Raw genomic sequence first — 230,686 nt, forward strand, 5'->3', positions numbered from 1 at the left:
CCTCAAGACCGTCGGCGACGCCGTCAGCTTCATCGCCGGAGCACAGGCCTAGTCAAGGCTTTCGCCGTTTATCGGCTTGGCGGGCTGCCGGTCCGGACGACCGGACCGGCAGCCCGCCGCATTTTTCCGGCATCCCGTTCCCAGCGGAGCGGTGCCGACCACCACCATGCGGGGCCCTCCGGAAAGCCGGAGCCGGAAGCCCCACCGACGAAAGAGTGATCCCATGACACGCAAAGTAGTCATCACCGGTCTGGGCGCCACCACGCCCATCGGCGGCGATGTACCCACGATGTGGAACAACGCGCTAAAGGGGGTCTCCGGTGCCCGCACCCTGGAGGACGACTGGGTAGCCAAGTACGAACTTCCCGTCCACTTCGCCGCCCGCTGCAGCACGCCCGCCCTTGAGGTCCTCAGCAGGGTCGAGGCCAAGCGGATGGACCCCTCCACGCAGTTCGGCGTCATCGCAGCCCGTGAGGCGTGGGCGGATTCCGGCATCACCGACTTCGACAAGGACCGGCTGGCTGTTGCCTTCGCCACCGGCATCGGCGGAGTGTGGACGCTGCTGGACGCCTGGGACACGCTGAAGGAAAAAGGCCCCCGCCGCGTTCTCCCCATGACCGTTCCCATGCTGATGCCGAACGGTGTTGCTGCGGCTGTCAGCCTGGACCTCGGCGCACGCGCCGGCGCCCACACCCCGGTTTCCGCCTGCGCCTCCGGCACCGAAGCCATGCACCTGGGCCTGGACCTGATCCGCTCGGGCAAGGCAGATGTGGTGATGTGCGGCGGCGCTGAAGCAGCCATCCACCCGATGCCCCTGGCGGCGTTCGCTTCCATGCAGGCGCTGTCGCGACGCAACGACGACCCGCAGGCTGCCTCCCGCCCGTACGACCTGGGCCGCGACGGCTTTGTGATGGGCGAAGGCGCCGGCGCCCTGGTCCTCGAAGCCGAGGAACACGCACTGGCCCGCGGAGCCCGGATCTATGGCGAACTCGCCGGCACCTCCGTAACGGCTGACGCGTACCACATCACCGCCCCCGACCCCGAAGGCCTCGGCGCAACCCGCGCACTCAAAGCCGCTATGTTCGACGGCCGCATCCAGGCCGAGGACGTGGTCCATGTGAACGCGCACGCCACATCGACTCCGGTGGGTGACAAGCCTGAGTACACCGCCCTCCGCGCCGCCCTGGGCAACCACATCGACAACGTTGCGGTTTCCGCCACGAAGTCGCAGATGGGCCACCTCCTGGGCGCCTCCGGTGCCGTTGAGGCTGTGCTCACCGTGCTGGCCGTCTACGACCGGAAGGCACCCGTCACGATCAACCTTGAGAACCAGGATCCGGAGATCCCGCTCGACGTGGTCACCTCCGCCCGCGATCTGCCCGCCGGCAACATCGTAGCCCTGAGCAACTCGTTCGGCTTCGGCGGACACAACGCCGTGGTGGCTGTTCGCAGCGTTTAGTTCCTGCCCTGGGCTTGCCGCCCGTACGCAAACAGGAGGCCCCGCCGGCTGGCGGGGCCTCCTGTTTTGCTATGGAGACTGCTTCTGGATTTTATGTGCGTGCTGCCGGCCGGTGTTGGAAGTACGACGGCGGCCGTTGGGTTGGGCCCGTCAGCCCACCTGGTGCAGCCAGCGGACGGGAGCACCCTCGGCAGCATGACGGAAGGGTTCCAGCTCCTCATCCCAGGCCTCGCCAAGAGCCAGGGACAGCTCGTGGTACACGGCGGCGGGATCGCCCGCTCCCGACTCGTAGGCGTAGCGGATTCTGTCTTCGGAGACCATGATGTTGCCGTGGACGTCGGTGACGGCGTGGAAGATGCCCAGTTCGGGTGTGTGCGACCAGCGGCCGCCGTCAACACCCTGGCTCGGTTCCTCGGTGACCTCATACCGGAGGTGCGCCCAGCCCCGGAGTGATGAGGCGAGCTGCGCACCTGTACCGGGAGCGCCGGTCCAGGAAAGCTCCGCCCGGAACATTCCGGGCGCAGCAGGCTGAGGGGTCCACTCAAGATCCGTCCGCTTATCCACGACGGATCCGATGGCCCACTCAACGTGAGGGCACAAAGCGGTAGGGGCTGAGTGAACAAACAGCACACCGCGGGTCATTGCAACAGACATTCCATCCTCCATAGCTCTAGGTACGTCTTCCCCAACGACCTCTGCTGAATGGAACTGCTGTGCCCTGCTCTGCGGGACTGCTCCCTGCCATATATTCAGTTGTTCAGATTAAGCAGTGTCCGGACTTGCTGGTCCGCTCGAAGCAAAGGAGCTTCAAGCAGGACTTGAAAGTTGCCGGACGTGACTCTTATTGTGCCGTACAGCGGGTAATTACGCCAGTGCGATTCGCGATCCGGTGCGGGCCCGGAATTATCCGGGATCAGGCCCTCGGATGTGCCTGCTGGTAGCTTTTTCGCAGCCGGTCCACCGAGACATGCGTGTAGATCTGGGTGGTTGCGAGGCTGCTGTGGCCAAGGATTTCCTGGACGGCACGCAGGTCTGCGCCGCCGTCCAACAGGTGTGTGGCTGCGGAGTGCCGAAGGGCGTGCGGGCCTGACGCCGACGTGTCGCCCAGTGCCTCGAAGAGCTTGTTGACAAGCTCCCGGACCTGCCGCTGGTCCACCCGGCCGCCCCTGGAGCCCAGGAAGAGCGCCGGACCGCTGTTGTCCCTGGCCAGCAGCGGCCTGCCCCGCCGCAGCCAGTCGTCCAGGGCCAACGCCGCCGGAACGCCGTAGGGAACGGTGCGTTCCTTGTTGCCTTTGCCGATAACACGCAGAGTGCGGCGGTCCGGGTCCAGGACATCGATGTCCAGTCCCGCGAGCTCGCCTACGCGGACGCCTGTGGCATAGAGCAGTTCCACGATGGCCCTGTCCCTGATAGGCAGCGGCTCACCGCCGGCGGCGGCTTCCTCCAGGCCGGTCAGCAGCCGCACCAGTTGTTGTGACTGCAGGACTCCGGGCAGGCTCTTGTCCCGTTTGGGAGCTTTGAGCCGCAACGAGGGGTCGGAGCCGATGCGCTCTTCCCTGAGGGCCCATGCTGTGAAGGCGCGGGCGGTAGCGGCCCGGCGGGCAAGCGTGGAGCGTGCGACACCGGCCTGGCTCTGTGCTCCCAGCCACCGCCGGAGCGTTCCGAGCTCCAGCTCCTCCAGCCGGGTGACACCCTCCGAAGCGGAGTGAGCCAGAAGGCTGCGCAGGTCCCCCAAGTACGCACGCAGGGTGTGGGCGGACATGGCCCGCTCGCCCGACAGGTACTGGGAGAAGGCATCCGACGCCTGGCTCAGCTCCCGCGGCAATTCCTGGTTTTCCACTCTCCTACTGTCGCAGGTGATGCCGCTGTTCAAGCCACTGACACGGCACACCAGAGCCGGTAGGTCATTCCGGCCTTGTCAAGGGCTCCTCAGGCTGTTCCCTTGCCGCGCTTCCAGCCCCCTCTTTCGGACACCGCCAGCCCGAGCAGCCCGAGCCGGCCCAGTCCGGCGCGGACGGATTCCTGGCTCAAGCCTGCGACCGAGCAGAGTTTCTCGACCGAAGTCATGGAGCGCAGCGGCAGTGCATCCAGTAGGATCAGGTCTTCGAGCGTCAGCCCGTCCTGGACTTCCGCTTCAGCCCGGCGGGGCTGCGGAAGCCCCGCTCCACTGGGCGCTGCCAGCTCAGCGATTTCAGCGGCGTCAGTGACGCAGACAGCACCGCCCTCCCGGAGCAGCCGGTGGCATCCGGCCGAGTTGGCACTGTGCACGGAACCGGGAACAGCCCCGACTGCCCGGCCGAGCGTTTCGGCATGATGGGCAGTGTTCAGCGCGCCGGACCGCCACCTAGCCTCCACCACAACAGTCACTGCGGACATGGCGGCAATGAGCCGGTTCCGCTGGAGGAATCGGTAGCGGGTGGGTGCCGACCCCGGCGGAACCTCGGCGATGACCGCGCCCTGGTTGCACACGGCACGGAGCAGGTCCTCGTTGCCCGACGGGTAGAAGCGGTCAACACCGCCGGCCATCACGGCAATGGTTGGCATGGCGCTCGACCCGCCGGCCAGCGCAGCGCGGTGGGCATGCGCATCGATGCCGTAAGCACCTCCGGACACCACCGTGAGGCCGCGCTGCGCCAGGGAATATGCGATGTCCCCCGTCACCGACGCACCGTAACTGGTGCTGTCGCGGGAACCAACCAGGGCCATGCACTTGTCCGCGCCGGGAAGAGGTTGCTCCTGTCCCCGCCACCAGAGGCAGATCGGTTCCTGGATTCCAAGGTCTGACAGCTGCACGGGCCACAACTCGTCCGACGGGATGATCAGCCTGCCACCGAGCCGTGCCATGGTGGCCAAGTCCCGCTCCGGCGCGAGGTCCGGTATTCGCGGCTGCCAGCGTTTCAAGGCTGCCGCCATTCCGGCCCAGCTGGTGGCGGAACCGTTGTCCGCGAGCAACGCGGTGATCTCGCGCTCCAGCTCAGGCCCGGCAGCAACCTGACCGATGGCTATCCGAAGGGCATCCACTGCGCCGCAGACCTGCACCAGCGCCAGACCTACGGCGTCCTGGGGCTCCATGAGCCGGGCAAGCGCGGCACGGGAGAGTCTCTCTGAGTCCACTGCAGCCTGCTTCATGCGGCCACCGCCGCTGCCTGCCGCAGGCCCAGGGCCTGCCCAATATCGTTCACGTCGGGTCTTTCCCGGTGCCCCAAATCTGCCAGGGTCCAGGCCAGGCGCAGTACGCGGTCGTAACCACGGGCAGTGAGGACACCACGCTCCAGTGAATGATCCAGGATGCGGGTGGCCGCCGGCGGAAGCCGCAGCTCTCCGCGGAGCACACGCCCCGGCACCTGGGAGTTCGTTTCCAGGCCAAAGGGCGTCAACCGTTCAAGCTGCCGCCCGCGTGCATTCCGTACGCGGACGGCAACGGAAGCCGTGTCCTCTTCCGCACCTGCCTGGCCAAACTCGGCCAGCGACACCCGCTCCACCTGAAGCTGGATGTCCACCCGGTCCAGGAGCGGCCCGGACATCCTCGCCAGGTACCGTCTGCGCATCATGGGCGTGCATGTACAGTCCAGCCCTTTGCCGGACGCCTTGCCACAGGGGCAGGGGTTAGCCGCCAGGACCAGCTGGAACCGGGCAGGATAGGCAGCGGTCCCCGCAGAACGGTGGATCACCAGCTCACCACTCTCCAGCGGCTGGCGCAGTGCATCCAGCACGCGGCGCTCATACTCCGGCGCCTCATCAAGGAACAGGACGCCCCGGTGGGCTCGGGAAGCGGCGCCCGGCCTCGGGAGCCCCGAGCCCCCGCCAATGATGGCTGCGGCCGTCGCTGAGTGGTGCGGGCTTTCGAAGGGTGGCCGCCGCAGCAGCTGGACCGAGGACGACGGCAGGCTGCACAGCGAGTGAATGGCGGTAACTTCCATAGCCTCGTGGTCCCCCAGGTCCGGCAAGAGCCCGGGAAGGCGCTCTGCCAGCATTGTCTTGCCGGCCCCGGGAGGTCCCGTCAGGAGCAGATGGTGGGCTCCGGCGGCTGCTACTTCGAGCGCCCGCCGGGCATCACCTTGACCGGAGACGTCCGCCATATCCGGGTACACCGCTGCTTCCTCCGGGGCATCGTAGGGATTTTCCGGGTCCTCCGGTTCAAAGTCCAGCGCGAGCTCCTGCGGGTCCGCCCCGGAATCGAGCGCCAGCCGGGCGAGGGTGCGGTAGCCCCTGACGTTGGCGCCGGGCACCAGGGCGGCCTCCGCCAGGTTCGCATGTGCCACCACGATGTCCGGATACCCGGCCTGGACAGAGGCCATAACGGCCGGAAGAATGCCACGGACCGGGCGCAATCTGCCATCCAGTCCCAGCTCGGCGATGAAGACCGTATTGCCGGTGGGCTTGATGTCGTTCGCGGCGCGGAGCACGGCCATTGTGACCGCCAGGTCGAACCCCGACCCGCGTTTGGGAAGGGAGGCGGGAATGAGGTTCGCGGTGATTTTCCGGCGGCTTAGCGGAATCCGGGAGTTCTTGGCGGCCGACCGGATGCGTTCCTTGGCCTCATTTAAGGAAGCGTCCGGCAGTCCGAGGAGCACAAATGCCGGCAGGGTTTGGCCGATGTCAGCCTCGACCTCCACGATGTACCCGTTCAGGCCCACCAGGGCGATGGAGTAGGTCCTTCCGAGGGCCATTCAGCCCACCCCCTTGAGGTGCTCCACCAGGGGTTCGCCGACGCCGTCGTCCACTACTGCGATCACGTCCACCCGCCGCAGCGGCATCCGCAGCTCCCGGTCGCGGCACCAGGCGGAGCCGAGCCGGTGCAGGCGGGCGAGTTTCTCCGGGCCCACTGCTTCGAAGGGGTGGCCGTAATCGAGGGAACGGCGGGTCTTTACTTCGGCAATAACCAGGGCGTCGCCGTCGAGGGCCACAATGTCGATTTCGCCCTCGGTGCAGCGCCAGTTGCGCTCCACCACCAGCATGCCCAGGGACTCAAGATAGCCAACGGCGAGGTTCTCTCCGTGCCGGCCCAACAGGTCTTTTGATTTCATTTCTACCTCCGCAACAAGCCTGCTGCGGCATTGTTGCGAAGGTAAGGGAGCTCATCCCGTATGTGTACTAAGGCCCATGTGCAGGGAAAGTCAGGAGTTCAGGACGAGGCGGACAGCGTTCAGGAGCTACTGGCCCAGGTCAACGTCCTTGGGCATGGCCAGTTCCTCATTGCGCGGAAGTTCTTCCACATTGACGTCCTTGAACGTCAGGACGCGGACACTCTTGACGAACCGGGCCGACCGGTACACGTCCCAGACCCAGGCGTCCTGCAGGGTCAGGTCAAAGTAGACCTCGCCGTCCGCGCTGCGGGCCTGCAGGTCTACGTGGTTGGCCAGGTAAAAGCGCCGTTCGGTCTCGACAACATAGCTGAACAGTCCGACGACGTCGCGGTATTCACGGTAGAGCTGCAGCTCCATGTCGGTCTCATAGTTTTCAAGGTCCTCAGCACTCATGATTCCATCTTGCACCATCTCCGGTGCCACTGGCGCCGCGCCCCGGCCGGAGTCAGGCTTCGATACCCGGTTCGTCCCCGTTGGAAAGACCATCCTCACCGGGGCCACCGTCCAGCAGTTCCCCGCCCAGCAAACGCCAACTGACACGGTGGTAGGGCGTGGGCCCTGCCGCGCGGAGGACGTCCCGGTGCAGCACCGTGGCGTAGCCCTTGTTGATATCCCACCCGAAGTCCGGGTACTCGGCGTGCAGCTCCCGCATCATCCTGTCCCGCTCCACCTTGGCGATCACACTGGCGGCTGCAACGCTCAGGCACTGCATGTCAGCCTTGATCTTGGTGTGCACCGGTGCATCGCATCCCGCGGCAAGCACCGGCTCATCAAACAGCGACAGTTGGTCCGCCGGCGAAAGCCAGTTGTGGCTGCCGTCCAAAAGCACCAGATCAGGGGTGACTCCCGCGGCGAGAATATCCTGCCATGCCCGGGTTCCGGCCAGGCGCAGGGCAGCGATGATGCCGACGTCATCGATTTCCTGCGCCGACGCGTGGCCCACCGCGGACGCAACACTCCACCCGCGGACCAGCGGGTCCAGCCTTTCCCGTTCGGCGGGGCTGAGGAGCTTGCTGTCCCTGACGCCGGCAAGCGGCCTCTGGCGCTCCAGGTCCACGACGGCGATGCCGACGCTCACAGGACCGGCAAGGGCACCGCGTCCCACCTCGTCCACCCCTGCCACGAGCCGCGCACCCTGGGCCTTGAACGTACGTTCGTGCCTCAAGGTAGGCGCCTTGGCAGGGCGTGCGGCCACCTTCGTGGAACCGGCCCGTCCCTTTGCACTGCCGGCCTTTCCGGCGTTCGCCTTTGCAGCCGGCTTTGCGGGGCTGGCCTTTGCGCTGCTGGCTTGAACTGCGGAGGACATGATCAAGGTGCCGCCGGTATGTTCCGGAATACGTCCGGATAATTGTTAAGGGTCGTGACCCGGTTCAACGGCCAGGCGATGACGGCGGCCTTGCCTTCGAGGTCGGCGATGTCGATGAACCCGCCGTCGGAATCCATGTGCGCCCTTGAGTCAGCGGAGTGGTTTCGGTTATCGCCCATCACCCACACCTTGCCTTCGGGGACCGTCACATCGAAGTTGCGAATCTGCGGGACCTCAGCCGAATTGACGTAGCTTTCATCGAGGGCGGTCCCATTAATGGTCAGTTTACCGCCGGGATCACAGCAGACCACATGGTCCCCCGGCAGCCCGATAACCCTCTTGACCAGGTGCTGCTCGGAGTTGTCCGGCAGCAGGCCCACAAAGGTGAGGCCGTCCTGGACCCAGGTGAATGGTCCTTCGGCCCTTTCCTCCGCAGCCGGCAGCCAGCCCTTGGTGTCGCGGAAGACCACCACATCGCCGCGGCTCAGCGAGAAGGGTTCAGGCACCAGGAGGTTCACAAAGATCCGGTCATCGATGTCCAGGGTGTTGACCATGGACTCGGAAGGGATGAAGAACGCCCGGAACAGGAAGGTCTTGATGAGGAAGGAGAGCACGACGGCGATCACCACCACCGTGGCAATTTCCTTCAGCCAGGAAAACACCTGGCTTCCACCGGCCTTCGCGTTGGCCTTGGCGGCGGCGCGGCTGCCTGCCATGTCGGGAGCAGGTGTTTCCGGCCCCGCGGCGGCTGCCCCGGGTGCGGCCTCGGCCCGGGAATCCGAAGCTCCGTCGGGACGCGGTTCGGGTGTCCGCGCGTGGTTCTCGGGCATCTACTGTCCGTTCTCTGTTAAGGGTCCTGCCGCTGGCGGCCGAGGTACTTCAGCAAATCTATCAAGCGGCCAGATGATCTGGACCGGCCTGCCGGCCACGCGGTCTACCGGCACCATTCCCCCGCCGGGAGCGCCCAGCAGGCTCCGGGAATCGGCGGACAGCGACCTGTGGTCACCCAGCAGCCACAGCCGCCCGTCGGGCACCTGTGCACTGAACTTCTGGGTGCTGGGAGCATCTCCGGGGAAGATGTACGGCTCATTCAGTGGCTGGCCGTTCACGGTGATTTTCCCATCGGCGCCGCAACAGACCACGGTGTCCCCGGGTAAGCCGATGACCCGTTTGACGTAGGTGGTGTCACTGCCGGTGAGGCCAAGCCACTGGGTGACGGCGGACGCGGCGTCCACCAGCGGACCCTTGCCGCTGTTGAGCGGCGCGAAGGTGCCCCTGCCGTCGAAGACCACGATGTCACCCCGCCTGATGGGTTCGGCCCGGAAATCCGTCCGGGACACCAGGATGCGGTCCCCGCCCTCAAGAACGGGTTCCATGGACTCGGACGGGATGAAGTAGACATCAAGCCACAGCGAACGGACCAGCCCGCTGACTGCAATGGCAAGGACAAGGGCAAGGAACACAAAACGCCAGCCCGTCTTTCCGGGCTGGCGTTTTGTCTGGTCCATGAGTCCGTATCCTGGGCGCTGGTGCATGGCTCCGGCGCTGGCCGGATACGGCTGCGGCCCTGCCTTGTAGGTCTGTAAAGGACTTACTTGGCGGTGCTGAAGTCGCGCTTTTCCTTGATCTTCGCAGCCTTACCGCGCAGTGCACGCATGTAGTAAAGCTTGGCGCGGCGCACGTCACCCTTGGTGACGAGCTCGATCTTTTCGATGATCGGGGAGTGTACCGGGAAGGTACGCTCCACACCGACGCCGAAGGAAACCTTGCGGACCGTGAAGGTCTCGCGGACGCCCTCACCCTGGCGGCCCAGGACGAAGCCCTGGAAAACCTGGACACGGGTGTTCTTGCCTTCGATGATGTTCACGTGAACCTTGAGGGTGTCACCTGCGCGGAACGCGGGAACATCGGTGCGCAGCGAAGCTGCATCTACGGAATCGAGAATATGCATGATTGCACTCCTGGTGAACGCCACGGGTCATTCACTTTGGGTCACGGCAGCCAAGCCCGGACGCCTTGCAGCGCTACCGGAAATTACTGCCGAAAGGTAAGTGGTCCGTCCGCTTTCACTGATTGAAGAGGACGGTTGTCTTGCTGTTGGTTGCGCTCCCCCTGTGGCAGGTGCGGACCCAGCAGACACAAGGACCAATTTTGCCACAGTCCGCCGCGTACAGCCAATTTTCGCGGCCTTCCAGCCGGAACCGGCGGCGGGGTCAGTCAGGCTGTTCCCCCGGCGCGTCCGGATGGCGCAGCAGGCGGCCGTCAACGACGTCGTATCCCAGGTCCTGCAGGGCGGTGCGGTCGGCGCGGGGCAGCTTCCCGGCGTCGAACGTTTCGAGCAGGTCAGGGCGGCGCTCCGCCGTCCGGCGGAACTGTTCGCTGCGGCGCCACTGCGCAATCTTTCCGTGGTTGCCGCTGAGGAGCACGGCCGGCACAACCCGATCCCGCCAAACGGAAGGCTTGGTGTACACCGGGTACTCCAGCAGCCCGTCGGAATGGGACTCCTCCACCAACGACTCGGGGTTACCCACGACCCCCGGCAGGAGCCTGCCGATGGCCTCGACCATGGCCAGGACGGCCACTTCCCCGCCGTTCAGGACGTAGTCGCCCAGGCTGACGGGGCGGACGGTGAAGTGCTCGCGGGACCACTCGATGACCCGTTCATCGATGCCCTCGTAGCGCCCGCAGGCAAACGTAAGATGGTCCTCCTCGGCCAGTTCGTAGGCGAGGGCCTGCGTGAACCGCTCCCCCGCCGGCGACGGGACGATCAGGACCGGCTTGCCTGCATCTTCCGGACGGTCAGCGGCTATCGAGGAGAGAGCCTGCGCCCACGGTTCAGGTTTCATCACCATTCCGGCGCCGCCGCCGTAGGGTGTGTCATCCACTGTGCGGTGCTTGTCAGTGGTGAAGGCGCGGAGGTCGTGGACGCGGAGATCCAGCAGCCCGTCCTGGCGGGCCTTGCCGATCAGCGACAGTTCCAGCGGCGCCAGGTACTCGGGAAAGATGCTGACGACGTCGATCCGCATTTACGCTTTGCCTTCCGTTTCCGGCGCTGCATCCTGGTCCGCGTTGACCTCGAACAGGCCGTCCGGCGGCGTGAGGAGGATGAACCCTTCCTCGATGTTGACCTCGGGCACGATCTGCTCAACGAAGGGAATAAGGATTTCTTCCCCATCCGGGGTGGTGACCATCAGCAGGTCCTGCACGGGCATCGTGTTGAGCGCGGTGACCTTTCCCACTACGCGGGAGCCGACGCGGGCTTCCAGTCCGACGAGCTCGTGCTCATACCAGCCTTCGTCGTCTTCCTCGTCCAGTTCTTCGGTTTCGATGAAGAGCTTGGCGCCACGGAGGGTTTCGGCTTCATTGCGGGTCTCAATCCCGTCAAACCCCAGCAGGAGGATGTCCTTGTTCCAGCGGGCGCTGCTCACGGTGAGCGGGCCGGCGGACGCTGGTTCAACCACAAATTCGGTGCCCGGCACAAACCGGTCCCCAGGGGCGTCGGTCAGGACCTGGACCGTAACTTCCCCGCGGATGCCGTGCGGTTTGCCGATTCGTGCCACCTGGAGCTGCATGTGTTCCTCTGTCTTGGATGTGGTTGTCGGGATTCCGGGAAAAGCACTCCGGCCCCTCCACCGTTGGTGGAGGGGCCGGAGCAAAAACTGATGTTGCTGAGCGCTCAGCGGCGGCGGTCGGTGTCGACGACGTCGACCCTTACCGGTTCGCCGCCGGCCAGGGCTGCCACAACGGTGCGCAGTGCGCGTGCCGTGCGGCCCTGGCGGCCAATCACCCGTCCGAGGTCGTCCTGGTGGACCCGCACCTCGAGGGTGTCCCCGCGGCGGTTGCTCTTCGAGCTGACCTTGACATCATCCGGGGAATCGACGATTCCCCGGACCAGGTGTTCCAGCGCTTCTGCCAGCAATTTACTCAGCCTCGGTGGTCTCTGCTTCGGCCGGTGCCTCGGCTGCGTCAGACTTGGATGCCTTCTTGGTGATGGCTTCCGGGATGATTACGGAACCCTTTTCCGGAGCAACGAAGGCTTCCTTCGGAGCTTTGGTCTTCAGGGTGCCTTCCTGGCCCGGGAGGCCCTTGAACTTCTGCCAGTCACCGGTGATCTTCAGGATGGCGGCAACCTGCTCGGACGGCTGGGCACCGACGGACAGCCAGTACTGGGCACGCTCGGAGTCGACCTCGATGTATGAGGGCTCTTCGGTGGGGTGGTACTTGCCGATCTCCTCGATGGCGCGGCCGTCACGCTTGGTGCGTGAGTCTGCGACGACGATGCGGTAGTACGGTGCGCGCATTTTGCCAAAGCGCTTAAGGCGAATCTTTACGGCCACTTTTGTGGTCACTCCTGTTTCAGAAAGGGGGTGAACCCGGCGTTCTGCACCCGTGGGGCGGGCCGTACTTGCGGGTTCGAAGGACAGGATCCGGACGCGGAGAGAGGGGCCACGCAGATCGAGTACCTGTTTATTGTGCCAGATGAGCGCCCGGATTTCGACTTGACACCCCGCCCGCCGTCACCGGCAGGGAAGCCGGCGCAGGCGTCAGGAAGACCAGACGTACAGGCCGGTGCGTTCCGCGTCGTCGACTCCGCCGGCCAGTTCCGCCAGCTGCTGCACATAAGTGCGCGCCTGCGCTGCTTCGAACGGCATGTCATCCTGCGCGGCCCACTGCTCGGCGACGTCGTCAAGGACGTTGCCTTCACCCTCGGTTTCATAGGAGAGCAGGTCCGCCAGCGCACGGACCATCGCAGCTGGAACAGCAAGGAGTGAATCGCTTGCCACATCCACCATGGTCAGCTCATAGTCAGCCCCGCCGGCGTGCACGGCAGTGCCTGCCAGGTCACCGAGCTGCTCTACTTCGAAATCGCTGATTCCCTGGATCCTGACGGCTTCGCCGGCAGGCGCATTTCCGCCCTGGTCCAGGACGCCGGCGCGCTTCAGCGCGCCGTCGTGGGTGGCCACAAAGATTTCGGTGAAGCCCATGGGAATTGCCCTCATTCCGTCGACGGTGCGGCCATCAGGAAAGCGGTGCCCGCCGCCCCGGCCGTTCGGCTTCAGCCTAGTACACGGGCCGGCGCTGGTCCGGGTGCGCCAGTGTCAGCGCACCGCCACCCGGATCCTGTTGCGCCACGGGTCCTCGAACTGCAGTTCGGCGCCAGTATGCTGCACCGGCAGCCCGGCGACCTTCAGCCGGTCCGCGAGCGCCCCGACGTCGTCTCCTGACGGCACTTCGATGAGCACCTCGCCGAGGCCGAGCGTGTCCTTGCGGGGGCCGGCGCCGCGGCTGTTCCAGACATTCATGGCCATGTGGTGGTGGTAGCCGCCGGCAGAGACAAACAATGCCTGCCCATGCCAGCCGGCGGTCTTTTCAAACCCGAGGATTCCTACATAGAAGTCCCTGGCCGACTGGACGTCGCCCACCTGGAGGTGGACATGGCCCACCCCCGCCACGCTTCCGCGCTGGCGCTCGAGGGAATCTTCGGTGAGGTGCTGCTCCAGGTAGCGCTGGGGCGGCAGCGCCAGGCTGTCCATGACCACGTCCGCACCATTCCAGGACCAGTTGCTCCGCGGCCGGTCCCAGTAGAGCTCAATGCCGTTGCCTTCAGGGTCGTTGAAGTAGAAGGCCTCGCTGACGAGGTGGTCGGCGCTGCCCGTGAAAAAGCGGGGCTCGAACCGGGCGGCGGTGGCGATGGTGGCTGCGAGGTCTGCCTGGTTCTCAAAAAGCAGCGCCGTATGGAAAAGGCCGGCCTCTCCCCTGCCCGGGAGGTTCAGCCCGGGAGCGGGCGCAAGGTGGACCAGGGGCTTCTGCAGGCGGCCGAGGTAGATTCCGCCGTCCTGTTCGGCGACAACCTCAAGCCCCAGGGCCCGCTGGTAGTAATCGGTCATGACCTTCATGTCGCCGACCTTGAGCATCACGGTGCCCATGGTGAGGTCGGCGGGAAGAAGGTCCTGGCTGGCGGCATCTGCAGTCATGTGGAAACTCCCGGTGCTGGGGCCCTTCGGGGTGGGGGCCTATGACTATTAAAATTACTTGAAGCTTCAATTTATTCCAAGTGCCACAAAAATTCCTCCCGGTGGGGGCATCAAGGAAGGACGCGGCCTCCCAGCACCACGTGCGCCAGCCCGCTGACAGTCTCCGGAACCCTTCGTGGATCCTCCCGGCACAGCACGACGTCGGCGCGGGCTCCCTCCTGCAGGCCCTCAGCGCCCAGCCACTCGCGGGCGCCCCAGCAGGCGGCGTCGAGCGCAGCGGGCATCGGAAGCCCTGCAGAGTGGAGGGCAAGGATCTCATCGGCGATCCTGCCGTGCCGTATGACGCTGCCGGCATCGGTGCCGGCATAGATCTGCACGCCTGCCTCGTAGGCCTCCAGCACCCGCTCGGCCCGGCGCTCCCACAGTGCGCGCATGTGTGCGGCGTACCGGGGAAACTTCGGCTCCGCCTGTGCGGCGATGTCCGGAAACGTGGCGATGTTGATGAGGGTGGGAACGATGGGGACGCCCTGCTCCACAAACCGCGGAAGGTGCCGCGGCAGGAGCCCGGTGGCGTGTTCGATGCAGTCGATGCCCGCGTCCAGCATCTGGTCCAGGGTGTCTTCGGCGAAGCAATGCGCGGTGATCCGGGCCCCTTCCTCGTGCACCGCCTGGACAGCGTCCTTAACGACGGCGGCGGGAAACGACGGCGCCAGGTCACCGGCGCCGCGGTCGATCCAGTCCCCCACAAGCTTGACCCAGCCGTCGCCGTCACGGGCCTGCTTCCGGACGGCTTCGACCAGGCCCTCCGGTTCCACTTCCTCAGCGAAACCCCGCAAATATCGGCCGGTCCTGGCCACATGCCTGCCGGCCCGGATCAGCACCGGGGCGTCGCGGCTGTCCTGCAGGAAGCGGGTGTCGGCAGGGGAACCGGCGTCCCGGGCCAGCAGTGTGCCGGCGTTCAGGTCGGCGCGGGCCTGTTCCTCCGCCGTCGCAGGATCCACAGCGCCGCCCGGTCCCAGCCCGATATGGCAGTGGGCATCAACGAACCCCGGAAGCACCCAGCCGTCCAGGATCCGTTCCGGAACGTGCTGCGGGCGGGTGAAGGTCAACAGCCCGTCAACGGACCACAATCCCCGCCGCACGGTGTTCGGCCCGGTCAGCACCGGTCCGCTGAATTCGATAATTTCCGGCATTGGGCTCCTCTTCCTCGCCAGTCAGGCTAGCACCGGCAATGTGACAAGCCCCTCCCGGACGGCTGTGGTAGCTTCATTCCTGACCACACGGGTGCCCCTGCAGGGGCTGAGATCGGGCTGACGCAGCCTGCGACCGTTGAACCTGTCCGGGTAATGCCGGCGAAGGAAGTGAGTATTCCTTGAGTACACCAAAAACACAGCTGGCCCCTGCCCACATTCCGTCCGGCACGGGAGGCGGCCAGGACCAGCCTCCTGTCACCCAGTCGCTGAAGTCCCATTCCCTGGCCTTCATCGAGGATGCGCAGTCAGGCATCCGGGTTCCCGTCACCGAGATAGCCCTGGAGCCTTCGCCCGACGGCGGGGCCAACGGCCCGTTCCGTACCTACCGGACGGCCGGCCCGGGAAGCGATCCCGTCCGTGGCCTCAATCCCTTCCGGGCAGAGTGGATAGCAGTACGCGGGGATACGGAAACCTACGGCGGGAGGGGACGGAACCTGCTCGACGACGGCCGCTCGGCTGTCCGCCGCGGCGCCGCCAGCGCGGAGTGGAAGGGCGCACCGCCGGTGCCCCGCCGCGCCGTTGAAGGCAGGACGGTGACGCAGATGCACTATGCACGGCAGGGCATCATCACTCCGGAAATGCGTTTCGTGGCCCTGCGGGAGAACTGCGATGTGGAACTGGTCCGCAGCGAACTGGCCGCCGGCAGGGCGATCATTCCGAACAACATCAACCATCCTGAGTCAGAACCCATGATCATCGGCAAGGCCTTCCTGGTGAAGATCAACGCCAACATCGGCAACTCGGCCGTCACCAGTTCCATCGCGGAAGAAGTGGACAAGCTGCAGTGGGCAACCCAATGGGGCGCTGACACCGTCATGGACCTGTCCACCGGCGATGACATCCACACCACCAGGGAATGGATCATCCGCAACTCGCCGGTTCCGATCGGCACCGTCCCCATCTACCAGGCCCTTGAGAAGGTCAACGGCGAAGCTAATGCCCTGACCTGGGAGATTTTCCGCGATACCGTCATCGAGCAGTGCGAACAGGGCGTGGACTATATGACCATCCACGCCGGCGTCCTGCTCCGGTACGTTCCCCTGACCGCCAACCGGGTGACCGGCATCGTGTCGCGCGGCGGTTCGATTATGGCCGGCTGGTGCCTGGCACATCACCGGGAAAACTTCCTCTACACGCACTTCGACGAGCTCTGCGAAATCTTCGCCAGGTACGACGTCGCGTTTTCGCTGGGGGACGGCCTGCGGCCGGGTGCGACGGCGGACGCCAACGATGCCGCGCAGTTTGCCGAGTTGGACACACTGGCCGAGCTGACGCAGCGCGCCTGGGAATATGACGTTCAGGTGATGGTGGAGGGCCCCGGCCACATTCCGTTCCACCTGGTCCGTGAAAACGTCGAACGCCAGCAGGAGCTGTGCAAGGGAGCGCCCTTCTACACTCTGGGGCCGCTGGTTACCGACGTGGCTCCGGGGTATGACCACATCACCTCGGCTATAGGCGCCACGGAGATCGCCCGCTACGGCACCGCGATGCTGTGCTACGTCACCCCCAAGGAACATCTTGGCCTGCCCAACAAGGACGACGTCAAAACAGGGGTGATCACGTACAAGATCGCGGCGCACGCAGCAGACCTCGCCAAAGGCCACCCGGGTGCGCACGAACGCGATGACGCGCTGTCCAAAGCACGCTTCGAATTCCGCTGGCGGGACCAGTTCGCGTTGTCCCTTGATCCAGTGACGGCCGAGGCCTTCCACGACGAGACCCTCCCTGCCGAACCTGCCAAGACCGCGCACTTCTGCTCCATGTGCGGTCCCAAGTTCTGCTCCATGAGGATCAGCCAGGATATCCGGGACGAATACGGTTCAGCGGAGTCGCAGGCTGCCCTGGCTGAGATGGCCTCGGGCATGAGGGGCAAGAGCCAGGAGTTCCTGGCTGCCGGCGGCAAGGTCTACCTGCCCGAACCACTCGTCGCCGCCGGACCTCAGGGCCTTTAAGAAGCCCGTGCTGACTGGACCCGGCTGACGTCGCTGATGAATGAGCGGATGATGCGGTCGCCTTCGAGGGAGTCGTGGGGCCGGTGCCCTCCCGCCGCCGTCAGGTGCAGGGCGCCGGTTTCCCGCAGGTACCCGGCGATTTCCTCGTAGAGCGGCTCCCATCCCCCGGTCAGGACAAGGGTGGGAACGCCGGGCACGATGTGCAGCGGGGCGTCCCAGGAGGGGGCCTGAAGCCGGAGCCGCCTGGCGGAACGCTTCTCCTCCGCCGTGGCCGGCTGCTGCAGGTCCGTAGCGTAGACCCTGCGGACGAATTCGCGCTGGAAATCCTGGTCGTTCATTTGGTGCCGGACGTCGAACAGGGGCTGCATGAGACCGATGTGCGCCGCCGTGGCCGGCAGCTCGGCGGTCAGAGACAGGCAGGCCGGCTCCACCAGCGTCAAGGAAAAAACCAGGTCCGGCCGTTCGACGGCAGCCATCATGGCTGCAATTGCTCCCTGCGAATGCGCCACGATATGACCTCCGGCAGCACCCCTGCCGTCGTCGGCAAGGGACCGCAACACAATGGCGGTGTCCCGTTCGAAGGAGGACTCGACCGGTTCTGCCACCGGATCGTAGCCATGGCGGCGCAGGAACAGAGCGTCATAGGACAGCGCCATGCCGTGCTGGCGAGGCCAGGCCGCGGAGCCGAAGCTGCCGGCGCCGTGCACGAACACTACCCTCTGCTTGAACATGACCCAACCCTATTCCACGGCACCGACATCTTAAGCGAGTAGCGCCAAGTGTCGTTTTGACGGGCCAAAACGACACTTGGCGCTACTCACTTGGGCTGTTACTTGCCGAGGAACTTGTCGAAACCCTTGGGCAGGTTCAGCTGCGAGGGATCGAAGTCGCCTGCCTGCTGGCCGAAGGCGGCCCCGGTGGGCAGCGCCTTGGCGGCATTTGCACGGCGGGCCTCGGCATCCTTGCGCTCCTGGGCGGCCTTTGCGGGGTTACCGGACTTGGCCTTTTTCTTGGGGGCGTTCTTGGCGTTCTTCCGCGCGCCGCCGCCCGCACCGGGCATGCCCGGCATACCAGGCATTCCCGGCATCCCGCCCTGGGCCATCTTCTTCATCATCTTCTGGGCCTGCGCGAAACGCTCCAGGAGGCCGTTGACCTCGGAGACGTGCACGCCGGAACCCCGGGCGATGCGGGCCCGGCGTGAGCCGTTGATGATTTTGGGAGCCACGCGCTCGTGCGGCGTCATGGACCGGACGATCGCTTCGACTCGGTCAATCTCGCGCTCGTCGAACTGCTCGAGCTGTTGGCGGATGTTCTGCGCGCCCGGCATCATCATGAGCATCTTCTTCATGGAACCCATGTTGCGGATCTGCTGCATCTGGGCCAGGAAGTCGTCGAGGGTGAAGTCCTCCTGGTCGGCGAACTTCTTCGCCATCCGGGCGGCTTCGTCCTTGTCCCAGGACTTCTCGGCCTGCTCGATGAGCGTGAGGACGTCACCCATGTCCAGGATGCGGGACGCCATCCGGTCAGGGTGGAAGAGTTCGAAGTCGTCCAGGCCTTCACCGGTGGAGGCAAACATCACCGGCTTACCGGTGACCGACGCCACCGAGAGGGCTGCACCGCCGCGGGCGTCGCCGTCGAGCTTGGACAGCACGATGCCGGTGAAGTTCACGCCCTCATCGAACGCATGCGCCGTGTTCACGGCGTCCTGGCCGACCATGGCGTCGAGGACGAACAGCACTTCGTTCGGAACGATGGCGCGGCGGATCTGCCGTGCCTGCTCCATCATGGCCGCATCGACGCCGAGGCGGCCGGCGGTGTCCACGATGACGACGTCGTGAAGTTTCTGGCGGGCTTCCTCTACACCGGCGCGGGCCACCTCTACCGGATCCCCGGCCGGGTGCTCAAGTTCGGATGATGTGGCTCCGGGGTGCGGCGCGAAGACGGGCACCTTGGCCCGCTCACCAACCACCTGGAGCTGAGTGACGGCGTTGGGGCGCTGCAGGTCACAGGCCACCAGCATGGGGCTGTGGCCCTGGGCCTTCAGCCACTTGGACAGCTTGCCCGCGAGCGTGGTCTTGCCGGCGCCCTGGAGGCCGGCCAGCATGATGATGGTGGGACCGTTCTTGGCCAGGCGGATACGGCGGGTCTCGCCGCCGAGGATCTCCACCAGTTCCTCGTTGACGATCTTGACGATCTGCTGGCTGGGGTTCAGGGCACCGGAAACTTCGGCGCCCAGGGCGCGTTCACGCACCCGGGCTGTGAATTCACGGACAACGGGAACGGCAACGTCCGCGTCCAGGAGGGCGCGGCGGATCTCGCGCACTGTGGCGTCAACGTCCGCCTCAGTGAGGCGGCCCTTGCCGCGGAGATTCTTGAAGGTTGCTGTCAACCGGTCAGAGAGTGAATTGAACACGCGCCGTGCACTTCTTTCAGTGGATGATCGGGACTCGACTATCTAGGGTACCAAGTCGGGCCCGCAAGGTGGCATGCTGGCAAAATGACGAGCCAAACAACGGTAAAAACCCTGCTCATCCTCGGCGCTTCCGGAGACCTCACCGGCCGGCTGCTCCTGCCGGGCCTCGCACGCCTTGTGGCCACGGGCCGCGCGGCAGGGCTGCGGCTGGTGGGGGCAGGCTCAGATCCCTGGACACCGGAGCAATGGCGGGACAGGGTCCGTACGTCCTTTGCGGCGTCCGCCGGGTCCGCTGATCCCGACGGTTTGCGGTCATTGGAGGACCTGGAAAAGGAAACGGTCTACCACCAGCTGGACGTCACCGCCGACGGTGGGCTGGCATCGCTGCTCGCCACCCTTGAGGGTCCCACTGCGGTCTACTTCGCCCTGCCGCCCCGGATCAGCCAGCTTGCCTGCGAGGCCCTCCGGCCCGGGCAGGTTCCGCCCGGCACGCGGCTGGTGATGGAAAAGCCCTTTGGTTCCAGCGAGGAGTCAGCCCACTCACTAAACCAGACCCTGGTGCGGCTGGTACCGGAGGACCATATCCACCGGGTTGACCACTTCCTGGGCAAGGCCACAGTGCTGAACATCCTGGGGCTGCGTTTTGCCAACAACTTCCTGGAGCCCGTCTGGAACCGGCAGCACGTGGAGAAGGTGGAGATCATCTTCGACGAGGACCTCGCGCTGGAGGGCCGGGCCCGTTATTACGACGGCGCGGGCGCCCTCCGGGACATGATCCAGAGCCACCTGCTCCAGATCATGGCCCTGATGGCGATGGAGCCGCCGTCGACCATCAGCGAACGGGACCTGCGCGACGCCGTCTCCACGGTCCTGCGCGCCAGCAGCGTGGGCGCCCCCTTCACGGAGTCCACCCGGAGGGCGCGCTACACGTCCGGGACGGTGGCAGGAAAGGAAGTGCCTGACTATGCCGGGGAGGACGGCGTCGATGCGTCGCGGGGCACCGAAACCCTGGCACAGATCCAGGTGGGAATAGAAAACTGGCGCTGGAAGGGCGTTCCGTTCATCCTGCGCTCCGGCAAAGCCATGGGTGCCAGGCGCAAGGAGGCCGTGGTGACGTTCCGGCCCGTCCCCCACCTTCCCCAGGGCTTCACGGGCGTGGACTCGCCGAACCAGCTGAGGATCGGCTTCGGGCCGGACACGCTCGAATTCGACGTCGACGTCAACGGCCCGGGCGAAATCCTCAGCCTCAGCCGGATCACCTTGGAAGCGGAGCTGAGCGCCTCCGAACTCCTGCCCTACGGTGAAGTGCTGGAGGGCGTGCTGGCCGGCGATCCGCTGCTCTCCGTCCGGGGCGATACGGCAGAGGACTGCTGGCGGATCGTCGAGCCGGTCCTGAGGGCATGGCAACAGGGCACGGTCCCGCTGGAGGAGTACGACGCCGGATCGTTCGGGCCGGCGGCATGGTCCGGTACCGTGCGGGCTGAGTAACGCGGGAAACTGAGCTGCGGCCCGCCAGTGGCCGGCCGCAGTAATACAGGAAAACAAAAGAGCGGGCAGGGAACCTCTCGGTTTCCTGCCCGCTCTTCTGCGAGTGTTGTGCCGGGCAATGTCCGCCTAGATGGCGGCTACTCCGCGTTCCCCGGTGCGGACCCGCACTGCCTCATGGACATCCATGGTCCAGACTTTGCCGTCCCCGGCCCGGCCGGTGTTCGAGCTGGCGATGATGACATCCAGGATGTCGTCGGCCTGCTCGTCCGTTGCCAGGACTTCCACCCGGATCTTCGGCAAGAGGTCCACGTTGTACTCTGCCCCGCGGTACACCTCGGTGTAGCCGCGCTGCCGGCCGTAGCCGCTGGCCGCGCTGACCGTCAGGCCCTGTACGCCGTAGGCCTCCAGCCCTTCCCGGATGGCCTCAAGTTTTTCCGGCCTGACGATTGCGGTAATCAGTTTCATGCCCCCACGCTTTCCTTGCCTGTTGCTGATGCGGTCTTCTGGGCGTCCGTAGCTTCGGATGCCTGGGCGGCCTCCGGCTGGGTTTTGCCCGTGATCATCTCGTGCAGCGGCTGGAAGCTTCCGCCGTGGCCGCCAACACCGAACTCGTAGGCGGTTTCGGCGTGCAGGCTGAGGTCCACACCCACCGTCTCCTGTTCCTGCGAGACCCGGAAGCCCATGGTCTTGTGGATGGCCAGGGCGATGATCGCGGTCAGGATTGCGGAGTAGGCAATGGCAATGCCGGCTGCAGCGAGCTGCGCCCACATCTGGGTCATGCCGCCGCCGTAGAAGAGGCCGCCGCCTACGCCGTCGGTGGGCAGTGCGATGAAGCCGAGGGCCACCGTGCCGATGATGCCGGAGACCAGGTGGACGCCGACGACGTCGAGCGAGTCATCGAAGCCCCAACGGAACTTCAGTCCCACTGCCAGGGAGGACGCCACACCGGCTACCACGCCGAGGCCGAGGGCACCGACGGGACTGACGTTGGCGCAGGCGGGGGTGATGGCCACCAGGCCGGCAACCACACCGGATGCAGCACCGAGAGAGGTGGGGTGGCCGTCGCGGATCCGTTCGGTGACAAGCCAGCCGAGCATTGCGGCGGCGGGTGCCGCCAGGGTGTTGACCCAGATCAGGCCGCCCTGTTCTGCGGTGGCTGCGGCGCCGCCGTTGAAGCCGAACCAGCCGAACCACAGCATGGCTGCACCGAGCATCACGAAGGGGACGTTGTGCGGGCGGTGGTTGGGGTCCTTGCCGAAGCCCTTGCGGTTGCCGATGATAAGGACGAGTACCAGTGCAGCCACGCCTGCGTTGATGTGGACCACGGTGCCGCCGGCGAAGTCGATGGCCGGGCCCAGCGCCTGGCCTACAGCGCCTTCGGGACCGAAGAGGCCGCCGCCCCAGACCATGTAGGCCAGGGGGCAGTAGACCAGGGTGACCCAGACGGGGACGAAGACGCTCCAGGCGCCGAATTTTGCCCGGTCCGCGATGGCACCGCTGATCAATGCGACGGTGATGATGGCAAAGGTGGCAGCGTAGCCAACCTTGATCAGTCCGTCAGGAGTGTCAATGCCTTCGAGGCCGAAGGTGGCGAACGGGTTGCCGACGATCTGCAGGAACCCGTCACCGGAGCTCATGGAGGCGCCCCAGAGAACCCAGACAACGCCCACCATGCCAATGGAGATGAAGCTCATCATCATCATGTTCAGGGCGGCCTTGGCGCGGGTCATGCCGCCGTAGAAAAATGCCAGACCCGGCGTCATCAGCAGCACGAGGGCTGCCGACACCATGATCCATACGTGACCTGGGGTAAGTTCCATGGTGCACGTCCTCTCTGGTCGAATAATGCGGAATCCTCCGCCTGCCAACGCCTTATTTGCGTCCTGTAACGAGTTTGTCCGCGCCGTGTTTCGCCCACGGAGGATTTAGATTGCCGGCCTGTTACAACAACCTCTAGGAAGTAAATGGTGCATATCGTGCTTGTTACGGTTGTGTTTCACCATTTCCGCCGACACCCGGCATTCCAGACTGCAAGGATTTGTGCACCATGACGGCAGCACCCCGCGGAAGCGGCGTCACATCAAGGATCATGGCCCGCTTCCGGCCGCAACGGGACCGGCTTCCCCGCGATATAAAGGTGATGCTCGCCGCGGCGTTCCTTATTGCGCTGGGATTCGGGCTTGTTGCGCCCGTATTGCCGCAGTTTGCCACGACATTCGGCGTGGGCAACACGGAGGCATCCGTGATTGTTGCCATCTTCGCGTTCATGCGGCTCGTGTTCGCGCCGGCGGGCGGAAGTTTGATCGGGAGGCTGGGCGAAAGGCCTGTCTATGTGGCGGGGCTGCTGATTGTGGCCCTTTCCACCGCGGCGTGCGCGTTCGCCCAGGACTACTGGCAACTGTTGCTCTTCCGGGGGCTCGGCGGCGCAGGTTCGGTCATGTTCACCGTGGCCTCCATGGCGCTGGTGATTCGGTTGGCGCCGCCGGAAAGCCGCGGCAGGGTGTCCGGCGCGTATGCGTCGGCGTTCCTTATTGGCAATGTCTGCGGGCCGATCGTGGGCGGGCTGCTGGCGGGATTCGGCCTCCGGATACCTTTCCTGGCATACGCCGCGGCCCTGGTAGTGGCCGCACTGGTGGTGCAGACGCAACTGAGCCACGAGCGCCGCGGGTCGGCTGAGGCGCAGCAGCGCGACCCGGCGATGAAGCTCGGGGAAGCCCTGGCGACAGGAGCGTACCGCGCTGCCCTGATGTCCAGCTTCGCCAACGGTTGGGCCACCTTCGGCGTACGCATGGCCACCGTCCCCCTGTTTGCCGCCGCTGTCTTCGGAGCCGGACCCGAGGCAGCAGGGCTGGCTTTGGCGGTCTTCGCCGCAGGCAACGCGGGGGCACTGACTTTCTCGGGCCGCCTGGCCGACAGCATGGGGCGCAAGCCCATGATGATCTCGGGCCTGCTCGTGGCTGCCGTGTCCACGGCCGGGATCGGCTTCGCCGGCGATCTGGCCTGGTTCCTGGCAGCCTCGGCGCTGGCCGGCGTCGGCTCCGGACTGTTCGGGCCCGCCCAGCAGGCCGCCGTCGCCGATGTGATCGGCAACGGGCGGTCCGGCGGCAAGGTCCTGGCGGTCTACCAGATGACGTCCGACGTCGGCGCTATCGTTGGGCCCGTCCTGGCCGGTGTGCTGGCGGACCGGCTGGGCTACGGCTGGGCGTTCGGCGTCACCGGCGGCATCATGCTCGTTGCCGCCTGCAGCTGGCTCGGCACCCGTGAAACCCTACGGACCGCCAAGGGCCAGGGCGCGGCGGACGGGCGCTAGTTCAACAGGGCGTCCACAAATGCTTCGGCCTCGAACGGGGCAAGGTCGTCAGCGCCTTCCCCCAGTCCAATCAGCTTGACCGGAACGCCAAGGCTCTTCTGGATGGCGACGACGATCCCGCCCTTGGCGGTACCGTCCAGCTTCGTCAGGACGATACCGGTGATGTTGACGACCTCCGAGAACACGCGCGCCTGGTTCAAGCCGTTCTGGCCGGTGGTTGCATCCAGTACCAGGAGGACCTCGTCCACTTCGGCCAGCTTTTCCACCACGCGCTTGACCTTGCCCAGCTCGTCCATGAGCCCGACCTTGTTCTGGAGCCGGCCGGCGGTGTCGATCATCACCACGTCGACTTCCTGGTCGATGCCCGCCTTCACTGCCTCATAGGCCACCGAAGCCGGATCGGCGCCCTGGATGTCCGACTTCACGGTGGGAACTCCCACACGCTGGCCCCAGGTTGCCAGCTGCTCAGCGGCGGCAGCCCGGAATGTGTCCGCGGCGCCGAGGATGACGTCCTTGTCCTCCGCCACCAGCACGCGCGCGAGTTTGCCTACAGTGGTGGTTTTGCCGACGCCGTTTACGCCTACCACCATCATGACCGCGGGCCTGTCAGCGTGGCGCTGGACACTCAGGGTTCGGTCCATGGTGGGGTCGACAAGCTTGATGAGTTCCTCACGGAGCAGCATCTTGACCTGCTCGGGGGTCCTGGTGCCCAGCACCTTGACGCGCTCCCGGAGTGCGTCCACGAGCTGCATGGTGGGTTCGGTGCCAAGGTCCGCCAGAAGGAGGGTTTCCTCAACTTCGTCCCAGACGTTTTCATCGATCCTGTCGCTGGAAAGCAGTGCCAGGAGTCCCTTGCCCATGACGTTGTTGGAGCGGACCAGCCGTTCGCGGAGGCGGATAAGCCGGCCGGCCACGGGCATCGGCGTCTCCACCGAAATGACTTCCAGCCCGGCAGCATCGTCCGGGACCGTGGCGGTGTCCAGCCCCTCGAGATCCACGCCGTCCGGTGCCTTGCGGTCCGTCGCCGCGGCCGGACTGTCGTCAACGGCCGTGCTTCCGCTCCGCGGCAGGACGGGGTCGTTGGCATCGCGGGTGCCGGGGTACTGGGTGATGTTCTTCCGCGTCTTAAGCAGGACCGGAATCAGCCCGCCAATAACCGCCAAGGCAGCAACAATGGACAAAATTATGGGGAGGATGTCATTCACTCCCCTAGCTTCTCATAACGCAGCGGGCGTTATGGGCGGGGCAGGGGTACCTGTACCGGCCCTCCAACCCTGCCTACACCTCGGCGCCCAGGCGCTGGCTGATCACGGTGGAGACGCCGTCGCCCCTCATGGTCACGCCGTAGAGTGCATCCGCCACTTCCATGGTCCGCTTCTGGTGGGTGATGACGATGAGCTGGCTGGACTCCCGAAGTTCCTCGAAGATGGTGATGAGCCGGCCCAGGTTCGTGTCATCCAGGGCGGCCTCCACTTCGTCCATCACGTAGAACGGCGACGGCCGCGCCTTGAAAATCGCCACCAGCAGGGCGACGGCAGTCAGCGAGCGCTCACCGCCTGACAGGAGCGAAAGGCGCTTGATTTTTTTGCCTGCAGGGCGGGCCTCCACTTCTATACCGGTGGTCAGCATGTCCGCCGGATCGGTGAGCACCAGCCGTCCCTCGCCGCCAGGAAACAGCCGGGCGAAGACTTTAACGAACTGCGCCTGGGTATCCTCGAAGGCTTCCGTGAAAACACGCTGGACGCGGTCATCCACTTCCTTGATGATGTCCAGCAGGTCCTTCCGGCTGGCCTTCAGGTCCTCCAGTTGGGTGCTGAGGAACTGGTGGCGCTCCTCAAGGGCGGCGAATTCCTCCAGCGCCAAGGGGTTGACCCTGCCCAGGCTGGAGAGATCGCGTTCTGCTTTCCGGAGCCGTTTTTCCTGCTCCTCGCGGACATAGGGCTTGCCCTCGATGATCTCCGCTCCGCCGGCGTCCACCGGTGCGCGCAATGCGGCCCACTTGTCGCCGCTTTCTTCGGCAGGCACCGGGACCGGGACCTCCGGCCCGTAGTCCGATACCAGGGCATCGGGGGTGATCCCGAGCTCATCTATGGAGCGGCTTTCCAAGGCTTCAATACGGGCCCGTTGTTGTGTGCGGGCCAGCTCATCGCGGTGGACGTTGTCCGTGAGCTCAGCAAGTTCCCGGGCGAATGACTCGTTTGCGGTCCGGATGCGCAGCAGCTCTTTGTCCCGCTGTTCCCGGTTCTCTTCAGCAAGGTCGCGTTCGTGCCTTGCCAGGTCTACGGACACATCCATGTACCGCAGGACGAGTTCAACAGCGGCGGCGACGGCGGCAGCCCGTTTGGCCTGTGCCCGGCGGCGGCGGGCGCGTTCGGCTGCTTCCTCACGGGCGCGGCGCTCGGTGGCAGCGGCGCGTTCCAGCGACTCGACCCGGTTCCGGGTGGCGGCCAGCTGCTCTTCGGCGCTGCGCAGTGACAGCCGGGCCTCCACCTCGGCTGCCCGGGCTGTTGAGGCTGCCAGGGCGAGGGCATCCCGGTGTTCGGTGGAAGGCTCCTGTTCCAGCGGCGCCTCCTGGGCTGCGGCAAGCCTCGCCGTCACGGCGGCGAGCGCTTCCTGTTCGGCAACGACGTTTGCTTCGGCCCGGGCCAGCGCCGCGGCGAGCCGGTCGCTTTCGCCCACTGCGCTGCGGAGTAGGGAGTTGAGGTGGCCAAGGCGTTCCGCAACGGCCGCCAGCCTTGCATCTGATTCATGCAGCCGGTCGAGTGCCGAGTCGGCACGTTCCTGCGCCTCAGCCCGCCGCGCCTCCGCCCCGGCCAGGGCGAACCTGTTCCGCTCCAGCTCCGCAGTGACGGACGAAAGCCGGCCTTCGGCGTCGTCCACGGCGGCCTGGACCTCAAGGAGGGACGGTGCCTTCGCCGAGCCGCCCGTGGCGGAAACCGCGGTGAAAACGTCCCCTGCCAGGGTCACGGCGGTGATACTTGGGCGTGCAGACACCAGCGCGGCGGCCGCCGGGACGTCAGCGACGACGGCGGCGGCGGCCAGCAGGTGCGTCACCGCCGGGGCCGCGCGTCCGGCGTCCTGCACCAGTTCCACTGCCCAGCGCGCTCCTTCCGGAAGGGGTGGGGCTTCGCCGGCTCCGGCCCCTTGGGCCGCACCCGCCAGTTCGAGCAGGAACGCCGCCCTCCCGGCGTCGTCGTCCTTGAGCAGTTCAACCACACCGGCTGCTGCCTCGTGGTCCCGCACGAGGACCGCTTCGGACGCTTCCCCCAACGCAGCGGCTATCGCCGCTTCATAACCCGGCTCCACTGTCAGTTCCCCCGCGAGGGTTCCCAGTACCCCTGCCAGGCCGGCGTCGAGGACGTGGCCTGCTCCGTCCTTCCTGTTGAGCCCAAGCTGCAGGGCGTCCCGGCGCGCCACGAGTGCGTCACGCTTCCGGATCCCCTCACTGACGGCAGCTTGGAGGCCGGAGATGTCCTGGACCACTGCGTCGAGGGTTGAACTGGCGGATTCGTAGTCGGCGTCCAGGGATTCCTCGCCTTCTTCTACTCCTGCCACCTGGTTTTCGAGTGCGGTGAACTCGGACTGGGCCCGGGCGCGCCGTTCCGCCCCGGAAGCCTGGGATTCCCGGAGCCTGCCCAGTTCGGCCTGCGCGGACTCGACGCGTGACCTCGCAGCCCCTACCTGTCCGGCCAGCCGTGCCAGTCCTTCGCGCCGGTCAGCGGCTGCCCTCAGCACCGCCGTGAGCCGCTTGTCCTCGGCCAGGGCGGCCGCCTCTCCCTCTGCCTTCGCTGCGCTGGAGGCTTCAAGGACGCTGCGCTTATCCAGGATGTGGCGTTCAAGCTCGGCAAGTTCCCCGCGGACCCGCGCGGCCTGCCGCTCCAGTTGTTCGGGGTCGCGGCCGGTTGCCGGGGTCTCGGTGGAACCAAGCAGGCGGCTGCGTTCCTCCGCCAGGGTGCCGAGGGAACGCTGCCGTTCACGGGCGGCTGTCAGACGGTACCAGGTGTCCCTTGCCGCGTTCAGTTTCGGGGTTGCTTCGGCGGCCAGCTGCTCCAGGGCAGCCTGCTGCCGGCGCCCGGTTTCCAGTTCCTGCTCGACCGCGGTCCGCCGGAATTTCAGCGCGGCTTCGTCCGCGACGTCCTGCTCCAGCGCTTCCTGCAGCCGGACGAGGTCGTCGGCGAGAAGCCGTGCGCGTGCGTCGCGGACGTCGAACTGGACGCGCTGGGCACGGCGGGCCACCTCGGCCTGTTTGCCCAGCGGGGTCAGCTGGCGCCTGATCTCCCCGGTGAGGTCGGTGAGGCGTTGCAGGTTGGCCTGCATGGCTTCAAGCTTGCGGACTGTCCGCTCCTTGCGGCGCCGGTGCTTGAGGATGCCGGCGGCTTCCTCGATGAAGCCCCGGCGGTCCTCGGGGGTGGCGTGGAGTACACGGTCCAGCTGCCCCTGGCCCACTATGACGTGCATCTCCCGGCCCAGGCCTGAGTCGGACAGCAGTTCCTGGATGTCGAGCAGCCTGCAGCCGGCACCATTGATGGCGTACTCGGAACCGCCGGCACGGAAGAGTGTCCTCGAGATGGTGACTTCGCTGTACTCGATGGGCAGGGCACCGTCAGCGTTGTCGATGGTCAGCGAGACGTGTGCGCGCCCGAGCGGCGGCCTGCCGGACGTACCGGCGAAAATAACGTCTTCCATCTTGCCGCCGCGCAGGGTCTTGGCGCCCTGCTCCCCCATGACCCAGGCGAGGGCGTCCACCACATTCGACTTTCCGGAACCATTGGGGCCCACCACGGCGGTGACGCCGGGTTCGAAATTAAAGGTGGTGGCGGACGCAAACGACTTGAACCCCCGGACGGTCAGGCTTTTGAGGTGCAAGGCTTTTGGATCTCCTGGATGGCTGGGACGGATGCTTCCCTGCACCAAATCTACTGCTTACCGGCGAAATGCCGCGGATTAACTGGCCTGCGCCGCTTCGGCCTACCAGCGCCCGTTGCGGGGACGGGGCTGGCACACAGGACAAGTGTGCGAGGAGCGGCTCATGAACTGTTCCCGGCGGATGGACGCGTGGATACCCGCAGCGGCGCACCGCCTGCACGGCTGGCCTGCCCGCCCATAGGCGTTGAGGGAACGGTCGAAGTACCCGGAGGCGCCGTTGACATTGACATACAGGGAATCAAAGCTGGTTCCGCCTGCGGCCAGCGCATCGAGCATAACCTCACGGGCGCTGTCCAATACCCTTTCCGCTTCGGCACGGCGCAGGGTGTCAGTGGCCCGGGCATAATGGAGACGGGCACGCCACAACGCCTCATCGGCGTAGATATTTCCGATGCCCGACACCAGGCCCTGATCCAGGAGGGCCCGCTTCAGTCCCGTTTTGCGTTTGCGGAGGCGGCGGTAGAAGAGGTCAAAAGAGAACGCTGGATCCAAGGGGTCCCGTGCAATGTGCGACGCCTCCTCTGCGATCAGCGGAAGGGGTGTCTCAGCGAGGCCGCCTGGGCCGCCGTCGTCCGTTGGAACCAAGGCGGTGACGAACAGGCCGCCAAAAATCCGCTGGTCCACAAACCGCAACTGCTCCGGCATGCCTTCGCGCGAACTCAGCCGGATCCGCACTTTGAGGTGTTTCTCGTCCGGGACATTGCGGTCCTGCATCAGCAACTGGCCGCTCATGCCCAGATGCGCCATCAGTGCCACCTGCGGAAGGCCGGCAGATCCCCCTGGGGCGTGCCTTTCAGGGCTGGCGGACGAATCAAGCAGCGGCAGCCAGAGGAATTTGCCCCGCCGCACGATGTCAGCAACGGTTACGCCTTGGAGGTTTCCGACGAAGTCTTCGGCTCCCAGTGCGTGACGGCGGATCGAGCGCTGGTCGAGGACTTCCACACGTTCGATGGTCCTGCCGCGGACCCAGCTCACCAGGCCGCGGCGGACCACCTCAACCTCGGGAAGTTCAGGCACGTCGACTACTTGGCGGCTACGGAACCGGCCGTTTTGCCAGCCGGCGCGGAACCGGCATTGCCGGTGAGGGCCCGCCAGGCGTCGGCAGCAGCTTCCTGCTCCGCTTCCTTCTTCGAGTGTCCGGTGCCTTTGCCATAGGCCTTGCCGCCTATGTGCAGTACAGCGGCAAAAACCCGCGCGTGGTCGGGGCCGGAGCCCACCACGGCGTAATGGATGGTACCGAGCTGGCGGCTGGCGGCGAGTTCCTGGATGCTGGTTTTCCAGTCGGTCCCGGCACCCAGGGCGGCAGCATCCTTGAGCAGGGGCCCGATCAGGCGCATCACAAGCTGCCGGGCCGTCTCGATGTCATTGGACACATAGGTGGCACCGATCAGCGCCTCCATAGTGTCCGCCAGGATGGAGGCCTTGTTTTTACCCTCGGTGAGCTTCTCGCCCTGCCCAAGGTAGATGTAATCACCAATGCCAAGGCTGCGTCCGATGCCGGCAAGGGCACGGGTGCTGACCACAGCGGAGCGCCGCTTCGCAAGGTCGCCCTCGGGAAGGTCCGGGTTGTCCCGGTACAAAGCGTCCGTCACGGAGAACCCGAGGATGGAGTCGCCCAGGAATTCGAGCCGCTCGTTCGTGGGGATGCCGCCGTTTTCGTAGGCGTAGGAACGGTGTGTGAGCGCAAGACGAAGCGTCCCGGCGTCAATAGAGACACCGAGACGCTTCAAAAGCTCTTCAGTTGAAGACATCATGTCAGCCGGAGGGGCCGATTAGACGTCCGCGACCTTGCGGCCCTTGTACTCAAGGAACAGCGCGGTGCCGGCCGAGTCGGTGACGACCTTTGCCTGGTGCGGCAGGCTGTAAGTAACCTGGCCGTTCTCCACGGTTTTCACCAGGTGGGGGGCGGTCGCCTTCCACTGCGAGCGGCGGGCGCGGGTATTCGAGCGAGACATTTTCCGCTTGGGAACAGCCACGGCTAACTCATTTCTCTCTAGACAAACACGTACAAATCAATTTTGCCGGTCAGGCTTAGCCATATCAGCTAGGGCAGCCCAGCGAGGATCCAAGACCTCGTGGTGGTGCCCCGGCTCGTCTTCCAGGCGAACTCCGCATTCGGAGCAAAGGCCCTGGCAGTCTTCCCGGCACACCGGCTGGAACGGCAGGTTGGTGACAACCGCGTCCCGCAACACCGGTTCAAGATCGATTACATCGTGCTCGACTCGACGTTGCTCTTCATCATCTTCTTCGTCCGAAAGCACTATGCCCTCATAGAAGAAAAGTTCTTGCACATTGACCTCAAGGTCATACGCAAGGGGATCCAGGCATCGCCCGCATTCACCGGTTACCCCGGCAAGTGCGGTTCCTGATACCAAGATTCCTTCGTGTACGGCCTCAAACCTCAGATCCAGCTCGATATCCGAGCCTTCCTGAACACCAATGAGCGCCACACCAAGATCACTTGGTGCGGGTACATGTTCCGTCAGTGTCCGCATGCTTCCCGGACTGCGTCCGAGGTCCTTGACGTCGAACGCCAGGGGCGAACCAGCACCTCGTTTAATGAGAACTCCTGTTGAACATATGACCGACGTACCATCTTAGCCTGAAGAGCCACAGGGACTCAAACCAGGCAGCCGGCGGCGCCGAAGTACCGGACCAGCCTACCCTTTTAGCTGCTGTTCCGCCGCCGACTCGCCCGGAAGCATCCTCCGGTGCACCGACCTCGGAACGTATTCGGAAACACTGCCGCCCAGGCTTGCAACTTCCTTGATCAGGGTGGAGGACAGATGGATGTAGTGGGCCTCAGCCGGCAGGAAAACTGTTTCCACGCCACTGAGCTGGCGGTTCATGGTGGCCATGGGAAGCTCGTAGTCGAAATCCGACGAGGACCGGAGGCCCTTGACGATGGCTGAGACGCCCCGCTGGCGGCAATACTCTGCGAGGAGCCCCTCCCCCACCGGTTCCACCACAATTCCCTTGAGTGAGGCCAGGGTTTCCCGGGCCATGTCCAGGCGCTCTTCCAACGCAAACCGGTACTTCTTGCCCGGGTTGGTGGAGACCGCAACAATGACTTCATCAAAGAGGCCCGCAGCCCGTGCAATAACCTCAAGATGACCATTGTGGATGGGGTCAAAGGAACCGGGGCAGACAGCTCGTCTCATGCTCCGAACCTACCCCATGAAAAGGCCGGGATACCATGACTGGATGCATTCACGACGGCAAGTTTCCGCCCCCACGGCACCTGCGCCCTGGCAGCGGACCGCGCTCGGAGCCAACCTCCTGGGTCCTGACGGCGGACTGGGAGTCACGATCTTCGAAGAGATGACCACCCTGGCGGTCAAGACCGGCGCCATTAATCTGGGCCAGGGCTTTCCGGACGAGGACGGCCCGCTGGAGATACGGGAAGCCGCCCGCGCGGCCATCGCCTCCGGGGCGAACCAGTATGCACCGGGCAAAGGCGTCCTGGAACTGCGGGAAGCAGTGGCTGCGCACCAGGAGAGGTTTTACGGCCTCTCCCCCGACCCGCAGACCGAGGTGATCGTCACTACGGGCGCCACCGAGGGCATCGCCGCCTCCCTGCTGGCGTTTGCCGGACCCGGTGACGAGGTCCTGACCTTTGAACCGTTTTACGACTCCTACGGCGCAGTCATCGGCCTGTCCGGCGCCACGCATGTGACGGCTCCCCTGCTGGCCCCGGACTTCATGCCGGACCTGGCCGCGCTGGAGGCTGCCTTTAACGAGCGGACAAGGGTGGTGCTGCTGAACAACCCGCATAACCCCACCGGCGCCGTCTTTCCGCGCCCGGTGCTGCAGCGCGTCGTCGACCTGGCCCGGAAGCATGATTGCCTGATCGTTACTGATGAGGTGTACGAACACCTCACTTTCGGTGACCGCCACGTGCCGGTGGCGTCCCTGCCGGGAGCGGGCGACCGGACCATCACCATTTCCTCGGCCGGGAAAACCTTCTCCCTGACCGGCTGGAAGGTCGGCTGGCTTACAGGTCCGGAAGACCTTGTGTCCGCCGTGCGCACGGTCAAGCAGTTCCTTACCTACAGTTCGGGCACACCGTTCCAGTCAGCCATTGCCACCGGGCTCGGCCTGCCGGACGCTTTTTACAACGATGTTGCCGCCACCCTGAAGTACAAGCGCGACATTCTCAGCGAAGGCCTCCGGGCAGCCGGCTTCGACGTTTTCACCCCGCAGGGAACGTACTTCGTTAACGTGGACACGGCCCCGCTGGGCATCCAGGACTCTGTGGACCTGGCACGCAAGCTCCCCGGCCTGGTTGGCGTGGCAGCCATCCCGGTCCCTGTTTTCTGCCATCCCGAAGGAGCTGAGAGGACCCGTAGCCTCCTACGGTTTGCGTTCTGCAAAAAGACCGAAGTTTTGGAGGAAGCCGCCGCCCGGCTGGCCACCCTCAGCGGCCGGCTCTGATGCCGGCAGGCAGCGATGGTCGGGCGGAACGGTTCCTGCGCACCACCGGACAGCACGCAATCATAGAACCGGCTGCCTTCACCGACGGCAGCTACGTACTCAGCATCGGCGGTGCGGAGCAGTCCCATGTGAACCTGGCCCGGCCGGAGGAGATTTTCTACGAGTACCTGCGCCGGATCGGCCACCTGGTGGACCTCGCCGCCCCTGCAGGAATGCCCGTGACGGCACTGCATCTGGGGGCCGGGGCGCTGACGCTGGCGCGCTATATCCAGGCGACGCGGCCGGGGTCAGTCCAGTACGCGGTGGAGCTGGAACGTGAACTGCTGGATTTTGTCCTCCGCCACCTGCCCCTCCCGGAGGGGACTGACCTGCACACCATTATCGGGGACGCCCGCGACGCCCTCGCTGAACTCGAACCCGGACTCCGCTTCGACGTCGTCATCCTGGACATCTTTTCCGGCCCGGAAGCGCCGGCGCATCTTGCCTGTACCGAGTTCTACAGCGAGATTCGGGAACGGCTCACCCCGGGCGGGTTGCTGATCGTCAATGTGGGCGACGAGCCGGGGCTCACCCTGGTCCGCAGCCAGGCGGCAGCCATGCGACTGGCGATGGGAGACGTGGCTGCGTTTGCTGAAGCAGGAATGTTCCAGGGCCGCTACCCGGGCAACATCGTCCTGGCCGGCACCCAGACGCCCTGGCCTGACGGGTGGTCCGCGGAATTAGTGGCCCGCGGCCCGTATCCCGCTAAAGTCCTGGCCGGCGTGGACCTGGATGCACTCGCGCCCTAGTCCTGATCAACGACGTCCTGATCAACGACGTCCTGATCAACGACGTCCTGGTCCACCACGTCCTGATCCACGGCGTCCGGGTCGATGGCGTCCGGCACAAATGGCTCTGCGAACCACAGCCGGGTCTCGCCGTATTTCTTCTCCGCGAACCGTGCCAGGCCTCCGGGCCAGCCCGGCTCAGGCGAGCGGGACGACCGTTCCACCACCACCACAGCAGCCGGCGAAAGGTGGGCAGCGAGCTTTTCGAGCACCGCGGACAACGCGATCTCCTCCAGCGGATAGGGCGGGTCAAGGAACACCAGGTCCCAGGTTGCCGTATCGGCTGCGCGCTCCAGGAAGGGCTCGACTTTCGAGCGGTGGACCGTCACGGCCTTGCGGCCCAGGACCCCGTTGATGAGGTCGGCATTGCGCTGGCAGACGGCACTCGCCTTGGCATCGAACTCCACCAGGTCCACTGCCTGCGCGCCCCTGCTGCCACTCTCCACACCCAGGGAGCCTGATCCGGCGTACAGGTCAAGAACCCGCGCCCCGCCGATGACTTCAAAGGCTTCCAGCCGTGAGAACAGCGCTTCCTTGACGCGGTCCGTGGTGGGCCTGGTCAAGGAACCCGGAACAGACTGCAGGGGTGTACCGCCGGCGGCACCGGCAATGATGCGGCTCATTGGGCGGCCGCGCTTCGGCCGCCGCGCATTTCGGAACCAACCGTGCTAACCGCGTTCAAGGAACGCCTCCTTCTCGGGGTTGAGGTACTTGTCGATTGCCTCTGCCAAATCGCGGTGCGAGCCCAGCGAAGGGTCCGCCGCCACGATCTGCTGGGCATCGTCCCTGGCGCGGCTGATGATAGCTTCATGTTCGAGCACGCGCAGCAGTTTCAAGGTGGAGCGCCCGCCGGACTGGGAGGCGCCCAGGATGTCACCCTCGCGGCGCAGCTTCAGATCCTCCTGGGAAAGTTCGAAGCCGTCGGTGGTGGCGGCGACTGCGTCCAGCCTCCGCCTGCTGGGGTGTTCAGGTTCCAGGGCGGTGACCAACAGGCAGGTCCCGGGCAGGCCACCCCTGCCCACCCGGCCGCGCAGCTGGTGCAGCTGCGACATACCAAACCTGTCGGCGTCGAGGATGACCATGAGGGTGGCGTTGGGAACGTCAACGCCCACCTCAATCACGGTGGTGGAAACCAGCAGCTTGACCCTGTTTGCCATAAAGCCGGCCATGGCGGCGGACTTCACTTCCGGCGGCTGGCGCCCGTGCAGCGGTGCCAACGGAACCCCGGAAAGGGCGGGCTCGTCAAGGAGCTGTTCGACGACGGCGGTCACTGAAGCGAGTTCCCGTCCGTTTTCCCCGTCAGCGCCTTCGGCGAGGTCGGCTTCCCCGGGACTGAAGTCGCCGTCGTCGTCGGTCCCGATCTTCGGGCAGACGACGTACACCTGGTGTCCGGCGTCAATTTCCTCGCGGGAACGGGCCCAGATGCGGCCCGCCCAGGCGGGGTTTTCCGCAAGCCCCACCAGATGGGTGCTGATGGGTGCCCGGCCCTGGGGAAGCTCGTCCAGAACCGAGGTCTCCAGGTCCCCGAACACCGTCATGGCAACGGTGCGCGGGATGGGCGTGGCGGTCATGACCAGCAGGTGGGGCGGCTTCCTGGCTTTGGCCCGGAGCGCATCCCGTTGCTCCACGCCGAAGCGGTGCTGCTCATCCACCACGATCAGGCCAAGATCGTAAAAGGTGACGTTGCCGCTGAGCAGGGCATGGGTGCCGATGATGATTCCGGCGGTTCCGGAGGCGGCGTCGAGCATAGCCTGCTTTCGCGCTCCGGCCGGCATGGAACCTGTCAGCAGCGTGACCTGGACGGAGGCGTCGTCGAGCCCTCCCAGCAGGCCGTCCCTGGAGAGCGGTCCCAGCGCGCGGCGGATCGACTCGAAGTGCTGCGCCGCCAAAACCTCGGTAGGCGCCAGCAGTGCCGCCTGTCCTCCGGCGTCCACCACCTGCAACATGGCCCGCAGCGCCACGATGGTCTTGCCGGACCCTACTTCACCCTGCAGCAGCCGGTTCATCGGAGAGTCGCGGGCCAGTTCCGCCGCGAAGGTCTTCCCGACGGCGGCCTGCCCGGCTGTGAGGGTGAAAGGGAGGTTGGCGTCGAAGGCGGCAAGCAGGCCGCCAGTGACAGGCCGGCGTGCAGTGGCTTCCTCCGCGGCCAGCTGAGCGCGGCGCCGGGCCAGCGCGGACTGCAGCACGAGCGCCTCGTGGTACCGGAGCCGGTCCCGTGCCCGCCGCCAGTCATCAGGAGATTCCGGAGCATGGATGAGCCGGTACGCCTGGGCCAGCGGCACGAATTCCTCGCGGGCGGCGACTGTGCCCGGGACAGGATCAGGCAGGGCCTCAAGGTCCACGGTTTCAAGCAGTGTTGAAACCGCCTTTTGGATCTTCCAACTGGGAAGTTTGGACGTCGCCGGGTAAACCGGAACCGGCATGGCCGCCAGTTTTTCCGGGTCCAGGCCGGCGTCGCTGAAAGGGTCTTCATCGAGGAGCTGGAAGTCGGGGTTGGTGAGGCCCAGGGATCCCTTAAAACTGGTGACCTTTCCGGAGAACAGGGCCCGGCGTCCCGGCAGGAGTTCGGCTTTCGCTTTATACCCGTTGAAGAAGCTGATTTTAAGCGTGCCCGGTACTTTGCCCCGGTAGTCCGTGCCGCCTACGAGCCGGAGCCCTTGCTGCCCGTCGTCGTCGGAAATCACGACGTCGGTGATGGTCCCGCGGCGTGCCTGCATGGACCGGGTGCTGCTGGACAGCACCCGGGCAATGAGGGTGACTTCCTCATCCCGCGGGATTTCGCTGATGGGCGTCAGCTCTCCGCGGGACATATAGCGACGTGGAAAGTAGTTCAGCAGCCCGTCCACCGTGGTGATGCCGAGGTGCTTTTCAATGACCGCCGCGGAACGTTTGCCGATGCGCCGTTCCAGCGCAAGGTCCAGTTCAGCGCTCATGCCCACTGGAGTTCACTGCATCCGTGTGTGGTTCCTGCGGCAGGGCCAGTTCGCTGATGCTGATCTGGACGGGCTCCCCGAGCGACCGGATGATGGCAACTGCGGGTTCAGGTGCAGGAACGTGAACATGTACCCGCCAGCGGTAGTTCCCGTCGTCGTCGGGACTGTTGCCTACCTGGCTCATGATGACTGACTCGCCGATCTCGTCAAGCTGCTGCCGAAGCGTTGCAGCGTTCAGCGGCGAGAGCTTGATGGTGCACATGACTTCGACGCCGTCGTCATCCGGCAAGGCTGTGTGGATATGTGGATCGGACACGTCATAGCCATGCAGCCCGTCAAGGAGCTCGCTTTGAAGCTCCTCGCCCAGGACAGCGGAGCGGAGGCAGTCCAGGATCAGGAGCATTCCCACTCCGCCGGCGTCCACCACGTGCGCGGACGTCAGGGCATCCAACTGGTCCTCAGTGCGGATGACCGCCGCCAGGGCGGCTTCGACGGCTGCATCAAGGGCCAGTCCCAGGGCGTGGTTGCTGTCATCGCCGTTTTGCCCCGCATCCACGGCGGCTGCGGCCCGTGCAGCAGCCTCCATGACGGAAAGCATTGTTCCGGGGACGGGATCGCTGAGCGCTGACCATGCCCGGATCTGGGCTCGGTTCAGGGCGGCTGCCAGCAGTGTGGAGGTCAGCCGGGTGTGACCTGCCAGGGGCTCGGCCGCCGCGCAAAGGAACACTGAGAACAACGTGCCTGAGTTGCCCCTTGCCTCCTCCATGGCTGCCTGGCCGGCGCGGGCCAGTACAGCACCAACGTCCAGTTGCACGGGCTGGTCCCCGGCTGCCGCAGCAGACTGGGCGGCGGCGCGAACGGTGATGTACAGGTTGGTGCCCGTGTCGCCGTCGGCCACCGGGAAGATATTGATGGCGTTGAGGCGGTCGCTATGGTTTCCAAGGACGGTCTCAGCCTTGCCCAACCACCTCTTCATCGCTTGCGCGTTGGCGGCAACCTTAGTGTGCAAAGTGATCCCATCCCCCGGTATCCGCGGACCGGCCCGCTATTTTGACGCTCGGGCTTTCGTTGCTTCGCAATGCTTGTATCGAGCCTATCGCAGTGAATCCGGCTGGAAGCTGAACGTGCGGTGGGAATGTGGCGAGCAGTCCGTGGTCCTCTCCGCCGCCCAGCACCCACGCCATCGGATCCGTTCCCAACAGCTCCGATGCGGGTCGCAGCACATCCGCCAGCGCCCGGAGCTGCGGCGCGTCCAAGTCCATGGTTACCCCGCTTGCCGTTGCCAGCCGCAACCCGTCCCGCAGCAGGCCGTCCGAAACATCCAGCATCGCAGTGGCGCCGGCGGCCCGGGCAGCGGGGCCGGCAGCCAAAGGCGGCCGGGGCCTGCACTGCAGGTCCAGGAAGACGCGCTGGTCAGGGCGGAGGGCATCGATGTTTACTGTGGACTCGAGAATGGCCAGGCCTGCGGCCGCATGCCCGGCCGTTCCTGCAAACGCCAGGACATCCTGCGGTTGCGCTCCCGACCGGAGAACTGCCTGGTTGCCATCGAGGGTACCCAGGACTGCCACCGTTACGGAGATTTCCCGGCCCTTGCCCAGGTCGCCTCCGGCTACCGAACACCTGGCGGCGCCCAGGTCCCTGATTCCCGCTGTCAGTCCGTCCGCCAGGTCTTCCACCCAGTCAACGGGTGTCTCCGGAGTAAGGGTGAGGCTGACCACCATGGAAGTGGCTGCGGCTCCCATCGCATTGATGTCGCTGAGATTCTGCGCCGCTGCTTTCCAGCCGACATCAAAACCGGTGGTCCGGTAGCCGTTGGACCACTCCAGCCGGAAATCCTGGTCCTGCACCTGGGTGTCAATGCTGATGACGGTCTTCCCGTCAGGGGCCGACACTACAGCAGCGTCATCCCCGGGACCGAGCAGGGTGGCCTGGGTATGGTCCCCTCCCATGGAAAGGCGCGGAAATATCCTCGCCAGCAGCTCAGCTTCGGATAGGGCGGCGACGGCGGGCGGCTGGTCTTGGACGGTCAAACGCTTTTCAGGCACGCCACTACGCTACAGCGGGCCCCCGACATTGGCGGCCTGCGGCCGCCGGCACCGTGTCCGGAACAGCGGGGACGCAACGATAGTCTTGGAGAATGCACCGCCTTGAGCTTTCCCTGCCCGCCCGCGCTGCCAGGATGGCGCTGACCGGGACTGTTGCTTCCCTCGCCTTGGCCGCTTGCTCTCCCGCCGTGGACGTCCCCGCGGCCAGGGATGCCGCAAACCCCGCCTGCGCTCCCATGATGTTGGCCTTGCCGGAAGCCATCGGCGACTCGGCGCTGCGCAAGACGAACAGCCAGGCCACAGCGGTTTGGGGCGACCCCTCCTTGGTGGTTCTTCGCTGCGGAGTCAACGTGCCCGGCCCCACTACCGACCGCTGCGTGACAGTCAACGGGATCGACTGGGTGATCAAGGAAGGCGACCCCGTCTGGACGCTGACCACTTACGGCCGGGAGCCCGCCACCGAAATTCTGATGGACCCGGACAAGATCAGCTCTGCCACTGTCCTGGCCGATCTTGCCGTTGCCGCGGCCGAGATTCCGCGCACCCGGAACTGCGTGGGCCAGGAAGAGCTGCAGGACCTGCCCCAAAGCCAGTAGTCCCGGCAGGGTTCCCTGGCCGAAGCGAAGCGAGGCGAGGGTGCCGGTGTTGGGCCCACGCCGGCAGGGTTCCCTGGCCGAAGCGAAGCGAGGCGAGGGTGCCGGTGGGGATCAGCCCGGTGGGGGTCAGCGGAGTCCGGTCTTCCGGTTCAGTGCGAGGTAGATGAGTTCGTCGATCAACTCGGCGTAGTCCAGCCCCGATGCGGCCCACATCTGCGGGTACATGCTTTTGGGGGTGAAGCCCGGCATGGTGTTGATCTCGTTGATGATCAGCTGGCCGTCCGGTGTGTAGAAGAAATCCACCCGGCTCAGGCCCTCCGCCCCCACCGCGTCAAAGGCGGCTGCGGCGAGCTCCCGCACCCTTGTGATCGCTTCCTCCGGGAGCTCTGCCGGGCAGCTGAGCGAGGCGGCACCGTCCTCGACGTACTTTGCGTTGAAGTCGTAGAACTCGTGGCTGCCGCCGGCCACGGAGATCTCGCCCGGCATGGAGGTCCTGGGAGCGTCGGTGCCCCTGCCTTCCAGCACCGCGCACTCGATTTCCCGGCCAGTGATGCCGGCCTCAATCACCAGTTTGAGGTCATGCCGCCGCGCTTCCTCGATGGCGGCGTCCAGTTCCTCGAGCGAATCGACCTTGGAGATTCCCATGGACGATCCAGCCCGCGCAGGCTTAACAAATACAGGGAAGCCGAGCCGGTCCACCTTTTTCCGCACGGATTCCGCATCCTTGCGCCATTGCCTGTCGGTCACGGCGATGTAGGGGCCAACCTGAAGGCCCGCTGCTTCAAAAACCACCTTCATGAAGTGCTTGTCCATGCCCACTGCAGAGGCCAGGACGCCGGCTCCGACGTACCGCGTGTCGGAGAGTTCCAGCAACCCCTGGATGGTGCCGTCCTCGCCGAACGGGCCGTGAAGCAGTGGGAACACCACGTCCACGGCACCGAGTTCCTGCGGTACCTCGTTCGGGGAGGCCACAATCAGCTGGTGCTCGCCGCCGATCTGGGCCAGCGTCACGGTTTGCTGCGACGGAACCACCTCCGGCAGCGACGATGCTGCGAGGGACCATTGCGCGGTATCGGCGGCGGCCAGCACCCATTGCCCTGACTTGGCGATCCCAATCGGGATGACGTCGTACTTGTCCTTGTTGATCGCACCGAGAACACCGGCGGCAGTCACGCAGCTGACGGCGTGCTCGCTGGAACGGCCACCGAAAAGTACGGCTACCCGGGGTTTTGCCCCGCCGGCCGGCTCTGCTGCGGTCAGTTTGTCATGGGACATGTCAGTAATCGCCTTCAGGTTTCAGTTCCCGGGCCAGCAGGACGGGCCCCAGTTGGTCAACGGACAGCTTGCCTGCCAGCACCGCCACGACGGCTGCCGTGATGGGCATCTCGACGCCCAGCTTTGCTGCCAATTCGTGGACGGCCTGGCCGGATTTGATGCCTTCGGCGGTCTGGGTCATTTTCTGGCCCACTTCCTCCAGCGTCAGGCCCTGGCCCAGCAGCCGCCCGGCAGTGTGGTTGCGCGACAGGGGCGAGGAGCAGGTTGCCACCAGATCCCCCAGCCCGGCCAGGCCGGCCATCGTTTTCGCTTCCCCGCCCAAGGCAAGGGCCAGGCGGGACGTTTCGGCGAGACCGCGGGTAATGACGGAAGCTTTGGTGTTGTCCCCCATCTGCCTGCCCTCGCAGATGCCCACCGCCAGCGCGATGACATTCTTGACGATGCCGCCGATCTCCACCCCAACGATGTCGGAGGTGGTGTAAGGGCGGAAGTAGGGTGCAGTGCAGCTGCGGGCGATCCAGCCTGCAGGAGCCGGGTCGGTGCAGGCGACTACCGAGGCCGTGGGTTCTTCACGGGCAATTTCCATGGCAAGGTTTGGCCCGGAGACGATGGCAATGCGCTCGTTGGGCAAGCCGAGTTCCTGGCTGATGACCTCGCTCATCCGGGCGTCGGTACCCAGTTCAAGGCCCTTCATCAGGGAAACCACCATGGCGCCGGGGGCAATCATGTCTTTCCACCCGCGCAACTGCGGCCGCAGGGACTGGGCCGGAACGGCCAGGACCACCAGGTCCGCCCCTTCAAGGACATCGCGGACGTCCGTGGAGGCGGTGATGCTTTCCGGGAGGGCAATGTCCTTCAGGTACTGGGAGTTGCGATGGAACGTGTTGATTTCGTCCACCACTTCGCTCCGCCGGCCCCAGAGGCGGATGGCGCGCGGCTCGCCTGCGGCGGTGGCAGCATCCGCCAGGATCTTGGCGAATGTTGTCCCCCATGAGCCCGCGCCGAGTACTGCAACGGACCGGGCCGAACCGGGGTGATTCCCCTCAGAGCTCACCGTTGTTCCGTTCCCCGGTCTGCTGCTGCCCGCGCTCCACGAAGCGGCCGTGCTTCGCCTGCTGCTGCCTGGCCGGGTCCCACCGCTCCGCTGGAGGCTGCTCGCCCCTGATCTCTGCCAGGAGCTGGGTGATGGCATCCATGATGGCGTCGGTGGCCGCGGTCAACGTTGCCTTGTCCAGCGGACGGCCGCTGAAGGCGCTGAGGTCGACGGGATCGCCCACCACCACCCTCGACTTCTTGCGGGGGAACAGGTGGAAGCGCTTGCCGTAGCGGGGGAACACTTCGTGCGCACCCCAATGGGCGATCGGAACCACGGGAATGCCGCCTTCGAGAGCCAGCCGTGCCGCGCCGGTGTGGCCCCTCATGGGCCACAGGTCAGGGTCCCGGGTCAATGTGCCCTCGGGATAAATGATGATGGCGCCGCCCTCGGCAACAATCTCCTGCGCCACCTGCAGCGAACGGTTGGCACCCGCCGTCGAACGTTCCACCGGGACCTGCTTGGTTGCCCGCAGGACCCAGCCCAGGACGGGAACCTTGAAGAGTCCGGACTTCGCCAGGAAGTGCGGCGCCCGCTTGCTGTTGTAGAGCAGGTGGCCGATGATCAGCGGATCGATCTCGGTGCAGTGGTTGGGCGCCGCGATAAAACCGCTGGCAGGCAGCTTCTCAATGCCTTCCCACTTCTTGTCCATCATGAGGTTGAACAAGGGACGTACTATGCCGGCGACCACCGCAAGGGTGGCGCGGCTCTTGGCCGATTCCTTCACTTGGGCCGCTACTTCGTTGTGGTGATGTCGAAGTCGGCACCAAGTCCGGCGAGCTTTTCGGTGAAACGCTCGTAGCCACGGTTAATGATGTCGATCCCGGTCACCCGCGAGGTTCCGGTGGCGGCCAGGGCCGCGATCAGGTGGCTGAAGCCTCCGCGGAGGTCCGGCACGTCGATGTCGGTTCCCTTGAGCTGGGTGGGCCCGGAAATCACCGCGGAGTGGAGGAAATTGCGCTGGCCGAACCTGCAGGGAACGCTGCCCAGGCATTCACGGTGCACCTGGATGCTGGCGCCCATGCGGATGAGGGCATCAGTAAAACCAAACCGGTTTTCGTAGACGGTTTCGTGGACAATCGAGACGCCTTCGGCCTGCGTCAGCGCCACCACCAGCGGCTGCTGCCAGTCAGTCATAAAGCCGGGGTGCACGTCTGTTTCCAGGACCAGCGGGTTGAGCTTCCCGCCGCGGTGGTAGAAGCGGATGCCTTCTTCGCCGATGTCCATGCCGCCGCCCACCTTGCGGTAGGTGTTGAGGAAGGTCATCATGTCGCGCTGGGAGGCGCCTTCCACGTAGATGTCGCCTTTGGTGACCAGGGCAGCGGAGGCCCACGACGCCGACTCGTTGCGGTCCGACAGCGCGCGGTGGTTGTAGCCGCCGAGGTCGCGTACACCTTCAATGCGGATGGTGCGGTCGGTCTGGACACTGATGATCGCGCCCATTTTCTGCAGCACTGCAATGAGGTCGATGATCTCCGGCTCGGTAGCGGCGCCGGAAAGTTCGGTGATGCCCTCGGCCCGGGTGGCGCTGAGCAGCACCTGTTCGGTAGCCCCGACGGACGGGTACGGCAGGGAAATCTTGGCGCCGTGCAGGCCCCTCGGAGCGGAGATGTGGATGCCGCCCGGCCGCTTTTCCACCACGGCGCCGAACTGGCGGAGCACATCGAGGTGGTAGTCAATGGGACGGTCGCCGATCTTGCAGCCGCCAAGGTCCGGGATGAACGCTTCACCGATGGCATGGATCAGCGGGCCGCACAGGAGGATGGGAATCCGGGAGTCGCCGGCATGCGCGTCGATGGCTGTGCTGGGTGCGGTCTTGGCCGCCTTGGGGTCCAGGGTGAGGTCCCCGTTCACCGGATCCTTGACCACAGTGACTCCGTGCAGCTGGAGGAGGGAGGTGACTACCTCCACGTCCTTAATTTCCGGCACATTCCGCAACACCGACGGTTCGTTGCCCAGCAACGCCGCCACCATCGCCTTGGGAACGAGGTTTTTCGCTCCGCGGACGGTGACGCGGCCCGTAAGCGGGACTCCGCCGCGGATTGTCAGAATACTACTCATATACCGGTTTCCTAACGATGACTAGCCCCAAAATCCTTGCAAAGGCTCCAACCAAGCATAGGAGGTCGCGTTACCGAACCGAAATACGCGGACGACGGCGGCAGGGTGTGCCGTGCCGCCGTCGCCCCTGTCAGAGCTGCCTGAGCCGGCTCAGGAAAGGCGGGCCGGCAGGGTTTTCGGCTTGAAGGCGGGGCGGGTGGCTTCGTAGGCAGTGATGTCCGCCTCGTGCTGGAGGGTCAGCCCGATGTCATCCAGCCCTTCGAGCAGGCGCCACCGGGTGTAATCGTCGATGTCGAAGGGTGCCACAATGTTGCCGCAGACCACCGTCTTGGACACGAGGTCCACGGTGACCTCGGTCCCGGGAGCGTTCTCCAGTTCCTTCCAGATCAGTTCGATGTCATCCTGGGCGACTTCGGCGGCGAGCAATCCCTGCTTGCCCGAGTTGCCCCGGAAGATATCGGCGAACCGGGAGGAGAGCACGGTCTTGAAACCGTAGTCTTTCAGCGCCCAGACAGCGTGCTCACGGGAGGAACCGGTACCGAAATCCGGGCCCGCCACCAGTACGGAACCGGCGCTGAATGGCGCCTGGTTCAGGATGAAGGCCGGGTCCTTGCGCCACGCTGAGAACAGGGCGTCCTCGAATCCTGTGCGGGTGATGCGCTTGAGGTAGACCGCAGGGATGATCTGGTCCGTATCCACGTTGCTCTGGCGCAGCGGGACGCCGATTCCGGTGTGGGTAGTGAACTTTTCCATGGCGTGTCCTAGGCTGCGTCGGTGCGGATGGGGGTTTCGACAGGCTCAACCACCGGGTCTGGATCAAGGTCCGACGGCGAGCTGAGCGTGCCGCGGATGGCCGTGGCTGCTGCCACCACCGGCGACACCAGGTGGGTACGGCCGCCCTTGCCCTGCCGCCCTTCGAAGTTGCGGTTGGAGGTGGAGGCACAGCGCTCCCCCACGGCCAGCTGGTCCGGGTTCATGCCCAGGCACATGGAGCAGCCCGCGAAACGCCATTCCGCACCGAAGTCCTTGAAGACCTTGTCCAGGCCCTCGGCCTCGGCCTCCAGGCGGACACGTGCCGAACCGGGCACCACCAGCATCCGGATGTTCGGATCCTTCCGGCGGCCGCGGATGATGTCCGCGGCGGCGCGCAGGTCCTCCATACGGGAGTTGGTGCAGGATCCGAGGAAGACCGTGTCAACCCGGATGTCCTTCATGGGCGTGCCCGCCTCGAGGCCCATGTACTGCAGGGCGCGCTCGGCGGCGGCCTTGGCGTTTTCGTCGCCGAAGTCCTCAGGGGACGGCACTGATTCGGACAGCGAGACGCCCTGGCCGGGGTTGGTGCCCCAGGTGACGAACGGCTCCAGGGTGTCGGCGTCCAGGTCCACCTGTACATCGAAGGTGGCGTCGTCGTCGGTACGCAGGGTGTTCCAGTACTCGACGGCGGCATCCCATTCGGCGCCCTGCGGGGCGTGCGGACGGCCCTGCATGTAGTCGTACGTTGTGTCGTCCGGCGCCACCATTCCGGCGCGGGCACCGGCTTCGATGGACATGTTGCAGATGGTCATCCGGGCGTCCATGGACAACGCGCGGATTGCGGAGCCGCGGTACTCCAGGACGTAACCCTGGCCGCCGCCGGTGCCAATCTTGGCGATGACGGCAAGGATGATGTCCTTGGCGGTGACGCCGGGCCGCAGCGCGCCTTCAACGTTGATGGCCATCGTTTTGAACGGCTTCAGGGACAGCGTCTGGGTGGCCATGACGTGCTCCACCTCGGAGGTGCCAATGCCCATGGCCAGCGCGCCGAAAGCACCGTGGGTGGAGGTGTGCGAGTCGCCGCAGACAACAGTCATGCCCGGCTGGGTAAGGCCCAGCTGCGGGCCCACCACGTGCACGATGCCCTGCTCGGCGTCGCCGAGGGAATGCAGCCGGACACCGAACTCGGCGCAGTTGTTGCGCAGGGTCTGGATCTGGGTGCGGCTGGTCAGATCGGCGATAGGCTTGTCGATGTCCAGCGTGGGAGTGTTGTGGTCCTCCGTGGCGATGGTCAGGTCAGGTCGGCGCAGCCTCCTGCCGGCCAGCCGCAGGCCCTCAAAAGCCTGGGGCGACGTGACCTCGTGGACAAGGTGGAGGTCGATGAAGAGAAGGTCCGGCTGGGCGTTGGCTCCGTCGCCGTCGCCTTTGCGCACCACGTGTGCGTCCCAGACTTTCTCGGCCAATGTCTTTGCCATGGCCATCTCCCTTCACTGCTGTTTGGCTGATGAGTTCCACTGAACCAGTACGCCTTCGCACTGCGCCAGCCGAAAGATTTGCATCTCAGATAATGAGACGGCAATATCATTACATGGACAATTCTAGTGGAGTCGGTGTCATTGATAAAGCGGCCCATGTACTTGATGCACTCGAGGCCGGCCCCACCACATTGGCACAGCTGGTAGCCGCTACCGGACTGGCCCGGCCCACCGTCCACCGCCTTGCCCTGGCCCTTGTCCATCACCGGCTGGTGAGCCGGGACATCCAGGGCCGCTTTGTCCTGGGAAGCCGGCTGGTTGAGCTGGCGTCGGCTGCAGGCGAGGACCGTTTGATCGCTTCCGCCGGCCCTGTGCTGATGCAGCTGCGCGACGCCACGGGCGAAAGTGCACAGATCTTCCGCAGGCAGGGCGACTGGCGCGTTTGCGTCGCCTCCGCCGAGCGCCCCATCGGGTTGCGCGACACCATCCCGGTGGGCACGCAGCTGTCCATGAAGGCAGGATCGGCTGCCCAGGTCCTGCTTGCGTGGGAGGACCACGACCGCCTTCTTGAGGGGCTGCAGTCGGCCCGCTTCACGCCCACTGTCCTGGCAGGCGTACGACGGCGGGGCTGGGGCCAGAGCCTCGGCGAACGCGAGCCGGGGGTCGCCTCAGTTTCCGCACCCGTGCGGGGACCTTCCGGCCGGGTCATAGCCGCTGTTTCAATTTCCGGGCCGATCGAGCGCCTCACCCGGCAGCCCGGCAGGCTCCACGCAGAAGTGGTCTGCAACGCGGGCCGGGTCCTCACCGAGGCCCTGCGCAAGAACAACGATTGACGCAAGAACAGCGGTTGACACCCTGCGCCGGCTGCTGCCGCTAGGATTTTCGCCATGGGCAGCTATGCAGTGTTTCTCCGGGGCATCAACGTGGGCGGCATCAATATCAAAATGGCCGAGCTCCGGGAAGCGCTGAAGGCCGCGGGCTTTTCCGATGCCCGTACCCTGCTTGCCAGCGGAAACGTGGTGCTGGCCAGCAGCCTGGATGCGTCAGCGGTGAAGCGGGAGTGCGAGAAGCGCCTCCGCGAAGCATTTGGCTATGACGCATGGGTGGTGGTGCTTGAGGCCGCCCGCGTGTCCGAACTGGTGGCAGCCTGCCCCTACCCGGACGATGACAACAGCACCCACACCTACATCACGCTCTCATCGGACCGAGCGATGCTGGATGAACTCGATGCTGCCGGAGCGGTGTTGGAAGGGGCGGAGCAGAAGAGGCTGGGTCCCGAGGCACTGGCCTGGCTGGCACCCGCCGGCGGCACACTGGACAGTCCTTTCAGCAAGATCTCCGCCAAACCCAGGTTCAAGGCCTCGACCACAACCCGGAACCTGCGGACCCTGATCAAGGTCCGGGACGCCGCTGCGGAACTCGCGGCCGCCGGCAGTTAGCCGCCTCCCAGTTCCCGAAGGGGCGGTGCCTATCCCGCCTCAGCCGTCTTCAGCGCGGCATTGAAAGCGGCAAGCCTGGTGACTTCCACCTCCACGGGATCCACCACAAGTTCCTGGGCCACTGCGGCCACCGCAGCATTAAGCCGTCTCCCCGCCCTCGCCGCCCGTGCATTTGCCGCGGCAGCGGCAATAAAGCGGCCGGTAATGGCCAAAAAGATCCCCAGCACCACCCCGGCTGCGACCATCAGCGTAGGCAGCGGCCAGCCCTCAACCCTTGGCACCTCCGGAACGGGCATCTGGAAATAGCCAAGGGCGGCCATGACGCCGAGCCAGCCCAAGCCTCCAAGTACCGTGAGCAGGGCAAGCCATTGCACCACATTGAACACTCCCCACCACCAGGACCTGCGGTTGGCAGCAAGATCCGTTCCGGCGATGGCCTGGTCAAGCGCGTCCGGAAGGCGTTCCCTCCCCTCGCGGGCCGCACCCCGGATGGCGGCCCGCCATGGACCGGGAGCACCCGCACTGGCGGTATCGGCGAACTCCCGGACCGCGGCGTCCGTCCGGGCCCGCTCCGGCGCCCCCGCCGGCGGCAGCGAGGTCCGGTTCAGCTCAGACGGAGCAGCACTTCGCAGATTGAGTCGGCGCAGCGGATCAGGCCGGAACCTGGAGAGCCACCTGGTCACCGGCCACCCCGTGCGCTTCACGGACTCGAGCCGGTAGGACTGGGCTACCGCCCGAACCACCGTGGGTACGTTGGCTGCCACCGCGAGCTCTTCAGCCAGGCGTGCCTTTGCCGCCGAGCGGACACCTGCGGCTTCTCCCCCGCCGGAAACCGCGCCCAGTTCCGCGGAAGCCCTGGTGATGTCTGCAGCGAGCCGCTGCGACTGGGCTTTCCGCTTTACCGCTACGCTCCGGATGGCCCCACGGACCTTGTCCACCCCTGCCCCTGTCAAGGCGGAGGCGGCGAGCACCTGGACCTTGGCAAGTCCGTCCCGGGCAAGGATGGACCGCAAGGATTCCAGGACGGGCTGCACGTCCTGCTCCGGCAGCCGGTCCACCTGGTTGAGGACCACCAGCGTCACGGCGCCATGCGAGGCCAGGCGCGACAGGAAGTCATTGTGCACGGCTGCGTCCGCGTACTTCTGGGGATCGAGAACCCAGACCAGGACGTCCACCAGGCCCACCATCCGCTGGACCACTTCGCGGTTTGCTGCCCTGGTGGAATCGAAGTCCGGCAGGTCCAGCAGGATCAGGCCGGTTTCCTCATCAGCGAACCCTTCCACAGCTGCGGCGTGGTGCCGGTTGCGGACGTCCAGCCAGTCGAGCAGGGGTTCGCTGCCCTCGGCTCCCCAGACCCCCGCCAAAGGCTCCGACGTCGTTGGGCGGCGGGCTGCCGCCGTCGCAATTTCAGCTCCGCTGACCGCGTTGAAAAGGGAGGACTTGCCACTTCCGGTGGCGCCGAAGAACCCCACCACGGTGTGGTCGGCCGAAAGCGACCGGCGTGAAGTGGCACGCTCAAGGACGCTGAACACTTCCTGGAGGGACTCGTCGGGAAGGACACCTTCACCAAGCTCGCGGGCATCGTTGAGGGCCGAAAGCCGGCGGTCAAGCCGCGAGGCATCGCGGGTGTCGCTGTGGCGGCTCATGCGTTGTCCGCCAGCCGGACCAGTGCGTCCGCTTGGGCGGCAAGGGCCTGCGGGGCGCCTACATCGCGCTCCGGCAGCCGGGACAGGAACTTCTGCCGCTCGTCCTGCAACAGGCGCTGGCAGCGGGCGTGAAGGTCCTCGCGCGCTTTTTCGGCCATGCGCCGGACCGCGTCCTCGCCGAAGACCGCTTCAAGCAACCGCTGGCCCACCACAGCGGTTCCGCCCGCCACGCCAACCTCCAGTCCTGTCAGTCCGGCGGTCATCGAGAACACAACTATCATCAGGGCTGCACCCAGTCCGTTGATCCCAAAGGACAGCCAGCGGGCCTGGGTCCGCTTTCCCTGGCCTTCGGTGCGGATCAGTTCCATCAGCGCTTCCTGCCAGGCCCTGATTTCGGTGGCGGTCCGGTCCCCGAAGCCCGGCGTAGTCCCGGAGAGGTCATCCGTCCCGAGCAGTTGGCGCCCCGCGGAGTCGGTCCGCCAGCGGTGGTCGGCATCTTCGGCGGCATTTGCAGCCTCGTCGATGATGACGGCCTGCAGGCCTGTCTCGATGGCTGCTTCGACCCGCACGGCGGGGGCCGGCTCGCCGCGGAAGAACGCGCCCAGCCGATCACGGAACCGGCCGACGTTTTGCTCCAGCACACGAAAAAACTCGCCGGTGCCCACGAAGTCCTGCCAGCGGGCAAGCACTTCTCCGCGCAGCAGGGCGCCGTCCTTGGTGGCGTCGAGGATACGGCCGGCAGCATCGCTGTAGGCCGCCACCGCAGCGGCTTCGAGGTTGTCCGCCGCAACCTGCTGTTCCCGGGCAGCCTGTGCCACGGCAGCAACACGGCTGGCCAGCGCCCTGACGGTCCCGTTAAGCGTACGCCGGGCGATTTCTGAACGGCCGGCGGCATCTGCGGCCAGCTCTGCGAGCCAGGTCCGCAACGGGAGGACTGTGGCGGCCGGCAGCATGCCCAGCGGATCCAAGGGGGTCTCCGGGATGATAAACAGCTGTGCCGCGCCCAGGCCCTCCCGGTCCAACAGGCTACGCAGGTCCTCGCTGACTTCTGTTTCCGCCTCCGGCGGTACGCGGTCCAGCACCACCGCCACCATGATGTCCCGGGAGGCTGCGTCGAGGAGCAGTTTCCAGGGGACGGCGTCGGCGTAGCGGTTGGCGGTTGTGACAAAGATCCATAGATCGGCAGCGGCGAGGAGCTGCGCTGCCAGCTTGCGGTTGTCATCCGAAATCGAGTCGACGTCGGGGGCGTCCAGGACCGCGATTCCTGCAGGGACTGCGGGTTCGGCCACGAGAACGAGGGAGGACATGGCACCCGCGTCCGGGATGGCGCCTGCGCGGCTGGCCGGCACCGGGCTGCTGGTGACGTATCCCCGGATCCTGCTCAGGCTGGGCAGGACGCGCTGGCCCTCAAACCAGGCCGCCTCCGACGGGTGGTGCAGAAGGATGGGCTGGCGGGTGGTGGGGCGGATAGCGCCCGACCGCGTGACGGGGTGGCCAACCAATGCGTTGACCAGCGTGGACTTGCCCGCGCCCGTGGAACCGCCAACGACGGCCAGGAGCGGAGCGTCAAGGCTGCGGTACCGGGGAAGGATGTAGTCATCGAGCTGGGCCACCGCACCGGCGGCATCGCGCCGGGCCTGCTCCGCATCCGGCAAGGCCAGCGGCAGTGCCGCGCCGGCAAGATCACCGCGCACCTCTTCCAGCAGGGTCACTGCCGCCAAAGCCGGCAGGGCCGTCTGCGGATCGTGCGGAGAGTCTTGCTCGTTCCGTGAGGTCACAGCAACATCATGCCAGTTCAGGGTGGCCTTGGTCCCGTTCCTGCCCACCGGCACAGTTGCAAAAGTATGTGCAGCCCCTGGTTCCTCAACGCTCCATCACCTCCCGCAGCATCCCCTCCAACGCCCCATCACCTCCCGCAGCATCCCCTCCAACGCCCCATCACCTCCCGCAGCATCCCCTCCAACGCCCCATCACCTCCCGCAGCATCCCCTCCAACGCCCCATCACCTCCCGGAGCATCCCCTCCAACGCCCCATCACCTCCCGCCCGCAGCCCTTTGGGGCAGCGCTCTATCAGTTCGTGGTGGGGTTCGACGGCGGTGCTGCCGCAGGCAGCGTGCCGGGAGTACCTCCGGCTGATTCGCAAGAGTAGTGGGGCGTCCCAAATTGATGCAGGACGTGATGGAGCGTCCCCCCAATATGTAGCGGGACGTGATGGAGGGTAGCCCGGGTATGGGGGCGACGTGTTTGAGGGCAAAGCAAAATGGCCCCGGGCATTTGCCCGGGACCATTTCATTGGTGACCCCAGCGGGATTCGAACCCGCGTTACCGCCGTGAGAGGGCAGCGTACTAGGCCGCTATACGATGGGGCCGCGTACTTCCAGGAAGCTTGCGCTTCCAACCGGGTTTTAGCCGGTCTGCTCAGTGAGTATTTCATACACTCAGCGAGTGTTTCAAATCGGCGGACCGGCTTGAAACCCCTGATTTTTAACACCTTTTCAGTGCCTGAACCAGAGCTGGGATACCAGGACTCGAACCTAGAATGACGGTACCAGAAACCGTAGTGTTGCCAATTACACCATATCCCAATGATACTTTTGGGCCGGAGTTTCAGGCCTCAACCTGTGCTCCGTGCGCCTCAGCACGAGAAATTACTCTACCCGAGAGTTTCGGCTGGCACAAATCGGCCAGCAAGCCGCATATTGAGTTATCGGGCGCAACGTAGGTTGCCTGGTCAGGTTCCGGGCAATCCATGGGAGGGCGCTTAGCCGGCAGCAAGTTCCTGGGCACGTAGCAGAGCTTGCCGGGCATTCTCCACGTCCCCTAACCGATCGTAGATTCCGGCCAGGAGGAGCCAGGGCGTGTCCAACGATGGTTCCAATGACGCCGCGAACTGCAGGTCCGCTATCCCTTCGCCTGCGTTGCCGAGTCCAAAGTTAGCCACCCCACGCTGGACGTAAACCCCGGCCGAATAGGGCGCCAGTTCCGTAAGCCCGTCCAGCCGCGATTTGGCTTCCGGCAGCCTCCCGCCGTAAAGGCAGCCGATGGCCGCAGCTATCCCGGCTTCCAGGGACTGGGGCGTCGAATCCAATGCCTGGTCGCCCCATTTCGTCGCGGCACGGGCAGCCTCCGTGTTCCCATCGGTAGCCGGGCCAGCGAAGGCTTGCGCTGCCAGCAGTCTGACGTCCGTGTCCCAGGGGCGGAGGCGGAGGGCCGTTTGGAAAGAGGCCTCTGCGCCGGCAATGTCGCCCAGGCGGGCAGCCCGGGCGCCGTTAGCCATGGGCCACTCGGCTGCGGCTGCCGGCACAACCACGGCGAGTGCTGCTGCTGCCAGCACCAACGCCGCTGCACACGGCCTCGCCGCCCGGGCAGCCGGTGGCAACCACGGCAGTGCCCTTCGATGCAGTTCCACTCCCACGAGTCCGCCACAGATAAACGCAACCAGACCGGTGGTCCCGGGGGAAGTGAAATGCGTCAAGAGCGCGAGGGCATAGGCAGCCACCGCGGCCAGCGCGGCAATCAACTGCTGGCGCTGGCGAAACTCCTGGCAATGCCGGATCTTCGCCAGCGCCGTTTTCACGAACAGGCAGGCAAAAAAGGCAGCGATAAGGAGCAGTGGAACTCCCCCTGCGGAGAGCAGCTGAAGAGGCAGGTTGTGGGGCGAATCCGTAGGAAAGGCGTCGCCTGTTCGTTCAGCCCATAATCTATCCAGGTAGCCCGGCAAAACGTCGACAAAGCCGCTGGGGCCTGCCCCAAACCATAAACGTTCCTGGACGAACAACCAGGTCCGCTCCCACAGCATCCACCTCCCATCAACGGTTCCTGCTGAGAAAAGCCGCGAGCCGGCCGCCGGGACCAGGAGGGCTGAGCCTGCGAATATCGCAAGCGCCACGAGAGGGAGTGCAACCAGGGACCAGGGGGCCGTGCCCCCACGGCTCTTCAGCCACAGAACTGAGGCGACAACAACAACGATTGCAGCTCCCATCAAGGCTGCCCGCGAAGCAGAAAGGAACACCACTGCCAGGGCAGCAAGGAAGCCGGCGCGCTGAATCCACCGCTGAACCGGACCAGGTCCCTTCGGGAAGGCCGAGAGGACCCCCGCAATCACCAGTCCGATGAGACCTTGATCAGTGGCATTGCCGAGGGTGGCTCCTGGGCGGGCGTCCGCCACACCACCCAACGGGCGGAGACCGGCGGCTTCCAGCCCACTGATGACCACCAGGACCATTGCCACGATTGCGAGCGACAACCTGAGACGGCCCCACGCCCGGCCTGCAATTTCTCCACCTAAAAGCCTTGCTCCTGCCGCAAACAGCGCAATGTAGACGCCTATAGTGAGGATGCCTTCATATCTGGGCCACCTGCCTGCGATGCTTACCGCGGGCGCCGCAGACGACAGCATCGCCGCGGCGATCCAGACAGCCCCGGCTGCAACGGTCCAAGTCACCCATCTGGGAAGGCGCGCGGCAGCGGGCGAAAGAACGGCACAAACCAGGGCCGCCAGCAGGATCAGCAGTTTGACCCACACGAACCGGAACAGCCCTCCGGGCTGGAATGCCAATACCGAAGCGGCAACCAGGGCCATGGACACGGCCGGGAACCCTGATATCCACCGGGTGTACCGTCCGGTAGCCCCACGTGAATTTGTCCTCAACCGAGCCCCATCCTGAAATTCGATAAATCACACCGTACTTGCAACAGCACTATCAATTGCGGCGTTCCCAATCTTGAGCCAAAACTGCGGGTTTCCTTCGTTTCAAAAGCTACCGGATAGTTAGACTAAGGCGTTATTTGACAACTGAATGCTGGCACGGCGCATGCGCTGCTGAAGGCACTTTTATTTGGGGGGATAGAAATGCTCGAACAGAGCATACGTTTCCGCGCGCGGTTTTTGACTGCGTTTGCGGTGCTTTCGGCTTTACTTTTCTTCGGGTTAACGCCGGCTAATGCCGCTGACCTGAACAATGCGACTATTAGCGGCACGGTCACCGTGCCTGCCGGCGTTGAGCGGAGCAATCTGAGCATCAGTGCACAGTCCGCTGAAGGCCACCACCGCTGGGGCCAGTTCAACGATGACGGAACCTTCGTCGTCACCGATCTCCCTGCCGGCAGTTACAAGCTGCAGGTCGGGGGCTACGCCACCGGGGCCCTGGAACAGTGGTACGGAGGCACATCACTCGAGACCGCCACTGAAGTAATTGTTACAGCCGGCCAAAGTGTTACCGGCATTAATATTGCGCTGGTCAAAGGGGCATCGATTGCTGGAAAAATCAGCTTCCCGCCCGGAGTGGACATAACGTACCTCAACGTCTATGCCCAAGAATATGAACATTCCAATTACCGGTACGGCCAGATCAATCCTGACGGAACATATAAGATCGTCGGGCTGCCCGCCGGTACGTTCAAGCTCCACTTCTCCGGTTCAAATTCCGGGGCGATGGACGTCTGGTACGGCAACGCCGGGTCCTTCCAGACCGCTACGCCGGTCACGCTCACTGCGGGCCAGGACCTTCCTGGCATCGACGCCACGCTCGTCAAGGGTGCCTCCGTCAGCGGCCGGGTGACAGCCCCGGCCGGCGTTGACCTTTCGAACATCAATGTGTCCATCCGCGGTGCTGAAAGCATGTCCTTCACCGGCTATGGCTACGCCAACGAGACCGGCGACTACTCGATCAAAGGACTGCCGGCGGGAAGCTACAAAGTGCAGTTTTCCTCGTTTGACTCCGGCCTCCTGGACACCTGGTACGAAAATGCTGAGTCCTTTGAGAGCGCGACGGTACTAACAGTGTCCGCCGGCCAGGACCTGGCAGCAATCAATGGTGGCCTTGTTAACGGCGCCTCAATCAGCGGCAAGCTCACAGCTCCCGCCGGAGTTGACCTAACCTCGGTGTACGTCAGTGCCTACTCGGCCAACAGGGCAAGCTCACGTTCTGGGCAGGTCGATGCCGATGGCAACTACACAGTCCAGGGCCTTCCCGCGGGAACCTATAAAATCGAGTTCCGCTCGGACACCAGTGGCGCCCTGACCCAGTGGTACACGAACGGTACGTCCTTCGAAACCGCCACTGCGGTGCAGGTCAGTGCGGGCCAGGCCCTCGGCGGAATAAACGCCACTTTGGTCAAGTCCGCATCAATCAGCGGAGTGGTCACCGCTCCCGCAGGAGTGGACAAGAGCAGGGTGTCAGTTCTTGTCAGCCCCGTGAACAATTCCAGCCTGACCGTCCATTCCGCCGGCATCGCGCCCGACGGCACCTACAAGGTCTCTGGCTTCCCGGCCGGAAGCTACACCGTCATGTTTAGCGCCTTTGGGTCAGGCGCCCTGAACCAGTGGTATCCCATGTCCCAGGCTGGTCCGGCAGCTGTCAGCTTTTCGACTGGCCAGGACCTCACCGGAGCGGATGTCACGCTGGTGAAGGGATCTTCAGTCGGTGGCAAAATCACCGCGCCCGCCGGCACCGATATGGCAGCTTTGACGGTCCTCCTCAGGCGTACTGACGATCCACGGGCGTATGGGATGTCAACGTCCGTAAACGTTGATGGAACCTACAGGTTTCTAGGTCTCGCTGCCGGAACATACAGCGTTGAATTTTTCGGCAATGGAACCGGACTCCTCAGCCAGCAGGGGACGGACGGCAAAGCCATCGTCCTCGCGGCCGGGCAGGATGTGAACGACGTCAACACCACCATGGCGACAGGGGCTGCCATCAGGGGCAAGCTCACCGTTTCCACCGGCGTAGACGTCACCTCACTCAGGGTTAATGCCTATCTGGAGGATGGCACGACCTACGCCTCGCAGGGCTCCGTCGCCCCGGATGGGACCTACAAAGTAAGTGGCCTTCCCGCCGGCAAATACAAGGTCCAGTTCGCCGGAAGCGGTTCCGGTGCTCTTGATGAATGGTTCGACAATGCAGCGGATGCTGCTGCGGCCACAACCATCGTCCTCACAACGGCACAGCAGCGCACCGGAGTCGACGCCACCCTGGCCGAGGGCGGAACCATCAGCGGAAAGGTAGTCGCCGGAGCCGGTGTCAACCTCTCCACCGGCTGGACCTACGCGACGATTTTTGGCGCCGAAACCGGCAATTCAGCCGTGTCCACGCCAAGTATTGCGCCGGACGGCAGCTTTAGCTTGCGGGGCCTTACCGCCGGAAACTACAAGATCCTTTTTTCGTCCTACAACACCGGAGCGGTGAACCGCTGGTTCGGCGGAAGTGACACCTTTACCGCAGCCGCAACGATTGCCGTGGGCGCCGGCCAAAAAGTGACCATAGCCGACACGACGCTGGTCAAGGGTGCCACCATCACCGGGAAAATTACAGGACCCGCTGGAACCGACTTTTCCTCCGCCCGGGTCTTCGCCCACCTCTCGGGGTCAGAACCCAACGGACAGTTCAACAGCCCCGTCAACTCCAACGGCGAGTACAGCATTACAGGACTCCCCGCCGGAGCCTTCAAGGTAAAGTTCGACGGCGGCGTGAGCGGCGCGGCCCAGACATGGTACGGCGGCTCCAGCGAATCGAGCGCAACATCCCTGACGCTGGCCACGAGCCAGACCCGGTCCGCGGTGGACATCACAGCCGTTGTCGGCGCAACGCTCACCGGCAAAGTCAGCGGCGGCTCATCCAACCATAGCTATCCCGTCGACATTCTCGATTCGGCCGGCAACACCATCATGAACCGGTATACGAGCAGCGACGGAACCTACAGCGTCCGGGGCCTGGCCGCAGGATCCTACAAGGTGGCCTTCAACCGTTCCAGCGGCTACACCACCACTGAGGAAGCCCAGTTCTACAACAACAAACCTGAGTCTGCAGGCGTCGCCCAGGCCCAGTCCATTGTTGTTGGCTCCGGGCAGTCTGTCCCCAACATCAATGCCACCCTGGTTCAGGGCGGCTCTATTACCGGCACTGCAACTGACCTGGCCGGCAAGCCAGTCGCAGGCACAGGAGTGCTGGCCTACACCTCCAACGGGTCACTGATAGCCAGGACCGGCGTCACAGATGCCGCGGGCAAGTACTCAATCCAGGGCCTCAGCACGGGTCTCTACCTGTTGAAACTGCGGGGAAGCACTCCGCTGCTCGCCGACCTCTACTCCGGCAACACCACCAGCGAAGCAGCAGCCACTCCGGTCGCCGTCACCGCAGGCCAGCCCACTGCACTCGACCTCGAATACGCAACGGCGCAGGTGACAACGACGGTGCCCACTATCACCGGCACCCCCAAGGTCGGCTCGGTCCTGACGGCGGTTCCCGGCGCGTGGGGACCGTCACCGGTGACCCTGGCCTACCAGTGGAAAGTCAACGGCACACCCGTCACAGGCGCCACAGCCGGGACCTACAAGCCGGTTGCGGCCGACGCCGGCAAAACCGTGACGGTGTCGGTGACCGGCACAAAAACCGGCTACGCCAATGCGGTGAGCACATCTGTTCCATCGGGCACGGTGATGGCCCTCAACCCGGTCCTTACGGCGCCGGCGCCCACCATCATCGGCACCGCAAAGGTGGGCTCGCTGCTGACGGCGGTTCCCGGCACCTGGGGACCATCACCGGTAACCGTGGCCTACCAGTGGAAGGCCAGCGGCATCGCCATCACCGGCGCCACCACGGCCACCTACAAACCGGTTGCGGCCGACGTCGGCAAGACACTCACCGTCACAGCCACCGGCACCAAGGCGGGCTACACCACTGCGGCAAAAACCTCAGTGGCAACAGCGGCCGTCGCCCGCGGAACACTCACCGCACCGGTGCCCACCATCACCGGCACCGCCAAGGTCGGCTCCCTGCTGACCGCGGTTCCCGGCACCTGGGGACCCGCACCGGTAGCCCTGGCCTACCAGTGGAAGGCCAGCGGCATCGCCATCACCGGCGCCACCACGGCCACTTACAGGCCAGTCGCCGCCACCCTCGGCAAGACACTCACCGTCACCGTGACCGGGAGCAAAACCGGCTACACCACCGCGGCAAAAACCTCAGTGGCAACAGCGGCCGTGACCCGCGGAACACTCACCGCACCGGTGCCCACCATCACCGGCACCGCCAAGGTCGGCTCCCTGCTGACCGCGGTTCCCGGCACCTGGGGACCCGCACCGGTAGCCCTGGCCTACCAGTGGAAGGCCAGCGGCATCGCCATCACCGGCGCCACCACGGCCACTTACAGGCCAGTCGCCGCCACCCTCGGCAAGACACTCACCGTCACCGTGACCGGGAGCAAAACCGGGTACAACACCGCGGCAAAAACCTCAGTGGCAACAGCGGCCGTGACCCGCGGAACACTCACCGCACCGGTGCCCACCATCACCGGCACCGCCAAGGTCGGCTCCCTGCTGACCGCGGTTCCCGGCATCTGGGGACCCGCACCAGTAACCTTGGCCTACCAGTGGAAGGCCAACGGCATCGCCATCACCGGCGCCACAGCCCGCACCTACACACTGGCGGCGGCCACCACCGGTAAAACCATCACCGTCACCGTGACCGGAACCAAAGCCGGGTACACCACCGCGGCGAAAACCTCGGTGGCAACGCGGACGGTCATGGCCCTGAACCCTGCCTTGGTCTCCCCGGCCCCAAAGATCACCGGGACTGCCGCGGTCGGATCGGTCCTGACCGCGGTCCCCGGCACGTGGGGACCCGCACCGGTAACCCTGACCTACCAATGGAAGGCCAACGGCGTCAGCATCAGCGGCGCCACGGCCGTCATCTACACACCTGTGGCAGGCAACCTCGGCAAGACACTCACCGTCACCGTAACCGGGACCAAGCCCGGATACACCACCACGGCGAAAACCTCGTTGGCAACAACCGCAGTCAAGTAGGGCGGCAACCGCCAGGAACGGCCCCCACGGAAAAGAGTCCGTCAGCAAACGCTGGCGGACTCTTTTCTTTGTCAATCCAATGGGCGGCGTCAGGCCAGCAGCTGGTCCAGCGAGCCGACTTCGTGACCCTCAAACCCCGGCGCGGGCTCCCCTGCCCGGTTGAGCCAGACGCCCAGGAGGCCGGCCGCCGTCGAGCCCTCGGCATCAAGGAGGCGGTTGTCTCCTACGTACAGGGTGACAGCTGGGTCGGTTCCCAGGAGCCGGACGCCCTCGAGATAGATGGCTGGATCAGGTTTCGCCACGCCCAGGGTGTCCGTTCCCACCAGGCGCCTGACGCGCTCGAGTCCTGCGCCGTCCAGTTTGGCCCGCTGGTAATCATGCACGTTGTTGCTGACGGCGCCGTAGGGGATGCCAGCTTTGTCCAGGAGATCGAGCAGCGGCATCACGTCAGGAAAAGGCTTCACGTAGGCCGGCTGCTTCTCCATGTACGCGCTAAGCCACTGGTGCGATTGCTCGCCCTCGCCAAGCTCAACCCCGAAGTGGCCCAATGCTGCCCGGCCGCGCAGCAGGCGCTGTTCGTTGAACGTCAGTTCCCCGGCGAGGTACCGGTCATAGTAGTGCGTGGTCTCATGGGTGAAGATCCGTCCGAACCGTTCCCACCCGGCCTGGTCAAGGCCGGGCAGGAGGTGTTCGCTGACCTCGCGCAGGGCAGTGGTCATCGAGTATTCGAGGTCCACCAGGGTGTCATCGATATCGAAGAGCACTCCCCGGACTGTGCCGAAGGGAGTGGCCAGTACTGCGCCGCCTGCCCTGCTGGGAGCTTCCATCAGCCGCGAAAGGTGCGGAGCCGGGCCAAGGACGAGTCCTTGCCCAGGATCACCATGGACTCGAACAGCGGCGGTGAGATGCGTCGGCCGGAGATGGCGGTGCGCACCGGACCGAAAGCCAGGCGCGGCTTGATGCCCATGTCCTCCACCAGCGCCTGTTTCAGCGCGGCCTGGATGTTTTCCGGCTTCCAGTCCTGGACGGGTTCCAGGGCGGCGAGGGCGGCGTCCAGAACTTCAGTGAGGTTCGCGGGCAGGCCCTTGCGGGCATCATCTGCCACGTCGATCGCGTCGTCGGCCTTGAACAGGAAGCCGAGCATCTCCGGCGCTTCGCCCAGCAGGGTGATGCGTTCCTGGATGAGAGGCGCAGCTTCGGTGAGGATTTCTTCCTGCCGTGCGGTGAGCTGCCCGTCCACGAAGCCTTCTGCCAGCAGGTACGGTACAAGCCGCCCACGGAAGTCTTCCGGGTTGAGCATGCGGATGTGGGTGCCGTTGATGGCCTCCGCCTTTTTGATGTCGAACCGGGCCGGGTTGGCCAGGACGTCCTTGACGTCGAAGTATTCAATCAGCTGGTCCACCGTGAAGATGTCCTCATCGGCGGAAAGGCTCCAGCCCAGCAGCGAAAGGTAGTTCAGCAGGCCTTCGGGAATGAAGCCCCGGTCGCGGAGCAGGAAAAGGTTCGACTGCGGATCACGCTTGGACAGCTTCTTGTTGCCCTCCCCCATCACATACGGGAGGTGGCCGAAGAGCGGCAGGTAGCTGGCGACGCCGATTTCGATAAGGTAGCGGATCAGCACTACCTGCCGCGGGGTGGAGGAAAGGAGGTCCTCACCGCGCAGCACGTGGGTGATCCCCATCAGGGCGTCGTCTACGGGATTTACGAGCGTGTACAGCGGCGAGCCGTCGGCGCGGACGATGACGTAGTCAGGGATACTGCCGGCCTTGAACGTGATGTCGCCCCGGACCAGGTCGGTGAAGACAACGTCCTCGTCAGGCATCCGGACTCGCAGGACGGGCTTGCGCCCCTCGGCCTTGAATGCCGCGAGCTGATCTTCGGTGAGTTCGCGGTCGAAGTTGTCGTAGCCGAGCTTGGGGTCGCGGCCGGCGGCACGGTGGCGCGCCTCGACCTCTTCCGGGGACGAATAGCATTCGTAGGCGTAACCGGCCTCCAGGAGCTTGGCTACGACGTCCTTGTACAGGTCCAACCGCTGTGACTGCCGGTACGGCTCGTGTGGACCGCCTACCTCCACACCCTCTTCCCAGGTGATTCCCAGCCACTTCAGGGCCTCCAGCAGCTGCTGGTAGCTCTCTTCCGAGTCCCGTGCCGCGTCCGTATCCTCGATCCGGAACACGAAGGTGCCCTTGGTGTGCTTGGCGTGGGCCCAGTTGAACAGGGCCGTCCGGATCAGGCCAACGTGCGGTGTCCCAGTAGGCGACGGGCAGAACCGGACGCGCACCGGGGTGTCGGCAGTGACGGACGGGATGGAGGCAGCAGAAGACGCAGAAGCAGTAGTCATAGTGGCTCCAACTTTACCGCTTGCCGCGGGCTGCCCCCGTCCGGTTCAGGCCCGGAGGATCAACGGCGGACCACGGGGTTGGACAGGCGCCCAATGCCTTCGATCTCGACTTCGTAGCGGTCGCCGGCCTTCACAAGTCCCACGCCCGCCGGGGTGCCGGTCATGATGACATCACCGGGCAGCAGTGTGAAGGCCTGCGAGACGATGGAAACCAGTTCGCGGACGCCGCGGATCATCTGGCTGGTACTGCCGTCCTGGCGCAGTTCGCCGTTCAGCCGGCCCTGGATGGCCAAATCCTCGGTGTCCAGTTCGGTTTCAATCCACGGGCCCAGCGGCGCTGAGGTGTCGAAGCCTTTGGCACGGGTCCATTGGAGGTCGCTCTTCTGGACATCCCGTGCAGTGAGGTCGTTGCCGCAGGTGTAGCCGAAGATGACGTCGTCCACGCGTTCCTCGGGCACATCCTTGCAGATCCGGCCGATCACCACGCACAGCTCAGCCTCGAAGGAGACTTCCTCGGAGAACTCCGGCAGCACCACGGGATCATTGGGACCAACGACGGCGGTGTTGGGCTTCAGGAAGAGGAGCGGCTGGGCAGGAACCTCGTTGCCGAGTTCGTGCGCGTGCTCCACGAAGTTGCGTCCCACGCCTATCACCTTGCTGCGGGGAATGATGGGGGCCAGCAGCCGGACGTCTTCCAGCTTGTGCCGGACGGAGGTACGCTCCACCCCATTGAAGAAGGGGTCTCCATGGATGACAGTGATTTCCTCACTGCCCGTGTCACCTTCAACAACGCCGTAGAGGGGATCAGAATCGACGACAAACCTGGCAATACGCATGGCTCCTACCCTACCGTCTCGCCACGGCCGCACCCGTCCGGCCTACCGCCCGCCGGCATCGCCCCGGAGGTAGTGGAGCTGAGCGGCAACAGACGTTTCCGCGGCACGCCGCACAGAAGGGTCGACGTCGGCATAGACAACGTCAGTGACGTCGCCGGCTGTGGCATCCCGGCCCAACAGGTCCAGCGCCGCGCGGATCTGCGCCAGCCGTTCGAGGCGGTGGGTGCGGTAGTCCCGGACGACATCCGCTAGGGAGGGCAGCACAGGTCCGTGGGCGGGCAGGACGGTGGCTGGTCCCAGCGCTTCCAGCCTGTCCAGGGAGGCCAGGTAGTCTCCGACGGTCCCGTCCGGATAGTCGAGCATGGTGGTGCCGCGGCCAAGGATGGTGTCCCCTGTCAGCACGGAACCCTGTGGTCCGTCGCCCGAAAGGTGGAAGCACACGGAATCCGACGTGTGGCCGGGTGTCGCGAGCACGGTGATGCCCACTCCGGCCGCATGGATCACCTCACCGGCCCGCAGGGGTTCTCCCCCGCCGTGGCAGTGGCCCGGATCGGCGGCCCGGACCGGCGCGCCGGTGAGTTGATGCAGCCGCTCGGAGCCCGCGGTATGGTCCGCGTGGCGGTGCGTAATGAGGATGAGGTCAATGAAGCCGGCACCGGCGAGTGCCTGGAGGTGGGCCTCGTCCAGCGGACCCGAATCAACCACTACGGCGCCCGTTTGACCGGGCTCCCGCAGCACGTAGGAATTGGTGCCGGCCAGGCTCATAGGCCCGGGATTGGGGGCCAGGACGAACTGCGTCAGGGCGGAGCTGCGCTGCAGGATGGGGCCGGAAGTTGAAGTCACCATCCCATCTTTGCATCGGCACGTGCTCCACCGCCGTTCCGCGGGAAGGGACGCCGCCGGAATAGAACAGGGCGGGCTCCGGGTTGAGCACGAATGAAGAGCAAACGATCTCGCAGGAAGCCGGAACCACATACATGAACACCACAACCACGCTTGCAGACCTCCTCGCCGAAGCTGATGCCGCGGGCCACGACCATGCCGCAACGGAGAAGAACAGCGGACTCCGGCACATCCACAACCACGCGACGGGCAGCATTGTCTGGTTTCCCACGTGGAAGAAGTTCCGCGAGACCGCCGACTGGAGCGAGGCGGTGGACGGCCTTACCGAGGATCTCAAGGCGGGTACAGCGCGCGTGGAGGAATCGGCATCCGGGCTCCTGGCGGAAGAACTGGACGTGCTCCTGAAACGTGCCGCTGCCTCCGGCGACGCCACCCTGTTTGTCCAGGAGAACCTCACGCCCCACCTGATAAGGACCTGGGCTGTGGGGGACGCGGTCGCGAAGGCAACCGGGCAGGAGCTGCCTACCGGCAGCACCACGCCGTCCGTCTTTGCCGGCTATCCCTACGATGTCTATGCCCAGGACGGCGGCGTCTTTGCCACGACGTTGTGGAACGACATCGTCGACGCCCGAACCAACCGCGCACTGGCCGAAGAAGCGGCCCGGAAGGCCCTGAAGCCTGTCTCCCGGAAAGCCCGGAAGAATGCTGCCAGGAAAGCCGCCCGCCGCTAGCCCTCTCCCGGGAGAAGGAACAGACCCCAGCAAAACGGCGCCTGACAGGTGGAAACCTGCCAGGCGCCGTCGTTATTTGAGTGCCGCCTGAGACCGGAGCTAGGCGAGCCGGGTCAGCCAGCCGTGTGTGTCGGGAACGGCTCCGGTCTGGATGCCGAGCAGCTTTTCGCGGATGGCCATGGTGGTCTCCCCCGCCTTGGCATCGTTTGAGCCGATGAACTCGGTGGCGTCCTTAAGGACCCCGATCGGGGTGATGACAGCGGCCGTGCCGCAGGCGAAGACCTCCGCAACCTCGCCGGAGGCAACGCCGTCGCGCCACTCGTCCAGGGTGATCTTCCGCTCGCTGACTTCGCGGCCCATGTCCTTGGCCACCTGGATGACGGACATGCGGGTGATGCCTTCGAGGATGGTACCGGTGAGCGCAGGCGTCACCAGCGAGCCGTCCTTCATCACGAAAAAGACGTTCATGCCGCCCAGTTCTTCAACCGCATTGTCGTTGAACTGGTCCAGGAAGAGGACCTGCTTGCAGCCGTTGGCTTCGGCCTCCTGCTGCGCAATCAGCGAAGCCGCATAGTTGCCGCCGCATTTTGCATCGCCGGTTCCGCCGCGGCCCGCACGGGCGTATTCGCGTGAGATCCAGATGGATACGGGCTCAAGTTCACCGCCGAAGTAGTTGCCTGCCGGTGAGGCGATCACCCGGAAGGAAACCTCCCGGGCGGCACGGACGCCCAGGAAGGCCTCGGTGGCGATCATGAACGGCCGCAGGTACAGGGACTCGCCGTCCCCGTCCGGCACCCATTCCTTGTCGGCGGAAACGAGCTCGCGGATGGCGCCGAGGAAGTACTCTGCCGGCAGCTCGGGAAGCGCGAGCCTGCGGGCGGACTTGTTCAGGCGGGCAGCGTTGGCCTCGGGGCGGAAGGACCAGACGGACCCGTCGGCGTGACGGTAGGCCTTGAGTCCTTCAAAGATCTCCTGGCCGTAGTGCAGCACTGCAGCTGACGGATCCAGGGAAATGGGCCCGTAGGCTTCCACCCTGGCGTTGTGCCAGCCGCCGTTGCCGTTCGCGTCCACGCTGTAGTCCACGATGGCGGTGTGGTCGGTGAAGTGGTTGCCGAATCCCGGGTTGGCCAGGATTGCTGCACGCTCTTCAGCAGACTTCGGGTTGGCCGAGGGCTGCTGGCTGAAGTCGACGCCATGGGCGGTCTGAGTCATGGTTCCTCCACGATCGGCCGCCTTGCATTCAGCAGTGAACGGCAAGGCGGCATTTGGTGATTCGAGACAAGCTTACGCCCGATGCAGGAGGCCCTGGCACGGGGTTAAAGACCGGCGGCGATGGCGTCGCCCACGGCACTGGTGGTGCGTGCACCGCCGTCGCGCTTCTCGACGTCGGCAACTACCGCCGCTTCGATCCTGCGGGCCGCGCGGGTGTAGCCGAGGTGGTCCAGCAGGAGGGCTGCGGACAGGATGGCGGCGGTGGGGTCGGCCTTGCCCTGGCCGGCAATGTCGGGGGCAGAGCCGTGGACGGGTTCGAACATGGACGGCGCAGTGCGGTCCATATTGATGTTGCCGGATGCTGCCAGCCCGATGCCGCCGGTGATGGCCGCGGCAAGATCGGTGAGGATGTCGCCGAAGAGGTTGTCGGTGACGATCACGTCGAAGCGGGACGGATCGGTGACCATAAAGATGGTTGCGGCGTCCACGTGCAGGTAGTCGTGGGTGACTTCCGGGAACTCCTGTGCCACGGCCTCCACCGTGCGCTTCCAGAGGTGCCCGGCGTAGACCAGGACGTTGTGCTTGTGGACCAGGGTGACGTGCTTGCGCTCCCTCGCGCTGGCACGGCGGAAGGCATCCCGGACAACGCGCTCAACACCGTGGGCGGTGTTCAGCGAGACTTCGGTGGCCACCTCGTGGGGAGTTCCGGCGCGGAGGGTGCCGCCGTTGCCGACGTAGGGACCTTCGGTGCCTTCGCGGACCACAATGAAGTCAATGACGCCGGGGTTGGCCAGCGGGCTGCCCACGGTTCCGTAGAGCCGGGACGGCCGCAGGTTGACGTAGTGGTCCAGGCTGAAGCGGAGCTTGAGCAGCATCTCGCGCTCAATGATGCCGGAGGGGATGCGGGTATCGCCGGGGGCTGCACCGACAGCGCCGAACAGGATGGCATCCCGGGTACGAAGATCGGCCAAAACGTGGTCCGGCAGGGTTTCGCCCGTGGCCAGCCAGTGCTCCGCGCCGAGCTTGTAGTGCGTCTGCTTGAGCTCGACGCCCTCGGAAGCCACAGCCTTTTCCAAGACTTTGAGTGCTTCCGCAATGACCTCAGGGCCAATGCCGTCGCCGGGAATAACTGCAAGATCGATGGAGGATGCGCTCATGTTTTCAGGGTAGCCAAGACATCCATATGCTGGTCAAGCCGTCTCATCATTCGAACACCGCGGGTCCGCCCGCTTCTTCCGGCGGAGGAACGCCAAACGCTCTCGGACCTGGCCGGCAGGTTCGAGAGCGTCGGTGTCTTCAGGATGCGGCAGAGCGTCAGGCCTCAGCGGGCTCCTCGTACTTGGGGAACACCGGCGACGGAGCCGGCAGCTCAGTACCCGCAGCAATCGGCGTTCCGATGGCGGAAAACTGGCGGGCCTCCCCTTCCGGCTGGCCGAGGGTGGCCAGGAGCGCCGCTGTTGCGGTGGGCATGACCGGCTGGGCAAGGATGGCCACGATCCGCAGGACTTCCAGCGTCACGTACAGCACGGTGTTCATACGTTCGACGTCGGTCTTCCGCAGCACCCACGGCGCCTGCTCGGCGAAGTAGGCGTTGGTGTCACCCAGGACGCCCCAGACCGCTTCGAGGGCGCGGCTGAACTCCTGCTTCTCAAACGCTGCCCGTGCAACGTCGAGGAGGGAGGCGGCCTGCGCCAGGATGGCCTTATCCTCCGCTGTGAACGCCCCCGGAACGGGCACCTTGCCCTCACAGTTCTTGGCCACCATGGACAGGGAGCGCTGGGCAAGGTTGCCGAAGTTGTTCGCGAGGTCGGCGTTCATTCGGCCAACAATTGCGTCGTGGTTGTAGCTGCCGTCCGCGCCGAAAGGCACTTCCCGGAGGAAGAAGAAACGCACCTGGTCAAGGCCGTACTGCTCCACGAAGTCGGCCGGGGCCACCACATTTCCCAGCGACTTGGACATCTTGACCCCGTTGTTGTGCAGGAACCCGTGAATCATGACCCGCTTGGGCAGTTCCAGGCCGGCGCTCATCAGGAAGGCGGGCCAGTAGATGGCGTGGAACCGGGAGATGTCCTTGCCGATGACATGGACATCGGCCGGCCAGAACGTCCGGAACTTTTCCGAGTCGACGTCGGGGTAGCCCACGCCGGTGAGGTAGTTGGTCAGGGCGTCCACCCAGACGTACATCACGTGCTTGTCGTTGCCGGGGACCGGGACGCCCCAGTCGAAAGTGGTGCGGCTGATGGAGAGGTCCTCGAGACCGCGCTTGACGAAGCTGATGACTTCGTTGAACCGGTACTGCGGGGCACCGAACTCGGGCTGGGCCTCGTAAAGGGCAAGGAGCTTGTCCTGGTAGGCGGAAAGCCGGAAGAAGTAGCTCTCCTCCGCCGTCCAGGTCACCTCGGTGTCGGTCTCCTTGGAGTAGCGCACGCCGTCGTCCTTGACCACGGTGTCGTCCTCGACGTAGAACGCCTCGTCCCGGACGGAGTACCAGCCCTCGTATTTGGAGAGGTAAATATCCCCGTTCGCTTCCATCTTTTTCCAGATGGCCTGCGAGGCGGCGTAGTGGTCCTCATCCGTGGTGCGGATGAAACGGTCGTACGAGATGCCCAGGGCCGAATGTGCCGCCTTGAAGACCTCGACGTTCCGGTCCACCAACTGCTTGGGCGTGATGCCTTCCTTTTCGGCGGTCTGGGCGATCTTCATCCCGTGCTCGTCCGTGCCGGTCAGGAACATCACGTCATACCCGTCAAGCCGCTTGAAGCGCGCCATGGCGTCTGTGGCTATGTACTCGTAGGCGTGGCCGATGTGGGGCACCCCGTTGGGATAGGTGATGGCCGTGGTGATGTAGAACGGCGTTTTCTGTGAAGCAGTCACGGGCGGACGTTACCTTCGGTGCGGAGGGACAGGCTAGATCAGTTCGGTCAGGGAGTCGCTGAGCCGGACCAGTTCATGGTCGTGCGAGGCCACCAGGACGGCGATGCCGTCCGACGTGGTGTCCTTCAGGATGCTGATGATGCGGTTTGCCGAGGCACGGTCGAGGCTCGCCGTGGGTTCGTCCACCACGAGGACCCTGGTGCCCAGGATCAGGGCACGGGCAATGGCCACGCGCTGGCGTTCGCCGCCGGACAGCTGGGCCGGACGGTGCCGCATGCGGCGGCCCAGGCCCACGAGGTCCAGCAGGTCCTTGGCCATGTCCCGGCGCTGGTCCACTTCCCCGTCCGGAACAGCCGGCAGGAGCACGTTCTCCAGCGCGCTCATTCCATCGATGAGGGCGCCGCCCTGGTCCACGTATCCGATCAGGGCCCGACGGCGGTCGGCGATTTCGTCGTCGCCCATGCTTTCAAGGGAATCACCTTCCCAGAAGACACGGCCCGACGTCGGCAGGGTCAGCCCCGCTCCGACCGTCAGGATGCTCGTCTTGCCGGATCCGCTTCGGCCGGCGACGCAGTGCATCTCACCCGCGTGCAGCGTGAGGTCGAAGCCTTCCACCACGGTGACTGCCTCTGCGCCGCCTTTGCCGCCGCCGTAGCGGATGGTGATGTCGCTCAGTTCCAGCGGGGTCCCGTGGTCAGCGGCTTTGACGATGGTGTTGGCGCGCGTCTGCAGGGGGACGTCGCCGGAGCCGCTCCTGCGGCTCCGCTGGACATTGGTCTGGTTTGTCATTGGACCACTTTCGTTGCAATCGGTATCCAGCAAAGTACAGCCACGAGGCCGGCAACGCCTGCCCACAGCGCGGCATAGGGGGCCAGCAGCAGGCCAATGCCCAGGGCGCCCAGCACGCCCAGCGGCAATGCCACGCTTCCCACCAGCGCGTTCTCGAACAGCCGGACCTGGCGGAGCATGTCCGGGTTCCAGCCCATGGCTTCGAGGATGCCCAGGTACTGCCGCTTGGCGTTAAGCTCAAAGCGTCCGGTGACCAGGGTCAGCACCAGTCCCACGATCACACCGGCGAGAGCCAGGAGAATACTCGGCAGCGCCACGCTGGCAGCGGCAAGTCCGCTCAGCGCACTGGCGCCGGCCGCGCGGGGAATGTCGATCAGCAGCGCGATGAGTCCGCCCACGGCAGCGCCGAAGACGCCGACTGCAACGGCCAGGGCCAGCGTGTTGAACTTGTTGGTGCCCAGCTGGCGGTTCGCGAAGGTCAGCGGTGAATCCACCGGAATAAGGCGCTCGTCATGCTGCGGTTCCTGGTCGATGACGTCCCGGTGGCGCAGCTGCTGTGCTGCGAAGAACGCAGCACCGGCGTACAGGACCAGGACGGAAACGCAGACCAGGGCAGTTGTGAGGCTCCAGCTGACGAGGCTCAGAACGGTGCCGGCCACGGCAAGCAGTACAGCACCCACGGCGAACTCCTCCAGCACCCAGCTGCGGATGCGGCGTTGGGTCCACCCCATGGCGCGCAGTGTTCCTGCTTCGCTCCGCCGCTTGCGGATGTAACTCACGGTCGAGGCACCAGTGAGGAGCGCAGCCCCGCAAAGCGTCAGGAAGAGCAGCGTGATGTTGGTTCCGGAAAGGGAACCGGTTACCGCCTCGGCTGCATTCTGCCTGACCCATGACTGCTGGACCGTACCAAGGTCGGATTCCTTGCCGGCGTCGTCCTTGGAGTAACCGGGAACAAAAATATTGGCGTCCTCGCGGGCAGACCCGGCCACAATGGTGGCCTCCAGACCCATATTGCGGATCTCGGCGGCCAGCTTTTCCACCTCCGGCTGGGCTTCCTTCCAGCTGCCGGGCGCATCGGCGCGGACACGGACGGCGTCGATGACTGAAGCGTTTTTCTTGTAGCCGCGGGCAGCAGCGAGGCCGTAGTAGTCGGTGATGGCACCGGCGGACTGGCTGGCAAGCCCCGTCGCACTCAGGGATGGCTCGAGGCCGGTGGCCGGAACGTCCTTGCCGCCGGCGTCCTTGACCAGGGTGAAGGGGGTGGGGTCGTAGCCGCCCAACGGAAGCTTGTTGACGTCGCCGGCGGCCTCTGCCACTGCGGAAGGATCAAATGTTCCGTAGACCATGGCAAGCGGGGCTCCATCCTTCTGGTCCCCCGTCTCCAGGTTTTCGCGGTAGGAGCGTTCGTCCACGGGCTCGCGCTGGGTCTGGTCAACGGGGGTGCCGTTGGCGCTCTTTTCGGGCAGGCGGTTGACTGTGACCCACTCGCCTGGAACGGCGGTCTTGCCGACGGCGCCGTTTGCGGCCGTCTCGCCGTCGGTGTATTTCGGGGCGGCAGCGAAATCCGTGCTCCACTCCGCGGGGGTATACAGCCCCTGGTTGAAGTTGCCGGTGGCGCCGAGGACCGAGGAGTGGTCCGTGGAGCCGGGCCAGGAGAGAACGAAGGGGTCCTTCGAGACAAACGGGAGGTAGTCCTGGCCCAATGACCGGGAGACGGTTCCGACGTCCTTGACCACCTTGCCGGCGTCGTCAATCTCCTCGATCTTAACGTTGTACTTCAGGTCCAGGGACGTGCCCGAGCGCACGATAAGGGGAATGGCCTGGGAATCGTCGGTCAACTGGCCGTTGCGCTTGGCCTGCTGGTACTGGGTCATCAGGGGTGCCCAGTACTTGAGCTTCACGCCCAGGAAGTCCGGGCCTTCTTCCAGCTCGTCCAGGCCGATGCCGTTGGTGAACAGGCCTTCGAAGTAGCGCCCGACGGCTCCGGCATTACGGGCGTCGGCCGGCGGCGCCTTTTCCAGCGGGGCCAGGAAGTCACCGGCAGAACCCAGGAGGGTGCGCTCGGCCGCGGGATCGACGGCGACCACGGATTCCGTGACCTCCGGCGCGAGGGGCAGCGAGACGGACAGGTTGAACAGGTTATGTTCGGAACCGCCGGCCGGGGCAGCGAACTTGATGCCCGTTTCATCCTCGGGAGCGGCGATGCGGATGCTGCTCCCCCCGGCGGCCTGCTCCTCGACGAGTTTGGCCTTGCCCAAGGTTCCTTCGGCGGTGGACTTAAAGAGCGTTTGCTCTGAAACCCCGTCGGAGCTGACGGCGCTGGCGGTCAGGCGGTATTTTTTGGCCTCATCGCTGAGAACCGACTCGGCGGCGGGCCACTCTGCCGGCGCGGTGGCTCCGGCAGCCTGGTCCGCCGTCGCGGTGCCAGCAAGCCCGGCGTTGTAGCCGAGGTAGTCCATGGCATCCAGCCGCGGCGCCTCGAGGTTCTGCGTCACCCGGGACACAAGGCTGATGGGCGCTGCCACCGAGGTTCCCGACAACTGCCGGATGGCCTCCAGCTGTTCAAAGCTGATGCCGCCGGTGCCGTTGGCAATTTCCGGCTGCAGCAGCGCACCCGAGGGCGCCTTTGCCTGGACCAGGACATCGTAGAGCCCCCGTGAATTTTCATTCACTGTCCGGCTGAGCGCGGCCTGCGACTGGCTTTGGACGAGGACCGACAAGCACATGGCTGCGATCAAGATGGCCGCGGTCAACAGCAGCACTCTGCTTCTGATGAACCTCTGGACGGCGTTCATTGAACTCCCTGAAACCTGGATTGCGTGCGCACATTCGGGACCGCGCTGGGCGGGCGTGGACGATTACGGACGGATGTGCAAAAGGTATTGGCCGGTCTGCCGGCAAGGTCCTGAACCAGGACCCAGCCATTGTAAGCAGACCGGCCAATCATACGTGGCCCCGCCGGGACGCGCCGAGCGGAGGGTGGCAGTACGGCGTTTCGGCGAACCGGAGGTTAGTCCTCCAGGTCCACTTCCCGGACCATCTCGGCGCCGATGCCGGCCTTGATAGCGTCCAGGACCTGCTGCGGCACGGAGCTGTCGATGGTCAGCAGCGCGAGCACCTGGCCGCCCTGGTCGTGGCGTGCCACCTGCATGCCGGCGATGTTGATGTTGTTCATGCCCAGGATATGGCCGATGGTTCCGATCACGCCGGGACGGTCGGTGTAGGCAACCACCACAAGGTGCTCACTGATGGGGATCTCGACCTCGAACCCGTTGATGCCCACCAGCTTCTCGATCTGCTTGGGCCCGGTCAGGGTGCCGGCCACGGAAATCTGGCTGCCGTCGCTGAGGGCACCGCGGAGGGTCAGGAGGTTGCGGTAGGACTCCGTCTCAGGGGTGGTGATCAGGCGGACGTTGATGCCGCGCTGTTCGGCGATGACCGGGGCGTTGACGTAGGAGACCTGCTCGGTCACCACATCGGCGAAGACCCCCTTCAGTGCCGCCAGCTCCAGGACCTTGACGTCCAGGGACGAAATTTCGCCGGCAACCTCAACGTCGAGCTGGGTTAGCGAATCGTGGGTCAGGGCGGTGAAGATGCGGCCCAGCTTCTCGATCAGCGGGATTCCGGGACGGACGTCCGGGGCAATGACACCGCCGGCGACGTTGACGGCATCCGGCACCAGCTCGCCGGCCAGGGCCAGGCGGACGGACTTGGCCACCGAAACGCCGGCCTTTTCCTGCGCTTCATCGGTGGAGGCGCCGAGGTGCGGGGTGACCACCACGTTGTCCAGCTTGAAGAACGGCAGGTCGGTGCTGGGCTCCTTGGTGAAGACGTCCACGCCGGCACCGCCGATCTCGCCGTCCTGCAGGGCCGCGAACAGGGCTTCCTCGTCCACGAGGCCGCCGCGGGCCACGTTGACCACGTAGGCGGTTTTCTTCATCTTCCTGAACGCATCCGCACCGAGCATGCCCACGGTTTCAGGGGTTTTGGGCATGTGGATGGTGATGAAGTCGGACTGGGCCAGGAGTTCGTCCAGGGTCACCAGCTGCACACCGAGCTGGGCGGCGCGGGCGGAGGTGATGTAGGGATCGTAAGCAAGGATCTTGGTGTCGAAGCCCTTCAGGCGGGCCGCTACGAGGGCACCGATCCGGCCCAGGCCGATGATGCCAATCTTCTTTTCGAACAGCTCGGTGCCCGTGTACTTGGAGCGCTTCCACTCCCCGTCCTTGAGGGCTGCACTGGCCTGCGGGATGTGGCGGGCCAGGCTGAGGATGTGGCCCACGGTGAGCTCGGCGGCGGAGACGATATTGGACGTGGGGGCGTTGACCACCATGACGCCGGCCTGCGTGGCGGCTTTGATGTCCACGTTGTCCAGCCCCACGCCTGCGCGGGCAATGACCTTGAGGTTCTTGGCCGCCGCGATCGCTTCAGCGTCCACCTGGGTGGCTGAGCGGACCAGAATGGCGTCAACATCGCTGATGGCAGAGAGCAGCTGGGAGCGGTCAGCGCCGTCGGTCTGGCGGATCTCGAAGTCCGGGCCGAGGGCCTCGACAGTTGCGGGGGAAAGTTCTTCGGCGAGCAGTACTACGGGTTTTAACACGGCTGATCCTCTGCGTTGCAGTCCTGGGGATGGGAACAAGTCTAGGCCGACGGAAAGGCCGGGCTCACATTGTTAAGTGTGAACCCGGCCTCACTGCTGCCTATAGTGGCGCCTGAGCGGCGGCCTTAGCGGGCGGCGGAACCTTCAACGTAGTCCACGTCCTGCTGCTGCCAGGAGAACAGGGAGCGCAGCTCGCGGCCAACAGCCTCGATGGGGTGCTGCTCGGCCTTGGCACGCAGTTCCTTGAACTCGGCGCCGCCGTTGTCCTGGTCTTCGATGAAGCGCTTGGCGAAGGCACCGGACTGGATGTCGGCGAGGACGGCCTTCATGTTTTCCTTCACCTCGGGGGTGATGACGCGCGGACCGGAGACGTAGTCACCGTATTCTGCGGTATCGGAAACGCTCCAGCGCTGCTTGGCGATGCCGCCTTCCCACATGAGGTCCACGATGAGCTTGAGCTCGTGAAGGACCTCGAAGTAGGCAATCTGCGGCTGGTAGCCAGCTTCGGTCAGGGTTTCGAAGCCGTACTGGACCAGCTGGGACACGCCGCCGCAGAGGACTGACTGCTCACCGAACAGGTCGGTTTCGGTCTCTTCGGTGAAGGTGGTCTGGATGACGCCGGCGCGGGTGCCGCCAATTGCCTTGGCGTAGGACTTGGCCAGGTCCCAGGCGGAGCCGGAAGCATCCTGTTCGACGGCGATGATGTCCGGGATGCCGCGGCCGGCTTCGAACTCGCGGCGCACGGTGTGGCCGGGAGCCTTCGGGGCGATCAGGACGACGTCAACGCCCTCCGGAGCCTGGATGTAGCCGAAACGGATGTTGAAGCCGTGGGCGAAAGCCAGTGCCTTGCCGGGCTTGAGCTTGTCCTTGATGGAGTCGTTATAGATCGCACGCTGGTGCTGGTCCGGCGCGAGGATCATGATGACGTCGGCCCATTCGGCGGCGTCGGCAACGTTCTTGACGGTGAAGCCTGCGTCCTCGGCCTTGGCTGCGGACGTTGAGCCGTCCTTCAGCGCGATAACAACCTCGACGCCGGAATCGCGCAGGTTCAGCGCGTGGGCGTGGCCCTGTGAACCGTAGCCAACAATGGCAACCTTGCGGCCCTGGATGATCGACAGGTCGGCGTCGTCGTCGTAAAACATTTCAGTCACTTGCGTAACTCCTCTTGAGTGGATTTGTAGATAGGTGTTTGGTGGTGCGGTTACGGGCGTTGCGTACTGCCGGGGCGGACCCTTGGCGGAGTCCTACGCGGAACGCAGCGCCCTGTCACTCATGGAGCGGGATCCCCGTCCAACGGCCAGGGTGCCGGACTGCACAATTTCGCGGATGCCGAATGGCTCAAGCACTGAGAGCAGTGCGGTGAGCTTTTCGGGGTGGCCCGTTGCTTCAATGACGACGGAATCGGTGGAGACGTCAACCACTGAGGCGCGGAACAGGTCTGCAGCCTGGGTCACCTGCAGACGTGTTGCGGCATCCGCACGTACTTTGACCAGGATGTGGTCACGCTGCACGGAAGATTCGGAGGTCAGCTCAACGATCTTGATGACGTTGATCAGTTTGTTGAGCTGCTTGGTGACCTGTTCGATAAGGTCGCCATCGGCGTCGACCACCACGGTCATCCGGGAGATGCCCGGGACTTCGGTGGGGCCGACGGCCAGGGAGTTGATGTTGAACGCGCGGCGGGCGAAGAGGCTTGCGACGCGGGTCAGGACGCCGGGTTTGTCTTCGACCAGGACGGAAAGTGTGTGGCGGCTCATGGTCAGTCCTCTTCTTCCCATTCCGGGGTCATGTTGCGGGCAACCTGGATCTGGTCGTTGCTCACGCCGGCGGGCACCATCGGCCACACCATGGAGTTTGGGCTCACCACGAAGTCGATGACCACGGGGCGGTCGTTGATCTCCAGGGCCTTCTGGATGGTGGCGTCGATGTCCTCGTCCCGTTCGCAGCGGAACGACGCGCAGCCGTAGGCCTCCCCCAGCTTGACGAAGTCCGGGATGCGGACGGTGTCGTGGCCGGTGTTCAGGTCGGTGTTGGAGTAGCGGCCCTCGTAGAAGAGGGTCTGCCACTGCCGCACCATTCCCAGCGAGGAGTTGTTGATCACGGCCACCTTGATGGGGATGTTGTTAATGGCGCAGGTGGCCAGTTCCTGGTTGGTCATCTGGAAGCAGCCGTCGCCGTCGATGGCCCAGACCACCCGGTCCGGCTCGCCCACCTTGGCACCCATGGCAGCCGGGACCGCGTAGCCCATGGTGCCGGCACCACCCGAGTTCAGCCAGGCGTGCGGGCGCTCGTACTTGATGAACTGTGCCGCCCACATCTGGTGCTGACCGACGCCCGCAACGTAGATGCCTTCCGGCCCGGTCAGCGCACCGATGCGCTCGATGACTTTCTGCGGAGCAGACAGTCCATCGTCCGGCTCGGTCCAACCCAGCGGGTACGTTTCCTTGAGGTTGTTCAGGAAAGCCCACCACGTGGTGAGGTCCGGAGTTCCCGACGCCTCGAACTGGGTACGTACGGCTTCGGTGAGCTCCGGAATGATTTCCTTCACGGAGCCCACGATGGGAACATCGGCGGTGCGGTTCTTGGAGATCTCGGCAGGATCGATGTCAGCGTGAATGACCTTCGCCAGGGGCGCGAACGTCTTCAGGACGCCGGTAACGCGGTCATCGAAGCGGGCGCCCAGGGTGATCAGGAGGTCGGACTGCTGCAGGGCAGTCACGGCTGAAACAGTTCCGTGCATGCCCGGCATCCCCATGTGCTGCGGGTGGGAGTCCGGGAAGACGCCCTTCGCCATCAGCGTGGTGACCACGGGAGCGCCGGTTGCTTCCGCCAGTGCCAGCAGCTCGGCAGAAGCATGCGCCTTGACTACACCGCCGCCCACGTACAGCACGGGCTTGCGTGCTGCGGCGATCAGCTTTGCGGCTTCGCGCACCTGCTTGTTGTGCCCCCGGGTGACCGGACGGTAGCCAGGCAGGTCAACCCGGGGCGGCCAGGAGAAAGTCATCTGGCCCACCTGGGCGTCCTTGGCCACGTCCACCAGGACAGGACCCGGGCGGCCGGTGGACGCGAGGTGGAAGGCCTCCGCCATCACGTGCGGGATGTCATTGGGGTCGGTCACCAGGAAGGAGTGCTTGGTGATGGGCATGGTGATGCCCACGATGTCAGCTTCCTGGAAGGCGTCGGTGCCGATGACACCGCTGGATACCTGGCCGGTGATGGCCACCAGCGGCACGGAGTCCATGTGGGCATCCATGATGGCGGTAACGAGGTTGGTGGCGCCCGGGCCCGAGGTGGCGATACAAACACCCACCCGCCCGGTGACCATGGCGTAGCCTTGCGCGGCGTGGCCGGCTCCCTGTTCGTGACGGACCAGGACGTGGTTCATTCTGGAGGCCATCAAGGGGTCATAGGTGGGCAGGATTGCGCCACCGGGCAAACCGAAAATATCGTCGACGCCGAGTTCTTCGAGCGAGCGGACAATAGCTTGCGAGCCGGTCATCACCGTTGGGGGTACAACGTTGTTCGGCCCAAGGACAGGAGAGACAGCGGCAAGGTCGGCGACGACGACGGCGTGGCCTGCCGTGCGGTCGGCGCGTTCCGGAGCCTTAGGGGCTCCAGCGGACTTAGTAGCCATCAGCGAGGGGCTGATCGGCGATCCTTTGCTCATCGGACTCTTCCTTGTGGATCATCTGTGGTTCGTGGAAACTGCGGGAAATAAAAAAACCCCTCAGCCTGGCGGCTCTTCGAGGGGTTGCGCGTGACGGTTCGTTACCAGGGGCTAATGTGCCACGCGCTGGATAAGGACGACGACGGTGCCGTTGGTAACGAAGGTCATGCGTTCAGTGTTCCCTCTGGGCGAGACACGTGTCAACGAGGCGTCCCGCGATCTCACCATGTGGACTCCATTGTCCACCTTTTGATCCGCCCAGTGGAGGATCAACCTCTGCCTGCCCTACTGTAGCCAACCGCAAAGGCGGCAGGGCTTAATAAGGCCAAGGCCGAGGGCCCCCAAGGGATTCGGCGCCCCGCGCCGAATCCCTTGGGCAGGCCTTAGCCGCAGTATGCGCCCGTGCTGGCGCTGTGCACCAGCTTGGCGTACTTTGCCAGGACGCCCTTGGTGTACCTGGCCGGGAGCGGTTCCCAACCCACCTTGCGGGCTTCGAGCTCTGCCTCGTCCACCAGGAGGTCGAAGCTGCGGGCCGCGATGTCCACGCGGATCCGGTCCCCGTCCTGGACGAAGGCGATGGGGCCGCCGTCCACCGCTTCGGGGGCTACGTGGCCGATGCACAGGCCAGTGGTGCCGCCGGAGAAGCGGCCGTCGGTGAGCAGCAGGACATCCTTGCCCAGGCCCGCGCCCTTGATGGCGCCGGTGATGGCAAGCATTTCGCGCATGCCCGGGCCACCCTTGGGGCCCTCGTAACGGATCACCACAACATCGCCGGCCCGGATTTGGCCGTTGTCCAGCGCGTCCAGGGCGCCCTGTTCACGCTCGAAGACGCGGGCTGTCCCTTCAAAGACGTCGGCGTCGAAGCCGGCGCTCTTCACCACTGCGCCCTCGGGAGCCATGGTGCCGTGCAGGATGGTGATGCCGCCGGTCTTGTGGATGGGGTTGTCCAGCGCGCGCAGGATTTTGCCGTCGACGTCCGGCGGGTTGATGGCCTCCAGGTTCTCCGCAACGGTCTTGCCGGTGACGGTGAGGCAGTCGCCGTGCAGCAGGCCGGCGTCGAGCAGTGCCTTCATGATCACGGGCACCCCGCCGATCTTATCGACGTCGGTCATGACGTAGCGGCCGAAGGGCTTGAGGTCGCCGAGGTGGGGGATTTTGTCGCCGATGCGGTTGAAGTCATCGAGGGTCAGCTCAACTTCCGCCTCGCGGGCGATGGCCAGCAGGTGCAGCACGGCGTTGGTGGAGCCGCCGAAGGCCATGGTCACGGCGATGGCGTTTTCGAAGGCCTTCTTGGTCATGATGTCGCGCGCGGTGATGCCCTCGCGGAGCAGGTTGACCACCGCTTCGCCGGACTTGCGGGCGAATTCATCACGACGGCGGTCTGCCGAGGGCGGGGCGGCGGAACCGGGCAGGGACATGCCCAAAGCCTCACCAATGCAGGCCATGGTGTTGGCCGTGTACATGCCACCACAGGCGCCTTCGCCCGGGCAGATGGCCTTTTCGATGCGCGTCAGGTCTTCCAGGCTCATCTTGCCGGCGGCGCAGGCGCCAACAGCCTCGAAGGCGTCGATGAGGGTGACTTCCTTTTCGGAGCCGTCCTCAAGCTTTACCCAGCCGGGCATGATGGAGCCGGCGTAGAGAAAGACGCTGGACAGGTCCAGGCGGGCTGCTGCCATCAGCATGCCCGGGAGCGACTTGTCGCAGCCGGCCAGCAGGACGGAACCGTCGATGCGCTCTGCCTGCATCACGGTTTCAACCGAGTCGGCAATGACTTCGCGGGACACCAGCGAGAAGTGCATGCCCTCGTGTCCCATGGAAATGCCGTCCGAGACGGAGATGGTGCCGAACTGCATGGGGAAACCACCTCCCGCGTGCACGCCTTCCTTGGCGCCCTGGGCCAGCCGGTTCAGCGAGAGGTTGCAGGGGGTGATCTCGTTCCATGAACTCGCGACGCCGACCTGGGGCTTGGCGAAGTCGTCATCGCCCATGCCCACTGCGCGGAACATGCCGCGGGCGGGGGCGGCGTGAATGCCGTCAGTTACTACCCGGCTTCGGGGCTTGATATCAGGCTTGTTGTTGGTCGCGATCAGGGTGTCCTCACTCATAGGGGAAATTCTAGGGCTCCACGGCCCGGCCCAGCGACACGGCGCAACCAATGAGCCGGAAAATCGCGGATATTCCGATCAGATAGTGGACTGTCATCTCGCATAGTGAGATCGGCGGAAGAAATTCGCCCTGCGGCCCAGTGTTGGCCAGGCGGCGCAGGTGCCGCTTTTTTGCCAGGAACCGGGCCCGGGTTTTGACCGCGGAATCCGCTCCTGGGCTGACGTCCGGTATTGAGCGTCCCGGCAGGTCAAAGAGCTAGACAGCACTGTTGAGCCGACGTAGCGTCGGGGAAAGTGCACCTTGCCATCCGACTGAAGGACTCGCCATGGATTTTGTCTTCTGGATCATTCTGCTCGTTGTGGTTGCCGGTCTTGTGTGGTGGTGGCTTAATCGAAGAAATTCCTCCAGCTCTTCCGGGAGCGCTTCCCAAGCGGATAGCGCCCGACCTGACGGCGGTACCCGGACAGACGGCGGTACCCGGACAGACGGCGGTACCCGGACAGACGGCGCCCTCGCCGGAGGCGGGGCAGCAGCATCTGCCGAAGCTGCCGGCACAACCGGCATTGCCAGCGCCGCCGGATTCGGCGCCCCGGCCGAGCCCGTGGCGCCCAGCACGGCAGCTGAACCGGTTGAAGCAACGGCGACGCCTGGACCCAGCCCGAGCGCATCGCAGGGCCACAGCAGGACAGGCGCGACTGCCGTCGGCACCGGGACCGGGACTGACAAGGCGGAAGGAACGGCACAGGACGAACGCCGGGTCCATGATGAGGCTGAATGGGAAACCCAGTGGTCGGAGGCGTCAGGGCCGTCCCACGTCCACCAGGAAACCGGCCACCGGGAAGGTGCCGCAGCGGCAGCGCCCACCCCCTCCCCCGAGCAAGCGAAGCCAACGGGACAAACACCCGTTCACCACCCGGAGTACACGGAACCCCATGCCCCCACCTTGCCGGGTGCCGAGACAGCGGCGGTAGAAGACGCGGACGACGCCGCCACAGGGGCACCCTTACCCGTCCCGTCCGCAAGCACGCCCGGCCCCAAGGAAAACGAAGGACATGCCGCTGCTGCCGGCGCCCGCCTTCCCAGCGACGCTGCAGCAACAGAAACCCGGGACCGGGCGCAGTCCTCGGCGCTGGTGGAAACCGGCACGGACCACAACCAGGACCCGGCGGGCGGTGCTGCCCCTGCAGTGCAGGTGCCCACGGCACAGGTGCCGGCAGGGCAGGAGCCGGCAGGGCATCTCGCGGCGGAGGAACCCTATGGCGAGGGCTCGGCGTCTGCTGCGGCGGACGGCAGCGGGCCCGCGGACTACACCGTTAAGGGTGACGCCGGCGCCATGGTCTATTACGAGGAGGGGCACCCCGAATATGAGCAGGCCAGGGCTGGAGTGTGGTTCGAATCTGCCGCCCACGCCGAGGCTGCAGGTTTCAGGGCTCCCCGGCGGAGGCGGAGCTAGCAGGACCGGCGCGGGGGTAGCGGCCCGCCGGAGAAGAGGCAGGCACTCCTGTGGCCCATTTCACACGTGGGCGCGGGCGGATCGGGGACGCAGTGCGGACACCCGACGGCGGATTTTGGCTGCTCACTAACAACAAAAACCCCTACTTTCTGCTGGTTCTGCCCCCATCGGGCCAGGCAGGGAATGCTGCTGGGCCCCGATTTCACATGCGCCGGAAGTTCGTGTAGAGTTTCATGTCGTTGCGGAGATCAACGGGGAAAGAAAAAGCCCCAAACGATCGAAACAAAAGATGCACCTCTAGCTCAATTGGCAGAGCAATTGACTCTTAATCAATGGGTTCCGGGTTCAAGTCCCGGGGGGTGCACCACTGGGAAAACAGCCTCTGGCTTGCGGAAACGCGAGCCGGGGGCTGTTTTGTTTTATCCGCTACCTGGTGCGACCGAAGCGCTGCCAACAGGGGGTTAGCTGCGCAACAACTCCATTGGATATTTCCAACCCACATTGACTGCCATCGATTGGCCCTCGGATAAAAGAAAGGGCGTGGCCCCCGCTCCGCAGGAAGCTGGGATCACGCCCGGTTGCCGGCCGCAGACGCGGTGCCGGCTGCGAGGCTTATGGGGTCATGGATGGGTTTTCCAGGAGCGCTCCGGTGGCCTGCGATCCGAACTGACTTGCCAGTTCCCGGACAACGGCTTTAAGTTCCTGGCGAAGGACGTCCGGATCAATGGTGGCTGCTGCAAGCACGGTGCGCTCCATCTCGACGGCAGCGGCAACGGCTTCCTTGCCCCGCTCCGTGAGTGATACGACGTGGCTCCTGCGGTCCGACGTGCTGCGCACCCGGGCGATGTGTCCGTGGGACTCCAGCCTGCTGAGGGTTTTACCCATGGTCTGGGCTTGGACACGCACGTACTGGGCAAGCTGCGCCTGCGTCATGGGTCCTTGCGCGTTGAGAACCTCGATGGCGATAACACCGGCATGGGTGAGGCCTATGGCCCCAAGCTTTTCGTTCCAGGAGTGTTCGACGAGGCGCGCAGCAGTGGACAAGAGGCGCCCTGTGGGCCAGTGATCCATATCAGGCATAGCAGTAAGTATAGCCAAGTGTCGATTAGCACTGGTCCGCGCTGCTTACTAGGCTGGTGTGTCCTGCCTGCAACTAGGAGAAAAACATTGGCTGACAGACTTGTAACCGGCGACGAAGCGCCCCCGTTCACGCTTAAGGACGCAGCCGGCCACGACGCCGGCCTCGCCCCGCGCGCGGGCCGCCACACCATCATCTACTTCTACCCTGCAGCTGCAACACCCGGATGCACCAAGGAAGCCTGCGATTTCCGGGACAACCTGGCCTCCCTGCAGTCCGCGGGATATGACGTCCTGGGTATCTCCCCCGACCCGGTGGAGAAACTCGCAAAATTTGCCGCCAAGGAAGGCCTTAGCTTCCCGCTGCTCTCGGATGAGGACCATGTCGTAGCGGAGGCTTACGGGGCCTGGGGGGAAAAGAAAAACTACGGCAAGACCTACCAGGGCCTGATCCGCTCCACCATCGTGGTTGGTCCGGACGGCAAGGTGGCGCTTGCCCAGTACAACGTCCGGGCCACGGGACACGTGGCAAAGCTCCGCCGGGACCTCAAGCTGGACGCCTGACCTGGGCGCCGCTGACGCAGGTTCCGCCTGCGCGAGGCTACAATAAAAACTGGCATTCGGCGTCGTACGTTTACCAGCCCCGCGATCGGGCTGAAACACGCTCCGGGCCAAGCGCGAGTGGTGAAATTGGCAGACACGCAGGATTTAGGTTCCTGTGCCTTCGGGCGTGGGGGTTCAAGTCCCCCCTTGCGCACACTGATAGGGAAAGAGATCCTTCGGCTCCGGCCGGGGATCTCTTTTTCGTTTATGCCCGTGCGGTGCACGCGCCGCCGGGGCTAAATGCTTCACTTTGGCAGTTCGCTGAAAACTCCTTGACGTTTGACCCATCCGTATTCGTGCAACTCCCGAATACCCATTGAGACACCAGCCAAGGGCAGGTGCCCACGAGCCAGACGCAAACAAAAACCCCGGACATCCCGTCCGCGGCCAGCGGAACGCAAACCCAAGGAGAACCGAAATGCAGACAATCAAGCGCACAACTTTCACGGTCGCAGGCGTCGCAGCTGCAACTCTGCTCAGCCTCACGGCGTGTGGCGGCTCGGCCGGCACCTCAAGTTCCTCCGCCCCGGCCGCCGCACCCGCGGCTTCCAGCATGGCCCCCTCCCCGTCAGCCAGCTCCTCCGCCGCGGCCATGGATCCGGCCGCAAACCTGGTTGGCCCGGGCTGCGCAGGGTACGCCAAGCAGGTGCCCAGCGGCGCCGGATCCGTTGAGGGCATGGCACTGGATCCGGTGGCCGTCGCAGCGTCCAACAACCCGATCCTTACCACCCTGACTTCCGCAGTATCCGGCAAGCTGAACCCGAAGGTGGACCTGGTGGACACCCTCAACGGCGGTGAATTCACGGTCTTCGCGCCCGTTGATGACGCCTTCGCCAAGATTGATGCCGCCACCATCGAAACGTTGAAGACGGACGATGCCCTCCTGAGCAAGATCCTCACCTACCACGTGGTTCCGGGCCAGATCACTCCTGACAAGATTGCCGGTACCCACGCCACCGTCCAAGGCGGATCCGTTAAGGTTGCCGGCAGCGGCAACGCCCTCACGGTTGATGGCGCCAAGGTCATCTGCGGCGGCGTCCAGACCAAGAACGCCACGGTTTACCTGATCGACTCGGTGCTGATGCCCAAGTAATTTCGTCAGCATGGCCGGGGGCCCGCTCCGAAAGGACCGGGCCCCCGGCTTATATTGAGGGCGCCTCTCGGCGCGGGCCTCCGGAAAACGGGATGATGGGGTCAACTAGACTGGGTTGCGGCCCGCAGTCGGCGGCGCCGGCAAGATCCAGAGGTGATAAACGAGTGCCCAGCAGTCCATCGCGGCGGACGGCCATCAAGGCCGGAGCCGTCATCCTGGCGTTGAGCGTCACCTCGTGCACAGCCGTTCCGGCCCCCTCGCCGTCATCAACCACGCCAACTCCCAGCACTGCTGCAGAACCCACAGCCACCTTCAATTTCGGCACCTCAGTGCAGCCGTTGGGCCTCGATCCTGCGCTGTCCAGCGACGTTGAGTCCCAGCGCATCACCCGGCAGATCCTCGAGGGGCTGGTGGGCGTGGACCAGACCACCGGGAAGCCCACTCCGCTGCTGGCCACCGAATGGAGCGAATCCAACGAGGGCCGCTCCTACACCTTCAAGCTGCGCAGCGGCGTCACCTTCCAGGACGGCACTCCGTTCAACGCGGACGCGGTGTGTAGCAATTTCAAGCGGTGGTTCGCCTTCTCCCCGGACCTCCGCCGGCAGGCCCCGGGCAGTTCGTTCAAGGACGTGTTCAAGGCGCACTCGGACGAGGCCGAACTGTCCATCTTCAAGAGCTGCACCGCATTGGCCGACGACACCGTGCAGATCGACCTGACGCAGCGCTTCACCGCATTCCTGCAGGCTCTGACCTTGCCTGCGTTTGCCATCGCCTCCCCTGCAGCACTGGCCGCAGGCAACGCCGATGTGCTGGACCGGAACCGCGGCGGCCAGGCCGTGTCCGCCTTCGGCACCAATCCGGTGGGAACAGGTCCGTTCATCCTGAAGTCCTGGGACGAAGGGAGCGTCACCCTGGTCAGCAACGGGTCCTACTGGGGGGACCGCGGCCAGATCGCCACCATCAACTTCGTGGCCTACAACCACCCCCAGGCACGTCTCCAGGCGCTGCTGGACGGCAAAATCGACGGATACGACGCCGTCACGGTAGGCAACTTCGACCAACTGGTGAAGCGCGGAAAGCAGATTGTGCAGCGTGATCCGTTCTCGGTGATGTATCTGGGCATCAACCAGGAAATTCCGGTCCTGCAGAACCAAAAAGTCCGGCAGGCCATCGAGCTGGCCATCGACAAAGAGACGTTGATCCGGAAGTTCTTCATCGACAACACCGCCGCGGCCACGCAGTTTGTGCCGCCCAAGATCAGCGGGTTCAACAATGACGCCCCTGCGCTGGGCCATGACCCGGCAAAGGCCAAGGAGTACCTCAAGGAGGCCGGTTACGCCGGCGAAGCGCTGAGGTTCTACTATCCGTTGAATGTCACCCGGCCGTACCTGCCCACGCCTGAAAAGGTTTACGCCGAAATCAGCCGGCAGCTCACGGCGGCAGGGTTCAACATCCAGCCTGTGCCCATCGACTGGTCCGATGGCTATCTCCAGAAAGTCCAGTCCCCGGGCAACCACGCGCTCCACCTTTTGGGCTGGAACGGCTCCTACTCAGACGCCGACAACTTTGTTGGCCCCCTCTTCGGGGAAAAGAACGGCGAGTTCGGCTACCAGGATCCGCAGGTTTTCTCGAAGATCAACCGGGCGCGCGGGTTGCCGGAGGGAGAGGAACGCGACGAGCAATATCACACCATCAATGCCCAGATCGCGGCATCCGTTCCCGCGGTGCCCATTGCCTTCCCCATCTCGGCACTGGCCCTCTCCGACCGCGTAATGAGCTATCCGGCGTCGCCTGTCTTAAATGAAGTTTTCACCAAAGTGCAACTGAAGCCTTGACGGGCCAGCCCAATTTCAGTAGTAGGGCTGCCCGGGGATATTCTGTGACAGCCAGAGCCGCTGCAATCGGAGACTGATCGTGACCTTCATTTCCAAGACCCCACATGCCGACGTCGTCCTGATTGGCGGCGGCATCATGAGCGCCACGCTGGGGGCATTCATCAAGCAGTTGGAGCCGAACTGGACCATTTCCATGTTCGAGCGCCTGGACGAGCCGGGGCTGGAAAGCTCGGGCCCATGGAACAACGCAGGAACCGGCCACGCCGCCCTCTGCGAGCTCAACTACTCCCCCGCAGCCAAAGACGGCTCGGTGGACCCCACCAAGGCACTGCTCATCAACGAGCAGTTCCAGCTTTCCCGCCAGTTCTGGTCCCACCTCGTGGACCAGTCCCTGATCGGGTCGCCCAAGGGATTCATCAACACCGTGCCGCACATGAGCTTTGTGATCGGCGAGGAGAACACCAGGTTCCTGAAGACCCGCCATGAGGCGCTTAAGCCGCATGCCCTGTTCCGCAGCATGGAATACTCCGAGGACCACGGCCAGATCGGCAAGTGGGCCCCGCTGATCGTCAAGGGGCGGGACCCCAAGGAGCGGATCGCAGCCACCCGAGCTGCCGAGGGTACGGACGTGGACTTCGGGGCGCTGACCCGGGAGCTGACCACCTACCTGGGGAACAACGGCGTCGAAATCAACTACGGCCACGATGTCACGGGGATCTCCAGGGCCTCTGACGGCGGTTGGAACCTTTCGTTGAAGTACCCCAAGTCCGGGGAACACAGCAAGATCCACGCCAAGTTTGTTTTTGTGGGCGCCGGCGGAGGCGCTCTTCACCTGCTCCAGGCTTCCGGCATACCGGAAAGCAAGGGCTACGGTGGGTTCCCGGTTTCCGGCCAGTTCTTCCGGTGCACGGACGAGACCCTGGCTGCGCAGCACAGCGCCAAGGTTTACGGCCAGGCGTCCGTGGGGGCTCCTCCCATGTCCGTGCCGCACCTGGACACCCGCTACGTCAACGGCAAGCGTTCCCTGCTCTTTGGCCCCTACGCCGGATTCTCCACCAATTTCCTGAAGAGCGGCTCCTACCTGGACCTGCCGCTGTCCATCCGGCCCGGCAACATCATCCCGATGCTGGCCGTTGCCAAGGACAACATGGACCTCACGGCGTACCTGGTCAAGGAAGTGGCCAAGAAGCACGCCGACAAGGTCGAAGCCCTTCGCGAGTACTACCCGGAGGCGAAAGCAGGTGACTGGGAACTGATCACCGCCGGCCAGCGTGTACAGATCATCAAGAAAGACCCGCAGAAGGGCGGCGTCCTTCAGTTCGGCACTGAAGTGATCGCCGGTCGTGACGGCTCCATCGGCGCCCTCCTCGGTGCTTCCCCCGGAGCCTCCACCGCGGTGCCCATCATGATCGAACTGCTGCGGAAGGCCTTCCCGAAGAATTTCAAGGGCTGGCAGGCCACGCTAAAGGACATGATGCCCGGCTACGGCGTCAAGCTCGATGACAACCCGGAACTTGCGGTGGAGCTCGAAAGGGCAACGGCCAGGTCCCTCCAGCTGGAGAGCGTTTCCGCCGGCCACTGACCCTGCCGGGGTGAGTGGCGGGCCTCCGGCACGCAACAGTTTCGTTACTACCCCACAGGAGGCCGATTCGATGTTCCGGCTGGCTCAACTCTCACTTGCAAACCGGGCATTGATCGCACTGATCACCGTTTTCGCTTCCGTCTTCGGCGTGATCACCATGTCGTCGCTGAAGCAGGAGCTCATCCCGTCGATCGAGTTCCCCCAGATCACGGTGCTGACTGCCATGCCCGGCGCCTCCCCGGAGGTGGTGGACAAGCAGGTAAGCGGGCCGCTTGAAACAGCGCTGAACGGCGTGGAGGGGCTGGAATCCACCTCCTCCACGTCGCGCAACGGCGTTTCGCAGATCACTATGGTCTTCACGTACGGTTCCAACCTGGACCGTGCCCGGAACCAGATTGACCGGGCCATCTCCAACGCCAAGCGTTCCCTGCCCGAGGACGTCCAGCCGCAGGCCTTTGCCGGCAGCATCAACGATTTCCCCATCGTGTTCCTGGCGGTGTCTTCCGACAAGTCGCTCAGCGAGCTGAACGCTGACCTCCAGCGGTTGAGCGTGCCCCGGCTGCAGAAGATCGACGGCGTCCGTGGCGCCGATGTGACCGGCGGCGCCACCCAGCACATCGAGATCCTTCCCCGCCCGGAGGCCATGGCGGCGGCCGGCGCCTCCATCACCTCCATCCGGGATGCGCTGGGCAACAACGGCACCCTGGTTCCGGCAGGCACCCTTGAGGAGCAGGGCAAAACCCTGTCCCTGCAGATCGGCAGCCCGGTCGATTCGCTGGACGCCATCAAGGCACTTCCCGTCGCGGGGGCGGAGAATGCCGCCACCATCGGCACCGTGGCCGATGTGTCCCTCAAGGACGACGAACGCACCTCCATTACGCGGACCAACGGCGAAGAGACGCTCGCCGTCTCCGTCACCAAGAAACCCGAAGGCGACACGGTGGGCATCTCGCACGCCGTGCGGGACACACTGGATGAACTTGAGGCCGAACTGGGATCGAACGCCAGGTTCACGCCGGTATTCGACCAGGCCCCCTTCATCGAAAAATCCATCAAGGACCTCACCACCGAGGGCCTGCTGGGCCTGGGCTTCGCCGTAGCCGTCATCCTGGTTTTCCTGATGTCTGCCCGCTCCACGCTGGTGACGGCGGTATCCATCCCGCTCTCGCTCCTGGTCACCTTCATCGGCCTGTCAGCCACCGGATACTCGCTGAACATCCTCACGCTTGGGGCGCTCACCATAGCCATCGGCCGGGTGGTTGACGACTCAATCGTGGTCATCGAAAACATCAAGCGGCACCTCAGCTACGGGGAAGACAAAATCACCGCCATCCTGACAGCCATCAGGGAAGTGGCCGGCGCCATCACAGCGTCCACCCTCACCACCGTGGCGGTCTTCCTTCCCATCGCCTTCGTTGGCGAACTCGCTGGCGAGCTGTTCAGGCCTTTCGCCCTGACAGTCACCATGGCGCTGCTGGCCTCCCTGCTGGTTTCGTTGACCATAGTCCCGGTACTCGCGTACTGGTTCCTGCGGAATCCCAGTATCACGCCAGGCAGTGACGCCGCCCGGCTCAATGCAACCGAGGCCCGCGCCAAGGCCCAGGAAGCGGAACAGCGCAGCAGGCTGCAGCGTGGATACCTGCCCGTCCTCTCCAAAACCCAGAAACATCCCGTTATCACCCTCGTAGCCGCGGCCCTGGTCCTGGGCGCCACCGCCGCCATGACCCCGCTGCTGGCAACGAACCTGCTGGGCAATTCGGGCCAGAACAGCCTGACCGTCCGCCAGGTGCTCCCCGCGGGCACCAGCTTGGCCGACACCAGCGCCGCGGCCATCCGCCTCGAGGAGGTTCTCCGCGGGATCGACGGCGTCCGGGACGTCCAGCTGACGTCCGGCAATGCCCAGGCCGGCTTTGCCGCGCTCACCTCCACCGGATCCTCCAACTCCACCTTCACCGTGGTGACGGATGAGAAGGCAGACCAGGAGCAACTGCAGGAGACGGTGCGGAACGAACTGACAAAGGTTCCCGATTCCGGGAAGGTCTCCGTGGGCACCCAGCAGGGCGGCTTCGGAACCTCGTCCACGGTGGACATCACCATCAAGGCCGCCAGCACGGCGGACCTGCAGGCGGCCAGCGACACCTTGGTCGAAGCCATGACCGGCGTTCCGGGCACCAGTGAAGTCGCCACCAACCTTTCAGCCAGCCAGCCGGTGGTACAGGTGAAAGTGGACAGGGCCAAAGCCGTGGCTGCCGGGCTCAACGAAGAACAGGTGGCCGGCGTCCTCGCTTCGACCATCAGCCCAATCCCTGCCGGAACCGTCCGGATCGACACCGACGACTTCCCGGTCCAGATCGGCCAGGGCACCAAATTCACGAGCATTGATGCCGTCCGCAGGATCCCCCTCCCCGCCGCCGGCGCCCCTGTCACACTGGGCAGCATCGCCACGGTGGAACAGGTGGACGTGCCGGTATCCATCACCGCCAGTAACGGCCAGCGCACCGCGCGCGTCTCCGTGACGCCGTCGGAATCCAACCTCGGTGCGGTCAACACGGAGGTTCAAAAACGTCTTGAAGAGGTGCAGCTGCCGGCCGGAGTGACCGCTGAACTCGGCGGCGCCACCACCCAGCAACAGGAGTCCTTCCAGCAACTGGGTCTCGCCCTGCTGGCCGCGATCGCCATCGTCTACGTGATTATGGTGGCCACCTTCAAGTCCCTCATCCAGCCGTTGATCCTTCTGGTCTCGGTGCCGTTCGCAGCCACCGGCGCCGTGGCACTGCTCCTGGTAACGGGGGTCCCGCTGGGACTGCCCTCGTTGATCGGCATGCTGATGCTGGTGGGAATCGTGGTCACCAACGCTATTGTGCTGATTGACCTCATCAACCAGTACCGGCAACCACGCGACGGGCGGCCGGGAATGAACGTTGCAGATGCCATCACGCACGGTGCCCGCCAGCGGCTCCGCCCGATCCTGATGACCGCCCTTGCCACCGTCTTTGCCCTTACCCCCATGGCGCTGGGCCTCACCGGCGGGGGAGGCTTTATCTCGCAGCCGCTGGCCGTGGTGGTCATCGGCGGACTCATTTCCTCCACGGCCCTGACTCTGGTACTGGTTCCTGTGCTTTACCGCCTGGTGGAGGGCCGCCGTGAAAGGAAGGCGCTGCTCCGGGAGCTGCAGGAACGCCCGGAGTTTGGTGCAGGCGCCGACGTGGACGAAGAGCTTCGGGACTGGACCACCGGCATGGTGCCAAAGGTCAGCGGGCGCCGCGCCGCGCCCGGAAGCCCCGAATAAACAAAAGCGGAATATTTTCCGGCCGGTAGCGTTGTATCCGGCGATAGATGCAAACGCATCTACATTGGCCTATACTGGAACCCAGGCCAGCAGGTCCAAGCAACGGAAAGGCACATCATGCAGATCGGTGTTTTCAGCGTCAGCGACATCACTCCGGACCCCACCACGGGCCGGACCCCCACAGAGAATGAACGCATCAAGGCCTCTGTCGCCATCGCCAAAAAGGTCGAGGAAATCGGCATGGATGTCTACGCCCTGGGCGAGCACCACAACCGGCCGTTCTTCTCCTCCTCCCCCACCACTACCCTTGCCTACATCGCGGCGCAGACCGAACGCATTACCCTGTCCACTGCCACCACCCTGATCACCACCAATGATCCGGTGAAAATCGCCGAAGACTTCGCCATGCTCCAGCACCTTGCCGACGGCCGGGTGGACCTGGTTCTGGGCCGCGGCAACACGGCTCCCGTGTACCCGTGGTTCGGCAAGAACATCCAGGACGGGGTGGAGCTCGCGATCGAGAACTACAGCCTGCTGCGCAAGCTGTGGGACGAGGACACCGTGAACTGGTCCGGCAAGTTCCGCACGCCGCTGCAGAACTTCACGTCCACCCCCCGCCCCCTCGATGGCGTCGCCCCCTTTGTGTGGCACGGCTCCATCCGCACCCCGCAGATCGCCGAAGTGGCCGCCTACTTTGGGGACGGCTTCTTTGCCAACAACATCTTCTGGCCGAAGGAGCACTACCAGCAGCTGATCAGCCTTTACCGTGAGCGCTACGAGCACTACGGACATGGCAAGGCAGACCAGGCGATCGTGGGCCTGGGCGGCCAGTTCTTTATGCGGAAAAATTCCCAGGACGCCGTCAAGGAGTTCCGCCCCTACTTCGACAACGCTCCGGTGTACGGGCACGGCCCTTCCCTGGAGGATTTCACCTCGCAGACACCGCTGACCGTTGGCAGCCCGCAGGAAGTCATTGAGAAAACGCTGACGTTCCGGGAGTACTTCGGCGACTACCAGCGGCAGCTGTTCCTGATCGACCACGCGGGCCTGCCGCTGAAAACCGTGCTGGAGCAGCTGGACCTGTTCGGCGAGGAAGTCCTGCCCGTCCTGCGCAAGGAATACGCGGCCCGCAAGCCGGCCCACGTTCCCGAACCGCCCACCCACGCCGGCCGGGTGGCTGCGCTGCTCGCGGGCCAGGACGCCGAAAAGACCGCTGCGGAGGCGTGATGGCAGGCAAGGGTACCGAGTCGCCGGTCCGCCTCGCCGCGGAAACCTGGGAGTCGCTGTTCCGGGCCCAGGTGGCCGTGATGCGCAAGCTGCAGTCCGGGCCGGCTTTCCGGAAGCTTGCGGTGAACGAGTATGACGTCCTGTTCACGCTTTCACGCTGCCCCACTGGGTGGCTGCGGCTCAACGAGCTCAACGACAACGTCCTGCTGAGCCAGTCCAGCCTCAGCCGGCTGGTGGAGCGGCTGGAAAAACGCGGGCTTGTGGCCAGGATGCCGGCTCCGGAGGACGGCCGGGGCGTTCTGCTGCAGCTGACGGACGCCGGCCGGGAACTGCAGAAGGAGATCGGGCGCGAGCACGTCCGGGATATCTCCACCCTGATGGGTCCGGCCCTGACTCCGGCTGAGCAGAAGGAGCTGCGGAGGCTCACGGAGAAGCTTCGGAATTCGCTGGGTCCGCGACCGCTCCGCTAGCGGATCTTCAAAGGCCGGCGCCGGCGCTCACCGGCGCCGGCCACGCTGCACCGCTAGCCCAGTTCCACAAGCCGGGCGGGGTCCTCCACGGGCAAGGCCCCGTTGACAACAGCGGTGACCTGAAGCTGGTTGAGGATGAGGCTCCCCCCCACGGTGGAGAGGAAGGCTGTGTCAGCTGAGTCGCGGCCGGCAGTGATGCGCAGCATCGATTCCCGCGGGGCGAGCCCTGTGGGATCGATGACGTGCCAGGCCCCTTCCACATAGGCCTCAGCCACGGCATGGAAATCCATCGGGCTCAGCCCCGGGGCGTAGACCGCGGCGAGCCGGGCTGGAATGTCCTTGGACCTCAGCAGCGCGATGGCCAGGTGCGCAAAGTCCCGGCACACTCCACGCCGGCTGAGAAGGGTTTCCACTGCGCCGTCCGTGCCCCGGGAAGACCCGCTCAGGTACCGCAGTTCCTGGTTCACCCAGTTCCTGACGGCGTGCAGCAGCTCGCCGCCGCGGACTCCTTCGAACTCCGCGTAGGCGGTGGGCAGGAGCCGGTCGGATTCCGCGTAGCGGCTGGGCCGGACGTAGCGGATCCGGTCGGCGAGCTCAGCTTCCTCAGGCTCCCCCTTTCCGCCCACGGTCGCGGAGTATTCCACTGTTACTTCTGCCGGCTCGGCAAACTCCATGTAATGGAACCTGCCCCCGTGGTGGTCCGAAACCTCGGTCAGGGGAACCTGCCGTCCCCCGGCTGTCACGGCCAGGGTCTCCCCGAAGGAGGAGTAGCCTCTGTTCCGCGCTACGGCGATGGCCATGGCCACCTTGGTGTTGGCTACAGTCTTGAAGACCAGTCGTGCGGAAACACTGCGTTCCATTGCTCTCCGGGTGTCGGCGGTGGAAGAAAAGTCCCCGCTCTGCCCGGCGCATGGTGGAGGCGGGGAACGGGACTAGTTTTTGATCTCCAGAGACATTAGCATCCGCTGGACATTGGCGAATTCAGTGTCTTCCGAGGCGTACCGGGCGGCCTGGTCCAGGGTGTCGAACGCTTTGGCGGGAGCCACTTTTTCATCCGGAGCAAAGGCCTTGACGGAGACCACATCGCCAAAGGAGTAGTCGCCCTTTCCCGCCGGGCCACGGACGATGTTACGGAGCTCGCACGCATGCCCGTCGCTGCCGCCCACCACGTTGGTGATGCCGTAGGAACCAAAGTAGCGGTACCCCTGGATCACCCGGAAAACCACCCTTGGCGGTATGGTTCCTTCCCCATCCGCGGCGGCCAGCTCGACGGGAACGCTGCTGACCACCGTGTAAGGCCGCTGCCTGGTACCGCGGCACTCGGCGGGCGACGGCGGCAGGCCGGTCCGCAGCGCTGCCAGGAAAGTGCCGTCCGGCTTTTTCACTTCGACTTTCAGCGCGCCGGGCAGCGCCCCTTTGTCCGGCGTAACGGACTGCACGATCCAGTCCTCCGGGAGTTCGAAGCTGACGGTCCTGCCGGGATCTGAGAAAGTCTTCCAGGCGGCCGCTGTGGCAACGGCCTGTGGCCCCGTGGCGGGCGTCCCGCCGGCGTTGGCTCCGGCCGTCGACGTGACTGTTGCCGAGGCGCCCGCTGATGCAGGAGCAGTGGTTCCCGCGCCTGAAGAGTCTGGCTGCGCTGTCCAGCCGGGACCGCTGCCCTGCGGAGCCGAGCAGCCCGCCAGGAGGACGGTTGCTGCCAGCAGGACTGTGATGGATGCCTTGCCTTTCATGCAGACAGCCTAACGGCGCCTCCCCGCCGGGCGTTGACTTTGGCGGTGTTTCCGCTGTGCCCGGAGGGAACGGAAACGGCGCGCCCAACCGGGTGTCGCCGTCGGCCGGTATGGCGCGCCCTGGGGCTAGGCTGGGGCTATGGAAGAGCATCAGGGCGCAGCCGAAGAAAACCGGACGGACATTTCGGCCGTCGACATCGCTGACTGGCGGTTGCGGACGTTTGCCCTGTATCACAACGTCCGCAAGCTTTCGCTCGAAAACCCGGCGGAGTCCCATTCCTACTGGCGCCATCAGCGCGACCTGATGTTCGCCACGCACCCTGCCTCTCCATTGACCACGGCAGATAAGGCGCACTTTTCCGGGCTCAAAACGGCAGACTATGATCCCATCTACCGGTTCCATGTGCCGTTGACCCAGCAGGGAGCGGGCAGGGAAATCAGCGTGGAAACGGGCACCGACGGCGCGGTCCGCTTCGTCCGGCTGGGCACCTTTGACCTTCCGGAAGTAGGCCAGCTCGCGGTATGGAAGCTGCAGGGATACGGCGGCGGTATTTTTGTGCCTTTCCGGGACGCCACTGCCGGCCAGCCCGGCGGCAGCTACGGGGCCGGACGGTATCTGCTGGACACCATCAAGGGCGCGTTCCACGGCGCCAATGGCACCGGCCCGGATGCCGCCTTTGTCCTGGACTTCAACTTTGCGTACAACCCGTCGTGCGCCTACAACGAGGCCTGGGCCTGCCCGCTGCCAGGACCGTCAAACCGGCTGGCAGTGGAGATCCCGGTGGGCGAGCTTTACTGACAAAGCTTCTCAGCCTCCAGCCACGGCGTTAGGCGCCCAGGGCCCTGACCCGTCCGACAGCGTCAAGCACCGCCGCAGCCGCCGCCTCCAAATCCGCTTCTGTGACCGCTGCACCGAAACTGAACCGGACGGCCGTCTGGGCCACTTCCGGGGAAATTCCCAATGCGGTGAGCACCGCCGACGGTGCATCAGAACCAGCCGCGCAGGCTGAACCGCTGGAGCACACAACGCCTTGGCGTTCCAATTCAAGCAACACCGATTCACCGCTGGTTCCGGGGAAGCAGAAGGATGCCACGGAAGGCAGCCGCCCAACCGGGTGCCCGGTGAGGATGGCTCCCGGAACACCGGTGAGTACAGAGCCGATAAACGTGTCCCGCAGGGCCGCCACCCGCAGTCGTTCTTCCACCTGGCCTGCCTGGGCGAGGGTCAAGGCGGTGGCAAGGCCCACGGCTCCCGCCACATTCTCTGTTCCTGACCGCCGGCCGCGTTCCTGCCCGCCGCCGTGAATCAGGGGTTCCACCTTGGTGCGGCCACGGACGTACAGCACGCCGCATCCCTTGGGCGCCCCGAGCTTGTGACCGGAAATGCTTATCGCATCAACCCCGAGCGCCTCGGTGTCCAGCGGCAGCCATCCGGCCGCCTGGACGGCATCGGTGTGGAAGGGGATGCCGAGTCCGCGCGCCATGCCGGCCAGTTCGGCGATGGGCTGTACCGTTCCTACCTCGTTGTTGGCGTACAGGATGCTGGCGAGGGCGGTTTCCGGCCGAAGCATGGCCCCGAGCGCTTCCGGCGTCACGAGCCCGTTCCCGTCAACAGGAATCACATCAACCGCGAAGCCGTGGAAGCGTTCCAGGTACCGGGCAGACTCCTCCACCGCAGGATGTTCGACGGCGCTGATCGCCACCCGGTTGAGCTGCGGATCTGCCGCCTGCCGTGCCAGGGCGATCCCCTTGATGGCGAGGTTGTCCGCTTCCGTTCCCCCGGCAGTGAAGGTCAGTTCGCCGGGCCGGCAGCCCAGGATGGCTGCGACCGACTTCCGGGCACCCGCGAGCGCAGCGGCAGCCGCCTCGCCCAAGGTGTGATGGCTTGACGGATTGCCGAACTCGGCGGTCAGGTATGGCCACATCGCCTCCAGCACCTCACGGCGGACCGGCGTTGTGGCGGCTGCGTCAAGGAAGATCATGGTTGTTACCTGACGGTCAGTTCGACGTCCAGCCCCAGGTCCAGGGCCGCCACCGTGTGGGTCAGGGCGCCAACGGAAATGACGTCGACTCCCGTAGCTGCGATTCCTGCCACTGTCCCGGGGTTCACGTTTCCGCTGGCCTCGACGCGTGCCCGCCCGGCCACCAGTGCGACACCGGCCTTCAGCTCCTCGACGGTGAAGTTGTCCAGCATGATGGTGTCCACGCCGGCGGCCAGGACCGGCTCGATCTGGTCCAGGCGGTCCACCTCCACCTCGAAGTGCGTGGTGTGCCCCAGCTGCGCTTTCGCGGCGGCGAGGAGCCCGGTGAGCCGGGCGGGATCGGCGCCGGTCATCACGGCGAGGTGGTTGTCCTTGGCCAGTACGGCGTCGGAGAGGCTGTACCGGTGGTTGGCGCCGCCGCCGCAGCGCACGGCGAACCGCTCCAGGATCCGCAGCCCGGGCGTGGTCTTGCGGGTGTCGGTGATCCGGGCGGACGTCCCCTCGGCCAGCCGGACAAACTCTGCGGTCCTCGTGGCGATGGCGGACATCCGCTGGACCAGGTTGAGGGCCACACGCTCGGCCAGGAGCACCGACCTGGCCCGGCCGCTGACCCGCGCAAGGTGCGTGCCGGCGTCGAACGTGTCCCCGTCCCCGAGCAGCAGCTCCACTTCGGTGTCCGGATCCACCAGCAGCATGGCGTCCCGGAACACCGTGGCGCCACTGAGGACGCCGGGAACGCGTGCGTTCAGCACGGCCGTGGCACGGGCGTCTGCGGGAATCAACAGCTGGGAGGTGATATCCCCCGCCGGGGCGTCTTCGGCGAAGGCCCGCTCCAGGATCTCCCGCACCGGCGCCGACGGCAGCGTCAGGTTCAGGCGAGGGCCCTTCGCAGCCACCGCTTCGATCACGGTGTTTTCGGTCAGGGACAACTCAGTCATGGACAAGGCTCGCTTTCGGGCGGGTCGGGGAGGTTTCTTCAAATTCATCGGCGATACCCTCAGCATCGGCCGGATAATCGCTGCGGTAATGGGCGCCCAGGGACTCACTGCGCTGTTGGGCTGCAGCCACCAGCAGCTGCGCGGCGAGCAGCAGGTTCCGGTCCTCATGCAGGCGGGTGTCGGTGCCAACAGAAACAGCTGCAGGACGAACGACGGCGGCCCACCGCTCCAGAGTGTCCGCCGCCTCAGCCAACAGCTCCCCGGAGCGCAGCACCCCGGCTTTGGCAGTCATCAGCCGCCGCAGGGCTTCCCGCGAAAACGGCTCACTCCCCCCATCCCCACCGAAGCTGGCCAACAGGCTCCCGGCCGGAGCACCTGATTCAGGCTGCCCCGCGAAGAATCCATGGGGCAGTTCCGGAGGTCCCGGCAGCGCCGTTGTCGCGTGAGCGTCCGCACCGGCCGCCGAGCTTGCGAGGCGGTCGCCGGTGCGAGGCGGGAGCGCAGGCGCCGAGGGACCTGCGGAACCGCCCTCCAGGAAGTCTTCAACAGCGCGGCGGCCGAAGACAAGTCCTTCGAGAAGGGAGTTGCTGGCCAGCCGGTTTGCACCTTGGACGCCGGTGCAGGCGACTTCCCCTGCGGCGTAGAGCCCGGGCACTGTGGTCCTGCCGTGAGTGTCGGTGAATACTCCGCCCATCCAATAGTGGGCCGCCGGGGCCACGGGAACCAGTTCCCGAGTCCAGTCGATGCCGGCGTCGAGTGTCCGCTGCGTGAGGGTGGGGAAGCGCTGGGCCAGGAATCCGGGGCCCTTGGCCTGTTCAATGACGCGTGCGTCGAGGTAGACGTGGCCGTTGGGGTCGCCGAGCTTGGCCAGGTGCAGGGCGATGCTGCGGGACACGACGTCGCGCGGGGCAAGCTCGGCGTCGGGGTGGTAGGCCCGCATGAACCGCTTGCCGTTGCCATCGACGAGGATGGCTCCTTCACCGCGGACGGCCTCGGAGATGAGGAGCGGATCCTGGTCCTGCCCGGGCCCCCTGCCCGGGTTCGGGGCGCTGGCCCCGGGAACCAGACAGGTGGGGTGGAACTGGAAAAATTCCAGGTCGGCTATTGCGGCTCCGGCGCGGACTGCGAGTGCAAGGCCATCGGCGGTGGCCACGGCGGGATTGGTGGTCTTGGCGAACAACTGGCCCGCTCCTCCTGTTGCCAGCAGCACCGCGTCCCCGTAAATTGCGGCCCTGCTCCCGTCCTGAAGGAACTCCACTCCCCTGACCTTGCCGTCCTGCTGCAGCAGGGACGTTGCGTGGGCAGAGGTCCGGACCGCCAGGACCCCGTCGGCCTGCCGGTCCAGCACTGACTGGATCAGCGCCGCGGCTACCTTCGCTCCGGTAGCGTCGCCGCCGGCATGGAGGATGCGGGGCGCTGAATGGGCTGCCTCCAGCCCCAAGGCCGGGCCGCCGTCGGCCTCTGCATCGAAATTGACGCCGAACCACCGCAATCCCGCGATGTCCCGGCGCGCCTCGGTGCACATCAGCCGGACGGCCTCGTCATCGCAATGCCCCGCCCCGGCCTGGAGCGTGTCGGCAATATGGGCTGCCACAGAGTCACCCGGAGCATGCCCGTCCAGCACCGCTGAGATCCCGCCCTGCGCGTACCAGGTGTTGCTTTCGTGAAGCTTGCCCTTGCTCAGGAGCACCACGTCGGCACCGGAATCCGCCACCAGCAAGGCAGCGTACAGCCCCGCGATGCCACTGCCGACAACGATCAGCCGGGGACGCGCCACAGTACTCCGGTGGCCGGGGACAGGGCCGGGTACACCGCAGGGTCCGGGCGCCCTGCGGACCTTCCGGGGAGCCGGGGTGGGAGGCCTTGTCATGAAGGCCTGGCCGCGAGCATGCGCTCGAGTGCTGTCCGGGCGTGGTCCTGCACCGAGTCCGACACGGTGATCCTGTTAACGACGCGCCCGGCAACCAGTTCTTCGAGAACCCAGGCCAGGTAGCCGGGGTGGATGCGGTACATGGTGGAGCAGGGGCAGATGACGGGGTCCAGGCAGAAAATCGTGTGCTGCGGGTATTCGGCTGCGAGCCGGTTCACCATGTTGATTTCGGTACCGATGGCGAAAGTGGTGGGCTCCGTGGCCGCGGCGATGGCCTTCTTGATGAAGTCGGTGGAACCGGCGGAATCGGCTGCATCCACCACTTCCATGGGGCACTCAGGGTGGACGATCACCTGGACTCCGGGGAAGTCGGCACGGGCCTTGTCGATCTGGGCTACATTGAAGCGCTTGTGCACGGAGCAGAACCCGTGCCACAGAATGACCCTGGAATCGAGCAGCGCCTGTTCGTCGTTGCCGCCCAGGTCCTTGCGGGGGTTCCACATGGGCATCTGCTCCAGGGGCACGCCCAGGGCTTTCGCCGTGTTGCGGCCCAGATGCTGGTCCGGGAAGAACAGCACCCGCTGGGCACGCTGGAACGCCCACTCGAGGACGGTCGAGGCGTTTGAGGAGGTACAGACGATGCCGCCGCGCTCACCGCAGAAAGCCTTCAGGGCTGCGGAGGAGTTCATGTAGGTGACAGGGATGACCGGAACCCTGCCCTCGGCGTCGGGCTCGGTGCCGTAAATCTCCTCGAGCTGCTCCCAGCACTCGGCCACGGAGTCCTCATCAGCCATGTCCGCCATGGAGCAGCCGGCTGCAAGGTTGGGGAGGATGACAGCCTGTTCCGGCGCGGAAAGGATGTCAGCGGTTTCGGCCATGAAGTGGACGCCGCAGAAGATGATGGCCTCGGCGTCCGGCCGGGTGAGGGCGGCGTTGGCCAGCTGGAAGGAGTCACCCACGAAGTCGGCGTACTGGATCACTTCATCGCGCTGGTAGAAGTGCCCCAGGATGACGGCCCTGTCCCCCAGTGCAGCCTTCGCGGCCAGAATCCGCTCGCCCAGCTCGGCGTCGCCGGCAAGCTTGTACTCCTCCGGCAGCTGCCCCTGGCGTGGGGTTGCCGGCGGGGCAACATCGCCGCTGGAGGCGCCGGGGCCGTAGGCGGGTATACCGGCGAGCGCCTCTGCGAGATCGTAGTCCCACGGCCCCTTGGCCAGTGCGGGGCTGCACGTGCTGCCCTTTGCGGTGGTGCCTTTTTCGGCCTGTTCGCGCGTGATCAGCTGGACTGCTGTGTTGACGCTGCTCATGGTGTGCTCCTGTTGTCTGGGTCAAGGCCGGGCCGGCCGGTAAAGCGGTAAAGGCGGGGAGGGCGGTGCTTGCCGCCCTGGAGGTACTCGCCGGTTTCTTCTATGTCCGGAGTGGATTTGAGCTGCCGCCGGAAGTTGGCGGGGTCCAGTTGCCTGTCCAGCACCGCCTCGTAGACTTCCCGGACCTGGGCGAGGGTGAAGTACTCCCCGAGCAGGTGGTAGGCCACGGAACCGTAGGCCAGCTTGTTGCGCAGCCGCCAAAGCGCGTAGTCCACGATCGCGTTGTGGTCGAAGGCGAGCTCCCCCAGCCGGTCCGCCCGGAACCATCGGACGTTTTCCGACTCGTCCGCGAGCGCGGCTTCGGTGGGCTGGACCAGGGCCCAGTAGACAATCGAGACCACCCGCTGGGTGGGTGAGCGGTGCAGCCCGCCAAAGGCATACAGCTGCTCAAGGTAGCTGGGGGCGAGACCGGTGGTCTCCATCAGGTTCCGCGATGCCGCATCCTGCAGGGATTCGGAGTGGCTCAAGGGGCCGCCCGGCAGCGCCCACAACCCTTTGTACGGCTCCCGGATCCGCCGGACCAGGGGCAGCCACAGCGTGGGCCGGCCGGAACTTTCGCTGGGGCGCAGCGCGAAAATGACGGTGGAGATGGCCAGTGACGGCGGCGCCGCCTGGCGCTCGGAGACGTTGGCTGAGCTTGTGTACACCTTCCACCGCCTTTCGCTGTTGGCCGGACAAGTCCGCCCTTGGACTAGTTATGGTCAGGATGACCAAAACTGATTCTACGGCCAACCACCACTGGGACGCCAATGTTTCAGCCGGCTCCGGATGTTGCACCCGGGTGAGTAACGGACGCCGACTACGTGCTGCAGGACCGGAGACGGTAAATTCAATGGGTCCCACGAGGAGCCACCATCCACACCCCAAGAAGGTCCAGCAGCAAAATGACGACGAAGTCCACCGAAGTGCATCCGCAAGGCCATTTGGGCCACACCATGAAACCCCGCCAGCTCACCATGATGGGCCTGGGCAGCGCCATTGGCGCGGGGCTGTTCCTGGGATCCGGCGCCGGCGTGCAGGCGGCCGGCCCTGCCGTGCTCATCTCCTACCTGGTGGCGGGCACGCTCATCATCCTGGTGATGTGGGCGCTGGGCGAAATGGCCGCCGCCAACCCGAACAGCGGCGCCTTCTCCGTGTACGCCGAGCGGGCGCTGGGAAAGACAGCAGGCGCCACCATCGGCTGGCTGTGGTGGCTGCAGCTGGTGGTGGTGATCGCCGCCGAGGCACTGGGAGCTGCCGGGCTTCTCTTCACGGTCTGGCCGGTGATTCCGGTCTGGGCGCTGGCACTGATCTTTATGGTCGTCTTCACCGCCATCAACCTCACGGGCGTCCGGAACTTCGGCGAGTTCGAGTTCTGGTTCGCCATCCTCAAGGTTGCCGCGATCATCCTGTTCCTGATGGTGGGCGCCGCCCTGCTGCTGGGCCTGCTGCCCGAGGTGGCGTCCCCCGGCCTGGCCAACCTGACGGCGGACTTTGCCCCTGCCGGACTCGGCGGCATCGCCTCCGCCCTCTTTGTGGTGATCTTCGCCTTCGGCGGCACCGAGATTGTGTCCGTGGCGGCGGCAGAGACCGAAGACCCGGAGCACAGCGTGGGCAAGGCCATCCGGACCGTTGTGTGGCGCATCCTGGTGTTCTACATCGGATCAGTTCTGGTGATCGCCACTGTCCTGCCGGCAACCTCGGAGAGCCTGGCCTCACCGTTTGCCGGTGTTCTGGACGCAGCCCGGATTCCGGGTGCCGCAACAGCGATCACCCTGGTGGCCGTCGTCGCGCTCCTTTCCGCGTTGAACGCCAACCTCTATGGGGCCTCGCGCATGGTCTATTCCCTCGCCGAGCGGGCCGAGGCACCTCGGTTCCTCACCCGGCTAAGCGGCGCCAGCGTGCCGATGCTGGCTGTCGGGGTGTCGGTGGCGTTCGGTTTCGCCGCCACGGTCCTGGAACTGCTGTTCCCGGAGCGGATCCTTCCTGCACTGTTCCAGCTGGTGGGATCCACCTGCCTGGTGGTGTGGGGCAGCGCGCTGGTCTCGCAGCTGATTCTGCGGCGCCGGGCAGACCGGGAGGGCACGCCGCTGCCCCTGCGGATGAAGGGCTTCCCGGCCCTGACCATTGTGGGACTCGTCCTGCTGGGCCTGATCTTCGCGGTGGGCTTCAGCGCCGAGAGCAGCCGCATCCAGCTCTTCAGCACCATCGGCCTGATTGCGGGGATCGCGGTGGCGTGCGCCGCGGCCGCGCGGTTTACCAGCAGGACCCGGCAGGTAGAGTAGTCCCGAAGTACGAGGTTCCGAAGCGCCGGGTCCGCCTGGGCGCCGTAGTTGATGAGGACTGACACCATGAGCGGCAGGCACACCGGCGAGCAGCATGCGCACACAGTAGAGGGAACGGATCCCCAGTTGTACGTGGGGGTGCATGATCCCGCCACGGATGCCGGGCTTCGGCCCGTACTGCTGCTGCACGGTTTCTCGTCCTCCAGCAAACTCAATTGGGAGGACACCGGCTGGGTGGCTGCACTGCTCGACGCAGGCAGGCGGGTCATCACCGTGGACCTGCCCGGACACGGCCGCAGCGGGGCGCCGGAGGACCGGGATTCGTACTCCCCCAGCAGGATTCGGGCGGACCTGCTCCAGGTAGCGTTCGACGCCGGCGTGCGGCCTGTGCAGGAGGGCGACCCTTCCAGCGGGCTGGACGTAGTGGGCTATTCCCTCGGTTCCCGGCTCGCCTGGGAGTTCGGCGCCACGCAGCCGGAGATTGTGCACCGGCTGGTGCTGGGCGGGCCGAACGTCGCGGACCCACTCGCGGCCTTCGACCTCATGGCAGCCCAGGATTACCTGGCGGACGGGACCCCTATCGCTGACGAATCCACCGCCCGGCTGTTGAAGATGGCCCTGCTGCTTCCCAGCAACAACATCTTTGCGCTGCTCTCCCTGGTCGAAGCCATCAAAGCCGAGCCCTATGACCCCGCCGAAGCAGTGCCCCATGTGCCGATGCTCCTGGTAGCCGGCGACAAGGATGAGCGGGCAGCCAGCCTGCCGCAGCTGGCCGGGCTTGCCCACCAAGCCGGAGCAATGGTTGAACAGGTGATTCTGCCGGGCCGGAACCACACCAACGCCATCACCAGCCGGGCCTTCAAGCAGGCAGCCATCACGTTCCTCGCGGTCTAACGAACTCCGGCCCTGCCCGCCCACTGTCTCCTGCCGCCCCTTTCCCGGCGGTAGGCTGAAGGAAGGGCTGGTAAGAGCCGGGAGGGAAATATGCTGACGCGCTTTGAAGACCGCACCGAGGCCGGTGAGAGGCTGGCCCCGGCACTCGCGCAGTTCCGTGAGCGGCCCGACACCGTGGTCCTGGGCCTTGCCCGGGGCGGCATCCCGGTAGCGGCTTCGGCCGCCAAGGCACTCTACCTCCCGCTGGGAGCTGTCCTGGTGCGCAAGCTCGGCATCCCGGGGCACCAGGAAACGGCGTATGGCGCGCTGGCATGGGCGCGGGGGCGCACCGTCCGCCTGCTTAACAAGCCGCTGCTGGAACGGGTACTGGAGCATGGAGTGCGCCAGGAACTGCTGGACGAGGTGGAGCAGCGTGAACGCACCGAACTGGCCCGCAGGGTTCGCCTGTATCCAGGGATAGACCACGACTTTTCCGGCAAAACCGTCCTGCTGGTCGACGACGGCCTGGCTACCGGTGCCACCATGCGCGCCGCCGTGGAAGCTGTCCGCGGGGGTGGAGCCAAGACGGTAGTGGCCGCCGCCCCTGTCGGTTCCATTGAAGCAGCGGCCTCCGTGGAGCGTGTCTGCGATGCCGTGCTGTGCCTGCATCTGCCGGGCAAGTTCCGGGCCGTGGGCAGCTTCTACCGGCATTTCGACCAACTCACGGACGATGACGCCATCAGTTTCCTGAAGCAGTAACAGCGTTCCCAGCCGGATCGCCCATAAAGCGGGCCCGGACCAAGTGGTCCGGGCCCGCCTTATCGGGCTGATGTGGTCAGTGGTGGCTGACGCCCAGCGGACGGCCCTTCGTTTCCTTGGCCAGCAGCACACCGATGGCCGAAATGACGCAGAGGACCATGATGTAAATACCGATGGATCCGGCCCACCTAGTGGTCTGCAGCAGTGTTTCGGCAATGGTTGCCGCAAAGGCACCGCCCAGGATGGCGCCGAAGGCGTACCCGATGGAGATACCGGAGTACCGGACGTTGGCCGGGAACATCTCGGCGTACATCGCGGACATGGGACCGTAGGACAGGCCGAGGCCGATGGTGAGGACAAACAGCGCCACGCCGTAGAGCCAGATGTTCCTGGTGTCGATCAGGGCGAACATGGGAATCATCCAGGCGAAGATGATGGCGTAGCCGGCGAGGAACGTCTTGACCCGGCCGATGCGGTCGGAGAGCCAGCCGCCCGCCAGGGTGAAGACCAGCCAGCCGAAGGACGCCAGGGTGGTGGCCAGCAGGACCTGGGGCGTGGGCATCTGCAGCGTCCTGGTGGCGTAGGCGATGAAGAAGGCGATCAGCAGGTAGCCGGCTGCGTTGTTGCCGATGAAGATCAGGGTGGAGTACAGGACGGGCCTCTTGTGGCTGCGGACCAGGACTCCCAGCGGCGCCTTGCTTTCCTGCTTCCGCGCGGCCATTTCCTGGAAGACCGGGCTTTCAGCGACAGCGCGGCGGATCAGGTAACCCACCACGATAAGCACGATGGAGAGCAGGAACGGAACCCGCCAGCCCCAGGCCGCAAAATCCTCCCGGGACATGCTGGTGTTCAGGAAGAAAAGCAGGCCGGTGGCCAAAATCATGCCGATCGGCACACCGATCTGGGGATAGGCGCCAAACAGTCCGCGCTTGTTCAGGGGCGCGTGTTCCACGGCCATCAGTGCTGCACCGCCCCACTCACCTCCTGCCGAGAAACCCTGGATGATGCGCAGGGTGATCAGGAGGATGGGCGCCCAGGCACCGATCTGCGCATAGGTGGGCAGCATGCCGATCAGTGCGGTGGCCGCGCCCATCATCACCAGCGTGAAGACGAGCATTGCCTTGCGGCCCAGGCGGTCGCCGAGGTGGCCGGCCACCACTGCGCCCAGCGGGCGGAACAGGAAGCTGATGCCGATCAGGGCAAAGGAAAGGATTTGCGCTAGGCCAGGGTTCGACTCGTTCAGCGGCGCGAGGAAGAGAGGTGACAGCAGCGTTGCGGTCAGCTGGGCGAAGATAAAGAAGTCGTACCATTCGATGGTGGTGCCGACCAGGGTGCCGGCAAGGACTTTGCGCTCCTCCCGCCGGGTGCTGGGACCGGCGAGCGTATCCACCTTGGAAGGTGTGGTCATTGAAACTCCATTGTTTTATCGGCAGCAGTGCTGCCGGGACGCCTTCAGGATTACCGACAGAACGGTCAGTTAGTAAGAAGAGTACTACGAAAGTGTGAGGCGGGACACGCCTTGGGAATTTGGCTTCATCACCTTTGCCCGCCGGGAACCGTTGGCGGGTGGACCGCCTTGCCCGGCTGTTCTATATTTGAACCGCCGTTTCTTATTTCGGACGCTTCGTGAAGCCTCGAGCGCAGGGGCCGCGGCGCCAGTTCGGGAGCAACCTAGGATGGACAGCATGACCCACACCGCCGCAGCCGCGGCCGAAGCCGGGGCGGGGCAGGCCTCGCCCTCCCAGACGCTTTCGCGCGGCATCCGGGCGCTCGAAATCCTGGCAGCCGCGCCGGGCCCCATGACCATCGCCGGGCTCGCCGACGCCATGGGTGTGCACCGTTCAGTGGCTTACCGCATCCTGCGCACCCTCGAGGACCACTCGCTCCTGGTCCGTGACGACGCCGGACGGGTCCAGCCCGGCCCCGGCCTCGCCGTTCTGGCCCGCAGCGTTTCACGGAACCTCCAGGGTGCTGCGCTTCCGGAACTGACGCACCTGGCCAACACACTGGACATGACGGCGTTTGTGGCACTGTGGGACCACCACGACTGCATCACCCTGGTCACCGTGGAGCCGCGGCACTCGGGCGCGACGGTGGCCCAGCATCCCGGCACCCGGCACCCCATCAATGCCGGTGCGCCCGGCATTGCCATTCAGTCCGCACTTACTGAAGCCGAATGGGACAGGCTGGGGACGGGGGTTCCCTACCGGCCCGAGGCGGCCGCTGCCCGGCTCACCGGGTATTCGGCCAGCCATGACGAGGTCATCGCCGGCGTCTCCTCCCTGGCCGCGCCCGTCCGTGTGCCGGGCGGCCGCCCGGCAGCACTCGCCGTCGTCTACATCCGCTCTGTCCACCATCCTTCAGTGGTGGGCGCGGCGCTCGCGGAGAGCGCTGCCAGGATCGAACGGCAGCTTGCCTGAGCGTGCGTCAGTGATCCGGCCCTCGCCAGCGGCGGGCGCTGCGGCGTTGAAGTACGACGGCGGCCGCGGCTCCGAGGAGTGCCAGCGCGGACGCCGCGCAGGCGGGAACGAGGAAGGCCGCCGCGTAGCCGTGGTCCTGCGCCAGCCGGCCGCCCAGCGATGAGCCAATCGCGGTGCCGGCCACGATGCCGCTGGCCAATGCGGTCATCACCGTGCCCAGCCGCCCCTCCGGGGCCAGCACCCCGCCGACGGCGAAGACGGTAACCATCACCGGGCCCACCGGGATACCCAGGATGAGCAGCACCGCCACCATCGAACCCAGTGACGACGGAACCAGCAGCAGCACGGCGAGCCCTGCCATTACCGCAGCGGACACCATCCAGCGCCAGGAAAGGCCGAACCGCTGCGGCCAGTAGGCAACCGACAGGGCAGCAGCGGCGGAGCTGAGCCCCATCACTGCATACAGCAGTCCGGCGATCTCGGAGGTGGCGTAGCTGGCGGAGAAGGGACTCAGCGCCGCCTGCGTTGAACCGAAGAACGTGCCCATGCACACCATGGCAACCACTGGCAGAGCGACGGCGGCAGGCATCCTGACCCGCATGCGGCCTTCTGCTGCCGGTACTGCACGGCGTGCCGCCGGCACCGCGCGGTGAGTGCGGTGGGCAGCAAACGCAGGCACCAGCGTGATGGTCATGGCTGCCGCCAGCGCGAGCGGAAGCCAGGGCGCCAGGAGGCTGGCAAGGATTCCCACCAGCGCAGGTCCGAGCACAAAAGTCACTTCGTCGGCCGTGCTCTCGTACGAGAGCGCCGTGTCCAGGTCCCGCCTGTTGTCCGGCGCCTTGCCCTGCGACGTCAGCGCCATCCACCGGACGCGGGCCAGCGGGCCTACCTGCGGGCAGCTGGCCCCCGAAAGGAACGACGCGGCCAGCACGGCAGCGGGAAAACTTCCGGGCGTTCCCATGGCGGAGGTTGCAAGGATCAACGCCACCACGGCCACGGTATTTAAGACGGCCGCCCAGAGCAGCACGGGACGTTGGCCCCGCCTGTCTGCCAGGGCTCCCAGGACCGGAGCGCCGAGGGCGGAGCCAAGGCCCACCGCACCTGCCGCAATACCGCCCAGCGCATAGGACCCACTGTTGGAGGTGACCAGGGTCAGGGTCCCGACCGTGAGCATGGCCAAAGGAAGGCGGGCAAACAGACCGAGGGGAATGAAGCTGCGGCCGGCGAGATGGGGCAGCCTGGCGAACCGGCCCCCGGAGGCGGGCTGCAGTGGGGCCCGCGTGGCAGGTTCCGGTACGGCGGGAAGGGCCGAACGCCCCGGAGTCGGGGGTTGGCTGGGTGAAAGGGAAGTGGAGGATTTCAATTCCGGGCTCGTTCAGTCATGCGCATCGTCCCTCCTCCCGATGCGCCGAACCCGGTAACGGTCCAAGTATATCCGCCGCGCCTTTCCCCCTCAGACCGGAACCTCCAGGGCTTCGGCTATCCGCAGCGTGGATCCGTTCCTGGTTTTCAGTACCTGCAGCTGCGTTCCGATTCGTTGCTTCATCTCCCCCACATGGCTCACAAGCCCCACGACCCTGCCGCCGTCCCGCAGGCCCTCCAGGGCGTCCATCACCTGTTCCAGGGACTGCTCGTCAAGGCTGCCGAACCCCTCGTCAACAAAAAGTGTCTCGATTTCAACCCCGCCGGCCTCCTGCTGGACAACGTCGGCCAGCCCGAGTGCCAGGGAGAGTGACGCCATAAAGGATTCGCCGCCGGACAAGGTGGACGTGTCCCGGCGGTGCCCGGTCCATTGGTCCACCACTTCCAGGCCCAGCCCGGACTTGGCACCGCGCGCCGCCTTCGCGTCAGTATGCTGCAGGAGGTACCGGCCGTCGCTCATGGCAACCAGTCGTTCAGATGCGGCCAGGGCCACCTGCTCCAGCCGCGCCGCCAGCACGTAGCTGTTCAGGCTCATCCGGTACGTGTTGTCTCCGCGACCGGCCGCCGCGTCCGCCAGGCCGGTCAGCATGCGGGCCCGCTCCGCAGGTCCCTGCGCGGATCCGGCCAGCTCCTCATAGCTGGAGCGGATGGAGGCCAGCGACTCAAGGCAGCGCTTGGCCAGCCCTGCTGCCAGGTCCGCATCACGTGCTTCCTTCCGGGCAGCTGCAGCCGCGGCCTGCAGGACGGCGAGCTGCTGCTCATCCAGGACAAGTCCGGCAGCCGCTTCCTCGAGGGCGAGCCCAATGTCAGCGGATGCGAACAGTTCCGCCACCTTTGCTGCTTCATCCTGGGCGGACCGCATTTCGGCTTCCAGGGCAGCAGCTTCGCTGCCGGCCAGCAAGTGTTCCCGGGCCTCGCCAGCGGTGGAGAACCCGGCTTTCGGCAGCTCCTGCTCCAGCTGTTCCAGCGACTCGGCTGCCTGGGCTTTGGCAGTACCGAGCTCGGCCTGGGCGTCGACGGCTTTGCCCAGCATTGCAGCCGCGTTTTCGAGGGCCCGCAATCGGTGGGCAAGGCTGCGGTGGCCTGCCCTGAGGCCTTCCAGAGCCTGGTCAAGCGAGGACGACTGCTCGGCCACGTCCTTAATGGAGGATGCCACCTGGGCCAGCCCGGCGTCGGTGCCGGCACGTGAAGCCTGTGCAGCTGCAATGCCTGCTTCGAGTGCTTCAAGCCGCGACCGGGCCGCCGCGAGCTCCCCCACTGCCTGTTCGGCGTCGGCGGCAGCACGGCGGGCTTCTTCTGCCGCGCTGACAGCTTCCTCCTTGGCCGTACCCCCGCCTTGGCCGGCCAGGACGGCCACCAGCTGGTTTGCCTCGGCAAGCTGGTGTCCGGCCGAAGCAAACCCGGCTTCAGCGGCTTCGTACAGCTGGTGGGCTGCTTCCTCGTCCTGGGCAAGCCCCGGGCCGCCCGTGTTTGCCGCCGGCAGGGGGTGGTCGGGGCTTCCGCACACCGGGCACTGTTCCCCGTTGACCAGCTGGGCCGCGAGCTCGACGGCGGCGTTGGCCAGCCGCTGCTCCCTCACGTCCAGCCAGTGCCGTTTGGTCTCCAACTGGTTCTCCCGGGCCGCGTCGTGTTCCAGCTTCAGCTCATCACGGGCCGCCACTGCCGCAGTGTACCTGCGGACCACATCCAACAGCTCCTCCGCGGCTGTTGCTTCCTTCGCGCGCAGGGCCGCCACTCCGGCACGTACCTCCAACGGCCCCAGGCCGTCGACGAGGCGCGACCGTTCGGCGAGCAGGCTCTCCGCGCGGCTGGCCAGCGCAGCACTGGCTGCGGTGAGGTCCTCCTGTTTGGCCATCAGCTGCTTGTGCTTGGAGCGGAGCACCTTGAAGCGGTCTTCATCAGGAAGCCGCGCTTCGACCACAGCCAGCAAGGACCTGATCCGGTTCAATTCCTCCGCTGCACCGGGAACCGCCGCGGGTCCGGCCAGGTCCGGCGCGTCACCTGCCGGGACATCCAGGTCCAGCTGGGCCAGTTCAGGATCTTCAGCGGCAGCCAGGCGAAGCAAGGTGAAAGCCGATTCCATCGCGGCACCTGCACGCCGCACCTTAACCGCCCCGGCATCGACACTGCGCAGTTGTCCGGCCAGCACCTCTGCCTGGCGGTGCCGGCCAAGCTGGAAGGCCACGCCTTCCAGCCGCGGCAGGGCTTCCTGCACGGCGGCCTGCCGGTTAGCTGCTTCCTCCAGCCTGCGGTGGCGGTCCCTGCGTGCGGTCTCCTCTTCGACGCTGTTGGCACGTTCCCGGCTTACCGATTCCGCAGCCTTTGCCTGATGCGCCAGTTCGCTCAGTCGTTCAGTGGCAGCATCCATAAGCCAGTCAAGCCTTGCAGCGATATTGTCCGGGGATGGGCCGCCGGCCTCTGCGAGCTGCAGGGTTGCCGACTCCGACTCAGCCCGGGCCGCCAAAAGCTCAAGCTGCCCGGCAAGGACAGACACTTCTTCTTTGGCTGCCTGCGCCTGGCGGGACAGCTCCTGTTCCACTGCTTCGAACCGCTGAGTGCCAAAGAGTTTCTGCAAAAGCTCGAGCCGGTCGGTGGCCTTCGACCGCAGGAACGCTGCGAAATCGCCCTGCGGCAGCAGCACCACCCGGGTAAATTGCTCACGGTCCATTCCCAGCAGGGCGAGGATTTCCGCCCCCGCTTCGTCATTGCGGGCCGACTTTACAACCCATGCCCCGTCCACGCGTTCCCGCAGGAGGGTTTTGGCCTGCTGGGTGGTGAACCCGTTCCTGCCCCTGGCGCTGGGCTTTTCCCAGGCAGGCGAGCGAGTGACCTCAAAGCGGCGGCCCTGCGCGGAAAATTCGCAGCTGACCGCGGGTTCGTGGCCCGGCCCGGCGTGGTCGCTGCGCAGGCGTTTGCCGTCCTGGCGCGCACCGGGAACGGAGCCGTACAAGGCAAAGCAGATGGCGTCCAGCACACTCGTTTTTCCTGCACCGGTGGGGCCATTGAGCAGGAAAAGGCCGTGCGCGCTGAGCCTGTCAAAATCGATGTCCTCGGTGCCGGCAAAGGGGCCGAATGCGGAGATACGGAGGTGGTGGATTCTCATCGGGAAGCCTCCTGGAGGCGTACGTTCTCCAGCGCGCCGGCGAGCGCGCCCTTTTCGGCGTCGTCCGGGACGCGGCCGCGCACGTGCTCCAGGAAACCGCAGCACACCGCAAGGTCATCCGGCGCTTCCGCGAGCCTGCTGCTGTAGGTTGATGCGGCGGTTGCAGGGCCGCCCTCGGGATCAAACCCGAGCACCAGGGTGTCGGGGAATCGTGACCGAAGGCGTTCCATGGCCCGGGCAGGACGCTGGGTGTCCGTCAGGGTCACCTGGCAATAGGCGGTTTCAGCCCAGGTGTGTGCGGGAGACTCGAGCAGGTCAGCCAAGGGACCGCGCAGTACGGCAAGGGTACGCGGGGCATTCCAGAGGACCTCCTTAACACCGGTCACACCGTTCCGATCAATGTCTATCAGCCACGCGCCTTTTTGGTGGGAGGCCTCGGAGAAGGAGTAGGCGAGCGGGGACCCCGAGTACCGGACCTGGGGCGAAAGGGACTGCCGCCCGTGCAGGTGGCCCAGGGCGGTGTAGCTGAAGCCGTCAAAGAGATCCAGCGGGACCGCCCCCACCCCGCCAATGCTGAGGTCACGTTCACTGTCCGAGCTGATTCCACCGCTCGCAAAGGTATGCGCGAGAACCACCGAATGGATGGTTGCCGACGCTGACCGGTGTTTGATGTCCTGCCGGATCAGTTCTGTTGCCGCGCGGGTGACCTCGAAGTGGCTGGCAGCCTGGACGCCCAGTTGTTCGGCCACGAGGCGCGGCTCGAGCCAAGGTATGCCGTAGATGGCCACTACGGCCTCGCCGGAAGATGCTCCCCCTTCGGCAGCCGCGCCCGCAGGCAGCACCAGGGGCTGGTCCAGGCTCTCCAGCCTGGTCCGCAGGTGCACTCCTCCGCGCTCCAGCAACCGCGAGGCGAACCCGAGCCTGATGGCTGAGTCATGGTTACCGCTGGTCAGCACCACCTGGGCTCCCGCCGACGTCAGCCTGACCAGGGCGTCGTCCAGCAGGTGCACCACATCCACGCCCGGAAGGGCGCGGTCGTAGACGTCACCGGCGATAAGCACAACGTCCACGGCATGGGAGGTGACGGCGTCCACCAGCTGGTCGACAAAGGCCCGCTGCGCGTCCAGCATGCCGACGCCGTGAAAGGACCGGCCCAAATGCCAGTCCGATGTGTGAAGTAACCTCATGCTTCTAAGCTATCGGCTGCCACTGACACTTCCGGAAACCGCCGCAGGTGCCACGATCAGCCCCGCCCGCCCTCAAAAAACTCCTGGGCTTCGCTGGTTTCACTGCCGGTGTCTGCACGGGCCGTTGTGCCCTTCCCGGCCGCTTTCCCTGCAGGATTCCCGCCGCCGGCCGCGCGCATGTCCCCGGCCTCAAACCCACCGGCTTCAAGTTCATCGGCCGCGTTGTCCGCTCCCCCTGCGGCCACCTCAGATTTCCCGGGTGCGCCGGACGTGGGAGCACTACCGAAACTTCTGAACACCAGCCCGGCCACAGCAGCGCCCACCAGCGGCGCGGCAACAAACACCCAGACTTGTCCTACAGCCCATCCCGAGCTGAATACGGCCGAGGCAACGGCCCGGGCTGGGTTGAAAGGCAGGTTTCCAACGGATAGGCCCAGTTGCAGGAGGACGGCAAAGGACAGGCCCACCGCCACCGGTGCGGTTGATCTGCTGTTGTTGTCCCGGCCGGCCGTACCGAGGAAGACAGCCACGATGATTGCGGCCCCGATCATTTCCAGCAGCAGCACTGCGGCCAGCGGCGCCTGAATGATGGAGTGTTCACCAAAGCCGGCCGTTACGGTGTCAAAGGCTGTCCGGCTGTCCGCGATGCCGGGCAGCGTGCGCAGGATCCCGTAAAGGGCCAGGGCGGCCACCAGTCCCCCGGCCAACTGCACGCCGACGTACGCCACGGCCGCGCCGGGACGGATTCGTCCGGCGAGGAGGTGTCCGGCCGTGATGGCGGGGTTGAAATGACCGCCCGAAACATGTCCAAAGGCGAGCATGGCGGCAGTAACCGCAAGGCCTGCTGCAAGGGCGGCAGGCAAAGGGCTGGATTGCGGAATACTGAACAGCGGCACACCCAGTCCCGCGAGGGCCAGGAAGAAGCTGCCGAACGCCTCGGCGGTCAACCGTGGCAGAAGCCCGGGCCGGGCTGCTTCAGATCCTGACGGCTGCAGTGCGTCGTGACGGGCCGGGACAGGCGTGCTCATGGTGGCGACCTTCAGGTAGGCAGATGGGGTTTGCTTTCGGGCAACCCGGGCATTATTCCAGCGCAGGCTGTGCGTTCGCTGGACAGAATGGTGCCGGGGCGCTGAAACCGGCGCGGAACTCGTCGGGCAGCCGCGGTGCGCCACGGTAAATTTACTGCATGAGCATCGAGCCGGACACTTCCACGCCCTCCCTCAAGTCCCGCATGCATGGCTGCCTCCTGGGCGGGGCCCTGGGCGACTCCCTGGGCTACCTCGTGGAGTTTGACTCGATTGACCGGATTCGGAGCCGCTTCGGTCCCTCCGGCTTGACCGGTTTCGAAGCCCTCGCGGCGAGCAGCCACTTCTCCGACGACACACAGATGACGCTCTACACCGTTGACGGCCTGGTGGAGGCGCTGGAATGGGCGAACTCCGGGGTGGGTGCGGACGTCAACGCCTGCCTCTGGCTGGCGTACCTGCGGTGGCTCGCAACGCAGGGGGAACCAGCCCCGGCGCCGGCCCCCGTACCCCAGCCCCGCTGGATCGACGAACAGCCGGTGCTGCATCAGCGGCGGCACCCCGGCAAAGCCTGCATCTCCGGCCTGGCAACGGGCGAAATGGGCACCTCGGTCCGGCCCGTCAACCCTGGGTCCAAGGGTTGCGGGACGGTGATGCGCTCAGCTCCGTTCGGACTGATCCCGCATATCACGCCCGACGCCGTCTACAAGTTAAGTTCCGATGCCGCCTCCCTCACGCACGGCCATCCCTCAGCACGCCAGAGCGCAGGAACGTTCAGCCTCCTCATCCACCATCTCGTCGCCGGTGACGGGCTGCGGGAAGCGGCGGCGGCAGCAGTTGCCCACGCCGCCGGGTTCGATGGTGTGGCCCCCGAACTGCCTGAACGGCTGGAGGCCGCACTCCGGCTCGCGGGCAAGGGAATCGTGACCCCGGAGGAACTGGTCCAGGCACTCGGCGAGGGCTGGGTGGCTGAGGAAGCACTCGCCGTCGCACTTTACGCCGTCCTTGTCACCCTTCCAGATGACGCCGGGACAGCAACCGGTGCAACCACCGCCGGCCCGTCGCAGCACTTCCGCGCTGCAGTGGGCCTGGCCGTCAACCACAGCGGCGACAGCGATTCCACCGGCTCGCTTGCCGGGAACATTCTCGGTGCCTTCTACGGCGAAGATTGCCTGCCCGCCGATTGGCTGGATGCGCTGGAGGCACCGGACGTCATCCGTGGCATGGCGGACCAGTTGGTAAAGGTCACAACCGGCGAAGGGTGACGTTGTTGCAGGCCTCGCAGACCTCTTCCGGAATCAGGCCACGCCGCTGCAGGAACCCGAAGATCACGCAGCCCAGGCAGAAGCCGGCGAAGGCTTCGAGTGACGCCGCGACGATAAGGATGCCCAGCACCGTCCAGGCTGCGGGCGCAGCGCCGGCCGTGAACAGGACGAGCGCCGCGGTGGAAACCACCGCTCCCATGCCCTGGGCAAAGCGTTTGGGCGGCCCCGGAACCAGCTTGACCCGGCCCAGCCGGGGCGTGATGACTCTGACGGAGAGCAGCGCCAGCGGCGAAATCCGGGGCCCGAAGAGCAGCCGCAGCCAGAATCCGACGGCGATGGCCAGCAGTCCCCATCCCGACCCGGCTGCTGTGGTCGCCAGTGCCAGCAGTACAACGAGGCCGGCCGTCACGCGCGCGGCATACTCGTTGACGGGGTTGGGGAAGGCAAACAGGGAACGCATGAGCCAAGGCTAGGGGCGGCCGACGCCGGGTGGAAGCTTTGTTGCGTCCCGTGAACCTGGCTGGCGTACGGCTTCAGGCGCTGACGGCTGCGGGGGCGAAGCTCCCCACCATCTGCAGGAACTCCCCCTCGGACAGGACCTCGATGGCCTGGCCCCGCTCATGGAGCTCCAGTACGCGCCGGGCCTTGCCCGTGAGCCTGCCCGAGCGGAGATCCGAGGCCACAAAGCCGTCCCCAACCACCAGGACCGTCGTGCGTCCGGTGACGCGGCTTTCGGGCCGGGCACCAAGCTCTGCGGACCGGACCTTCGCTTCCGGCCGGCCCATGGAAAGCTGCCCGGTGAATACCACCGTCTGGCCGTAAAGCGGGTGACCGGGGTGGGCGTCGGGGTTGGGGTCCGGGTTCAGCCCCTCCTCCGGCCAGCCCGACTGGAAAGGCCGCACCAGCGCCGCTCCGCTGCCGGCCACACTGGAGATCGCGGCCAGGCTGGGCTTCGACAACCCGTCATGGGCCGGGTCGAAGGCTTCCTGGCGGGGCATCACGAGCCCCAGGGAAAGGTAGAGCTCGGCAACGCTGTTGGCTCTGTTGCGGCCGGCGATGTCGATGAGGATGCCTGCGCAAGCCCGCGCATCTTCGGCGGCGTCGTGGTGATTTACCAGCGGCACCCCTGCTTCCTCGGCGGCGAACGGCAGTGAGTTGGACACCAGGGAGTAGCACCGCCGGGACAGCATCACGGTGCAGACGTAGTCGTAGCCGGGGCCTGCCAGGCCGGAGACTTCAAGGCCGGAGCGGATCACGCCAAGGTCAAAGGCAGCATTGTGGGCGGCGAGGATGTCATCGCCGATGAAGGCGCCGATCTCGGGGAAGAGCTCCCCGAAGCGCGGCAGTCCCGCCACGTCCCCGGCGGTAATGCCGTGGATGCGGACGTTGTGGTAATCGAAGTGATCGTAACTGGCGGGCGGGCGCATCAGCCACGAGGCTTCCTCGACAATCCGTCCGCCCCGGACTTTCGTCAGGCCTACGGCACAGGGCGAGCCCCGAAATCCGTTCGCAGTCTCGAAGTCGATCGCAGTAAAGTCCAAACCCACGGGCCCACCTTACCTCCGTGGCTGTCCTCCCCACGTCAGCCGGGCGGGCCTGTCACGGATATCACCAACAACAGGGCATCCCGCGAGGGTCCCCCAGAGGCTGGTGCCAGAGGTCTGTCAAGTACCCTTGAGAGGTGAACTTTCCTGTGATGAACGACTTCGCTGTGTCCATGCTGGGAGGTGCGGGACCGGTGCAGCCACAGCTGGCATCCTTCCTGCCCGACTGGCTGAACCCCCAGGTCTTCCTGGCCGATCCTGCCCTGGCACCTTGGGTGGTCCTGCTTGTGTGCGGCATCGTCTTCGCGGAAACCGGGCTTCTGGTGGGCTTCTTCCTGCCGGGCGACTCCATGCTTTTCACCGCAGGCCTGCTGGTGGCCACTGACACCATCAAATTCAACGTATGGCTTTTTGCGCTGCTGATTATTGTGGCGGCCATCATCGGCAACCAGACCGGTTACCTGATCGGCTCCAAAGCCGGTCCGGCCATTTTCAACAAGCCCAATTCACGACTCTTCAAGCGTGAAAACGTCGAGAACGCCCACGCCTTCTTCGAAAAGCACGGCGGCAAGGCGCTGATCCTGGCGCGCTTCGTTCCGATCATCAGGACGTTCGTCCCGGTCATTGTCGGCGTCGCCCAGATGAACAAAAAGAAATTCTTCCTCTTCAACGTGATTGGCGCAGTCCTCTGGGGCGGCGGCGTGACGCTCCTGGGTTACCTGCTGGGTGACCGTATTCCCTGGGTCCGCGACAACCTGGACATCATCTTCATCGCCATCGTCCTGGTCTCGGTCCTGCCCATCGGCATCGAGGTCCTCCGCGGGCTGTCCGCGAAGCGCCAGGCGAAGGCCTACGGCACCGACCCGGTGGATGAGTTCATCGAGGAACACGCTCCCGACAACGAGCACAAGACGCCGCGCGATATCCAGGGTACCCGCTCAGAGTAGGCTGCCACGGCGCCGTCCGCGCACCCCTGCCGGCCGTTCGAAACCTTAAACAACTGTGCTCCCCGTTCCGGCGGGGAGCACAGCTGTTTAACTGCTTATCGGTCACCGGCTAGCGGTTCCGCAGCGCCTCAACGACGGCCGGCAGGAGCGCCCGGAAGGCCTTGCCGCGGTGGCTGATGGCGTTTTTCTCGCCGGCGGACAGCTCCGCGCAGCTGCGCTTCTCCCCTGCCGGCTGCAGGATGGGGTCGTAGCCGAACCCGCCGGCGCCGCGGGGTTGGCGCAGGAGGACGCCCTCCAGCTGACCGTATTCCACCACCTCGTGCCCGGGACCAGTGGCCGTTCCGGGTACCGCCAGTGCCGCGGCGCAGACGAAGGCCGCCCCCCGGTGGGCGTCCGGCACGTCGGAGAGCTGGTTGAGCAGGAGCCACAGGTTCGCTTCGTCGTCGCCGTGACTGCCGGCCCACCGGGCCGAGAAGATGCCCGGCGCCCCGCCCATCACGTCCACGGCAAGGCCTGAATCGTCGGCGATGGCCACCAGGCCCGTCGCTTCGGCGACAGCGCGCGCCTTCAGCAGCGAATTCTCGGCGAACGTAACACCGGTTTCGACGACGTCGGGGGCACCTGCCGCCGCGGCGTCAACCACCTGTGTGTCGACATCGAGCCCCGGCACCTGCCCACGCAGCAGTTCCCGCAGCTCGCGGAGTTTGCCGATGTTATGCGTGGCAAGCACCAGTCGCGGCGCGGCGGGCGCCTCGCTCACAGGGCGTCTGCCAGGGTTTCGCGCTGGATGGCAGCGAGCTGCGTGGTGCCCAGCAGGGCCAGATCGAGGAGCTGGTCGAGTTCGGCGCGGTCAAAGGGCGCACCCTCGGCGGTACCCTGCACTTCCACGAACTTGCCCGAGCCCGTGACCACCACGTTCATGTCGGTCTCCGCACGGACGTCCTCAACATAGGGCAGGTCCAGCATGGGAACGCCGTCGATGATACCCACGGACACCGCCGCGATGGTGTCGATAAGGGGCTGTGCGTTCCTGGCGATCAGCTTGTTGTCGCGGGCAAACCTGATGGAGTCCGCGAGCGCAACGTAGGCGCCGGTGATGGCTGCGGTCCGGGTTCCGCCGTCCGCCTGGAGGACATCGCAGTCCAGCACGATGGTGTTTTCGCCCAGGGCCTTGGTGTCAATGATGGAGCGCAGGGAACGGCCGATGAGCCGGGAGATCTCGTGGGTGCGGCCGCCGATCTTGCCCTTGACGGATTCACGGTCGGACCGGGTGTTCGTGGCCCGGGGCAGCATGGCGTACTCGGCCGTGACCCAGCCGCGGCCCTCCCCCTTGAGCCAGCGCGGCACTCCCGCCGTCAGGGACGCGGTGCACAGGACCCGGGTGTTGCCGAACTCGATCAGGGCCGAACCTTCGGCCTGGTTGGACCATCCGCGGGTGATGCTGATGGGCCGGAGCTGGTCCGGGGCGCGCCCGTCGGCACGCACAATGGGCACTGCAGTTGCTTCAGAAGTCATGCCTTTAGCTTATCCACTGCCGGCCGCAGCGAGAGCCGAGGTTCCGCCGGGCGGGTGCCGCTCAGATGGTGTAGTGCACTCCGGCCACAGCCACTGCGACGTCGCCGCCGAACACCGGACGGGCCTCCGCCATGACAGTGGTGGGCGAGGTCCATACCGGAATGTGGGTCAGCAGGAGCCTGCGGGCCCCGGCAGCGGCAGCGGCTTCACCTGCGCGCTTGCCGGTCAGGTGGACATCCTTGATGCCGTCGTCCCGGCCCTCCTCAAAGGCAGCCTCGCAGAGGAACAGGTCGGCGTCCTTGGCCGCCTCCTCCAGCCCCGCACAGGAGTCTGTATCACCGGAGTAGGTCAGGATCCGGGAGACGTTGTTGCCTTCCTTGTCCGGCTCCACCACTTCCACGCGCAGGGCATATGCCTCCTCCACCGGATGGTTCACCGCGAAGGGCGTCACGGTGAACGGGCCCACGGTCACGGCTTCGCGTTCTGCCCAGTTGGTGAAGTCGAACTCCTCGTGCATGCCCGGGTCCAGCTCCAGCCCGTAGGCGGTGGCCATACGGTCCGCCGTGGCGGCCGGTCCCCACACTGGAATCCGGCCGCGGCCCCAGCCGCCCGGCTTCCAGCGGACGGCCACATGCAGGCCGCACAGGTCCATGCAGTGGTCCGGGTGGAGGTGGGTGAGGAAGATTGCGTCGATGTCCTCAAGGTCGGTGTAGCGCTGGATGGCGCCCAGCGCACCGCTGCCCAGGTCCATCACCACCTTCCAGGTCCGCTCGCCGTCGCTCGCCGTCAGAAGGTAGCACGACGCCGGGGAACCCGGGCCGGGGAAGGACCCCGTGCAGCCTACGATGGTGAGCTTCACTGGTTGGAACCCCCAATCACTGAACTGCCCACGAAGTTGGAAATCCGCGGGCGGCTCCTGGCACTTTGGGCCGCGGCGATCATCTCGGGCGTGATGCGGGCAAGGCTGCCGGTGGGGTACTGGGCGGCCACGTGGTCAACGTGCCGGACCGAGAGCACTTCGGGCCCCAGGAACCTGCGGGCCAGTGCCTCGAACTGGTGGGCGTCGCCGGTTGCCACAAAGTGGTGTTCCGGAGGGGTGTCAACTTGGCGCTGCAGGTTATGCGTGGCCAGGGCGCGGTAGACGTCCTTGGCGGTTTCCTCGGCGCTGGACACCAGGGTGACGTCCGCACCCATGACGTAGGAAATAACGCCGGTGAGCAGCGGGTAGTGCGTGCAGCCCAGGACTACGGTGTCCACCCCAGCGGCCTTGAGCGGGGCGAGGTACTCCTCCGCGACGGCCAGCAGGGCCGGGCCGGTGGTGATTCCGGCCTCCACATAGCTGACGAACTCCGGGCAGGCCACCGAGGTGATGTCCAGGTCCGGAGCGGCCGCGAAGGTGTCCTCATAGGCGCGGGAACCCACGGTGGCGGAGGTGCCGATCACGCCCACCCTGCCGCTCCGTGTTGCGGCAACGGCCCGTCGCACCGCCGGCTGGATGACCTCGATGACCGGAATGCCGTATTTGGCCGTGTACCGCTCGCGGGCGTCACGCAGCACAGCGGCCGACGCCGAGTTGCAGGCTATGGTGAGCAGCTTGACGCCGGAGTCCACCAGTTCGTCCATCACGCCCAGGGCATTGGCACGGACTTCCGCGATGGGCAGCGGACCGTACGGTCCGTGCGCCGTGTCCCCCACGTAGAGGATGGACTCGTTGGGGAGCTGGTCGATGATGGAGCGTGCCACGGTCAGGCCGCCCACGCCGGAGTCGAAGACGCCGATGGGCCGGGATTCGACGTTGGCGGCCGGGAGTTCGCTGGCTTTGGGCACCGCTGCGGCTTCAACTTGCGGTTCCATGCTCGAGGCTGTTGTCATGATTATTCGAGGATAGGTCTTCCCTGCAGCGTCAGGCACCATCTTGTGGCCTGTGACTCATGTCTAATTTGTCACAGGGCCGGGACGGGGACGCCCGGCGGGTCAAGGGCGGTAGTCCATGGACTGCAGCATGGCCTGGACCAGGGACTCCTGCAGCCAGGTGGTGAAGTTGTAGACCAGGGCCAGGTAGCTTTCAACGTCCTCGGCCTGGGACCAGTCCTGCATCAGGTGGACGTGCTCGGCGTCCTCCTCGTCCTGGATGTCCAGCCGCTCAGCCAGCACAAGCCGGACGTCGTTGAGGGCCACCGACCAGTGCCGCGCACCGTCAGCGGTCAGCACGATCTCGTCCTTGTCCAGGTCCAGTGCCGCGGCCCGGAGGGCGCCGATCTTTGTCTCCCGCAGCGACCTCTCGGTGAGCTGGCGGAACTCAAGGGACCCGGCGTCGTCATTCTGCATCACGTTGGGCAGGAGCCGCTTCACTGCCCGGTCCGTGGGCACGGCAACATCCATATCGAGGCCGATCAGGGCAGCCAGTGGATCCTGGCCCTGGCGCTCCTCCGGCTGGAGCATGGAAATGACGTCGTCAATGAGGCTGCGCAGCAGTTCCCGTTCGGCCGGCTCCAGATAGCCGGTGATGCCCTTGAGTCCGTATTTGAACGCCTTAGCCACGTTTCCCCTTACCTTGGCCCGGCCCGCCGGACTTGCCTGAATCGCCGCCGGACCCGCCGCTGGCTTTCTCCACGGTGGCCCACAGCCCAAAGCCGTGCATCGCGACGGCATGGCGCTCCACCTGCTCCTTGCTGCCGGCGGCAACAATGGAGCGGCCCTTTTTGTGGACCTCCATCATGAGCTTGTTCGCTTTGCTTTCGGAGTAGCCGAAGTAACTTTGGAACACGTAGCTGACGTAGCTCATCAGATTCACGGGGTCATTCCAGATCACCAGGTTCCAGGGGATGTCCGGCGCGGCAAGGAAGTCTGTTGACTCCGCTGTGCCGGTCCGGGTGCCCTCTTGCGTATCAGGGCCGAGCGCAACGCTTAAGGTCATCTGTCCATTCTATGGGGATGATGGGCCCCCGCCGGCGAGGGCCCCGCGGCGAAGCGAAGCGAGACGTGGGAGCCGGTGGATGGGCCCACGCCGGCGAGGGCCCCGCGGCGAAGCGAAGCGAGACGTGGGAGCGGGTGGATGGGCCCACGCCGGCGAGGGCCCCGCGGCGAAGCGAAGCGAGACGTGGGAGCCGGTGGGGACTAGAGTGACTTTCGTGAGCACCTCTGCCGGCTGGGACCATCCCCGCACGTCCTTTTACACTGACCACTACGAGCTGACCATGCTGCAGGCGTCACTTCATTCAGGCGCCGCGCACCGCAGGTCCGTCTTCGAGGCTTTTGCCCGGCGGCTCCCGGACGGCCGGCGTTACGGCATCGTGGCCGGTACCGGCCGGCTGCTGGAAGGCATCGCGAATTTCCGCTTCGGGAAGGCCGAACTGGACTTCCTGGCCCGCACGAAGGTGGTTAATGAGGAGACGCTGGAGTACCTCGAGTCCTACCGTTTCTCCGGTGATATCTGGGGCTATCCGGAAGGGGAAGCGTACTTTCCGAACTCCCCCATCCTGATCGTGGAGGCCACCTTTGGTGAAGCGTGCATGCTGGAGACGTATCTGTTGTCCGTGCTCAACCACGACAGTGCCATCGCCTCCGCCGCGTCCCGGATGATCAGTGCTGCCGGCGGCCGCCCCTGTATCGAGATGGGCTCCCGGCGCACCCATGAGGAAGCCGCTACCGCCTCCGCCAGGGCAGCCATCATTGCCGGATTCGACAGCACGTCCAACCTGGAGGCGGGCATCCGCTACGGGATCAAGACGGTGGGCACCGCTGCCCATTCCTTCACCCTCCTGCATGACACGGAGCGGGATGCCTTCGAGGCCCAAATTGCCGCCCTCGGCGACGCTACGTCCCTGCTGGTGGACACCTACGACGTCGAAGCGGCCGTACGCACGGCCGTGGACCTTGCAGGCCCACGGCTTGGCGCGGTCCGGCTGGATTCCGGCGACCTCGTGGCCCAGGCCCAATGGGTCCGCCAGCTCCTTGACCACCTCGGCAACGAAAACACCAAAATCGTGGTCACGTCCGACCTGGACGAATTCGCCATCGCCGCGCTTCAGTCCGCCCCCGTGGACTCCTACGGCGTGGGCACTTCCCTGGTCACCGGATCCGGCGCCCCGACCGCCAGTATGGTCTACAAACTGGTAAGCCGCACGGACGACGACGGGAACTTCGTCTCCGTAGCCAAAGCCGCCAAGAACAAGGCAAGCGTGGGCGGGCGCAAATACGCGCTGCGGAAACTGGACGAACGCGGCATTGCCACTGCTGAGGTGGTGGGTGTGGGCCGCCGGCCCGAGGACGACGGCAATGACCGTCCGCTGCTGCAGCAGTTCATGAAAAACGGCGAACTGATGCCGGGCTGGACCGGCCATGAAGGCGTGCTCCGGGCGCGCCGGCGCCACGCCGAGTCGATGGCTGAACTTCCGGCCGTGGTCAACCGCCTCCAGCGCGGTGAAGCAGCCATCCCTACTCTCTATGAAGAAAACTGAGGAGACCTGATGTCCCGCGCCCTGATCATCGTTGACGTCCAGAACGATTTTTGCGAGGGCGGCTCGCTCGCCGTGCCCGGCGGCGCAGCGGTGGCCGGTGCGATCAGTGAATACGTGGATGCCCACCACAGCGAGTTCGACCACGTCGTGGCCACCCAGGACTGGCATATCAACCCCGGCGACCACTTCTCCGAGGCCCCTGATTTCATCGACAGCTGGCCGCCGCATTGCGTGGCGGGAACCCGCGGTGCGGAACTCCACCCGGATCTGGACACCGAGTACATCGACGCCTACTTCCAGAAGGGGCAGTTTGCTGCCGCCTACTCCGGCTTCGAGGGGCTGCAGGCGCCGGAAGACGCCGTTCCCACCGGGGAACGGCAACCCGGCGCGCTGCCGGGTGCCGGCGAAGCTGACAAATATGCTGCCGCTGAAGACGCCATCGGCCTGGACGACTGGCTGCAGAGCAACGACGTGGAGGACGTGGTGGTGGTGGGCATCGCCACCGATTACTGCGTCAAGGCAACGTCCCTTGACGCAGTCCAGGCAGGCTACTCCGTGACGGTCATCCGCTCCCTGACGGCAGGGATCGCAGAGGACCCCGAGGAAGCAATCACCGAGATGGAGCTTGGCGGCGTCGACGTCGCCTGAGCGCTATTTTCGGCCGATGAACCAGTCCTGAAGCTTCCGCAGGCGGGACTGCAGCTGTTCCTCGTTGGCCTGCGCCACCGGCGGACCGCCGCAAACAGTCCTTAGCTTGGTGTGGACCACGCCGTGGGGCGTCCCGGTACGGGCGGACCAGGCAGCCACGTTCTTGGCCAGTTCGTTCCGAAGGTCCATCAGCAGCCGGTGGTCCGGGACTGTCGGCGCAGCGGTTTCCGCCACCGCCGGGGCACGCCGGTTCTTCCGGTTGAGCTGCTCATGCTGGCGCTGGCGAAGCAGCGTGCCCACCTGTTCGGCGTCCAGCAGCCCGGGGATGCCCAGGAAGTCCATTTCGTCGTCGGACCCTACTTCGCCGCCGGTGCCGAACTCGCCGCCGTCGAACAGGACGCGGTCAAAGGACGCCTGCGAGTCCAGGGCCTCGAACTTGCCTTTGGTGAGGCTGTCCGAGGCCTTGTCCTCACGGTTGGCTTCCGCCATCAGCGAGTCTTCCGGATTGAAGAGGCCGTCCCCGTCCTCCTTCTCCGGCCGGTCCAGGGCGTGGTCGCGCTCGGCCTCCATCGAGTTGGCCAGGGCCATCAGCTGCGGCACGGACGGCAGGAAGACCGACGCCGTCTCGCCCCGCTTGCGGGCACGCACAAAGCGGCCCACCGCCTGGGCGAAGAACAGCGGAGTGGACGTGGACGTGGCGTACACACCCACTGACAGCCGGGGCACGTCAACACCTTCGGACACCATCCGGACCGCAACCATCCACCGCTTCTCGCTGGCGGTAAACTCCTCGATCTTGCTGGAGGCTTTGGCGTCGTCGGAAAGGATGACGGTGGGCGACTCGCCGGTAATGCGCTTCAGCTGCCCGGCATATGCCCTGGCATCCTCGTGGTCGGTGGCGATCACCAGCCCGCCGGCGTCGGGGACGGTGCGGCGGACCTCGCTGAGGCGTTTGTCCGCCCCGGCGAGGACAGCCGGAATCCACTCGCCCGCAGGGTTCAGTGCGGTACGCCAGGCGTGCGAAGTGATGTCCTTGGTCACCGCAGCCTCGCCAAGTGATGCCGCCATCTCCTCGCCCGCGCTGGTCCGCCAGCGCATCTGCCCTGAGTACGCCATAAACATCACCGGCCGGACCACGTGGTCCCGCAGGGCGTTCCCGTAGCCGTAGGTGTAGTCCGCCTTGGACCGACGGATACCGTCCCGGTCCTCCGCGTACTCCACGAACGGAATGGGTGAGGTGTCCGAGCGGAACGGGGTACCGGTCAGGGAGAGCCGGCGCGCTGCGGGATCGAACGCCTCCCGCAGGCCGTCGCCCCAGGACAACGCCTCGCCGCCGTGGTGGATCTCATCCAGGATCACCAGGGTCCGCGCGGCCTCGGTTTTGGCCCGGTGCAGCATAGGCTTGCTGGCCACCTGGGCGTATGTGACGGCGACGCCGATAAAGCCGCGGCCGTGCTGGCCGTCTGAGTTCTTGAAGTTGGGGTCAATGGCAATGCCCACCTTGGCTGCCGCATCCGCCCACTGGCGCTTGAGGTGGTCCGTGGGCGCGACGATGGTCACGCGGTTGACCATACCGGACTCGATGAGAGTGGACGCGATCCGGAGCGCGAAAGTGGTTTTACCGGCGCCGGGCGTTGCCACGGCCAGGAAGTCCCGGGGACTCGTCCTCAGGTAGAGGTCCAGGGCTTCCTGCTGCCAGGCACGGAGTTTCGGGGCGGTTCCCCAGGCTGCACGTTCCGGATAAGCCGGAGGCAGGGTGGGGCCGCCAAAAAGCGTCTCCGTCACTACTTGTTGTTGCCTGAGTCCCCTCCGGGACCCTTGCCGCCATCGTTGCCCGGACGGAGGCCGTCATAGACCTCTTTGCACATCGGGCACACCGGGAACTTCTGCGGATCCCGGCCGGGCGTCCAGACTTTGCCGCACAGGGCAATGACGGGCTCCCCGGTCAGCGCGGACTCCATGATCTTTTCCTTGCGCACGTAGTGCGAAAAGCGCTCCCGGTCTCCCGGCTCCACCTCTTGGCGCAGTTCCTCGCGCTCAATGGTGGCCGTGGACGTTCCAGCCCCGGAAAGCTCGCGCATCGGGTCGTTTTCGAGAGGGTCCGTCATGCTAGTCATGCCAACCATCTTAGCCTTTCCGGCGGTGGGGCGTTCGACGCCGGCGCACGCCCAGCGGAAGGAAAAAGCCGCCCGCTGCCTGCCGCCGTCGTAATATTTGGCAGCTGGAGAGGGTGTTGCCGTGCGCTCAGAGGCCTTGCCAGTCGGGCTTGTTGTCATAGGTGTGGCGGTAGAAATCCGCGAGTTTCAGCGCTGAGGCGGCTGCCTCGTCCAGCAGGACTGTGGCATGGGGATGGAACTGCAGCACCGACGCGGGGCAGATGGCGGACACCGGCCCTTCGACGAACTCGCGGACAGCCTGCGCCTTCTGCGCGCCGGTTGCCACAAGGATCACATGCCGGGCATCCATGATCGTTCCCAGGCCTTGGGTCAGAACGTGGTGCGGGACCTCGGCCAGTCCGCTGAAGAACCGGGCGTTGTCACGGCGTGTCTGTTCGATGAGGCTCTTGATCCGGGTGCGGGAGGCGAAGGAGGATCCGGGCTCATTAAAGCCGATGTGGCCGTCGGTGCCCACGCCGAGGAGCTGAAGGTCAACACCGCCAGCCGCGGTGATGGACTCCTCGTAGGCACGGCAGGCCTCCGGGATGTCCGTTGCTGTTCCGTCCGGCCCATGGACATTTCCGGGGGCAATGTTGACCCGATCGGTGAACTCCCGCCGGATGACCTCGCGGTACGATTCGGGGTGCCCGGCCGGCAGGCCCACGTACTCGTCGAGGGCAAAACCGGAGGCACGGCTGAAGTCCAGGCCGTCCCGCTGGTGGCGGGAAGCGAGCTCGTCGTAGACCGGCAACGGTGACGATCCCGTGGCAAGCCCCAGTACGGCATCCGGTTTGCGCCGCAGGAGCTCCTCGATGGCATCCGCGGCAAGCTTCCCGATGTGTTTGCTGCCGTTGAGGATGACTACTTCCATACTGTTCCTTCCCGGGCCGTGTCAGCCGTTCGCTTCGTTGGCGGTCCACTGCTCCATCATGCACTCCTTCATAGTGCACCCGCTCCATAGGCACTGCTCAGCGGTTCACTGTCACCTGCGCCAGCAGTTCAGGACCGCGGGCGTCAAGCCATTTCCCGCCCAGCCGGACACCGATCACCAACAGGCCCACTCCCAGCACCAGTCCAACGCCGAGGTTCAGCCAGCCGAACAGGCTGTTGCCGGTGACCAGCTGTGCGATCAGGAGCGCGGCCTCCGGCAGCACCAGGACCAGCAGGACTCCCAGCCCGGCAAACTGGACGGCAAGGGTCTGGCCCACGTTTCCCGGGGGCTTCTTGAAGGGACTGTCGCCGGGCAAGGGAACCGCCACGGTGTACCGGGCCGAGACCACTGAGGACAATCCCAGTCCCGTAAAGAGGATCCCCAAACTCAGCCCCAACTGGCCGGGCAACGGGTCCCAGTCACCGGTGAAGGCAGAGTAGCCGGCGGCGAACACCAGAACCACCGGCAGTGCGAAGGCCAGGCACGCCAGGGCGCGGCCCAGCCTGTCGTCAACACCATGGACCCCGCTGGCCAGGTGCAGCGCGAAGGCGGTGTTGTCATAGGAGACATCAGCGGAGATGGACCAGGCCAGGATAAACGCCGTCAGCGGAGCCAGGAACGCCAGGGTGCTGAAGTCGCCGGCCTGGCTGCCCTGGAACACCAGCACCACCGGAAGGAGCGGGACCACGATGAGCGAGCCGGAGTAGCGGGGGTCCCGGATCCAGTAGGTAAGGGCCCTTGCCATCACCGCGCCCGCAGGAACAGCCGGCAGGAACCCGAGCAGTCCCAGCTTGCCGCCCTTGCGCTTTCCGCTGCCCGAGTAGGGCGGGGTGACCAGGGCACGTTCCAACAGCAGCTTCCAGCACCACGCAAGGCCGGCAAGCACCGCAAGGGAGATGAGCAGTTTCAAGGCCGCCGCACCGGGCCGGCCGGCCTCAATGTCGCCCGCCAATGCCCACGGGGCGCCAAGCGGAGTCCACGACAACGTCCGGGCAAAGTCCGGGAGGAAGCCGGTGGAGGCGGTGATCCCGCGCCCTACTCCAGCCACGATCGGGCCCAGGAGGACGAGCGGCACCATAAACGCGACCGCGCTGACATCCTTGAAGCGGCGGGAGGACGCGAGGCTGGCCGTGGCCGTGGTCACCACCTTGGACAGCACAATGCAGGTCAGCACGCCCACCGCTGCACCCAACAGGGCCGCAAGCGCGGGCAGTACGCCGCGGGACCACGTCACCACCGTGGACAGTGCCACCAGCGCTGTTGCCAGGCCCGGAATACCGATCAGTCCGCCCAGCGCCAGCCCTGCCAGCATATGCTTCATGGGGACGGCGAACGTGGTGAAGCGGGCCGGATCCAGCGTCATGTCCGTAGCTGAAGCCACCACCGGAATGATTCCCCAGCCGAGGACGGCCGCGGAGCCGCCCAGCATCACTGCTGTATACACCAGCTCGTGTTCCGCCTGGCGAAGCAGGACCAGCACCACCACCAGCGTGGCTACGACGCTCAGTGCATAGAGTCCTGCGAACGCCATGCCCACCAGCTGCCACGGGCTGCGGCGAAGGCCGTTACGCAGCAGACTGATTTTGAGCCTTAGAAGGTGCGCAACCATTCCAGCCCTTCCGTGTGGCTGCGGCCGCCCACCAGCTGGACGAACCGGTCTTCCAGGGAGACTCCCCCTCGCACCTCGTCGACGGTTCCGGTGGCCAGCAGCCTGCCGCCGGCCACCACTGCAACGTGGTCGCACATGCGCTGCACCAGGTCCATCACGTGACTGGAGACGATCACCGTGCCGCCGGACGCCACGTAGCTGTCCAGGATCGAGCGGATGTTCGAGGCAGAGACGGGGTCAACGGCTTCGAAGGGCTCGTCCAGGACCAGTAGCCTGGGCGCGTGGATCAGGGCAGATGCCAGGGCGATCTTTTTGGTCATGCCCGCCGAGTAGTCAACCACCAGTGTGCCGGCGTCCTGCGCGAGGTCCATGGCCGCCAGCAGCTCGCCCACGCGGCTGGCCACCACTTCCTTGTCCATTCCGCGCAGCAGGCCGGCGTAGGTAATGAGCTGTTCGCCGGTTAACCGGTCAAACAGCCGGACCCCATCCGGCAGGATCCCCATCAGGCGCTTGGCCTCCAGCGGGCGGGACCAGACATCCACGCCATGGACGACGGCGGTGCCGAAGTCCGGGCGCAGCAGCCCGGTGGCCATCGACAGTGTGGTGGTCTTGCCGGCGCCGTTGGGGCCGACAATCCCGAAGAAGGAACCCGCGGGGACGTCCAGGCTGATGCCGTCCACGGCGATCTTTTGCCCGAACCGTTTGGCGAGTCCCCGGATGGACAGTGCGGCGACGGGACCGGCGGGCCGCGCGGGGTCAGGTTGCTGAGCAGTCATGAAGCCAGACTAGTCCTCGGGTTGCGGCAGCGGGGTCCTCCTGCAGGAGTAGTGAAATAGGTGTAGATCGGCTTCGCACTGGGCCGCCGGTTCCTACCTCACCTTGCGGATCCGGATGGGTCCTTTGGCTGTGGCAGGATCCACCACCGAACCGCCCTGGGTGATCTCCACCTCGCCGGCGTCAACCAGCCGCCGGGCAGCCATGCGGGCAGGCTCCATCAGGTCGCGCCAATTTTCGTCGCCAACGGCCCGGGCAGCATCCGACGGGCAGATGGTGGACGTTGCAGCCCTGGCAGCGAGGAGTTCCAGGATGATGGTCTCCAGCTGTCGGTCGATTCCGCCCTCGGGGGCTTGTTCCTTGTCCGGCTGCCGGTGGGCCATCACGTCCGCGGCCTTTAGAAGGTGCGCCGCGGCACGGCGCGCTCGTACTGCGGCGCCCATGTGATGTCGTGGCCCAGCTCGAAGGCCGCGCGCAGCCACCAGTGCGGGTCCCGAAGCGCCGCCCGGGCAATAAAGACGCCGTCCGCCTGTCCGGTCGCAATGGCATGTTCAGCCTGGCCGGCGGAAGTCAGGAGCCCCACGGTTCCGGTGGGCACCCCCGCCTCCCTGCGGATGGCAGCGGAGAATCCTGTCTGGTATCCGGGACCGGCCTTAATCTGCTGATGGGCTACGGCTCCGCCGCTGGAGACGTCCACCAGGTCCACGCCGTGCTGCGCCGCCTCCCGTGCAAGCCGCACGGACGCCGCCAGGTCAACCCCGCCGTCAGCCCAGTCGCTGGCGGAGATCCTCAACAGCAGGGGCATCGAGTCCGGAATGACAGCCCGCACCGCATCAACCACCGCAAGCATCAGGCGGCTCCGCCCCGCTTCATCCCCACCCCAGGCGTCCGTCCGCGTGTTGATCAGCGGGCTCTGGAACTGGTGCAGGAGGTAACCGTGAGCCCCGTGGATTTCCACCGTATCGAACCCGGCGTCCACCGCGCGGACTGCCGCGGCCGCAAAGTCGCCGATCACACCTGCAATTTGTTCCTCGCTCATCACGGCGGGTTCGGTATAGCCGTCGAACGCTGACGGTGAGGGCCCCACTGTGGTCCAGCCGCCGTCGGACTGGGGGACGCTGCCGTGCTTGCCGGAGAAAGGCCAATACGTGGAGGCCTTCCGGCCGGCATGGGCCAACTGGACGCCAATTTTTGCTTCAGCCGCCCCGTGCTGGTGCACAAAGGACGTAATCCGCTGCCAGGCTTCGGCCTGGGCATCGTTGTAGAGGCCGGCATCGCGGGGACTGATCATGCCCTCGTGGTTCACGGCGGCGGCCTCGGTGAGGATCAGCGCCGCGCCGCCGGCGGCGAAGGAGCCCAGGTGCATCAGGTGCCAGTCGTGCGGAACGCCGGGCGCGGCGTCGGCATCGCAGCTGTACTGGCACATCGGCGACACCCAGCCGCGGTGCTGGAGCTCAAGCGAGCGGAGCTTCAGCGGTTCGAACAAAGCGGACATCAGAAAAGTACCCTCGCAAGTGCCTGGCGCGCCTTGGCCACTCGATCATCTGCTGCGCCCACCACGTCGAACAGCTCAAGCAGGCGGACCCGGGCAGTCTCGCGCTCCGGTCCGAAGTTCCTGCCGATAAAGCTGACCAGGCGGTTCAGCGCGTCCTCCACGTGCCCGCCGGCCACATCCAGGTCAGCGACGGCAAGCTGTGCCTGCAGGTTGTCCGGCTCATTGGCCGCCTGGGCGCGCAGTGCTTCGCTGTCCTGGGCGGAGAGCGGCTGGAGACGCTCCATCAGCTCCACCTGGGCCAGCCCTGCCTTCGCCTCGTGGTCGGCCGGCATCTCGTTCAGCGCCTGCCGGTAGGCTGCTGCCGCCGCCGCATAGTCGCCGGCTTCGATGGCGTCAAAGGCGGCCTGGTGCAGCGGTGGCAGCGGGGCGGGCTCGCCTTCCTGCACGGCACCGCCGCCGAGGCTGCCGGTCACACCGTTTGCCGCGGCCACCTTCAGCAATTCGTCAAAAAGACCGCGGACCTGCTGTTCGTCGGCGCCGCCCTGGAAAAGCGGAACCGGCTGCCCCTTGAGCACCGCGACGGCGGTAGGCACGGCCTGCACCTGGAACGCCTGGGCAAGCTGCGGGAATGCTTCGATGTCGGCGGCTCCCAGGACCAGCCTGCCGCCATAGCTGTCCACCACGCGTTCCAGGACGTCCAGCATGGTTGCCGATTCGGGTGAGTAGGCAGCCCACAGCGCGAAGACCACCGGCACCTGCGCGGACAACTCCACCAGTTGCTGGAAGTTGCCCTCGGTCACGTTGACCACCAGTTCGGGAGTGCCGGGAGCGGCGCCGGGCTGCGCTCCCCCGGGCGCTTCCGGTCCGGACGGCGGCGCGGACGGGGCCGGTGCGGCGGGGCGCTGCTTCAGCGAGGAAAGGTCGACGGCGCCGCGCAGGTTAAGCGGGTTGGCAGCGGCAGGAGGGACTGGGCGGGAAGCTGGCGAACTCATGCTTTCCACTCTAGCCACTCCGGCCGCTGCCGGGGGTAATGCAGGTACGGCGTCTACTTGAAGCTGGCGCCCACCAGGCCGCGGGTGGCAGCCACAAGCTTCATGGGGTCGGTGGAGCCTGCGGGCGGAACATACACGGCCATGGACTCCGCGAAGCTCAGGACCATGCCCGTGGTGGTTTCCTTGCCGCCTGCGAGGGCGGCGGCGTCGTCACCGATAGTCAGCTTGTCACCGGCAGCCTTCGGCGTTCCCTCAAAGCCGAAGTTGATCCGGCCCAGGACCAGCGCGCCGCCGTCCGCCGTGCGGAACACCACGGTGCTTTCCGGAACCACCTTGTGCGTGAAGGAGAAGTTGCCGTTCTTCCCCGCCTTGGCCACCTCGGCCTGGTAAGACAGCGTGTCCGCGATGTACGGCGAGGACTTGCCCTCCACGAGCTTGTCCTTGAAGGCGGACCCGGCGGAGGTGAGGCGGTCTGCAAGGCCGGACATAGCCTCTTCGCCGCTGTACAGCAGCCCGGTCTTGTCACCGGCAGCCAGCGTTTCTGTACCATCACGGTTGATGGTGGGGAAGGTGGTACCGGGCTGCAGCGGGTTCGTTTCCACGAGCTTGTAGTTCTCGCGCGCTGAGGACTGGACGAGCGTCAGCAGTTGCGGGACCACGTTGCCCTCACCCTGCGTTACGGCAAGGACGGACCGGGGCCAGTCGCGGTTGCTCGTGACCGCCGTGGTGAGGAGCTTGGTGGACCGCACGGGCATGCGTGCCTCGTAGGATCCCACCCGGGAGCGGATCTTGTAGTTCTGGGTCCGGACTTCAAGCTCAGTCCCGCCAAGGCGGTCGGCAAGCTTGGCTGCATCCTTTGCTGCGTCGCCGGCGTCCGCGGCGCTGGAGACCTGCTCCAGGATGCGACGGAACTGCGCATCCAACAGCACCGGCGGGCCGGACTGCTCCTGCGCAGGCGAAGCTGACGATGTTGAATCCGATGAAGGCTCAGGCGCAGGCGAGGTCGCATTTGCGGCGACACCGGTTCCTGCCACAACAGCGGCGGCAACCACTCCGGCGGCGGCCATGGCCACACGCGAGGACGAACGTGCCTCGGTCTTGGCGCGGGCACGCTGGGCGAAGCCGCTGCCCTTGCCGTCACCTTCGCCATTGCGCTTGCGGAGGGTGAGCAGGGCCAGGACGATCCCGCCAAGGATCAGGAGCGAGCCCAGCACCATCAGCGGGATGGCCCACGGGGTGGAGGTATCGTTTGGGAACGTCATGGAGATGGAGGCCGGCGCAGGCTGGGTCCCGTCAGAGGCCAACAGAAGGGTCCAGTCGCCGTCAGCCGGCGGCGTCCAGGAGTACTCCAGTTCGCCGCTTGCGTTCTCCGTGGAGACCCAGAGGTCGGAGCCTGCGGGGTTGGGCGCAGTGGCTTCGCCGTCCGCGTGTTCCACCTGGAGCGACTTCCCGTCCTCCGAAACCCCCGTAACGGTGTTATGCGCCGTCTGGCCTACCCAGGCGTCAACGTCATCGGGACGCCCTGCCGCCAGCAGGAAGTTGCCATCACCCTCGATGTTGATCTTGACGGTGCCGCCATGAAGGGTGCGCAGGTTCTGGTCTATGACCGTTAGCGGCGCAGCACCGGCATCAGCAGGCGCAGACGCCGTGAAGGTTTCGGACGGAGCCCAGATGGTTCTCTGGCCGATGCCGGCCAGCAGTGTCAGGAGGCCGAGCAGCACGAGTGCGACTGCAGTCTTTAAACGCAAGGGAACACCTATCATCAGCGGGGGTTTACCTTCAATGGTAACGGTTTCGTTACCACGGCCCTGGTTTCGGCGCCGGAAACGCTTCTTCCGTTACCTCCAGGACGGGCCCTCCGCGGGTGTTGACAGGGCTGCTGATAGTGTTTGCGATGATCATCACACCGGCCCGCGCCAGCGGTGCCACGCACCGAACAGGCCCCAAATTCCAGTGACTGACAAGACGGACGAGTCCTCCGCGGCACACGAGAATCCGGAGGGTCCCGAGCCTTCGGCAGGTGCTCCGCGCGTCCCTGCCCGGGTCCGCCGGAGGGGGGCCGCCGCCGCGGCCCTCGGACTGGTGGTACACCGGCTTCGACAGCCGCTGCCCGGGGCCCAGCCAAGGCTCCGCTTCGAAATGCCGCCGGAATACTCCCACCAGGACAACCACCAGGTTGGCGAGGAGTCCGGCGGGGTGGAGCCCCAGTTCGGTGACCCCGGCCCGCGGATGTCACCGCAGCATCCCCTCTACATGGGTTTTATGGGCACTGTGGGCGTGGGGCTTGCCTTGCTTGTCTACTGGATCGGATCCAACACCACACAGCTGCTGCTGTGGATCGTGGCGGCGCTGTTTATCGCGCTGGGCCTGGAGCCGGTGGTCAGCTGGCTTGAGGGCCGCAAGATTCCCCGCCCGGCCGGGATCCTGGTATCCGTCACCGTGCTGGTGAGCGCCGTCGTCGGATTCTTTGCCACCCTGATTCCCACGATCGTGGAGCAGGTGACGGAGATTGTCCAGCAGGCACCTGTCTGGGTGCGGGACTTCATTGATTCAGACTTCTTCCGCAGCCTCGATGACCAGTTCGGCGTGCGGGAACGGATGACGGAGGAACTGGACAAGTTCGTCAACGACCCTGCTGCCGTGGGCGGAATTTTCGGCGGGGTGGTAACTTTCGGGTCAACGGTGGCCAATGGGCTGTTCGGCACACTGATTGTGCTGGTGCTGAGCCTGTACTTCCTGGCCGCCCTGCCCGCGATGAAAAAGTGGGGCTACCGGCTGGCGCCGCGTTCCCGTCGGGCACGGGTGGAGGCTTTGTCCGAGGAGATCACCCGCTCGGTGGGCAATTACGTCATCGGGCAGGCCTGCGTGGCCCTGCTGAATGCCACTTTTGCCTTCATCGTGATGTCCATAGTGGGGATCCCCTTCGCGCTTTTGCTGGCGTTCGTAGTGGCCCTGCTGGCCTTTATCCCTCTGGTGGGCGGGCTGATTGCCGGTGTGCTTGTAGTCCTCATCGCGCTGACCGAGGGCTGGCAAAGCGCGGCCGTTTACGGCATCTGCTACTTCGCCTACCTGCAGTTCGAGGCCTACTTCATCTCCCCGCGCATCATGCAGAAGGCAGTCGCGGTGCCGGGTGCGGTGGCCGTCATCTCCGTCATTGCCGGCGGCAGCCTGCTGGGTGTCCTCGGCGCCCTGATCGCCATACCGACGGCGGCCGCCGTCCTGCTGCTGATCCGCGAAATTTATGTGGTGCGTCAGGACAAGCACTGACGCCTGAAAGCCAAGCGTTCCGGCCTAAGCCGGGGCGTTGGCCACCGGCCCGTCCCATTCCTGCGGCAGGCTGGTGCCGCCGGAGCCTGGTCCAGTAACCTCTTCCACTATTTCGTTCAGCACACGCCCGGCGTACTTCTCCCCCACCCACAAATGCTTGGCGCCTTTGACCCCCACAATGCGGGCTTGGGGCACCAGGCTGAAGCGCGCGGCTGCGGCGTCCGGCTGCAGGTAGTCGTCGTGCTCAGGCACCAGCACCTTGAGCGGTTTCCCGGACTGCGCCCATTCCAGCAGGTGCGCATCCTTGGCCCGGTGCAACGGTGGGGACAGCAAAACTGCACCCTCGATCTGCGCCGCGACCGGTTCCGTGGCCCCGTACATCAGGGCAAGTTCGGTGCCGAAGGACCAGCCCACGAGCCACCGGTTGGGCAGGCCGCGTTCGACGGCGAAGCGGACGGCCGCCTCGACGTCATGCCGCTCTCCAACACCTTCCTCGAAGGCGCCCGTGCTGGTACCCCGTGGGGACTCCGTGCCGCGCGTGTTAAACCGCAGCACGGCGATGCCGGCGAGTGCGGGCAGCCGGTAGGAGGCCTTGCGGTAGACGTGCGAATCCATGAACCCGCCGTGGGTAGGCAGCGGGTGCAGGGTAATCAGCGTGGCATTGACCGGCCCGGACTCCGGCAGCGCCAGTTCCCCCACCAGGGTATGGCCGTCCTCCGTCAGCAGCTCCACATTTTCGCGCCGGGCCGGCAGGACAGTGGAAGCACGGATGGGCACGGAGCCGGTGGACTGGACGAATTTGTACGACGGCGGATCAAAAGTCATGCCTGCCAGCTTAGCGACAGCCGCGCCCGGCCCCTTACCGGTAGCGGTAACTGCGGGTCATCCAGCAGTTCGTGTGCCAGTGGCGGCGTTCCGCCAGACCCGCGGCAGCGCCGAAGAGGTGGTCATCCTTCCAGACCACCAGGTGGGCGACCCCTGGCAGCACCGCGGTGGAACACTCTGGGCAGATGTAAGTCTTTTCAGCGTTCCTGGCCGTCATGGTGCGGACCATCCAGTCGCCGTCGGGAGCGCTTTCCCGACGGGCGATGCCTGCCCGCGCACGTTCCAGGTCAAGTTCAGGGACCTCGCTGCTGCCCTTCTTTCCGGCCACCCTGCCCGAAGCGGCACCGGCTCTTCCGGACACGGGGCGGCGGGGTCGGTTGGAACGCGGCATGCATCCATTCTGCCCCAGCGCCGGCCCGGGCCATTCCTTGCCGGGCCATAACCATCCGCCGCAGGACTCTGCCCGGGGCGGAGGCCTGCGGCACCAGACGGTAGTCTGTACGGCGTGCGACTTGTCATAGCCCGATGCTCTGTTGATTACGTTGGCCGGCTCAAAGCCCATCTCCCCCTTGCCACCAGGCTGCTGCTTGTCAAGGCTGACGGTTCTGTCCTGGTCCACTCGGACGGCGGCTCCTACAAGCCCCTTAACTGGATGAGCCCGCCCGCCACGCTGCGGGTCACTTCCCCCGAGGATGTGGACCTGGAACTGGGTGTGATCGAGCAATGGACCGTGCAGTCGGCCAAGACTGACGACCGGCTGATCATCAACATCCACGAGAAACTCAGTGAGTCTTCCCACGACCTCGGCGTGGATCCGGGCCTGATCAAGGACGGTGTGGAGGCGGACCTGCAGCGGCTGCTGGCGGAACAGATCGAAACGCTCGGTGAGGGCTACTCCCTGATCCGCCGCGAGTACTTCACGGCCATCGGGCCGGTGGACATCCTGGCCCGCGACTCGGGCGGCGGCACCGTGGCCATCGAGCTCAAGCGGCGCGGCGATATTGACGGCGTGGAGCAGCTCACCCGATACCTTGAATTGCTCAACCGCGATCCGCTGTTGGCCCCGGTCCGGGGTATCTTCGCTGCCCAGCAGATCAAGCCGCAGGCCAAGGTCCTGGCGAACGACCGCGGGATCGATTGCGTCACCCTTGACTACGACGCCATGCGCGGGGTGGATGACAGCGAATCCCGGCTCTTCTGACGGCGGCATTGCCCAGCACTCCCTGGCCATGCGGCGAGCCCTCATATTGCGCGGTATTGGGCTTCCACAAAGTCACTTAACCTTCTTTTTACTCAAAATTTATGCGTTTCTCCACTTAAACCGTTGACCTCCGCTGGGCAGCGTGAAATTCTTGTCTCAGTCTTTGTGTAGGTGTTTTTCATGCTCGCAAGACATGTTGCGAGTGCGAAGCTCCTGCAGCGCCGGTCCCTTTACCGGGCGGGCAACCCAGGATTCTTCTCACGGAGTGACCAAGGCCGGCACGAGGTGTGCCGATCTTAAACAAGTTCCACAATGAGGAGAAATAAATGGCACAGGGAACCGTCAAGTGGTTCAACGCTGAAAAGGGCTTCGGCTTCATTACCCCGGATGACTCCGATGGTGATGTCTTCGTGCACTACTCGGAGATCCAGACCGGTGGCTTCAAGACTCTCGACGAGAACCAGCGCGTTCAGTTCGAAATCGGCCAGGGCGCCAAGGGTCCGCAGGCAACCGGCGTCACGCTGGTCTAGTCCCCGCCCCGCCGCGTAAATGCGGCAGGCAGCGAAAAAATGATCCCCGGCAATTATGCCGGGGATCATTTTTGTCGAATTCCAGGGTGCTTCCGGCGTCCCCATTGGTCCGCCTTGTTCGCTGGGAACGCGCATTGTTGGTGCTCTATCTGGAAGAGTTCACTTCACCAATTTGCGGACCAGGCGCGCACCCTGCGGAAGGGAAAGCCCGGGCAAGTAGGCACGTGTTAGCGCGCGGCCAATAGCGGGCAGGTGCAGCGGGTCCTGGTAATACAGGTAAAGGGCACGGTACTCCGGCTTGAACCGCGATTTGAATGCCGCCAGGGAGCGGAATCCATATACCGGTTCCAGGGCATGACCCACCAGGTCGAGGATCCGCACCAGGTTATCCGCACCGCCCTCCCCGCCGGAATCGCCACCGGTTCCGGGAACGCTTGCCAGCGGCGAACCCGAGAGGGAAATGACCTCCACGGAACTGCGCAGCTCGAGCACCGCAGAGGCGATGAGGAATTCCATCACCCCCGGGAATCCTTCGGCTCCCCGGCGCATGACGTCAAGCGTCCGGCTGACCAGCCTCCCGCCGTCGTACACCGGCAGCCAGCTGGTCACTCCATGGACGGCGCCCTCTTCATCCACGGCGAGGCAGCACAGTACCTCCCGGTCGTCGAGCTCATCAATGCCGCCGAGGGTAAACCCCATCTCGGGAACGGTCTTTCCAGCCGCCCATTCTTCGGAGACTTCACTCAGGCGTGAGCGAAGCGCCGCGGGCAGCGACTCGTAGGAGCCCCAGACGGCCCTGACCCCCAGCTTTGCCGCACGGTTCAGGGCGGTCCGGACGTTCTGCCATTCCTTGCCCTTGAATTCGAGTTCGCGGATTGCCAGCCGCGTCTCCTGTGCTACGGCAACCCGCGAAAATCCGCGCTCCCGGAGCATGGGCCAGAGCGTGTCATCGCAGGAGTACAGGGCAGGAATGAGTGCCTGCCGGCTGCAGTATGCCAAAAACCCCGCCGTAACGTCCTTCCGGCACTTCGCGGGGCCGAAGGCTCCGCCGAGTGTCAGCGCCACGCTGCCGTGCCGCTGGAAAGCCATCGCGCCCTGGCCGTCCGGACTGAACCAGTATTTATTGGGTTCCCAGAGCGCCATCCAGGAAAGTGGTCCGCCGCCCTGGTGAAGCAGGTTCCGTGCCTCAATCCTGTCCTGCCGCCCGGAATCGTGGCCGTGGTGTCCGCCCAGCAGCGCCCACCACACGGCTGCCAGCGCAATCGCCCAGAACACCGGACCGGCGTAAGCAAAAAGGACTGCCTCCACACTGTTCCGGTCAGCGAAAACCCGGTGGTAGTGCTCCGGGATCGGAACCGGGACGTACTGCCGTGCCAGCTCGGCAAACAGTCCCAGCAGGCCGCCTGCGCGCGTTAATCCGCCTGCCCAGAACCAGGCAACCGCGTAGGTGCCTGCAAGGACAAGCCACGTTCCGCCCACCACCAGCGCCAGCTTCCGCCGGGCGGAGGGAAGGGTCTGCACGCGGAACTGCCGCCGGTTGAACCACAAAAGCACCGCCAACAGCAGGGGCACGCCCACCAGCGGAAGCACGTGGGCAAAGGCAGAGCCCATCGGCGGAGCGGAAGGACTATGCAGCCGGGACGGAACCAGGGCGAACAGTGCCAGGTAGACGGCAGCCAGCCCCGTTACGGCGAACTGGATGGCGAGTGCGATGTTCAAGGCAAGCCGCCGGCCGCGGCGCATTCCGTCCGCGCAAATCAGCAGCAGGACCACGGGAACTACTGCAAGGGCAAGGCCGAAGGGTCCGGCAAAGCCCGCCCTGCCGGCTTCGAGGCAGGACGCTTCCACTGTCGCCCCGCAGTTGAAAGCCAATTGGGTGAGCGCGGTCAGGGGGTTCAGCACGACGTCACGCAGCAGCGCCAGCGGACCGGTGGGTGCCCGTATCCCCGTGAGGATCGGGCCCACAGCAAAGACGGCGACGGTGAGAGTCAGGAGGTTCCGGGTCTCCCGGCCGGTGGACCGGTGCCGGTGCAGGTGGCCGTGGTCGCCCTGGATCCACCACCCGGCCAGGAGTCCCAGGACGGCACCAAGCAGCCCGATGACCGTTTCTGCATGCCCAACGTAGAGCACCAGCAGGAGTGAGATGGACAGCATGCCGGTGCGCAGCCGGCGCTGCCACAGCACGGGCAGTCTTCCGCTGGCCGCAAGTGCCGCCGTCAGGACTGCCGGATAGGGCCCGATCAGAATCTCATCGGCCATGCTGCCAAGCCATCTGTCGCCAGCGTAGCCCGCCAGCTGGGTGAGCAGCAGGAACAGCGTCACAGCAGCGAACTGGCCGCCGAAGAAGAACGCGGCCGCTGCAGGTGTTCCCATCCTCCGTTCGGCAAGGCCGAGCAACAGCAGGATCATCAGGGACGCAGCAACATAGGCCATCGGGTTGGTGGCAAAAAAGAGGCTGGTGAACAAAGACCACCAGTTGCCCGCTCGCAGCCCCGGTCCGCTCACTCCCGCCACTCCCAGCAAATGCTCCGGGGGCCCGGCGAGGTAACTGCCTGTGATGGCCCCGGCGACGAGGAACACCGACAGCAATGCCACGGAAAGCGGCATTGATTTCAGCGCGGCGAGGATCCGGTCCCGGGCCGGGCGTCCCAAGGTTGTCCACGCCAGTGATGCTGTGCGGACCTGCTGTGCGGAACTCACTGCTGGAGTCCCCACCTGTCCGCCAGGAACTGGAGTGCATCAGCAATCCGCCTGGACGACGTATCCCACGAGTGCCCGGTGTGTTCCACCTCGTGCGCCCGCACGGTGAAGCCCGCGTCCCGGGCGGCCGCGGCCAGGGTGTGAAGGTAGGCCACGAACTCAGGGTCGTTCTGTCCAGCTGTCAGGTACGCCCCGCTGGACTCGAAGCGGCGTTCCTTCATGATGGCAAGGGGCGTCTGCCGCTCAAAGGCGTCCGGGTCCCCCGGAAAGGCAGCGTCGATGGTTTTCTGCCGCTCCTTGGCAATGGCCGGCTCCGCTTCCCCCGAGAAGGCCAGGACGGACGGAAACAGCTTGGGGTGCCGGGTTCCCATTTGCAGGGCGCACGTGCCGCCAAAGGAAAATCCACCGATGGCCCACTGGTCGTGGTTGGTGTCCACCGCAAGCGTGGAGCTGATCCATTCCGGCACGTCGTGGGAAAGGTAGGTATCGGCCTTGGCTATCCGGCTGTCCATGCACATCGTGTTGCCGGACTGCGAGCCGTTCGGGTCGGGCACCACAACTACGGGGGCGACGCCGCCGTGGGACCCGGCAAAGGAGTCCATATGTGCCTGCAGGGCTCCCCCGGTGAGCCAGTCGGCGGGGCCGCCCGGCTGGCCGGCCACCAGGACCAGCACCGGCAGGGCCGGCCGGTTGCCCGCAAAATAGGCGGGCGGCAGGTAGATATAGGCTTCGCGCGTATTCATTCCGGACAAAGTGCCCGGGATGGCGGACTTTCGAAGGACTCCCCCTGCCGGCAGCTCCCCCTGGGGCGCCCAGCCCTGGAGGGCAACGCCGTCGGCCTCTCCCGGCTGGCGCATTAGGTCCGTCTCAAGGGCGGGGATGCGGGCAACGGCGGTGCCAAAAAGGTCACTCACTGTGCGGTTGAGTCCGTAATAGGCGTTGATCTGCACTGCTGAAAGGGATGCGACCAGGAGTGCGGCGACGAAGCCGGCGGCGCGGCGGCGCCAACTGCTCCGGGGCAGCCGGACCAGGAACAGGATTACGGCGGCGACACCGGGCACCACCCACAGCAGGACCGGATCCGGAATGTTTTCAGGGAACACGGCGAAGGTGTTGATGAGGGCCCAGTGGACGGTGGCCACCAGCGCGAAGGCAACGGCGGCGGCGGCGATAACGCGGAAAACCCAGCGCCGCGCGGGGATGTGGCAAGGCGGAGCCACGAGACACGCGGCACCCGCCAAGCCCATGACGAGGGACACCCAATACACCGGGCCCTCGGTGAGCCGGAGGTTAAAAAACCAATCCACCGCGGACTATCGCCAGGTCCCCACGCCAATGACCGGCCCGGCCTCAAGCCAGGACGAGAGACCAGCATAGGCCTCGAATTTCATGGCAAGGCGAAGGTCCTGGCCTTCGTACCGCAATTCGACAATGACGACGTCGGGCTGGACCTTGACGGCCTCGGCTTCGGTGGGCTTGCGGCGGCCCATCAGTTCGAGCGAGTGCCGCTTGAACTTGTGTTTGGGGCGGACACTCAGCGAGAGCAGCCGGAACCACTCAAGGTCGTTGTCCTGATAACGACAAACCCCCATCTGCCAACTGTTTCCAGTCATGCAAATGGAGGCGTCCACCGTGCCGAGGGCACGCCGCAGGTTGAAGCGGCGCACCCCCGAAAGGCACAGTGCAAATATCAGCAATCCAAAAGCGATTGCCATGGCGATGAACGGAAAAGTCGGTGCGTCCATCAAGGTGGTGCTAGCGGATCCCAGCGGTAGCCGAGCCGCCCAGGTGGGCGTTGTCGGCAACAATAACCACGCGGTCGTTGTCGACGGAGAAGAATCCGCCGTCTACATCTACGGCAATACGGTCACCGGACACCGGCTGGATGGCCAGTTCACCCTCGGCCAGGATCGCCAGCAGGGGCGAGTGGCCGGGCAGGATTCCGATTTCACCATCGCTGGTGCGGGCCTTGACCATCTTGGCCGCTCCGGACCACACAAAGTGGTCCGCTGCGACAATCTCAACCTCAAGCTCAGCCATATTACTTGGTCTGTTCCTGGATCTTGGCCCACTGGCGCTCAACGTCATCGAGGCCGCCGACGTTGAAGAACGCCTGCTCCGCGATGTGGTCCAGCTCGCCGTCGCAGATGGCGGTGAAGCCCTCGACGGTGTCCTTGATGGAAACCGTGGAGCCCTCGACGCCGGTGAACTGCTTGGCGGTGTAGGTGTTCTGCGAGAGGAACTGCTGGATGCGGCGTGCACGCGACACGACGATCTTGTCCTCTTCGGAGAGTTCGTCAACACCGAGGATGGCGATGATGTCCTGGAGTTCCTTGTTCTTCTGCAGGATCTGCTTCACACGGACGGCCGTGTTGTAGTGGTCCTTGCCGATGTACTGGGGATCCAGGATGCGGGAGGTCGACGTCAGCGGGTCAACGGCCGGGTACAGACCACGGGAGGCGATTTCACGGGAAAGTTCCGTGGTCGCGTCGAGGTGTGCGAAGGTCGTTGCCGGAGCCGGGTCGGTGTAGTCATCTGCGGGAACGTAGATGGCCTGCATCGAGGTGATGGAGTGGCCCTTGGTGGAGGTGATGCGCTCCTGAAGGAGGCCCATCTCATCTGCCAGGTTGGGCTGGTAGCCCACAGCCGAAGGCATGCGGCCGAGGAGGGTGGAAACCTCGGAGCCTGCCTGCGTGAAGCGGAAGATGTTGTCGATGAAGAGCAGCACGTCCTGGTTCTGCACATCGCGGAAGTACTCTGCCATGGTCAGGGCGGACAGTGCCACGCGCAGGCGCGTTCCCGGCGGCTCATCCATCTGGCCGAACACAAGGGCGGTGTCCTTGAGGACGCCTGCCTCTTCCATTTCAACCCAGAGGTCGTTGCCTTCACGCGTACGCTCGCCAACACCGGCGAATACCGAGGTACCACCGAAGTTGCGGGCCACGCGGGTGATCATTTCCTGGATCAGAACGGTCTTGCCCACGCCGGCGCCGCCGAACAGGCCAATCTTTCCACCCTTGATGTAGGGGGTGAGAAGGTCGATGACCTTGATGCCGGTTTCGAGCATCTCGGTGGAGCCTTCGAGCGAAGCGAAGCTCGGAGCCTTGCGGTGGATGGGCCAGCGTTCGCTGATCTGCAGTTCCGCCTCGGTAACGTCCAGGGGCTGGCCCAGGACGTTGAAGATGTGGCCCTTGACGCCGTCGCCGACGGGTACGGAAATCGGGGCACCGCTGTCCACCACGGACGTTCCGCGGACAAGTCCGTCGGTAGCCTGCAGGGAGATGGCGCGGACGAGGTTGTCGCCAAGGTGCTGCGACGTCTCGAACGTAATGGTCTTGGTCTCACCGTTGAGTGTGATCTCGGTGGTGAGTGCGTTGTAGATGGACGGGATTGCGTCAGCCGGGAATTCGACGTCGACAACCGGGCCGATTACGCGCGCAATGCGGCCGGTGGCACCGGACGTTGCGGCTACGTGTTCGGTAGCAGTGGCAGTCATCTCTCTCACTTCACTCAGTAGATGGCGTGGATTTAAGTTTATCTGTGGTGTTGCAGGTCCAGCGGGACCGGGGCCGTGCAGGCTAGGACGCGAGGGCGTCTGCGCCGGCAACAATCTCGGACAGCTCCTGCGTAATTTCAGCCTGGCGGGCCGTGTTGCGCAGACGCGTGTACTTCTTGATGAGGTCCGTGGCATTGTCGCCTGCGGACTTCATGGCCCGCTGCCGTGCAGCGAGCTCGGAAGCCGCTGCCTGCAGCATGGCCGCGAAGATGCGTGACTCGATGTAGCGCGGCAGCAGAGCGTCAAGAACACGCTCGGTTTCCGGCTCAAACTCGTACAGCGGCAACAGGTCCGATTCAGAAGCGGCCTGCTCTTCCACTACTTCCAGCGGAAGCAGGCGGATGACCGTGGGCTCCTGGGTGACCATGGACTTGAAGCGGGTGTACACCACGTGGATCTCGTCCACGCCGCCCTCTTCAAAGTCGGTTGCGAAATCTGCGAGCAATGCTTCGCCGACTTCGCGCGCGGTAGTGAACTCGGGTGCGTCGGTGCCACCGGTCCAGACCCGCGAGTACTCGCGGTTCCGGAACTCGAAGTAGGCCTGCGCCTTGCGTCCGACGAGGTACGTCTTGACTTCCTTGCCTTCAGCGTGGAGCAGCTCGTTGAGACCCTCCACCTGCTTCAGCACGCTTGCCGAGTAGGACCCAGCCAGGCCACGGTCCGAGGTGATTACCAGGACGGCGGCACGGCGGATCTGCTCCGGCTCAGTGGTCAGCGGGTGGTCGATTTCGCTTTGGCTGGCGACAGCAGAAACGGCGCGCGTGATCGCGTTCGCGTAAGGCAGTGAAGCTGCTACGCGCGCACGGGCCTTGCCGATGCGCGAGGTAGCGATCAGTTCCATCGCCTTGAAGATCTTGCGCATCGACGTGGTCGAGCTGATCTTCTGGCGGTAGACCCGAATCTGGGCTCCCATACTTATCCTTTCCTAACATTCCGTAGACCGGGTGTGCCGGACCCTGTAGGCCCGGCACACCCGGTCAGTGGAATTAGCGCTTCTGCTTGACGATTTTTTCCTGGTCGACGTCGCCCTCGGAGATAGCGCTATGCTCCTCGTGGCCGGCGCCTACCAAGTGGTTGTCACCCTCACCGAAGAAGCCCTTTTTGAAGGCCACGATGGCGGACTTCAGCGCTGCCGCGGTGTCATCGTCCAGCACGTTGGTCTGCGCCAGCGTGGTGAGGATCGAGGACTTGTGCGTGAGGTGCTCCAGGAACTCCGACTCGAAGCGGCTGATGTCCTCAACCGGCACGTCGTCGAGGTAGCCGTTGGTGCCCGCCCAGATGGAGACAACCTGGTTCTCTACCGGGAACGGCGAGTACTGGCCCTGCTTGAGCAGTTCCATCAGGCGCGCACCACGGGTGAGCTGCTGGCGGGAAGCGGCATCCAGGTCCGAGGCAAACATGGCAAATGCCTGCATGTCGCGGTACTGGGCGAGGTCCAGCTTCAACGTACCGGAAACCTTCTTCATGGACTTCACCTGCGCGGCGCCGCCCACGCGGGACACCGAGACACCAACGTCAACAGCAGGACGCTGGTTGGCGTTGAAGAGGTCCGACTGGAGGAAGATCTGGCCATCGGTGATGGAGATGACGTTGGTCGGGATGTAGGCAGAAACGTCGTTTGCCTTGGTCTCGATCAACGGCAGGCCGGTCATGGAACCCGCGCCCAGCTCGTCGGAGAGCTTTGCACAACGCTCCAGGAGCCTGGAGTGCAAGTAGAACACGTCGCCAGGGTAGGCTTCGCGTCCCGGCGGACGGCGGAGCAGCAGCGACACTGCACGGTAAGCCTCAGCCTGCTTGGACAGGTCATCAAACACGATCAGGACGTGCTTGCCGCCGTACATCCAGTGCTGGCCGATGGCCGAGCCGGCGTACGGTGCGAGGTACTTGAAGCCTGCGGGGTCGGAAGCGGGAGACGCCACGATGGTGGTGTACTCCAGTGCGCCGTTGTCCTCGAGGGTCTGGCGGATGGCGGCAATGGTTGACGCCTTCTGGCCGATTGCCACGTAGATGCAGCGGACCTGCTTGGTCACATCGCCCGAAGCCCAGTTGGCCTTCTGGTTGATGATGGTGTCGATCGCAATGGCGGACTTGCCGGTCTGGCGGTCGCCAATGATGAGCTGGCGCTGGCCGCGGCCGATCGGAATCATGGCGTCGATAGCCTTGAGTCCGGTCTGCATCGGCTCGTGCACCGACTTGCGCTGGGTCACGCCGGGAGCCTGGAGCTCCAGTGCGCGGGTGGTCTCGGCCTTGATCTCGCCGAGGTCGTCGATGGGCACGCCCAGCGGGTCAACAACACGGCCAAGGAAGGCGTCGCCCACGGGCACGGACAGAACCTGTCCGGTGCGGTGGACTTCCTGGCCTTCTTCGATGCCGGTGAAGTCGCCGAGGATGATGACGCCGATTTCGCGGACGTCAAGGTTCTGGGCGAGGCCCAGGGTGCCGTCCTCGAAGCGCAGCAGCTCGTTCGCCATGACCGAGGGAAGGCCCTCAACACGGGCGATGCCGTCACTAGCGGTGGTTACGCGGCCGACCTCTACGCGCTCTGCGTTTCCGGGTTCGTAGGACGCCGCGAACTCGTTCAGCGCATTACGGACGTCGTCGGCGTTGATGGTCAATTCGGCCATCTGCAGTCCCTGCTCTCCTGTTTTGTGATCACCGTTAAGATGACCGGGGTTTCTATCAGTTTTGTTGTGCTTGTCCGGCTAGCCGGCCAGCTGGCGCTGCAGCTCGCCCAGGCGGGTGATGACCGAAGCGTCGAGCACTTCGTCACCTACCTGGACGCGGATGCCGCCAATAAGTGCCGGGTCAACGTTGACGTTGACCTTCAGTTCCCGCCCGTACATTGCATTCAGGCCCGCCTGGAGGCGCGCAAGCTGCGTCGGTGTCAGGGGGCGGGTCACGCTGACCGTTGCAATCCAGCGCTGCTGCCGCTTGGCCGCCAGTTCGGCGAACCGTTCCACAAGCCGGGTGGGCTTGATGCCGCGGGGCTGGGTAACTGCCTGCGTGATGAGGACCTTTGCTTCCTCGCTCACGCCGGGCACCAGCTTCTCAGCGAGCGTCGCTTTGGCTGCAGCACTGGCCTGTGGTTCGGACAGAGCACGTTGTACCTCGTGGTTGGAGGCAACGGCCTGGTTGAAGGAAAACAGATCGTTCTCCAGCTCTTCCAGGCCAGAGATTCCGGAGGCAGAAACGGCCGACTTGTTTTCAGCAACGGAAATGACCACCGTTGCGGCAAGAGTCTCGAGTGCATCGCCGATATCCCGGGCGGTTGCCCAGCGTGAGCCGGCCAGCCCGCCCGCGATCTCTGCAGCATCAGCGGAGACTTTTCCGCCAACCAGCTGCTTGACCAGCGCCGACTTTTCGTCACCGTTGCGGGACGGGTCAGTCAGGGCGCGGCGCAAGCCAGCCGAGCTGTCCACCATTCCCAGAATTCCGAAGAGTTCCTTTGCCAGCTGCAGTGACGCCGTCGGAAGCTTGGCTTCCAACCCGGCCAGCCCTGTTGCCAGCGATTCGCTCGATACGCCTGCCATTACTTAGCTGCACCTGCGTTCTGGGTCTCCAGATCTGCCAGGAAGCGGTCCACTACCCGTGCTGCACGCTGGTCGTCGTTCAGCGATTCGCCGACGATGCGGCCGGCGAGGGTGGTGGCCAGGGTGCCGACCTCCGAACGCAGGGACACAACGGCAGCCTGGCGCTCGGATTCGATCTGGGCGTGCGCCTGGGCCGTGATGCGGGCAGACTCTGCAGCTGCCTTTTCCTTGAGATCCGCGAGGATCTGGGCACCTTCGGCGCGGGCTTCCTCACGGATGCGGTTGGCTTCGGCGCGGGCGTCGGTCAGCTGCTGCTTGTACTCTTCGAGTGCAGCAGACGCCTCAGCCTGGGCCTTTTCAGCCTTTGCAATGCCGCCTTCGATAGCCTCGGCACGCTCGGCGAAGGTCTTCTCGAACATCGGGACAATGAACTTGATCACGATGAACATGAGAATGGCGAAGCCCACGAGGGTAACGCCCATTTCCCAGAGGTTGGGAACCAGGGGGTTGACTTCGCCCTCAGTGGCGGCTGAGATGATCAGCTGATTCATATTTCACCCGTCCTTTTCTACTCGGTTCTGTAAGTTCGCTTCGTTCTAAGGACTAGAGAACGAAGGCGAAGACCAGGCCGAGGATGGCGAGGGCTTCGGTCAGCGCAAGGCCGAGGAATGCGATCGGCTGCAGGACACGCTGTGCTTCCGGCTGGCGGGCTACGCCGTTGATGTAGGCAGCGAATACGAGACCAACACCGATACCACCGCCGATTGCGGACAGACCGTAACCTACGAGGTTGAGATTGCCTTCCATTTTTCTTCCTTTCAAGATGCCACCCATGTGGCAGGTTGTTTGGGTTGCTATCATCCCCGCGAGGGGAAGCTTAAGGGTGCCTAGTGGCTGTCGGCGTGAAGCGCGCCTTCAATGTAGATCGCGGTCAGCAGCGTGAATACGTAGGCCTGCAGGACCATGATCAGGGCTTCAAGCATGTACATGGCGATGGCGCCGGCGAGAACCAGGACGGAGGTTCCCTTGAGCAGGATGTTCTCCTGCATGATGAGGTATTCGATGCCGGATCCTGCAATCATCACGATGAGGTGTCCTGCGAGCATGGTCGCGAACAGACGGAGGCTGTGCGTGACGGGCCGGACCAGGAAGTTGGAGATGATCTCGATCGGGATCACGATCGGAAGGATGAACCAGGGAACGCCGGACGGCACGGTGGCCAGCTTGAAGTAGCGGAGTCCGTTCTTCTTCACGCCGATGGTGATCCAGGTGAAGTAGACAAGGCCCGCCAGCACATAGGCGCCGCCCACATGTGAGAACGTGGGGAGCTGGAACAACGGGATGGCACCGTAGATGTTGTTCACCAGGATGAAGAAGAACAGGCTGAACAACAGCGGGACGTACTTGATGAAGTCCCTGCCGCCGATGATGTCCTTGGCGATTCCGTTGCGGACGAAGCCGTAGGCGGCCTCGCCGGCGAACTGGAGCTTACCGGGTACCAGCTGCTGCTTGCGTGCGGCGAGCACGAAGAAGGCGGCGATAAAGACGACAGAGAGGAGGACCAGCAGCATCTGCTTGGAGAATCCTTCTGCGGCACCCCACGGCAGGATTGCCGGCAAATGCATTTCGTTAATTCCAGGAGGAGTAAACTCTCCTGAATCTTGGGCCGGGAGCGCAAGCGCGATCAACGCGTTTCCTCTCTGCAGTGTCCATCATTGGGCGTTGGGCGGGGACCGGCAGCCTGACGGCCTGCTGATCCCCCTGTGAAATTATTTGGCATTAGTGTCGCCGTCCTGGGACGGCCCGCTGGCAGCATGGCGCTCCCCAGCAATTTTTCGAGAACTGGTAAGGCCATGCATGTGGGAAAGGTAAAAACCTCCGACGGCTCCAAGCAGAGCGCCTGCGAGCACAATCCAGCGCGTTCCCCACACGTAATCCAGTCCCCACCCTATCAAACTCCAGACGATGATTCCGCCAATGATGTAGCTGAATACGGCCATCCCGGCGTTGTATCCGCCGCTGGTTCCGTCGCTTGATACACCGGGGGCAGAGCCGTTTGATCCGCCTGTGCCGTTGGTGCTTTCGCCGGGACTCTTTGGATCACGCATCGCGGGTTTCCTTGGTTTCTGGATCGTTGTAGATCTGAAGGCGGGCTTTGCTGAAAACGTAAAGTTCGGCAGCCTGCCAGAGCACGACGGCGGTGACGGCACCGGCGACGAACCAGCGGCCATGCAGCCACTGGGGAGCACCGATGACGAACAGTACCGCAGCGAATCCGACCACCTTCACGAAATAGGTGGCGACGAACATACCAATGGCACCGGAGGGATTGTTGCGCCCCATGAAGTGGCCCACCAGCAGGCTGATTCCGAAGAACAGCATCACCAGCAGGCCGCCCAATGTACTGGACAGGGCACCGCTGCCGCCTTCAAGGATTCCTGCCGGGACTGCGCACAGGACAAGTCCGGCCGCGGCAGCCACTGAACTCCATTTAAGAAGGTTCAGCCACAAAGACGGTGTGGGGCCGGATGCGCCAACGTTTCCGTTGCCGGACGCAGGTCCGGACTCGGCGTTGGAGGTCATTCGATCCCAATCGTCGGCACCAACAGGCACATGGCCAAGAGGCAGGTTTGGAGGGCAGCTTTGGCTGCCCTCAAATTCTACACGAGATAGAACACCGCTAGCTCACCGGCAGCTGTGTGACCTTCACCGGGCGACGGTACCGGCGGATGAGGTCCGGGCTGGCCAAATATAAAGCGAGCACCAGCACGCCTGTGGCCACGCACAGTGCGACGACGGGAAGCGGAGCAGTGGCGGCGACGAACCCGAGGGTGATCACGGCCGCGGTGCACACTGTCACAGTTGCGGCTGACTGCAGGTGCGAGAAGCCTACGTCCGTAAGCCGCTGGTAAACGTGTTCCCGGTGCGAGGCGTACCACCGGTCCCCTGCCTTGATCCGGCGGAGCAGGGTGTAGCCGGTGTCCGCGGCGTACACCAGGATCGGTGAGAGAACGTATTCGACATAGACGCCGCCGAGGAAGCCTGCCACCGCGAGGGCTGCGATCGACGCACCCAGCAAGTAGCTGCCGACGTCGCCCAGGAAAACCGAACCGCGGCCCAGGTTCCACGGGAGGAAACCGAGGAAGGCCATTGCCAGCACGGTGCCGCCGGCGGTCAGCCATGGCTGTCCGGACAGCATGCCGGCCACTGTGTAGGCGCCCCCGGCTGTGACCCCGTGCAGGCCCGAGATGCCATTGACGCCGTCCATGAAGTTGGCAATGTTGACGTAGGCTGCGATCGCCACGGCAGCCAGCGGCAGCCACCAGAACGACTGTTCCGTGAGTACGATGAGCACCGCGGAGCCCGCCGCCCCGATGCCGAGCTGGGCCGCTGCGCGCCCGCGGATGGACAGGCCGCGCAGGTCCTCGATCCAGCCCACAGCTGCGCAGGCGGCAATGATGCCCAGCACAACGGCAGATACGGAGCGGTCCACCGTGACCACCCCCAGCAGCACTGCTGCAGCGTAGCCGACGGCTGTGGCCAGGGCCACGGCAACGCCCATACCGCGGATGGTCACTTTCACGTGCGATGAACGGGCGGAAGGAACATCAACCACGCCCATCCGGACCAGCCACGGCTTCACGGCAAAGGGAAGCAGCAGGCTGGACACCAGCGTGATCCCGGCTACCAGGGCCAACGGCGTCACGACGCCACCCGGATCTCACCGGCGTCATTGGCTTCATCGTCGGGAATGTCGGCGATGTCGGCGCCTTGCTCGGCCTCGCAGCGGGCCAGCCAGGCGTTAAGGTCAAGCTTGTCCGGGTCCTGCTGCGTCGCCCTGGTATGTGAAATTTTCGGATGCAGGGGGCGCTTGTCACGTTCTCCGCTGCCCACCAGTACCTCGTGCAGCTTCTCCCCCGGCCGCAGCCCGGTGTAGATGATCTCCACGTCCTTGCCCGACATCGCAATCATCCGCTGGGCCACATCCAGAATCCGGACCGGTTCGCCCATGTCCAGGATCAGAACATCGCCCCCGGTACCGATCGCACCCGCCTGGATCACCAACTGGCAGGCCTCGGGGATCGTCATGAAGAAGCGGGTGACGTCGGGGTCAGTGACGGTGACGGGACCGCCAACGCGGATCTGCTCGGTAAAGAGTGGCAGCATCGAACCGCGGCTGCCCATCACGTTTCCGAAGCGGACGGATACGAACTTGCTGCCGGTCTGGCCGGCCATCCATGCAGTCAGTTTTTCGGCAACCCGTTTGGAGTGGCCAAGGGCGGTGGTGGGATTGGCCGCCTTGTCGGTGGAAATGTTGACGAAATGCGAGACACCGGCGCGCTGGGCGGCGCGCAGGACGTTCAGGGTTCCGCAGACGTTGGTTTTCCAGGCTTCCACCGGATATTGCTGCAGCAGCGGCGCGTGTTTCAGGGCGGCAGCGTGGAACACCACTTCAGGAAGCCGGTCCTGGAAGATGCTCTGCAGGGCGTCGGCGTCGCGGATGTTGGCCAACACGGTATCCCGCCCTGCCAGCAGCCCGCGGCCGGTGATGGAGATCTGCGTCTGTTGCAGGCCCGTCTCGTCGTGGTCCAGCATGATCAGTTCCGCAGGGTCGAACTGGACAATTTGCCGGCAGAGCTCAGATCCGATGGAACCGCCGGCGCCGGTCACCAGCACCCGTTTGCCCTTGATGTAACCGGCAATTTCGTCAACCTTGATGTCCACGGGCCGTCGGCCGATCAGGTCCTCAACCGCTACCTCGCGGAAGTCGGAGAAACCCGCGGGTGCACCGGTGCCCAGCATGTCCCGCAGCGGGGGAAGTACCAGCACACGTACGTTCAGGCCGGCAACAGCGTCCGAGATGCGGCGGACCACGGTGGCCTCCACGTTGGCGAAGGCCAGGACAAGGACCGTTGCGCGGGTGCGGCGGATAATCGCCGGCAGGTCATCCCCGCGGCCCTGGACCTGGACGCCGGAAAGGCGCAGGTGCTTTTTCGCAGGGTCATCATCGACCAGGCCCACAGGGAAGTACGGGGAATCCGCGTCCTGCCGCATCCGGGTCACCAGGGAATTGCCGAGGAATCCGGCGCCGTAAACCAGCGTGTTTTGTGCCCCGTCCCCGGGCCGGGCCTTGCCCTCCACGTAGAGCCGTTTGGCGTAACGGGCGGCGCACATGAAGAGGCAGGCGAAGGGAAAGGCGATCAGGCCCACACTGCGGCCGACTTTGATGGCCTCGTAGAGTACCAGCAGGCTGGTAGTGATGGAGGCAGCCACAATAACGGTGACGAATACCAGTGCCCTGGCCTCTTGAAAGCTGCCGAATGGATACCGTCCGCGGTACAGGGCGAGGGAGTATCCGGCGAGTATCTGGGCCACCACCGCGATGGCGGCGATCACGAAGGCTCCGGCGAACTGTTCGACCCGGATGCCCATCTCATAGCGCAACAGCAGCGCCAGGCCGATCGCGACCACCCACGACATCGAGTCGAGGAAGAGCTGGATCCAGATCCAGAGGGCGGGCTTCTCGTCCCGTACTGCGGCAGGTGCCCGCGTTTCAGATTTCGTACTCAACAGAGATGCAACCGACTTCCACTACCACGGCGGCCAGGCGCCTGTTTCAAAATACCCCGCCGCAAAAACTGTCGGACCGCTTCGGGGCCTAGAACGATACTAATCGCTTCGGGTTTCGCTGCCCGGATACGCCGGCAGCGAAGGCATGGGTTTCCAGCCGGCGTCGGCAAGGATACCGCGTGACTCACGCCATCCCCGCCACAGCGCTCCAGCCCCTTTGAGGGTCCGCTCGACGAGGACCAGCCGGGCAAGTTCCTTCAAAAAGGTCAGGGCGGTGCCGGCCGCGAAACCCGCCCGGTTGAATTTGCCGTGGGCACGCAGGTACTGCGCCACGTGCCCGCGGTTGCGCATTACATAGCGGCGGCTTAAGTCTGAGGAATCGTTGAGGTGGCGCAGTCCCAGGTCCACTTGCCGCTGCGCGCGGACCTTCTTGATGACAAAGGCGTTGACGTACACCACCTCGGTTTGCTGCGCGGCAAGCCAGCCGTAAATCAGGTCGTCCCAGGTGATGAAGAAGCGGGGATCCGGCAGGCCGATGCTCCGGGCCACGGAGGCGTTGAGGAGCATGCCCTCAAAGTTCCCCACGTTGGTATGGAACACCTCCGAATGCCGGAACACATCGCGGGAGACCGGCAGGAAGATGCCCAGCGCCTCGACAAAATGGTGCTGCCAGAAAAAGGGTTTGCCGTTGGCGTCGTACCGGCGGCCGATCAGGCAGGAGTATTCCGGCGTGAACTTTTCCAGTGCCTCCACGGCGCCGGAAAGCACCTCGACGTCGTCGTCCATCAGCCACAGCCATTCGGCGCCGGATGCCAGCGCCAGTTCCACCCCCCGGGAGAACCCGCCGGCCCCACCGAGGTTCCGGTCCAGCCGTTCGTACTGGATGGGCGGCCCACCGCCGGCGCTGGCCTGTGCGACAACGTCCGGCGTGTGGTCGGTGCTGGCATTGTCCACCACGAGGATCCGCGCCGGTGCGGTGTCCAGCCGGGCAAAAGAATCGAGCAGGTTGCGCAGGTAGTCGGCGCGGTTGTATGTGACGACGACGGCGTAAAGGTTCTCCACGCCGGCCTAGCTGTTCGAGGACATCAGTTCCGCGGGCGAGCCGAAGCCCTTGCCGCGGAAGCCGGTCGAATATGCCCTGAACCAGTGTGCCAGGCCCTTGAGGTCCCGTTCCTTCAGGAAGTAATACGGGAAGCCGACGACGTCCGCTCCGAACCAGCGCAGGTTCCGGTACTTGCGGGTCAGGTAGCCCCGGTTGCGGAAGTAGCAGTAGCGCTTGAACTCACCCTCGGGGATGACGGGGGTGATGAAGCCGCCGAACACCGGTTTCATCTCGGTCCAGGTGGCGGGGTGCTGCACTGCGACGGTGGCGAGGGTACCGTATTTCAGCCCGGCCTTTTTCACCCGCGACAGGAAGTCGACCTCGTCGCCGCGGATGAAGAACTTCACATCCGGAATACCGATCCGGTAAAAAACCTCGGTCCGGATGAGGGCGCCGTTGAAGAAGTGCACCATGTCCGGAAGGTAGCCCATCGGCGCCAACCGTGACCGGTCGTTGGTCAGCAGTCCGTTGATACGGAAATTGAAGGACAGCCGGTTGGGGTCGGCCGTGGCGGCCACCAGGGGGCTGACGATATCGAGCTGGTGTTCGTCCGCCGTGCGGAGCAGTTCGGCCAGGCAGCTCGCGTCTTCGGGGTGGCCGTCGTCGTCCATCATCCAGATCCACTCGGCGCCGCTGGCCATGGCCGCGAGGATGGCGTAGGCAAAGCCGCCCGCGCCGCCGAGGTTGGCTTCGGACCGCAGGTAGTTGATGTTCTGCGCTCCCCCGGCGTTGACGACGGCGGTGGCCGGGGCAGTGCCGGAGTCCACCAGGGCGATCGAATGGATCGGCGCGGTCTGCGCGGCCAGGCCCTTCAGGAGCAGGGCAAGCTCCTCGTGGCGGTCAAAGGTTACGGCCGCGACGGCCACTTTGGGCTGCACGTCAGTTCCCCGGGTGGTTGTTGCTGTTACTGACGGCACTGCTGCCGGCGGCAGTGTGGGCTCCAGCCTCCGCGTCATTGGGAACGTCTGCCTCCGCGGCGGTGTGGGCTTCAGGCTCCGCGACGGCGTGAGGTTCAGCCTCCGCGGCGGGCTGGGCTTCAGCCTCAGGCTCCTGTGGTTCTTCCGCTGCCATCGGAATCTCGCCCAATCCCAGGACCCCTGGAACCTGTTCCCGGAGCTGGTCCAGGCTCACGGCACCGTTGCGGACCACCCGGGGGCGGGGGCCGGTTGCGTCAACAATGGTGGACGGTACTGCTGCCTCGCCTTCGAGCGGCCGGAAGCCGCCTTCGAGGTAAACCTCAACGGAATCGGCCAGCTGCTCACGTGCCGCGGCCGCTGTCTGCCCCGGAGCATGGCCGGTGCGGTTGGCGGAAGAAACAGCCAGCGGCCCGGTGAGGGTCAGCAGTTCCTGGGCGATGTCGTCTGCCGGCATGCGCAGCGCCACGGTGCCCTTGGTCTCTCCGAGATCCCAGTCCAGCGACGGCTGGGCGTGCAGGATGAGGGTCAGGCCGCCCGGCCAGAAGGCTTCGGCAAGCTTTCGGGCGTCCGCGGAAACGTCAGTGGCCAGTCCGTCAAGGGCGTTAATTCGCGGGATCAGCACGGGCGGCGGCATGGTGCGGCTGCGTCCCTTTGACACCAGGAGCATGGTGACGGCCTGCGGCGAGAAGGCATCAGCGGCAATCCCATAAACCGTATCCGTGGGAAGAACCACGCACTTCTTCTCGCTGATGGCCCGCTGGGCGTGCTCAAGTCCTTGGGCGCGCTCGTCGTCGCTGGTGCAGTTATAGGTTGTGGTCACTTGCTTATTCTTTCATTCCCGTGCGGTCCGGATCCGCCAGCAGGGCGCTGGTGGCGCGCTCCTTGCCGTTGAGGTCCAGATGCGTCCTGATAGTGGTCCAGTCCCCTGTCCTGGCCAGCATGGCTGCGATCCAGCCTGCCTGGACTTCCGCGTGTTCCATCACGAAGTAGCCGCCGAGTACCAGCAGCCGGGCAGCCGAGGCGGCTGCCGCCGTCGGAAGTTCCATGCCGTCCGCTCCCCCGCCGTACAGCGCTTCCGGGGGATCGTACAGCGCGACTTCGGGCTCGTTGGGGATTGCTTCGGCCGGGATATACGGCGGGTTGGAGATGACGACGTCGAAGGTCCCGTTGAGTTCCGGCAGCGCGTCCCGCAGGTCCCCGAGGACGAGATGGACGCCCAAGGAGGCCAGGTTTTTCGCTGCCCAGGCATGGGCGAAGGGGCTGAACTCCACCGCGTGAACTTCCGCCCCGGGCACTTCGTGCGCGATGGAGCCCGCGATGGCGCCGGAGCCGGTCCCGAGATCAACGATGCGCGGGTGGGGCAGGCCCTGGACGTGGTCGATGACCAGCTGCACCACGGATTCGGTCTCGGGACGGGGTACAAAGACCCCGGGACCCACCGCGAGTTCGAGATAACGGAAATGCGCTACTCCGGTAATGTGCTGCAGCGGGATCCGGCTGGCGCGCTCCGCCACCAGAGCCTCGTAGCCCTCAGGGGCAGGGGTATCCCCCAGCATCATGGCACGCAGGCGGCCCAGCCCGACGTTGAGCAGGTGGTCGGCGAGCAGCTCAGCGTCCACCCGGGGACTGGGGACGCCGGCATCACGCAGGATGTCTGTTGCCTCGCTGACGGCATCCGCGAGGGACTGGCCTGGACCGAGTGTCATGCGCTGTATTCCGGGAACGCGTTAGTCGCCGATGGCGTCCAGGCGTGCCTGTTCGTCCATCTCGATTGCGGACTGGATAACCGGTTCCAGGTCACCGTTCATCACCTGGTCCAGGTTGTACGCCTTGTAGCCGGTGCGGTGGTCCGCGATCCGGTTTTCCGGGTAGTTGTAGGTGCGGATGCGCTCCGAGCGGTCCATGGTGCGGATCTGCGATTTCCGCTGGGCCGAGTTCTCGGCGTCGATCTGCTCCTGCTGGTGTGCCAGGATGCGTGCCCGCAGCACGCGCATGCCGGCTTCACGGTTCTGCAGCTGCGACTTTTCGTTCTGCATGGCCACTACGATGCCGGTGGGAAGGTGGGTAATACGCACGGCGGAGTCGGTGGTGTTGACGGACTGGCCGCCGGGACCGGAGGACCGGTAGACATCGATCTTCAGGTCGTTCTGGTTGATTTCGAGCTCTTCCGGCTCATCCACTTCAGGGAGAACGAGGACACCGGCGGCAGAAGTGTGGATGCGGCCCTGCGACTCCGTCACGGGGACGCGCTGCACCCGGTGCACCCCGCCTTCAAACTTGAGCCGCGCGAAGACGCCCTCGGCGGGATCGTTCGAGCTGCCCTTCACGGCAACCTGCACGTCCTTGTAGCCGCCGAGATCGGATTCCGTGGCGGAAATGATTTCAGTCTTCCAGCCGCGCGACTCGGCGTACCGGGTGTACATCCGCAGGAGGTCGGCAGCGAACAGGGCAGCCTCGTCGCCGCCCTCCCCGCCCTTGACCTCGAGGATCACGTTGCGGGCATCGTCCGGGTCACGGGGAATAAGGAGGCGCCGAAGTTTGGCCGCGGCAACTTCCAGCGACTCCTCCAGCTCAGGCACCTCAGCAGCAAACTCGGGATCCTCGTCAGCCATCTCCTTGGCAGCAGCAAGGTCATCCTGAATGGCTTCCCACTTGTGGTAGGCCTCCACAATGCCGTTGAGCTGAGCCGAACGCCGCCCAAGCTTCCGGGCAAGCCGCTGATCAGCATAAACAGCAGGATCCCCCAGCTGCGCCTGGATAGCATCATGCTCATCAAGCAGGCCCTGTACGGACTCAAACATTTTTTAAAACCTTTCAACGCGCTGGGAGACAGTCTAATTTCGCCGAGCGATTGGTGAGACAACGACAAGGCGTTCGGATTTTGCCGCCCCGGGAGTGGCATCGGGCCTGCCGGAGCTGGGAGGCTGACGATCGAAGATCGAAAGCCTCCCAGCGTAGGGGCGGGGGCGGCAAAATCCGAACGACAAAGGGGCGGGGGCGGAACATCCGCGCGGCACCCGCCGCACGAACGCACCAGCGCCCGCCCCTGACTCAGCTATTTGTCGTTATCCGACTTCGCACCAAGCGTCGTCTTCTGAACCTGCATGAGGAACTCGACGTTGCTCTGGGTCTCCCGGATCTTGTTGGTCAGCAGTTCAAGGCTCTGCTGGGTCTCGAGTCCGGAGAGGACGCGGCGCAGCTTCCACATGATCTTGACTTCCTCGGGCGAGAGCAGGTTCTCCTCGCGGCGTGTGCCGGACGCGTTGACGTCCACGGCCGGGAAGATGCGCTTGTCGGCAAGCTGGCGGGACAGGCGGAGCTCCATGTTGCCGGTGCCCTTGAACTCTTCGAAGATGACCTCGTCCATCTTGGAACCGGTCTCCACGAGTGCCGTTGCCAGGATGGTGAGCGAGCCGCCGTTTTCGATGTTGCGGGCTGCACCGAAGAAGCGCTTGGGCGGGTACAGTGCTGCGGAATCCACACCACCGGACAGGATGCGGCCCGAGGCCGGTGCTGCCAGGTTGTAGGCGCGGCCCAGACGGGTCATGGAGTCCAGCAGGACCACCACGTCCATGCCCATTTCCACGAGGCGCTTGGCGCGTTCGATGGAAAGCTCGGCCACGGTGGTGTGGTCGTCGGCGGGACGGTCGAAGGTGGACGCAATGACTTCGCCCTTGACGGTGCGCTGCATGTCCGTCACTTCTTCAGGGCGTTCGTCAACGAGCACCATCATGAGGTGGACCTCAGGATTGTTGGTGGTGATGGCGTTGGCGATGGACTGCAGGATGAGCGTCTTGCCGGCCTTCGGCGGGGAGACGATCAGGCCGCGCTGGCCCTTGCCGATCGGGGCAACCAGGTCGATGACGCGGGGGCCGATCTTCTTGGGGTCGGTCTCGAGGCGCAGGCGCTCGGACGGGTACAGCGGAACCAGTTTGGCGAACTCGACGCGGTCCTTGAGTTCTTCCGAGGTCTTGCCGTTGACTGACGTCACGCGGACCAGGGCGTTGAACTTCTGGCGGGCCGACTGCTGGCTGCGGTCTTCGCCGTCGCGGGGAGCGCGGATGGCGCCAACCACGGCGTCGCCCTTGCGCAGGTTGTACTTCTTGACCTGGGCGAGGGAGACATACACGTCGTTCGGACCCGGGAGGTAGCCGGAGGTGCGGATGAACGCGTAGTTCTCCAGAACGTCCAGGATGCCGGCAACCGGCAGCAGGACGTCGTCCTCGGTGACCTCGACGTCGTCGACGTCCGGTCCCTGGGCACGTCCACGACGGCGGTCGTTGCGGTCGCGGAAACGGTCGTTGCGGGAGTTGTCCCGGTCCTGGCCGCCTGAACGGTCATTCCGTTCATTCCGGTCGTTGCGGTCACGGCGGTTACGGCGGTTGCGGCGGCTGCCGCCGTCGGCGTCGTCGCTGTCGCGGTTGTCATCGCGGCGGGTGCCTTCACGCTGGCCTGCCTCACGGCTGCCCGCGTTGTCCCGGCCGCCGTCGGCGTTCTCGCGTGCAGCGTTGTCGCGGCCGCGGGTGCGTCCGCCCTGGCGGTCGGTGCGCTGCGCGGCTTCGCCGGCTTCAGCTTCGGTCCGCTCGCCGGTGCGTTCTTCCGTGCGGGGTTCTGCGCCGGCCTGCGCTCCCGAGCGATGCCCGGCGTCGGCCTGTTCTGCCGGTGCCTCCACAGCCTCGGCACCCTGCGGTGCTGCTGCGGCTGCTTCACCGCGGCGGCGGTTGCGGGTACGAGGCTGGCGACGCTCGGCACCCTCGGCCGCTTCGGGAACCTCGGCGGCGGCCGGAGCCTCAACCGGAGCGGCCGTGCCGGTTTCAGCAGCAGCCGGTTCAGCGGCTGCGGGTGCTACCACTCCATCACTGACGGCGCGGCGGCTGCGGCCACGGCCTCGTGCCCGCGTTCCTTCAGCAGGCGCCTCGGTTGTTTCAGCAGGAGCCGCCGGGGCGGACACTGCCGGAACAATTGCCGGGGCAGACACGTTCTCGACGGCCTTTTCAGCTGCCTTGGCCGGAGCCTTTGTCACCGGAGCCTTTGTCATGGGGGTGCCGGCGCGGTGGGCGGAAATGGCTGAAACCAGGTCCCCCTTGCGCATCCGGGAACCGCCGGAAATCCCGAGCTGGCTGGCAAGTGCCTGCAGCTGGGCGAGCTTGAGGCCGGCAAGGCCGCTGCTCTTGGCGGGTGCGGCCGGTGATTCGGCAGCAGAAGATAGTTCCACAGCTGGCGACAGCTCAGTGGTTTCGGTCACGAAGGATCCTTCCCCCTCGACGGCGTCCAGACTGGGAGCTGGACGCGATGATTTGATCTGGGCTGCAGTTCAGATCTGCAGCCGGATTGCTCGGCCTTGCCGGTTGGATATCGGCCAGCAGGGCCGGATACTAATTCACCTTGCGCTCCGCCCACGGCGGGACGCAGGACTGACGCTTCAGGGGCAGTTTGAGTGCTGCAGATTCCTGCGACAGACCAAGCAGGCGGCACCGGAATACATTGCGCAATAAGAGACCAAGCGGCAGCTACGTGCAATAGCAGATCAGATAGGCGTCAATTACCGCCGGTGCAACTCCACCTTAGCACCTTCAACGTCCACTGCCAGCTTCAGAACACGCCACCCGATGTCCGGCGTGTTCGCGGCGGTGAACTCCTTGATGAAAGCAACGACGGCCGCCGCTTCAGACTGTCCGTCAGCCAGCACCAGGACTGTTGGCCCGGCACCCGAAACCACCGCCGCGTGCCCGCCTGCGCGAAGCGCCGAAATCAGCGCAGCGCTTGGACGCATGGCCTCGGCGCGGTAACTCTGGTGGAGGTAGTCCTCGGTGCCGGCCAGCAGGAATTCGGGCTTGCTGGTCAAGGCATGGATCAGCAGGGCCGCGCGTCCGGCATTCATCGCCGCCGCGTGGTGCCCCACGGAGGCCGGAAGCAGGGCACGGGCGGCCTCCGTTGATAGCTCGAAATCAGGAACCGCTACGACTGGGACCACCGTTTTGGACACCGTCGCACTGGTACTGCTGTACTGGTCACTGTCCTGCCACGACAGCGCCAGTCCGCCGAAAATGGCCGGTGCCACGTTGTCCGGGTGCCCTTCCAGCTCGCTGGTGAGCTGCAGGATCCAGTCCTTCCCTCGACGGCTGGCTTCCGGCACCAGGGCGTTTGCCGCGGACACGGCTGCGACGACAGCCGATGCGGACGAGCCGAGGCCGCGGCCGTGGGGATTGACGTTGTCAGCCGTGACCTTCAGCCCTCCGTGCCGGAAACCCAGCCGTTCGAAGGCCGCTTCCATTGCCCGGATAACAAGGTGGCTGGCGTCCCTCGGCAGGGTGTCGGCGCCTTCACCCCGGAGATCGAACAGGAGTTCCTCGGATTCGAGGCTCTCAACTGTCAGCGTGTCATGCAGGGCCAAGGCCAGGCCCAGGCTGTCGTAGCCCGGACCAAGGTTGGCCGTGGTGCCCGGAACCCGGACCGTGACCCGCTGTCCGGGTTCAATAAGCTGCAGTCCGACGGCGGTCTGCGAGGTGGTGTCCAAGGCTACTTTTCTTCCAGTCCCAGTTCGGCAGCAACGGTGACCACGTCATTGGAAACCTTGACAGGCAGGACATCGCTGCCGTCCTCGGTGCGCAGGGCCCACTGGGGATCCTTCAGGCCGTGGCCCGTGACGGTGATGACGATGGTCTTGCCGGCAGGAACCTCGCCCGCGGCGTGCTTCTTCAGCAGGCCAGCCACGCCCGCCGCGGAACCGGGCTCAACGAAAACGCCCTCGCGGGAGGACAGCCAGCGGTGGGCGCTGAGGATTTCCTCGTCGGTCACCGCGTCGATAAATCCGCCGGATTCGTCGCGGGCGCCAATGGCACCGTCCCAGGACGCAGGGTTGCCGATGCGGATGGCCGTGGCAATGGTGTCCGGTTCGGTGATGGGGTGACCGGCGACGAAAGGCGCCGCCCCTGCTGCCTGGAAGCCCCACATGGCGGGGGTTTTGGTGGAGACGGCGGGAAGCGTGCCGGCGGTTTCGGACTCGAACGGAGCGGAGTACTCCTTGTAGCCCTTCCAGTACGCGGTGATGTTTCCGGCGTTGCCCACCGGCAGCACGTGGATGTCCGGAGCGTCCCCCAGGGCGTCGACGATCTCGAAGGCGCCGGTTTTCTGTCCCTGGATGCGGGCGGGGTTGACGGAGTTGACCAGGAAGACCGGGTAGGACTCCCCCAGCTTCCGGGCGATGTCCAGGCAGTTGTCGAAATTGCCGTCCACCTGGAGCAGGGTGGCGCCGTGGGCGATGGCCTGGCTGAGCTTGCCCATCGAAATCTTGCCCTCGGGCACCAGGACGGCGCACTTCAGGCCGGCCGCCGTTGCGTAGGCGGCGGCAGAGGCCGAGGTGTTACCGGTGGAGGCGCAGACCACGGCCTTGGCACCGGATGCGACGGCGGCGGTCATGGCCATGGTCATGCCGCGGTCCTTAAAGGAGCCGGTGGGGTTCATGCCCTCCACCTTCAGGTACACCTCCGAGCCGGTGAGCTCGGAGAGCTTCTGCGCGTGCACCAGCGGGGTGCCGCCCTCACCCAGGGTGATGACCCGGGTGGATTCCGTCACGGGCAGACGGTCAGCGTATTCGCGGATAACGCCGCGCCATTGGTGAGCCACTTAGACTCCTTCTACCCGCAGAACGGATGTAACTGAATTGATGACGTCCAGGCCCTTGACGGCCTCGACGGTGGCCGCGAGGGCAGCCTCTGATGCGCGATGCGTGACGATGCGCAGTTCGGCTGACTCCACGTTGGACTCGGCGTCCCGGTGGATGGTCTGCCGCATGATTTCGATGGAGACGCCGTGCTCGGCGAACAGCTGTGCGATCTTTGCCAGGACGCCCGGCTGGTCCGCTACGTCGAGGCCGATGTAGTAGCTGGTGACGGCAGCGTCGATAGGCAAGGCCGGAACATGGCCGGTAGTGGTTTCGGTACGCTGGGGTCCGCCCAGGACGAGGCGGCGGGCGGCAGAGACAAGGTCACCGAGGACGGCGGACGCCGTAGGCGTCCCGCCTGCGCCCTGGCCGTAAAACATCAGTTCGCCGGCGTTCTCGGCCTCGATGAACACCGCATTGAAGGCGCCGCGGACGGCAGCCAGCGGGTGCTCACGGGGCAGCAGTGTTGGATGCACACGCACCGAAACGCCTTCGCCGCCGTCGGCATCGGTGAGCTTTTCGGCGATCGCCAGCAGCTTGATGACGAAACCGGCATCCTTGGCCGCGGCAATGTCTGCGGCGCTGACCGAACTGATGCCTTCGCAGTGGACATTCTCCAAGGCGAACCGGGTGTGGAAGGACAGCGTGGCGAGGATGGCCGCCTTGGCTGCTGCGTCGTGGCCTTCGACGTCGGCAGTAGGGTCTGCTTCGGCATAGCCGAGGCGCTGGGCTTCGGCCAGGGCATCGGCGAACTGGGCGCCGGTGGAATCCATCTGGTCCAGGATGAAGTTGGTGGTGCCGTTGACGATGCCCAGCACCCGGGTGATCCGGTCGCCGGAAAGGCTGTCGCGGATGGGCCGCAGGATGGGGATCGCGCCGGCCACGGCAGCTTCGTAGGACAGCTGCACACCGGCCTTATCCGCCTCTTCGTAGAGGGTGGGTCCGTCCTGGGCCAGCAGGGCCTTGTTGCCGGTGACCACACAGGCACCGTTCTGCAGCGCGGACAGGATCAGCGAACGGGCCGGTTCGATGCCGCCCATCAGTTCGATGACCAGGTCGGCGTCCTTGACCAGGGTGTCGGCGTCGGTGGTGAACAGTTCCTGCGGCAGCTCAACGTCCCGCTTGGAGTCCACGTTGCGTACGGCAATGCCGGACAGCTGCAGGCGCGCGCCGGTACGGGCGGCAAGGGCGTCGGCGTCCTCAATGAGAATCCGCGCAACCTGGGCCCCAACGTTGCCACAGCCCAGCAGGGCCACTTTCAGGGTTCGCAATTCAGACATTCAGGCTCCCATGTCGCGGTTCAAAAGATCTTCTTCGGTTTCCCCGCGGACAATCAGCCGGGCAGATCCGTCGCGCACCGCGACAACGCCCGGCCGGGCCAGATAGTTGTAGTTGCTCGAGAGGGCCCAGCAGTAGGCGCCGGTTCCCGGTACAGCAAGCAGATCACCGGCTGCCACGTCCTCGGGCAGATATACATCTCTAACAACTATGTCGCCGCTCTCGCAATGTTTGCCCACCACGCGGGACAGCTGCGGCGCAGCTGTGGACGTACGGGAGGCCACAATCGCCGAATAATCCGCGTCGTAGAGCACCGGCCGGGCGTTGTCGCTCATGCCGCCGTCCACCGACACATAGCGGCGCGGATACGTAACGTTTTCGTCTGCCGCACCGGCGTCGCCGGAACCGGGGGCATCGACCCGCACAGTCTTGAGCGTCCCCACCTCGTACAGGGTGAAGGTGGTGCTGCCCACGATGGCGCGCCCCGGCTCAATGGAGATACGCGGCGAGGTGATGCCGAGTTCGGCGCAGGTGGTACGCACGACGGCGGCCATCGCCGCCGCAATTTCAGCTGCCGGGCGGGGAGTGTCCACCGGCGTGTAGGCGATCCCGTAGCCGCCGCCGAGATCAAGCTCCGGCATAACGATGGAGTACTTTTCCTGCATGGCGGCGAGGAAACGAAGCAGCTTCTCGGCCGCCAGGGCAAAGCCGTCCGGCTCGAAAATCTGGGAGCCGATGTGGCAGTGCAGGCCCAGGAGCTCGATACCGGGGTGTGCCGACGCCGCTGCTACCGCTTCCTCGGCAGCAGACAGGCCCGCCTGGTCCGTCGTATCAGCCGCCATGGAGAGGCCGAACTTCTGGTCCTCATGCGCAGTGGCGATGAACTCATGCGTGTGCGCGTGGACGCCTGGAGTGAGCCGCAGCATGACCTTGGCCTGTTCGCCGCGGGCCTGGGCTATGTCGCCCACCCGCACCAGCTCGGACAGGCTGTCCACCACGATCCGGCCGAGGCCCATGTCCAGGGCACGGTTAAGCTCACCGTCGGACTTGTTGTTCCCATGCAGCGCCACGCGCCCACCGGCGATTCCCGCACGGGCGGCGACGGCGAGCTCTCCGCCGGAGGCAGTGTCCAGGCGCAGGCCTTCCTCCTCCACCCACTTCACAACAGCGGTGCAGAGGAAGGACTTTCCCGCGTAGTAGACGTCCACGCCGCCGCAGATGTCAGCGAAGGCAGCATCGAAGGAATCCTTGAATGCCCTGGCCCGGGAGCGGAAATCTGCCTCGTCCAGAACGAAGAGGGGCGAGCCGAACTGCTCTTTCAGTTCCTGGACGGTGAGGCCTCCAACGGTGAGTGAGCCGGCGTTGTTGCGTTGCACGCTTCCCGCCCACATCGGTTCCTGGAGGGCGTTCAGGTCAGCGGGCACTGCGAGCCATTCGGGTGCCAGCGGGGACGCGGCCTTCGAGGTTTCTACAGACATTGCCATCACATCCGTTCCGGCGCGGAAACGCCAAGCAGGTCAAGGCCGTTGGCGAGCACCTGGCTGGTGGCATCGTTGAGCCACAGCCGGGTGCGGTTGACGTCGGTCACCGCTTCGTCGCCCATGGGCGCGATGCGGCAGGCATCGTACCAGCGGTGGTAGGCGCCGGCGATGGTTTCGAGGTGCCGTGCCACGCGGTGCGGTTCGCGCAGTTCCGCGGCCTTTGCCACGATCGAGGGGTAGCTGCCCAGGTAGGACAGCAGCTCGTTCTCCGTGGCATGGTCCAGGAGCGAGGCGTCGAAAGCGGACCGGTCCACGCCGGCGTCTACGGCGTTGCGGGCTGCGCCGCGGGAACGGGCGTGGGCGTACTGCACGTAGAACACGGGGTTCTCGTTGCTGTGCTTCTTCAGCAGCTCCGGATCCAGCGTCAGTGGGGAGTCGGCCGGGAACCGGGCCAGGGAGTAGCGGACAGGATCCTTGCCGAGCCAGTCGATGAGGTCTTTCAGCTCGATGATGTTGCCTGCGCGCTTGGACAGCTTGGCGCCGTTCACTGAAACCAGCTGGCCGATCAGGACTTCGATGTTCACCTCGGGATCGTCCCCGGCGCAGGCGGCGATGGCCTTGAGCCGGTTGATGTAGCCGTGGTGGTCGGCGCCGAGCAGGTAAATTTTCTCCGTGAAGCCGCGGTCCTTCTTGGACAGGTAATAGGCGGCGTCGGCAGCGAAATAGGTGGGCTCACCGTTGGCACGGATCATCACCCGGTCCTTGTCGTCGCCAAAGTCCGTAGTACGCAGCCAGACAGCACCGCCGTCGTCGAACACGTGGCCCTGCTCGCGAAGGCGGGCAACGGCACTTTCGATGGCGCCGGCGTCGTGCAGCTCCTGCTCGGAGAAGAACACGTCAAACTCGACGCCGAAGTCGGCGAGGGTGGCCTTGATGTCCTTCATCTGTGCCTTGTACGCGGCTGCGCGGATGACCGGAAGGGCGGCAACTTCAGTCAGTTCGCGGATGTCGGGGTGCTCGGTGATGACCTCGCGGCCCAGGTCCGCAATGTACTGGCCCGGGTAACCGCCGTCGGGCACGGGCCGGCCGTGCAAGCGGGAGTACACGGAGTTGGCGAAGACGTTCATCTGTGAACCGGCGTCGTTGATGTAGTACTCGGCCGTGACCTCGGCGCCGGAGGCGCGCAGCACACGGGCGATGGCGTCCCCCAGGGCCGCCCAGCGGGTGTGCCCAATGTGCAGCGGGCCGGTGGGGTTGGCGGAAACGAACTCCATGTTCACGGTGTGGCCGGCGAGCGCATTGTTGGTCCCGTACTGCGGGCCGGCTTCGACGATGACCTTGGCGAGGGCGCCGGCCGTTGCAGCGTCAACGGTGATGTTCAGGAACCCGGGGCCTGCGATGTCCACGGCGGAAACCCCGTCGATCGATTTAAGCCGCGCGCTCAGCACGGTGGCGAATTCGCGGGGGTTCGTGCCGGCCTGCTTGGCAAGCTGCAAGGCGATGTTGGTGGCCCAGTCGCCGTGGTCGCGGTTCTTGGGTCGCTCCACTCGTACCTCATCTGGCACTGCTGATGCTGAAAGGGCGATCTCGCCGGCGTCTACGGCGTCTTTCAGGCAGGCGGATATGGCGAGGGAGAGTTCTTCGGGAGTCACCCCTCTAGCCTACCGGGGGCCAGTGACAGCAAAAGAATCGGGAATGTGCCGGCACCATAGGCATTCCACAGGAAATCCACAAGGCAGTCACAAGTTGAACCAATAAGCTGGGTTCATCGTTGACACCAGCGTAAGCACTGTCCCGCACTGTCCCAGAGACTTAACCGAAATGAGAGCCTTCATGAGACCGTCAGTCCGCAAGAGTGTTTTCGCCGGGATCGCCGGCCTTTCCCTCGCCGGAACGGTGGCCGGTTGCGCCCCGTCCGCCACTGAAAGCACGCAGGCAGCCCCCGCCGGCAGTGCTGCAGCAAACTCCGCCACAACGCCGTCCTCCGGCGCCTCGCCGCTGGCCACCAGCGGTTCGGCTTACAAAGACGGCACCTACAGTGCTGACGGAAACTACGTTTCTCCCAACGGCAACGAGACGGTTGGCGTCGAGCTGGCCCTTGCCGGGGGCACAGTGACGGCCGTCAACATCACACAGCATCCCTCCAACCCGAACACCCGAAAGTTCCAGGGCGAGTTCGCCAGCGGTATCGCGTCGCAGATCGTTGGCAAGAACATCGACGAACTCAACGTCTCGAAGGTGGCCGGCTCCTCCCTGACGAGCGGCGGTTTCAACCAGGCCGTGGAACAGATCAAGGCGGAGGCGCAGTAGACCGTGCCGGGCGCGGACTGGGCTGACTTTGCGTTCGAAGGAATTGGCACGCAGTGGGAAATTTCCACGCCTCTTCCGCTTGCTGGGTCAGTCCGGGCATGCCTCCTTAACCGCGTGGAGGAGTTCGACACCGAGTGGTCCCGTTTCCGCGCCGATTCCCGCGTCAGCACCATGGCGCGGGGATCGGGGCGGTTCAGCTTCCCGGGCGAGGCAGACCGGCTTGGGCCGCTGTACAGGACGCTTTACGAGCTGACGGATGGGGCCATGACCCCGCTGATCGGCGCATCCCTCGAACGGCTGGGGTACGACGCCGGCTACTCACTTAAGCCCTCAGGGTCGCCGCGGCCGGCACCCCGATGGGACGAGGTCCTTGAGTGGGAGGGAACCACCATCACCACCACGTCACCCGTGGTTCTTGACATCGGGGCGGCAGGCAAGGGCCTGCTGGCCGATCTGCTCGCCGACGAACTGGACGCTGAAGGAATTGATTCCTTTGTCATCGACGGCAGCGGGGATCTGTTGGCAAGGGGCCCCCGAGCCACCCAGGTGGCTTTGGAGCATCCTTACGATCCGGGGCAGGCAATTGGCATCGTGCCCCTCGCCGGGCGCGCGCTTTGTGCCTCGGCGTCCAACCGCCGGGCGTGGGGAGACGGTCTGCACCACGTCCTGGACGGAACAACCGGGCAGCCGGTCCGGACCGCCGTCGCCACGTGGGTCCTGGCGGACACGGCGATGCTGGCCGATGCTTTGGCCACTGCGCTTTTCTTTGCCCCTGGCACCCGCTTGGAGCAGGAGTTCGATTTCTCCTGGCTGACAGTATTTTCTGACGGAAGAGCAGCCCACTCCGCCGAGTTTGAAGGGACACTGTTCACATGAGCCCCGTGGAAACGCCGAAAGCCGGTCCGGCCCCGTCCGTGGCCGCCCGGCTGGATACTGTGCTTGGTAAGTTCACGATGTACCGGCTCATCCTGCTGGTCCTTGCAGCGCTTGCCGCGTACAGCCTTCTGCTCGATGTCCTCGGCTGGCTCACGTTCGGCATTCCCGAGATGCTGGCGCACCTTGTGCTGTGCCTCGGCCTGACATACGCCTCGAACAGGGCCCTGGCGGCCCTGTTCCGGGTGCGGCCCCACTCTGAATCCTCGCTCATTACAGGGCTGCTGCTGTACTTCCTGTTCTGGCCCTCATTTGCGCCGATGGATGTGGCTGGAGTGGCTTTGGCCTGCGTACTGGCCTCGGCGTCAAAGTATGCGCTCGCGTGGCGCGGGCGCCACATCTTCAATCCCGCCGCTGCGGGGGCCTTCGTGGTTGGACTCACGGGGCTCAACGTTGCCACCTGGTGGGCAGCCACTCCAGCCATGCTGTTGCTGCTGGTGCCAGGGGTCCTTTTGGTGCTGTACCGCACGCGCAAGGTCCTGATGGCCTCGGTATTCCTCGTGGTGGCCTGCGCCATCATCGGCGCAGAACTGCTTCAGGCCGGCATGTCCGTGGGGATGGCGCTGTGGCAGTCGTTGGCCCAGCGGCCGCTGCTGTTCTTTGTGGGCTTTATGCTCACCGAGCCGCTGACACTGCCGCCGCGCAGGTGGCAGCAGTTGGCACTTGCGGCTGTGGTGGGCGTGGTTTTTGCAGTCCCCTACAACTTCGGCTTCCTGGCCAATTCTCCTGAGGCCGCGCTGCTGCTGGGCAATCTTCTCGCCTTTATGGCGGGCCAGCGGGGCGGTGTGCGGCTGAGGTTCAACGGGACCAGGCCGCTGACGCCCAGCACCACTGAGTTTTCGTTCGAGCCTTCCCGGGCTGTTCGCTTTGTCCCCGGGCAATACATGGAGCTGGACCTTCCGCACGCCAAGTCCGATGGAAAAGGACGACGCCGGGTGTTCAGTTTGACGGGTTCCCCCAGTGAGCACCTGGTGAAGTTCGGCGTGCGGACTGCCGAGCCCCTGTCCGCCGCCAAGAAGGTCCTCCTTTCGCTGCAGCCGGGCGACGAGCTGACGGCCACTTCCGTTGGGGGCGACTTTGTCCTCCCCCGCGACCCCCGCAAGCCCGTTTTGCTGATGGCCGCCGGCATCGGCATCACGCCTTTCCTTTCACATATCTCCTCCGGTGGTTTGCGGGACCGTGACGCCGTGATCCTCCTGCTGGCCAGGAGCGCCGACGAGATCGCATATGCGGATGAATTGAAGGCCTCAGGTGTCCGTGTGGTTGCCCGCATTGCCGATGGCTCCGAGCCGCCGGCGCACATCACTGCATTCCCGTCAGATGGGACCAGGGTGGACGGTGAAGCCCTTAAGGCACTCGTTCCCGACGTCGCTGACCGCGAGGTTTATATTTCGGGCTCACCGTCGAGCGTCGCCTCGCTGCGTCAGGCTGCACGGCAGGCCGGGGCCGGGCGGGTGCACGTGGACTCGTTCTCCGGCTACTAATCCCCACTCCCAGGAACGCCCGTGGCCGACTCCTGAGTGGCGATTTTCCCTTGCGGGCCACCTTCCTGCTAAGCTCTAGGACGTCCCGCCAGCAACGGCAGGAACCCCGGATTGCCCTCGTAGCTCAGGGGATAGAGCGTCTGCCTCCGGAGCAGAAGGTCGTAGGTTCGAATCCTATCGAGGGCACCATCAGAAGCACCCCGGTCCACGGACCGGGGTGCTTTTCCTTGTCCGGCTGGCTTTGATAAACGTGTGGCCTTAGCTGGGGGTCAGCGGCTAAGAGGTGTTTGAGGGTTGGGCCGCCCACCCGCGCCTTCCGGGCTCAGTGGAAATACTTCCGGGCTTAGCGGAAACAAATGTGCAATGCCCGGGCGGGACGCGCAACACAACCCCGGACACCAGTTAGGACCACTCCGGTCATGGTGAGGCAACGGCATTCGCCTCGCAGGCCATCTTCCACCAGATTTCTTCCGGTAGCGGGTCCTGGGGCAACGTGTAGCCGGGCAGCAACCAGTCATCAAAGGTGTCTTCCGGCAACTCTTCGTGCCAAAACGCGTTCTCGACAGGCAGGTCGTCGGCAGGAGGCCAGGCTTGCGGCAAGTCGTCGGGCGGAGGCCAGGCTTGCGGCAAGTCGTCGGGCGGAGGCCAGGCTTGCGGCAAGTCGTCGGGCGGAGGCCAGATCTGCGACAAGTCGTCCGGCACGCCGGGCTTCGCTGCCGCGGAAGATTCCGGCCAGTGAGGTGGTTCCCAGTCCTGGTGTTCGCTTTTGTAGTGCCGGCCGGTGGGTGAGATCCAGCCGGGTGGTTCGTTCATGGTGGCCGGTGTTGGTTTCCATCTGCTGGTGTGCCGAAGTTTGTGGTGTTTGCGGCAGGGTTGGCCGAGGTTTGATATTCCGGTGGTGCCGCCTTTGTGCCAGGCGAGGAGGTGGTCCGCTTCGTTGTCGAGGGAGTTGTTGTTGCAGCCCGGGAAGGGGCATTTGCCGTCCCGCAACCTGAGCCAGTTCCGCATGGCCTTGCTGACCCGGTAGCTGGTGCGGCCGATTTCCAGAGGTGCCCCGTCGCGAGGATCGACCAGCACCCGGTAGAACGACCCGGCACCGTTTGCCACGAGCTTGCGCGCCATGGAGGCCGGGATCGGGCCGTGCCCGTCCAGTACCGCGGGTTCGTTGGTCAGGCCCATCAGGGAGAACACCGGCACGGTGACCAACACCTGCGCCCGGATCGACGAAGATGGGCCGGGATCCGTTCCTGCACCCTCGCCTGCACCGTCGCCGCTGCTGGCAGTGTTATCGCTGCCGAGAAGCCCTGAAGAGAAACTATCGGCTACCAGTTGGGTCAGGGTGCGGGGCTCGTCCGGGCCCTGCATGCCCCTGGCAAGAGCGGTGAGCCGGTTCCGGATCGCCGACGCCCGGTCCGCTGGCAGGTGGGCGGCGACCCACGCCATCCCGTCACTGTCCGGCCAGTACTCCACCCGACGGTCCGCGACACTTTTCGCGTGCCGTTTCTCCAGGCTCTCCGGGTGATGGCGTTCCCGCCAGCCCCGGGCTCTGGCTTTGAACCGGTAGGCCGGCATCTCCCCGACCGGGCAGCCGCGGGCGGGGCTCGGCGCCGCCGGGTCCAGGAAGTGCGCCTCCAGCGCCGCCGCACCAGCGGGATCAAGACACGCGGTCTGCTCGATCATGGTCCGGGCGTGCGCCCACGAGATCGTCCCCGACTGCAGGGCCGCGAGCGTCCGGGGCAGGGAACTGGTCAGGGCGGCGTGCGCCTCGGCGAGCAGGGTACCGGCGGCCCGGTCACCGATCGCCAGCGCACACCCGACCTCGGCCACCAGGCTCCGGTCCTGCGCACCGGCCTCCTGCGGCGACCCGGCCGGAGGATTCAGCGCCTTCGTGGCTTCGGCCAGCACCGCCACGGCCTGTGCCTTCACGGCCGCGATCTTCGCTTCCGAGCGCGCCACCCCGGCAAGGACATCCAACGCCGCATCAGCAACCCGCTGCAACGGATCATCACCAAACCCCGCCACGGCCGCAGTTCCAAACGCCATGGCATCAGGCCCGCCAGCGCCAACGGAAGCAGCAGCGGCACCGGAAGCAGCAGCGGCACCGAAAACGGCAGTCTCCCTGCCAGCCAGCGCAACCCTGAACGCAGCAACAGCAGCATCAACCGCCACCTCCGCCTCCACCACTGCCGGGTTCGTTCCCATACCTCCATCATCGCGAGGGGGTCTGACATTCCTGGTTGCACCCAAAAGTTGCAGTCAACAACGGGCGGAACTCCGCGTGAATCCCCTGCTTTGTCGGTACCCCCTCGTAGTCTGAATTTACCTAGTTGAGGGGGTACGCCATGCACGTTCCGTTCTGTTCCATCATTCCGCCCTACCTGTTGAGGCGGCTGGCCAGGCAGGACGCTCCGGAGTTTTCCGCAGCCGCACGGGCGGCCAAAGAAGCTTTGGGGCATGTCCGCTCTGTCCAGGCAGCCCGCTCCCAGGCCGCCCCGGACATCCCGGCAGGTGTGCGCCAGGCCAAACCAGGACCACCGAACCGATCGGTTTTCAATGCCGTTGGCTCGGAAACCCTCCCGGGCAAACTCGCCCGTAAGGAGGGAGAGCCTGCTACGGGGGATCCTGCAACGGACGAAGCCTACGACGGTCTGGGCCACACGCACCGGCTGTACGCCGACGTCTTCGGAAGGAACTCCATCGACGCCCGGGGGCTGCCCCTGAATGCCACCGTGCACTTCGGCAAGCTCTACGACAACGCGTTCTGGGACGGGACGCAGATGGTCTTCGGCGACGGCGACGGGGAGGTCTTCGAGCGGTTCACCAGGTCCCTCAGCGTCATCGGCCACGAGCTTGCCCACGGGGTTACCCAGCACTCCGCCGCCTTGGTGTACCGGAACCAGGCCGGGGCAATCAACGAGTCAATGTCGGACGTTTTCGGCGCCCTCGTTGAGCAGTACGTGAAGAACCAGTCGGTTGCAGAGGCCACCTGGCTCATCGGCGAGGGGCTTTTCACGCCGGAGGTGGAAGGGCGCGCCCTGCGTTCCCTGAAAGCACCCGGAACGGCGTACGACGACGACGTGCTGGGTAAGGATCCCCAGCCGGACTCCATGGACACTTACGTGAGAACGAGCGCCGACAACGGCGGTGTCCACATCAACTCAGGTATCCCCAACCGGGCGTTCTACCTGGTGGCGGAAAAGCTGGGCGGGAACGCCTGGGACTCCCCCGGGCGTATTTGGTATGAGACGCTCACCGGCGGCAATTTGCCTATGGGCGCTACCTTCACCGTATTCGCCCGCGCCACGGCTGCTACGGCCGGGGAACTTTTCGGTTCTGATTCAAAAGAGCATGACGCCGTTCGGAACGCGTGGGAAACTGTGAAGGTCAAGCTTTAACGGGACGCCTGGCTGGGTACTTCGGGCCACCAGGCTCGACGTACCCAGGAACCAGGCCATGAAGATCAGTGTGGAGCGCACCGGCGGTATCGCGGCGATGACTCGGGTTTGGACTGTTAACGCTGTGTCCGAGACTGCCAGGAACCAGTGGCAGCCCATCGTGGAAGCATGCCCCTGGGACGCCGTGCCCAGGACACCGCGGGACGCCGCAGCGGAATTCGCAGGAGCCCAACAGCCGGACCGGTTCATCTACTCGATTCGGGCAGGCGAGCACCGCGCTTCCCTGCCCGAGCGGGCAGTTACCGGCCCTTGGCGGGTGCTGGTGGACAGCACCCGCGCGGCCGCCGAAGAATCACGCGCACCGCAGCGCCGGGATGGGTAAGGCCAAGGGCTAACCGGCCTCTGCCAGCTGGCCTCTGAACGCCCTGCGGTAGGACTGCGGGCTCGTGTCCAGGACTTTCCCGAAGTGGTGCCGCAACAGGACCGGATGCCCGAAACCGGACTCCCGTGCAATCTCCTCAATGTTCATGTCCGTGGCCTCAAGGAGTTCCTGCGCCCGAAGCACCCGCTGGGAGTTGAGCCAGGCTGCCGGTGTTGCCCCCGTTTCTGACCGGAACTTCCGGGCGAACGTCCGGGCGGACATGTGCACCCGCGCCGCGAGCTCGTTGACCGTATGCTCGCGGTCCAGGTGCTCCACCATCCAGCGCAGGAGTTCCTCCATTGGCGCGGAACCGCAGGTAGGCATGGGGCGGTCAATAAACTGTGCCTGGCCGCCGTCCCGATGCGGGGGGACCACCATGTCCCGGGCTATCGCGGCGGCCACGTGCGCGCCCAACTCGACCCGCACCAGGTGCAGGCAGGCATCGATCCCGGCAGCCGTACCGGCGGAGGAGATGATGTTGCCGTCCTGCACGTACAGGACGTTTTCGTCCACCTGCACGTGCGGATATTCGGCGGCCAGTTGGCCGGAATAGTGCCAGTGCGTGGTGCAGCGGCGGCCGTCCAGGAGACCGGCCCGGGCCAGGGCGAAGGCTCCGGAGCAGATGGACATCACCCACGCTCCCCTTGCATCCGCAGCCCGAAGGGCCTCGAGGACGGACTCCGGCAGGTCCTGGTCCCGGCCGTAGGGAGCCATGATCACCAGGTCGGCGTCGGCAGTGGCTTCCAACCCCAGGCTCACATTCATGGACAATCCGGACTTGAGCTGGACGTTGCCGGGAGACGGCGTGCAGACGCGGAAGTCAAAGGCGGGGACGCCGTTCCCCCGGCCGGACCTGTCAATCCCGAACACCTCGCAGGCGGTCCCGAATTCGAACATCGAAAAGTTGGGAACCACGATGACTGCTACTGATTTCAGCATGGTTCCATTGTGGCAGGAATTTTAGCCTTTTGGGCATTTCTGCCACTTTTTCCTAGTCCCGAAGAGGAGAAGCATGGAGGTATGGAAATCCTCACAACCATCCTCATCGTCCTGCTGCTCCTCATATTTGCCGCCACGGTGTCGGCTCTGCTCCAAGACGGCCGGGGGCACACGCCTCCCGTCGAATCGCATGAAGCATGGACCGCGCTGGACCTTCCCAGCACCAACTACACGCTCCGCATTTTCTAAGCCTGACAAACCCACAACCGGGGATAGCTGCGACCAGTCGAAACGGGAAGCCCGGGCTCCCGCAGTAGACTGTCAGCAGCCATGACACTTCACATCTCCTATCCTGCCGAGCTGCCGGTCTCCGAGCGCCGCGAAGACCTGATGGCCGCCATCGCAGCGAACCAGGTCACCATCATCGCCGGCGAGACTGGCTCCGGTAAGACTACCCAGATTCCCAAAATGTGCCTCGAACTTGGCCTGGGCGAAAACGGCCTGATCGGGCACACCCAGCCGCGCCGGCTTGCAGCCCGCACGGTGGCCGAGCGCATAGCCGAGGAACTGGGCGTGGACATCGGCCAGGAGGTTGGCTTCCAGGTCCGCTTTACCGGCGAGGTCAGCCGGAATACCAAGGTCAAGCTGATGACCGACGGCATCCTGCTGGCGGAAATCCAGCGCGACAAGCTGCTGCGCAAGTACAACGCAATCATCATCGATGAAGCACATGAGCGCAGCCTCAACATTGACTTCATCCTCGGCTACCTCAAGCGGATCCTGCCGCAACGGCCAGACCTGAAGGTGATCATCACCTCCGCCACCATCGATCCCCAGCGCTTCGCCAACCACTTCGGCTCGCCCGAAGATCCCGCCCCCATCATTGAGGTCTCGGGGCGGACCTACCCGGTGGAAATCCGGTACCGCCCGCTGTCACAGCCGCCCGCCGGAACGGATGAAGAGAACGCGTCCGACGACGAACTCGAGGAAGACCGCGATCCTCTGGATGCGGTCTGTGATGCTGTCGACGAACTTGCTGCGGAAGCGCCCGGCGACATTTTGGTGTTCTTTTCCGGCGAGCGCGAGATTCGGGATGCTGCCGACGCCCTCCAAGCCCGCATCCAGTCGAACCGGAGGTTGGCCGGAACCGAAATCCTCCCCCTGTTCGCGCGGCTGAGCCTGCAGGAACAGCACAAGGTGTTCCATCCCGGCAGCAAGCGCCGGATCGTCCTTGCCACCAACGTTGCTGAGACATCGCTGACCGTGCCGGGCATTAAGTATGTGATCGACACCGGGACGGCCCGCATTTCCCGGTACTCGCACCGGACCAAAGTCCAGCGGCTCCCCATCGAACGCGTCTCCCAGGCATCGGCCAACCAGCGTTCCGGGCGGTGCGGGCGTGTGTCCGACGGCATCGCCATCCGCCTCTACTCCGAGGACGACTTCGAGTCCCGGCCACGCTTCACGGACCCCGAAATCCTGCGCACCAACCTCGCTGCCGTCATCCTGCAGATGACAGCCATGGGAGTGGCGCGCGGGCCGAAGGACGTCGAAAACTTCCCCTTTGTGGAGCCCCCTGAAACGCGGGCAATTAATGACGGCGTGACGCTGCTGCGCGAACTTGGCGCGTTGGCTGCCGCCCGGCCCCAAAACGGCGCGGGCGGGGCGAACGGCGGCGGCGGCCTCACTGCCGTCGGGCAGAAACTCGCCCAGCTTCCGGTGGATCCCAGGCTGGGCCGGATGATCGTGGAAGCGGGAAAACGCGGGTGCGTCCGCGAAGTCATGATCCTGGCAGCGGCGCTGACCATCCAGGACCCCCGCGAGCGCCCCACAGACAAGCAGCAGCTCGCGGCGGAAAAACACAACCGGTTCAAGGACGAGAACTCGGACTTCACCGGCTTCCTTAACCTCTGGAACTACATCCAGGAGAAGCAGCAGGAGCTGTCGTCGTCGGCCTTCCGCCGGCTGTGCCGGGCCGAATTCATCAACTATCTCCGGGTGAGGGAATGGCAGGATTTGTTTGCCCAATTGCGCCAGCTGGCCCGCCCCCTGGGCATCAGCCTGGACAACAAACGCCTGGCCGATCCCGTGGGCAACCACGACGGCATACACATCAGCCTCCTGTCCGGGCTCCTGAGCCACATCGGCATCCTGGACGAGCGCAAGCGTGAATATGCCGGCGCCAGAGGCAGCCGTTTCGCGGTCTTCCCCGGTTCAGCACTGTTCAAGAAGTCGCCCACGTTCGTGATGGCGGCGGAACTGGTGGAGACCAGCCGGCTTTGGGCCAGGGTTGCCGCCAGGTTCGATCCCGCCTGGGCGGAGCAGGTGGCCCCCGACCTGGTCAAACGCAGCTACAGCGAACCGCATTGGTCCACCCGCCAGGGCGCAGTGATGGCCTACGAAAAGGTCACCCTTTACGGCGTGCCCATCATCGCCCAGCGCAGGATCAACTACGGCAGGGTGGATCCCGTCGTCGCCAGGGAACTCTTTATCAGGCATGCCCTGGTGGAGGGTGACTGGAAAACCCATCACAAGTTCTTCCACCGCAACCGGGCCCTCCTGCAGGAGGTTGAGGAACTCGAAGCCCGGATGCGGCGGCGGGATCTCCTGGTGGACGACGAGACGCTGTTTGAGTTCTACGACGCTCGAATCGGGCCGGACGTGGTGTCCGAGCGGCACTTTGATAAGTGGTGGAAGGACGCCCGACAGGAGAACCCGGACCTCCTGGACTACGACAAGTCGCTCCTCCTCAGCGACGACGCCGACAACCTGGATGTCTCCGCCTACCCGAAGACGTGGCTGCACAAGGGCTTTGAGCTGCCGCTGACCTATGAGTTCCACCCGGTGGCTCCCGGCTCACCGCCCAACCCGAGCGACGGCGTTACTGCCGAAGTGCCGGTCCTGTTCCTTAATCAGCTGGACGACAAAGCATTCCGGTGGTTGATCCCCGGCCAGCGCGTGGAACTCGTAACGGCCCTGATCAAGTCCCTGCCCAAGCAGGTCCGCAAGAACTTTGTGCCTGCGCCGGACGTGGCCCGGCAGGCAGTGTCAGTCCTGGAGTCCGATTTCGATCCCGCCTCCGACGATCTGGAACCCTCCCTCGAACTTGCACTCCGCCGCGTCCGCGGACACGTTATCCCACCCGGTTCGTGGAACTGGGATGCGGTGCCCCCGCACCTGCGGGTGACTTTCAAAGTGGTGGACAGCAGGGGCAAGGCGCTGGATGAGGGCAAGGACCTCGCAGCCCTTCAGGAAAAGCTTGCGCCGGCCACCCGGCGGGCCATTGCCGAATCGCTGGGGGCCACGCCCGCCTCTACCGCCCCGCTGAGCAAGGCAGGGCGGGCAGCGGGCAAGGCCGACGGCGGGAGTGCCCGCGTGCAGGCGCCTGCCCAGGTGCCGGACGGGTCCGGCCAGTCCGGGTTCCGGGAGCAGGAGGGCCTCACTGAGTGGAGTTTCGGGACCCTCCAGCGCCAGGTCAGCAACATGGTCAAAGGCCACACCGTCACCGGTTATCCGGCCTTGCAGGACCAGGGAAAGTCCGTGGCACTCCGGGTTTTCCAGACGGCGGACGAACAGCAGGAAGCCATGCGCGGCGGCGTGATCAGGCTGCTGGCCCTGCGCGTTCCTGCTCCTGACCGCTATGTGCTGGAGCACCTGAGCAACACGGAGAAGCTGACATTCAGCCAGAACCCGCACGGCTCAGTTGCGGCCCTCATTGCAGACTGTGCGCTGGCGGCTATCGACAAGCTCACCCCCGCCGAGCTCCCCTGGGACCGGAAATCCTTTGACGGACTTTACGAGCTGGTCCGGGCTGAGCTGATAGACACCGTGTTCAGCGTCACGGCTGTGGTGGAGCGCATCCTCGCCAGTACCCGGCGCATTGAGAAGCAGTTGAAAGGGACCACCAGCCTGGCCCTCATCAGCGCGCTCAATGACATCAAGAGCCAGCTGGAGCAGCTGGTCTACCCCGGCTTCGTGGCGCGGACCGGCTATGCCCAGCTCAGCCAGCTCCCCCGGTATCTCGCCGCCATTGAAAAGCGGCTGGAACGCCTCCCGGGCAACGTCCAGCGGGATGCCCTCAGCATGGCGGTAGTACAGCGCTTGGAGGATGACTACGACGACGCCGTGTCGGCCCTGCTTCCGGGACGGCGGGCCGGCGGCGAACTCAGCCAGGTTCGGTGGATGATTGAAGAGCTTCGGGTGAGCCTCTTCGCCGTCGAGCTTGGAACCGCCTATTCGGTGTCCGAAAAGCGGATCCGCGCCGTGCTCAACAAGGCACTGGCCCCGGCCTAGGCGGAACGCCTCAGCGAACCGTTTGGGCCGGAAGCCGTCAGGCCGGGACGAACTTTCCGTACCCGGCAGCCCGCAGGCCCTCCCGCAATTTTTCCGCGTTGGCGTCCAGTACTTCCGGATCCGGGTTCTGGTCCGCGGTCGCAAAGTTGAACTCAGCCATGCTTCGGGAGGGCCACACGTGCACATGGAGGTGGTCGATCTCGTAGCCGGCCACGATCAGCCCGGCGCGCGCTGCGCCAAAGACGTCCACCTGGACGGCTCCGATCCGCCGGGCCACCTCCATGACCCTCGCCAGGGTCTCCGGGGAGGCATCAGTCCAGCGGTCCACCTCCTCGGTGGGAACCACCAGGGTATGGCCGTCCGCCAGCGGACCGGTGGTGAGGAACGCGGAAACGTCGTTTTCCCGCCACACGAACCGGCCGGGAATTTCGCCGTTCAGAATCCTCGTGAAGAGCGTGCTCATGCGTCTGCCTCCTTGGCGGGTGCCTGCAAAGTGCTGGTGTCCAGCACAAACCGGTATTTCACATCGCCCGCAACCATCCGGTCGTAGGCTTCATTGAGCTGGCCGGCGCCGACCACTTCGATGTCGGCCACCACCCCGTGCTCCGCGCAGAAGTCCAGCATTTCCTGGGTTTCGGCAATTCCTCCGATCAGCGAGCCGGCGTAGGCGATCCGCCTCCTGATCAATGCCCGGGGGTTCACGGGGGGCATAGCTTCGGACGGAAGTCCGAGCTGGAAAAGCGCACCGTCAACGCGCAGGGTCCGGAACAGCGGGTTCAGGTCGTGGGGCGCGGCCACGGTGTCGATAATCAGGTCGATGGTGCGGTTCGCCGCGTCCATCGCCGTTTCATCGGTGGACAGGACAACTTCGTCAGCCCCCAGTTCCAGGGCGGCCGGCACTTTGGACTCAGACGTGGTGAACACCACCACCTTCGCTCCCATCGCTTTGGCAAGCTTGACGGCCATGTGGCCGAGTCCGCCCAGCCCCACCACCCCTACGACGTGGCCCTCTTCGACGTCGAAGTGCCGCAGGGGCGAGAAAGTGGTGACCCCCGCGCACAGCAGCGGCGCGACGGCGGCCGGGTCAAGGGAGTCCGGCACGCGAAGGACGTAGCGGCGGTCCACTACCACTGAGGAGGAATAGCCGCCCTGGGTGATCGATCCACCGTTCCGCCGGTCCACGCCACCGTAGGTGCCGGTCATTCCGTTTTCGCAGTACTGTTCCAGGCCGTCCAGGCAGCTTTCGCACTCACGGCAGGAGTCAACGATGCAGCCAACACCCACCCGGTCCCCCGGCGCGAAGCCGGTAACGGCTGACCCGACCGCGCTGACTGTACCGACGATTTCGTGGCCGGGCACCAGCGGCCAGACCTTGCCACCCCACTCCCCACGCACCGCGTGGACATCGGAATGGCACAGCCCGCAGAACTCAATGGCAATTTCGACGTCGTCTTCCCGTAGTTCGCGGCGCGCAAGGGTCAGCGGGACCAGGCCGCTGTCCGCCGAGGTTGCGCCGTACGCGGCAGCCAGGACGCCGCCGTCGGAAGCAGCGGATCCGGCGGCCCTCGACCCGGGGGCAGCAGTTTCAGGGACGACAGGTTTGGGGGTGACAGGTTTTGCGAGGGGCGGCGGCACGGGGCGTCCAGGAGTCATAGTGCGACGCTACCCTTGCCCGGCCTGGTCTTTCCACTCCGCAGGCCCGTCGCCTCGGGGCTCAGGTCCCGTCACCACCGGCAGATGGGGGTTGCTGGACCACTCGGAGAAGGATCCGGGATAGAGTGCGGCGCGGAAACCGGCGAGCTCCAGGGCAGCTACCTGATGGGCTGCCGTGACGCCGGATCCGCAGTAGACGCCCACCTGGATATCGTCGGCAATGCCCAGCGCCTCAAATCGTTGGCGCAGTTCGGCGGGCGGCAGGAACCGGCCGGCGCTGTCCACGTTTTCCGAGGTCGGCGCGCTGACTGCACCCGGAATGTGGCCTGCCCGGGGATCAACAGGCTCAATCTCGCCGCGGTACCTCTCTCCGGCCCGTGCATCCAGCAGAATCCTGCCCGCGGGCCTCCCGCCCGGACGGGCGCCCCCGGCAAAGGGCCGGTCCTCCACCCAGGCGGTCACGTCGGCTGCCGCCAGGACCGGCATCTGCCCGTCGGCCAGCGACACGTCCCCGGGATGGGCCTGGACCCCGCCCTGTTCCAAGGGCAGGCCTGCTGCACGCCAAGCCGCCAGGCCGCCGTCGAGCAGGTGAACCGCCGGGAGGCCGGCGTTCCGCAGCATCCACCACACCCGGGCGGCCGCCATGTTGCCGCTGTCATCGTAGGCCACCACAACATCGCCGTTGCTGATGCCCCAGCGCCTCGCCGCATCCTGGAACCGCAGGGGTGATGGCAGCGGATGCCTGCCCCGCTCCGGGACGGCAGGGTCCGCAAGTTCGGTGGCCAGGTCAACGAACACGGCGCCCGGCAAGTGCCCCTTTAAGTAGTGGTCGTGGCCGTGCGGATCGCCCAGCGCCCAGCGCACGTCCAGCAGCACCACGCGCTGTCCGCCGGCACGGCGCTTCTCCAGTTCGGAAACATCCATCAGCGGATTCATTGTGCTCCTTCAAACGGGCGGCCAACGCTCCCACTCTAACGGCAGGTGCGGCGGCCGCAGGTAGGCTGGTGCGGTGAAGATCGAGCGCACCGCGGGCCGGGACTGGGCCGACGAAGCCATCCGGAAAATCACGGCGGAAAACAACCGCTCCGCGGACACCCACCTTTACTCGGTACCCCTGCCCGAGCACTGGGGCGTCCAGCTCTATCTCAAGGATGAGTCGACGCACCGCACCGGCAGCCTCAAGCACCGGCTGGCGCGCTCCCTGTTCCTGTTCGGTCTCGTCAACGGCTGGATCAGGCAGGACACCACCATCGTTGAGGCCTCCAGCGGCAGCACCGCAGTGTCCGAAGCATACTTCGCCCAACTCCTGGGACTGCCGTTCATTGCCGTCATGGCCCGCACCACCAGCTCCGAAAAAATCGCGCTGATCGAGCAGTTCGGCGGCTCCTGCCTCCTGGTGGACCACGCCTCCGAGGTCTACGCGACGGCGGAAGAAGTGGCCGCCACCAGCGGCGGGCACTACATGGACCAGTTCACCTACGCTGAACGGGCAACGGACTGGCGCGGAAACAACAACATCGCGGAGTCCATCTTCGGGCAGCTCGCGTTGGAAGAACATCCTGTGCCGGACTGGATTGTGGTGGGCGCAGGGACGGGCGGCACCAGCGCCACCATCGGCAGGTACGTCCGCTACAACAGCCACCCCACCCGGCTGCTGGTGGTGGATCCGGAAAACTCAGCCTTCTACCCGGGCTGGCGCAGCAAGACGTCCGGCCCTGCCACCGGATTGCCGTCCCGGATCGAGGGCATTGGCCGGCCCAGGATGGAGCCCAGTTTTGTGCCAACCGTGATCGACCACATGATCCAGGTCCCGGACGCTGCGTCGGTCGCCGCCATGCGTCACCTGCGAACGCTCGCCGGGCTCCATGCCGGCCCCTCAACCGGAACCAACCTGTGGGGCGCCTGGCAGCTCATCGCGGGAATGATCGCCGAAGGCCGCAAGGGCAGCATCGTCTCGCTGATGTGCGACGGCGGCGAGCGCTACGCGGGCAACTATTACTCCCCCGGGTGGCTGGCTTCCCATGGCCTGGACCCGGAGCCGTATGAAGCAGTCATCACGCGGTTCTTTGATACCGGCCGCTGGGACGGCGAAGCGGTTTAGACCTCCACGGACTCCCCCGCGGCCAAGTGCTGATACTCCGTGCCGTACTTGGCTCCGAGCCTCTTGACATGGCCCTCCACAATTTTCAGGCCGTTGCCATTGAGCAGTCCGTCGTGGATCTGGAAGGCCCGGGGCGCGCGGACGCCGATCACGAAGTCCACCACCTCGGCAGACTTGCTCCACGGCGCATGGATGGGCACCAGCAGTGTCTGCACACTGGTTCCGTCCGGAATAACAAAGGAGTCACCGGGGTGGTAGACATTCCCGTCCACAAGGTAGCCAATGTTGGCCACCACGGGGATCTGCGGATGGATCAAGGCGTGCTGCCCGCCAAAGCTGCGAACCTCGAAGCCTGCCGCTTCGAAGGATGACCCCGGCTCTACGGCGTGGATTCGGGCGGCTGCTTCGGAGGTTTCCTTGCGCAGGCTGCCCGCGACGCCGGCCGGGGCAAAAACCGCCAGGTCCCTGTTGCCCTTGAGTGCGGCCACCACTGCGGGAACGTCGATGTGGTCGGGGTGTTCGTGCGTGACCAGCAACGCTTCAGCACCGGCCAGCGCCTCCGCCGTTTCCGAAAAGTTCCCCGGGTCCAGTACCAAAACCCGGTTGTTTTTCTCGAGCCGGACGCAGGCATGGGTGTACTTGGTCAGCTTCATAGCGCCAGCCTAGGGTCCGGCCTGAACCCCTGTCCACGAAGCTCCGGCTGGTAATCTTGATCTTTGCCACCATCCTGAGGGAAGCGAGTCCATTCATGCCGATCGGCGCCAAGGCTGATTCAACCAAGCCCGCTTCCGCCGCGGCCTTGGGAGGCACCGCACGGACTGCTTCCGCTCCTGCCGGTACTTCCGGGCCCGTTGCCAAGGAACAGCGTGTCACCAAACAGAGGCTGGCAGTCAGCGCCGCGCTGGATGAGCTGGCTGATTTTGTGAGCACGCAGGAGCTCTACCGCATCCTGCAGAACCAGGGCGTGTCGGTGTCGCTTGCCACCGCCTACCGCATCCTTCAGTCCCTTGCGGACGAGGGACTGGTGGACGTGCTGCGCAACGGCGACGGCGAAGCCGTCTACCGCCGCTGCGCCGTCACCGGCCACCATCACCACCTTCTCTGCCGGAATTGCGGCAAGGCAGTGGAGGTGGAGGCGCCCGCAGTGGAAACCTGGGCAGCCCGCACCGCCAGCGAACACGGCTTCACGGAAGTGGCGCACACTGTGGAGATCTTCGGGCTGTGCCCTGACTGCACCGCGCGCAAGGCCGCCGGCAAGCTCTAGCCCGGCCCGGCTCCGGAGCCCAGCCTGCTGCGGAACCCTGCCCGCGCCGGGTCAGGGTGCGTGCAGGGTCAGCGTGCCTGCAGCACCCGCCCGTTGATGCCGCGGGATGACCGGACGGATCCGATAACGCGGCAGACCACATAGATCAGGAACGACAACGTGGTGACGTAGGGGCTGATGGGGATGCGGCCGCCGAGAGCCAGCAGGATTCCACCGACGGTCGCCGTCACGGCGAAGGCAACGCTCAGCACCACCACTGCCACCGGCGAGGACGTCACCCGGAGGGCTGCGGCAGCCGGTGTGATCAGCAGTGCGAGCACCAGGAGGGCTCCCACCACCTGGATGGAAAGAGCCACGCTGATTCCCAGCAGGACCATAAAGACGATGGCGAGCGTCCGCACGGGAACACCGCGGGCCTCGGCCAGTTCGGGATCCACGCTGGCAAAATTCAGTGGCCGCCAGATGGCCGCCAGGACCACCATGACTACCACCGCGGTTCCGGCCAGCGCCTGCAGCTGGACCGTATCAACTGAGACGATCTGCCCGGTCAGCAGGCCGAACTTGTTTGCAGCACGGCCCTCATACAAGGACAGGAACAGGATTCCGATGCCCAGGCCGAAGGGCATGATCACGCCGATGATCGAGTTCTTGTCCCTGGCCCGCACCCCCATCAGGCCCAGAAGCAAGGCAGCCGCAACGGAACCGATGAGCGAACCAAAAACGATGTCGGCCCCAATGAGCAGGGCAAAGGCCGCACCGGCGAAGGACAGTTCCGAAATGCCGTGGACCGCGAAGGCGAGGTCGCGCTTCATCACAAACGTCCCCACCAGCCCGCCGAGCAAACCCAGGACGGCTCCTGCCCAGATCGAGTTCTGGACAAGGACCAGCAGCTCACCGTAGTTCTCGAAGCTGAAGATCGCACCGATAATGCTGTCGGCGTCCATCAGGCCACCTCTCCGGCGAGGGCGTGGGCCTCGGCGTGATGGTGCGTGGTGGCATCCGGCAGGCCCACCACCACGATGCGGCCGTTGGCGTGAATGACCTCGACATGGCTGCCGTACAGGTCGGAAAGGACCTCCGTGGTCATCACTTCCTGGGGAGTGCCGACTTTGAAGCGCCCGCCGGCCAGGTAGAGCACCCGGTCCACGTAATCGATCACGGGGTTGATCTCGTGGGTAACAAACACCACTGCGCTGTTCTGCTCATGGCATTGCTTGTTGATCAGCGCGCTGACTGCCTGCTGGTGGTGCAGGTCAAGGGAAAGCAGCGGTTCGTCGCACAGCAGGACCTGGGGGTCGGTGGCAAGGGCCTGCGCCACGCGAAGCCGCTGCTGTTCGCCACCGGAGAGCTGGCCCACGGGAACCTTGGCGTAGTCCGTTGCCCCCACCAGTTCAAGGAGCTCGTCAATCCTTCGGTTCGCCTTGCCCGACGACGTGCGGAGTCCCCAGCGGTGGCCGTCCACACCAAGGCCCACCAGGTCGCGGGCACGCATGGGCGTGTCGCGGGCGAAAGATTTTTGCTGCGGAATATAGCCGATCAGGCTGCTGCCACGCTCCACCGGGTGCCCGCCGAGCGAGGCCTTTCCGCTGTGCAGGTCCTGGAGACCCAGCAGGACCTTCAGGAAGCTGGTTTTCCCGCTGCCGTTGGGCCCGAGCACGGCAAAGAACTCGCCGGGCCTGATCTCCAGGTCAAGATCCTCCCAGAGCGTCCGCTTACCGAATGTGAGGGACGCCCCGGTGAGGCTGACCACGGGTTTCAACTATTTGTCTCCAAAACTTTGCTGACGTTGTTCACATTGTCCGTCATCCACTGCACGTAGGTCTTGCCCTCAGGCAGGGTTTCACTGAAATCGACCACCGGAACGCCGGCCGCTTCGGCAGCCTTCTTCAGCGCTTCGGTCTGCGGGCCCTCGGTCTGTCCGTTGTAGGCGAGGAACCGCACTGACTTGTTGGCCACCAGGTCGGTGGCGGCTTTGAGGACGGCCGGCGGAACGTCGGAGCCTTCCTCAATCGCAGCAGTGTAGTCCGCAGGCGTGGCGTTCTCCAGGCCTGCATCTTCCAGCAGGTACACCGGTACCGGCTCGGTGACGGCAACGGGCGCGCCGGCCGCTCCTGCCTTCAGCCCTTCGAGCTTCCCGGTCAATTCTTCGAGGTCGGCCTTGAAGGCAGCAGCGTTCGCATCGAAGGCAGCTGCCGAGGCGGGCTCCAGCTCTCCGAGCTTGGCTGCCAGGTCATCGGCCAGCCGTCCCATGGCGGACAGGCTGTACCAGACGTGCTCGTTGAGCTCCCCGTGGTCGTGTGCCTGGGCCTCCCCCGACGCTGACTCGACAGGTGTTGCCTCGCCCGAGGCTCCCTCCTCCGGGTGAGCCAGGCCGGAAAGTTCGACGGCGTTCAGCACGTTGCCGGCGTCGATGCTGCTGTCCTGGGCCAGGGTGTGGAGAAAGCCGTCGTACCCGCCGCCATTTTCGATGACAACTTCCGCTTTGGACACGGCCAGCCGGTCCTGCGCGGTGGCTTCGTAGGAATGCGGATCCTGGCTGGTCTTGGTGATGATGGCGGTAACGCTGACTTTGTCACCGCCGATTGTCTTTGCGATGTCACCGTAGACGTTGGTGGAGGCCACCACGTTAATTCCTTCGGCCGCCTCGGATGAAGCTTCCGGCTGGGGGCTGCACGCGGTGAGCAGCAGGCCAAGCCCGGCAAGGGCCGCCAGGGATGATCGGGCAGCGGAGTGTCGGCGCACGGAAACCTCGGTTCACAAGAAACGGAAAAGAACCACTTCAGCTTATACCTAAATAGGAATGATTCCTATTTAGGTCAGGAGGAGTACCCGCCTGCAAGCGAGCGGATTCCTGGAGCCCCGCAGCAGTTCGCGGGACTCCAGGAACATTATCCGCCGTTTGGCTGGCCCAGCCTGCGGACGCCGGTGGCCTGCGTGGCGTCCCGGATTTCCCCCACGAGCTGTTCGATCACGTCTTCCAGGAACAGGACGCCCTTTGTCTTGCCATCGGGGCCGATGACCCGCGCCAGGTGCGAACCGGTACGCTGCATTACCGACATCGCCTTTTCGATCTCGTCATCCAGGGCCAGGTTCGCCAGGGACCTGATCCGGCTCTCGGCAATGGCGTGCCCATAACCGGCTTCGGGGATGGACAGGACGTCCTTCACGTGAAGGTAGCCGTAGAGCATGTCATCGTCGTCGAGCATGGGGAAGCGCGAGAATCCGGTGCGGCTCACGGCCTTCTCAAACTCGACCGGGGTGGTAGCGGACCTCAGCATGACCAGCTTTTCCAGCGGAACCATAATGTCTGCTGCGGTGTACTCGGAGAACTCGAGCGCGCCGGTGATCAGCCCTGCGTCGTCATCCACCAGGCCGTGCCGGGTGGACTCCTGCACAATCGACTGCACCTCCTCCAGGGTGAAGGAGGAGTTCACCTCATCCTTGGGCTCGATGCGGAGCATCTTGAGGATGTGGTTCGCGGACCAGTTCAGGACGGAGATGACGGGGTGGACCAGCCGGGCAACGAACATCAGCGGCGGGGCGAGCAGGAGCGCTGCCTTGTCAGCGACGCTTACCGAGATGTTCTTCGGCACCATCTCGCCGAAGGTCACGTGCAGGAATGTGACCACCATCAGGGCGACGGCGAAGGCCGCCACATCGGCAACTTCCATCGGCAGACCCAACATCTCCAGCGGCGCGGCCAGCAGGTGGTGGATGGCCGGCTCTGCCACCAGCAGGATCAGGAGGGAACAGACCGTGATGCCCAGCTGCGCACACGCCAGCATCAGCGAAACATTCTCCATGGCCCGGAGCGTGGTTTGCGCCCGCTTGTTTCCGGCTTCGGCCAGCGGCTCGATCTGGCTGCGCCGGGCTGACATGACCGCAAACTCGGCGGCAACAAAGAACGCATTGCCGAACAGGAGGACAACCAGCCACAGTATTCCGGCCCAGTCGCTCATCGTTCAGTCCCGTCGTCGTTGTGGCCGGACTCGGGTTCGGGCTTGGCCGGCCGGAAACAGATCCGGTCGATCCGTCTGCCGTCCATCCTGGTGACGCTCAGTGTTCCGCCGCCGACCGGGACGGTGTCGCCCACCATGGCGATCCGGCCGAGCTCGCTCATGACATAGCCGCCCACTGTCTCGTAAGCTGCCTCATCGGGAACGGACAGGCCGGAAATCTGTTCGGACAATTCGTCCGGGCGGAGCAGTCCGGGGAAGTACCAGTCGCCGGATGCGCTCTGCAGCAAGCCGGGCCGGACCTTGTCATGTTCGTCCGACACCTCGCCCACGATTTCCTCGACCAGGTCCTCGAGGGTGGCGATGCCCGCGGTTCCGCCATACTCATCCAGGACAACCGCGAGCTGCAGGTTGCCCTCGCGGAGCTCCGCCAGCAGGGCATCAAGGTGAATGGTTTCCGGTACCCGCAGCACCTCGGTCATGATGGCCCCGGCTTCCAGGTTTTGCCGGCGCTCCCAGGGAACAGCCACCGCCTTCTTGACGTGGACCAGGCCCCTGATGTCGTCCGCGGACTCGCCGATGATCGGGAACCGTGAGTACCCGGTCCGGCGCGCGGCTGCGAGGATGTCGGAGACAGGCTGGTCCGCTTCGATGGTTTCCACCCTGATGCGCGGCGTCATCACGTCGGCCGCCGTCCTGGTCGAGAAGTTCAGCGTCCGCGCCACGAAGTTGGCCGTGCCGGCGTCGAGCGTTCCCATCTCCGCCGACCGCCGCACCAGCGAGGAAAGTTCGGCAGGGGTCCTGGCACCGGAAATCTCTTCCTTAGCCTCCAGCCCAAAGACATTCAGCACCTTGTTGGAAAAGCCGTTGAGCACCACAATGGCGGGCTTGAACACGGCAGTGAACATCAGCTGTGGCCGGGCCAGGGCGCGGCCCACCGGGAAGGACAGGGCGATGGCCATGTTCTTGGGCACCAGTTCGCCCAGGAGCATCGACAGCAGGGTGGCGAGTACCATCGCCAGGACCAGCGAGATGGAGGCCACGGCCACGTCGGGAAGTCCGACGGCGGCCAGCGGGGCTTCCAGGAGCCGGCCCACCGATGGCTCCATCACGTAACCGGTCAGCAAGGTGGTCAGCGTGATGCCCAGCTGGCAGCTGGAGAGTTGGGTGGACAGGGACTTCAGGCAAGCAAGCAAGGGAACGGCGCCGGCGTCGCCGTCGTCGATGGCCCTTTGGACGGTGGCCTGGTCAAGGGCAATAAGGGAAAATTCGACGGCGACAAAAAAGCCCGTGCCGGCGATCAGCAGCAAACCTGCTGCGAGGAGAAGCCATTCCATTCAGCATCCCGCCTGGACAGCCGTGGCTGCGTGGCAATGCGTTGCAGATGAGGAGCGGCGCCAGGAATATCGGTCCGGCGGAGGATGGTCGGCCGATGCCGACGCAGTTTCCTTTGCAGCTCCTGCCGGCTGTGCCAGCGAATGGTGATGGGCTCGAGTTCGGGGTTTGCCGGCTCTACGGGTGGACTGTGCGGCGCTCTTTACGCTCCGCTGACAGCCCCCAGGCCGGCACCTAGATTTACTGTCCATAAGAATTTCAGTCTACAGGGAGCCGACCTCCCCAGCCGCGACCGCCGGAGCAGGCTTCCGGACGCTCCGGAAAGCTGGAAAAAACCCCTACCTTTCTTCCTTGCCGGCCGCCACATTCCGGCCTTTTCGTGTCACTTCATGATTTGAGTCACCCTTATTGGCAGTTACCACACGATGCTTACTAGACTGGCATTGGTCTGGGTTCAGAGGACGCAGAGACCGGTTGAATCGTAGTGCTGAGGCACCGTGGGCCGGAGAGAAATCAAACTCATGGAAGAGGCGTATTTCAAGTGCCAGAGCAGCCTAGCCACCGTCTACCAGAGGAATTTGGCGGAAACGAGTGGCTCGTTGACGAACTGTACGAGCAGTACCAGAAGGACAAAAACGCGGTGGACGCCAAATGGTGGCCGCTGTTTGAATCCTTCGGCGCGGCCGGCAGTTCTTCTTCCAACGGAAACTCGGGGCACGCCGCTGCCCACCCTGCGACGAGGGAAATGCCGATCGTGAATGCGGCTCCCGCAGCACCGGCAGCGTCGCCGGCAGCAGCGCCTCCCGCCCCGCCGTCGGCGCCGCCCGCCTCTGCTGCACCTGCCGCCGCCGCGGCCCCGGCGCCCGTCAAGAAGGCTCCGGCCACTGTGGCGCGCGACGGTTCCAAGAAGACGGAGCCCGGCACGGGCTCGCAGCCCATCCCGGCGCAGCTGCCCAAGAACGTCAAGGCCCCCACGGCTCCGGAAGAGGACGTTGTTTCGGTCCTCCGAGGTCCGGCGAAGGCGATTGCCACCAACATGGTCACCAGCCTCGAGGTTCCCACTGCCACCAGCGTCCGGGCCATTCCCGCCAAGCTGCTCATCGACAACCGCGTCGTCATCAACTCCAACCTCGCCCGCGCCCGTGGCGGCAAGGTTTCCTTCACGCACCTCATCGGCTACGCGGTCATCCGCGCGCTTTCCCAGTTCCCCTCCATGAACGTGTACTACGACGAAGTGGACGGCAAGCCCGTTGCCGTCCAGCCGGCACACGTCAACTTCGGCATTGCCATTGACATGCCGAAGCCGGACGGAACCCGCCTGCTCATGGTGCCGAACATCAAGAAGGCCGAGACCCTTAACTTCTCCGAGTTCTGGCACACCTACGAGGACCTCATCAAGCGCGCCCGCAGCGGCAAACTGACCGCTGATGACCACCAGGGCACTACTGTCTCGCTGACCAACCCGGGCGGCATCGGTACCGTGCACTCCGTGCCGCGCCTTTCCAAGGGCCAGGCAGCCATCATTGGCGTCGGTGCGCTCGACTACCCTGCCGAATTCCAGGGCGCCAGCGAGAAGATCATCGCCCAGAACGCCATCAGCAAGGTCCTTACCCTGACTTCCACCTACGATCACCGTGTGATCCAGGGTGCCGGCAGCGGCGAATTCCTGAAGCTGGTCCACCAGCTTCTGCTGGGCGCGCAGAACTTCTACGACGAAATCTTTGAGTCACTGCGCATCCCGTACGAGCCCGTACGCTGGAGCGCCGACAAGCAGGTGGACCCGGCCGACGAAATCAACAAGGTTGCCCGGATCCAGCAGCTGATCCACTCCTACCGCGTCCGCGGACACCTGATGGCGGACACCGATCCTCTCGAATACGTCCAGCGTAAGCACCCTGACCTTGATGTCCTCACCTACGGCCTGACGCTGTGGGACCTGGACCGCGAGTGGCCCACCGGCGGTTTCGGCGGCAAGTCCATGCTCAAGTTCCGCGACATCCTCGGCGTCCTGCGCGATGCCTACTGCCGCACCACCGGCATTGAGTACATGCACATCCAGGAACCCGAGGAACGCAAGTGGTTCCAGGACCAGCTGGAGCACCCGTACTCGAAGCCGAGCCGTGAGGAGCAGCTCCGCATCGTCTCCAAGCTGAACGCCGCCGAGGCGTTTGAGACCTTCCTGCAGACCAAGTTCGTAGGCCAGAAGCGTTTCTCCCTCGAAGGCGGAGAGTCGCTGATTCCGCTGCTGGACGCCATCATGTCCGACGCCGCCGATGACGGCCTGGACGAGGTAGCGATCGGCATGGCCCACCGCGGCCGCCTGAACGTGCTGACCAACATCGCCGGCAAGACCTACGCACAGGTGTTCCGCGAATTCGAGGGCACGCAGGATCCGCGTTCGGTACAGGGATCCGGCGACGTCAAGTACCACCTGGGCACGGAGGGAACCTTCACCTCTGACAACGGCAAGGAGACCAAGGTTTACCTGGCCGCCAACCCGTCCCACCTGGAAGCAGTCGACCCCGTAGTCGAAGGTATTGTCCGCGCCAAGCAGGACCGCCTCGACCAGGGCGAGTCCTTCCCGGTCCTGCCCATCGTCGTCCACGGCGACGCCGCCTTCGCCGGCCAGGGCGTGGTTGCGGAAACCCTCAACCTTTCCCAGCTCCGCGGTTACCGCACCGGTGGAACCATCCACATCGTGGTCAACAACCAGGTGGGCTTCACCACCGCCCCGTCATCGTCCCGGTCCTCCACGTACTCCACCGACGTCGCCAAGATGATCCAGGCACCGGTGTTCCACGTGAACGGCGACGATCCCGAGGCTGTAGTCCGCATTGGCCAGCTCGCCTACGAGTTCCGCCAGCGGTTCCACAAGGACGTTGTGATCGACATGGTCTGCTACCGCCGCCGCGGGCACAACGAGGGCGATGACCCCTCAATGACCCAGCCGCTGATGTACAACCTGATCGAAGCCAAGCGTTCAGTCCGCAAGCTCTACACCGAGTCGCTCATCGGCCGTGGTGACATCACCGAGGAAGAAGCCGAGCAACTGCTCCGTGACTACCAGGAACGGCTGGAGCGCGTCTTCGCGGAGACCCACGCAGCCCAGACGTCCCCGATTCCGATCATTACCGCGGACTCGGCAGCCGTCTCCGACATTGAGCGGCCCATGTCCCAGCAGTCCGACTCCAGCGCGAGTTCCCCGGTATCCACCGCCATCACCGCGGATACGCTGGCCCGGATCGGTAAGGCGCACCTGGAAATTCCGGAGGGCTTCACCGTCCACGCAAAGCTCAAGCAGCTGCTGGAGAAGCGGGAACAGATGTCCCGCGATGGCGGCATCGACTGGGGCTTCGGCGAGATCGCAGCCTTCGGCTCGCTCATCATGGAAGGCGTCCCTGTACGTCTGGCCGGCCAGGACTCACGCCGCGGCACGTTCGTGCAGCGCCACGCCGTCTTCCACGACCGCGCCACCGGCAAGGAATGGCTGCCCCTGGGCAACCTTTCCGATGACCAGGCCAAGCTGTGGATCTACGATTCGCTGCTGTCCGAATACGCAGCCATGGGCTTCGAATACGGATACTCCGTGGAACGCCCCGATGCCCTGGTCCTCTGGGAAGCCCAGTTCGGCGACTTCGTCAACGGTGCCCAAACCATCATTGACGAGTTCATCTCCTCCGCCGAGCAGAAGTGGGGCCAGCGGTCGTCGCTGGTGCTGATGCTTCCGCACGGCTACGAGGGCCAGGGCCCGGACCACTCGTCGGCAAGGATCGAGCGCTTCCTGCAGATGTGCGCCGAGGAAAACATGATCGTGGCTAACCCCACCACCGCGGCCTCGCATTTCCACCTGCTGCGCCGCCAGGCCTACAGCCGCCCGCGGAAGCCGCTGATCATCTTCACACCGAAGCAGCTGCTGCGCCTCAAAGGTGCCGCGTCTTCGGTGGAGGACTTCACCAATGGCACCTTCCGGCCTGTCATCAGCGACCATGAGCAGTTGGCTGCCGACGCCGTCGAACGCGTCCTGCTGGTCTCCGGCCGCCTCTACTACGATCTCCTGTCCACCCGGCAGAAGACCGATGACAAGACGACGGCGATCGTCCGGGTAGAGCAGCTTTACCCGCTGCCCCACGCCGAGATCGCGGCGGAGCTGGCCAAGTACCCGAACGCAGAGGTTGTCTGGGCACAGGATGAGCCTGCCAACCAGGGACCGTGGCCGTTCATTGGCCTGAACCTGCCGGACGCCCTTGACCGGCGCGTCCGCCTGGTGTCGCGTCCGGCCTCGGCGTCCACGGCTGCCGGTTCCATGAAGCGCCACGCCGCGGAGCAGGATGCCCTCCTGAAGCAGGCATTTGCGCGGAAGTAACCAGTAAGGATGCCCGGCCGGACGTCGAAATACCAGACTCCGGCCGGGCAGTTCTGTTTAATGGGATGGACAGCGCCTGCCCGAACCCCCTTAGTGGGCCGGGTGGCGACGGGCAGTCAGACCGATGTTAAGAGGAACGTGTGGAAGACAGGAAGCTGCGTATCGCAGCTGTAGGCGATGAACTGCTGGCCGGACTCGGTGATCCCCGGGCACTCGGCTGGCTGGGCCGCGTATTGGCCCGCACTCCCCAGGACGGCACGCTCCTGGAGAGCTACGCCCTCCCCTGTCCGCAGGAAGGAACGGAAGGACTTGCTGCCCGGTGGATGGACGAGGCCGGCCGGCGGTTCAGCGACCAGGCCGAGAACCGCCTGGTGATAGGCCTGTCCGGGCGCGATATCGAGTTCGGACTTTCCACCGCCCGCAGCCGGCTTAACCTGGCCAACATCCTGGACTCGGCCTCCCAAAACCGGCTTGGAGTCTTTGTGGTGGGTCCGCCGCCCACCCTGGACCCTGCACAGAACCGCCGGCTCGACGAGCTGAACACGGCCTTCGCTGACGTCACCACGCGCCGCAAGCATCTTTATGTGGATACTTTCTCACCCCTCCTGAACCACGAACAGTGGCGGCAGGATTTGGCCGCAAACGGGGGCACCCCAGGGCAGGCCGGATACGGGTTGATGGCCTGGCTGGTCCTGCACCGCGGCTGGTTCCAGTGGCTGGGGATGGCCGTCCCGGAGTAGGCGCACTTCGCGATATATCTTGACCACTCCGCATGCCGGCGATACGTTGGGTACATCACGCGATATATCGTCTTGGAGGACCAATGGCTGAGCAGAACTGGGATGTCACGAGCGCGCAAACCATCGACGTCGACTCGGTCACGTCCCTGAAGCTGGGCATGGTGCGCGGCCGCTTCGATGTGGTGGCGCATCACGAGCCGGTTACCCGGATAGAGATTTCCGAAGTCCAGGGCGACCCCGTGGCCGTTTCCCTGGAGGACGGCAGGCTCGAGGTCCGTCATCAGCTGCACGGGCCGCAGGGCTGGTTCAAGAACCTCATGGGAACGGTCAACCACAACAGCGAGAATTACGCAGTTGTCAGCATTGCGGTTCCCGCCACGGTTGATGTCGAGGCGGGAACTGTCAGCGGTGACGGCCTCGTTTCGGGAATGGCCGGCCGCACGCGCCTGAACACCGTTTCCGGTTCCGTGATGTCCGACGGCACGGACGGCGAACTGCACGTCAACACCGTCAGTGGCGAGGTAAGCGCCCGTGATCACAGCGGGGTCCTCACTGCCAAGACTGTTTCCGGCGAGGTGACGGCGTCCGGCAACTTCAGCCATATCCGGGCCAACACCGTCAGCGGCGGCATGAGTTTCGACCTGCTGGGTTACACCCAGGACTTCGGAGCTAATTCTGTTTCCGGAGACCTCACCATCCGGATACCGCACGACGTCGGCGTGGACGTCGTTGCCAAATCTGCCACCGGGACAGTGGTGATTGACCACCAGCAGTACCACGTGCCCGGCGGCAAGGTGGAAACCATTGCCGGCCCTGACGCCAAGCTCATGCTGGTCAGGACCAATTCCGTGTCAGGCACAACGTCCATCATCCACAGCGGGGCGTCCGGGAACGCGGAAGAACGGCCCTGATGCCCGCCGTCTTCGCCCACGGCGCCCTGCGGCTCTACCTGCTGTCCCTGCTGGAGTCCGGCCCAAAGCATGGCTACGAACTCATTAAGGCGCTTAAAGAACGGTTCGGCGGCACCTACTCCCCCAGCGCCGGCACCATCTACCCGCGGCTGGGGAAGCTCGAGGAGGAAGGGCTGGTGGCCACGGAATCGGCCGGGCGCCGCACCAACTACCGCATCACGCCTGCCGGGCTGGCGGAACTCAACCTGCGCCGTGAAGAACTGGCCGCAGTGGAAAAAGAGATTTCCGCCTCTGTCCGGCGGCTGGCAGACAACCTCCGCGAGGACATCCGCAGCAACATGCGCGGGTTGCGGGCTGACCTTGCGGCGACGGCGGAGGCGGCACGGGCAGCCGCAGGTTCCGTCGATTTCACCGCCGCCAGCGGCAGGCCGGCGCCTGAGGGCAAGCGTTCACTGAAAGAAGCCGAGCTGATGCTCCAGGCTTTCCGCGACGACCTTCGAACCGAACTGCGCCTGCAGGCGGGCAAGCAGCCGCTGGGTCCAGTGGCCCTGGAAACCCTTCGGACGGTGCTGGAACAGGCCCGTATCGCCGTCCGCAACTCCCTCGGCGAAAAATAGCTTCTTTACCCAGAGGCGCGCATTGAACTGCAGGTCATGCGGCCGTTGCCGGTTCGCGGGGCGCCAGATCATGTGGGAGACTTGAGGGCAGCTCTTTTTGAGTACCAACAGTAAGGAGGCCAGCTATGAGCAAGCGTGCACGCAAGCGTCGTGACCGTAAGCGTGGCGGCGCGAACCACGGGAAGCGCCCCAACACCTAGGCAAATGCCAGGTACTACGGTTCAAGCAAAGGACCCCGGAAGCCACTCGGCCTCCGGGGTCCTTTGTGTTCAGGTTTGGGAATCCCGGCCCTGGCCTGGCTGCTGGACAGCTGACCTATGCGTCCACCGGCCGGATCGAGTGGATCCGGTCCAGGATGGCGTTCTTCAGATTATCGGGGGCAGCTTCGGTGCAGGAGCGCTTGACCATGTTGCGGATCACGCACTCAAGGTCGTACTGCTCCGTGCATTCCGGGCATTCATCAAGGTGGGTCTTGATTTCCGTGATGTCTTCACGGGTTAAGGCGCCGTCCAGATACTCATAGATGCGTTGCATCCGGGTGTCGTCGCAGTCGCCCAATCCCTGGCAGTCGCTCATTTCCTGTTCTCCTGTTGTGTGCTTCCCGCCGCGTCCTGTGGAGGTGCGGCCGTTTTAAATCCCCGCTCGGCGGCGTACTCCGCGAGCATGTCCCGCAACATTCTCCGGCCGCGGTGGAGCCGGGACATCACAGTGCCTATGGGCGTGTTCATGATGTCTGAAATTTCCTTGTACGCGAAGCCTTCGACGTCCGCGAAGTACACCGCAAGGCGGAATTCTTCGGGAATGTCCTGGAGCGCGCGCTTGACGTCCGAATCGGGCAGGTGATCCAGCGCCTCTGCCTCTGCGGAGCGCAGGCCGCTGGAGGTGTGTGACTCGGCCCGCGCCAATTGCCAGTCCTCGATGGTGTCCGAGTTGGACTGAAGCGGCTCGCGCTGCCGTTTACGGTACAGATTGATATAGGTGTTCGTCAGAATGCGGTAAAGCCAAGCCTTAAGGTTTGTTCCCGGCCTGTACTGGTGAAACGCGGAAAAAGCCTTGGTGTAGGCCTCCTGGACGAGGTCCTCGGCGTCGGCAGGGTTCCGGGCCATGCGCATGGCGGCAGAATAAAGCTGATCGACATACTGCATTGCGTCCCGCTCGAACCGGGCGCGCCGTGCCTCTGCGGATTCCGTGGAAACTTCGACCACCTCTTCGATGGTTTCCGCGTCAGGCTGCTGTGATTCCACCGTTGCCTCTGCAGACTCGGGCCGTGCGTCAGCGCTGCTTTTGGCTTCGCGTTGGGAAGCCTCATACATGGCCGAAACGGCCGGATCCAAGGTGCTCATTGCCTTCAAGTCTACTGTCAGGCTCCGCGCCCGCGGCGAGCCATATTCGGGGGGTTCGGCCTCCAAGGAGTCCATTGCCACCGGGCCTGCTGCGTCAATTCCGTCCAACACCCGCCTCAAGGGCCAACTCCGCTCTGTTGTCCGGTGCTTTGTCTTTGGACCCGGCTCTCGCGGACCCAGCATCCATAACCCCGGCCCTTGGGCAAATATTCCCCAAAAGTGCAAGACTAGAACGGACTTCGCCGCACCCGACGCGGTTCGTCCATCCAGGAGGAAATCCATGTCCTTTGTCCGCACACTCGCACGGCCCATGCTGGCTTCCAGTTTTGTTCTTGCCGGAATGGATAAGCTCAAGAACGCCGATGACACGGCACAACAGCTGTCACCGTTGCTGAGCAAGGCCACATCGGCGCTGCCGTTCCGTACTGACGAGAAGACGCTGGCACGGGTTATTGGCGGCACGCAGGTGGGCGCGGGCGTCCTCTTTGGGCTCGGGAAGTTTTCCCGGCTGTCGGCCACCGTGCTGGCCGTCATTTCCCTTCTCAACACCTTCGTTGAATGGCGCAGTGCGGACATCAGCAGCAAGGAAGGGCGCGGGAACCGCCGCAACCAGCTGCTGAAGAACCTTTCACTCAGTGGCGGAGCGCTGCTCGCTTCTGTTGACACGGACGGCAAGCCGGGACTGGTTTGGCGCGCCGAGCACCTGGCTGCAGATGCCCGGAAGGGTGCAGTTCACCTTGCCGCGGACGCCAGGAAGACCACCAACAAGAAGCTTGACAAGGCTGACAAGGCCGTACGCCGCGCCGTCGAACAGGCCACGGGGGCATAAGCAGGACATGACCGCTGCAGCCGCCGCCACCCAGGACAATGCCGGAACGTCCCTCCCCCACTGGCCCGCGCCTTTCGCGTCCCGACCCGTCAACGCAACTGTTACGGTGCCCGGTTCCAAGTCGCTAACCAATCGGTACCTGGTGCTCGCAGCGCTGGCCGACGGTCCGTCGCGCCTGCGTGCGCCGCTGCATTCCAGGGACTCCGCGTTGATGATTGATGCGCTCCGCCGGCTCGGCGCCACCATCACCGAGGTGCCCGGGGATGGCGCGTTCGGTCCGGACCTGGAGGTGGTCCCGCTCGCGGCGGACGCGGCGGCGTCCTCCACCAGTATTGACTGCGGCCTTGCCGGAACCGTAATGCGGTTCGTTCCGCCGCTGGCGGCGCTGCGCAACGGCGCCAGCATATTCGACGGCGACCCCCACGCCCGTAAACGGCCCATGGCGACCATCATTGAAGCCCTCAAGGCGCTGGGAGTGGCGGTTACCGCCGAAGACGGCAGCGCGCCGTCGTCGTTGCCGTTTGTGGTGGAGGGCACTGGAGAGGTGCGCGGCGGGCATCTGGTCATCGACGCCAGCGCCTCCTCACAATTTGTTTCGGCGCTGCTCCTGGTGGGAGCACGGTTCACCGAAGGCCTGCACCTTGAGCACGTCGGGAAGCCGGTACCCAGCCTGGACCACATCAACATGACGGTCGCTGTCCTGCGCGATGCCGGGGTTGTTGTTGACGATTCGGTCCCCAACCACTGGGTGGTTGCCCCTGGACCCATCAGCGCCTTCGACCAGCGGATTGAGCAGGACCTGTCCAACGCCGGGCCCTTCCTCGCCGCGGCTCTGGCCTCCGGCGGAACAGTCCGGATTCCCGGCTGGCCGGATCAGACCCAGCAGGTGGGCGATCTCTGGCGGACCATCCTTGCCGACATGGGCGCGGAGGTCACCCTCCGCGACGGCGTCCTCACCGTAACCGGCGGACCGGAAATCAAGGGCGCCGATTTCGCGGACACAAGCGAGTTGGCCCCCACCGTCGCCGCGCTTTGTGCCCTGGCCAGCGGACCCTCCCGGCTCAGCGGCATCGCGCACCTGCGCGGTCACGAAACCGACAGGCTCGCTGCCCTGGTCACCGAGATCAACCGGCTTGGCGGTGATGCCGAGGAGACCAGCGACGGCCTGGTGATCCGGCCGGCCAAGCTGCATGCCGGCGTCGTCCACAGCTACGCCGACCACCGTATGGCGACGGCGGGGGCCATCCTTGGCCTGGCAGTGGACGGGGTCCAGGTGGAGGACATCGCCACTACTGCGAAAACCATGCCGGACTTCCCCCGGCTGTGGGCAGACATGCTGGCCCAGGCTGGCCCTGCAAACACCGGCGCGGAAGGTTCCACCGGTGGCGCGCAGCACTGATTCCTGGGACGAATCGGATGTCCGGATCCGGCCCAGCAAAAAAGGGTCCCGCCCACGCACGAAGGACCGGCCCAGCCACGACGACGCCGTGACTGGTCGGATCATCACCGTTGACCGCGGCAGGTACACGGCAGTGGTGGGTGAGGACTCCGGCAACGAACGCGTGGTCATCGCCGCGAGGGCACGCGAACTGCGCCGCAACCCGGTGGTGGCAGGCGATTTCGTCTCCCTCGTGGGCGACGTCTCAGGCGAACCGGACACCCTCGCCCGGCTGGTCAAGATCCAGGACCGCCGGACCCTGCTGCGGCGCAGCGCCGATGACACGGATCCCGTGGAACGGGCCGTGGTGGCTAACGCGGACCAGCTGGTGATTGTTGTGGCCGCGGCCAACCCCGAGCCACGCACCGGTTTCATCGACCGCGCCCTGGTGGCAGCCTACGACGCCGGAATCGACCCGATCCTGTTGGTCACCAAGGCGGACGTCAAGGATCCGGCGGACCTGCTGTCCAACTACACGCACCTCGACTTCCCGGTGATCATCAGCCGGACAGCCGACTCCAGTGCTTCGGGCATCGACGCCCGCTCGGACGACGGCCTGTCCGCCCGGCTCGACAGCAAGGCCGTGACAGAGCTTCGGAGTTACCTGGATGAAAAAGTGACCGTCATGCTGGGGCATTCAGGCGTAGGCAAGTCAACCATGGTGAATGCGCTCACCGGGGCGGAACGGGCCACCGGCGGGGTCAATGCGGTGACAGGGCGCGGGCGCCACACGTCGTCGTCAGCGCTGGCGTTGAGGCTCACGGATGCTCCTGTGGGCAGCTGGATTATCGACACCCCGGGCATCCGCTCCTTCGGCCTGGCCCACGTGGACCCGGACCGGATCCTGCGCTCCTTCCCCGATCTCTCTCCCGGCATCGAGGACTGCGAACGCGGCTGCAAGCACACCGCCACCGCAGTGAACTGCGGACTGGACGCCTGGGTGCGGGGCGGCCATGCCGGCGCCACCGGAGAAGCACGGCTGGCTTCGCTGCGGCGCCTGTTGGGCACCGACCCCCGCCTGGAGGCGCAGGAGACGAAGGAACTCGGCAGCGTCAACTGACGGTGCCGATCTCCCAGCAGATCAGCGCGCAGACGGTAGTTTGGAACCATGATCCAACCCGCTTCAAGCTACAACGATGACCTGCGCCTGGCCCACGTCCTGGCGGACTCCGTGGATGACCAGACCATGAGCCGGTTCAAGGCCCAGGACCTCCAGGTGGAGACCAAGCCTGACCTGACGCCGGTCACGGACGCGGACAAGGCCGCAGAAGAAGCCATCCGAGGCCAGTTGTCTCGTTCCCGTCCGCGTGACGCCGTGCTCGGGGAAGAGTTTGGCAGTACCGGCCACGGGTCCCGCCGCTGGATCATCGACCCCATCGACGGCACCAAGAACTTCGTCCGCGGCGTCCCCGTCTGGGCCACCCTGATCGCCCTGGTGGATGAAGGCGAGCCCGTGGTTGGAGTGGTGAGCGCACCTGCCCTGGGCAAGCGCTGGTGGGCGGCCAAGGGCATGGGCGCCTACATGGGCCGGTCGCTGGCTGCTGCCACCCGGCTTCGCGTCTCCAATGTCGCCAACTTGTCCGACGCTTCGCTGTCCTACTCCAGCCTGGGCGGATGGAAGGAACGCGGGAACCTGGACAACTTCCTGGGCCTCACCGAGGATGTGTGGCGGACCCGGGCGTACGGAGATTTCTGGTCCTACTGCATGGTGGCGGAAGGCACGGTGGACATCGCCTGCGAACCCGAACTCAACCTCTACGACATGGCGGCGCTCGTGCCGATCGTGGTCGAAGCCGGCGGCCGCTTTACCTCCCTGGAAGGGGAGGACGGGCCATTCGGCGGCAACGCGCTGGCCACAAATTCCATCCTGCACTCCGAGGTACTCCGCCGGTTGAACCCGGACCTGGACGATCTTCTCTAAGCACCGTTATCGAACAATCAGCGGCGGGCGCTTCCAAAAGGAGGCGCCCGCCGTCGTTTTCTTCGGCCAAAGCATCACTTTTCAGCGGACGCGTAACAAAGCGCTTAACATTCGGGCCGGCTTCAAACCTTCCTGCCCCATGTCCTACGCTCTTAATCAGGTCACGAGTGCCAGCGCGAAACCCCGGTTTGCTGGCCGGCAACCCTCCAACCGCGGTGGGGTGCCCCGGGTGACGACCAGGCCGGTCCGGAACGGATGCGGCAAGCGCGGATTCCCGGTACAGGGGGTCCTTTCGAAGTGAGGTCTCTGTGACTACTGCCACCGTCTCCCCCAATGCCGCCGCCCAGCCTGAAACGGTCCAGCCTGACGCCGCCGCCCCCTTTGATGCCCGCCGGGCCGCCGCCGGACGCCCGCTTTCGGCTGTCACCGGCGCTGAAATCCAGGCGCCCCTGATTTCCGGCGGCCACGTACGGTACGCCAACCTCGACTATGGCGCTTCCGCTCCCGCCCTCTCGGTGGTCTCGGCCTACCTCAACGAGATCCTGCCGTTTTACGCGAGCGTCCACCGGGGGGCCGGCTACGCTTCCCAGATCAGCACGTCCGTCTACGAAAATTCCCGCCACATCGTGAGGGAGTTCGTGGGCGGCCGTCCGGATGATTCGGTGATCTTCACCCGGAACACTACCGATTCCCTTAACCTGCTGGCCGGCTGCCTGCCCACCACAGACGGACGGCCCGACGGCGACGTGCTGTACCTGGACATCGAGCACCACGCGAACCTGCTGCCGTGGCAGGGCGTCCCCCACCGCAGCATCGTCGCCGCCGACACCATCGCCGGGACCATAGAGTCCATCCGCGCCGAATTGGAGCAGGGCGGCGTGAGCCTGCTGGCCGTCACCGGCGCCTCCAACGTCACTGGTGAGATCCTTCCCATCCGCGCCCTGGCCGCTCTCGCCCATGAACACGGCGCACGGATTGTGGTGGACGCAGCACAGCTGGCACCTCACCGCCCCATCAATATCGCCGCGGACGGCGTCGACTACCTCGCATTCTCCGGCCACAAGCTGTACGCACCGTTTGGCGCCGGCGTGCTGGTGGGCCGCACTGACTGGCTCGACGCCGGAACACCCCACCTCGCAGGCGGTGGTGCCGTCAAGGAAGCAAGGCTCGACGGCGTCAGCTGGGCCACCGGCCCGGCCCGCCACGAGGGCGGCTCCCCCAATGTCCTTGGTGCAGCCACCCTGGCACGCGCCACGCAGGTGATCGCCGGGCTGGACCAGGACCAGTGGCACGCCCACGAGTCCGCCATCCGTTCCTTCCTCGTGGAGGGCCTGCAGAGGATCGACGGCGTGACCGTCCACCAGATCTTCAAGGACACCAACCCGGACACGGACACGATCGGCGTGGTCAACTTCTCCGTTGAAGGCTACGACGCCGGGCTGGTGGCCGCCTATCTGTCTGCTGAGCACGGTGTTGGCCTGCGCGACGGGCGCTTCTGCGCGCATCCGCTGCTGAAGCGGCTGGGGCTTCCTTCCGGTTCCCTTCGGGCGAGCTTCGGGGTCGGTTCGCGCCTCGAGGATGCAGAACGGCTCCTTGCCGGTATCGAGTCCCTGCGCCACAACGGGCTGGGGTGGGACTACGTGGTGGATGCAGGGCGCTGGGTCCCCGCCAACGACACGCGGACCTACCCGCACTGGGCACCCAACACTCCGGGTACCGCCGGGGCTGCCCCCTGCATCGACGACTGAGCCCCTGCCGACTCCTCGTGTTCCGCGCGCTGGCTTTGGTGCCGATCTTGTCTGCTGATCTTGCCTAAGCGGCAGGTGCGGTAAATTCGAAGGATACCCAAGGGCATCAGACGAAGGAGGCCACACGTGGTACGGGGTGGCCCCAAACTTGATCACGGACGGCGCCGGGAGCTCGGACAGAGCTTCCAGGGCGGCGGGCGGCACTACCAGCGGGTCCGTCCTGGCTATCCGAAGGAATCAGCTCAATGGCTTGTTCCCCCGGGAGCCCGTGATGCCCTCGACGCCGGGGCCGGCACCGGCAAGTTCACCGAACTGCTGCTGGGCCTGGGCCTGTCCGTCACCGCCCTTGATCCCTCCGCTGACATGCTGGCACAGTTACAGGCGCACTACCCGGGCACCACGGCAATCCACGCCACCGCCGAGGCGACCGGCCTGCCCACGGCGGCCTTCGACGTCGTCAGCGTTGCCCAGGCCTGGCACTGGTGCGACGCCTTGGCGGCAAGCACGGAACTGGCACGCGTCCTGCGTCCGAACGGGACGCTGGGCCTGATCTGGAACCAGCTGGACACATCCGTGCCCTGGGTCCACCGGCTCTCCCGAATCATGCATGCCGGGGACGTATACAAGCCGGACTCCCGGCCGCTCGTGGGGCCGGAGTTCAAGGGGCTCGAGGGCCACGTCACCCACTGGCAGGACCAAGTCACCACCACCGATTTGGTGGAGCTCACCAAGTCGCGGAGCTATTACCTGCGGGCCGGCGAAACCACGCGTGCCAAGGTGCTGGCCAACCTCGACTGGTACCTCCACGACCACCTGGGCCACAGTGTGGACGAAGAGCTCGAACTGCCCTACCTGACACTCACGTGGCGGGCCTTCAAAGCATGACCGCGAACGGGCAACGGGTAGGCTTGGAGCTGTGAAGACCAGCGCGCCCTCCTCCTCCATTGAGGATTACGTCAAGGTCATCTACTCGTTCACGGAATGGCAGGACAAGCCCATCACGTCCTCCCAGCTGGCCCAGCGCCTCGGCGTCGCCAATTCATCGGTCTCCGAGATGGTCCGCAAGCTGAAGGACCAGGGCCTCGTTGACCATAAGCCCTACAGCGCCATCACGCTCACGGACGCCGGGGTCCGGCTGGCCCTTTCCATGGTGCGGCGCCACCGCCTGATTGAGACCTACCTTGTCCAGCAGCTGGGTTACAGCTGGGACGAGGTCCACGACGAAGCCGAACTGCTGGAGCACGCCGTCTCGGACACGTTTATTGAGCGTGTTGCGGCCAAACTCGGAGACCCGCAGCGTGATCCGCACGGCGACCCCATTCCCACGGCGGACGGGAAAGTGCTGATGCCCCGCGCCCACCTGTTGGGTGAGCTGGACCAGGGGCACATTGGCAGGATCACCCGGATCAGCGATGAGAACCCCGACCTGCTCCGATACCTTTCTGCGGAGGAGATTGACCTCGACGCCGAAGTTGAGGTGGTGGGCCGCAAGCCGTTCGGCGGCGCGCTGGTGGTCCGGATCAGGAATTCCGGCAGGACCAGGGACTACGACCTCGCGGACGAGATCACCTCGGCACTGTGGGTGCACAGCGACCATCCCCATCCGGGCTGCCTCCTTGGGGACAGCTGAATGAAGCCTGCCGGCATGCCGGCGGGCCGCGCCTGGCTTGCTGTTGCCGCCGGAGGCCTCATCGGCACTGAATTGCGTTACGGCCTGGGTCTCGCCTTTCCGGATGCTCCGGGGTCGCTGCCATGGGCCACGCTGTGGATCAACGTTGGCGGCAGTTTCGTCCTGGCTGGGTTGACAACTATCTGGATCGCCCGGCCGCAGACCGCGTTCTGGATCAGGGCGGGGCTGGGGCCGGGGCTGCTGGGGTCCTTCACGACGTTCTCGGCCGTGGTATTTTCCGTGGACCAGTTGGCCCGGGGCGGCGGGCATGTGGTGTGGGCAGCCTACCTCGTGTTGTCGGTGTTTGCTGGTCTGACGGCGGCGGGTCTGGGTTGGCGGTTCGGCAAGTTGGTGGCCGGGCGCCTTGACGGTGTGCCTGGTAGCCGGGCGTGATGGCTGCTGTGCTCGTGGGCCTGTTCGGTGTGGCCGGCGCGCTTCTTCGCTTCGGGGTGGACAGTTGGTTCGCCCATCACACGTCCAACCGGACGGCCTCCTCGATTGGGGCTTCTATGCCCGCTTCGGCGTCCGAACACCCGCTGCACTGGCCCTGGGCCACGCTGCTGGTGAACGTGGCAGGATGCTTCATCATCGGCGTCTCGCATTCCATGACGGTGAAGCTGGAGCTCGCCCCGGAATGGCAGACCGCGCTGGCCATCGGGCTGGCAGGCGGGCTCACCACCTTCAGTTCATGGACCACGGCGACTGTGCGGCTGTTAGTTGAAGAGCGGTTCGGCTCCGCAGTGTTGAATGTAGCGGCCAACCTTGTCCTGGGCTTTGGGGCTGCTGCCGCCGGCATTGCCCTGGCCACCTAGCGCGGCTGCGGCGATTTGCCGGGCTCCCGTATCGTGGATGGTGATGATTAGCAGACGCGACGCGGCCATTGCCCTTGATGTACCGATGGAAATGGCCCAGCGCCACGGCCTTCCGAAGTGGATGACCGAGGCGGAGCTGGGTGAGATCCTGGACAACCCGCCGCCCTGGCTGGTCCAGTCCCGCGCCAACCGCACCGGCAAGCGGCCTGTCTGGGTCCATCTTGAGTGCGCCGTCTGCGGCTACGAGGAAGCGGCGCGCCCCAAGAAGTGGTGGCCTGACTTTACCTACGTTGTGTGCGGCCATCACAGCCCCGACGACGTTCCGCGCGTGCGCGAGGGTTACGTCCGCAGCGAGTTCGACGGCGTCGGCACGCGTTTTGTGGGCATCGCAGATGTTCCGGGGCAGGGCTAGCCCTACCCGTTTCCGTGGCCAGGGCTTCTGCTCTTAGGGCGTCGTTGTGCTTGCGGCGGGCTACTTTCCGTTGCTCGTCATCTCTTCCGGGACGGCCGTGAGGTGGATTTCCATGCCATCCCGCAGAACCGCGAGCTGGAGGGGTTCGCCGATGGCGTCAGAAAAGAGCAACCGCTGAAGGCTTTCGGCGTCGCTGACAGAGCGGCCGCCCGCGGCAAGAAGGATATCCCCCGCCGCCAAGCCTGCCGTGTCCGCCGGGGAGCCGGGAAGCACCTCCACCACGCGCAGCGCATCCCGCTGACCCGTCCTAATAACGGCACTGGGCGTGAGCCGGGTCGGTGTGCTGACCAGGCCGAGGTACGCCCTGCGTACCCGTCCGTCCGCCAGCAGGGCGGAGATGATGCGCTGTGTGGTGGCGTTAATAGGGATGGCCAGACCAAGCCCGGCACCCGCTACAGCCGTGTTGATACCGACGATCCGGCTGTGCGTATCCGCCAATGCTCCGCCGGAATTGCCCGGGTTGAGTGCGGCGTCTGTCTGGATGACATCCTCAATCACCCTCCGGTTTCCTCCCGACCAGACCGGGATGGCGCGACCGAGGCCGCTGACCACTCCCGCCGTTACCGAGCCGGCCAGGCCCAGGGGGTTGCCAACGGCAACCACAAGTTGGCCAACGCGCAAGGACTCCGCGGCACCGAATTGCGCCGGCGGTACCCGCGGCGGCCTGCCGTGGACTACGGCAAGATCGGACAGTGGATCGGCGCCTACAAGTTCCAACTCCATCCGGCTGCCGTCGGCGAACACGGCGTGCCCGCGTTGGGTGCCGGCCACCACGTGGGCGTTGGTGAGGAGGTAGCCGTCCTCGGTGAAAAGCACGGCGGAACCGGCTCCGACACGGACCCGTCCGTTGCGGCGGGCCGCCGACATTTCCAGGGCAGCAACGTGGGGCGTGACGGTGGCGGCCACGCGCATAACGGTTTGCGAATACGAGTCCAGGGCGTCGACGTCGGGCGTCTGTGAAGCTGGCTCGCTCCCCTGGTTCATGGAGCACCTCCTGGATGTGGCCCAATCCCGGCGGTGAGGACGTCCGGGTCCTACCGGGCACAACGGTTGGCGGCTTGCCGCTAGTCCCGCCGGCACTACGCCTTGAGTGAACGGGATCCGACGTCGTTAGCTACTTATGTGCGTTTGAGGACACCCACTTAATGCCGCGTCCTCCAGCCTGTCAGTCGGCTGCCTCGTATCCCATAGGATTCCCGGCCTGCCAACGCCAGTGGTCCTCGCACATCTGCCGTAGGCCGCGGCGTGCTGACCAGCCCAAATCTGCCAATGCAGCCGACGGGTCGGCATAGCTGACTGCAGCATCCCCGGGCCGGCGCTGTGTGAATTCAAAGGGAACTTTTCGTCCGGCCGCAACACCGAATTCCTCGATCACTTCGAGCACCGACGATCCACGTCCTGTTCCGAGGTTCCAGCGAAAGACGCCGGTCTTGGCTGCAATGAAGCCAAGTGCTGCCAGATGTCCTCCGGCCAGGTCCATCACGTGGATGTAGTCGCGGACCCCGGTTCCATCCGGCGTCGGGTAGTCATTGCCGAACACCATGACTTTTTCACGGCGCCCAACTGCAACCTGCGCCACAAAGGGCAAAAGGTTGTTGGGAATACCGCTGGGGTCCTCCCCGATCAGGCCGGACTCGTGGGCGCCTACAGGATTGAAGTAGCGGAGCAGGGCGATGCTCCAGCCCGGGTCTGCCGCGCCCAGATCGGAAAGGATGTCCTCGATCTGCTCCTTGGTGCGACCATAAGGGTTGGTCGCATCCAGGGGCGCCTTCTCAGTGAGGGGTACATCCTCTGAAGCCCCATAAACTGTCGCGGACGAACTGAAAACCAGCCGGCGGACACCGGCTGCGTCCATGCTGTGCAGCAAATTGAGGGTGCCCACAACGTTGTTTTGATAGTAGCGGAGGGGCTTCTCCACTGATTCCCCTACGGCTTTCAAGCCAGCGAAGTGGATAACAGCTTCAAAGCCGCCCTCAGCGAGGACGGCATCAATGGCGTCGGCGTTTAGAAGGTCGATTTCGCGGAACCCGACCTTCTTGCCCGTCAACTTCTCGACCCGCCGAAGGGACTCGCGGCTGGAGTTCAATAAATTGTCGACCACCACGACCTCGTGGCCTTCCTCAAGAAGACGAAGAGTAGTGTGCGATCCGATGTACCCGGCGCCGCCGGTGACAAGTACCTTCATGGGCTCCAGTCTAGGTGCAGGCCCAAGACCTTCCGGACAGGTGGCGGCACGAAGACGCGCGGCGCCCGGTACCTGCTCCGAGGCCGGCACGAGTGATGGATCACCAGGGACCACCTGCCCAGGCAAAGAAAAACACCCCGGTCCGAAGACCGGGGTGTTATCCGATGGCTCGACACATCCCTAAGGATGTGCCTGCTCATCACAAATGTGGAGATGGGGGGAATTGAACCCCCGTCCGATGTCGTGTTGTCAGGGCTTCTCCGGGCGCAGTTTGCGTCGGAATTTCTCGGCCCCAGCCATGCCGCAAACAGCTGGCTGATCCGGGCCCAGTCATCTAAGAGTCCCGTTCACCCCGATGACGAAGGTGAACAGCAGTGGCTATCTAAATGACGCCAGGATCCGGGGCGATAGCAACCTCGGACTGACGGACTGTCTTACTGGTTAAGCAGCAAGAGCGAAGTCAGTGCGCTTAGATTCGGCACTTATTGGTTTGCAGAAAGCGTTTACGAGATAATTCTGCATCCTCGGCCCGCTTCACCTGTCGCGACTAACATCGTCGAAACCGATCATCCCCATATTCTTTTACCAACCCGCCGGGCGAGCCCGCCGGACTACCAACTATAACGCATCGTTCCGGGAATTCATTCCAGCCTAGCGGCGGCGGTTGCGCTCCCGCATTTCGCGCTGCGCTTCACGGTTGTCCTGCTGCTCACGGAGGGTCTGGCGCTTGTCGTACTCGCGTTTGCCGCGGGCCACACCGATTTCGACCTTGGCCCGGCCGTCAACGAAGTACAGCTGGAGGGGGACGATGGTGTAACCGGATTCGCGCACCTTGTGCGAGATCTTGATCAGTTCCTCGCGGTGCAGCAGCAGCTTGCGGCGGCGCCGGGCTGCGTGGTTGGTCCAGCTGCCCTGGTTGTACTCCGGGATATGGATGGCTTCCATCCACAGCTCGTCGTTGTAGAAGGTGCAGAATCCGTCCACCATCGAGGCGTGGCCTTCGCGCAGGGACTTTACTTCGGTCCCCATGAGCGCGATTCCAGCCTCGTAGGTATCCAGCACGTGGTAATCGTGCCGGGCCTTGCGGTTGGTGGCCACTACTTTACGGCCACTTTCTTTAGGCAAGGGAAAGCTCCTCAGTTCAAGAATCGGATGTCCTCCGGCCCAACCGGCGCGGAGTGATACCAGTGTACGGCAGGGCCAGACGCCCTACAGCAGCCCCATCGGATCCACGGCATTGCCGTTCAGCCAGGTTTCGAAGTGGGCATGGCAGCCGGTGGAGTTACCCGTGTTGCCCGAGTAGGCGATTAGCTGCCCCTGCGAGACCCGCTGGCCGTTCGACACCACAATGCTGGCGTTGTGATAGTAGATAGTATTCAGCGTGTTGCCCTGCATCAGGCCGTGGGAAATCTTCACCCGCCAGCCGCCGCCGTCCGCAGAGCTCCAGCCGGAGCTGAAGACTTCCCCTGCCGCTGCAGCATAGACAGGTGTGCCGCAGGCTGCGCCGAAGTCCAGCCCCGTATGCATGTAGCCGCCCTGCCCGTAGAAGTCGATGGTGCCTGGCGGGGTGGCACGCCACCCGAAACCGGACGTGATCGGCACGCTCCCGTCAAAGGGATGCCGCAGGCCGAAGGCGGACGGTGATCCAGCGGGCGGTATGAACGACTCCACCGGCGGGGGTGGCGGGGGCGCCTGGCCCTTGGCTGCTGCTGCTGCGGCCGCAGCTGCCGCAGCAGCAGCCGCAGCTGCTTCTGCCTGCCTCCGCTGCTCAGCCTCCCAGGCCTCGCGCAGCTTCCGGTCGCGTTCCTCGATTTCTGCTGCTACGGCGTTCTGGCTGGCCTGGACACGTGCAAGCTGCGACTGGATGCCAGGCTTGGCTGCCTGCAGCTCAGCGTCAAGGCGGGAGGTGTCCGCGATCAGCCGGTCCACCTCTTCCTTCTTGGCAACTGCTTCATCCCGGGCCGCTTTCTCCCGCTCAAGCGCTGCGTCAGCTTTGGCTTTGAGGTCCTCAATCTCAGCTTCCACCGCTTGCAGCCGGGCCTCGGAGTTCACGTTCGTGGCGTTTTGCTGCTGGAGCTTATCCATGGCCGCGTTCTGGCTGCGCATGGCCTGGTCTGCCAGATCCATTGTCTCGGTCAGGCTTCCGCCGTTATTGGGGCCGAAAAACAGGGACAGGTTGGACGGTACTCCGCCGGATTTATACGCCTGGGTGGCGATCTGGCCGATCAGTTTTTTGGTATCGGCAATCTTCTGCTTGTCCGATTCCATCTGCTGCGTGATTTTAGCCTTGTTCTGCTGCGCCATGTCGACGCGGGCGGAGAGCGCTTCAACTTCCTTGACCGCTCCGGCCACTCGGCCTTGGGCTTCCAACAGGGCCTGCTGCGCGCCGGGCAGCCGGCCCTGGTACATGACCAGATCGCTTGCAGCCTTGGCGATACGGGAATCGACGAATTCCAAGGACTGCTGGACCCTGGCTGCCTCTGCCTCAAGGGCCTTCTGCTTGTCTTCGAGCTCATCGGCGAAAGCGACCGGGGTGGAGGAAGCCAGTCCTGCGGCGAGGACAACAGCCAGCACAGCGCTGATGGCGCCCCTGCGCTGCGGTGCTTTGCGCCGGCCGTTCAGCCGGTGCCGCGGAAAAGTTTGATCCGTTACGTTCATGGGCATTCCTTGTTCGGTTTGCATACCTAGACGCGAAGGTATCTGCGCAAGGTCAAGAGAGACGAAATTCCCGCCAAGCATCCACCAAGGATTATCAGCGCCGGGGCGAGGATCAGCGTCTGGCCGGACGAGATGAAGGCCGTGTCAGGGTACTGGCGGGACATGAATTCGCCGAGGAAGAAGTGCGCAACCGCCCAAAGTGTTGCGGAGGCCAGCGCAGCGCCAATGACGGCAGCGATGACGCCTTCGAGGATGAAGGGAAGCTGGATAACTGTCTTCGAGGCGCCCACCAGGCGCATGATGCCCGTTTCGCGGCGGCGGCTGAAGGCCGAGAGCCGGATGGTGGTGGCGATCAGCAGGATGGCGCAAACGATCATGACACCGGCGATGCTGACGGCTACCAGGGAGGCCCCGTTCATGACCGAGAACAGCCGCTCAAGCAACTGACGTTGGTCAATGACAGTTTCGACACCGGGCTGGGAGGAGAAAGTCTCGCTGATGATCTGGTACTTTTCCGGGTCCTTCATGTTAATCCTGAACGATGCCGGCAGCTGGTCCGGCGTCACAGAGTCCACGATGGGTGAATTGGAGAACTGGTCCTTGAAGTGGGTGTACGCCTCTTCCTTGGACTCGAACTGGAAGTCGTTGACGTACTGCGCCACGGCGGAAGATTCGAGCAGGTTGTTCAGGCTTGCCTGCTGCTCAGGGGTGACCGGGCCGCTGGCGCAACCAGCCGCCGTCGACCCTTCACTGCACAGGAAGATGGCTACCTGGACTTTGTCGTACCAGTAGCCCTTCATCTGGTTAATCTGCATCTGCAGCATTCCTGCTGCGCCAACGAAGGTGAGCGAGACGAAGGTGACCAGGATGACCGAGACCACCATGGAGACGTTGCGGCGGAGGCCGCTGCCGATCTCGCTGAGGATAAACGCCAGCCTCATCGTTGCCCCCCGCCTTCCTGCGGCTGTCCCGTTTCCGGGTCTTCCCTGCCGCTGGCGTCCTTGAGTCTGCGCGACTGGCCGACCACCGGGATCATCGAGGTATACAGGGCCTTTGCCTCGTCGCGGATGATGACGCCGTTCTTGAGCTCGACCACGCGCTTGCGCATCTCGTTGACGATGTCGTCATCGTGGGTTGCCATGACCACAGTGGTTCCGTTTTGGTTGATCTTGTCCAGGATGCCCATGATGCCCATCGACGTTGTGGGATCCAGGTTTCCGGTGGGCTCGTCCGCGAGGAGAATACCTGGCCTGTTCACTACAGCACGGGCGATGGCCACGCGCTGCTGCTCACCGCCGGACAGTTCGTGCGGCATGCGGTGTTCCTTGCCCTCCAGGCCCACGGTCTTGAGGACCTCGGGGACGGTGTCCCGGATGACGCTGCGGCTCTTGCCGATGACCTGCATGGCGAAGGCAACGTTGGCAAATACGTTTTTCTGGGGCAGTAGCCGGAAGTCCTGGAAGACGACGCCGATCCCGCGGCGGAGCCGGGGTACGCGCCAACTGGAGATCTTGGCAACGTTCTGGCCGGCGACGTAGACAGCACCGGAGCTCGCCCGGTCCTCCTTGAGGACCAGCCGGAGGAAGGTGGATTTGCCGGAGCCGGACGCGCCCACCAGGAAGGCGAATTCGCCGCGGTCAATCTCAAGGTTGACCGAGTCCAGCGCGGGCCGGGCTTTCTGGTCGTAGACCTTGGTGACATTTTCGAATCGGATCATGGCCCTAATTACCCTGCAGGGCATGGCTGATTCTGATGCAGCCCAGTTCTGCAGCCGGTGCGCGGGTTTTCGTTTGGGGGAAGTAGGGCCCCGGCCCCTCGACTATACGCAGGAGTTCCTGCGGATCACGCGGGTTTCAGGGGGCGTGTCGCGGGATCCTGGTTGTCCGGCCGGTTCCTAAGGCCTTATTTCTCGGCGTTCCGGTTGTCCGTCCGCCACCGGATGCCGGCATCGATGAAGTCATCGATTTCGCCGTCGAAAACGGCCGAAGTGTTCCCGACTTCGTGCTCGGTCCGAAGGTCTTTGACCATCTGGTAAGGGTTAAGAACGTAAGAGCGCATCTGGTCACCCCATGATGCCTTCACGTCGCCGGCAAAAGCCTTCTTCTCGGCGTCCTCCTGCTCCTTCTTGAGAAGCAGGAGCCTGGACTGCAACACGCGCATGGCGGCGGCGCGGTTCTGCAGCTGCGACTTTTCGTTCTGCATCGATACCACCGTGCCGGTGGGGATGTGTGTCAGCCGGACCGCGGAGTCCGTGGTGTTGACCGACTGGCCGCCCGGGCCTGAGGAGCGGAAGACGTCGACGCGGATCTCGTTGTCCGGGATCTCGATGGAGTCCGTTTGCTCAATAAGCGGGATGACTTCGACGGCGGCGAAGGAAGTCTGGCGCCGGCCCTGGTTGTCGAAGGGGCTGATCCTCACGAGCCGGTGGGTTCCGGCCTCTACGCTGAGGGTGCCGAAGGCGTAGGGTGCCTTCACCTCAAAGGTTGCGGACTTCAGCCCGGCTTCCTCAGCGTAGGAGGTGTCCATCACAGTGGTGGGGTACCCGTGCCGCTCGGCCCAGCGGAGGTACATGCGCATCAGCATCTCCGCGAAGTCAGCAGCATCGACTCCGCCGGCTCCGGCCCGGATGGAGACTACGGCTTCCCGCTCGTCATATTCACCGGAGAGCAACGTGACGACTTCCAGGTCCTTCAGCGCTTTTTTGACGGATTCCAGTTCGGCGGCGGCCTCCCCCATGGAGTCGGCGTCGTCCTCGTCCTGCCCCAGCTCAACGAGGACCTCAAGGTCGTCGATCCTTGACGCGAGGTTGTTGAGGCGCTCGAGCTCTGACTGGCGGTGCGAAAGCCGCGAGGTGATTTTCTGCGCCGCTGAGGGGTCATCCCAGAGGTCCGGTTCGCCGGCCCGCTCGCTGAGTTCGGCGATGTCTTCCTTCAGTGCCTCTACGTCGGAGACCCGCTCAATGGAGTCGTAGGTGGCGCGAAGGGCGCGGATTTCAGCGGAAAAATCAATATTGGCCATGGTTGTTTAAGCCTACGCTATCCCGCGAAAGGCCCGGACCTGAGTGTGAATGCCTGGTCCAATGGTGGGCCGCGCTTGCCACCTGACCGGTGGAGCGTGAGAGAAGTTTCAGCGGGTGAGCCGCGAGCGGGCGGTTGAGGTTGCCTCAATCATGATGCCGTGAGGCATCAGGAAGTTCACCACCGGCGGGTGAACAGCTGCAGTCAGGACGACGACGGCGGTGGCGCCGTCCGGACTGCCCGTTGACCCTGCGACCACCAGCGCATCAAAGCGCTGTGACGCGGGACTCCTGGAAACGAAGTCTGCTGCCACGTTCCTCACTCTCTCAGGGATCAGGACTGCTGAGGGGCTCCCGCCCTGCGTTTCCACCTCGCCAAGGGTGTAGCTGTCGGCGGCCGCCAAGGAGGCGCCGTCGGCCAAGGAAAGCAGCCGCTTGTGTTCGAGGTAGACAGACGAAATGCCGATGACCACCGTTGTGACAAGCATGGCCAAAACGAAGTAGCCCAGGATCATCACCATCATCTGGCCGTCTTCATCTTTCGGCATTGCCTTCACCGGAACCTGCCGACCAGTTGCGTGGACGACGCCTCCACCTCGCTGGCGCTGAGGCGAAAATCGCCCTTGAACGGCAGGAACGGAAGTGGCACTGTCAGGCTCACGGTTACGGTGATGGTGCTGCCGGCCGACTGGCAGTCTACGGGACTACAGGATGTTGCTACTCGCGCCTGTTCGGGCTGGTGTCCGAAGTCTGCCAGCGCGATCGCTACCGCCTGTTCGGCTGCTGCCTGGGCTGTGGCTGCGTCGGGCTGCGCTATGTAAACCTTTGCTGCCTGGTCAGCCGCGCCGACGACTGCAAACGAGCCGCCCTGGATCTGGCTCACGGTGATGATGAAGTACACGAGCGGAACCATCAACAGGAGCGCCAGGAAAGTGAACTCCACCACCGCGCTCCCCCGTTCATGCTGCTGGGCTCGAAGTTCACGGCAAATTGCTACCTCTAATCGGGCACGAAGAGGTTTGAGGATTGGGTCAAGGCTGGACCGCGGCATGCCCTTTCACCTCCAACAGATCCCGGGGACCGATGAGACCAATCACCGGCATTGGGGCACGGACGGTCACTTCCAAGGTCCGCAGGCCTTGGTACGTCACTTCGCTGGTGCTTACTTGCTGCGCAAAGCCCGCATTTAAGGCGGACTGAATCAGACTGCGGGTCCGTTCCTCCGCGTCTGTGGCACTACGGTCAGCGAGAGTTCCGTAGCGGGCACCGGATGCCGCCGCGTCAATCAGGGTGTTCCTCACGTGCAGGACCAGTGCCAGCTGAATGATCGCAAGGAAGAACAGCGTGAGCAGGCTGCCTACCAGGACAAAATCAACCACAGCAGAGCCTTGTTCCCCCGACGCGGACCCCCGCGGAGATGCCCTGTTCGGAAATGATTGACCTTGGAATGAACCTTTTCGTCGCCTGTCCAGAGCACGGTTGGTGTTCCAACCGCGGTTAGACGATGACATCGCTTAGCTTCCGACCTTGTCCATCGCTTGATTGAACATGGCTTCCAGGGCCGGACCTGCGAGCGCCAGCAGCGCTGCCACGAGGACGGCGGACATCAGGGTGATCATCACCCACCCCGGGACGTCGCCCCGCTCGGGATCATCGTCCAGCATGCCGCCACGAAAGCGGTGCGTGATTGGCCGCTTGGCCTGCGCCGTATTCTGAAAGTACCTTTTTCTCCTGGCGCCCACTCCCGGTAGCAGTGTTGCCATGAGTGACAGGAACAGCACCATGCAGCGAATCCCCATTTTCTCCATCATTTCCGTCCTATTCCTGATTAAGTTTCCAGCTTTGATTTTTCTGGTGTTTGCGTTGTCCTTGATGCTAAAAACCCAAATTGATTGCGGCGAGGCCCGGGAAGACCGCAAAAACCACGGTCAGGGGCAACACACCAAATACGAGCGGCACCATCATGGCAATTTCCTTCTTGCCGGCGGCCTCCATCAGGTTGCGCTTCGCCGTATCACGTACATCCTGGGCTTGGGCGCGGAGAACGTCAGCCAAAGGCGTTCCACGCTCTACCGCGACCACAATGCCGTCCACGAACCGGACGAGTGGGGCCAGATCCGTCCGCGCCGAAAACTCCTGCAGTGCCTGGACCAACGGCTTACCCGCCCTGGTTTCAGTGAGGACCTTTGAGAACTCCTTCGTGAGCTCACCCTTGGCGCTGCGGCAGACCCGGTCCAGCGCGCCCGTGGCACTCTCTCCCGCGCCGACCGCCAACGCCATCAGTTCTGCCAGGCTCGGGAATTCTGCCATCATCCTCGACTCGCGGCGGCGGATCTGCGCGCCAAGCCAGTAGTCCCGGAACATGAACCCGCCTATGGCACTCCCCAAGACAGCAACGACCGCCAGGAGGGGGTTAAACCTGCCAGAAGCCGCACCGAGAACAATGAAGATGAGCGAAATAGCGAAACCAGCAGCCGCCCACAGGAGCTGTTCGGCCCGGAAATCGACCGGTGACTTGTTGATGCCGGCCTGTGCCAGTCTTCGGGCAGTAGCTTTCGAGACGGGGTTGAGCCGGCCCAGAGCCGCCAGGCCGTCGCGCAATATCGGCCGAAGTATCCGTTCGAGCGGCCCAAATGGTGTCAGGTTGTGTTCCCCGGCGTGCAGCAGCCTTGACTCGAGGTTTTGTGACTTCAGCTGCGGCTCGATGCGCTGGGACAGGCTGACGGCCCGCATGAAAGGAGACCGGAAAATCACGAGCCACAGACCCACGCCCATCAGGATCCCGCATACAACGGCCGGAGGTAAGATGTCCATCACCTGAGAACCCTCTCGTCCTGGGGAAGAGCACCAATCCGAAGCATTACGGAGTAGCAGACCAAGGAGACGACTAAGCCACCAAGCAGAACCGCGGCCCCCGTTGGTGTGTTGTAGGCCTGCACTGCCTCCGGTCTCGTCGCAAGAAGCATCATAACGATCCACGGCGCGGCAACGGCGAGCCGTGCAGCGTTGATTGTCCAGGACTGCCGTGCTTCCAGTTCGCTGCGGGTACGGGCGTTTTCCCGCAAAAACTCAGCCAGCGTTCCGAGGAGTTTTCCAAGGTCGGAGCCTCCAACTTCTCTTGTCAGGCGCAGTGCCTCGACGATCCGGTCCGCCACAGGATCAGCGAGACGATGCTTGAGCTGGTTAAGCGAGGCTTCGAACTGGCCGCCCGCTCGATAGTCTGCACCGAAGTCGCGGAAAACGTGGCGGAGTTCCTCAGGGCCTTTGTCACCGAGCTGGATGAGGGCCTCCGGCAGCGGCAATCCTGCGCGGATGGCAGAACGCAGGTGGTCGACGACGTCGGGCCAAAGCGTGCGCAGCATTGCGCTTCTCTTCTTGGCCTTCCAACGGAGGACGGTTACCGGAAGCCAGGCCCCGAACAGGCCAAAGCAGAAGGAGATTGGCCATGAGCGGGTCACGGCAAAGAAGACAATGGCTACGAAAAGTCCGAGACCCAAACAAGTGCCCACCAGTCCTGATGCAGACACTTTCTCTATTCCCGCCCCGGCCAGGAGGTCAGCGAGGCGGCTGGTCCTCTCCTTGGGAATCGCTGGTTTCGGCGACTCCCAAAAGGACCACCAGATCAGGAAAAACCCCGTCCCCGCCGTTACGCCCAAAAGAGCCGATATCATCGCGGATCCAGCAGCGCGGCGACATCATAGCCGGCCCTGGCAAATTTCTCCTGGGCCGGCATGGAGTCGGGGCGTGGTTGCAGCAACCCGTCGATGGTGGCAAACACTGGTGATGATTCGATGATGCCGTTCTCAACCCGACGGCCGAGAGCCAGAATCTCTGTCACCTCCCGGCGTCCGTCTGCCCGGCGGCTGCAGTGCACGACCAGGTCGATGCAGGAAGCAACGGTGGGCACCACGAACGCACTGGAGATATTCTCACCGGCCAACAGCGGAAGCGTGCAGATTTTAGTGACAGCGTCGTGGGCAGAATTTGCGTGGACAGTGCACATCCCGGGCAAGCCTGAGTTCAGGGCAATGAGCATGTCGAGGCTCTCGGCTTCCCGGACTTCGCCGACCACCAGTCGGTCGGGGCGCATTCGGAGGGCTTCCTTCACCAACCGTCGCAGTGGAATTTCACCCTCGCCTTCGAGGTTTGGCTGGCGGCACTGCAACCCGACAACGTCCCGCAGGGGAAACTGCAGCTCGAAGATTTCCTCGACCGTAATGACACGTTCCCGACTCCCGATGCTGGCTGCCAGACAGTTCAGCATCGTGGTTTTGCCGGCCTGCGTCGCTCCCGAAACGAGGATATTGAGCCCGCTGGATACGGCAGCCCCGAGGAAACGGGCCGACTGCGGGGTAAGCGTGCCCAGCTCAACCAAATGCTCAAGCCGGCTCGCCTTGACTACGAATTTCCGGATGTTGACAGCCCAGTGCCTTCGCGTGACGTCCGGGATGACCACGTGCAGCCTCGATCCGTCCGGAAGGGCTGCATCCACGAAGGGCGAAGACATGTCCAGGCGGCGGCCGGAGCTCTTCAGCATCCTCTCAACCAAGTCCCGCACGTGTTGTTCAGTGAGGCTAAGGGAGGTTAGCTCTGATTCTCCGTTCCTGGCAACGTAGATTTCGTTTGGCGCGTTAATCCAGACCTCTTCGATGGTCGGATCGTCCAGCAGCGGCTGGAGGATTCCGAACCCTGCGACGGCGTCGAACAGGAACTGCCGCGCCGCGTCCAAAGGCCCAATAGGTGGAAGCGGTCCCATCAGGGCCCGCTCGTCGTAGTCGGTCACTGCTGCCTCCACGAGGCGGCGGACTTCACCTGCCTGATGAAGCGGATCCAGCCCTCGACGACGAATAAGCTCGCGGACTTCGTCCTCGACAATTCCCAGCGCGTCCATAGGTTCCCCCATACAACTGCCGCCCCCGGCGGAGGCAGTGCAACTGGGTAAAGCCTAGGGAGAGCACAGCACGGTAACAAGTCATAGGCACTTACGTGTGGATAACGTGAACGTCCCAGATCACACAAGCAACATCAGAACCACTGGTTGCGCTGGTAACACCAGTGCTATGGTAAGCGCGTTAAATAGTCGAATTACCACATGTCAGGTGCCTTCCCTGGGGGGAGATCACCTGGCAGCAACCAAATGAGCGCTCGGCGAAGCGCCACATTGTCTCCGGAGCAAAAATGAAGCGGAACCTGTCTCAGTCCCGTCGCCCCCTTTTGAAGTCCTGGAGCATAGCGCTCTTAGCTGCCTCTCTGGTAGCCGGCCCAGGTCTGGCGGGGGTTGCTTCCGCCGTTGAGCCTGCTCGAACGCCGACTACGTCCTCCCCGACGGGGGGCACGTCGGAGACTGTGGCACCTTCTCCAGCTGCTCCCACGTCGCCCCCTCCTTCCCAGGAAGCGACACCAACGGACGCGCAGACTGCCCAACCTTCGGCAGAGGCTGCACAGTCTATGGCAGAAGCAGTTGGGCCCGGCGGAGCTGAAATGGGACAGCGGTCCGCTCGGGTCACAGCCTCAGCCCCCTCCGATTCGGTCAACCGGCTTAGCACGGAGTCACTGTCCGCAGAGGGCACGTGGATGCCGACTTTCGGCGTTCAGGGATTGGACGTGAGCGGTCACCAGACGAGCGTGGACTGGCGGCAGCAGTGGAACATGGGGGCACGCTTCGCCTATGTAAAAGCGTCTGAAGCAAACTACTACACCAACGAACTCTTCAGCTCGCAGTACCAGGGCTCCCGAAGTGTAGGGATGCTTCGAGGCGCCTACCACTTCGCTATTCCCAACTGGTCCTCAGGGGCCGACCAGGCACGGTACTTTGTGAAGAACGGCGGGGGCTGGTCTGCGGACGGTTACACCATGCCGCCGGTGCTGGACTTTGAATTCAACCCGTATGAGGGTGACACCATCAACGGTTTTTACTTTGGCAACACCTGCTACAACATGTCTCCAGCACAGCTTCAATCCTGGGTTCGGGATTTCGGGAACACCATGCGGTCCCTCACTGGAAGACTTCCGGTCATCTATACCAACACAAGCTGGTGGAACAGCTGCTTAGGCAACCCTGCCGGGTTTGGAGATTACCCCCTGTGGGTTGCCGCCTACCCAAAATACGCCACCAATGACGCAGGCCCGGTTCCGACGGCGAGCTGGAGCACGTACAGCATTTGGCAGTACAGCAGCACGGGGCCGTTGGCCGGAGACTCGAATGTCTGGAACGGCACGCTCGCCCAGTTGCAGACTTTCGCCAAAGGTTCGCTGGGCTCCGGCGGAGCCATCGAACGTAAGTGGGTTGCGACAGGTGGAGCCTCCGGCCCCCTCGGCGCTGCAGTCTCAACGACAGACGTCTGCGGACTTTACGGCGGCGGCTGCTACCGTGCGTATGCCAAGGGCAACATCTACTGGACCGCCGCAACCGGCGCGCACCCGGTCACCGGATCCTACTGGACGGCATGGGACAAGGCCGGATGGCAAAAAGGCATCGGCTACCCCACCAGCGACGCCACCTGCCCCACGGCGACCTCCACGTGCCACCAGACCTTCCAAGGCGGAAACGCCTACAACACACCCGGCCTAGGGACGTTTGTAGTGAAAAATTCCTACATGTCGGCGTGGAAGGCGGTCGGTTGGCAGGACGGCATCGGGTACCCGAAGTCGATGGAGACCTGCGGCCTTTACGGCGGCGGCTGCTACCAGCAATTTACCGGTGGCAACATTTACTGGTCCATGGCCACCGGAGCCCACGCTGTGACCGGAGCCTACTGGACCGCCTGGCAGAAAGCTGGCTTCCAACCCGGCATCGGCTACCCCACCGGCCCAGTTACCTGCCCCACAACAACCTCCACATGCCACCAGACGTTCCAAGGCGGGAACGCATACAACACACCCGGCCTGGGGACGTTTGTGGTGAAGAATTCCTACATGTCGGCGTGGAAGGCGGCCGGTTGGCAGGACGGCATCGGGTACCCGAAGTCGATGGAGATCTGTGGCCTTTACGACGGCGGCTGCTACCAGCAATATACCGGTGGCAGCATTTACTGGTCCACGGCCACCGGAGCCCACGCTGTGACCGGAGCCTACTGGACCGCCTGGCAGAAAGCTGGCTTCCAACCGGGCATCGGCTACCCCACCGGCCCAGTTACCTGTGACCTCTACGGCAACGGCTGCTACCAACCCTTCACCAAAGGCAACATCTACTGGTCCGCGGCCACCGGAGCCCACGCTGTGACTGGAGCCTACTGGACCGCCTGGCAGAAAGCTGGCTTCCAACCCGGCATCGGCTACCCCACCGGCCCAGTTACCTGCGGCCTCTACGGCAACGGCTGCTACCAACCCTTCACCAAAGGCAACATCTACTGGTCCGCGAGCACCGGCGCCCACGCCGTCACGGGCGCATACTGGAGCGGTTGGGGTGAAGCCGGATGGCAGCGAGGGATCGGATACCCGAAGGGTTCCGTCATATGCGGCCTTTACGGAAGCGGCTGCTACCAGCCCTTTAGCGAAGGAAATATCTATTGGACGGCTGCGACCGGCGCCCATGCCGTGAATGAACCGTACATGAGCCAGTGGCGTCTCGCCGGCTGGCAAAAGGGGAAGCTCGGATACCCGCTGCAGGCCGCCGTCGCCTACGGCGGCTACAAGACAGTGCGTTTCCAGGGCGGGACCATGACCCGGAGCGCGGCCGGCATCAAGGTGACGTACTTTTAGGCGCAGGTATGGCAGCATCATAGCGCAGGCGAAACGGGGAATGGCCGGTCCGAAGTCCTGGGATTTCTAACCGGCCATTCTCTTCTTTTGCCGTAGGTGCGGGGGCAAGGTGTACTGCCCAGGCAGGTTGGTTAAGCGGCTGATGGGCGGCAGGCCTCCGATTGCTGTGTGGGGCCTGCGGTGATTGTAATGGTGCAACCAGGCCGGGAGGGCGTTTCTGCGGGCTGATTCGGTCGCGTGGACCGTGGAGGCAGGCATAGCCAGCTTCGCTCCAATCTCAATGGGCCCCAGCCGTTGCTTCCAACGCAGGTGCATGACCTTGCGAACCAGATGCTGCGGGGTCCGGTTCGCCACCCGGTGCGGGCTCGAGGACCGGTCAACCATGCCCGCCTCGCCCATCGCGGCGTACCGCTCAGCCCAGCGCTTGGCCGTGGGCCAGGCGCAGTTGTACTGTTCGGCAGCCCGGGACACCGGCCATCCGTGGCCAATGATCAAACGCGCGACGCGTAACCGTTGGCGTGGCGTCAAAGCGGCATTAGCGTGGGACATGAGGACCTCCTGGTCGCCTCAGCGGTTGTCTAAGCAACTCCACTGTGCAACCGGAGGTCCTCACCCATGAGTCAACGACTCCAGCGAGTCATCACATTCACCCAACCAACCTCCTTGGGCACTACAGCTAGGCCGCTGTGCCCCTGTCCGCCACATGCTGCGGGGACCTCTTCCGTCGCGCTACGTCAGCTGCCAGAGACCTGGCCAGGAGACCGACGCCCAGGGCGACGCCCACCCAGAGGCTTGATCCGAGCCGGTCTGCCTGGGTGTAGACCGGATGCCCGACGACGCTGAGAATTCCGTAAAGGGAGAGTGCTACTCCGGCCCAGCCGGCAGGAGGCAGCAGTTGCTCCCGCATGGCCCGCACGTATCCCATTACGCCTGCAACGAAAACGAGCATGTAGGCCGCGTTGGCGGGAAGGGCCAGGATGAACCTCCAGAGGAAGTCGACTTCTAGCCCCATCAGGCGGTTGAACGGATCGTCCACAGGGGGGTGGCGGAAGTGGTCTGTAAAAGTGTCCTGCAGGCTCTCGTTGAGGCCCGGGAAGCCAAACAGCGAATTGATGGCAAGGGAAGCCACGATCATCAGGGTCGCAATAAGGATGGCCAACCGGATCTGGCTGTAACGGCGGTAGGCCTTGAAGACGAGCAGTCCGATGCAGACGAGCAGGATGCTCACACACAGCAGCACCGCGGAGGAATATTTGAAGAAGAACACCAACGCCAGGCCGAGTGTCAGCAGGAACGCTCCTCGCCGTCGTGAGCCGCGCAGGATGCGGGCCAACCCGATGGCCATGACCAGGGCCGACGCGAGCGTTGGGCCTTCGGCGAGAAGCGCAACGCCGTGCGGGATGCCGGTGGGCAGCAGGTAGAAGGCGAGTTGGACCAGCAATGATGGCACAGATTTGAGCCCGGCCAGTCGGGCCAGCCGTGCGGCGAGCATCCCGGCGATGGCGGTTGAGACGACGGCGACCAACCACATCCCCTCCCGCTCACCAAAAAGCCGCATGAAGGGAATCGACAAGAGCGGGAATCCCACCCTCGGCGTAAAAATGGCCTGGTACTGGGGGTTTCGATCAACCCAGCCGATAACCGGTCCGCGGCCTGCGACCGTTTTGGAGACGCAGTCCTCGAGTGTCCCCTGGTAAGGCACTGAGGGGTGCTTGCAGAATTCGGTGAACGCGTGCAGCCATGCCTGATCGGCCGGAATTCCTTGCAGTTGATCAGCGATTCGTATGTATTGGACAGTGTCGCCCCACACGACTCCCGGCCCCACCATGGCGACGGCCATGATGAAGAGCAGGGCGAGTCCGGCGTGTGCCGAGACTCTTTGCAGTCGGTGGTTCCACAGGCCGGCGCCGTCTGTCACAATGATGGTCCTCATACAAGTAGCAGCCCGATAACATTCTCCAGGGTGATATCGGAAATCCCCTCAAGAATAGTACCTTCGTTGAAGGCTTAACCTTGCGTCGGGCGCAGGGGCTAGGGAATCTCGACCGGCACGCAAGATGACCACTGCGGACGACTAGATGTAGAACACTTTTGGCCCGGTACCGCGAAAATGCCCGGGAGGAAGATGTTTGGGCCTGCAGCCGCCTATTTTCGACCTGCCGCCGGAAGCGATAAACATCTTGCCTCAGCCATTGGTCGACTCATCAACTCATCTGGTTGCGCCCATCGAGCGACGACGCGAACGAATTCGCCAGACGGCTGCAGCAGCGATCAGGAGCACGCCAACGATCGCCACCGTAAAAACTCCGGTGGAAACGTCCCGCGGAAGAACCAACAGCACTCCCACGTAGACCACCGCAGACGTACAACATGCGACGTAGGTCCGCAGTTCCCATCCCCCGGCCGCCCGCCGTCGGACGATCAGATAATAGGCCAGACCCAGCACCAGGAAGGTAAGCGCGGAGGTAACGGCCATTCCCACAAGGTCTCCGGCGAAGGCCGGGACGAGCGCCGCCAACGCGCCCAGAACCAGCACGCCAGGCGTTATCACCGACAGCCACCATGTTGCATTTTCAGCAAACAACAACGTGGTGGCGTTCAGGTAGAGCACATATCCCATGGCTATGAGGGGCATTATCTGGGCGACCGGTATCAGGCTTTCCTTGCCCCCTGCCATCACGTGCGTGACGACGTTAGCCCCCGCTGAAGCAACGATGACTATGCCGAGGGCAGCGAAACTGGCCGTACGCATGGTGGAGCGAAGCCGTTCAACGCGCTCTGCTCCGCTGACGGCCAGCAAGGCCGGAACCCAGGCATTGTTGAGCGCACCCAGAAGAGTGATAGTACCCAGCACAAAGACCTGGACTTTTCCATAGTCTCCGGAGATACCGTCGGCAGCCGTGACAGCAAGCAGGAAGACGGCCCCCTGGGTAAGCAACATCAGCGCGCCGGTGTGGGGCAGGACAGGCAGGCCGATGGCCAGGCTCTCCCGGACCGCTCCTCGGTGAGCCAGCGGCCAGGAGGGCTTCGTGATCATCACGGCGACGACGGCACCGACGAGCACCAGCACTCCGTATCCGAGCATGAAGATGCCGGCCTCGGCGCCGAACAGGAGCATCGCGAGGAGACCGCCGCCATAGGCAGCCATTGACGAAACCAGGCTGAGCATCACGAAGGCGACAGGACGGCCCTGCGCGCGCAGGATTGCCTGCCCGGCGAGCACACTGGACTGCAGCCCCATGGCAAAAAACGCGATGGCGAAACTCGGCGAACCGCCGTCGCTGCGGAAGAAGAACCAGGCGACTCCTGCGGCCACGACCCCCAGGACGGCGCCGCCTATCGTCATGAACCCACTCACGGCGCGTGCCCGGGCAGGACCGGCGGGCTCGAACCAGACCTTCGTGATGGCCAGCGGCAGTCCTGCCGCCGCCAGCACCACACCGACTTGGATGATCGACACGGACAGGAACAGCTCTTGCCACTCGGAATCGCTGTTCAGCAGGTGCAGCACAAACGGCTGGACCAGGAAGACGCCCAGACCCTGCATCAGAGCGCCCACCAGGTAGAGCAACGAGTTGCGTCCGGTACCCGCCGCCAAGGCGGCTGGGGTTCCGGGAACAGCGCTCTGATCCGTACTAGCCACCGTTAAGCTGAAGCCATTCCAGGACGCGATCGATGACGCGTTTCTGCTCAACTGCTGTCAGCTCCGTTGAGCAGGGCAGGGAGAGCCCCCGGTGGAACAAATCCTCCCCGACGCTGCCGCCGATCAGGGCCGCATCTTTCAATGGCGGCTGCATGTGAAGCGGACGCCACAGCGACCGGGACTCAATATTCACCGCGGCAAGAAAATCCTGAAGCTCGTCGCGTGCTTCAGTGCCTCGGCCAGCTGGCACCTGAATCGAATACAGCCAGTACGTGGACTCCTGGCCCGGCAAAGCCGGCGGCGTCTGGATCGCTGTCCCGGCAAAGGCCTCGTTGTAGCGCATGGCAATTTCCCGCTTGGCGGCGACGAAGCCGTCAAGGCGCTCAAGCTGGGCGACACCCAGTGCGGCCGCAATGTTGGTAAGGCGGTAGTTGAAGCCAATTTCGTCGTGCAGGTAGCCTCGGTCCGGGGTGCGCGCCTGCGTGGAAAGGTGCTTCGCACGCCTGGCCAGATCCTCGTTATCGGTGGTGAACATTCCACCGCCACCGGTAGTCATGATCTTGTTCCCGTTGAAGGAGTAGGCACCCATGTGACCCACCGTTCCGACGTGCCTGCCCTTGAGGGGGCCGCTGGTCCACGTGGCACCGAGTGCCTCAGCTGCGTCCTCGATGACAGTGATCCCGAACTCGCCAGCAAGCTCCATGACGGCTGCCGTGTCTGCCGGCTGGCCCAGGATATGTACGATCTCGATGGCCTTCGGCAGCTTCTCCCCCGCTTCGCGCCGACGTACGAGCTCTGTTCGGAGCTTGTCTACATCCATGCACCATGAATCTTCACGGGAATCCACGAGGAGCAGTTCCGCGAACTGGTAGGAAGCAGCGTTGGAACTGGCCATGAACGTGAAGTCCGAGACTGCAACCAGATCGCCCGGCTGCACGCCGGCCAACCGCATCGCAATGTGAAGCGCCGCAGTACCGGAGGAACAGGCAACGGCGTACTTGGCCCCGACATACTCGGCAAAAAGGGTCTCAAACTCGTTGACAAAGCGCCCAACGGACGAAACGAAACCGCTGCTGATCGCTTCGTTCATCAGTTCAGCTTCGCGTGCGCCGATGTTGGGTATTGCTAAGGGAATTCGCGACACGTAATGCCTTTCTTGCGGAAATCTAGCGGGCGTACTTTGCTGCTGCCGTGGCGTCCACGCCGCGGGCCTTGATCCACTCGGCAGTCTGGCGGAGGCCTTCTTCCAGGTTGACCTTGGGAGCCCAGCCCAGCTCGGCCAAAGCCTGCGAAGGATCAGAGAGCAGGCGCATGACTTCGCTGGCTTCCGGCCGGACGCGCTCGTCCTGGGTGACGATTTCCGCCGTCGACCCGGTTACCTTGGCGGCCATCTCGACGAGGTCACCAATGGTGACGTCATAACCGGTACCCAGCTGAATCACCTGCCCCGACAGCGGAATATCGGCGGTTGCGGCGCGGAAGAAACCGTCCGCTGTATCCGTGACAAAGGTGAAGTCGCGGCGAGGCGTGAGGGAACCGAGGTGGATTCTTTCGGCTCCACCAACCATCTGCTGGAGGACGGTAGGAATAACTGCACGTGCAGACTGGCGGGGACCGTAGGTGTTGAACGGCCTCAGGACCACCACCGGCGTCTCGAAAGAACTCGCCCATGCTTCGCAAAGCTTGTCGGCCGCGATCTTTGTGGCGCTGTACGGCGACTGGCCGCGAAGTTCGTTCTCGATCGTGATGGGAACGGTCTTCGGGGTTCCGTAGACCTCCGACGTCGAGGTGTTGACCAGGCGGCCTACACCGTGACGGCGCACGCCCTCGAGCACGTTGAGCGTGCCCACAACGTTGGTCTCCACATAGGACCGGGGAGCCTGGTACGAGTACGGGATCGCAATCAGTGCGGCGAGGTGCAGGACTACATCGGCGCCCTTTACCAGGTCTGACACAAACTCCGAGTCCCGAATGTCGCCCAACTGCAGGTCCACAGCGTCGCGCTCGTCGGGGCTGAGGTCATCGAGCCAGCCGTACGATCCGTTGGAGTTGTACACGCACAGGGCCTTCACATTCGCGCCCTCTGCAATGAGGCGCTGCGTGACGTGGCTGCCGATAAAACCGTCGGCGCCGGTGACGACCACTGTCTTGCCTTTAATGTCCTGGTAGTTCACGGCTATCACTGGCCTTTCGCTGTTGCTAGGTCTTTGGGTGTTCCGACATCGATCCAGTCGGATTCGATGGGCCAGGCGGCCACGTTCTTTGAACTGTCGATGCAGGCTTTCACCAGGTCTGGCATCGAGAACGGCTCCATGTAGGGAACCATCGCCAGCGCCTCGGGCGACACGGCATAAATCCCGGTGCTGATTTCAAACTCAACTGTGGGTTTCTCGACTACCGAACTGATTGAGCGGTCAGCACCAATCTCGAGCACTCCGAACGGCACCTGATGCGTGTAGGGGCGGGCTGCAACCGTAACTGCGGCCTGCTTGGCGTCGTGGAAGGCCAGCAGGTCGGCTGCGGAGTAGCGGACCATGAGATCCGCGTTGGTCACAATTACCGGTTCGGTGATGTTTTCCACCTGATGGTAGAGGAGTCCGAGGGCGCCCGCGGTGTTCAGCGGGGTTGCGGGATCCTCATGCAGGTAGGCGATCCTGCAGCCGAGCCTGGAGCCGTCCCCCAGGTGGGCTTCGATCTTGTCGGCGAGATATGCCACTGACACGTAGATATTCGTTATTCCTGACTCAACCAGGCCAAGGATGATCCATTCGATGATGGTCCGGTCCGCCACCGTCATGAGGGGCTTGGGCGTGTCCTTCGTCAGGGCGCCAAGTCTCGTACCCTTGCCTCCGGCCATGATCACGGCGATGTTGTTCAGCGGTTTGCGGCCAACGATGTCGTTGAGGGTATGCAGACCCACGAGCACTCCGTGATCATCAACCACCGGAACTTCGCTGATCCTGAGGCTACGCATGAGGTCCAGAACCGACGGGCGGGTTGTCGCGGGGCCGACGACGTGCGGAGCGGCACTGGCGAAGTCAGACACAGGCGATTCAAGATCGGCTCCGCGCAGGAGACCTCGGCGAATATCGCCGTCGGTGACTACGCCCAGGAGTCGGCCGTCCTCGGCGGTCAGCAGGGCTATGGCCGAGGCGCCGCGGTCGATGGCTTGAAGGGCCTGGCGCACGGTGGCTCCGGGCCCAATGCAGACGTTTCCCAGCGTTCCGTCAATGGTCATACTTCAACTCTCCAGCGGTAAGTCAATAAAGGCCTTGGTCAGGCCTTCTGCAGGGCTTCCCAAAATTACACGTTTGATCGGCTCGGCGGAATGTGAATTCCCGTACGGATTGACCACACTGCTGCTCAACAGACGGAACTGCGCGCTCAGGGCCTTTTCAATAGTAGCGCGAATCTCGGTACGGTCGTCCCGGCAGTGAAGGACGTTGGCCCCTGACTCCCGGCCCCGCTGCCGTTCGCCGATGTTTACCACCGGCACGTGGAAGGAGGCGGCTTCCAAAATGCCCGACGACGAGTTGCCCACCAGGGCGCGCACCGTGGCCATCACCCGCGGGTAGAGGGGACCGAGGCTTTCCCGCACCACCACGCCCTGGATCTCGCTGGATTCAATGTCCTTTAGCACGGCGATGATGTGTTCCCGGCCGGCATCGAAGCCCGGGTATGTGAGGATCGTTGTTCCTGCCTGGCTGATCACCTCTTCGAAGACCTGGCGTGCCAGCTCCCCTGCGTTCTGTTCCATCTCCGCCGTCGCCGGGTGATATGTGGCCATCACGAGAGGCTGAACCAGGGGTATCCCGAATTCGGCCAGGAACTCATCGTCCGTCAGCGGCGTCGGATTCGCGAAGCGGTCCAGTCCCGGTGCGCCCGTTTGATGAATCCGCTCGGCGGCCTCACCGAGTTGGGCGACGCGGCGCACAGCCTGAGCCGTGCTGACACAGTGCTGGTCCGCGAGTTTGGTAACCGCGTGCCGCACCCGCTCATCAAGGGCGCCCTCGGTGACCTCACCGCCGTGCAGGTGGATCAGCCGGATGCCACTGATGACAACCGGGGGCAGTGCGTAGAGAAGCTCCCATCTGTCCCCGAGGACGACGACGGCGTCCGGCGCCACGTCGGGCAACAGGTCCGCGACGGCGGCGCTGAGCCTGGCTCCGTATTGTGCCTGAAGAACCGGCGACGGTTCGGCCAGGTAGAGCGCCAGCTCGTGATGGGTGAAGGTTCCTTGCCGGAGCCCGGCTTCCAGCAGCCTGTCCTGGGCCGTGCCTTGGGGGAAGCCAATCGCGGTAGCGATGTGGAGCTCTATGCTCGGGTCGGCCGCCAAGGCCACCAGGACAGGGCCCAAGGGAAACAGGTCCGCCCTGGTGCCGGCAAACGCAAGAACCTTCATCTAGGCGAGGTCTTCGCTCGTCAGCGCTGCGCCGGACGTGATTGGGCGGACGGCTTTCGCGCCGAGGACGCGTGCTGAGGGCGGAAGCCCGCCCTCAGGGCGGAGGATTGCAACATCGCCAGGTGTGATGACGGCGCCAGCGGCAATGTCACGCGCCGCATGATAGGAGCGCCGCACCAAGGAGGCATTCGCCTCTTCACTGGGCATCCGCCGTTTGTTTCCATCTCCCAGCGCCGCATGAGCGGCGCGGACTGAATCAACATACGTCGCAAATTCTGCCCGTTCCAAGGAAGCGGAGTGGTCGGGACCGTTCCGGGTCTTGTCGGTGGTGATGTGCTTCTCCAGCAGGGTGGAACCCAGTGCTGTGGCTGCGATGGCCGTGACGGAGCCCGGGGTGTGATCCGACCACCCCACCTCCACTCCGAATTCCTCCCGCAAAGCGGGAATCGCCCGAAGGTTGGCTTCGTCCAATGGCGCAGGGTAGGCCGACACACAGTGCAGCAGGACTGTGGCGGGAGCTTTGGCTGTGGCCTCCAGGGCAGCGGCGATCTCAGGGCGCGTGCCCATGCCGGTGGACACGATCATGGGGATGCCAAACTCCGCGATGGCGGAGAGATACGGGGTGTTGGTGAGTTCGCCGGAGCCGATCTTAAGACCCGGGACGCCCAGGTTGGCAAGCATCAGTGCGCTGTCAAAGTCGAAGGGTGTGGAGAGGAAGGTAATCCCCCGTTCATCACAGTGGTCGCGCAGCTCCGCCCAGGCCGTTTCAGGCAGCGTGAGGCGCGTCAGCATATCCGACTGGGACTCCGCAAACCCTGCCAGCTGTTGGTACGGCGTGGTTCCTGCTGTGCTGGTCACCAGTGCTTCCGGTTTGAAGGTTTGGAACTTCACAGCGTTCGCACCGGTATCGGCCGCCATGTCGATCAGCTCGTGGGCAACCGTGACATCGCCGTCGTGATTGACGCCGGCTTCGGCAATGATGAAGATTTCTTCCGCGCTGCCAATCTGGTGGCTGCCGAACTTCACGGATCCGAAATGGGGGTCATACGTCAACTGA

Annotated in this window: 206 protein-coding genes, 5 tRNA genes, 1 other RNA gene and 2 riboswitches (2 of these 214 only partly in view); of the genes, 60 read left to right on the forward strand and 152 right to left on the reverse strand. The window is 64.9% G+C overall.

The genetic code is table 11. The annotated features are described in order from the left end of the window. Together M1E07_RS12305 and M1E07_RS12310 are read left to right on the forward strand one after the other, a co-directional pair. On the forward strand, window positions 1-52 hold the final stretch of the coding sequence (locus tag M1E07_RS12305; protein WP_009359314.1) for an acyl carrier protein. Its footprint begins 194 nt before the window's first position; only the last 52 of its 246 coding nucleotides appear in the window; its start codon lies off the left edge, out of view; it ends in the stop codon at window positions 50-52. 171 nt (window positions 53-223) lie between these two features. Next, window positions 224-1,459, forward strand: coding sequence for a beta-ketoacyl-[acyl-carrier-protein] synthase family protein (locus tag M1E07_RS12310; RefSeq protein WP_461186981.1), 1,236 nt, complete (start codon window positions 224-226; stop codon window positions 1,457-1,459). Between the two features lie 150 nt (window positions 1,460-1,609). Here the strand turns inward: M1E07_RS12310 and M1E07_RS12315 are convergent, their stop codons facing one another. The 17 genes from M1E07_RS12315 to M1E07_RS12395 form a co-directional block, all read right to left on the reverse strand. Then, entirely contained in the window at window positions 1,610-2,113 is a 504-nt protein-coding gene (locus M1E07_RS12315) for a DUF3145 domain-containing protein (protein WP_104042113.1), read from the reverse strand. 259 nt (window positions 2,114-2,372) lie between these two features. Further along, window positions 2,373-3,299 (reverse strand): tyrosine recombinase XerC, encoded by a 927-nt coding sequence (locus tag M1E07_RS12320; protein ID WP_461186982.1) that lies wholly within the window; start codon window positions 3,297-3,299, stop codon window positions 2,373-2,375. Window positions 3,300-3,388: 89 nt separating this feature from the next. Beyond that, complete coding sequence (gene dprA, locus M1E07_RS12325) at window positions 3,389-4,588, reverse strand: DNA-processing protein DprA (protein WP_461186983.1); 1,200 nt, start codon at window positions 4,586-4,588, stop codon at window positions 3,389-3,391. Beyond that, entirely contained in the window at window positions 4,585-6,129 is a 1,545-nt protein-coding gene (locus M1E07_RS12330; protein WP_461186984.1) for a YifB family Mg chelatase-like AAA ATPase, read from the reverse strand. Before M1E07_RS12330 ends, dprA begins: the two co-directional genes overlap by 4 nt. Continuing rightward, window positions 6,130-6,486 carry a YraN family protein gene (locus M1E07_RS12335; RefSeq protein WP_461186985.1) on the reverse strand — a complete coding sequence of 119 codons (357 nt, stop codon included), beginning with the start codon at window positions 6,484-6,486 and terminating at the stop codon, window positions 6,130-6,132. 126 nt (window positions 6,487-6,612) lie between these two features. Then, window positions 6,613-6,939, reverse strand: a complete 327-nt coding sequence (locus tag M1E07_RS12340; protein ID WP_256248678.1) for a DUF2469 domain-containing protein — start codon at window positions 6,937-6,939, stop codon at window positions 6,613-6,615. Between the two features lie 52 nt (window positions 6,940-6,991). Beyond that, complete coding sequence (locus M1E07_RS12345; RefSeq protein ID WP_461186986.1) at window positions 6,992-7,852, reverse strand: ribonuclease HII; 861 nt, start codon at window positions 7,850-7,852, stop codon at window positions 6,992-6,994. A gap of 2 nt (window positions 7,853-7,854) precedes the next feature. Beyond that, window positions 7,855-8,682, reverse strand: a complete 828-nt coding sequence (gene lepB / locus M1E07_RS12350; RefSeq protein WP_461186987.1) for a signal peptidase I — start codon at window positions 8,680-8,682, stop codon at window positions 7,855-7,857. Further along, on the reverse strand, window positions 8,683-9,360 hold the full coding sequence (gene lepB, locus M1E07_RS12355; protein ID WP_461186988.1) for a signal peptidase I: 678 nt from the start codon (window positions 9,358-9,360) through the stop codon (window positions 8,683-8,685). It lies immediately after the preceding gene. Between the two features lie 83 nt (window positions 9,361-9,443). Further along, window positions 9,444-9,803 (reverse strand): 50S ribosomal protein L19, encoded by a 360-nt coding sequence (gene rplS / locus M1E07_RS12360; RefSeq protein ID WP_461171670.1) that lies wholly within the window; start codon window positions 9,801-9,803, stop codon window positions 9,444-9,446. A 262-nt stretch (window positions 9,804-10,065) separates the two neighbouring features. Then, the gene (trmD, locus tag M1E07_RS12365; protein WP_461186989.1) at window positions 10,066-10,878 is read right to left on the reverse strand and encodes a tRNA (guanosine(37)-N1)-methyltransferase TrmD; all 813 of its coding nucleotides are present in this window, start codon (window positions 10,876-10,878) and stop codon (window positions 10,066-10,068) included. Continuing rightward, window positions 10,879-11,424: a ribosome maturation factor RimM gene (gene rimM, locus M1E07_RS12370; protein ID WP_461186990.1), complete on the reverse strand. Its 546-nt coding sequence runs from the start codon at window positions 11,422-11,424 to the stop codon at window positions 10,879-10,881. 104 nt (window positions 11,425-11,528) lie between these two features. Further along, on the reverse strand, window positions 11,529-11,771 hold the full coding sequence (locus M1E07_RS12375) for an RNA-binding protein (RefSeq protein WP_013601399.1): 243 nt from the start codon (window positions 11,769-11,771) through the stop codon (window positions 11,529-11,531). Window position 11,772: 1 nt separating this feature from the next. After that, entirely contained in the window at window positions 11,773-12,189 is a 417-nt protein-coding gene (gene rpsP, locus M1E07_RS12380) for a 30S ribosomal protein S16 (protein WP_104042129.1), read from the reverse strand. Between the two features lie 207 nt (window positions 12,190-12,396). Continuing rightward, entirely contained in the window at window positions 12,397-12,837 is a 441-nt protein-coding gene (locus tag M1E07_RS12385) for a hypothetical protein (protein ID WP_461190390.1), read from the reverse strand. Between the two features lie 114 nt (window positions 12,838-12,951). Continuing rightward, window positions 12,952-13,827, reverse strand: coding sequence for a VOC family protein (locus M1E07_RS12390; protein WP_461186991.1), 876 nt, complete (start codon window positions 13,825-13,827; stop codon window positions 12,952-12,954). 110 nt (window positions 13,828-13,937) lie between these two features. After that, entirely contained in the window at window positions 13,938-15,020 is a 1,083-nt protein-coding gene (locus M1E07_RS12395; RefSeq protein ID WP_461186992.1) for an amidohydrolase family protein, read from the reverse strand. A 77-nt stretch (window positions 15,021-15,097) separates the two neighbouring features. Continuing rightward, a riboswitch (TPP riboswitch) is annotated at window positions 15,098-15,205 on the forward strand. Between M1E07_RS12395 and thiC the strand changes: the two genes are divergently transcribed. Beyond that, window positions 15,200-17,032, forward strand: a complete 1,833-nt coding sequence (thiC, locus tag M1E07_RS12400) for a phosphomethylpyrimidine synthase ThiC (protein ID WP_461186993.1) — start codon at window positions 15,200-15,202, stop codon at window positions 17,030-17,032. It overlaps the preceding riboswitch by 6 nt. Here thiC and M1E07_RS12405 read toward each other — a convergent pair. Together M1E07_RS12405 and ffh are read right to left on the reverse strand one after the other, a co-directional pair. Next, window positions 17,029-17,763 (reverse strand): alpha/beta hydrolase, encoded by a 735-nt coding sequence (locus tag M1E07_RS12405; RefSeq protein WP_461186994.1) that lies wholly within the window; start codon window positions 17,761-17,763, stop codon window positions 17,029-17,031. The genes thiC and M1E07_RS12405 overlap by 4 nt on opposite strands. A gap of 98 nt (window positions 17,764-17,861) precedes the next feature. Further along, window positions 17,862-19,445, reverse strand: coding sequence for a signal recognition particle protein (gene ffh, locus M1E07_RS12410; protein WP_461186995.1), 1,584 nt, complete (start codon window positions 19,443-19,445; stop codon window positions 17,862-17,864). A gap of 84 nt (window positions 19,446-19,529) precedes the next feature. On the opposite strand from ffh, the gene M1E07_RS12415 reads away from it, so the two are divergent. After that, window positions 19,530-20,933, forward strand: a complete 1,404-nt coding sequence (locus tag M1E07_RS12415; RefSeq protein WP_461186996.1) for a glucose-6-phosphate dehydrogenase — start codon at window positions 19,530-19,532, stop codon at window positions 20,931-20,933. 126 nt (window positions 20,934-21,059) lie between these two features. Here M1E07_RS12415 and M1E07_RS12420 read toward each other — a convergent pair whose 3' ends face one another. Both M1E07_RS12420 and M1E07_RS12425 read right to left on the reverse strand, forming a co-directional pair. Continuing rightward, entirely contained in the window at window positions 21,060-21,398 is a 339-nt protein-coding gene (locus M1E07_RS12420) for a P-II family nitrogen regulator (protein WP_159631736.1), read from the reverse strand. Continuing rightward, window positions 21,395-22,753, reverse strand: coding sequence for an ammonium transporter (locus M1E07_RS12425; protein ID WP_461186997.1), 1,359 nt, complete (start codon window positions 22,751-22,753; stop codon window positions 21,395-21,397). The genes M1E07_RS12420 and M1E07_RS12425 overlap by 4 nt, the downstream gene beginning before the upstream one ends. Before the next feature lie 227 nt (window positions 22,754-22,980). Here M1E07_RS12425 and M1E07_RS12430 point away from each other — a divergent pair, with 227 nt between their 5' ends. Next, complete coding sequence (locus M1E07_RS12430; RefSeq protein ID WP_461186998.1) at window positions 22,981-24,243, forward strand: MFS transporter; 1,263 nt, start codon at window positions 22,981-22,983, stop codon at window positions 24,241-24,243. Here M1E07_RS12430 and ftsY read toward each other — a convergent pair. The 7 genes from ftsY to coaD all read right to left on the reverse strand — a co-directional run bounded on the left by ftsY (window position 24,240) and on the right by coaD (window position 32,330). Further along, on the reverse strand, window positions 24,240-25,448 hold the full coding sequence (gene ftsY, locus M1E07_RS12435) for a signal recognition particle-docking protein FtsY (protein WP_461186999.1): 1,209 nt from the start codon (window positions 25,446-25,448) through the stop codon (window positions 24,240-24,242). The two genes, M1E07_RS12430 and ftsY, sit on opposite strands and share 4 nt — an antisense overlap. Window positions 25,449-25,521: 73 nt before the next feature. Next, window positions 25,522-29,109, reverse strand: coding sequence for a chromosome segregation protein SMC (gene smc, locus M1E07_RS12440; protein ID WP_461187000.1), 3,588 nt, complete (start codon window positions 29,107-29,109; stop codon window positions 25,522-25,524). A gap of 102 nt (window positions 29,110-29,211) precedes the next feature. Beyond that, window positions 29,212-30,186 carry a bifunctional DNA-formamidopyrimidine glycosylase/DNA-(apurinic or apyrimidinic site) lyase gene (gene mutM, locus M1E07_RS12445; RefSeq protein WP_461187001.1) on the reverse strand — a complete coding sequence of 325 codons (975 nt, stop codon included), beginning with the start codon at window positions 30,184-30,186 and terminating at the stop codon, window positions 29,212-29,214. A 5-nt stretch (window positions 30,187-30,191) separates the two neighbouring features. Continuing rightward, window positions 30,192-30,920: a ribonuclease III gene (gene rnc, locus M1E07_RS12450; protein ID WP_461190391.1), complete on the reverse strand. Its 729-nt coding sequence runs from the start codon at window positions 30,918-30,920 to the stop codon at window positions 30,192-30,194. 21 nt (window positions 30,921-30,941) lie between these two features. Further along, entirely contained in the window at window positions 30,942-31,145 is a 204-nt protein-coding gene (gene rpmF / locus M1E07_RS12455; RefSeq protein ID WP_009356569.1) for a 50S ribosomal protein L32, read from the reverse strand. Window positions 31,146-31,181: 36 nt separating this feature from the next. Beyond that, entirely contained in the window at window positions 31,182-31,706 is a 525-nt protein-coding gene (locus tag M1E07_RS12460) for a YceD family protein (protein WP_461190392.1), read from the reverse strand. Window positions 31,707-31,829: 123 nt separating this feature from the next. After that, window positions 31,830-32,330, reverse strand: coding sequence for a pantetheine-phosphate adenylyltransferase (gene coaD / locus M1E07_RS12465; RefSeq protein ID WP_461187002.1), 501 nt, complete (start codon window positions 32,328-32,330; stop codon window positions 31,830-31,832). A gap of 43 nt (window positions 32,331-32,373) precedes the next feature. On the opposite strand from coaD, the gene M1E07_RS12470 reads away from it, so the two are divergent. Together M1E07_RS12470 and M1E07_RS12475 are read left to right on the forward strand one after the other, a co-directional pair. Continuing rightward, a complete protein-coding gene (locus tag M1E07_RS12470; protein ID WP_461187003.1) occupies window positions 32,374-33,603 on the forward strand; it encodes an aminotransferase class I/II-fold pyridoxal phosphate-dependent enzyme in 1,230 nt (409 codons plus the stop codon). Beyond that, window positions 33,603-34,391, forward strand: a complete 789-nt coding sequence (locus tag M1E07_RS12475; protein ID WP_461187004.1) for a spermidine synthase — start codon at window positions 33,603-33,605, stop codon at window positions 34,389-34,391. The genes M1E07_RS12470 and M1E07_RS12475 overlap by 1 nt, the downstream gene beginning before the upstream one ends. Here the strand turns inward: M1E07_RS12475 and rsmD are convergent. Genes rsmD through thiL form a run of 4 tightly spaced genes read right to left on the reverse strand, consistent with a single transcriptional unit; the run spans window position 34,388 to window position 39,408 of the window. Then, window positions 34,388-35,053, reverse strand: a complete 666-nt coding sequence (gene rsmD, locus M1E07_RS12480) for a 16S rRNA (guanine(966)-N(2))-methyltransferase RsmD (RefSeq protein ID WP_461187005.1) — start codon at window positions 35,051-35,053, stop codon at window positions 34,388-34,390. The two genes, M1E07_RS12475 and rsmD, sit on opposite strands and share 4 nt — an antisense overlap. A 45-nt stretch (window positions 35,054-35,098) precedes the next feature. After that, window positions 35,099-37,363 carry an ATP-dependent DNA helicase RecG gene (locus M1E07_RS12485; protein ID WP_461187006.1) on the reverse strand — a complete coding sequence of 755 codons (2,265 nt, stop codon included), beginning with the start codon at window positions 37,361-37,363 and terminating at the stop codon, window positions 35,099-35,101. Next, on the reverse strand, window positions 37,353-38,339 hold the full coding sequence (locus tag M1E07_RS12490; RefSeq protein WP_461187007.1) for a DAK2 domain-containing protein: 987 nt from the start codon (window positions 38,337-38,339) through the stop codon (window positions 37,353-37,355). Before M1E07_RS12490 ends, M1E07_RS12485 begins: the two co-directional genes overlap by 11 nt. 22 nt (window positions 38,340-38,361) lie before the next feature. Then, complete coding sequence (gene thiL, locus M1E07_RS12495) at window positions 38,362-39,408, reverse strand: thiamine-phosphate kinase (protein ID WP_461187008.1); 1,047 nt, start codon at window positions 39,406-39,408, stop codon at window positions 38,362-38,364. Window positions 39,409-39,500: 92 nt separating this feature from the next. Between thiL and M1E07_RS12500 the strand changes: the two genes are divergently transcribed. Further along, window positions 39,501-40,004 carry a DUF3515 family protein gene (locus M1E07_RS12500; RefSeq protein WP_461187009.1) on the forward strand — a complete coding sequence of 168 codons (504 nt, stop codon included), beginning with the start codon at window positions 39,501-39,503 and terminating at the stop codon, window positions 40,002-40,004. A 126-nt stretch (window positions 40,005-40,130) separates the two neighbouring features. On the opposite strand, the gene M1E07_RS12505 is transcribed toward M1E07_RS12500, so the two are convergent. From M1E07_RS12505 to leuC, 6 genes are all read right to left on the reverse strand, one after another. Continuing rightward, window positions 40,131-41,279 (reverse strand): D-alanine--D-alanine ligase family protein, encoded by a 1,149-nt coding sequence (locus M1E07_RS12505; protein WP_461187010.1) that lies wholly within the window; start codon window positions 41,277-41,279, stop codon window positions 40,131-40,133. 1 nt (window position 41,280) lies between these two features. Continuing rightward, complete coding sequence (locus M1E07_RS12510; protein WP_461187011.1) at window positions 41,281-42,333, reverse strand: NAD(P)H-dependent glycerol-3-phosphate dehydrogenase; 1,053 nt, start codon at window positions 42,331-42,333, stop codon at window positions 41,281-41,283. Next, window positions 42,323-43,099: a lysophospholipid acyltransferase family protein gene (locus tag M1E07_RS12515; RefSeq protein WP_461187012.1), complete on the reverse strand. Its 777-nt coding sequence runs from the start codon at window positions 43,097-43,099 to the stop codon at window positions 42,323-42,325. The genes M1E07_RS12510 and M1E07_RS12515 overlap by 11 nt, the downstream gene beginning before the upstream one ends. 8 nt (window positions 43,100-43,107) lie before the next feature. After that, the gene (gene murA, locus M1E07_RS12520) at window positions 43,108-44,433 is read right to left on the reverse strand and encodes a UDP-N-acetylglucosamine 1-carboxyvinyltransferase (protein ID WP_461187013.1); all 1,326 of its coding nucleotides are present in this window, start codon (window positions 44,431-44,433) and stop codon (window positions 43,108-43,110) included. A gap of 150 nt (window positions 44,434-44,583) precedes the next feature. After that, window positions 44,584-45,186: a 3-isopropylmalate dehydratase small subunit gene (leuD, locus tag M1E07_RS12525; protein ID WP_461187014.1), complete on the reverse strand. Its 603-nt coding sequence runs from the start codon at window positions 45,184-45,186 to the stop codon at window positions 44,584-44,586. Window positions 45,187-45,194: 8 nt separating this feature from the next. Next, complete coding sequence (leuC, locus tag M1E07_RS12530; protein ID WP_461187015.1) at window positions 45,195-46,661, reverse strand: 3-isopropylmalate dehydratase large subunit; 1,467 nt, start codon at window positions 46,659-46,661, stop codon at window positions 45,195-45,197. A gap of 113 nt (window positions 46,662-46,774) precedes the next feature. Here leuC and M1E07_RS12535 point away from each other — a divergent pair, with 113 nt between their 5' ends. Together M1E07_RS12535 and M1E07_RS12540 are read left to right on the forward strand one after the other, a co-directional pair. Further along, entirely contained in the window at window positions 46,775-47,494 is a 720-nt protein-coding gene (locus M1E07_RS12535) for an IclR family transcriptional regulator (RefSeq protein ID WP_104042168.1), read from the forward strand. A gap of 54 nt (window positions 47,495-47,548) precedes the next feature. Further along, window positions 47,549-48,100, forward strand: a complete 552-nt coding sequence (locus tag M1E07_RS12540; RefSeq protein ID WP_461187016.1) for a DUF1697 domain-containing protein — start codon at window positions 47,549-47,551, stop codon at window positions 48,098-48,100. Between the two features lie 29 nt (window positions 48,101-48,129). On the opposite strand, the gene M1E07_RS12545 is transcribed toward M1E07_RS12540, so the two are convergent. The 5 genes from M1E07_RS12545 to M1E07_RS12565 all read right to left on the reverse strand — a co-directional run bounded on the left by M1E07_RS12545 (window position 48,130) and on the right by M1E07_RS12565 (window position 54,329). Next, entirely contained in the window at window positions 48,130-49,746 is a 1,617-nt protein-coding gene (locus M1E07_RS12545) for a GTPase (RefSeq protein WP_461187017.1), read from the reverse strand. Continuing rightward, the gene (locus M1E07_RS12550; protein ID WP_461190393.1) at window positions 49,743-51,458 is read right to left on the reverse strand and encodes a dynamin family protein; all 1,716 of its coding nucleotides are present in this window, start codon (window positions 51,456-51,458) and stop codon (window positions 49,743-49,745) included. Before M1E07_RS12550 ends, M1E07_RS12545 begins: the two co-directional genes overlap by 4 nt. A gap of 582 nt (window positions 51,459-52,040) precedes the next feature. Continuing rightward, window positions 52,041-52,116: transfer RNA gene (locus tag M1E07_RS12555), tRNA-Glu, on the reverse strand. Between the two features lie 144 nt (window positions 52,117-52,260). After that, window positions 52,261-52,332 (reverse strand) — tRNA-Gln (locus M1E07_RS12560). A gap of 176 nt (window positions 52,333-52,508) precedes the next feature. After that, window positions 52,509-54,329 (reverse strand): O-antigen ligase family protein, encoded by a 1,821-nt coding sequence (locus M1E07_RS12565; protein ID WP_461190394.1) that lies wholly within the window; start codon window positions 54,327-54,329, stop codon window positions 52,509-52,511. Between the two features lie 270 nt (window positions 54,330-54,599). On the opposite strand from M1E07_RS12565, the gene M1E07_RS12570 reads away from it, so the two are divergent. Next, window positions 54,600-59,555, forward strand: a complete 4,956-nt coding sequence (locus tag M1E07_RS12570; protein WP_461187018.1) for an SdrD B-like domain-containing protein — start codon at window positions 54,600-54,602, stop codon at window positions 59,553-59,555. 89 nt (window positions 59,556-59,644) lie between these two features. Here M1E07_RS12570 and M1E07_RS12575 read toward each other — a convergent pair whose 3' ends face one another. The 4 genes from M1E07_RS12575 to M1E07_RS12590 are packed head-to-tail and all read right to left on the reverse strand — an operon-like array spanning window position 59,645 to window position 63,578. After that, window positions 59,645-60,382, reverse strand: a complete 738-nt coding sequence (locus M1E07_RS12575; protein ID WP_461187019.1) for an HAD family hydrolase — start codon at window positions 60,380-60,382, stop codon at window positions 59,645-59,647. Then, window positions 60,382-61,896, reverse strand: coding sequence for a glutamate--tRNA ligase (gene gltX / locus M1E07_RS12580; protein ID WP_461187020.1), 1,515 nt, complete (start codon window positions 61,894-61,896; stop codon window positions 60,382-60,384). Before gltX ends, M1E07_RS12575 begins: the two co-directional genes overlap by 1 nt. A 59-nt stretch (window positions 61,897-61,955) precedes the next feature. Further along, window positions 61,956-62,732 (reverse strand): fumarylacetoacetate hydrolase family protein, encoded by a 777-nt coding sequence (locus tag M1E07_RS12585; protein ID WP_461187021.1) that lies wholly within the window; start codon window positions 62,730-62,732, stop codon window positions 61,956-61,958. Between the two features lie 42 nt (window positions 62,733-62,774). Further along, entirely contained in the window at window positions 62,775-63,578 is an 804-nt protein-coding gene (locus tag M1E07_RS12590) for an MBL fold metallo-hydrolase (RefSeq protein WP_461187022.1), read from the reverse strand. Between the two features lie 80 nt (window positions 63,579-63,658). On the opposite strand from M1E07_RS12590, the gene M1E07_RS12595 reads away from it, so the two are divergent. Next, on the forward strand, window positions 63,659-64,306 hold the full coding sequence (locus M1E07_RS12595) for a hypothetical protein (protein WP_461187023.1): 648 nt from the start codon (window positions 63,659-63,661) through the stop codon (window positions 64,304-64,306). Window positions 64,307-64,405: 99 nt separating this feature from the next. Here the strand turns inward: M1E07_RS12595 and M1E07_RS12600 are convergent, their stop codons facing one another. From M1E07_RS12600 to ilvD, 10 genes are all read right to left on the reverse strand, one after another. Beyond that, window positions 64,406-65,518, reverse strand: a complete 1,113-nt coding sequence (locus M1E07_RS12600) for a branched-chain amino acid aminotransferase (protein WP_461187024.1) — start codon at window positions 65,516-65,518, stop codon at window positions 64,406-64,408. Window positions 65,519-65,622: 104 nt separating this feature from the next. Continuing rightward, the gene (locus tag M1E07_RS12605; RefSeq protein WP_461187025.1) at window positions 65,623-66,675 is read right to left on the reverse strand and encodes a 3-isopropylmalate dehydrogenase; all 1,053 of its coding nucleotides are present in this window, start codon (window positions 66,673-66,675) and stop codon (window positions 65,623-65,625) included. A gap of 157 nt (window positions 66,676-66,832) precedes the next feature. Then, a complete protein-coding gene (gene metG / locus M1E07_RS12610) occupies window positions 66,833-68,392 on the reverse strand; it encodes a methionine--tRNA ligase (protein WP_461187026.1) in 1,560 nt (519 codons plus the stop codon). A 33-nt stretch (window positions 68,393-68,425) separates the two neighbouring features. Further along, window positions 68,426-69,181 (reverse strand): ABC transporter ATP-binding protein, encoded by a 756-nt coding sequence (locus tag M1E07_RS12615; RefSeq protein WP_461187027.1) that lies wholly within the window; start codon window positions 69,179-69,181, stop codon window positions 68,426-68,428. Then, window positions 69,178-71,976 (reverse strand): ABC transporter permease, encoded by a 2,799-nt coding sequence (locus tag M1E07_RS12620; protein WP_461187028.1) that lies wholly within the window; start codon window positions 71,974-71,976, stop codon window positions 69,178-69,180. The genes M1E07_RS12615 and M1E07_RS12620 overlap by 4 nt, the downstream gene beginning before the upstream one ends. A gap of 215 nt (window positions 71,977-72,191) precedes the next feature. Further along, complete coding sequence (gene serA, locus M1E07_RS12625; RefSeq protein WP_461187029.1) at window positions 72,192-73,781, reverse strand: phosphoglycerate dehydrogenase; 1,590 nt, start codon at window positions 73,779-73,781, stop codon at window positions 72,192-72,194. Between the two features lie 125 nt (window positions 73,782-73,906). Continuing rightward, entirely contained in the window at window positions 73,907-74,932 is a 1,026-nt protein-coding gene (gene ilvC / locus M1E07_RS12630) for a ketol-acid reductoisomerase (protein WP_461187030.1), read from the reverse strand. A 93-nt stretch (window positions 74,933-75,025) separates the two neighbouring features. Further along, entirely contained in the window at window positions 75,026-75,538 is a 513-nt protein-coding gene (gene ilvN, locus M1E07_RS12635; protein ID WP_050054685.1) for an acetolactate synthase small subunit, read from the reverse strand. A gap of 2 nt (window positions 75,539-75,540) precedes the next feature. Then, window positions 75,541-77,448: an acetolactate synthase large subunit gene (locus tag M1E07_RS12640; protein WP_461187031.1), complete on the reverse strand. Its 1,908-nt coding sequence runs from the start codon at window positions 77,446-77,448 to the stop codon at window positions 75,541-75,543. Between the two features lie 383 nt (window positions 77,449-77,831). Beyond that, window positions 77,832-79,553: a dihydroxy-acid dehydratase gene (ilvD, locus tag M1E07_RS12645; RefSeq protein ID WP_461187032.1), complete on the reverse strand. Its 1,722-nt coding sequence runs from the start codon at window positions 79,551-79,553 to the stop codon at window positions 77,832-77,834. Between the two features lie 326 nt (window positions 79,554-79,879). Between ilvD and M1E07_RS12650 the strand changes: the two genes are divergently transcribed. Next, the gene (locus tag M1E07_RS12650) at window positions 79,880-81,007 is read left to right on the forward strand and encodes a sunset domain-containing protein (RefSeq protein WP_461187033.1); all 1,128 of its coding nucleotides are present in this window, start codon (window positions 79,880-79,882) and stop codon (window positions 81,005-81,007) included. A 291-nt stretch (window positions 81,008-81,298) separates the two neighbouring features. Next, window positions 81,299-81,374, forward strand: a tRNA-Lys gene (locus M1E07_RS12655). 245 nt (window positions 81,375-81,619) lie between these two features. On the opposite strand, the gene M1E07_RS12660 is transcribed toward M1E07_RS12655, so the two are convergent. Next, window positions 81,620-82,078: a MarR family winged helix-turn-helix transcriptional regulator gene (locus tag M1E07_RS12660; protein ID WP_461190395.1), complete on the reverse strand. Its 459-nt coding sequence runs from the start codon at window positions 82,076-82,078 to the stop codon at window positions 81,620-81,622. 96 nt (window positions 82,079-82,174) lie between these two features. Here M1E07_RS12660 and bcp point away from each other — a divergent pair, with 96 nt between their 5' ends. The 8 genes from bcp (at window position 82,175) to M1E07_RS12700 (ending at window position 92,183) form a co-directional block, all read left to right on the forward strand. Further along, window positions 82,175-82,648 carry a thioredoxin-dependent thiol peroxidase gene (gene bcp, locus M1E07_RS12665; protein ID WP_461187034.1) on the forward strand — a complete coding sequence of 158 codons (474 nt, stop codon included), beginning with the start codon at window positions 82,175-82,177 and terminating at the stop codon, window positions 82,646-82,648. 111 nt (window positions 82,649-82,759) lie between these two features. Beyond that, window positions 82,760-82,841 (forward strand) — tRNA-Leu (locus M1E07_RS12670). A gap of 264 nt (window positions 82,842-83,105) precedes the next feature. Continuing rightward, entirely contained in the window at window positions 83,106-83,780 is a 675-nt protein-coding gene (locus M1E07_RS12675) for a fasciclin domain-containing protein (RefSeq protein WP_461187035.1), read from the forward strand. 164 nt (window positions 83,781-83,944) lie between these two features. After that, window positions 83,945-85,615: an ABC transporter substrate-binding protein gene (locus M1E07_RS12680; RefSeq protein WP_461187036.1), complete on the forward strand. Its 1,671-nt coding sequence runs from the start codon at window positions 83,945-83,947 to the stop codon at window positions 85,613-85,615. 79 nt (window positions 85,616-85,694) lie between these two features. Beyond that, a complete protein-coding gene (locus M1E07_RS12685) occupies window positions 85,695-87,197 on the forward strand; it encodes a malate:quinone oxidoreductase (RefSeq protein ID WP_461187037.1) in 1,503 nt (500 codons plus the stop codon). Between the two features lie 70 nt (window positions 87,198-87,267). Further along, window positions 87,268-90,486, forward strand: coding sequence for an efflux RND transporter permease subunit (locus M1E07_RS12690; RefSeq protein WP_461187038.1), 3,219 nt, complete (start codon window positions 87,268-87,270; stop codon window positions 90,484-90,486). A 117-nt stretch (window positions 90,487-90,603) separates the two neighbouring features. Then, window positions 90,604-91,713, forward strand: coding sequence for an LLM class flavin-dependent oxidoreductase (locus M1E07_RS12695; protein WP_461187039.1), 1,110 nt, complete (start codon window positions 90,604-90,606; stop codon window positions 91,711-91,713). Continuing rightward, window positions 91,713-92,183 carry a MarR family winged helix-turn-helix transcriptional regulator gene (locus tag M1E07_RS12700; protein ID WP_461187040.1) on the forward strand — a complete coding sequence of 157 codons (471 nt, stop codon included), beginning with the start codon at window positions 91,713-91,715 and terminating at the stop codon, window positions 92,181-92,183. Before M1E07_RS12695 ends, M1E07_RS12700 begins: the two co-directional genes overlap by 1 nt. A gap of 53 nt (window positions 92,184-92,236) precedes the next feature. On the opposite strand, the gene M1E07_RS12705 is transcribed toward M1E07_RS12700, so the two are convergent. Together M1E07_RS12705 and M1E07_RS12710 are read right to left on the reverse strand one after the other, a co-directional pair. After that, window positions 92,237-93,043 (reverse strand): transglutaminase-like domain-containing protein, encoded by an 807-nt coding sequence (locus M1E07_RS12705; RefSeq protein ID WP_461187041.1) that lies wholly within the window; start codon window positions 93,041-93,043, stop codon window positions 92,237-92,239. Between the two features lie 72 nt (window positions 93,044-93,115). Next, window positions 93,116-93,913, reverse strand: coding sequence for a hypothetical protein (locus M1E07_RS12710; RefSeq protein WP_461187042.1), 798 nt, complete (start codon window positions 93,911-93,913; stop codon window positions 93,116-93,118). 139 nt (window positions 93,914-94,052) lie between these two features. Between M1E07_RS12710 and M1E07_RS12715 the strand changes: the two genes are divergently transcribed. Continuing rightward, a complete protein-coding gene (locus tag M1E07_RS12715) occupies window positions 94,053-94,712 on the forward strand; it encodes a DUF1684 domain-containing protein (RefSeq protein WP_461187043.1) in 660 nt (219 codons plus the stop codon). A gap of 28 nt (window positions 94,713-94,740) precedes the next feature. Here the strand turns inward: M1E07_RS12715 and M1E07_RS12720 are convergent, their stop codons facing one another. From M1E07_RS12720 to M1E07_RS12740, 5 genes are all read right to left on the reverse strand, one after another. After that, window positions 94,741-95,895 (reverse strand): cysteine desulfurase family protein, encoded by a 1,155-nt coding sequence (locus tag M1E07_RS12720; protein ID WP_461187044.1) that lies wholly within the window; start codon window positions 95,893-95,895, stop codon window positions 94,741-94,743. Window positions 95,896-95,900: 5 nt separating this feature from the next. After that, window positions 95,901-96,833, reverse strand: coding sequence for a carboxylating nicotinate-nucleotide diphosphorylase (gene nadC / locus M1E07_RS12725; RefSeq protein ID WP_461187045.1), 933 nt, complete (start codon window positions 96,831-96,833; stop codon window positions 95,901-95,903). Further along, on the reverse strand, window positions 96,826-98,610 hold the full coding sequence (gene nadB, locus M1E07_RS12730) for an L-aspartate oxidase (protein WP_461187046.1): 1,785 nt from the start codon (window positions 98,608-98,610) through the stop codon (window positions 96,826-96,828). Before nadB ends, nadC begins: the two co-directional genes overlap by 8 nt. 89 nt (window positions 98,611-98,699) lie before the next feature. After that, window positions 98,700-100,007 (reverse strand): quinolinate synthase NadA, encoded by a 1,308-nt coding sequence (gene nadA / locus M1E07_RS12735; RefSeq protein WP_461187047.1) that lies wholly within the window; start codon window positions 100,005-100,007, stop codon window positions 98,700-98,702. Continuing rightward, window positions 100,004-100,714 carry an NUDIX hydrolase gene (locus M1E07_RS12740; protein WP_461187048.1) on the reverse strand — a complete coding sequence of 237 codons (711 nt, stop codon included), beginning with the start codon at window positions 100,712-100,714 and terminating at the stop codon, window positions 100,004-100,006. The genes nadA and M1E07_RS12740 overlap by 4 nt, the downstream gene beginning before the upstream one ends. Window positions 100,715-100,951: 237 nt before the next feature. Here M1E07_RS12740 and M1E07_RS12745 point away from each other — a divergent pair, with 237 nt between their 5' ends. The 3 genes from M1E07_RS12745 (at window position 100,952) to M1E07_RS12755 (ending at window position 103,963) form a co-directional block, all read left to right on the forward strand. Then, the gene (locus M1E07_RS12745; protein ID WP_461187049.1) at window positions 100,952-102,331 is read left to right on the forward strand and encodes an amino acid permease; all 1,380 of its coding nucleotides are present in this window, start codon (window positions 100,952-100,954) and stop codon (window positions 102,329-102,331) included. Window positions 102,332-102,397: 66 nt separating this feature from the next. After that, window positions 102,398-103,225: an alpha/beta fold hydrolase gene (locus M1E07_RS12750; protein ID WP_461187050.1), complete on the forward strand. Its 828-nt coding sequence runs from the start codon at window positions 102,398-102,400 to the stop codon at window positions 103,223-103,225. A gap of 90 nt (window positions 103,226-103,315) precedes the next feature. After that, window positions 103,316-103,963, forward strand: a complete 648-nt coding sequence (locus M1E07_RS12755) for a phosphoribosyltransferase (RefSeq protein ID WP_461187051.1) — start codon at window positions 103,316-103,318, stop codon at window positions 103,961-103,963. Between the two features lie 76 nt (window positions 103,964-104,039). Here M1E07_RS12755 and M1E07_RS12760 read toward each other — a convergent pair whose 3' ends face one another. After that, window positions 104,040-105,371: an MFS transporter gene (locus M1E07_RS12760; protein ID WP_461187052.1), complete on the reverse strand. Its 1,332-nt coding sequence runs from the start codon at window positions 105,369-105,371 to the stop codon at window positions 104,040-104,042. Window positions 105,372-105,648: 277 nt separating this feature from the next. On the opposite strand from M1E07_RS12760, the gene M1E07_RS12765 reads away from it, so the two are divergent. Beyond that, a complete protein-coding gene (locus tag M1E07_RS12765) occupies window positions 105,649-106,383 on the forward strand; it encodes an IclR family transcriptional regulator (RefSeq protein ID WP_461187053.1) in 735 nt (244 codons plus the stop codon). A 7-nt stretch (window positions 106,384-106,390) separates the two neighbouring features. Here M1E07_RS12765 and M1E07_RS12770 read toward each other — a convergent pair whose 3' ends face one another. From M1E07_RS12770 to M1E07_RS12785, 4 genes are all read right to left on the reverse strand, one after another. Next, window positions 106,391-107,557 (reverse strand): MFS transporter, encoded by a 1,167-nt coding sequence (locus M1E07_RS12770; RefSeq protein ID WP_461187054.1) that lies wholly within the window; start codon window positions 107,555-107,557, stop codon window positions 106,391-106,393. A gap of 279 nt (window positions 107,558-107,836) precedes the next feature. After that, on the reverse strand, window positions 107,837-110,908 hold the full coding sequence (locus M1E07_RS12775; protein WP_461187055.1) for an AAA family ATPase: 3,072 nt from the start codon (window positions 110,906-110,908) through the stop codon (window positions 107,837-107,839). Then, window positions 110,905-112,095 (reverse strand): exonuclease SbcCD subunit D, encoded by a 1,191-nt coding sequence (locus tag M1E07_RS12780; RefSeq protein ID WP_461187056.1) that lies wholly within the window; start codon window positions 112,093-112,095, stop codon window positions 110,905-110,907. Before M1E07_RS12780 ends, M1E07_RS12775 begins: the two co-directional genes overlap by 4 nt. A gap of 56 nt (window positions 112,096-112,151) precedes the next feature. Continuing rightward, the gene (locus tag M1E07_RS12785) at window positions 112,152-113,123 is read right to left on the reverse strand and encodes an MIP/aquaporin family protein (RefSeq protein ID WP_461187057.1); all 972 of its coding nucleotides are present in this window, start codon (window positions 113,121-113,123) and stop codon (window positions 112,152-112,154) included. A 158-nt stretch (window positions 113,124-113,281) separates the two neighbouring features. Here M1E07_RS12785 and M1E07_RS12790 point away from each other — a divergent pair, with 158 nt between their 5' ends. Then, window positions 113,282-114,385: an ADP-ribosylglycohydrolase family protein gene (locus M1E07_RS12790; protein ID WP_461187058.1), complete on the forward strand. Its 1,104-nt coding sequence runs from the start codon at window positions 113,282-113,284 to the stop codon at window positions 114,383-114,385. Here the strand turns inward: M1E07_RS12790 and M1E07_RS12795 are convergent. Both M1E07_RS12795 and M1E07_RS12800 read right to left on the reverse strand, forming a co-directional pair. Next, on the reverse strand, window positions 114,366-114,845 hold the full coding sequence (locus tag M1E07_RS12795) for a DUF4395 domain-containing protein (RefSeq protein WP_461187059.1): 480 nt from the start codon (window positions 114,843-114,845) through the stop codon (window positions 114,366-114,368). The two genes, M1E07_RS12790 and M1E07_RS12795, sit on opposite strands and share 20 nt — an antisense overlap. Before the next feature lie 73 nt (window positions 114,846-114,918). Beyond that, window positions 114,919-115,932 carry a 3'-5' exonuclease gene (locus M1E07_RS12800; protein ID WP_461187060.1) on the reverse strand — a complete coding sequence of 338 codons (1,014 nt, stop codon included), beginning with the start codon at window positions 115,930-115,932 and terminating at the stop codon, window positions 114,919-114,921. Between the two features lie 149 nt (window positions 115,933-116,081). On the opposite strand from M1E07_RS12800, the gene M1E07_RS12805 reads away from it, so the two are divergent. Continuing rightward, a complete protein-coding gene (locus tag M1E07_RS12805) occupies window positions 116,082-116,876 on the forward strand; it encodes a DedA family protein (RefSeq protein WP_461190396.1) in 795 nt (264 codons plus the stop codon). A 109-nt stretch (window positions 116,877-116,985) separates the two neighbouring features. Here the strand turns inward: M1E07_RS12805 and rdgB are convergent, their stop codons facing one another. From rdgB to clpS, 6 genes are all read right to left on the reverse strand, one after another. Then, entirely contained in the window at window positions 116,986-117,636 is a 651-nt protein-coding gene (gene rdgB / locus M1E07_RS12810; RefSeq protein ID WP_461187061.1) for an RdgB/HAM1 family non-canonical purine NTP pyrophosphatase, read from the reverse strand. Further along, window positions 117,633-118,391: a ribonuclease PH gene (rph, locus tag M1E07_RS12815; protein WP_461187062.1), complete on the reverse strand. Its 759-nt coding sequence runs from the start codon at window positions 118,389-118,391 to the stop codon at window positions 117,633-117,635. The genes rdgB and rph overlap by 4 nt, the downstream gene beginning before the upstream one ends. A 61-nt stretch (window positions 118,392-118,452) precedes the next feature. Beyond that, the gene (locus M1E07_RS12820) at window positions 118,453-119,250 is read right to left on the reverse strand and encodes an MBL fold metallo-hydrolase (RefSeq protein WP_461187063.1); all 798 of its coding nucleotides are present in this window, start codon (window positions 119,248-119,250) and stop codon (window positions 118,453-118,455) included. Further along, on the reverse strand, window positions 119,247-120,245 hold the full coding sequence (gene murI, locus M1E07_RS12825) for a glutamate racemase (RefSeq protein WP_461187064.1): 999 nt from the start codon (window positions 120,243-120,245) through the stop codon (window positions 119,247-119,249). The genes M1E07_RS12820 and murI overlap by 4 nt, the downstream gene beginning before the upstream one ends. A 120-nt stretch (window positions 120,246-120,365) precedes the next feature. Next, complete coding sequence (locus M1E07_RS12830; protein ID WP_461187065.1) at window positions 120,366-120,932, reverse strand: DUF2017 domain-containing protein; 567 nt, start codon at window positions 120,930-120,932, stop codon at window positions 120,366-120,368. Continuing rightward, on the reverse strand, window positions 120,925-121,308 hold the full coding sequence (gene clpS, locus M1E07_RS12835) for an ATP-dependent Clp protease adapter ClpS (RefSeq protein ID WP_461187066.1): 384 nt from the start codon (window positions 121,306-121,308) through the stop codon (window positions 120,925-120,927). Before clpS ends, M1E07_RS12830 begins: the two co-directional genes overlap by 8 nt. A 214-nt stretch (window positions 121,309-121,522) precedes the next feature. Between clpS and M1E07_RS12840 the strand changes: the two genes are divergently transcribed. Beyond that, the gene (locus M1E07_RS12840) at window positions 121,523-122,851 is read left to right on the forward strand and encodes a nicotinate phosphoribosyltransferase (RefSeq protein ID WP_461187067.1); all 1,329 of its coding nucleotides are present in this window, start codon (window positions 121,523-121,525) and stop codon (window positions 122,849-122,851) included. A gap of 9 nt (window positions 122,852-122,860) precedes the next feature. Further along, window positions 122,861-123,499: an isochorismatase family protein gene (locus M1E07_RS12845; RefSeq protein ID WP_461187068.1), complete on the forward strand. Its 639-nt coding sequence runs from the start codon at window positions 122,861-122,863 to the stop codon at window positions 123,497-123,499. A gap of 3 nt (window positions 123,500-123,502) precedes the next feature. Here the strand turns inward: M1E07_RS12845 and M1E07_RS12850 are convergent, their stop codons facing one another. The 9 genes from M1E07_RS12850 to M1E07_RS12890 all read right to left on the reverse strand — a co-directional run bounded on the left by M1E07_RS12850 (window position 123,503) and on the right by M1E07_RS12890 (window position 133,219). Continuing rightward, window positions 123,503-125,284: a DEAD/DEAH box helicase gene (locus M1E07_RS12850; protein ID WP_461187069.1), complete on the reverse strand. Its 1,782-nt coding sequence runs from the start codon at window positions 125,282-125,284 to the stop codon at window positions 123,503-123,505. Next, entirely contained in the window at window positions 125,284-125,625 is a 342-nt protein-coding gene (locus M1E07_RS12855; protein WP_458781703.1) for a DUF3039 domain-containing protein, read from the reverse strand. The genes M1E07_RS12850 and M1E07_RS12855 overlap by 1 nt, the downstream gene beginning before the upstream one ends. Before the next feature lie 118 nt (window positions 125,626-125,743). Then, window positions 125,744-126,526: a glucosamine-6-phosphate deaminase gene (gene nagB / locus M1E07_RS12860; protein WP_461187070.1), complete on the reverse strand. Its 783-nt coding sequence runs from the start codon at window positions 126,524-126,526 to the stop codon at window positions 125,744-125,746. Window positions 126,527-126,623: 97 nt separating this feature from the next. After that, window positions 126,624-128,195 carry a transporter gene (locus M1E07_RS12865; protein WP_461187071.1) on the reverse strand — a complete coding sequence of 524 codons (1,572 nt, stop codon included), beginning with the start codon at window positions 128,193-128,195 and terminating at the stop codon, window positions 126,624-126,626. Then, complete coding sequence (locus tag M1E07_RS12870) at window positions 128,177-128,971, reverse strand: ABC transporter ATP-binding protein (RefSeq protein ID WP_461187072.1); 795 nt, start codon at window positions 128,969-128,971, stop codon at window positions 128,177-128,179. Before M1E07_RS12870 ends, M1E07_RS12865 begins: the two co-directional genes overlap by 19 nt. 93 nt (window positions 128,972-129,064) lie before the next feature. Continuing rightward, on the reverse strand, window positions 129,065-129,352 hold the full coding sequence (locus tag M1E07_RS12875) for a DUF3253 domain-containing protein (RefSeq protein ID WP_461190397.1): 288 nt from the start codon (window positions 129,350-129,352) through the stop codon (window positions 129,065-129,067). Window positions 129,353-129,366: 14 nt separating this feature from the next. Then, a complete protein-coding gene (locus tag M1E07_RS12880) occupies window positions 129,367-130,464 on the reverse strand; it encodes an NADH:flavin oxidoreductase/NADH oxidase (protein ID WP_461187073.1) in 1,098 nt (365 codons plus the stop codon). Further along, window positions 130,464-131,456: a co-chaperone YbbN gene (locus M1E07_RS12885; RefSeq protein ID WP_461187074.1), complete on the reverse strand. Its 993-nt coding sequence runs from the start codon at window positions 131,454-131,456 to the stop codon at window positions 130,464-130,466. Before M1E07_RS12885 ends, M1E07_RS12880 begins: the two co-directional genes overlap by 1 nt. A gap of 53 nt (window positions 131,457-131,509) precedes the next feature. Beyond that, the gene (locus M1E07_RS12890; RefSeq protein ID WP_461187075.1) at window positions 131,510-133,219 is read right to left on the reverse strand and encodes a hypothetical protein; all 1,710 of its coding nucleotides are present in this window, start codon (window positions 133,217-133,219) and stop codon (window positions 131,510-131,512) included. A 190-nt stretch (window positions 133,220-133,409) separates the two neighbouring features. On the opposite strand from M1E07_RS12890, the gene M1E07_RS12895 reads away from it, so the two are divergent. Next, window positions 133,410-134,723: an AI-2E family transporter gene (locus tag M1E07_RS12895; RefSeq protein ID WP_461187076.1), complete on the forward strand. Its 1,314-nt coding sequence runs from the start codon at window positions 133,410-133,412 to the stop codon at window positions 134,721-134,723. 24 nt (window positions 134,724-134,747) lie between these two features. On the opposite strand, the gene M1E07_RS12900 is transcribed toward M1E07_RS12895, so the two are convergent. Next, complete coding sequence (locus M1E07_RS12900; protein WP_461187077.1) at window positions 134,748-135,548, reverse strand: alpha/beta hydrolase; 801 nt, start codon at window positions 135,546-135,548, stop codon at window positions 134,748-134,750. Between the two features lie 34 nt (window positions 135,549-135,582). Then, complete coding sequence (locus M1E07_RS12905) at window positions 135,583-135,939, reverse strand: ATP/GTP-binding protein (RefSeq protein ID WP_461187078.1); 357 nt, start codon at window positions 135,937-135,939, stop codon at window positions 135,583-135,585. Window positions 135,940-136,053: 114 nt separating this feature from the next. Here M1E07_RS12905 and nucS point away from each other — a divergent pair, with 114 nt between their 5' ends. Both nucS and M1E07_RS12915 read left to right on the forward strand, forming a co-directional pair. Then, entirely contained in the window at window positions 136,054-136,749 is a 696-nt protein-coding gene (gene nucS, locus M1E07_RS12910; RefSeq protein WP_461187079.1) for an endonuclease NucS, read from the forward strand. A 326-nt stretch (window positions 136,750-137,075) separates the two neighbouring features. Beyond that, window positions 137,076-137,279: a cold-shock protein gene (locus M1E07_RS12915; RefSeq protein WP_011692441.1), complete on the forward strand. Its 204-nt coding sequence runs from the start codon at window positions 137,076-137,078 to the stop codon at window positions 137,277-137,279. Window positions 137,280-137,438: 159 nt separating this feature from the next. Here the strand turns inward: M1E07_RS12915 and M1E07_RS12920 are convergent, their stop codons facing one another. The 26 genes from M1E07_RS12920 to argS all read right to left on the reverse strand — a co-directional run bounded on the left by M1E07_RS12920 (window position 137,439) and on the right by argS (window position 166,729). Then, window positions 137,439-139,979 carry a bifunctional lysylphosphatidylglycerol flippase/synthetase MprF gene (locus M1E07_RS12920; protein WP_461187080.1) on the reverse strand — a complete coding sequence of 847 codons (2,541 nt, stop codon included), beginning with the start codon at window positions 139,977-139,979 and terminating at the stop codon, window positions 137,439-137,441. Beyond that, entirely contained in the window at window positions 139,976-141,286 is a 1,311-nt protein-coding gene (locus M1E07_RS12925; protein WP_461187081.1) for an alpha/beta hydrolase, read from the reverse strand. Before M1E07_RS12925 ends, M1E07_RS12920 begins: the two co-directional genes overlap by 4 nt. Before the next feature lie 6 nt (window positions 141,287-141,292). Next, a complete protein-coding gene (locus tag M1E07_RS12930; RefSeq protein WP_461187082.1) occupies window positions 141,293-141,724 on the reverse strand; it encodes a DUF2550 domain-containing protein in 432 nt (143 codons plus the stop codon). A gap of 10 nt (window positions 141,725-141,734) precedes the next feature. Beyond that, a complete protein-coding gene (locus M1E07_RS12935; RefSeq protein WP_079597677.1) occupies window positions 141,735-142,019 on the reverse strand; it encodes a F0F1 ATP synthase subunit epsilon in 285 nt (94 codons plus the stop codon). 1 nt (window position 142,020) lies between these two features. After that, window positions 142,021-143,475: a F0F1 ATP synthase subunit beta gene (atpD, locus tag M1E07_RS12940; RefSeq protein WP_307094619.1), complete on the reverse strand. Its 1,455-nt coding sequence runs from the start codon at window positions 143,473-143,475 to the stop codon at window positions 142,021-142,023. An 82-nt stretch (window positions 143,476-143,557) separates the two neighbouring features. After that, the gene (locus tag M1E07_RS12945; protein ID WP_307094618.1) at window positions 143,558-144,448 is read right to left on the reverse strand and encodes a F0F1 ATP synthase subunit gamma; all 891 of its coding nucleotides are present in this window, start codon (window positions 144,446-144,448) and stop codon (window positions 143,558-143,560) included. A gap of 73 nt (window positions 144,449-144,521) precedes the next feature. Continuing rightward, entirely contained in the window at window positions 144,522-146,159 is a 1,638-nt protein-coding gene (gene atpA, locus M1E07_RS12950; RefSeq protein WP_307094617.1) for a F0F1 ATP synthase subunit alpha, read from the reverse strand. A gap of 78 nt (window positions 146,160-146,237) precedes the next feature. Beyond that, window positions 146,238-147,065: a F0F1 ATP synthase subunit delta gene (locus tag M1E07_RS12955; RefSeq protein WP_461187083.1), complete on the reverse strand. Its 828-nt coding sequence runs from the start codon at window positions 147,063-147,065 to the stop codon at window positions 146,238-146,240. Beyond that, entirely contained in the window at window positions 147,065-147,616 is a 552-nt protein-coding gene (locus M1E07_RS12960; protein ID WP_461187084.1) for a F0F1 ATP synthase subunit B, read from the reverse strand. The genes M1E07_RS12955 and M1E07_RS12960 overlap by 1 nt, the downstream gene beginning before the upstream one ends. A gap of 52 nt (window positions 147,617-147,668) precedes the next feature. Continuing rightward, on the reverse strand, window positions 147,669-147,872 hold the full coding sequence (atpE, locus tag M1E07_RS12965) for an ATP synthase F0 subunit C (RefSeq protein ID WP_009356484.1): 204 nt from the start codon (window positions 147,870-147,872) through the stop codon (window positions 147,669-147,671). Between the two features lie 80 nt (window positions 147,873-147,952). Then, entirely contained in the window at window positions 147,953-148,753 is an 801-nt protein-coding gene (gene atpB / locus M1E07_RS12970) for a F0F1 ATP synthase subunit A (RefSeq protein WP_461187085.1), read from the reverse strand. A gap of 81 nt (window positions 148,754-148,834) precedes the next feature. Further along, the gene (locus tag M1E07_RS12975) at window positions 148,835-149,173 is read right to left on the reverse strand and encodes an AtpZ/AtpI family protein (RefSeq protein WP_461187086.1); all 339 of its coding nucleotides are present in this window, start codon (window positions 149,171-149,173) and stop codon (window positions 148,835-148,837) included. After that, window positions 149,166-149,648, reverse strand: coding sequence for a hypothetical protein (locus M1E07_RS12980; protein WP_461187087.1), 483 nt, complete (start codon window positions 149,646-149,648; stop codon window positions 149,166-149,168). Before M1E07_RS12980 ends, M1E07_RS12975 begins: the two co-directional genes overlap by 8 nt. Window positions 149,649-149,745: 97 nt before the next feature. After that, the gene (locus M1E07_RS12985) at window positions 149,746-150,771 is read right to left on the reverse strand and encodes an MraY family glycosyltransferase (protein WP_461187088.1); all 1,026 of its coding nucleotides are present in this window, start codon (window positions 150,769-150,771) and stop codon (window positions 149,746-149,748) included. Next, a complete protein-coding gene (locus M1E07_RS12990) occupies window positions 150,768-152,636 on the reverse strand; it encodes a polysaccharide biosynthesis protein (protein WP_461187089.1) in 1,869 nt (622 codons plus the stop codon). Before M1E07_RS12990 ends, M1E07_RS12985 begins: the two co-directional genes overlap by 4 nt. 99 nt (window positions 152,637-152,735) lie before the next feature. Continuing rightward, complete coding sequence (locus tag M1E07_RS12995) at window positions 152,736-153,698, reverse strand: glycosyltransferase (RefSeq protein WP_461187090.1); 963 nt, start codon at window positions 153,696-153,698, stop codon at window positions 152,736-152,738. Window positions 153,699-153,704: 6 nt separating this feature from the next. After that, window positions 153,705-154,616, reverse strand: coding sequence for a glycosyltransferase (locus M1E07_RS13000; RefSeq protein ID WP_461187091.1), 912 nt, complete (start codon window positions 154,614-154,616; stop codon window positions 153,705-153,707). A gap of 1 nt (window position 154,617) precedes the next feature. Further along, complete coding sequence (locus tag M1E07_RS13005) at window positions 154,618-155,475, reverse strand: L-threonylcarbamoyladenylate synthase (RefSeq protein WP_461187092.1); 858 nt, start codon at window positions 155,473-155,475, stop codon at window positions 154,618-154,620. A gap of 4 nt (window positions 155,476-155,479) precedes the next feature. Then, window positions 155,480-156,361 carry a peptide chain release factor N(5)-glutamine methyltransferase gene (gene prmC / locus M1E07_RS13010; protein WP_461187093.1) on the reverse strand — a complete coding sequence of 294 codons (882 nt, stop codon included), beginning with the start codon at window positions 156,359-156,361 and terminating at the stop codon, window positions 155,480-155,482. 21 nt (window positions 156,362-156,382) lie between these two features. Further along, entirely contained in the window at window positions 156,383-157,456 is a 1,074-nt protein-coding gene (gene prfA, locus M1E07_RS13015) for a peptide chain release factor 1 (RefSeq protein ID WP_307094605.1), read from the reverse strand. 254 nt (window positions 157,457-157,710) lie between these two features. Further along, window positions 157,711-159,900 (reverse strand): transcription termination factor Rho, encoded by a 2,190-nt coding sequence (gene rho / locus M1E07_RS13020; protein ID WP_461187094.1) that lies wholly within the window; start codon window positions 159,898-159,900, stop codon window positions 157,711-157,713. Window positions 159,901-160,197: 297 nt separating this feature from the next. Next, entirely contained in the window at window positions 160,198-161,172 is a 975-nt protein-coding gene (gene thrB, locus M1E07_RS13025; protein WP_461187095.1) for a homoserine kinase, read from the reverse strand. Between the two features lie 2 nt (window positions 161,173-161,174). After that, window positions 161,175-162,281, reverse strand: coding sequence for a threonine synthase (gene thrC / locus M1E07_RS13030; protein ID WP_461187096.1), 1,107 nt, complete (start codon window positions 162,279-162,281; stop codon window positions 161,175-161,177). Further along, the gene (locus tag M1E07_RS13035; protein WP_461187097.1) at window positions 162,282-163,598 is read right to left on the reverse strand and encodes a homoserine dehydrogenase; all 1,317 of its coding nucleotides are present in this window, start codon (window positions 163,596-163,598) and stop codon (window positions 162,282-162,284) included. After that, window positions 163,599-165,074: a diaminopimelate decarboxylase gene (gene lysA, locus M1E07_RS13040; RefSeq protein ID WP_461187098.1), complete on the reverse strand. Its 1,476-nt coding sequence runs from the start codon at window positions 165,072-165,074 to the stop codon at window positions 163,599-163,601. A gap of 5 nt (window positions 165,075-165,079) precedes the next feature. Continuing rightward, window positions 165,080-166,729: an arginine--tRNA ligase gene (gene argS / locus M1E07_RS13045; protein ID WP_461187099.1), complete on the reverse strand. Its 1,650-nt coding sequence runs from the start codon at window positions 166,727-166,729 to the stop codon at window positions 165,080-165,082. Between the two features lie 181 nt (window positions 166,730-166,910). On the opposite strand from argS, the gene M1E07_RS13050 reads away from it, so the two are divergent. From M1E07_RS13050 to M1E07_RS13065, 4 genes are all read left to right on the forward strand, one after another. After that, window positions 166,911-167,387: an FMN-binding protein gene (locus tag M1E07_RS13050; RefSeq protein WP_461187100.1), complete on the forward strand. Its 477-nt coding sequence runs from the start codon at window positions 166,911-166,913 to the stop codon at window positions 167,385-167,387. 3 nt (window positions 167,388-167,390) lie between these two features. Next, entirely contained in the window at window positions 167,391-168,263 is an 873-nt protein-coding gene (locus M1E07_RS13055) for an FAD:protein FMN transferase (RefSeq protein WP_461187101.1), read from the forward strand. Then, window positions 168,260-169,804, forward strand: a complete 1,545-nt coding sequence (locus M1E07_RS13060) for a ferredoxin--NADP reductase (RefSeq protein ID WP_461187102.1) — start codon at window positions 168,260-168,262, stop codon at window positions 169,802-169,804. Before M1E07_RS13055 ends, M1E07_RS13060 begins: the two co-directional genes overlap by 4 nt. 113 nt (window positions 169,805-169,917) lie before the next feature. Next, window positions 169,918-169,993 (forward strand) — tRNA-Arg (locus M1E07_RS13065). Window positions 169,994-170,221: 228 nt separating this feature from the next. On the opposite strand, the gene M1E07_RS13070 is transcribed toward M1E07_RS13065, so the two are convergent. Continuing rightward, window positions 170,222-172,006, reverse strand: a complete 1,785-nt coding sequence (locus tag M1E07_RS13070) for an HNH endonuclease signature motif containing protein (RefSeq protein ID WP_461187103.1) — start codon at window positions 172,004-172,006, stop codon at window positions 170,222-170,224. A 140-nt stretch (window positions 172,007-172,146) separates the two neighbouring features. On the opposite strand from M1E07_RS13070, the gene M1E07_RS13075 reads away from it, so the two are divergent. Together M1E07_RS13075 and M1E07_RS13080 are read left to right on the forward strand one after the other, a co-directional pair. After that, window positions 172,147-173,199: a M4 family metallopeptidase gene (locus tag M1E07_RS13075; protein WP_461187104.1), complete on the forward strand. Its 1,053-nt coding sequence runs from the start codon at window positions 172,147-172,149 to the stop codon at window positions 173,197-173,199. Window positions 173,200-173,257: 58 nt separating this feature from the next. Continuing rightward, window positions 173,258-173,581, forward strand: coding sequence for a protealysin inhibitor emfourin (locus M1E07_RS13080; protein ID WP_461187105.1), 324 nt, complete (start codon window positions 173,258-173,260; stop codon window positions 173,579-173,581). Between the two features lie 9 nt (window positions 173,582-173,590). On the opposite strand, the gene M1E07_RS13085 is transcribed toward M1E07_RS13080, so the two are convergent. Next, the gene (locus M1E07_RS13085; protein WP_461187106.1) at window positions 173,591-174,559 is read right to left on the reverse strand and encodes a GlxA family transcriptional regulator; all 969 of its coding nucleotides are present in this window, start codon (window positions 174,557-174,559) and stop codon (window positions 173,591-173,593) included. 81 nt (window positions 174,560-174,640) lie between these two features. Between M1E07_RS13085 and M1E07_RS13090 the strand changes: the two genes are divergently transcribed. Together M1E07_RS13090 and hrpA are read left to right on the forward strand one after the other, a co-directional pair. Beyond that, on the forward strand, window positions 174,641-174,808 hold the full coding sequence (locus tag M1E07_RS13090) for a hypothetical protein (RefSeq protein ID WP_461187107.1): 168 nt from the start codon (window positions 174,641-174,643) through the stop codon (window positions 174,806-174,808). 81 nt (window positions 174,809-174,889) lie between these two features. Next, the gene (gene hrpA / locus M1E07_RS13095; protein WP_461187108.1) at window positions 174,890-178,852 is read left to right on the forward strand and encodes an ATP-dependent RNA helicase HrpA; all 3,963 of its coding nucleotides are present in this window, start codon (window positions 174,890-174,892) and stop codon (window positions 178,850-178,852) included. Window positions 178,853-178,889: 37 nt separating this feature from the next. On the opposite strand, the gene M1E07_RS13100 is transcribed toward hrpA, so the two are convergent. The 3 genes from M1E07_RS13100 to M1E07_RS13110 are packed head-to-tail and all read right to left on the reverse strand — an operon-like array spanning window position 178,890 to window position 181,441. After that, window positions 178,890-179,315 (reverse strand): HIT family protein, encoded by a 426-nt coding sequence (locus M1E07_RS13100; protein ID WP_461187109.1) that lies wholly within the window; start codon window positions 179,313-179,315, stop codon window positions 178,890-178,892. Then, entirely contained in the window at window positions 179,312-180,505 is a 1,194-nt protein-coding gene (locus M1E07_RS13105) for an NAD(P)-dependent alcohol dehydrogenase (protein ID WP_461187110.1), read from the reverse strand. Before M1E07_RS13105 ends, M1E07_RS13100 begins: the two co-directional genes overlap by 4 nt. A gap of 9 nt (window positions 180,506-180,514) precedes the next feature. Continuing rightward, complete coding sequence (locus M1E07_RS13110; protein ID WP_461187111.1) at window positions 180,515-181,441, reverse strand: sulfurtransferase; 927 nt, start codon at window positions 181,439-181,441, stop codon at window positions 180,515-180,517. A gap of 73 nt (window positions 181,442-181,514) precedes the next feature. Between M1E07_RS13110 and M1E07_RS13115 the strand changes: the two genes are divergently transcribed. Then, window positions 181,515-182,606, forward strand: a complete 1,092-nt coding sequence (locus M1E07_RS13115) for a PLP-dependent cysteine synthase family protein (protein ID WP_461187112.1) — start codon at window positions 181,515-181,517, stop codon at window positions 182,604-182,606. On the opposite strand, the gene M1E07_RS13120 is transcribed toward M1E07_RS13115, so the two are convergent. Then, entirely contained in the window at window positions 182,603-183,259 is a 657-nt protein-coding gene (locus M1E07_RS13120) for an MBL fold metallo-hydrolase (RefSeq protein ID WP_461187113.1), read from the reverse strand. The genes M1E07_RS13115 and M1E07_RS13120 overlap by 4 nt on opposite strands. A gap of 95 nt (window positions 183,260-183,354) precedes the next feature. Here M1E07_RS13120 and M1E07_RS13125 point away from each other — a divergent pair, with 95 nt between their 5' ends. Next, on the forward strand, window positions 183,355-183,870 hold the full coding sequence (locus M1E07_RS13125; RefSeq protein ID WP_461187114.1) for a Fur family transcriptional regulator: 516 nt from the start codon (window positions 183,355-183,357) through the stop codon (window positions 183,868-183,870). Window positions 183,871-183,938: 68 nt separating this feature from the next. On the opposite strand, the gene M1E07_RS13130 is transcribed toward M1E07_RS13125, so the two are convergent. The 5 genes from M1E07_RS13130 to M1E07_RS13150 form a co-directional block, all read right to left on the reverse strand. After that, window positions 183,939-184,814, reverse strand: a complete 876-nt coding sequence (locus M1E07_RS13130; protein WP_461187115.1) for a metal ABC transporter permease — start codon at window positions 184,812-184,814, stop codon at window positions 183,939-183,941. After that, window positions 184,814-185,629 carry a metal ABC transporter ATP-binding protein gene (locus M1E07_RS13135; protein ID WP_461187116.1) on the reverse strand — a complete coding sequence of 272 codons (816 nt, stop codon included), beginning with the start codon at window positions 185,627-185,629 and terminating at the stop codon, window positions 184,814-184,816. Before M1E07_RS13135 ends, M1E07_RS13130 begins: the two co-directional genes overlap by 1 nt. Beyond that, the gene (locus M1E07_RS13140; protein WP_461187117.1) at window positions 185,626-186,612 is read right to left on the reverse strand and encodes a metal ABC transporter solute-binding protein, Zn/Mn family; all 987 of its coding nucleotides are present in this window, start codon (window positions 186,610-186,612) and stop codon (window positions 185,626-185,628) included. Before M1E07_RS13140 ends, M1E07_RS13135 begins: the two co-directional genes overlap by 4 nt. Before the next feature lie 146 nt (window positions 186,613-186,758). Further along, on the reverse strand, window positions 186,759-187,829 hold the full coding sequence (locus M1E07_RS13145) for a hemolysin family protein (protein WP_461187118.1): 1,071 nt from the start codon (window positions 187,827-187,829) through the stop codon (window positions 186,759-186,761). Then, a complete protein-coding gene (locus M1E07_RS13150; RefSeq protein WP_461187119.1) occupies window positions 187,826-189,163 on the reverse strand; it encodes a hemolysin family protein in 1,338 nt (445 codons plus the stop codon). The genes M1E07_RS13145 and M1E07_RS13150 overlap by 4 nt, the downstream gene beginning before the upstream one ends. Before the next feature lie 539 nt (window positions 189,164-189,702). On the opposite strand from M1E07_RS13150, the gene M1E07_RS13155 reads away from it, so the two are divergent. The 5 genes from M1E07_RS13155 (at window position 189,703) to M1E07_RS13175 (ending at window position 195,992) form a co-directional block, all read left to right on the forward strand. Further along, window positions 189,703-193,524: a multifunctional oxoglutarate decarboxylase/oxoglutarate dehydrogenase thiamine pyrophosphate-binding subunit/dihydrolipoyllysine-residue succinyltransferase subunit gene (locus M1E07_RS13155; RefSeq protein WP_461187120.1), complete on the forward strand. Its 3,822-nt coding sequence runs from the start codon at window positions 189,703-189,705 to the stop codon at window positions 193,522-193,524. Between the two features lie 140 nt (window positions 193,525-193,664). Then, window positions 193,665-194,264, forward strand: coding sequence for a GDSL-type esterase/lipase family protein (locus M1E07_RS13160; protein WP_461187121.1), 600 nt, complete (start codon window positions 193,665-193,667; stop codon window positions 194,262-194,264). Between the two features lie 83 nt (window positions 194,265-194,347). Further along, window positions 194,348-195,175 carry a DUF4097 family beta strand repeat-containing protein gene (locus tag M1E07_RS13165; RefSeq protein WP_461187122.1) on the forward strand — a complete coding sequence of 276 codons (828 nt, stop codon included), beginning with the start codon at window positions 194,348-194,350 and terminating at the stop codon, window positions 195,173-195,175. Continuing rightward, complete coding sequence (locus M1E07_RS13170) at window positions 195,175-195,792, forward strand: PadR family transcriptional regulator (protein ID WP_461187123.1); 618 nt, start codon at window positions 195,175-195,177, stop codon at window positions 195,790-195,792. Before M1E07_RS13165 ends, M1E07_RS13170 begins: the two co-directional genes overlap by 1 nt. Window positions 195,793-195,917: 125 nt before the next feature. Further along, on the forward strand, window positions 195,918-195,992 hold the full coding sequence (locus M1E07_RS13175) for a 50S ribosomal protein bL37 (protein ID WP_369299106.1): 75 nt from the start codon (window positions 195,918-195,920) through the stop codon (window positions 195,990-195,992). 115 nt (window positions 195,993-196,107) lie between these two features. Here the strand turns inward: M1E07_RS13175 and rsrA are convergent, their stop codons facing one another. Both rsrA and M1E07_RS13185 read right to left on the reverse strand, forming a co-directional pair. Then, complete coding sequence (rsrA, locus tag M1E07_RS13180) at window positions 196,108-196,368, reverse strand: mycothiol system anti-sigma-R factor (protein ID WP_091415642.1); 261 nt, start codon at window positions 196,366-196,368, stop codon at window positions 196,108-196,110. Beyond that, window positions 196,365-197,135, reverse strand: a complete 771-nt coding sequence (locus tag M1E07_RS13185; RefSeq protein WP_461187124.1) for a sigma-70 family RNA polymerase sigma factor — start codon at window positions 197,133-197,135, stop codon at window positions 196,365-196,367. The genes rsrA and M1E07_RS13185 overlap by 4 nt, the downstream gene beginning before the upstream one ends. A gap of 280 nt (window positions 197,136-197,415) precedes the next feature. Here M1E07_RS13185 and M1E07_RS13190 point away from each other — a divergent pair, with 280 nt between their 5' ends. The 10 genes from M1E07_RS13190 (at window position 197,416) to M1E07_RS13235 (ending at window position 205,964) form a co-directional block, all read left to right on the forward strand. Then, window positions 197,416-197,964 (forward strand): DoxX family protein, encoded by a 549-nt coding sequence (locus M1E07_RS13190; RefSeq protein WP_461187125.1) that lies wholly within the window; start codon window positions 197,416-197,418, stop codon window positions 197,962-197,964. Between the two features lie 7 nt (window positions 197,965-197,971). Beyond that, window positions 197,972-199,363, forward strand: a complete 1,392-nt coding sequence (gene aroA / locus M1E07_RS13195; RefSeq protein WP_461187126.1) for a 3-phosphoshikimate 1-carboxyvinyltransferase — start codon at window positions 197,972-197,974, stop codon at window positions 199,361-199,363. Further along, window positions 199,347-200,462: a ribosome small subunit-dependent GTPase A gene (gene rsgA, locus M1E07_RS13200; protein WP_461187127.1), complete on the forward strand. Its 1,116-nt coding sequence runs from the start codon at window positions 199,347-199,349 to the stop codon at window positions 200,460-200,462. The genes aroA and rsgA overlap by 17 nt, the downstream gene beginning before the upstream one ends. 48 nt (window positions 200,463-200,510) lie before the next feature. Then, window positions 200,511-201,323, forward strand: coding sequence for a histidinol-phosphatase (gene hisN / locus M1E07_RS13205; RefSeq protein ID WP_461187128.1), 813 nt, complete (start codon window positions 200,511-200,513; stop codon window positions 201,321-201,323). 159 nt (window positions 201,324-201,482) lie between these two features. Next, window positions 201,483-201,596: riboswitch (SAM riboswitch) on the forward strand. Window positions 201,597-201,631: 35 nt separating this feature from the next. Then, window positions 201,632-203,071 (forward strand): aminotransferase class V-fold PLP-dependent enzyme, encoded by a 1,440-nt coding sequence (locus M1E07_RS13210; RefSeq protein WP_461187129.1) that lies wholly within the window; start codon window positions 201,632-201,634, stop codon window positions 203,069-203,071. A 126-nt stretch (window positions 203,072-203,197) separates the two neighbouring features. Next, entirely contained in the window at window positions 203,198-203,956 is a 759-nt protein-coding gene (locus M1E07_RS13215) for a class I SAM-dependent methyltransferase (RefSeq protein WP_461187130.1), read from the forward strand. 31 nt (window positions 203,957-203,987) lie between these two features. After that, window positions 203,988-204,701 carry a metal-dependent transcriptional regulator gene (locus M1E07_RS13220; RefSeq protein ID WP_461187131.1) on the forward strand — a complete coding sequence of 238 codons (714 nt, stop codon included), beginning with the start codon at window positions 203,988-203,990 and terminating at the stop codon, window positions 204,699-204,701. Then, window positions 204,702-205,133, forward strand: a complete 432-nt coding sequence (locus M1E07_RS13225; protein ID WP_461187132.1) for a fluoride efflux transporter FluC — start codon at window positions 204,702-204,704, stop codon at window positions 205,131-205,133. Further along, complete coding sequence (locus M1E07_RS13230; protein WP_461187133.1) at window positions 205,133-205,552, forward strand: fluoride efflux transporter FluC; 420 nt, start codon at window positions 205,133-205,135, stop codon at window positions 205,550-205,552. Before M1E07_RS13225 ends, M1E07_RS13230 begins: the two co-directional genes overlap by 1 nt. A 43-nt stretch (window positions 205,553-205,595) precedes the next feature. After that, entirely contained in the window at window positions 205,596-205,964 is a 369-nt protein-coding gene (locus tag M1E07_RS13235; RefSeq protein ID WP_461187134.1) for a hypothetical protein, read from the forward strand. Window positions 205,965-206,024: 60 nt separating this feature from the next. Here M1E07_RS13235 and M1E07_RS13240 read toward each other — a convergent pair whose 3' ends face one another. The 15 genes from M1E07_RS13240 to M1E07_RS13310 form a co-directional block, all read right to left on the reverse strand. After that, window positions 206,025-207,008 carry a S1C family serine protease gene (locus M1E07_RS13240; protein WP_461187135.1) on the reverse strand — a complete coding sequence of 328 codons (984 nt, stop codon included), beginning with the start codon at window positions 207,006-207,008 and terminating at the stop codon, window positions 206,025-206,027. A gap of 181 nt (window positions 207,009-207,189) precedes the next feature. Then, a complete protein-coding gene (gene galE / locus M1E07_RS13245) occupies window positions 207,190-208,209 on the reverse strand; it encodes a UDP-glucose 4-epimerase GalE (protein ID WP_461187136.1) in 1,020 nt (339 codons plus the stop codon). A gap of 205 nt (window positions 208,210-208,414) precedes the next feature. After that, window positions 208,415-208,783, reverse strand: a transfer-messenger RNA (tmRNA) gene (gene ssrA, locus M1E07_RS13250). 77 nt (window positions 208,784-208,860) lie between these two features. After that, window positions 208,861-209,334: an SsrA-binding protein SmpB gene (smpB, locus tag M1E07_RS13255; RefSeq protein ID WP_050054575.1), complete on the reverse strand. Its 474-nt coding sequence runs from the start codon at window positions 209,332-209,334 to the stop codon at window positions 208,861-208,863. An 84-nt stretch (window positions 209,335-209,418) separates the two neighbouring features. Next, complete coding sequence (locus tag M1E07_RS13260) at window positions 209,419-210,867, reverse strand: peptidoglycan DD-metalloendopeptidase family protein (protein ID WP_461187137.1); 1,449 nt, start codon at window positions 210,865-210,867, stop codon at window positions 209,419-209,421. A gap of 26 nt (window positions 210,868-210,893) precedes the next feature. Further along, window positions 210,894-211,808, reverse strand: a complete 915-nt coding sequence (gene ftsX, locus M1E07_RS13265) for a permease-like cell division protein FtsX (RefSeq protein ID WP_461187138.1) — start codon at window positions 211,806-211,808, stop codon at window positions 210,894-210,896. Then, window positions 211,805-212,584: a cell division ATP-binding protein FtsE gene (gene ftsE, locus M1E07_RS13270; protein ID WP_461187139.1), complete on the reverse strand. Its 780-nt coding sequence runs from the start codon at window positions 212,582-212,584 to the stop codon at window positions 211,805-211,807. Before ftsE ends, ftsX begins: the two co-directional genes overlap by 4 nt. A gap of 185 nt (window positions 212,585-212,769) precedes the next feature. Further along, window positions 212,770-213,885 carry a peptide chain release factor 2 gene (gene prfB, locus M1E07_RS13275; RefSeq protein WP_461187140.1) on the reverse strand — a complete coding sequence of 372 codons (1,116 nt, stop codon included), beginning with the start codon at window positions 213,883-213,885 and terminating at the stop codon, window positions 212,770-212,772. 108 nt (window positions 213,886-213,993) lie between these two features. Beyond that, entirely contained in the window at window positions 213,994-214,431 is a 438-nt protein-coding gene (locus tag M1E07_RS13280; RefSeq protein WP_461187141.1) for a pilus assembly protein TadG-related protein, read from the reverse strand. A 5-nt stretch (window positions 214,432-214,436) separates the two neighbouring features. Beyond that, on the reverse strand, window positions 214,437-214,826 hold the full coding sequence (locus tag M1E07_RS13285) for a hypothetical protein (RefSeq protein WP_461187142.1): 390 nt from the start codon (window positions 214,824-214,826) through the stop codon (window positions 214,437-214,439). 88 nt (window positions 214,827-214,914) lie between these two features. Further along, the gene (locus M1E07_RS13290; RefSeq protein WP_461187143.1) at window positions 214,915-215,262 is read right to left on the reverse strand and encodes a TadE family protein; all 348 of its coding nucleotides are present in this window, start codon (window positions 215,260-215,262) and stop codon (window positions 214,915-214,917) included. A 135-nt stretch (window positions 215,263-215,397) separates the two neighbouring features. Next, window positions 215,398-215,691: a hypothetical protein gene (locus tag M1E07_RS13295; protein WP_461190398.1), complete on the reverse strand. Its 294-nt coding sequence runs from the start codon at window positions 215,689-215,691 to the stop codon at window positions 215,398-215,400. A 67-nt stretch (window positions 215,692-215,758) separates the two neighbouring features. Then, entirely contained in the window at window positions 215,759-216,697 is a 939-nt protein-coding gene (locus M1E07_RS13300) for a type II secretion system F family protein (RefSeq protein ID WP_461187144.1), read from the reverse strand. Next, window positions 216,697-217,554 (reverse strand): type II secretion system F family protein, encoded by an 858-nt coding sequence (locus M1E07_RS13305; protein ID WP_461187145.1) that lies wholly within the window; start codon window positions 217,552-217,554, stop codon window positions 216,697-216,699. The genes M1E07_RS13300 and M1E07_RS13305 overlap by 1 nt, the downstream gene beginning before the upstream one ends. Then, entirely contained in the window at window positions 217,551-218,774 is a 1,224-nt protein-coding gene (locus M1E07_RS13310) for a CpaF family protein (protein ID WP_461187146.1), read from the reverse strand. The genes M1E07_RS13305 and M1E07_RS13310 overlap by 4 nt, the downstream gene beginning before the upstream one ends. Window positions 218,775-219,487: 713 nt before the next feature. Here M1E07_RS13310 and M1E07_RS13315 point away from each other — a divergent pair. Beyond that, complete coding sequence (locus M1E07_RS13315; protein WP_461187147.1) at window positions 219,488-221,584, forward strand: GH25 family lysozyme; 2,097 nt, start codon at window positions 219,488-219,490, stop codon at window positions 221,582-221,584. Window positions 221,585-221,650: 66 nt separating this feature from the next. Here the strand turns inward: M1E07_RS13315 and M1E07_RS13320 are convergent, their stop codons facing one another. The 9 genes from M1E07_RS13320 to M1E07_RS13360 form a co-directional block, all read right to left on the reverse strand. Further along, complete coding sequence (locus tag M1E07_RS13320) at window positions 221,651-222,133, reverse strand: helix-turn-helix domain-containing protein (protein ID WP_461187148.1); 483 nt, start codon at window positions 222,131-222,133, stop codon at window positions 221,651-221,653. A gap of 127 nt (window positions 222,134-222,260) precedes the next feature. After that, window positions 222,261-223,517 (reverse strand): hypothetical protein, encoded by a 1,257-nt coding sequence (locus M1E07_RS13325; protein WP_461187149.1) that lies wholly within the window; start codon window positions 223,515-223,517, stop codon window positions 222,261-222,263. A 276-nt stretch (window positions 223,518-223,793) separates the two neighbouring features. Continuing rightward, on the reverse strand, window positions 223,794-225,227 hold the full coding sequence (locus M1E07_RS13330) for a lipopolysaccharide biosynthesis protein (protein ID WP_461187150.1): 1,434 nt from the start codon (window positions 225,225-225,227) through the stop codon (window positions 223,794-223,796). Then, window positions 225,220-226,455 carry an aminotransferase class I/II-fold pyridoxal phosphate-dependent enzyme gene (locus M1E07_RS13335; RefSeq protein ID WP_461190399.1) on the reverse strand — a complete coding sequence of 412 codons (1,236 nt, stop codon included), beginning with the start codon at window positions 226,453-226,455 and terminating at the stop codon, window positions 225,220-225,222. The genes M1E07_RS13330 and M1E07_RS13335 overlap by 8 nt, the downstream gene beginning before the upstream one ends. Beyond that, window positions 226,394-227,401 carry an SDR family NAD(P)-dependent oxidoreductase gene (locus M1E07_RS13340; RefSeq protein ID WP_461187151.1) on the reverse strand — a complete coding sequence of 336 codons (1,008 nt, stop codon included), beginning with the start codon at window positions 227,399-227,401 and terminating at the stop codon, window positions 226,394-226,396. Before M1E07_RS13340 ends, M1E07_RS13335 begins: the two co-directional genes overlap by 62 nt. Window positions 227,402-227,406: 5 nt before the next feature. Beyond that, window positions 227,407-228,465 carry a sugar phosphate nucleotidyltransferase gene (locus M1E07_RS13345; protein WP_461187152.1) on the reverse strand — a complete coding sequence of 353 codons (1,059 nt, stop codon included), beginning with the start codon at window positions 228,463-228,465 and terminating at the stop codon, window positions 227,407-227,409. Window positions 228,466-228,468: 3 nt separating this feature from the next. Then, a complete protein-coding gene (gene neuC / locus M1E07_RS13350; protein WP_461187153.1) occupies window positions 228,469-229,629 on the reverse strand; it encodes a UDP-N-acetylglucosamine 2-epimerase in 1,161 nt (386 codons plus the stop codon). Then, window positions 229,630-230,682, reverse strand: a complete 1,053-nt coding sequence (locus tag M1E07_RS13355; RefSeq protein WP_461187154.1) for an N-acetylneuraminate synthase family protein — start codon at window positions 230,680-230,682, stop codon at window positions 229,630-229,632. It lies immediately after the preceding gene. Beyond that, window positions 230,672-230,686 carry the 3' end of a PglD-related sugar-binding protein gene (locus tag M1E07_RS13360; protein WP_461187155.1) on the reverse strand. It continues 705 nt past the right edge of the window, so only the last 15 of its 720 coding nucleotides appear in the window; the start codon falls outside the window, past its right edge; the stop codon is at window positions 230,672-230,674. The genes M1E07_RS13355 and M1E07_RS13360 overlap by 11 nt, the downstream gene beginning before the upstream one ends.

It is taken from the genome of Arthrobacter sp. Z4-13, from assembly GCF_054792705.1.

What these genes read in the sequence shown, in the direction of transcription:
- M1E07_RS12880 (WP_461187073.1), bottom strand. Translation starts at nt 130,464, where the DNA reads ATGTCCGCTTTGTTCGAACCGCTGAAGCTCCGCTCGCTTGAGCTCCAG.
- M1E07_RS13235 (WP_461187134.1), top strand. Translation starts at nt 205,596, where the DNA reads ATGATTAGCAGACGCGACGCGGCCATTGCCCTTGATGTACCGATGGAA.
- lysA (WP_461187098.1), bottom strand. Translation starts at nt 165,074, where the DNA reads ATGTCTGTAGAAACCTCGAAGGCCGCGTCCCCGCTGGCACCCGAATGG.
- M1E07_RS12755 (WP_461187051.1), top strand. Translation starts at nt 103,316, where the DNA reads ATGCTGACGCGCTTTGAAGACCGCACCGAGGCCGGTGAGAGGCTGGCC.
- M1E07_RS12395 (WP_461186992.1), bottom strand. Translation starts at nt 15,020, where the DNA reads ATGCCGGAAATTATCGAATTCAGCGGACCGGTGCTGACCGGGCCGAAC.
- M1E07_RS12675 (WP_461187035.1), top strand. Translation starts at nt 83,106, where the DNA reads ATGCAGACAATCAAGCGCACAACTTTCACGGTCGCAGGCGTCGCAGCT.
- atpD (WP_307094619.1), bottom strand. Translation starts at nt 143,475, where the DNA reads ATGACTGCCACTGCTACCGAACACGTAGCCGCAACGTCCGGTGCCACC.
- M1E07_RS12945 (WP_307094618.1), bottom strand. Translation starts at nt 144,448, where the DNA reads ATGGGAGCCCAGATTCGGGTCTACCGCCAGAAGATCAGCTCGACCACG.
- atpE (WP_009356484.1), bottom strand. Translation starts at nt 147,872, where the DNA reads ATGGAAGGCAATCTCAACCTCGTAGGTTACGGTCTGTCCGCAATCGGC.
- ilvN (WP_050054685.1), bottom strand. Translation starts at nt 75,538, where the DNA reads ATGAGCCGCCACACACTTTCCGTCCTGGTCGAAGACAAACCCGGCGTC.
- M1E07_RS13080 (WP_461187105.1), top strand. Translation starts at nt 173,258, where the DNA reads ATGAAGATCAGTGTGGAGCGCACCGGCGGTATCGCGGCGATGACTCGG.
- M1E07_RS13125 (WP_461187114.1), top strand. Translation starts at nt 183,355, where the DNA reads ATGCCGATCGGCGCCAAGGCTGATTCAACCAAGCCCGCTTCCGCCGCG.
- M1E07_RS12430 (WP_461186998.1), top strand. Translation starts at nt 22,981, where the DNA reads ATGACGGCAGCACCCCGCGGAAGCGGCGTCACATCAAGGATCATGGCC.
- M1E07_RS12790 (WP_461187058.1), top strand. Translation starts at nt 113,282, where the DNA reads ATGAGCATCGAGCCGGACACTTCCACGCCCTCCCTCAAGTCCCGCATG.
- M1E07_RS12575 (WP_461187019.1), bottom strand. Translation starts at nt 60,382, where the DNA reads ATGGAAGCTCCCAGCAGGGCAGGCGGCGCAGTACTGGCCACTCCCTTC.
- M1E07_RS13345 (WP_461187152.1), bottom strand. Translation starts at nt 228,465, where the DNA reads ATGACCATTGACGGAACGCTGGGAAACGTCTGCATTGGGCCCGGAGCC.
- M1E07_RS12425 (WP_461186997.1), bottom strand. Translation starts at nt 22,753, where the DNA reads ATGGAACTTACCCCAGGTCACGTATGGATCATGGTGTCGGCAGCCCTC.
- M1E07_RS13075 (WP_461187104.1), top strand. Translation starts at nt 172,147, where the DNA reads ATGCACGTTCCGTTCTGTTCCATCATTCCGCCCTACCTGTTGAGGCGG.
- M1E07_RS13170 (WP_461187123.1), top strand. Translation starts at nt 195,175, where the DNA reads ATGCCCGCCGTCTTCGCCCACGGCGCCCTGCGGCTCTACCTGCTGTCC.
- dprA (WP_461186983.1), bottom strand. Translation starts at nt 4,588, where the DNA reads ATGAAGCAGGCTGCAGTGGACTCAGAGAGACTCTCCCGTGCCGCGCTT.
- M1E07_RS12980 (WP_461187087.1), bottom strand. Translation starts at nt 149,648, where the DNA reads ATGACCTCCAACGCCGAGTCCGGACCTGCGTCCGGCAACGGAAACGTT.
- M1E07_RS12405 (WP_461186994.1), bottom strand. Translation starts at nt 17,763, where the DNA reads ATGTTCAAGCAGAGGGTAGTGTTCGTGCACGGCGCCGGCAGCTTCGGC.
- M1E07_RS12345 (WP_461186986.1), bottom strand. Translation starts at nt 7,852, where the DNA reads ATGTCCTCCGCAGTTCAAGCCAGCAGCGCAAAGGCCAGCCCCGCAAAG.
- M1E07_RS13090 (WP_461187107.1), top strand. Translation starts at nt 174,641, where the DNA reads ATGGAAATCCTCACAACCATCCTCATCGTCCTGCTGCTCCTCATATTT.
- gltX (WP_461187020.1), bottom strand. Translation starts at nt 61,896, where the DNA reads ATGACTACTGCTTCTGCGTCTTCTGCTGCCTCCATCCCGTCCGTCACT.
- M1E07_RS12955 (WP_461187083.1), bottom strand. Translation starts at nt 147,065, where the DNA reads ATGGCAGGCGTATCGAGCGAATCGCTGGCAACAGGGCTGGCCGGGTTG.
- M1E07_RS12930 (WP_461187082.1), bottom strand. Translation starts at nt 141,724, where the DNA reads ATGGACGCACCGACTTTTCCGTTCATCGCCATGGCAATCGCTTTTGGA.
- M1E07_RS13105 (WP_461187110.1), bottom strand. Translation starts at nt 180,505, where the DNA reads ATGACTCCTGGACGCCCCGTGCCGCCGCCCCTCGCAAAACCTGTCACC.
- M1E07_RS12420 (WP_159631736.1), bottom strand. Translation starts at nt 21,398, where the DNA reads ATGAAACTGATTACCGCAATCGTCAGGCCGGAAAAACTTGAGGCCATC.
- M1E07_RS12330 (WP_461186984.1), bottom strand. Translation starts at nt 6,129, where the DNA reads ATGGCCCTCGGAAGGACCTACTCCATCGCCCTGGTGGGCCTGAACGGG.
- prfA (WP_307094605.1), bottom strand. Translation starts at nt 157,456, where the DNA reads ATGTTTGAGTCCGTACAGGGCCTGCTTGATGAGCATGATGCTATCCAG.
- M1E07_RS13225 (WP_461187132.1), top strand. Translation starts at nt 204,702, where the DNA reads ATGAAGCCTGCCGGCATGCCGGCGGGCCGCGCCTGGCTTGCTGTTGCC.
- M1E07_RS12975 (WP_461187086.1), bottom strand. Translation starts at nt 149,173, where the DNA reads ATGCGTGATCCAAAGAGTCCCGGCGAAAGCACCAACGGCACAGGCGGA.
- M1E07_RS12340 (WP_256248678.1), bottom strand. Translation starts at nt 6,939, where the DNA reads ATGAGTGCTGAGGACCTTGAAAACTATGAGACCGACATGGAGCTGCAG.
- M1E07_RS12505 (WP_461187010.1), bottom strand. Translation starts at nt 41,279, where the DNA reads ATGTCCCATGACAAACTGACCGCAGCAGAGCCGGCCGGCGGGGCAAAA.
- M1E07_RS12710 (WP_461187042.1), bottom strand. Translation starts at nt 93,913, where the DNA reads ATGAAAGGCAAGGCATCCATCACAGTCCTGCTGGCAGCAACCGTCCTC.
- M1E07_RS12845 (WP_461187068.1), top strand. Translation starts at nt 122,861, where the DNA reads ATGTCCCGCGCCCTGATCATCGTTGACGTCCAGAACGATTTTTGCGAG.
- M1E07_RS13325 (WP_461187149.1), bottom strand. Translation starts at nt 223,517, where the DNA reads ATGAGGACCATCATTGTGACAGACGGCGCCGGCCTGTGGAACCACCGA.
- M1E07_RS12310 (WP_461186981.1), top strand. Translation starts at nt 224, where the DNA reads ATGACACGCAAAGTAGTCATCACCGGTCTGGGCGCCACCACGCCCATC.
- M1E07_RS12585 (WP_461187021.1), bottom strand. Translation starts at nt 62,732, where the DNA reads ATGCGTATTGCCAGGTTTGTCGTCGATTCTGATCCCCTCTACGGCGTT.
- M1E07_RS12805 (WP_461190396.1), top strand. Translation starts at nt 116,082, where the DNA reads ATGAACGACTTCGCTGTGTCCATGCTGGGAGGTGCGGGACCGGTGCAG.
- M1E07_RS13050 (WP_461187100.1), top strand. Translation starts at nt 166,911, where the DNA reads ATGAGACCGTCAGTCCGCAAGAGTGTTTTCGCCGGGATCGCCGGCCTT.
- trmD (WP_461186989.1), bottom strand. Translation starts at nt 10,878, where the DNA reads ATGCGGATCGACGTCGTCAGCATCTTTCCCGAGTACCTGGCGCCGCTG.
- M1E07_RS12750 (WP_461187050.1), top strand. Translation starts at nt 102,398, where the DNA reads ATGAGCGGCAGGCACACCGGCGAGCAGCATGCGCACACAGTAGAGGGA.
- M1E07_RS12765 (WP_461187053.1), top strand. Translation starts at nt 105,649, where the DNA reads ATGACCCACACCGCCGCAGCCGCGGCCGAAGCCGGGGCGGGGCAGGCC.
- M1E07_RS12695 (WP_461187039.1), top strand. Translation starts at nt 90,604, where the DNA reads ATGCAGATCGGTGTTTTCAGCGTCAGCGACATCACTCCGGACCCCACC.
- M1E07_RS12900 (WP_461187077.1), bottom strand. Translation starts at nt 135,548, where the DNA reads ATGACTTTTGATCCGCCGTCGTACAAATTCGTCCAGTCCACCGGCTCC.
- M1E07_RS12475 (WP_461187004.1), top strand. Translation starts at nt 33,603, where the DNA reads ATGCCGGCAGGCAGCGATGGTCGGGCGGAACGGTTCCTGCGCACCACC.
- M1E07_RS12960 (WP_461187084.1), bottom strand. Translation starts at nt 147,616, where the DNA reads ATGAATCAGCTGATCATCTCAGCCGCCACTGAGGGCGAAGTCAACCCC.
- M1E07_RS12915 (WP_011692441.1), top strand. Translation starts at nt 137,076, where the DNA reads ATGGCACAGGGAACCGTCAAGTGGTTCAACGCTGAAAAGGGCTTCGGC.
- M1E07_RS12535 (WP_104042168.1), top strand. Translation starts at nt 46,775, where the DNA reads ATGGACAATTCTAGTGGAGTCGGTGTCATTGATAAAGCGGCCCATGTA.
- rimM (WP_461186990.1), bottom strand. Translation starts at nt 11,424, where the DNA reads ATGCAGCTCCAGGTGGCACGAATCGGCAAACCGCACGGCATCCGCGGG.
- M1E07_RS12935 (WP_079597677.1), bottom strand. Translation starts at nt 142,019, where the DNA reads ATGGCTGAGCTTGAGGTTGAGATTGTCGCAGCGGACCACTTTGTGTGG.
- M1E07_RS13260 (WP_461187137.1), bottom strand. Translation starts at nt 210,867, where the DNA reads ATGAACGTAACGGATCAAACTTTTCCGCGGCACCGGCTGAACGGCCGG.
- leuD (WP_461187014.1), bottom strand. Translation starts at nt 45,186, where the DNA reads ATGGAAAAGTTCACTACCCACACCGGAATCGGCGTCCCGCTGCGCCAG.
- M1E07_RS13130 (WP_461187115.1), bottom strand. Translation starts at nt 184,814, where the DNA reads ATGGACGCCGACAGCATTATCGGTGCGATCTTCAGCTTCGAGAACTAC.
- M1E07_RS12785 (WP_461187057.1), bottom strand. Translation starts at nt 113,123, where the DNA reads ATGAGCACGCCTGTCCCGGCCCGTCACGACGCACTGCAGCCGTCAGGA.
- M1E07_RS13240 (WP_461187135.1), bottom strand. Translation starts at nt 207,008, where the DNA reads ATGAACCAGGGGAGCGAGCCAGCTTCACAGACGCCCGACGTCGACGCC.
- murA (WP_461187013.1), bottom strand. Translation starts at nt 44,433, where the DNA reads ATGAGTAGTATTCTGACAATCCGCGGCGGAGTCCCGCTTACGGGCCGC.
- M1E07_RS12335 (WP_461186985.1), bottom strand. Translation starts at nt 6,486, where the DNA reads ATGAAATCAAAAGACCTGTTGGGCCGGCACGGAGAGAACCTCGCCGTT.
- M1E07_RS12705 (WP_461187041.1), bottom strand. Translation starts at nt 93,043, where the DNA reads ATGGAACGCAGTGTTTCCGCACGACTGGTCTTCAAGACTGTAGCCAAC.
- clpS (WP_461187066.1), bottom strand. Translation starts at nt 121,308, where the DNA reads ATGACCTTAAGCGTTGCGCTCGGCCCTGATACGCAAGAGGGCACCCGG.
- M1E07_RS12855 (WP_458781703.1), bottom strand. Translation starts at nt 125,625, where the DNA reads ATGGTTGGCATGACTAGCATGACGGACCCTCTCGAAAACGACCCGATG.
- M1E07_RS13305 (WP_461187145.1), bottom strand. Translation starts at nt 217,554, where the DNA reads ATGATATCGGCTCTTTTGGGCGTAACGGCGGGGACGGGGTTTTTCCTG.
- prfB (WP_461187140.1), bottom strand. Translation starts at nt 213,885, where the DNA reads ATGGCCAATATTGATTTTTCCGCTGAAATCCGCGCCCTTCGCGCCACC.
- M1E07_RS12390 (WP_461186991.1), bottom strand. Translation starts at nt 13,827, where the DNA reads ATGACTGCAGATGCCGCCAGCCAGGACCTTCTTCCCGCCGACCTCACC.
- coaD (WP_461187002.1), bottom strand. Translation starts at nt 32,330, where the DNA reads ATGAGACGAGCTGTCTGCCCCGGTTCCTTTGACCCCATCCACAATGGT.
- M1E07_RS12890 (WP_461187075.1), bottom strand. Translation starts at nt 133,219, where the DNA reads ATGATAGGTGTTCCCTTGCGTTTAAAGACTGCAGTCGCACTCGTGCTG.
- nadC (WP_461187045.1), bottom strand. Translation starts at nt 96,833, where the DNA reads ATGACTGAGTTGTCCCTGACCGAAAACACCGTGATCGAAGCGGTGGCT.
- M1E07_RS13320 (WP_461187148.1), bottom strand. Translation starts at nt 222,133, where the DNA reads ATGTCCCACGCTAATGCCGCTTTGACGCCACGCCAACGGTTACGCGTC.
- M1E07_RS12540 (WP_461187016.1), top strand. Translation starts at nt 47,549, where the DNA reads ATGGGCAGCTATGCAGTGTTTCTCCGGGGCATCAACGTGGGCGGCATC.
- M1E07_RS12745 (WP_461187049.1), top strand. Translation starts at nt 100,952, where the DNA reads ATGACGACGAAGTCCACCGAAGTGCATCCGCAAGGCCATTTGGGCCAC.
- M1E07_RS13190 (WP_461187125.1), top strand. Translation starts at nt 197,416, where the DNA reads ATGTCCTTTGTCCGCACACTCGCACGGCCCATGCTGGCTTCCAGTTTT.
- M1E07_RS12600 (WP_461187024.1), bottom strand. Translation starts at nt 65,518, where the DNA reads ATGACTCAGACCGCCCATGGCGTCGACTTCAGCCAGCAGCCCTCGGCC.
- prmC (WP_461187093.1), bottom strand. Translation starts at nt 156,361, where the DNA reads ATGACACTCGGTCCAGGCCAGTCCCTCGCGGATGCCGTCAGCGAGGCA.
- M1E07_RS13070 (WP_461187103.1), bottom strand. Translation starts at nt 172,006, where the DNA reads ATGGGAACGAACCCGGCAGTGGTGGAGGCGGAGGTGGCGGTTGATGCT.
- M1E07_RS12720 (WP_461187044.1), bottom strand. Translation starts at nt 95,895, where the DNA reads ATGATCTTCCTTGACGCAGCCGCCACAACGCCGGTCCGCCGTGAGGTG.
- M1E07_RS13165 (WP_461187122.1), top strand. Translation starts at nt 194,348, where the DNA reads ATGGCTGAGCAGAACTGGGATGTCACGAGCGCGCAAACCATCGACGTC.
- M1E07_RS12885 (WP_461187074.1), bottom strand. Translation starts at nt 131,456, where the DNA reads ATGAGTTCGCCAGCTTCCCGCCCAGTCCCTCCTGCCGCTGCCAACCCG.
- M1E07_RS12490 (WP_461187007.1), bottom strand. Translation starts at nt 38,339, where the DNA reads ATGAAGAGGTGGTTGGGCAAGGCTGAGACCGTCCTTGGAAACCATAGC.
- rnc (WP_461190391.1), bottom strand. Translation starts at nt 30,920, where the DNA reads ATGTCTTCAACTGAAGAGCTTTTGAAGCGTCTCGGTGTCTCTATTGAC.
- M1E07_RS13295 (WP_461190398.1), bottom strand. Translation starts at nt 215,691, where the DNA reads ATGGAGAAAATGGGGATTCGCTGCATGGTGCTGTTCCTGTCACTCATG.
- M1E07_RS13100 (WP_461187109.1), bottom strand. Translation starts at nt 179,315, where the DNA reads ATGAGCACGCTCTTCACGAGGATTCTGAACGGCGAAATTCCCGGCCGG.
- M1E07_RS12470 (WP_461187003.1), top strand. Translation starts at nt 32,374, where the DNA reads ATGCATTCACGACGGCAAGTTTCCGCCCCCACGGCACCTGCGCCCTGG.
- nadA (WP_461187047.1), bottom strand. Translation starts at nt 100,007, where the DNA reads ATGAGCAGCGTCAACACAGCAGTCCAGCTGATCACGCGCGAACAGGCC.
- leuC (WP_461187015.1), bottom strand. Translation starts at nt 46,661, where the DNA reads ATGGCAAAGACATTGGCCGAGAAAGTCTGGGACGCACACGTGGTGCGC.
- M1E07_RS12485 (WP_461187006.1), bottom strand. Translation starts at nt 37,363, where the DNA reads ATGAGCGCTGAACTGGACCTTGCGCTGGAACGGCGCATCGGCAAACGT.
- nagB (WP_461187070.1), bottom strand. Translation starts at nt 126,526, where the DNA reads ATGGAAGTAGTCATCCTCAACGGCAGCAAACACATCGGGAAGCTTGCC.
- M1E07_RS12875 (WP_461190397.1), bottom strand. Translation starts at nt 129,352, where the DNA reads ATGGCCCACCGGCAGCCGGACAAGGAACAAGCCCCCGAGGGCGGAATC.
- M1E07_RS13085 (WP_461187106.1), bottom strand. Translation starts at nt 174,559, where the DNA reads ATGCTGAAATCAGTAGCAGTCATCGTGGTTCCCAACTTTTCGATGTTC.
- M1E07_RS12605 (WP_461187025.1), bottom strand. Translation starts at nt 66,675, where the DNA reads ATGAGCGCATCCTCCATCGATCTTGCAGTTATTCCCGGCGACGGCATT.
- M1E07_RS13280 (WP_461187141.1), bottom strand. Translation starts at nt 214,431, where the DNA reads ATGCCGAAAGATGAAGACGGCCAGATGATGGTGATGATCCTGGGCTAC.
- M1E07_RS12545 (WP_461187017.1), bottom strand. Translation starts at nt 49,746, where the DNA reads ATGAGCCGCCACAGCGACACCCGCGATGCCTCGCGGCTTGACCGCCGG.
- M1E07_RS12500 (WP_461187009.1), top strand. Translation starts at nt 39,501, where the DNA reads ATGCACCGCCTTGAGCTTTCCCTGCCCGCCCGCGCTGCCAGGATGGCG.
- M1E07_RS12590 (WP_461187022.1), bottom strand. Translation starts at nt 63,578, where the DNA reads ATGGTGACTTCAACTTCCGGCCCCATCCTGCAGCGCAGCTCCGCCCTG.
- neuC (WP_461187153.1), bottom strand. Translation starts at nt 229,629, where the DNA reads ATGAAGGTTCTTGCGTTTGCCGGCACCAGGGCGGACCTGTTTCCCTTG.
- galE (WP_461187136.1), bottom strand. Translation starts at nt 208,209, where the DNA reads ATGAAGGTACTTGTCACCGGCGGCGCCGGGTACATCGGATCGCACACT.
- M1E07_RS13110 (WP_461187111.1), bottom strand. Translation starts at nt 181,441, where the DNA reads ATGAATCCGCTGATGGATGTTTCCGAACTGGAGAAGCGCCGTGCCGGC.
- M1E07_RS12565 (WP_461190394.1), bottom strand. Translation starts at nt 54,329, where the DNA reads ATGGCCCTGGTTGCCGCTTCGGTATTGGCATTCCAGCCCGGAGGGCTG.
- M1E07_RS13185 (WP_461187124.1), bottom strand. Translation starts at nt 197,135, where the DNA reads ATGAGCACCTTGGATCCGGCCGTTTCGGCCATGTATGAGGCTTCCCAA.
- M1E07_RS12795 (WP_461187059.1), bottom strand. Translation starts at nt 114,845, where the DNA reads ATGCGTTCCCTGTTTGCCTTCCCCAACCCCGTCAACGAGTATGCCGCG.
- M1E07_RS12715 (WP_461187043.1), top strand. Translation starts at nt 94,053, where the DNA reads ATGGAAGAGCATCAGGGCGCAGCCGAAGAAAACCGGACGGACATTTCG.
- M1E07_RS12780 (WP_461187056.1), bottom strand. Translation starts at nt 112,095, where the DNA reads ATGAGGTTACTTCACACATCGGACTGGCATTTGGGCCGGTCCTTTCAC.
- M1E07_RS12770 (WP_461187054.1), bottom strand. Translation starts at nt 107,557, where the DNA reads ATGCTCACGGTCGGGACCCTGACCCTGGTCACCTCCAACAGTGGGTCC.
- M1E07_RS13120 (WP_461187113.1), bottom strand. Translation starts at nt 183,259, where the DNA reads ATGAAGCTGACCAAGTACACCCATGCCTGCGTCCGGCTCGAGAAAAAC.
- aroA (WP_461187126.1), top strand. Translation starts at nt 197,972, where the DNA reads ATGACCGCTGCAGCCGCCGCCACCCAGGACAATGCCGGAACGTCCCTC.
- M1E07_RS13300 (WP_461187144.1), bottom strand. Translation starts at nt 216,697, where the DNA reads ATGGACATCTTACCTCCGGCCGTTGTATGCGGGATCCTGATGGGCGTG.
- M1E07_RS12690 (WP_461187038.1), top strand. Translation starts at nt 87,268, where the DNA reads ATGTTCCGGCTGGCTCAACTCTCACTTGCAAACCGGGCATTGATCGCA.
- M1E07_RS12615 (WP_461187027.1), bottom strand. Translation starts at nt 69,181, where the DNA reads ATGACAAACCAGACCAATGTCCAGCGGAGCCGCAGGAGCGGCTCCGGC.
- M1E07_RS12570 (WP_461187018.1), top strand. Translation starts at nt 54,600, where the DNA reads ATGCTCGAACAGAGCATACGTTTCCGCGCGCGGTTTTTGACTGCGTTT.
- M1E07_RS13310 (WP_461187146.1), bottom strand. Translation starts at nt 218,774, where the DNA reads ATGGACGCGCTGGGAATTGTCGAGGACGAAGTCCGCGAGCTTATTCGT.
- hisN (WP_461187128.1), top strand. Translation starts at nt 200,511, where the DNA reads ATGATCCAACCCGCTTCAAGCTACAACGATGACCTGCGCCTGGCCCAC.
- rsrA (WP_091415642.1), bottom strand. Translation starts at nt 196,368, where the DNA reads ATGAGCGACTGCCAGGGATTGGGCGACTGCGACGACACCCGGATGCAA.
- rph (WP_461187062.1), bottom strand. Translation starts at nt 118,391, where the DNA reads ATGACTTCTGAAGCAACTGCAGTGCCCATTGTGCGTGCCGACGGGCGC.
- M1E07_RS13145 (WP_461187118.1), bottom strand. Translation starts at nt 187,829, where the DNA reads ATGAGCGACTGGGCCGGAATACTGTGGCTGGTTGTCCTCCTGTTCGGC.
- M1E07_RS12775 (WP_461187055.1), bottom strand. Translation starts at nt 110,908, where the DNA reads ATGAGAATCCACCACCTCCGTATCTCCGCATTCGGCCCCTTTGCCGGC.
- M1E07_RS12865 (WP_461187071.1), bottom strand. Translation starts at nt 128,195, where the DNA reads ATGGTTGCGCACCTTCTAAGGCTCAAAATCAGTCTGCTGCGTAACGGC.
- M1E07_RS12760 (WP_461187052.1), bottom strand. Translation starts at nt 105,371, where the DNA reads ATGACCACACCTTCCAAGGTGGATACGCTCGCCGGTCCCAGCACCCGG.
- M1E07_RS13230 (WP_461187133.1), top strand. Translation starts at nt 205,133, where the DNA reads ATGGCTGCTGTGCTCGTGGGCCTGTTCGGTGTGGCCGGCGCGCTTCTT.
- lepB (WP_461186987.1), bottom strand. Translation starts at nt 8,682, where the DNA reads ATGCCCGAGAACCACGCGCGGACACCCGAACCGCGTCCCGACGGAGCT.
- ilvD (WP_461187032.1), bottom strand. Translation starts at nt 79,553, where the DNA reads ATGAGTGAGGACACCCTGATCGCGACCAACAACAAGCCTGATATCAAG.
- M1E07_RS12640 (WP_461187031.1), bottom strand. Translation starts at nt 77,448, where the DNA reads ATGAGCAAAGGATCGCCGATCAGCCCCTCGCTGATGGCTACTAAGTCC.
- M1E07_RS12385 (WP_461190390.1), bottom strand. Translation starts at nt 12,837, where the DNA reads ATGGGCTTCACCGAAATCTTTGTGGCCACCCACGACGGCGCGCTGAAG.
- ftsX (WP_461187138.1), bottom strand. Translation starts at nt 211,808, where the DNA reads ATGAGGCTGGCGTTTATCCTCAGCGAGATCGGCAGCGGCCTCCGCCGC.
- M1E07_RS12700 (WP_461187040.1), top strand. Translation starts at nt 91,713, where the DNA reads ATGGCAGGCAAGGGTACCGAGTCGCCGGTCCGCCTCGCCGCGGAAACC.
- M1E07_RS13060 (WP_461187102.1), top strand. Translation starts at nt 168,260, where the DNA reads ATGAGCCCCGTGGAAACGCCGAAAGCCGGTCCGGCCCCGTCCGTGGCC.
- rsmD (WP_461187005.1), bottom strand. Translation starts at nt 35,053, where the DNA reads ATGAGCCGCATCATTGCCGGTGCCGCCGGCGGTACACCCCTGCAGTCT.
- M1E07_RS12870 (WP_461187072.1), bottom strand. Translation starts at nt 128,971, where the DNA reads ATGACTGCTCAGCAACCTGACCCCGCGCGGCCCGCCGGTCCCGTCGCC.
- M1E07_RS12905 (WP_461187078.1), bottom strand. Translation starts at nt 135,939, where the DNA reads ATGCCGCGTTCCAACCGACCCCGCCGCCCCGTGTCCGGAAGAGCCGGT.
- atpA (WP_307094617.1), bottom strand. Translation starts at nt 146,159, where the DNA reads ATGGCCGAATTGACCATCAACGCCGACGACGTCCGTAATGCGCTGAAC.
- ftsE (WP_461187139.1), bottom strand. Translation starts at nt 212,584, where the DNA reads ATGATCCGATTCGAAAATGTCACCAAGGTCTACGACCAGAAAGCCCGG.
- M1E07_RS13150 (WP_461187119.1), bottom strand. Translation starts at nt 189,163, where the DNA reads ATGGAATGGCTTCTCCTCGCAGCAGGTTTGCTGCTGATCGCCGGCACG.
- M1E07_RS13035 (WP_461187097.1), bottom strand. Translation starts at nt 163,598, where the DNA reads ATGTCTGAATTGCGAACCCTGAAAGTGGCCCTGCTGGGCTGTGGCAAC.
- lepB (WP_461186988.1), bottom strand. Translation starts at nt 9,360, where the DNA reads ATGGACCAGACAAAACGCCAGCCCGGAAAGACGGGCTGGCGTTTTGTG.
- M1E07_RS12315 (WP_104042113.1), bottom strand. Translation starts at nt 2,113, where the DNA reads ATGTCTGTTGCAATGACCCGCGGTGTGCTGTTTGTTCACTCAGCCCCT.
- hrpA (WP_461187108.1), top strand. Translation starts at nt 174,890, where the DNA reads ATGACACTTCACATCTCCTATCCTGCCGAGCTGCCGGTCTCCGAGCGC.
- rplS (WP_461171670.1), bottom strand. Translation starts at nt 9,803, where the DNA reads ATGCATATTCTCGATTCCGTAGATGCAGCTTCGCTGCGCACCGATGTT.
- murI (WP_461187064.1), bottom strand. Translation starts at nt 120,245, where the DNA reads ATGGAACCGCAAGTTGAAGCCGCAGCGGTGCCCAAAGCCAGCGAACTC.
- M1E07_RS12415 (WP_461186996.1), top strand. Translation starts at nt 19,530, where the DNA reads ATGACGAGCCAAACAACGGTAAAAACCCTGCTCATCCTCGGCGCTTCC.
- M1E07_RS12650 (WP_461187033.1), top strand. Translation starts at nt 79,880, where the DNA reads ATGGATTTTGTCTTCTGGATCATTCTGCTCGTTGTGGTTGCCGGTCTT.
- M1E07_RS12620 (WP_461187028.1), bottom strand. Translation starts at nt 71,976, where the DNA reads ATGAACGCCGTCCAGAGGTTCATCAGAAGCAGAGTGCTGCTGTTGACC.
- M1E07_RS12660 (WP_461190395.1), bottom strand. Translation starts at nt 82,078, where the DNA reads ATGGATCACTGGCCCACAGGGCGCCTCTTGTCCACTGCTGCGCGCCTC.